Source organism: Streptomyces sp. NPDC059224 (assembly GCF_042754285.1).
Classification (GTDB): Bacteria; Actinomycetota; Actinomycetes; order Streptomycetales; family Streptomycetaceae; genus Streptomyces.
Genome location: NZ_JBHZAN010000006.1, coordinates 1 through 226,597, shown reverse-complemented (window position 1 = coordinate 226,597; position 226,597 = coordinate 1). Strand labels below are relative to the sequence as shown.

206 protein-coding genes, 2 tRNA genes and 3 pseudogenes (1 of these 211 cut by a window edge) are annotated in these 226,597 nt (G+C 71.9%); 89 read left to right on the top strand and 122 right to left on the bottom strand.

The annotated features are described in order from the left end of the window. On the bottom strand, positions 1-168 hold the 5' end (the start) of the coding sequence (locus tag ACFXI4_RS08750) for a TetR/AcrR family transcriptional regulator (RefSeq protein WP_384989003.1). 474 nt of this gene lie to the left of the window's left edge; only the first 168 of its 642 coding nucleotides appear in the window; it begins with the start codon at positions 166-168; its stop codon lies beyond the left edge, outside the window. Between the two features lie 123 nt (positions 169-291). On the opposite strand from ACFXI4_RS08750, the gene ACFXI4_RS08745 reads away from it, so the two are divergent. Further along, positions 292-1,062 (top strand): SDR family NAD(P)-dependent oxidoreductase, encoded by a 771-nt coding sequence (locus tag ACFXI4_RS08745; RefSeq protein WP_384989002.1) that lies wholly within the window; start codon positions 292-294, stop codon positions 1,060-1,062. Between the two features lie 34 nt (positions 1,063-1,096). Here the strand turns inward: ACFXI4_RS08745 and ACFXI4_RS08740 are convergent, their stop codons facing one another. The 3 genes from ACFXI4_RS08740 to ACFXI4_RS08730 form a co-directional block, all read right to left on the bottom strand. Further along, entirely contained in the window at positions 1,097-2,233 is a 1,137-nt protein-coding gene (locus ACFXI4_RS08740; protein ID WP_384989001.1) for a sugar ABC transporter substrate-binding protein, read from the bottom strand. A gap of 142 nt (positions 2,234-2,375) precedes the next feature. Continuing rightward, positions 2,376-2,951, bottom strand: coding sequence for a hypothetical protein (locus ACFXI4_RS08735; RefSeq protein ID WP_384989000.1), 576 nt, complete (start codon positions 2,949-2,951; stop codon positions 2,376-2,378). A gap of 95 nt (positions 2,952-3,046) precedes the next feature. Further along, positions 3,047-3,889: an alpha/beta fold hydrolase gene (locus ACFXI4_RS08730; protein ID WP_384988999.1), complete on the bottom strand. Its 843-nt coding sequence runs from the start codon at positions 3,887-3,889 to the stop codon at positions 3,047-3,049. 240 nt (positions 3,890-4,129) lie between these two features. On the opposite strand from ACFXI4_RS08730, the gene ACFXI4_RS08725 reads away from it, so the two are divergent. The 4 genes from ACFXI4_RS08725 (at position 4,130) to ACFXI4_RS08710 (ending at position 7,103) form a co-directional block, all read left to right on the top strand. Continuing rightward, positions 4,130-4,837 carry a type 1 glutamine amidotransferase domain-containing protein gene (locus ACFXI4_RS08725; protein WP_384988998.1) on the top strand — a complete coding sequence of 236 codons (708 nt, stop codon included), beginning with the start codon at positions 4,130-4,132 and terminating at the stop codon, positions 4,835-4,837. A gap of 7 nt (positions 4,838-4,844) precedes the next feature. Further along, positions 4,845-6,227 (top strand): NADP-dependent succinic semialdehyde dehydrogenase, encoded by a 1,383-nt coding sequence (locus ACFXI4_RS08720; RefSeq protein WP_384988997.1) that lies wholly within the window; start codon positions 4,845-4,847, stop codon positions 6,225-6,227. A gap of 96 nt (positions 6,228-6,323) precedes the next feature. After that, positions 6,324-6,710, top strand: coding sequence for a hypothetical protein (locus tag ACFXI4_RS08715; RefSeq protein ID WP_384988996.1), 387 nt, complete (start codon positions 6,324-6,326; stop codon positions 6,708-6,710). Between the two features lie 36 nt (positions 6,711-6,746). Continuing rightward, a complete protein-coding gene (locus tag ACFXI4_RS08710; RefSeq protein ID WP_384988995.1) occupies positions 6,747-7,103 on the top strand; it encodes a hypothetical protein in 357 nt (118 codons plus the stop codon). On the opposite strand, the gene ACFXI4_RS08705 is transcribed toward ACFXI4_RS08710, so the two are convergent. Then, the gene (locus tag ACFXI4_RS08705) at positions 7,046-7,555 is read right to left on the bottom strand and encodes a DinB family protein (RefSeq protein WP_384988994.1); all 510 of its coding nucleotides are present in this window, start codon (positions 7,553-7,555) and stop codon (positions 7,046-7,048) included. The two genes, ACFXI4_RS08710 and ACFXI4_RS08705, sit on opposite strands and share 58 nt — an antisense overlap. Before the next feature lie 265 nt (positions 7,556-7,820). On the opposite strand from ACFXI4_RS08705, the gene ACFXI4_RS08700 reads away from it, so the two are divergent. From ACFXI4_RS08700 to ACFXI4_RS08685, 4 genes are all read left to right on the top strand, one after another. Next, on the top strand, positions 7,821-9,473 hold the full coding sequence (locus ACFXI4_RS08700) for a DUF4157 domain-containing protein (RefSeq protein ID WP_384988993.1): 1,653 nt from the start codon (positions 7,821-7,823) through the stop codon (positions 9,471-9,473). Positions 9,474-9,604: 131 nt separating this feature from the next. Continuing rightward, the gene (locus ACFXI4_RS08695; RefSeq protein ID WP_384988992.1) at positions 9,605-10,585 is read left to right on the top strand and encodes an alkyl sulfatase C-terminal domain-containing protein; all 981 of its coding nucleotides are present in this window, start codon (positions 9,605-9,607) and stop codon (positions 10,583-10,585) included. Positions 10,586-10,994: 409 nt separating this feature from the next. Then, positions 10,995-12,332, top strand: a complete 1,338-nt coding sequence (locus ACFXI4_RS08690) for a phosphatase PAP2 family protein (RefSeq protein ID WP_384988991.1) — start codon at positions 10,995-10,997, stop codon at positions 12,330-12,332. Positions 12,333-12,390: 58 nt separating this feature from the next. Next, positions 12,391-13,413 carry an aromatic acid exporter family protein gene (locus tag ACFXI4_RS08685; protein WP_384988990.1) on the top strand — a complete coding sequence of 341 codons (1,023 nt, stop codon included), beginning with the start codon at positions 12,391-12,393 and terminating at the stop codon, positions 13,411-13,413. Positions 13,414-13,420: 7 nt separating this feature from the next. Here ACFXI4_RS08685 and ACFXI4_RS08680 read toward each other — a convergent pair whose 3' ends face one another. Beyond that, positions 13,421-15,583: a PQQ-binding-like beta-propeller repeat protein gene (locus ACFXI4_RS08680; protein ID WP_384988989.1), complete on the bottom strand. Its 2,163-nt coding sequence runs from the start codon at positions 15,581-15,583 to the stop codon at positions 13,421-13,423. A 259-nt stretch (positions 15,584-15,842) separates the two neighbouring features. Here ACFXI4_RS08680 and ACFXI4_RS08675 point away from each other — a divergent pair, with 259 nt between their 5' ends. Next, positions 15,843-16,394 (top strand): DUF4232 domain-containing protein, encoded by a 552-nt coding sequence (locus ACFXI4_RS08675; protein WP_384988988.1) that lies wholly within the window; start codon positions 15,843-15,845, stop codon positions 16,392-16,394. Between the two features lie 373 nt (positions 16,395-16,767). Here the strand turns inward: ACFXI4_RS08675 and ACFXI4_RS08670 are convergent, their stop codons facing one another. From ACFXI4_RS08670 to ACFXI4_RS08655, 4 genes are all read right to left on the bottom strand, one after another. Beyond that, positions 16,768-18,330: a carboxylesterase/lipase family protein gene (locus ACFXI4_RS08670; RefSeq protein ID WP_384988987.1), complete on the bottom strand. Its 1,563-nt coding sequence runs from the start codon at positions 18,328-18,330 to the stop codon at positions 16,768-16,770. A gap of 52 nt (positions 18,331-18,382) precedes the next feature. Beyond that, a complete protein-coding gene (locus ACFXI4_RS08665; RefSeq protein ID WP_384988986.1) occupies positions 18,383-19,027 on the bottom strand; it encodes a GPP34 family phosphoprotein in 645 nt (214 codons plus the stop codon). A 106-nt stretch (positions 19,028-19,133) separates the two neighbouring features. After that, positions 19,134-19,793 (bottom strand): response regulator, encoded by a 660-nt coding sequence (locus ACFXI4_RS08660; protein ID WP_384988985.1) that lies wholly within the window; start codon positions 19,791-19,793, stop codon positions 19,134-19,136. Next, on the bottom strand, positions 19,790-20,941 hold the full coding sequence (locus ACFXI4_RS08655) for a sensor histidine kinase (RefSeq protein WP_384988984.1): 1,152 nt from the start codon (positions 20,939-20,941) through the stop codon (positions 19,790-19,792). Before ACFXI4_RS08655 ends, ACFXI4_RS08660 begins: the two co-directional genes overlap by 4 nt. A gap of 153 nt (positions 20,942-21,094) precedes the next feature. On the opposite strand from ACFXI4_RS08655, the gene ACFXI4_RS08650 reads away from it, so the two are divergent. Next, entirely contained in the window at positions 21,095-22,300 is a 1,206-nt protein-coding gene (locus ACFXI4_RS08650; RefSeq protein ID WP_384988983.1) for an acyltransferase family protein, read from the top strand. Positions 22,301-22,330: 30 nt separating this feature from the next. Here the strand turns inward: ACFXI4_RS08650 and ACFXI4_RS08645 are convergent, their stop codons facing one another. Further along, the gene (locus tag ACFXI4_RS08645) at positions 22,331-23,170 is read right to left on the bottom strand and encodes a DUF1206 domain-containing protein (RefSeq protein ID WP_384988982.1); all 840 of its coding nucleotides are present in this window, start codon (positions 23,168-23,170) and stop codon (positions 22,331-22,333) included. Positions 23,171-23,276: 106 nt separating this feature from the next. Between ACFXI4_RS08645 and ACFXI4_RS08640 the strand changes: the two genes are divergently transcribed. Further along, the gene (locus tag ACFXI4_RS08640) at positions 23,277-24,860 is read left to right on the top strand and encodes an FMN-binding glutamate synthase family protein (RefSeq protein WP_384988981.1); all 1,584 of its coding nucleotides are present in this window, start codon (positions 23,277-23,279) and stop codon (positions 24,858-24,860) included. Positions 24,861-24,981: 121 nt separating this feature from the next. Next, entirely contained in the window at positions 24,982-25,818 is an 837-nt protein-coding gene (locus ACFXI4_RS08635) for an RNA polymerase sigma factor SigF (RefSeq protein WP_362728080.1), read from the top strand. Positions 25,819-25,865: 47 nt separating this feature from the next. Here the strand turns inward: ACFXI4_RS08635 and ACFXI4_RS08630 are convergent, their stop codons facing one another. Next, positions 25,866-26,318 (bottom strand): ATP-binding protein, encoded by a 453-nt coding sequence (locus ACFXI4_RS08630; protein ID WP_362728082.1) that lies wholly within the window; start codon positions 26,316-26,318, stop codon positions 25,866-25,868. A 255-nt stretch (positions 26,319-26,573) separates the two neighbouring features. Between ACFXI4_RS08630 and ACFXI4_RS08625 the strand changes: the two genes are divergently transcribed. Further along, on the top strand, positions 26,574-26,744 hold the full coding sequence (locus ACFXI4_RS08625) for a hydrophobic protein (protein WP_362728084.1): 171 nt from the start codon (positions 26,574-26,576) through the stop codon (positions 26,742-26,744). A 270-nt stretch (positions 26,745-27,014) separates the two neighbouring features. Here the strand turns inward: ACFXI4_RS08625 and ACFXI4_RS08620 are convergent, their stop codons facing one another. After that, on the bottom strand, positions 27,015-27,212 hold the full coding sequence (locus ACFXI4_RS08620; protein ID WP_384988980.1) for a hypothetical protein: 198 nt from the start codon (positions 27,210-27,212) through the stop codon (positions 27,015-27,017). A 54-nt stretch (positions 27,213-27,266) separates the two neighbouring features. On the opposite strand from ACFXI4_RS08620, the gene ACFXI4_RS08615 reads away from it, so the two are divergent. Beyond that, a complete protein-coding gene (locus tag ACFXI4_RS08615) occupies positions 27,267-27,656 on the top strand; it encodes an AI-2E family transporter (protein ID WP_384988979.1) in 390 nt (129 codons plus the stop codon). A gap of 359 nt (positions 27,657-28,015) precedes the next feature. Further along, positions 28,016-28,780: a snapalysin gene (gene snpA / locus ACFXI4_RS08610; RefSeq protein WP_384988978.1), complete on the top strand. Its 765-nt coding sequence runs from the start codon at positions 28,016-28,018 to the stop codon at positions 28,778-28,780. Positions 28,781-28,899: 119 nt separating this feature from the next. On the opposite strand, the gene ACFXI4_RS08605 is transcribed toward snpA, so the two are convergent. The 3 genes from ACFXI4_RS08605 to ACFXI4_RS08595 all read right to left on the bottom strand — a co-directional run bounded on the left by ACFXI4_RS08605 (position 28,900) and on the right by ACFXI4_RS08595 (position 31,908). Then, the gene (locus tag ACFXI4_RS08605; protein WP_384988977.1) at positions 28,900-29,244 is read right to left on the bottom strand and encodes a hypothetical protein; all 345 of its coding nucleotides are present in this window, start codon (positions 29,242-29,244) and stop codon (positions 28,900-28,902) included. A 248-nt stretch (positions 29,245-29,492) separates the two neighbouring features. Then, entirely contained in the window at positions 29,493-29,972 is a 480-nt protein-coding gene (locus tag ACFXI4_RS08600) for a DUF5990 family protein (protein WP_384989028.1), read from the bottom strand. 244 nt (positions 29,973-30,216) lie between these two features. After that, positions 30,217-31,908, bottom strand: a complete 1,692-nt coding sequence (locus ACFXI4_RS08595; protein WP_384988976.1) for an acetolactate synthase large subunit — start codon at positions 31,906-31,908, stop codon at positions 30,217-30,219. 210 nt (positions 31,909-32,118) lie between these two features. Between ACFXI4_RS08595 and ACFXI4_RS08590 the strand changes: the two genes are divergently transcribed. Both ACFXI4_RS08590 and ACFXI4_RS08585 read left to right on the top strand, forming a co-directional pair. Then, the gene (locus tag ACFXI4_RS08590; protein WP_384988975.1) at positions 32,119-32,856 is read left to right on the top strand and encodes a flavodoxin family protein; all 738 of its coding nucleotides are present in this window, start codon (positions 32,119-32,121) and stop codon (positions 32,854-32,856) included. Positions 32,857-32,892: 36 nt separating this feature from the next. Next, positions 32,893-33,114, top strand: a pseudogene (locus ACFXI4_RS08585) (DUF5994 family protein); the annotation flags it as partial. Between the two features lie 139 nt (positions 33,115-33,253). On the opposite strand, the gene ACFXI4_RS08580 reads toward ACFXI4_RS08585, so the two are convergent. The 4 genes from ACFXI4_RS08580 to ACFXI4_RS08565 form a co-directional block, all read right to left on the bottom strand. Continuing rightward, a complete protein-coding gene (locus ACFXI4_RS08580; protein ID WP_384988974.1) occupies positions 33,254-34,960 on the bottom strand; it encodes a SpoIIE family protein phosphatase in 1,707 nt (568 codons plus the stop codon). A 647-nt stretch (positions 34,961-35,607) separates the two neighbouring features. Continuing rightward, positions 35,608-37,221 (bottom strand): hypothetical protein, encoded by a 1,614-nt coding sequence (locus tag ACFXI4_RS08575; protein ID WP_384988973.1) that lies wholly within the window; start codon positions 37,219-37,221, stop codon positions 35,608-35,610. A 974-nt stretch (positions 37,222-38,195) separates the two neighbouring features. Beyond that, a complete protein-coding gene (locus ACFXI4_RS08570) occupies positions 38,196-39,761 on the bottom strand; it encodes a hypothetical protein (RefSeq protein WP_384988972.1) in 1,566 nt (521 codons plus the stop codon). A gap of 475 nt (positions 39,762-40,236) precedes the next feature. Continuing rightward, positions 40,237-40,310, bottom strand: a tRNA-Gly gene (locus tag ACFXI4_RS08565). Between the two features lie 272 nt (positions 40,311-40,582). Here ACFXI4_RS08565 and ACFXI4_RS08560 point away from each other — a divergent pair. The 3 genes from ACFXI4_RS08560 to ACFXI4_RS08550 all read left to right on the top strand — a co-directional run bounded on the left by ACFXI4_RS08560 (position 40,583) and on the right by ACFXI4_RS08550 (position 41,925). Beyond that, positions 40,583-40,747, top strand: a complete 165-nt coding sequence (locus ACFXI4_RS08560) for a hypothetical protein (protein WP_362728503.1) — start codon at positions 40,583-40,585, stop codon at positions 40,745-40,747. A 73-nt stretch (positions 40,748-40,820) separates the two neighbouring features. Further along, on the top strand, positions 40,821-41,396 hold the full coding sequence (gene dcd / locus ACFXI4_RS08555; protein ID WP_384988971.1) for a dCTP deaminase: 576 nt from the start codon (positions 40,821-40,823) through the stop codon (positions 41,394-41,396). 10 nt (positions 41,397-41,406) lie between these two features. Continuing rightward, a complete protein-coding gene (locus tag ACFXI4_RS08550) occupies positions 41,407-41,925 on the top strand; it encodes a phosphoribosyltransferase (RefSeq protein WP_384988970.1) in 519 nt (172 codons plus the stop codon). Positions 41,926-42,034: 109 nt separating this feature from the next. Here ACFXI4_RS08550 and ACFXI4_RS08545 read toward each other — a convergent pair whose 3' ends face one another. Then, a complete protein-coding gene (locus ACFXI4_RS08545) occupies positions 42,035-43,057 on the bottom strand; it encodes a DUF4331 family protein (protein ID WP_384988969.1) in 1,023 nt (340 codons plus the stop codon). Positions 43,058-43,461: 404 nt separating this feature from the next. Between ACFXI4_RS08545 and ACFXI4_RS08540 the strand changes: the two genes are divergently transcribed. After that, on the top strand, positions 43,462-44,373 hold the full coding sequence (locus ACFXI4_RS08540; RefSeq protein ID WP_384988968.1) for a LysR family transcriptional regulator: 912 nt from the start codon (positions 43,462-43,464) through the stop codon (positions 44,371-44,373). A gap of 134 nt (positions 44,374-44,507) precedes the next feature. Here the strand turns inward: ACFXI4_RS08540 and ACFXI4_RS08535 are convergent, their stop codons facing one another. The 5 genes from ACFXI4_RS08535 to ACFXI4_RS08515 form a co-directional block, all read right to left on the bottom strand. Next, on the bottom strand, positions 44,508-45,536 hold the full coding sequence (locus ACFXI4_RS08535; RefSeq protein ID WP_384988967.1) for a YIP1 family protein: 1,029 nt from the start codon (positions 45,534-45,536) through the stop codon (positions 44,508-44,510). A gap of 68 nt (positions 45,537-45,604) precedes the next feature. Then, positions 45,605-47,029, bottom strand: coding sequence for an FG-GAP-like repeat-containing protein (locus ACFXI4_RS08530; protein ID WP_384988966.1), 1,425 nt, complete (start codon positions 47,027-47,029; stop codon positions 45,605-45,607). Positions 47,030-47,031: 2 nt separating this feature from the next. Next, positions 47,032-48,474 carry an FG-GAP-like repeat-containing protein gene (locus ACFXI4_RS08525; RefSeq protein WP_384988965.1) on the bottom strand — a complete coding sequence of 481 codons (1,443 nt, stop codon included), beginning with the start codon at positions 48,472-48,474 and terminating at the stop codon, positions 47,032-47,034. A 173-nt stretch (positions 48,475-48,647) separates the two neighbouring features. Continuing rightward, the gene (locus ACFXI4_RS08520) at positions 48,648-50,126 is read right to left on the bottom strand and encodes an FG-GAP and VCBS repeat-containing protein (protein ID WP_384988964.1); all 1,479 of its coding nucleotides are present in this window, start codon (positions 50,124-50,126) and stop codon (positions 48,648-48,650) included. A 190-nt stretch (positions 50,127-50,316) separates the two neighbouring features. After that, on the bottom strand, positions 50,317-50,688 hold the full coding sequence (locus ACFXI4_RS08515) for a VOC family protein (protein WP_384988963.1): 372 nt from the start codon (positions 50,686-50,688) through the stop codon (positions 50,317-50,319). A 184-nt stretch (positions 50,689-50,872) separates the two neighbouring features. On the opposite strand from ACFXI4_RS08515, the pseudogene ACFXI4_RS08510 reads away from it, so the two are divergent. The 3 genes and pseudogenes from ACFXI4_RS08510 to ACFXI4_RS08500 all read left to right on the top strand — a co-directional run. Next, a pseudogene (locus ACFXI4_RS08510) lies at positions 50,873-51,004 on the top strand (antibiotic biosynthesis monooxygenase family protein); the annotation flags it as partial. 205 nt (positions 51,005-51,209) lie between these two features. Next, positions 51,210-52,001, top strand: a complete 792-nt coding sequence (locus ACFXI4_RS08505; RefSeq protein ID WP_384988962.1) for a hypothetical protein — start codon at positions 51,210-51,212, stop codon at positions 51,999-52,001. 335 nt (positions 52,002-52,336) lie between these two features. Continuing rightward, positions 52,337-52,660: an antibiotic biosynthesis monooxygenase family protein gene (locus ACFXI4_RS08500; RefSeq protein WP_384988961.1), complete on the top strand. Its 324-nt coding sequence runs from the start codon at positions 52,337-52,339 to the stop codon at positions 52,658-52,660. A gap of 77 nt (positions 52,661-52,737) precedes the next feature. Here ACFXI4_RS08500 and ACFXI4_RS08495 read toward each other — a convergent pair whose 3' ends face one another. Both ACFXI4_RS08495 and sigJ read right to left on the bottom strand, forming a co-directional pair. Next, positions 52,738-53,946: an NAD(P)/FAD-dependent oxidoreductase gene (locus ACFXI4_RS08495; protein ID WP_384988960.1), complete on the bottom strand. Its 1,209-nt coding sequence runs from the start codon at positions 53,944-53,946 to the stop codon at positions 52,738-52,740. 104 nt (positions 53,947-54,050) lie between these two features. After that, positions 54,051-54,995 carry an RNA polymerase sigma factor SigJ gene (gene sigJ, locus ACFXI4_RS08490; protein ID WP_384988959.1) on the bottom strand — a complete coding sequence of 315 codons (945 nt, stop codon included), beginning with the start codon at positions 54,993-54,995 and terminating at the stop codon, positions 54,051-54,053. On the opposite strand from sigJ, the gene ACFXI4_RS08485 reads away from it, so the two are divergent. Beyond that, entirely contained in the window at positions 54,994-55,704 is a 711-nt protein-coding gene (locus ACFXI4_RS08485; RefSeq protein ID WP_384988958.1) for a PP2C family protein-serine/threonine phosphatase, read from the top strand. The genes sigJ and ACFXI4_RS08485 overlap by 2 nt on opposite strands. A gap of 115 nt (positions 55,705-55,819) precedes the next feature. After that, on the top strand, positions 55,820-58,234 hold the full coding sequence (locus ACFXI4_RS08480) for a SpoIIE family protein phosphatase (protein WP_384988957.1): 2,415 nt from the start codon (positions 55,820-55,822) through the stop codon (positions 58,232-58,234). Positions 58,235-58,418: 184 nt separating this feature from the next. Here the strand turns inward: ACFXI4_RS08480 and ACFXI4_RS08475 are convergent, their stop codons facing one another. Both ACFXI4_RS08475 and ACFXI4_RS08470 read right to left on the bottom strand, forming a co-directional pair. After that, entirely contained in the window at positions 58,419-58,817 is a 399-nt protein-coding gene (locus tag ACFXI4_RS08475; RefSeq protein WP_384988956.1) for a hypothetical protein, read from the bottom strand. Between the two features lie 226 nt (positions 58,818-59,043). Further along, positions 59,044-59,658, bottom strand: a complete 615-nt coding sequence (locus ACFXI4_RS08470) for a peroxiredoxin-like family protein (RefSeq protein ID WP_384988955.1) — start codon at positions 59,656-59,658, stop codon at positions 59,044-59,046. A gap of 71 nt (positions 59,659-59,729) precedes the next feature. Between ACFXI4_RS08470 and ACFXI4_RS08465 the strand changes: the two genes are divergently transcribed. Then, complete coding sequence (locus tag ACFXI4_RS08465; protein ID WP_384988954.1) at positions 59,730-60,362, top strand: TetR/AcrR family transcriptional regulator; 633 nt, start codon at positions 59,730-59,732, stop codon at positions 60,360-60,362. Positions 60,363-60,418: 56 nt separating this feature from the next. On the opposite strand, the gene ACFXI4_RS08460 is transcribed toward ACFXI4_RS08465, so the two are convergent. Beyond that, complete coding sequence (locus ACFXI4_RS08460; protein WP_384988953.1) at positions 60,419-60,745, bottom strand: nuclear transport factor 2 family protein; 327 nt, start codon at positions 60,743-60,745, stop codon at positions 60,419-60,421. A 170-nt stretch (positions 60,746-60,915) separates the two neighbouring features. Here ACFXI4_RS08460 and ACFXI4_RS08455 point away from each other — a divergent pair, with 170 nt between their 5' ends. The 6 genes from ACFXI4_RS08455 to ACFXI4_RS08430 all read left to right on the top strand — a co-directional run bounded on the left by ACFXI4_RS08455 (position 60,916) and on the right by ACFXI4_RS08430 (position 65,530). Further along, positions 60,916-61,965 carry a 2-dehydropantoate 2-reductase gene (locus ACFXI4_RS08455; RefSeq protein ID WP_384988952.1) on the top strand — a complete coding sequence of 350 codons (1,050 nt, stop codon included), beginning with the start codon at positions 60,916-60,918 and terminating at the stop codon, positions 61,963-61,965. A gap of 226 nt (positions 61,966-62,191) precedes the next feature. Next, positions 62,192-62,362 (top strand): hypothetical protein, encoded by a 171-nt coding sequence (locus tag ACFXI4_RS08450; RefSeq protein ID WP_384988951.1) that lies wholly within the window; start codon positions 62,192-62,194, stop codon positions 62,360-62,362. 193 nt (positions 62,363-62,555) lie between these two features. Then, complete coding sequence (locus ACFXI4_RS08445) at positions 62,556-62,894, top strand: MerR family transcriptional regulator (protein WP_384988950.1); 339 nt, start codon at positions 62,556-62,558, stop codon at positions 62,892-62,894. A gap of 232 nt (positions 62,895-63,126) precedes the next feature. Then, the gene (locus ACFXI4_RS08440) at positions 63,127-63,330 is read left to right on the top strand and encodes a cold-shock protein (RefSeq protein ID WP_031482971.1); all 204 of its coding nucleotides are present in this window, start codon (positions 63,127-63,129) and stop codon (positions 63,328-63,330) included. Between the two features lie 178 nt (positions 63,331-63,508). Then, positions 63,509-65,029: a DEAD/DEAH box helicase gene (locus ACFXI4_RS08435; protein WP_384988949.1), complete on the top strand. Its 1,521-nt coding sequence runs from the start codon at positions 63,509-63,511 to the stop codon at positions 65,027-65,029. A gap of 213 nt (positions 65,030-65,242) precedes the next feature. Beyond that, a complete protein-coding gene (locus tag ACFXI4_RS08430) occupies positions 65,243-65,530 on the top strand; it encodes an SCO5918 family protein (protein WP_384988948.1) in 288 nt (95 codons plus the stop codon). 251 nt (positions 65,531-65,781) lie between these two features. Here the strand turns inward: ACFXI4_RS08430 and ACFXI4_RS08425 are convergent, their stop codons facing one another. Beyond that, positions 65,782-66,663 (bottom strand): LLM class flavin-dependent oxidoreductase, encoded by an 882-nt coding sequence (locus ACFXI4_RS08425; RefSeq protein ID WP_384988947.1) that lies wholly within the window; start codon positions 66,661-66,663, stop codon positions 65,782-65,784. Positions 66,664-66,685: 22 nt separating this feature from the next. Beyond that, positions 66,686-67,705 carry an aldo/keto reductase gene (locus ACFXI4_RS08420; protein WP_384988946.1) on the bottom strand — a complete coding sequence of 340 codons (1,020 nt, stop codon included), beginning with the start codon at positions 67,703-67,705 and terminating at the stop codon, positions 66,686-66,688. Positions 67,706-67,852: 147 nt separating this feature from the next. Between ACFXI4_RS08420 and ACFXI4_RS08415 the strand changes: the two genes are divergently transcribed. The 5 genes from ACFXI4_RS08415 (at position 67,853) to ACFXI4_RS08395 (ending at position 70,588) form a co-directional block, all read left to right on the top strand. Continuing rightward, positions 67,853-68,428, top strand: coding sequence for a TetR/AcrR family transcriptional regulator (locus ACFXI4_RS08415; protein WP_362724714.1), 576 nt, complete (start codon positions 67,853-67,855; stop codon positions 68,426-68,428). A 418-nt stretch (positions 68,429-68,846) separates the two neighbouring features. Further along, the gene (locus ACFXI4_RS08410; RefSeq protein WP_384988945.1) at positions 68,847-69,062 is read left to right on the top strand and encodes a sigma factor; all 216 of its coding nucleotides are present in this window, start codon (positions 68,847-68,849) and stop codon (positions 69,060-69,062) included. After that, positions 69,059-69,181 carry a hypothetical protein gene (locus tag ACFXI4_RS08405; RefSeq protein ID WP_384988944.1) on the top strand — a complete coding sequence of 41 codons (123 nt, stop codon included), beginning with the start codon at positions 69,059-69,061 and terminating at the stop codon, positions 69,179-69,181. The genes ACFXI4_RS08410 and ACFXI4_RS08405 overlap by 4 nt, the downstream gene beginning before the upstream one ends. Positions 69,182-69,406: 225 nt before the next feature. Continuing rightward, positions 69,407-70,081: a TOPRIM nucleotidyl transferase/hydrolase domain-containing protein gene (locus tag ACFXI4_RS08400; protein ID WP_384988943.1), complete on the top strand. Its 675-nt coding sequence runs from the start codon at positions 69,407-69,409 to the stop codon at positions 70,079-70,081. A gap of 51 nt (positions 70,082-70,132) precedes the next feature. Further along, positions 70,133-70,588: a VOC family protein gene (locus ACFXI4_RS08395; RefSeq protein WP_384988942.1), complete on the top strand. Its 456-nt coding sequence runs from the start codon at positions 70,133-70,135 to the stop codon at positions 70,586-70,588. A 15-nt stretch (positions 70,589-70,603) separates the two neighbouring features. On the opposite strand, the gene ACFXI4_RS08390 is transcribed toward ACFXI4_RS08395, so the two are convergent. Next, complete coding sequence (locus tag ACFXI4_RS08390; RefSeq protein ID WP_384988941.1) at positions 70,604-71,464, bottom strand: LLM class F420-dependent oxidoreductase; 861 nt, start codon at positions 71,462-71,464, stop codon at positions 70,604-70,606. Between the two features lie 259 nt (positions 71,465-71,723). On the opposite strand from ACFXI4_RS08390, the gene ACFXI4_RS08385 reads away from it, so the two are divergent. Continuing rightward, positions 71,724-72,140: a hypothetical protein gene (locus ACFXI4_RS08385; RefSeq protein WP_384988940.1), complete on the top strand. Its 417-nt coding sequence runs from the start codon at positions 71,724-71,726 to the stop codon at positions 72,138-72,140. A 111-nt stretch (positions 72,141-72,251) separates the two neighbouring features. On the opposite strand, the gene ACFXI4_RS08380 is transcribed toward ACFXI4_RS08385, so the two are convergent. Beyond that, complete coding sequence (locus tag ACFXI4_RS08380; RefSeq protein WP_384988939.1) at positions 72,252-73,304, bottom strand: chitinase; 1,053 nt, start codon at positions 73,302-73,304, stop codon at positions 72,252-72,254. 221 nt (positions 73,305-73,525) lie between these two features. On the opposite strand from ACFXI4_RS08380, the gene ACFXI4_RS08375 reads away from it, so the two are divergent. After that, positions 73,526-74,566, top strand: a complete 1,041-nt coding sequence (locus ACFXI4_RS08375) for an NlpC/P60 family protein (protein WP_384988938.1) — start codon at positions 73,526-73,528, stop codon at positions 74,564-74,566. A 19-nt stretch (positions 74,567-74,585) separates the two neighbouring features. Here ACFXI4_RS08375 and gndA read toward each other — a convergent pair whose 3' ends face one another. Together gndA and ACFXI4_RS08365 are read right to left on the bottom strand one after the other, a co-directional pair. After that, positions 74,586-76,025 carry an NADP-dependent phosphogluconate dehydrogenase gene (gndA, locus tag ACFXI4_RS08370; protein ID WP_384988937.1) on the bottom strand — a complete coding sequence of 480 codons (1,440 nt, stop codon included), beginning with the start codon at positions 76,023-76,025 and terminating at the stop codon, positions 74,586-74,588. Positions 76,026-76,088: 63 nt separating this feature from the next. After that, on the bottom strand, positions 76,089-77,054 hold the full coding sequence (locus ACFXI4_RS08365) for a zinc-binding alcohol dehydrogenase family protein (RefSeq protein WP_362719343.1): 966 nt from the start codon (positions 77,052-77,054) through the stop codon (positions 76,089-76,091). A gap of 141 nt (positions 77,055-77,195) precedes the next feature. Between ACFXI4_RS08365 and ACFXI4_RS08360 the strand changes: the two genes are divergently transcribed. After that, complete coding sequence (locus ACFXI4_RS08360) at positions 77,196-77,636, top strand: MarR family winged helix-turn-helix transcriptional regulator (RefSeq protein ID WP_384988936.1); 441 nt, start codon at positions 77,196-77,198, stop codon at positions 77,634-77,636. A 99-nt stretch (positions 77,637-77,735) separates the two neighbouring features. After that, the gene (locus ACFXI4_RS08355; protein ID WP_384988935.1) at positions 77,736-78,686 is read left to right on the top strand and encodes a glycoside hydrolase family 26 protein; all 951 of its coding nucleotides are present in this window, start codon (positions 77,736-77,738) and stop codon (positions 78,684-78,686) included. A 6-nt stretch (positions 78,687-78,692) separates the two neighbouring features. Here the strand turns inward: ACFXI4_RS08355 and ACFXI4_RS08350 are convergent, their stop codons facing one another. From ACFXI4_RS08350 to ACFXI4_RS08310, 9 genes are read right to left on the bottom strand one after another with little or no spacing between them, the layout of a single operon-like run. Further along, positions 78,693-78,983: a hypothetical protein gene (locus tag ACFXI4_RS08350; RefSeq protein ID WP_384988934.1), complete on the bottom strand. Its 291-nt coding sequence runs from the start codon at positions 78,981-78,983 to the stop codon at positions 78,693-78,695. A 15-nt stretch (positions 78,984-78,998) separates the two neighbouring features. Next, a complete protein-coding gene (locus tag ACFXI4_RS08345; protein ID WP_384988933.1) occupies positions 78,999-80,282 on the bottom strand; it encodes an NADase-type glycan-binding domain-containing protein in 1,284 nt (427 codons plus the stop codon). After that, complete coding sequence (locus tag ACFXI4_RS08340) at positions 80,279-80,848, bottom strand: phage tail protein (protein ID WP_362723993.1); 570 nt, start codon at positions 80,846-80,848, stop codon at positions 80,279-80,281. Before ACFXI4_RS08340 ends, ACFXI4_RS08345 begins: the two co-directional genes overlap by 4 nt. Then, positions 80,845-82,806, bottom strand: a complete 1,962-nt coding sequence (locus tag ACFXI4_RS08335) for a putative baseplate assembly protein (RefSeq protein ID WP_384988932.1) — start codon at positions 82,804-82,806, stop codon at positions 80,845-80,847. Before ACFXI4_RS08335 ends, ACFXI4_RS08340 begins: the two co-directional genes overlap by 4 nt. 5 nt (positions 82,807-82,811) lie before the next feature. Then, the gene (locus ACFXI4_RS08330; protein ID WP_351696176.1) at positions 82,812-83,255 is read right to left on the bottom strand and encodes a GPW/gp25 family protein; all 444 of its coding nucleotides are present in this window, start codon (positions 83,253-83,255) and stop codon (positions 82,812-82,814) included. Positions 83,256-83,295: 40 nt separating this feature from the next. Further along, entirely contained in the window at positions 83,296-85,206 is a 1,911-nt protein-coding gene (locus tag ACFXI4_RS08325; RefSeq protein WP_384988931.1) for a VgrG-related protein, read from the bottom strand. Continuing rightward, positions 85,206-85,928 carry a LysM peptidoglycan-binding domain-containing protein gene (locus ACFXI4_RS08320; protein ID WP_362724003.1) on the bottom strand — a complete coding sequence of 241 codons (723 nt, stop codon included), beginning with the start codon at positions 85,926-85,928 and terminating at the stop codon, positions 85,206-85,208. Before ACFXI4_RS08320 ends, ACFXI4_RS08325 begins: the two co-directional genes overlap by 1 nt. A gap of 41 nt (positions 85,929-85,969) precedes the next feature. After that, entirely contained in the window at positions 85,970-86,392 is a 423-nt protein-coding gene (locus tag ACFXI4_RS08315; protein WP_093500599.1) for a phage tail protein, read from the bottom strand. A gap of 39 nt (positions 86,393-86,431) precedes the next feature. Then, the gene (locus ACFXI4_RS08310; protein ID WP_384988930.1) at positions 86,432-86,908 is read right to left on the bottom strand and encodes a hypothetical protein; all 477 of its coding nucleotides are present in this window, start codon (positions 86,906-86,908) and stop codon (positions 86,432-86,434) included. A 1,336-nt stretch (positions 86,909-88,244) separates the two neighbouring features. On the opposite strand from ACFXI4_RS08310, the gene ACFXI4_RS08305 reads away from it, so the two are divergent. Next, the gene (locus ACFXI4_RS08305) at positions 88,245-89,735 is read left to right on the top strand and encodes a hypothetical protein (protein WP_384988929.1); all 1,491 of its coding nucleotides are present in this window, start codon (positions 88,245-88,247) and stop codon (positions 89,733-89,735) included. Here the strand turns inward: ACFXI4_RS08305 and ACFXI4_RS08300 are convergent. The 4 genes from ACFXI4_RS08300 to ACFXI4_RS08285 all read right to left on the bottom strand — a co-directional run bounded on the left by ACFXI4_RS08300 (position 89,675) and on the right by ACFXI4_RS08285 (position 92,413). Beyond that, on the bottom strand, positions 89,675-89,842 hold the full coding sequence (locus ACFXI4_RS08300) for a DUF6760 family protein (RefSeq protein ID WP_351316879.1): 168 nt from the start codon (positions 89,840-89,842) through the stop codon (positions 89,675-89,677). The two genes, ACFXI4_RS08305 and ACFXI4_RS08300, sit on opposite strands and share 61 nt — an antisense overlap. Then, on the bottom strand, positions 89,839-90,324 hold the full coding sequence (locus tag ACFXI4_RS08295; protein ID WP_362729649.1) for a hypothetical protein: 486 nt from the start codon (positions 90,322-90,324) through the stop codon (positions 89,839-89,841). The genes ACFXI4_RS08300 and ACFXI4_RS08295 overlap by 4 nt, the downstream gene beginning before the upstream one ends. Continuing rightward, positions 90,324-90,767 (bottom strand): phage tail protein, encoded by a 444-nt coding sequence (locus tag ACFXI4_RS08290; RefSeq protein ID WP_189262970.1) that lies wholly within the window; start codon positions 90,765-90,767, stop codon positions 90,324-90,326. The genes ACFXI4_RS08295 and ACFXI4_RS08290 overlap by 1 nt, the downstream gene beginning before the upstream one ends. 62 nt (positions 90,768-90,829) lie before the next feature. Further along, positions 90,830-92,413, bottom strand: a complete 1,584-nt coding sequence (locus tag ACFXI4_RS08285; protein WP_384988928.1) for a phage tail sheath subtilisin-like domain-containing protein — start codon at positions 92,411-92,413, stop codon at positions 90,830-90,832. Positions 92,414-92,668: 255 nt separating this feature from the next. On the opposite strand from ACFXI4_RS08285, the gene ACFXI4_RS08280 reads away from it, so the two are divergent. From ACFXI4_RS08280 to ACFXI4_RS08270, 3 genes are all read left to right on the top strand, one after another. Further along, on the top strand, positions 92,669-94,795 hold the full coding sequence (locus tag ACFXI4_RS08280; RefSeq protein ID WP_384988927.1) for a DUF4157 domain-containing protein: 2,127 nt from the start codon (positions 92,669-92,671) through the stop codon (positions 94,793-94,795). A gap of 117 nt (positions 94,796-94,912) precedes the next feature. Further along, positions 94,913-96,349 (top strand): hydrolase, encoded by a 1,437-nt coding sequence (locus tag ACFXI4_RS08275; protein ID WP_384988926.1) that lies wholly within the window; start codon positions 94,913-94,915, stop codon positions 96,347-96,349. Further along, the gene (locus ACFXI4_RS08270; protein ID WP_384988925.1) at positions 96,346-97,785 is read left to right on the top strand and encodes an RICIN domain-containing protein; all 1,440 of its coding nucleotides are present in this window, start codon (positions 96,346-96,348) and stop codon (positions 97,783-97,785) included. The genes ACFXI4_RS08275 and ACFXI4_RS08270 overlap by 4 nt, the downstream gene beginning before the upstream one ends. Before the next feature lie 10 nt (positions 97,786-97,795). Here ACFXI4_RS08270 and ACFXI4_RS08265 read toward each other — a convergent pair whose 3' ends face one another. The 3 genes from ACFXI4_RS08265 to ACFXI4_RS08255 form a co-directional block, all read right to left on the bottom strand. Next, positions 97,796-99,760: an ATP-binding protein gene (locus ACFXI4_RS08265; RefSeq protein ID WP_384988924.1), complete on the bottom strand. Its 1,965-nt coding sequence runs from the start codon at positions 99,758-99,760 to the stop codon at positions 97,796-97,798. Further along, positions 99,757-100,416: a DUF4255 domain-containing protein gene (locus ACFXI4_RS08260; RefSeq protein WP_384988923.1), complete on the bottom strand. Its 660-nt coding sequence runs from the start codon at positions 100,414-100,416 to the stop codon at positions 99,757-99,759. The genes ACFXI4_RS08265 and ACFXI4_RS08260 overlap by 4 nt, the downstream gene beginning before the upstream one ends. Before the next feature lie 125 nt (positions 100,417-100,541). After that, positions 100,542-101,144, bottom strand: a complete 603-nt coding sequence (locus tag ACFXI4_RS08255) for a LuxR C-terminal-related transcriptional regulator (protein ID WP_384988922.1) — start codon at positions 101,142-101,144, stop codon at positions 100,542-100,544. Positions 101,145-101,569: 425 nt separating this feature from the next. Between ACFXI4_RS08255 and ACFXI4_RS08250 the strand changes: the two genes are divergently transcribed. Then, positions 101,570-104,302, top strand: a complete 2,733-nt coding sequence (locus tag ACFXI4_RS08250) for a LuxR C-terminal-related transcriptional regulator (RefSeq protein ID WP_384988921.1) — start codon at positions 101,570-101,572, stop codon at positions 104,300-104,302. On the opposite strand, the gene ACFXI4_RS08245 is transcribed toward ACFXI4_RS08250, so the two are convergent. Further along, positions 104,281-105,048, bottom strand: coding sequence for a hypothetical protein (locus ACFXI4_RS08245; RefSeq protein WP_384988920.1), 768 nt, complete (start codon positions 105,046-105,048; stop codon positions 104,281-104,283). The two genes, ACFXI4_RS08250 and ACFXI4_RS08245, sit on opposite strands and share 22 nt — an antisense overlap. A gap of 14 nt (positions 105,049-105,062) precedes the next feature. Beyond that, positions 105,063-105,368: a hypothetical protein gene (locus ACFXI4_RS08240; protein WP_362731842.1), complete on the bottom strand. Its 306-nt coding sequence runs from the start codon at positions 105,366-105,368 to the stop codon at positions 105,063-105,065. A gap of 195 nt (positions 105,369-105,563) precedes the next feature. On the opposite strand from ACFXI4_RS08240, the gene ACFXI4_RS08235 reads away from it, so the two are divergent. Then, positions 105,564-107,129 (top strand): XRE family transcriptional regulator, encoded by a 1,566-nt coding sequence (locus tag ACFXI4_RS08235; RefSeq protein WP_384988919.1) that lies wholly within the window; start codon positions 105,564-105,566, stop codon positions 107,127-107,129. 25 nt (positions 107,130-107,154) lie between these two features. Here the strand turns inward: ACFXI4_RS08235 and ACFXI4_RS08230 are convergent, their stop codons facing one another. The 4 genes from ACFXI4_RS08230 to ACFXI4_RS08215 all read right to left on the bottom strand — a co-directional run bounded on the left by ACFXI4_RS08230 (position 107,155) and on the right by ACFXI4_RS08215 (position 111,030). After that, on the bottom strand, positions 107,155-108,390 hold the full coding sequence (locus tag ACFXI4_RS08230; protein WP_384988918.1) for an amidohydrolase: 1,236 nt from the start codon (positions 108,388-108,390) through the stop codon (positions 107,155-107,157). Between the two features lie 146 nt (positions 108,391-108,536). Then, positions 108,537-109,475: an MIP/aquaporin family protein gene (locus ACFXI4_RS08225; RefSeq protein ID WP_384988917.1), complete on the bottom strand. Its 939-nt coding sequence runs from the start codon at positions 109,473-109,475 to the stop codon at positions 108,537-108,539. Positions 109,476-109,611: 136 nt separating this feature from the next. Continuing rightward, positions 109,612-110,277 carry an SDR family NAD(P)-dependent oxidoreductase gene (locus ACFXI4_RS08220; protein ID WP_362729385.1) on the bottom strand — a complete coding sequence of 222 codons (666 nt, stop codon included), beginning with the start codon at positions 110,275-110,277 and terminating at the stop codon, positions 109,612-109,614. Positions 110,278-110,352: 75 nt separating this feature from the next. After that, positions 110,353-111,030: a DUF4328 domain-containing protein gene (locus ACFXI4_RS08215; protein ID WP_384988916.1), complete on the bottom strand. Its 678-nt coding sequence runs from the start codon at positions 111,028-111,030 to the stop codon at positions 110,353-110,355. Between the two features lie 262 nt (positions 111,031-111,292). On the opposite strand from ACFXI4_RS08215, the gene ACFXI4_RS08210 reads away from it, so the two are divergent. Continuing rightward, a complete protein-coding gene (locus ACFXI4_RS08210) occupies positions 111,293-112,588 on the top strand; it encodes a hypothetical protein (RefSeq protein ID WP_384989027.1) in 1,296 nt (431 codons plus the stop codon). 13 nt (positions 112,589-112,601) lie between these two features. Here the strand turns inward: ACFXI4_RS08210 and ACFXI4_RS08205 are convergent, their stop codons facing one another. The 4 genes from ACFXI4_RS08205 to ACFXI4_RS08190 all read right to left on the bottom strand — a co-directional run bounded on the left by ACFXI4_RS08205 (position 112,602) and on the right by ACFXI4_RS08190 (position 115,871). After that, a complete protein-coding gene (locus ACFXI4_RS08205) occupies positions 112,602-113,276 on the bottom strand; it encodes a hypothetical protein (RefSeq protein ID WP_384988915.1) in 675 nt (224 codons plus the stop codon). Between the two features lie 478 nt (positions 113,277-113,754). Further along, positions 113,755-114,180: a hypothetical protein gene (locus tag ACFXI4_RS08200; RefSeq protein ID WP_362729675.1), complete on the bottom strand. Its 426-nt coding sequence runs from the start codon at positions 114,178-114,180 to the stop codon at positions 113,755-113,757. A gap of 82 nt (positions 114,181-114,262) precedes the next feature. Beyond that, positions 114,263-115,015: a DUF4232 domain-containing protein gene (locus tag ACFXI4_RS08195; RefSeq protein ID WP_384988914.1), complete on the bottom strand. Its 753-nt coding sequence runs from the start codon at positions 115,013-115,015 to the stop codon at positions 114,263-114,265. Positions 115,016-115,145: 130 nt separating this feature from the next. Then, complete coding sequence (locus tag ACFXI4_RS08190; protein WP_384988913.1) at positions 115,146-115,871, bottom strand: DUF6445 family protein; 726 nt, start codon at positions 115,869-115,871, stop codon at positions 115,146-115,148. A gap of 214 nt (positions 115,872-116,085) precedes the next feature. On the opposite strand from ACFXI4_RS08190, the gene ACFXI4_RS08185 reads away from it, so the two are divergent. Beyond that, positions 116,086-116,904, top strand: a complete 819-nt coding sequence (locus ACFXI4_RS08185) for a DUF4142 domain-containing protein (RefSeq protein WP_384988912.1) — start codon at positions 116,086-116,088, stop codon at positions 116,902-116,904. Here ACFXI4_RS08185 and ACFXI4_RS08180 read toward each other — a convergent pair. Beyond that, the gene (locus ACFXI4_RS08180) at positions 116,901-118,550 is read right to left on the bottom strand and encodes a glycoside hydrolase family 13 protein (protein WP_384988911.1); all 1,650 of its coding nucleotides are present in this window, start codon (positions 118,548-118,550) and stop codon (positions 116,901-116,903) included. The two genes, ACFXI4_RS08185 and ACFXI4_RS08180, sit on opposite strands and share 4 nt — an antisense overlap. 285 nt (positions 118,551-118,835) lie before the next feature. On the opposite strand from ACFXI4_RS08180, the gene ACFXI4_RS08175 reads away from it, so the two are divergent. Further along, positions 118,836-119,780 carry an LAETG motif-containing sortase-dependent surface protein gene (locus tag ACFXI4_RS08175; RefSeq protein ID WP_384988910.1) on the top strand — a complete coding sequence of 315 codons (945 nt, stop codon included), beginning with the start codon at positions 118,836-118,838 and terminating at the stop codon, positions 119,778-119,780. 67 nt (positions 119,781-119,847) lie between these two features. Here ACFXI4_RS08175 and ACFXI4_RS08170 read toward each other — a convergent pair whose 3' ends face one another. The 3 genes from ACFXI4_RS08170 to ACFXI4_RS08160 all read right to left on the bottom strand — a co-directional run bounded on the left by ACFXI4_RS08170 (position 119,848) and on the right by ACFXI4_RS08160 (position 122,537). Next, positions 119,848-120,327, bottom strand: a complete 480-nt coding sequence (locus ACFXI4_RS08170; RefSeq protein ID WP_384988909.1) for a hypothetical protein — start codon at positions 120,325-120,327, stop codon at positions 119,848-119,850. Between the two features lie 121 nt (positions 120,328-120,448). Then, the gene (locus ACFXI4_RS08165) at positions 120,449-121,450 is read right to left on the bottom strand and encodes a transcriptional regulator (RefSeq protein WP_384988908.1); all 1,002 of its coding nucleotides are present in this window, start codon (positions 121,448-121,450) and stop codon (positions 120,449-120,451) included. Positions 121,451-121,556: 106 nt separating this feature from the next. Then, positions 121,557-122,537 carry a nucleoside hydrolase gene (locus ACFXI4_RS08160; RefSeq protein ID WP_384988907.1) on the bottom strand — a complete coding sequence of 327 codons (981 nt, stop codon included), beginning with the start codon at positions 122,535-122,537 and terminating at the stop codon, positions 121,557-121,559. A 150-nt stretch (positions 122,538-122,687) separates the two neighbouring features. Between ACFXI4_RS08160 and ACFXI4_RS08155 the strand changes: the two genes are divergently transcribed. Then, complete coding sequence (locus ACFXI4_RS08155; RefSeq protein WP_384988906.1) at positions 122,688-123,467, top strand: hypothetical protein; 780 nt, start codon at positions 122,688-122,690, stop codon at positions 123,465-123,467. Positions 123,468-123,488: 21 nt separating this feature from the next. On the opposite strand, the gene ACFXI4_RS08150 is transcribed toward ACFXI4_RS08155, so the two are convergent. Next, complete coding sequence (locus tag ACFXI4_RS08150) at positions 123,489-124,283, bottom strand: SDR family NAD(P)-dependent oxidoreductase (protein WP_384988905.1); 795 nt, start codon at positions 124,281-124,283, stop codon at positions 123,489-123,491. Positions 124,284-124,792: 509 nt separating this feature from the next. Then, on the bottom strand, positions 124,793-126,136 hold the full coding sequence (locus ACFXI4_RS08145; protein WP_384988904.1) for a helix-turn-helix domain-containing protein: 1,344 nt from the start codon (positions 126,134-126,136) through the stop codon (positions 124,793-124,795). A 196-nt stretch (positions 126,137-126,332) separates the two neighbouring features. Between ACFXI4_RS08145 and ACFXI4_RS08140 the strand changes: the two genes are divergently transcribed. Then, complete coding sequence (locus ACFXI4_RS08140; RefSeq protein ID WP_384988903.1) at positions 126,333-126,455, top strand: hypothetical protein; 123 nt, start codon at positions 126,333-126,335, stop codon at positions 126,453-126,455. Positions 126,456-126,641: 186 nt separating this feature from the next. Continuing rightward, positions 126,642-128,615 (top strand): Ig-like domain repeat protein, encoded by a 1,974-nt coding sequence (locus ACFXI4_RS08135; RefSeq protein ID WP_384988902.1) that lies wholly within the window; start codon positions 126,642-126,644, stop codon positions 128,613-128,615. A gap of 4 nt (positions 128,616-128,619) precedes the next feature. On the opposite strand, the gene ACFXI4_RS08130 is transcribed toward ACFXI4_RS08135, so the two are convergent. Together ACFXI4_RS08130 and ACFXI4_RS08125 are read right to left on the bottom strand one after the other, a co-directional pair. Beyond that, complete coding sequence (locus ACFXI4_RS08130; RefSeq protein WP_384988901.1) at positions 128,620-129,684, bottom strand: hypothetical protein; 1,065 nt, start codon at positions 129,682-129,684, stop codon at positions 128,620-128,622. 125 nt (positions 129,685-129,809) lie between these two features. Then, the gene (locus tag ACFXI4_RS08125) at positions 129,810-130,985 is read right to left on the bottom strand and encodes a PP2C family protein-serine/threonine phosphatase (RefSeq protein ID WP_384988900.1); all 1,176 of its coding nucleotides are present in this window, start codon (positions 130,983-130,985) and stop codon (positions 129,810-129,812) included. A gap of 95 nt (positions 130,986-131,080) precedes the next feature. Here ACFXI4_RS08125 and ACFXI4_RS08120 point away from each other — a divergent pair, with 95 nt between their 5' ends. Together ACFXI4_RS08120 and ACFXI4_RS08115 are read left to right on the top strand one after the other, a co-directional pair. Continuing rightward, entirely contained in the window at positions 131,081-131,521 is a 441-nt protein-coding gene (locus ACFXI4_RS08120) for a hypothetical protein (protein ID WP_384988899.1), read from the top strand. 366 nt (positions 131,522-131,887) lie between these two features. Beyond that, positions 131,888-132,865 (top strand): hypothetical protein, encoded by a 978-nt coding sequence (locus ACFXI4_RS08115; protein WP_384989026.1) that lies wholly within the window; start codon positions 131,888-131,890, stop codon positions 132,863-132,865. A gap of 12 nt (positions 132,866-132,877) precedes the next feature. Here the strand turns inward: ACFXI4_RS08115 and ACFXI4_RS08110 are convergent, their stop codons facing one another. Continuing rightward, positions 132,878-134,230 carry a PLP-dependent aminotransferase family protein gene (locus ACFXI4_RS08110; protein WP_384988898.1) on the bottom strand — a complete coding sequence of 451 codons (1,353 nt, stop codon included), beginning with the start codon at positions 134,228-134,230 and terminating at the stop codon, positions 132,878-132,880. A 92-nt stretch (positions 134,231-134,322) separates the two neighbouring features. Here ACFXI4_RS08110 and ACFXI4_RS08105 point away from each other — a divergent pair, with 92 nt between their 5' ends. From ACFXI4_RS08105 to ACFXI4_RS08080, 6 genes are all read left to right on the top strand, one after another. After that, positions 134,323-135,111, top strand: a complete 789-nt coding sequence (locus ACFXI4_RS08105) for an alpha/beta fold hydrolase (protein ID WP_384988897.1) — start codon at positions 134,323-134,325, stop codon at positions 135,109-135,111. A gap of 109 nt (positions 135,112-135,220) precedes the next feature. Beyond that, on the top strand, positions 135,221-137,167 hold the full coding sequence (locus tag ACFXI4_RS08100; protein ID WP_384988896.1) for an FUSC family protein: 1,947 nt from the start codon (positions 135,221-135,223) through the stop codon (positions 137,165-137,167). A gap of 160 nt (positions 137,168-137,327) precedes the next feature. Further along, positions 137,328-139,013 carry a VWA domain-containing protein gene (locus ACFXI4_RS08095; protein WP_384988895.1) on the top strand — a complete coding sequence of 562 codons (1,686 nt, stop codon included), beginning with the start codon at positions 137,328-137,330 and terminating at the stop codon, positions 139,011-139,013. A gap of 131 nt (positions 139,014-139,144) precedes the next feature. Continuing rightward, positions 139,145-140,875 carry a methionine--tRNA ligase gene (gene metG, locus ACFXI4_RS08090; protein WP_384988894.1) on the top strand — a complete coding sequence of 577 codons (1,731 nt, stop codon included), beginning with the start codon at positions 139,145-139,147 and terminating at the stop codon, positions 140,873-140,875. Between the two features lie 176 nt (positions 140,876-141,051). Continuing rightward, positions 141,052-142,542 carry a polysaccharide pyruvyl transferase family protein gene (locus ACFXI4_RS08085; RefSeq protein WP_384988893.1) on the top strand — a complete coding sequence of 497 codons (1,491 nt, stop codon included), beginning with the start codon at positions 141,052-141,054 and terminating at the stop codon, positions 142,540-142,542. Between the two features lie 152 nt (positions 142,543-142,694). Continuing rightward, entirely contained in the window at positions 142,695-143,168 is a 474-nt protein-coding gene (locus tag ACFXI4_RS08080; protein WP_362716478.1) for a hypothetical protein, read from the top strand. 54 nt (positions 143,169-143,222) lie between these two features. On the opposite strand, the pseudogene ACFXI4_RS08075 reads toward ACFXI4_RS08080, so the two are convergent. Next, positions 143,223-143,899, bottom strand: a pseudogene (locus ACFXI4_RS08075) (dioxygenase). Between the two features lie 184 nt (positions 143,900-144,083). Then, complete coding sequence (gene aspS, locus ACFXI4_RS08070; protein ID WP_384988892.1) at positions 144,084-145,847, bottom strand: aspartate--tRNA ligase; 1,764 nt, start codon at positions 145,845-145,847, stop codon at positions 144,084-144,086. A 157-nt stretch (positions 145,848-146,004) separates the two neighbouring features. Between aspS and ACFXI4_RS08065 the strand changes: the two genes are divergently transcribed. Then, on the top strand, positions 146,005-148,125 hold the full coding sequence (locus ACFXI4_RS08065) for a SpoIIE family protein phosphatase (RefSeq protein WP_384988891.1): 2,121 nt from the start codon (positions 146,005-146,007) through the stop codon (positions 148,123-148,125). Here ACFXI4_RS08065 and ACFXI4_RS08060 read toward each other — a convergent pair. The 4 genes from ACFXI4_RS08060 to ACFXI4_RS08045 all read right to left on the bottom strand — a co-directional run bounded on the left by ACFXI4_RS08060 (position 148,122) and on the right by ACFXI4_RS08045 (position 153,074). Beyond that, positions 148,122-149,153: an AI-2E family transporter gene (locus tag ACFXI4_RS08060; RefSeq protein ID WP_384988890.1), complete on the bottom strand. Its 1,032-nt coding sequence runs from the start codon at positions 149,151-149,153 to the stop codon at positions 148,122-148,124. The genes ACFXI4_RS08065 and ACFXI4_RS08060 overlap by 4 nt on opposite strands. Positions 149,154-149,334: 181 nt before the next feature. Further along, positions 149,335-150,312 (bottom strand): pirin family protein, encoded by a 978-nt coding sequence (locus ACFXI4_RS08055; protein ID WP_384988889.1) that lies wholly within the window; start codon positions 150,310-150,312, stop codon positions 149,335-149,337. 136 nt (positions 150,313-150,448) lie between these two features. Beyond that, a complete protein-coding gene (locus tag ACFXI4_RS08050) occupies positions 150,449-152,404 on the bottom strand; it encodes a YncE family protein (protein ID WP_384988888.1) in 1,956 nt (651 codons plus the stop codon). A gap of 187 nt (positions 152,405-152,591) precedes the next feature. Continuing rightward, positions 152,592-153,074 carry an SseB family protein gene (locus ACFXI4_RS08045; protein WP_362714162.1) on the bottom strand — a complete coding sequence of 161 codons (483 nt, stop codon included), beginning with the start codon at positions 153,072-153,074 and terminating at the stop codon, positions 152,592-152,594. A 176-nt stretch (positions 153,075-153,250) separates the two neighbouring features. Here ACFXI4_RS08045 and ACFXI4_RS08040 point away from each other — a divergent pair, with 176 nt between their 5' ends. The 3 genes from ACFXI4_RS08040 to ACFXI4_RS08030 all read left to right on the top strand — a co-directional run bounded on the left by ACFXI4_RS08040 (position 153,251) and on the right by ACFXI4_RS08030 (position 156,769). Further along, on the top strand, positions 153,251-155,077 hold the full coding sequence (locus ACFXI4_RS08040) for an acyl-CoA dehydrogenase (protein ID WP_384988887.1): 1,827 nt from the start codon (positions 153,251-153,253) through the stop codon (positions 155,075-155,077). A gap of 79 nt (positions 155,078-155,156) precedes the next feature. Next, on the top strand, positions 155,157-156,455 hold the full coding sequence (locus tag ACFXI4_RS08035) for a M18 family aminopeptidase (protein ID WP_384988886.1): 1,299 nt from the start codon (positions 155,157-155,159) through the stop codon (positions 156,453-156,455). 74 nt (positions 156,456-156,529) lie between these two features. Beyond that, positions 156,530-156,769, top strand: a complete 240-nt coding sequence (locus ACFXI4_RS08030; RefSeq protein ID WP_384988885.1) for a DUF6458 family protein — start codon at positions 156,530-156,532, stop codon at positions 156,767-156,769. Positions 156,770-156,775: 6 nt separating this feature from the next. Here the strand turns inward: ACFXI4_RS08030 and ACFXI4_RS08025 are convergent, their stop codons facing one another. Both ACFXI4_RS08025 and ACFXI4_RS08020 read right to left on the bottom strand, forming a co-directional pair. Next, complete coding sequence (locus tag ACFXI4_RS08025) at positions 156,776-158,611, bottom strand: thioredoxin-like domain-containing protein (protein WP_384988884.1); 1,836 nt, start codon at positions 158,609-158,611, stop codon at positions 156,776-156,778. Positions 158,612-158,677: 66 nt separating this feature from the next. Further along, positions 158,678-159,106 (bottom strand): cupin domain-containing protein, encoded by a 429-nt coding sequence (locus ACFXI4_RS08020; RefSeq protein WP_384988883.1) that lies wholly within the window; start codon positions 159,104-159,106, stop codon positions 158,678-158,680. A 53-nt stretch (positions 159,107-159,159) separates the two neighbouring features. Between ACFXI4_RS08020 and ACFXI4_RS08015 the strand changes: the two genes are divergently transcribed. Together ACFXI4_RS08015 and ACFXI4_RS08010 are read left to right on the top strand one after the other, a co-directional pair. After that, positions 159,160-160,158 (top strand): GlxA family transcriptional regulator, encoded by a 999-nt coding sequence (locus tag ACFXI4_RS08015; RefSeq protein ID WP_384988882.1) that lies wholly within the window; start codon positions 159,160-159,162, stop codon positions 160,156-160,158. Next, positions 160,155-160,649, top strand: a complete 495-nt coding sequence (locus ACFXI4_RS08010) for an LURP-one-related/scramblase family protein (protein WP_384988881.1) — start codon at positions 160,155-160,157, stop codon at positions 160,647-160,649. The genes ACFXI4_RS08015 and ACFXI4_RS08010 overlap by 4 nt, the downstream gene beginning before the upstream one ends. Positions 160,650-160,670: 21 nt before the next feature. On the opposite strand, the gene ACFXI4_RS08005 is transcribed toward ACFXI4_RS08010, so the two are convergent. Next, a complete protein-coding gene (locus ACFXI4_RS08005) occupies positions 160,671-161,492 on the bottom strand; it encodes a carbon-nitrogen family hydrolase (protein WP_384988880.1) in 822 nt (273 codons plus the stop codon). A gap of 220 nt (positions 161,493-161,712) precedes the next feature. Here ACFXI4_RS08005 and ACFXI4_RS08000 point away from each other — a divergent pair, with 220 nt between their 5' ends. After that, entirely contained in the window at positions 161,713-162,537 is an 825-nt protein-coding gene (locus ACFXI4_RS08000; RefSeq protein WP_384988879.1) for a maleylpyruvate isomerase family mycothiol-dependent enzyme, read from the top strand. A gap of 132 nt (positions 162,538-162,669) precedes the next feature. Beyond that, positions 162,670-163,434 (top strand): SAM-dependent methyltransferase, encoded by a 765-nt coding sequence (locus ACFXI4_RS07995; RefSeq protein ID WP_384988878.1) that lies wholly within the window; start codon positions 162,670-162,672, stop codon positions 163,432-163,434. A gap of 52 nt (positions 163,435-163,486) precedes the next feature. Here the strand turns inward: ACFXI4_RS07995 and ACFXI4_RS07990 are convergent, their stop codons facing one another. Both ACFXI4_RS07990 and ACFXI4_RS07985 read right to left on the bottom strand, forming a co-directional pair. Beyond that, positions 163,487-164,788, bottom strand: coding sequence for a nitrate/nitrite transporter (locus ACFXI4_RS07990; protein ID WP_384988877.1), 1,302 nt, complete (start codon positions 164,786-164,788; stop codon positions 163,487-163,489). After that, positions 164,785-165,435: a GntR family transcriptional regulator gene (locus tag ACFXI4_RS07985; RefSeq protein WP_384988876.1), complete on the bottom strand. Its 651-nt coding sequence runs from the start codon at positions 165,433-165,435 to the stop codon at positions 164,785-164,787. The genes ACFXI4_RS07990 and ACFXI4_RS07985 overlap by 4 nt, the downstream gene beginning before the upstream one ends. A 197-nt stretch (positions 165,436-165,632) precedes the next feature. On the opposite strand from ACFXI4_RS07985, the gene ACFXI4_RS07980 reads away from it, so the two are divergent. Then, positions 165,633-166,532, top strand: a complete 900-nt coding sequence (locus ACFXI4_RS07980; protein ID WP_362714183.1) for a D-alanyl-D-alanine carboxypeptidase — start codon at positions 165,633-165,635, stop codon at positions 166,530-166,532. 177 nt (positions 166,533-166,709) lie between these two features. Beyond that, positions 166,710-167,645 carry a BRO family protein gene (locus ACFXI4_RS07975; protein ID WP_384988875.1) on the top strand — a complete coding sequence of 312 codons (936 nt, stop codon included), beginning with the start codon at positions 166,710-166,712 and terminating at the stop codon, positions 167,643-167,645. 62 nt (positions 167,646-167,707) lie between these two features. Here ACFXI4_RS07975 and ACFXI4_RS07970 read toward each other — a convergent pair whose 3' ends face one another. Genes ACFXI4_RS07970 through pdhA (ACFXI4_RS07960) form a run of 3 tightly spaced genes read right to left on the bottom strand, consistent with a single transcriptional unit; the run spans position 167,708 to position 171,334 of the window. Then, complete coding sequence (locus ACFXI4_RS07970) at positions 167,708-169,141, bottom strand: dihydrolipoamide acetyltransferase family protein (protein ID WP_384988874.1); 1,434 nt, start codon at positions 169,139-169,141, stop codon at positions 167,708-167,710. A 10-nt stretch (positions 169,142-169,151) separates the two neighbouring features. Further along, complete coding sequence (locus ACFXI4_RS07965) at positions 169,152-170,132, bottom strand: alpha-ketoacid dehydrogenase subunit beta (protein ID WP_362714189.1); 981 nt, start codon at positions 170,130-170,132, stop codon at positions 169,152-169,154. Between the two features lie 2 nt (positions 170,133-170,134). Beyond that, a complete protein-coding gene (pdhA, locus tag ACFXI4_RS07960) occupies positions 170,135-171,334 on the bottom strand; it encodes a pyruvate dehydrogenase (acetyl-transferring) E1 component subunit alpha (protein WP_384988873.1) in 1,200 nt (399 codons plus the stop codon). A gap of 548 nt (positions 171,335-171,882) precedes the next feature. Between pdhA (ACFXI4_RS07960) and ACFXI4_RS07955 the strand changes: the two genes are divergently transcribed. Then, complete coding sequence (locus ACFXI4_RS07955; protein ID WP_384988872.1) at positions 171,883-172,899, top strand: phosphotransferase; 1,017 nt, start codon at positions 171,883-171,885, stop codon at positions 172,897-172,899. Between the two features lie 37 nt (positions 172,900-172,936). Here ACFXI4_RS07955 and ACFXI4_RS07950 read toward each other — a convergent pair whose 3' ends face one another. Beyond that, positions 172,937-174,520: a protein kinase gene (locus ACFXI4_RS07950; protein ID WP_362726205.1), complete on the bottom strand. Its 1,584-nt coding sequence runs from the start codon at positions 174,518-174,520 to the stop codon at positions 172,937-172,939. A gap of 330 nt (positions 174,521-174,850) precedes the next feature. Between ACFXI4_RS07950 and ACFXI4_RS07945 the strand changes: the two genes are divergently transcribed. Then, positions 174,851-176,485, top strand: a complete 1,635-nt coding sequence (locus ACFXI4_RS07945) for a protein kinase (protein ID WP_384988871.1) — start codon at positions 174,851-174,853, stop codon at positions 176,483-176,485. A 25-nt stretch (positions 176,486-176,510) separates the two neighbouring features. Here the strand turns inward: ACFXI4_RS07945 and ACFXI4_RS07940 are convergent, their stop codons facing one another. The 8 genes from ACFXI4_RS07940 to ACFXI4_RS07905 form a co-directional block, all read right to left on the bottom strand. Further along, a complete protein-coding gene (locus ACFXI4_RS07940; protein ID WP_384988870.1) occupies positions 176,511-176,789 on the bottom strand; it encodes a hypothetical protein in 279 nt (92 codons plus the stop codon). 185 nt (positions 176,790-176,974) lie between these two features. Further along, entirely contained in the window at positions 176,975-177,460 is a 486-nt protein-coding gene (locus ACFXI4_RS07935; protein WP_384988869.1) for a hypothetical protein, read from the bottom strand. A 324-nt stretch (positions 177,461-177,784) separates the two neighbouring features. Beyond that, a complete protein-coding gene (locus tag ACFXI4_RS07930; RefSeq protein ID WP_384988868.1) occupies positions 177,785-178,495 on the bottom strand; it encodes a hypothetical protein in 711 nt (236 codons plus the stop codon). 408 nt (positions 178,496-178,903) lie between these two features. Next, positions 178,904-180,259 (bottom strand): hypothetical protein, encoded by a 1,356-nt coding sequence (locus ACFXI4_RS07925; protein WP_384988867.1) that lies wholly within the window; start codon positions 180,257-180,259, stop codon positions 178,904-178,906. A gap of 104 nt (positions 180,260-180,363) precedes the next feature. Beyond that, the gene (locus tag ACFXI4_RS07920) at positions 180,364-180,690 is read right to left on the bottom strand and encodes a helix-turn-helix domain-containing protein (protein WP_384988866.1); all 327 of its coding nucleotides are present in this window, start codon (positions 180,688-180,690) and stop codon (positions 180,364-180,366) included. Next, a complete protein-coding gene (locus tag ACFXI4_RS07915; protein WP_384988865.1) occupies positions 180,690-181,820 on the bottom strand; it encodes a tyrosine-type recombinase/integrase in 1,131 nt (376 codons plus the stop codon). The genes ACFXI4_RS07920 and ACFXI4_RS07915 overlap by 1 nt, the downstream gene beginning before the upstream one ends. Positions 181,821-182,033: 213 nt before the next feature. Next, positions 182,034-182,204, bottom strand: a complete 171-nt coding sequence (locus tag ACFXI4_RS07910) for a hypothetical protein (RefSeq protein ID WP_384988864.1) — start codon at positions 182,202-182,204, stop codon at positions 182,034-182,036. Between the two features lie 144 nt (positions 182,205-182,348). Next, entirely contained in the window at positions 182,349-182,891 is a 543-nt protein-coding gene (locus ACFXI4_RS07905; RefSeq protein WP_362726213.1) for a bacterial proteasome activator family protein, read from the bottom strand. Positions 182,892-183,075: 184 nt separating this feature from the next. Here ACFXI4_RS07905 and ACFXI4_RS07900 point away from each other — a divergent pair, with 184 nt between their 5' ends. Continuing rightward, positions 183,076-183,603 carry a hypothetical protein gene (locus ACFXI4_RS07900; protein WP_384988863.1) on the top strand — a complete coding sequence of 176 codons (528 nt, stop codon included), beginning with the start codon at positions 183,076-183,078 and terminating at the stop codon, positions 183,601-183,603. A 24-nt stretch (positions 183,604-183,627) separates the two neighbouring features. Here the strand turns inward: ACFXI4_RS07900 and ACFXI4_RS07895 are convergent, their stop codons facing one another. The 7 genes from ACFXI4_RS07895 to pdhA (ACFXI4_RS07865) form a co-directional block, all read right to left on the bottom strand. Further along, positions 183,628-184,608: an NAD(P)H-quinone oxidoreductase gene (locus tag ACFXI4_RS07895; RefSeq protein WP_384988862.1), complete on the bottom strand. Its 981-nt coding sequence runs from the start codon at positions 184,606-184,608 to the stop codon at positions 183,628-183,630. A 41-nt stretch (positions 184,609-184,649) separates the two neighbouring features. Further along, positions 184,650-185,747 carry a potassium channel family protein gene (locus tag ACFXI4_RS07890; protein ID WP_384988861.1) on the bottom strand — a complete coding sequence of 366 codons (1,098 nt, stop codon included), beginning with the start codon at positions 185,745-185,747 and terminating at the stop codon, positions 184,650-184,652. Continuing rightward, positions 185,744-187,132 carry a molybdopterin molybdotransferase MoeA gene (locus tag ACFXI4_RS07885; protein WP_384988860.1) on the bottom strand — a complete coding sequence of 463 codons (1,389 nt, stop codon included), beginning with the start codon at positions 187,130-187,132 and terminating at the stop codon, positions 185,744-185,746. Before ACFXI4_RS07885 ends, ACFXI4_RS07890 begins: the two co-directional genes overlap by 4 nt. Continuing rightward, positions 187,129-188,073, bottom strand: a complete 945-nt coding sequence (locus tag ACFXI4_RS07880; protein WP_384988859.1) for an NTP transferase domain-containing protein — start codon at positions 188,071-188,073, stop codon at positions 187,129-187,131. Before ACFXI4_RS07880 ends, ACFXI4_RS07885 begins: the two co-directional genes overlap by 4 nt. An 84-nt stretch (positions 188,074-188,157) precedes the next feature. Beyond that, on the bottom strand, positions 188,158-189,522 hold the full coding sequence (locus ACFXI4_RS07875) for a dihydrolipoamide acetyltransferase family protein (protein ID WP_384988858.1): 1,365 nt from the start codon (positions 189,520-189,522) through the stop codon (positions 188,158-188,160). Continuing rightward, positions 189,522-190,526: an alpha-ketoacid dehydrogenase subunit beta gene (locus ACFXI4_RS07870; protein WP_384988857.1), complete on the bottom strand. Its 1,005-nt coding sequence runs from the start codon at positions 190,524-190,526 to the stop codon at positions 189,522-189,524. Before ACFXI4_RS07870 ends, ACFXI4_RS07875 begins: the two co-directional genes overlap by 1 nt. Then, positions 190,523-191,668: a pyruvate dehydrogenase (acetyl-transferring) E1 component subunit alpha gene (gene pdhA, locus ACFXI4_RS07865; protein WP_362721128.1), complete on the bottom strand. Its 1,146-nt coding sequence runs from the start codon at positions 191,666-191,668 to the stop codon at positions 190,523-190,525. Before pdhA (ACFXI4_RS07865) ends, ACFXI4_RS07870 begins: the two co-directional genes overlap by 4 nt. Positions 191,669-191,858: 190 nt before the next feature. Here pdhA (ACFXI4_RS07865) and ACFXI4_RS07860 point away from each other — a divergent pair, with 190 nt between their 5' ends. Continuing rightward, the gene (locus ACFXI4_RS07860; RefSeq protein WP_384989025.1) at positions 191,859-192,344 is read left to right on the top strand and encodes an Lrp/AsnC family transcriptional regulator; all 486 of its coding nucleotides are present in this window, start codon (positions 191,859-191,861) and stop codon (positions 192,342-192,344) included. Between the two features lie 15 nt (positions 192,345-192,359). Here ACFXI4_RS07860 and ACFXI4_RS07855 read toward each other — a convergent pair whose 3' ends face one another. Further along, positions 192,360-192,947 carry a TetR/AcrR family transcriptional regulator gene (locus ACFXI4_RS07855; RefSeq protein WP_362721125.1) on the bottom strand — a complete coding sequence of 196 codons (588 nt, stop codon included), beginning with the start codon at positions 192,945-192,947 and terminating at the stop codon, positions 192,360-192,362. Then, on the bottom strand, positions 192,944-194,458 hold the full coding sequence (locus ACFXI4_RS07850) for a 3-hydroxyacyl-CoA dehydrogenase (RefSeq protein ID WP_384988856.1): 1,515 nt from the start codon (positions 194,456-194,458) through the stop codon (positions 192,944-192,946). The genes ACFXI4_RS07855 and ACFXI4_RS07850 overlap by 4 nt, the downstream gene beginning before the upstream one ends. Before the next feature lie 148 nt (positions 194,459-194,606). Here ACFXI4_RS07850 and paaN point away from each other — a divergent pair, with 148 nt between their 5' ends. Next, positions 194,607-196,298 carry a phenylacetic acid degradation protein PaaN gene (paaN, locus tag ACFXI4_RS07845; RefSeq protein ID WP_384988855.1) on the top strand — a complete coding sequence of 564 codons (1,692 nt, stop codon included), beginning with the start codon at positions 194,607-194,609 and terminating at the stop codon, positions 196,296-196,298. Positions 196,299-196,396: 98 nt separating this feature from the next. Here paaN and ACFXI4_RS07840 read toward each other — a convergent pair whose 3' ends face one another. The 4 genes from ACFXI4_RS07840 to pepN form a co-directional block, all read right to left on the bottom strand. Next, positions 196,397-197,131: a TrmH family RNA methyltransferase gene (locus ACFXI4_RS07840; protein ID WP_384988854.1), complete on the bottom strand. Its 735-nt coding sequence runs from the start codon at positions 197,129-197,131 to the stop codon at positions 196,397-196,399. Beyond that, entirely contained in the window at positions 197,128-198,327 is a 1,200-nt protein-coding gene (locus ACFXI4_RS07835; protein WP_384988853.1) for an HTTM domain-containing protein, read from the bottom strand. The genes ACFXI4_RS07840 and ACFXI4_RS07835 overlap by 4 nt, the downstream gene beginning before the upstream one ends. Further along, entirely contained in the window at positions 198,324-199,100 is a 777-nt protein-coding gene (locus ACFXI4_RS07830) for a DUF5819 family protein (RefSeq protein WP_384988852.1), read from the bottom strand. Before ACFXI4_RS07830 ends, ACFXI4_RS07835 begins: the two co-directional genes overlap by 4 nt. Positions 199,101-199,403: 303 nt before the next feature. Beyond that, positions 199,404-201,836, bottom strand: a complete 2,433-nt coding sequence (pepN, locus tag ACFXI4_RS07825; protein WP_384988851.1) for an aminopeptidase N — start codon at positions 201,834-201,836, stop codon at positions 199,404-199,406. Between the two features lie 158 nt (positions 201,837-201,994). Here pepN and ACFXI4_RS07820 point away from each other — a divergent pair, with 158 nt between their 5' ends. Beyond that, positions 201,995-203,128 carry an acyl-CoA dehydrogenase family protein gene (locus ACFXI4_RS07820; protein ID WP_384988850.1) on the top strand — a complete coding sequence of 378 codons (1,134 nt, stop codon included), beginning with the start codon at positions 201,995-201,997 and terminating at the stop codon, positions 203,126-203,128. 145 nt (positions 203,129-203,273) lie between these two features. Here the strand turns inward: ACFXI4_RS07820 and ACFXI4_RS07815 are convergent, their stop codons facing one another. From ACFXI4_RS07815 to ACFXI4_RS07800, 4 genes are all read right to left on the bottom strand, one after another. Next, positions 203,274-203,603 (bottom strand): rhodanese-like domain-containing protein, encoded by a 330-nt coding sequence (locus tag ACFXI4_RS07815; protein ID WP_362714673.1) that lies wholly within the window; start codon positions 203,601-203,603, stop codon positions 203,274-203,276. A 57-nt stretch (positions 203,604-203,660) separates the two neighbouring features. Continuing rightward, positions 203,661-204,473, bottom strand: a complete 813-nt coding sequence (locus ACFXI4_RS07810; RefSeq protein WP_384988849.1) for a hypothetical protein — start codon at positions 204,471-204,473, stop codon at positions 203,661-203,663. A gap of 145 nt (positions 204,474-204,618) precedes the next feature. Continuing rightward, on the bottom strand, positions 204,619-206,037 hold the full coding sequence (locus ACFXI4_RS07805) for a DUF2252 domain-containing protein (protein WP_384988848.1): 1,419 nt from the start codon (positions 206,035-206,037) through the stop codon (positions 204,619-204,621). A 398-nt stretch (positions 206,038-206,435) separates the two neighbouring features. After that, positions 206,436-206,519: transfer RNA gene (locus ACFXI4_RS07800), tRNA-Leu, on the bottom strand. A 408-nt stretch (positions 206,520-206,927) separates the two neighbouring features. On the opposite strand from ACFXI4_RS07800, the gene ACFXI4_RS07795 reads away from it, so the two are divergent. The 6 genes from ACFXI4_RS07795 to pknB all read left to right on the top strand — a co-directional run bounded on the left by ACFXI4_RS07795 (position 206,928) and on the right by pknB (position 215,102). After that, entirely contained in the window at positions 206,928-207,809 is an 882-nt protein-coding gene (locus tag ACFXI4_RS07795; RefSeq protein WP_384988847.1) for an FhaA domain-containing protein, read from the top strand. A gap of 10 nt (positions 207,810-207,819) precedes the next feature. Continuing rightward, positions 207,820-208,344 (top strand): FHA domain-containing protein, encoded by a 525-nt coding sequence (locus tag ACFXI4_RS07790; protein WP_351316637.1) that lies wholly within the window; start codon positions 207,820-207,822, stop codon positions 208,342-208,344. Positions 208,345-208,442: 98 nt separating this feature from the next. Continuing rightward, a complete protein-coding gene (locus ACFXI4_RS07785) occupies positions 208,443-210,008 on the top strand; it encodes a Stp1/IreP family PP2C-type Ser/Thr phosphatase (RefSeq protein ID WP_384989024.1) in 1,566 nt (521 codons plus the stop codon). A gap of 27 nt (positions 210,009-210,035) precedes the next feature. Continuing rightward, positions 210,036-211,478 carry an FtsW/RodA/SpoVE family cell cycle protein gene (locus tag ACFXI4_RS07780; RefSeq protein ID WP_362716787.1) on the top strand — a complete coding sequence of 481 codons (1,443 nt, stop codon included), beginning with the start codon at positions 210,036-210,038 and terminating at the stop codon, positions 211,476-211,478. Next, the gene (locus ACFXI4_RS07775) at positions 211,475-212,959 is read left to right on the top strand and encodes a penicillin-binding transpeptidase domain-containing protein (RefSeq protein WP_384988846.1); all 1,485 of its coding nucleotides are present in this window, start codon (positions 211,475-211,477) and stop codon (positions 212,957-212,959) included. The genes ACFXI4_RS07780 and ACFXI4_RS07775 overlap by 4 nt, the downstream gene beginning before the upstream one ends. Before the next feature lie 169 nt (positions 212,960-213,128). Beyond that, positions 213,129-215,102 carry a Stk1 family PASTA domain-containing Ser/Thr kinase gene (gene pknB, locus ACFXI4_RS07770; RefSeq protein ID WP_384988845.1) on the top strand — a complete coding sequence of 658 codons (1,974 nt, stop codon included), beginning with the start codon at positions 213,129-213,131 and terminating at the stop codon, positions 215,100-215,102. 332 nt (positions 215,103-215,434) lie between these two features. Here pknB and ACFXI4_RS07765 read toward each other — a convergent pair whose 3' ends face one another. The 7 genes from ACFXI4_RS07765 to ACFXI4_RS07735 all read right to left on the bottom strand — a co-directional run bounded on the left by ACFXI4_RS07765 (position 215,435) and on the right by ACFXI4_RS07735 (position 219,936). Beyond that, the gene (locus tag ACFXI4_RS07765) at positions 215,435-215,641 is read right to left on the bottom strand and encodes a hypothetical protein (RefSeq protein ID WP_384988844.1); all 207 of its coding nucleotides are present in this window, start codon (positions 215,639-215,641) and stop codon (positions 215,435-215,437) included. Between the two features lie 170 nt (positions 215,642-215,811). Beyond that, positions 215,812-216,561: a class E sortase gene (locus ACFXI4_RS07760; RefSeq protein WP_384988843.1), complete on the bottom strand. Its 750-nt coding sequence runs from the start codon at positions 216,559-216,561 to the stop codon at positions 215,812-215,814. 19 nt (positions 216,562-216,580) lie between these two features. After that, complete coding sequence (locus ACFXI4_RS07755) at positions 216,581-217,591, bottom strand: class E sortase (RefSeq protein ID WP_384988842.1); 1,011 nt, start codon at positions 217,589-217,591, stop codon at positions 216,581-216,583. Then, complete coding sequence (locus ACFXI4_RS07750; protein WP_384988841.1) at positions 217,588-218,226, bottom strand: aminodeoxychorismate/anthranilate synthase component II; 639 nt, start codon at positions 218,224-218,226, stop codon at positions 217,588-217,590. Before ACFXI4_RS07750 ends, ACFXI4_RS07755 begins: the two co-directional genes overlap by 4 nt. Next, positions 218,223-218,384, bottom strand: a complete 162-nt coding sequence (locus ACFXI4_RS07745) for a hypothetical protein (protein WP_384988840.1) — start codon at positions 218,382-218,384, stop codon at positions 218,223-218,225. Before ACFXI4_RS07745 ends, ACFXI4_RS07750 begins: the two co-directional genes overlap by 4 nt. A gap of 52 nt (positions 218,385-218,436) precedes the next feature. Beyond that, positions 218,437-219,120: a class E sortase gene (locus tag ACFXI4_RS07740; RefSeq protein ID WP_384988839.1), complete on the bottom strand. Its 684-nt coding sequence runs from the start codon at positions 219,118-219,120 to the stop codon at positions 218,437-218,439. 27 nt (positions 219,121-219,147) lie between these two features. Then, positions 219,148-219,936, bottom strand: a complete 789-nt coding sequence (locus ACFXI4_RS07735; RefSeq protein ID WP_384988838.1) for a DUF881 domain-containing protein — start codon at positions 219,934-219,936, stop codon at positions 219,148-219,150. Positions 219,937-220,088: 152 nt separating this feature from the next. On the opposite strand from ACFXI4_RS07735, the gene crgA reads away from it, so the two are divergent. Further along, positions 220,089-220,343, top strand: a complete 255-nt coding sequence (crgA, locus tag ACFXI4_RS07730; protein WP_046727637.1) for a cell division protein CrgA — start codon at positions 220,089-220,091, stop codon at positions 220,341-220,343. A gap of 274 nt (positions 220,344-220,617) precedes the next feature. On the opposite strand, the gene ACFXI4_RS07725 is transcribed toward crgA, so the two are convergent. Together ACFXI4_RS07725 and ACFXI4_RS07720 are read right to left on the bottom strand one after the other, a co-directional pair. Beyond that, positions 220,618-221,499 carry a rhomboid family intramembrane serine protease gene (locus ACFXI4_RS07725; RefSeq protein WP_384988837.1) on the bottom strand — a complete coding sequence of 294 codons (882 nt, stop codon included), beginning with the start codon at positions 221,497-221,499 and terminating at the stop codon, positions 220,618-220,620. Positions 221,500-221,621: 122 nt separating this feature from the next. After that, positions 221,622-222,155 carry a peptidylprolyl isomerase gene (locus tag ACFXI4_RS07720; RefSeq protein ID WP_384988836.1) on the bottom strand — a complete coding sequence of 178 codons (534 nt, stop codon included), beginning with the start codon at positions 222,153-222,155 and terminating at the stop codon, positions 221,622-221,624. Positions 222,156-222,479: 324 nt separating this feature from the next. Here ACFXI4_RS07720 and ACFXI4_RS07715 point away from each other — a divergent pair, with 324 nt between their 5' ends. Further along, the gene (locus tag ACFXI4_RS07715; protein ID WP_384988835.1) at positions 222,480-223,175 is read left to right on the top strand and encodes a DUF5324 family protein; all 696 of its coding nucleotides are present in this window, start codon (positions 222,480-222,482) and stop codon (positions 223,173-223,175) included. A gap of 72 nt (positions 223,176-223,247) precedes the next feature. Here the strand turns inward: ACFXI4_RS07715 and ACFXI4_RS07710 are convergent, their stop codons facing one another. Continuing rightward, the gene (locus tag ACFXI4_RS07710; protein WP_384988834.1) at positions 223,248-224,390 is read right to left on the bottom strand and encodes an endonuclease/exonuclease/phosphatase family protein; all 1,143 of its coding nucleotides are present in this window, start codon (positions 224,388-224,390) and stop codon (positions 223,248-223,250) included. A gap of 137 nt (positions 224,391-224,527) precedes the next feature. Between ACFXI4_RS07710 and ACFXI4_RS07705 the strand changes: the two genes are divergently transcribed. Continuing rightward, complete coding sequence (locus ACFXI4_RS07705; RefSeq protein WP_384988833.1) at positions 224,528-225,226, top strand: response regulator transcription factor; 699 nt, start codon at positions 224,528-224,530, stop codon at positions 225,224-225,226. Then, positions 225,219-226,301 carry a sensor histidine kinase gene (locus ACFXI4_RS07700; protein ID WP_384988832.1) on the top strand — a complete coding sequence of 361 codons (1,083 nt, stop codon included), beginning with the start codon at positions 225,219-225,221 and terminating at the stop codon, positions 226,299-226,301. The genes ACFXI4_RS07705 and ACFXI4_RS07700 overlap by 8 nt, the downstream gene beginning before the upstream one ends. Positions 226,302-226,597 lie beyond the last annotated feature (296 nt).

Below are 226,597 nucleotides of genomic sequence, written 5' to 3'. Positions count from 1 at the left end.
CTTGCCGTCGGGGAAGTAGTGGAAGAGCTGGCTCTTGCTGGTGCCGGTGCGGCTGCGGATGTCGTCGAGCGTGGTGGCGGCGACACCCTGCGCCCGCAGCACCTCGGCGGCCCCCTCGACGATCCGGGCCCGGGTGGCCCGTCCCTTCGCGGTCAGCGCTTGCGTCATCCGAGGCCTCCTCCGGCTCAGCCGGTGCCCGGCCGATTTTCTGGACTTGCCGGTCCATTTTATGCGACGCACAGTGGACCGCGCACCGCTCGGCACAGGAGACGGACTTAGGGAGACGGCATCATGAGTGAACGGCTGCGGAACAAGACGGCCCTGGTCACCGGATCGACCAGCAACATCGGGCAGGCGATCGCCGAGGCGTTCGCCGCCGAGGGGGCCCATGTCATCGTGTCCGGACGCAACGCGGAACGGGGCGCTCAGGTCGTGGCGGGGATCCGCGCGTCCGGTGGCCGGGCCGACTTCGTGGCGGCCGATCTGGACGGCGGCCCGGCGGCCTCCCAGGACCTGGCCGCCCGGGCCCGGGAAACCCTGGGCGGGCGGATCGACATCCTGGTCAACAACGCCGGCATCTATCCGGCCCCGGGTACCGCCGACACCGACGAGAAGACGTTCGACCAGGTCTACGGGGTGAACGTGAAGGCGCCTTTCTTCCTGACCGCCGCCGTCGCCCCGGCGATGGTGGCGGCCGGCGGCGGGGTGATCATCAACCTCGGCTCGTGGATCGCCCGGCTCGCCGTCCCCGTCGGCGCGCTCTACAGCTCCACCAAGGGCGCGATGGAGACCCTCACCCGGGCCTGGGCGGCGGAGTTCGGCCCCCAGGGCGTGCGGGTCAACGCCGTCTCACCGGGCGTGGTCCTGCCCCCCACCCCGCCCGGCGCGGAACCCCACCCGGGCGAGGTCATGATGAAGGGCACCCCGGCCGGGCAGGTCGGCACCCCGGACGCCATCGCCCACGCCGTGGTCTGGCTGGCGAGCGACGAGGCGGCCTTCGTGCACGGCACCGTGGTGGACGTCGACGGGGGCAGGACCGGGGTCGCCGTCGTCGCCGCCTAGTGCGGCGGCCCGTCGACGGGCCGTCGGCGGGCCGTCACTCCAGACCGATCGCCGCGCAGTCCGCCGCGTACTTCGGGGTGCAGATCCGGCGGACCGAGTAGACGCCGTCCGCGACCACCGTGTCCTTGATGTTGTCCCGGGTGAGGGAGACCACCGGCACCAGGGTCGCGGGGATCTTCCGCCCGCCGGAGCCGTCCACCTCGTCGCGGGTCAGCGCGTCGTACTGGATGTCCTTGCCCTGCACCTTGTACACGGCCATCTGGGCGGCCTGGGTGGCCTCGTCCAGGAAGGACTTGTAGACGGTCATGTACTGCTCGCCGGAGACGACCCGCTGGACCGCGTCCAGGTTGGCGTCCTGCCCGGTGACCGGCGGGATCCGGGTGGCCCCCGCCTCCTTCAGCGCGTCGATGACGGCGCCCGCCATGCCGTCGTTGGCCGAGTAGACGGCGGCGATGTTCTTGAGGCCGACGGCCCGGATCGCCTTCCTCATGTTCGACTCGGCGGCCGCCGGCGACCACTTGGCGGTGTCGTACGCCTTGGCGATCCGGACCCGGTTGCGGAACTCCTCCATGGCGCCCTCCTTGAACCACGCCGTGTTCGGGTCCGCGGGGTCGCCGTTCATCATGACGATGTCACTGGTCTCCGCCTTGCTGCCGAGCGCCGTCATGATGGCGCGGCCCTGGACCTCGCCGACGAGTTCGTTGTCGTGCGAGACGTACGCGTCGATCGGGCCCCGGGCGAGCCGGTCGTAGGCGATGACCGGTATGCCGGCGTCCTTCGCCCTGCGGACCTCCGGTTCGACCGCCCTGGCGTCGACCGCGTCCACCAGGACGATGTCGACCTTCCGGTCCACCATCCGCCGGAACTGCCGGCTCTGCGTGGCCGGGTTCGCGTCGGCGTTGGCGTAGACGACCTTGCCCTTGCCGTGGGTCAGGGATGCGACCTCCTTCTCGAAGATGGGGTGGTCGAAGGTCTCGAACCGGGCCGTGTCCCTGTCGGGCAGGAGCAGACCCACCGTGATGTCGTCGCCCTTCGCCGCGGTCGCGGAGTCACCGCTCCCGCCGATGCCGTCGACGGCGCCGCACGCGGTGAGCGCGAGCGCGGACGTGGCGGCGGCCAGGGCCAGGGCGATACGGGGCACGGGGGTGCCGCAGAGGACAGGAGCGCTCACATCAGGCGCCTTCCGAGTGGGGGGAGCATCATGCGCAACCGATGATGTGAAGGAAGCAAACGCGGCGCGGCCGGGCGCGTCAAGCCGTGGAAGCAGCAGCTCTGTTGGGCGGCACGGACGACAGGACGATGATTGTCGCAGGTCAGAGCGGTGTCGATGGCGGGGCGGCCGGCAGGTCCACGAATGTGCGGATTCCGGTGGGCCCGAGTCGGGGATCGGTGAAGGCCGTGTGACGCCCCGTCGCTTCGCGGCCGCTATCACCGAAGCCGGGCGGCGCCAGGGCCTCGAGCGCGGACAGCGCACCGTGGGAGGCCGGGGACGGTGGCCCCGACTCGGGCGGGACGGCACGGAGGGCGCCGCACTGGACCGCCACGGCCCGCAGCGACAGGTTGCTCAGCCACAGCGGCGGTCCGGCCCGTGCCGGCCGCAGCTCCGGGACCGGTCGCGCCGTACCCCAGGGGGGTGTGGATGTGGTGGTGCCCTCGTGGGCGTACGGGTCGCTCACCGCGACCGGCACGGTGTCCCGGAAGCCGGCCTGGGCCATGGGCACTTCGGCGTCGGGGGCCGCCCGGGGGTGCAGGCGCCGGGCGGGCTCGGCCGTCGTCCGCGCGGAGGTGGTCGTGGACAACGACCGGCTGAGCTTCGAGGTGGTCTCCGGCGGCTGGCCGACGGCACCGCCGGCCCCGGCTTCTGGTCGGCCGACTGCCTTACGGATCACGCCGGTTCGGGAATCCGGAAGGTGCGCCCACGACCGGTCGAACCGCGGGACGGCGTGTACGGCATCCAGGCGTCGCACCCTCCGGCGGCCGGCCCCTACTGGTGTCCGGCGTCCCGGGCCGCGGTCACGATGAGGGCCGTGACCTCCTGCGGGTGGGAGATCATGGACACGTGCGAGGAGTCGATGACGACGGTCTTGCGCGCGTGCGCGCGCTTGGCCTCGTACTTCTCCAGGCTCGGGTTGATCGACCGGTCCTGGCTGCCGACGAGGACGTAGACCGGCTTGTCCCGCCAGGCCGCCGCGGTGAGCTTGTCACCGAAAGCGGACTGCGCGATCGGCCGCTGCGTCGCCGCCATGACGGCCGTCTGCTGCTGCGAGAGGTCCTGGGCGAAGACGGCGCGGAGTTTGCCGGGCTGCACGTACAGGTCCGTGCCCGTGGTGCCGTCGCCGTTGCGGAACGGCACCTGCTGGAGCGCCTTGGTGAGCGGGACGGCCGGGAACTTGGCGGAGAGGCTGGAGAACGACTCGCCCTTGTCCGGCATGATCGCGTTGATGTAGACGAGCGCCTTGACGTTGTCGAGCCCGTCGGCCGCCTGCGAGATCACCTCGCCGCCGTAGGAGTGTCCGACCAGGACGACCGGCCCTTTGACCGTCTTCAACAGGCTGTTCAGATACGTGGAGTCCTGGGGTATTCCGCGCAGCGTGTTGGGCGGGGCGATGACGTGGTAGCCGTCCCGCTGCAGGCGCTGCACCACCGCGTTCCAGCTGGACCCGTCGGCGAACGCCCCGTGCACGAGCACCACGGTCGGTTTCTGGCCTCCCGGGGCCGCGCTCGCGCCGTCCGCCGCGTGCGCCGGCACCACGGTCAGCGCGGCGAGCACCGTCACCCCCAGGGCCAGCCTGCCCTTGCCCGATTTAAAGATCCCAGAGGCGGTCATGTGCTTCCACTTCCTCGGCGTGCAAAGGAGAAAAAGGAGGACCGAAAGGTCATTTCGGGAGCCAGATCAGCGTAGTCCCGTATGGACGGCGGTCAAACCGGAACCATTACTCATAGGCACACCGCAATTACATGGAACGCCGCGCGGATTACGCCTTCGGCCACGAGTTGCTGCCGCCCGGAGGCCCGCTCAGACTTGTTTCATATGGTCAATTCATCCGCGGCGTCCCCGGAGTTTCCCATGGCCAAGATCCTGTGCGTGCTGACCGGCGCGAGTTACTGGACCCTGAAGGACGGACACCGGCATCCCACCGGTTACTGGGCCGAGGAGTTCGTGGCCCCCTACAGCGTGTTCACCGCTGCCGGACACGACGTCACCGTGGCAACACCGCACGGTGTCGTCCCCGTTGTGGACACGATGAGCCTGGAACCCCGGATGGCGGGCGGCGAGGAGAACTCCCTCGAGGAGGAGGCCCTCATCGAGTCGGCGGACGAGCTGCGGCACCCGATATCCCTGCGGGACGTGCGGCTCGAGGACTACGACGCGGTCTACTACCCGGGCGGACACGGCCCGATGGAAGACCTCGCGGTCGATCCCGAATCCGGGGAACTGCTGCGCAGGGCACTCGCCTCCGGCATTCCGCTCGGCATCGTCTGCCACGCCCCCGCCGCTCTCCTCGCGACCCGGGACGCGAACGGCGACACGCCCTTCGCGAACTTCCGTCTGACGGGATTCTGCAACGAGGAGGAAGCCGGCGTCGGCTTGGCCGACAAGGCCAAGTGGCTGCTGGAGGACGAACTGAAGAAGCTGCCCACCGACTATTCACGAGGCCCGGCCTGGGAGCCGTACACGGTCGCCGACCGCAACCTCTACACCGGGCAGAACCCCGCCTCCTCGGGCCCCCTCGCCCAGGAACTCGTCGAGGTTCTGGCCACGACGGACGGGTGAATGACCCATGGCCATCGCAACGACGAGTCCGGTGACAGGTGAGGTCCTCAGGACGTTCGGCGAACTGAGCCCCGAGGAGCTGGAGGACAAGCTCGCCCGGGCGGCGGCCGCGGCCGCCTCGTACCGGCTGACGAGCGCCGAGGAGCGGGCGGGATGGCTTCAGCACGCGGCCGAACGCCTGGAGAAGGAGGTCGAGAGCGTCAGCCGGATGATCACCGAGGAGATGGGCAAGACCTTCCGCGCGGCGGAGCAGGAAGTGGCCAAGTGCGTGCACGGGCTGCACTTCTACGCCGCCGAGGGCCCCGGGTTCCTGCGGGACCTGGACGGTGACGCCGAGCGCGTGCAGGCGAAGCGGACGTTCGTGACGTACCAGCCGATCGGTGTGGTGCTCGCGGTGATGCCGTGGAACCTGCCGCTGTGGCAGGCGATGCGGTTCGCCGCGCCCGCGCTGATGGCGGGGAACGTGGGGCTGCTCAAACACGCCTCGAACGTGCCGCAGTGCGCCCTCTACCTGGAGGAGCTCTTCCGTGACGCGGGCTTCCCCGACGACGTGTTCCAGACCCTGCTGATCTCCTCGGGGCGGGTGGAGCAGGTGCTGCGCGACCCTCGGGTGGCCGCCGCGACGCTGACCGGCAGTGAGCCGGCCGGACGGTCGGTGGCCGCCATCGCCGGCGACGAGATCAAGAAGGTGGTCCTCGAACTCGGCGGCTCCGACCCGTTCATCGTCATGCCCTCCACCGACCTGGACCGGGCCACCGACGTCGCGGTGAAGGCACGCTGCCTCAACAACGGGCAGTCCTGCATCAACGGCAAGCGGTTCTTCGTCCACCAGGACATCGGTGAGCGGTTCATCGAGATGTTCGTGGCGAAGATGGGCGCGCTGACGGTGGGCGACCCGATGGACGAGGACACCGACGTCGGCCCGCTGGCCACCGAGTCCGGCCGGCAGGACGTGGCGGCCTACGTCGACGACGCCGTGAGCAAGGGGGCGACGGTACTGCTGGGCGGCCGGATCCCGGACGGTCCCGGCTGGTTCTACCCGCCGACCGTGCTGACCGACGTCACGCCCGGGATGCGGATGTACCACGAGGAGGTCTTCGGACCGGTGGCCCAGGTGTGGACGGTGTCCTCCCTGGAGGAGGCGCTGCGGGAGGCCAACGGACATCCCTACGGCCTCGGTTCGAACCTGTGGAGCGAGGACGAGGCCGAACGCGACCTGTTCGTCCGCGACGTGCAGTCGGGCATGGCCTTCATCAACGGCAACACGACCAGCTACCCGGAGATCCCCTTCGGCGGAGCCAAGCGCAGCGGCTACGGCCGTGAGCTGTCCGACCTCGGCATGCGGGAGTTCATGAACGCCAAGACCGTCTGGATCGGCCAGGACACCTGACCCGGAGGAAGCGGCCACGACCCGTGCCGGCGTCGCCGCCGCGCGTGCGGGTACGGCGGACCTGGCGGAGATCGTCGCGCGGACGGACGACGAGCGGTGGGAGCTGCCCTCGGCGTGCGCCGGCTGGCGGGTCATCGACGTGCCGGCCACCTCGCGGCCCTCGTCTCCGACGCGGTGGCTCCGCCGCCGCCCGGCCCCTCGCTGCCGCGCGACCGCGAGCGGTACCACGACCTGCGCGTCGACGATCGCCGCGCCCACAGCCACACGGAGGTCCTCGACGAGTGGCGGCGCGGCACCCCCCGTCGGCTGGACCTGCTGGCGGCGGCCCGGGAACCGCCCGGCGCCGGCGAGCCGGTCGAGGTGACCGGACTCGGGACGTGTCCGCGCCACCTGCCGGCGAACACCATGGCGTTCAACGTCTTCTGCCGTCTGCGCAACGACCTGCTCGCCCCGGACGGCCCGCTCCCCTTCGCGCTGCCGTAGCCGGCCGGCGAACCGGTCGCCCCGGCGGTCGACTCCATGCTCGCCGGGCTCCCCCGGATGCACGGCCCCGGCCTCACGGCGACCGTCGGCAGGCCCCTCGTCCTCGACCTGACCGGTCCCGGCGCCACCACGGTCACCGTCTGCCCCGCGACCGGGCCGGACGACCGGCTGACCGTGGTGCCCGGCGCCGACGCGACGACCCGGATCCACAGCACCGCGGTCGGCTTCGCCGCCTGGGCCACCACCCGCAGACCCTGGCGCGACCGCTGCCGCACGGGGGACGCGGCCGCGGCGACGCCGTTCCTGGACTTCCTCGACATCATCCAGCCGGGCGGTCAGGCTCCCACGGTCCCGTCGACGCCCTCCCGCAGGAAGTCGGCGTGCCCGTTGTGACGGCCGTACTCCAGCAGGACGTGGATCATCACCATCCGCAGCGACACCTCCTCCTCCCACCTCGGCTGATATCCGGCCTGGTCCAGGGAGCCGGCCGCGCGCTCGATGCGGCGCGAGGCCGCCACCTCCGCCTCCCAGGCCGTGAACGCCTCGTGGCGGGTCGAGCCGCTCGCGTCGTACGCCGCCTGGAAGTCGATCTCGTCGGACCAGACCATGGGCGCGTCGTGATCCTCGAACACCCGCCGGAACCAGGCCCGTTCCACCTCCGCCAGGTGCCGCACCAGGCCGAGCAGCGAGAGCGTGGACGGCGGCACCGACTGCCGCCGCAGCTCCTCGTCGGTGAGCCCTTCGCACTTCATGGCGAGGGTGGCCCGGTGGTAGTCGAGAAAGGCCCGCAGCATGTCGCGTTCGCTTGCGAAGGCGGGCGGTCCTGTGCGCTTGTCGCTTGTCACCGACGACTCCTCATCCGTTCCCTGGTCCGGATGACCATGATCCTCACCGGGTCCGGTACTGGGCGAGGGCGCCCTCCCGGTACGGGGCGGGACTGACGCTCAGGTCGCCTGCGAAGGGACGGTCCAGGACGAAGACCAGGAGCAGGCTGACACACCGGGTGAGACCCCGGCGGCTGCCCCCGGGACTGCCCTCGGGGACCTGTCGGCGGGGGCGGGGTTCCGGTGAGGATGGGACGGCAAGTCGTACGGGGGCGAAGGGAACTTCATGCACGCGCGGGCAGAACGGGACCGGTCGTCGGACGAACGGGACACCGCCCAGCGCGTGACCCGGCCCGGTGCGCTGGTCCAGCGGATGCTGGACCTCCAGCAGACGGCGGGCAACACCGCGGTGGCCCGCATGGTCGAGCAGGAGCGGCAGCAGGAGCAGCACCGGCACGGCCCCGGATGCGCGCACCCGGACACGGCCGTCCAGCGCAGCGGGGACGACCAGGAGAGCGCCGGGCATCGCAGCCTCATCGCCGCCGCGATGGCGACGCCGGGCAGCCCGCTCCCGGGCCCCTTCCTCGCCAGGGCGAAGTCGTTCTACGGCAACGACGCCCTCTCCGCGGGCCGCGTCCACGACAACGCGACCGCCCAGCGCGCGACCGCGGCGCTGGGCGCGCAGGCGATGACGATCGGGAGCCACATCTTCCTCGGCTCGTCGGCCGTCGGCGACACCGAGATCCTCGCCCACGAGACCAGTCACCTCGACAAGAACCTCCGGGGCATCCGCGAGACGGGCAACGACAACGGCGCCGGTGTCACGGTGACCGACCCGGGGCAGGGCTCGGAGCGCGCGGCCGCCGCCGACGGCGCCGCCTTCGCGGCGGGCGCGGCCACCGCGCCGTCGGCCGTCACGCAGCGCGCGGTCGCCCCGGCGGCGGACGCCGTCCCCCAGGACGGCCCGGCGGTCCAGCGGGCGGTGTGGGAGTTCGACCAGGCCGCCAGCTTCAGCGACCCCCGCTCCGGCCAGGAGACCCGCTGGCGCAACAGGGCCGACCGGGACGACGTCCGCACCGCCGCCCAGCTGGGCATCGCCAACCCCGGGACACCGCGGCACGGGGACGTCTACGACGACGCGACGCAGCAGGTGCACAGCAGCGCTAACGCGAGGTTCTCCAGGAAGGGCACCATCCCGGACCGGGAGTACCCGCAGCGTGAGACCCGGACCCGCCGGGCCCTGGTCGAGGCCAAGCAGGCCATCGCGACGGCTCTCGGCCTGCTGACGTCGGCGGGGGACACGCCGGGCGGCCGGCTGCTGACGGCGCTCCAGTCGGGCTTCCCCGCGTTCCGGGCCGCGACGCCGGAGCAGGTCGCCGCCTTCCTGCCGCGGATCGTCGAGGTCCTACGGCGCATCCAGGCCGGGCTGAACGCGCAGGGCGCGGAGATCGCCCTGGTGGGCGAGGGCAGCGTGCCCCGCGGAGTCGCGGGGTGGGTCGGCTCCTCCTGGCACGACGTGTACAGCCGCGTGACCAACCCGGACCAGCACAGGAGCGAGGAGCTCCCGACACTGGACACCGGCCGCAGCGGCCCGATCAACCTGACGAACGAGGGCCAGAACGCCTGGTACGTCGTCCACGAGGCGACGCACCGGTTCGCCGGCACGCTGGACTACCAGTACAGCCCGCGCGACTCGGAGTTGCAGGAGGAGAGCTTCAACGCCGACATGGCCGCCGTCGCGCCCGAGGCGGCGGCGGCGAGCGACGCGACCACGCTCGCCAAGCGCGCCCTGCGGGACCCCTCCACGTACAGCGGCGGGAACAACGACTCCAACCGGCAGCCCAACTGGTACGCCATGGGCCGGCGCGCCCTGATGAACGCCGACTCCTACGCCCAGTTCGTCCTGACCGCGGCGGGGGCCAGGGCCCCGCGGTTCTGACCCGCGACCGCCTCTCACCCGTACGGTGCCGGTCCGCTCGTGCGGGTGGGCGGGGCGGGGCGGGTGAGGGTGGCCGCGTCCGCGCAGGGGCGCCGGCCCGTATCCCGCCGCCCCCGGAGGAGACGCCGCCGATGCCCGAGGTCGCCGAGGCCAAGCCCGCCGAACCGGCCGTCCAGCGGGCCAACGCCGCCGTCGTGGACCGCTTCCCGTTCGACGACACCCGGGACCTGCGGGACGCGCGGCGCGGTTTCCCGGGGACCGCCGCGGAGAACGTCGTCAAGGACGCCGAGGGCCGTACGGTCTGGGACCTCGACGCCTACGGGTTCCTGGACGGGGAGTGCCCGGCCACGGCCAACCCGAGCCCGTGGCGGCAGAGCCGGCTCTGCTCGGACCACGGGCTGTTCGAGGTCACCGAGGGCATCTACCAGGTCCGGCGCTTCGACCTGTCCAACATGACGATCGTCGAGGGCGAGCGGGGGATCCTCGTCATCGACACACTGCTGTGCGCCGAGACCGCGGCCGCCGCCCTCGCCCTGTACCGCGCCCACCGCGGCGACCGCCCGGTGACCGTCGGGCACGTCGTGTTCGCCGACCCGGACCACGCGGAGGCCCGCGGGCTCCAGGCCGACGCCCTCGAACAGCTCGGCCACGGCAGCGAGAACGGGACCTGGCGCAACTTCTACCTGATGGGCGCCCACGAACTGCGCAACGGCTCCGTCGGCACGCCCACCGTCAGCGCCTCGCCCGACGTGCTGGCGGCACTCTCCCTGGAGCAGCTCTTCGACGCGCTCGCCATCCGGGTGGACGGCCCGGGCAGCCGGGACGTGGATGTCGCCGTGCGCTGGAACATCGCCGAGGGCGAGACCGTGACCATGCGGCTGCGCAACGGCGTCCTCACCCACGTCACCGGCACCGGACCGGCCGCGGCCGGTCCGGACGTCGAGATCACCCTCACCGAGGCCGACCTGCGCGCCCTCCTGCTCGGCACGGTCGCCCCGGCCGGCCTGGCGGCCCGCGACACCGTCGGGATCACCGGGGACACGGGCCGGATCGCCGAACTCGTCGGCCGCCTGGGCACACCCGACCCGGACTTCGTCATCGTCACGCCCTGAGCCGGCGGCCCGGCGGCGGACCGGCGCGCTGAGGGTACCCCGCCCGCCCGGTCCGCCCCCGCCCGGTCCGCCCCCCGTCCGGGACGCCGCGCGACGCCCAGGCCCGCCGGCCACACCCCGCCGGCGGGTCGATCCGCGTGTCCGGACACCGCTGCGGCGCGGTCAGAGATCTCGCGAAGGGGCACGGGGCCTCTGGCCCCGGACAGACCCGAGGGTGAACAATCCGGAGGTCTTTCCTGAACGAGACCGGAACCCGGCGGGTGCTCCCTCCGTCTTCCCCGATCGGGCAGGTGTCGTCGTCTAGCGAATCGGCCGGAAATTGAGATCCATACCACCGCGGGTTCCTTCGCGAACGAGCAACGGAACGCCGCTCTCCCTCTGGCGTCGTCCCGGGGCGAGACCCTGGGCCGTGGCGGGTGTCGCGGTCCTCGGGTTCCTCCTGGCCATGGAGATCGCGGCACGACGTTACGGCCTGCCGGGGCCGCTGACCAACCAGGCGCGGGAGGTGGTCTTCGCCCCCAAGTCGGGCTTCCTGCTGTACGCCGGCATGGCGCTGATGATGACGGTGCTCACCTGGCGGCAACGCGCCGTCGCCGTCGCGGCCGCGGTCGGCATCGACGTCGTCATCGCGGCCGGCCGCTGGGCGCTCGGCATCCAGGTGAGCGACGGGCATCCCTTCGGCAACGGCGCGCTGTGGGTGATCCTGGGCACCGCCGTCGTCGCGGTCACCCGCCGCACCGGCGGCGAACGGGTCCTGCTGCTCAAGGGCGTCGGGCTGGGCCTGCTCCTGGTGACCGGCCGCAAGACCGGCGACACCTGGCTGCTCCTCACCTCGAAGACCCGCCCGACGGTACTCGACCAGTACGTGGCCACGGCCGATCACGCGCTGGGCGACCCGTCGTGGCTGGTGGGCCGTATCGTCACGGCCGCCGGTCCGGTGGGCTTCAACCTGCTCGACATCGTCTACGGCCAGCTCGCCGTGGCCGCGGTCGTCGTCGCCCTGTACCAACTGCGCCATGTGGCGGCCGAACGCCGCTTCCCCCGCCACCACCTGGTGCGCACCTTCCTGGTGATCGGTCTCCTCGGGCCGGCGATCTACATGATCTTCCCGGTGGTCGGGCCGGTCTTCGCCTACGGCACCGGTGTCGAGCACTGGGCCTCGGTCAGCCTGTGGCCGGAGGCACCGGTCGGCGGCCACGGCCACGACGTCGGCCACTGGGAGGTGGCGGACCTGTGGCCCCGCACCATGCCGCCGGTCGATCCCCCGCACCCCATGCCGTTCGACGCCTTCACCCCGCGCAACTGCATGCCCAGCCTGCACACGGCGTGGGCCGTCGCGATCTTCATCCACTCCCGGAGCGGCCCGCGCGTGCTGCGCTTCGCCGGCGCGTTCTGGCTGGTCGCCACCCTCACCGCGACGCTCGGATTCGGCTACCACTACGGCGTCGACCTCATCGCCGGCGTGGTGTTCACGCTGACCGTCGAGGCGACGCTGCGCTCGTTCGACCGTGGCTGGGACCGGCGGGGACTCCGGTTCGCGGCCTACGGCGCGACGGTCTTCACCGCGCTCCTGGTGTCGTACCGCTGGCTGCCGTCGGAGATGGCCAGGTACCCGTGGGTGTCCGCACCGCTGCTCCTGCTGGCGTTGGCCTCGGCCGTCTACGGCTACGTACGGACACAGCAGCAGACCGTGCAGGACCCTCCCCTGAGATCCCGTCAGCCCCTTCAGCCCGAAGCGAGACGGTAGCCCGGGGGGCGTCGGCACCGCAGGGCGCCGGGGCCCGGTGTGTGCCTATGGTGAGCGGGTGACTGGCGTTTCGCCGTGGACGCGGGTGCGCTCCAGGCTCTCGGCGCAGGGGCCGACGGCGGCCCGGATCCTGGTGATCGCGGTGATCTGCTGGCAGGCCGCGCTGTGGGCCGGTGCCGATCAGCCGCCGGTGTTCGCCGCCATCGTGCCGCTGCTGTGCCTGCGCGGCGATTCCGCCTCCTCCCTGACGGCACTGCTGCTGAGGATCCTCGGCGTGCTGGCCGGCGTGGCCCTGGGCGTCACCGTGGTCCACTTCTTCCGGCCGACCACGGCCGTCCTCGCCGTCGTGATCGGCCTCGCCCTGCTGTGCGGGACGGTCATCAGTTCCGGCACGACACTGAACGTGCAGGTAGCGGTGACCTCGCTGCTGGTCTTCGCCAACCCCTCGCCGGAGTCCTACGGCTTCGCCCGGTTGTGGGAGAACGCGCTGGGCGGCGCGATCACCGCGGTCCTGGGCCCGCTGCTCTGGCCGCGCGACCCCCGCCGGGAGGCGGCGGCGCTGGCGCGCCGGTGCGCGGCCGATCTGACGGCGGGCCTGGTCCGCGGCACCCGTGCGATCGGCTCACCGGAGGCCGCCTACGCGAACCGGACGTACACCCTGGCGGAGGCGGCCAGGCTGCGGAGCTACGGGCAGCAGGCCCGCGACGCGGAGAAGGCCATGCGGTTCAATCCGCTGCGCCGGCGGCACCGGAGCGAGGTGGCCGAACTCGGCGACCGGATCGACCGCGCCGCCCTGGCCGCCCCCCATCTCCTCGCCCTGGCCACCGAGGTCGACTTCTTCACCGCGCGCGACGGTCCCACCGCGGCTCTCACCCGGGCCCGCACCGGTCTCCTCCCGGTCGCCGAGGCCACCGCGCGAGCCCTGAAAGCCCTCCTCGAGGGACGGGACCCGTCCGCGGACACCTCCGTCGCCCGCGCCGCCGTCGCCCGTTACGCCGAGGAGGACACGGCACCGGTGGCCGTACTGCTCCGCAGACCGTTCACCAAGATCCTCGACCTCTGCGAACCTCCCCGCAGCTGAGGACGGGTCAGCTGGGGCTGTCCGGGCTCCGGGAGAAGGCCGTGTCCCCGGCCGTCGCCACGATCGCGTCCTTTACGAGCAGCACGGACGGCGGGTGGTCCTGCGCCTTGTCCCCGGGGTCCGCCAGCGCGGAGGTGCGCCACAGCGCCGCCCCGGTGCGGCTGTCCAGCGCCAGCAGACGGCCGAAGCGGTTGGCGAAGTAGACCCGTCCGTACGTCCGCGACACCGCGGGCGCGGAGAGGCTCTCCACGTCCGTGACCTTCTGCCACAGCTGTCGGCCGCTGTCCGCCGACACCGCGGTGACCAGCCCGTCGGACCGGACGAAGTAGACGACGCCGTCCACCAGGGTGGCCGCGCCGGCCAGCGGACGCGCCAGCGGTGTCCGACTGACCCGCCCGGTGTCCGGGGCCACCCGCAGCAACGCGTTGTACGGCCGTTCGTACCCGGCCTCGTAGACGTCCTTCGCGGTCTGGGGGGCGAGGAACAGCGGCTGTCCGTCGACGGCGCCGAGCGCTTCGGACTTCTCGGGCAGGGTGGCCCTCTCGGTCAGGCTGCCGGGGCCGAGCTTCATCAGCCCGACCGGGGCCTGGCCGGCCTCGGTGCCCTCCGAGCACAGGGCGTAGGGGGCGCCGCCCAGCACCGACGGCGTGCAGTACTCGTCCAGCGAGCGCGCCCGCCACAGCTCCTTGCCGGACGGCCCGTAGGCGACGAACGACGAGTAGTCGGGAGCCAGGGTGAGCAACCCGCCGTCGTAGAGGACCGCCTGCTCGGACTTGCTGATGTCGCGCTGCCACCGCCGGTGCCCGGTGGCGGCGTCGAGGGCCACCACGCGCCTGGTCCGGTCGTCCGGATCCTCGTACACGTAGACCAGCCCGTCGCGGACGCCGATCGGCCGCGCCCCCTGAGGGCGGGTGCCGGTCCGCCACCCGGTACGGCCGGTGGCCGCGTCGATCCTGACGGCCGTGAACCCCGTACCGCCGCAGAACAGGGCGCTCCCCTCCGCCACGCAGCCGGGGTCGTCGTAGTCGAGAGGGACGCCCCGCACGTCGTACCGCAGCTTCGTGCGCCACGGCCGCCAGCCGTCGGGCAGGGACGCGGCACGGGCGCCGGCGGTCCCGGAGCCGGCGGGAGCGTCCGGAGCGGAGACGAGGACACCCACCCCGACACAGAGTCCCGTGAGGGCAAGCACCGCGGCGAGAGCGGTGAGCAGCATCCGGCCCCGTCGGCTCCGCCCGGGGCCGGTACCGGCCCCGGGCGGAGGCGACGCGCTCGCCGAGGGGGTCGCCGGGGCCCCGGAAGCGGTGCGGTGTCCGGGGTGCACGGACCGCCCGGTGCCGGTCGCCGCCGCCCCGGCGGTGCCGGACTCCGGCAGCGCCCGGAGCATGCGGTGGATGTCCGTCAGGTCCGGCCGGGCGGCCGGGTCCTTGTCCAGGCAGCCCCGGACGACGTCCAGGAACGCTTCGGGCACCCCGCCCAGGTCCGGGGTGCCGTGCACCACCTGATAGCCGGTTATGTACGGGCTGTCGGCGTCGAACGGTCCCGTACCGACGGCCGCGAACACCAGCAGCGACCCGAGCGAGAACACGTCCGAGGCCGGCGTGACGTCCCGGGGAGCGGCCAGTTGTTCCGGCGACATGAAGGGCGGAGTGCCGATCATCCGCCCGGTCGTGGTGAGACTCTGGTTGTCTGCGGCCCGCGATATTCCGAAGTCGATGACGCGCGGCCCGTCCTCGGTCATCAGGACGTTGCGCGGTTTGAGGTCCCGGTGCACCAGGCCCGCCCGATGGATGTCGCGCAGCGCCTCGGTGAGCCCCAGCCCCAGCGCGCGCAGTTCCCCCGGGCCCAGCGGCCCTTCCTTCTCGACGACTTCGGCGAGGTTGGCCCCCGGCACGTAGAGCGTCGCCATCCACGGCCGTTCGGCGTCCGGGTCTGCGTCCACGACCGGAGCCGTGAAGGCGCCGCTCACTCTGCGCGCCGCCGCGATCTCCTGCCGGAATCGGGTCCGGAACTCCTCCTCCTCGGCATACGACCCGCGCACCAGCTTGACCGCGACCTGCCGTCCCGAGGCGGAGACCCCCAGATAGACGACTCCCATGCCGCCCGCCCCGAGCCGGCCGAGAAGGGTGTACCCGCCTATGGACTCCGGGTCCCCGGTACTCAGGGGCGTCATCGCCGATCGTCCTTCCCAGCTCCCGTCTGCCTCACGGGGATCAGAGTAGGGCCTGCCGCTCGGGAGACAGAGCCGTTCGCCACCGTGCCGCGTCCCGTCCGGCGTTCCAGGAAGCTCGCGTTTGCGCAGTTCAGGGGCGGTGTGAGCGTTCCAGCTTCCCTGACCTGCGGTGAGTCGTGGCGGATGGGACGACATCCGGCACAGGCTGTGGCCGTCCGAGCACGTCAACTCCCGGATATCCACGGAAAGAAGCCCACTCATGCGTATCGCCACCCGTATCGCCTCCCGCGCCGCCGCCTCCTCCCTGGTCGTGGCCGCCGCCCTCGCGCTCGTCGGCTTCCAGGCCACCGAGCAGACCGCCTCGGCCGCCACCGCCGAGAAGGCCGCCCCGGTCGTCACCTGCACCACGGCGAACACCAAGCTGACCGTCACCGAGGTGTCCCGCCCGATAAACCACCTGCTGCTCAAGGCCACCAACACCGGCACCAAGCCCTGCTACGCCTACATCGCCCCCTTCCTGCGGGCCGGCGCCGACGCCCAGGCACCGCTCGCCTGGGCCGAGGAGACCACTCCGCAGGCCGTGGTGACGCTCGAGCCCGGCAAGTCCGCGTACGCGGGCATCACGACGTCCTCCCCCGAGGGCGAGGGCGGCGCCAAGGAGAAGACCCTGGGCGTGTTCTTCACGGACCGCAACGGCGGGGCGGCCGGCAAGGAGAAGACCCTGACGCTGCCGGGCGGCGGTGTCTTCTTCAACAGCGCGGCCACCGTGACCTACTGGCAGGACAACGCCGAGGACGCCCTTGCCTGGTGAACCATCGGGTGAGCCGTAGGGGGGCGCCGGTGCGCGCCGGCGCACTCCGGGTGGACGCGTGTGCAGCGTCCTGCCGCACGCGCCGCCGCGCCGGGTCTCAAGTCCGCGCCGCGGGCGGCCGATGGATCCCGCACACCGCGCCCACCTCCACCCGCCCACCTCCACGCGGCCGCGCGGATCGGCGTCCCGCCCGGCGACTGCCTGGACGTCGAGGACTCCCCGCACGGCATCGGCCCGTGGCGGCCGCCGCGGGCCTGCGGGGCTCACCGTCCCCCGCGCCGGGCCGGTCCGCGGACGGCGGCCTGAACGGCGTAGTCCAGCATCGTCGCCACAGCCCGGAGGCCGGTGACGGTGTCCTGTCCGGTGCCGGCGGTCACGGCAGCGCCCAGAACGCGCAGTGGTGGCGGGTCGCGGTGGGTGCCGGACCGGTGTGGGCGGGGGCCAGGGACTGTACCGCGCCGGGCTGCCAGGACGGCGGGGCCGCGGCCGGCGGGGAGACGTCGTTCGGGTCGCCCGTGCGCGCGAAGCCGGACCAGTAGTCGATCATCAGGTCGGCCAGGCGGTGCTGGGCCGGGGTCATGGTCCGGGGACGGCCGCCCAGGTCGAACAGGTAAGGGAGTTCGCTCGCGTGCGGTGCGCCGAGCGGGAACGGCGGTGTGCCCGGGGTGAGCGGGGGAGCGTGCTCGTCCGCGAACTCGTACCGCCACGCCGGGACGTGGCCGGCGAGCAGGGTGGCGGTGCGCAGGGTGGGGCAGGCGAAGTTGCTGTCGCCGATGACCGCTCCGAACACCGGGCCGCCGTCGGATCCGGTGACCGGGTAGGTGCGGACGATCGCCGCCGTCCGCGCCGGATCGGGGAAGAAGGCGGCCACGGTGTCGGGCCAGGTCTCCGGGGTGACGGGGTTGCCGGCCTGGATGATTCCGGCGGCCCAGCCGTTGCCCTCGTCGTGGTTGCTGCCGATCAGCACCGGCACCCGGTTCAACCGTCCTCGCGCCAGGGCCGGACCGGGGTCGTCGGGCAGCAGCGGTGTTCCGTAGGCGGGTTGCTGGTCGGTGTCCTGCGCGGCGAGCAGCCGGGAGACGCTCACGTGCCGCAGGCAGGCCAGCGCGGAGCTGGCGGCCGCGCAGCCCACCTCGGCCGCCAGCCGTGCCCCGGCCGCCCGCACCGTGGACAGGGGGGCCGCGGAGGGTGCGAAGGGGCGCTCCGGCCGGCCGGTGCAGGGCCCGCTCTGGATGATCGCGCGGTCGAACAGGCCCGCGGCCGAGGGCGAGGCGAGCTGGGCGCAGACGCTGAAGCCGCCGGCCGACTCACCTGCCAGGGTGACGTTGCGGTCGTCACCGCCGAACGCGCGGATGTTCCCTCGCACCCAGCGCAACGCGGCCTGCTGGTCGGCGAGTCCGAAGGTGCCGGAGCCGGGCAGTCCGCTGTGGCCGAGGAAACCCAGGGCGCCCAGGCGGTAGTTGACGGTGACCACCACGGCGTCGCCGCGCACCGCCAGCCGGTGGGCGTCGTAGGAACTGCCCGCCCCGGTGGTGAACCCTCCGCCGTGCAGCCACACGATCACGGGTTTCGGCGTCCGGGGCGAGGTGCCCGCGGGCGCGGTCACGTTCAGGTGGAGGCAGTCCTCGTCCGTGCTGCCGCCGGGTACCTCGCCGGCCTGCTGCGGGCAGGCACTGCCGGGCCGGGTCGCGTCCCGTACACCCGTCCACGGGGACGCCGGCCGGGGCGGGGCCCAGCGCAGGTCGCCGACGGGGGCGGCCGCGTAGGGGATGCCCTGGAAGGTGCGGTAGCCGTCCTCGGCGCTGCCGCGCAGGGCGCCGTCGCGGGTCTGTACGACGGGCGCGGGTGGCGCCGCCGGCAGCGCGGCCCGTGCGGGCGCCGCGGTCCAGACCGCGGCCAGGCACGCCAGGGCCGCGGTCAGTGCTCGTACCGTCATTGGTTTTCCCATCGTTTCCCCCGTCACGGTGCGGTCCTTCCCTGGTCGTGGCTCAGCCGCCGCCCATGCCTCCCTGCGCGGCGATCACGGTGGTGCGGAGTCCGCGTACGGCCTTCTCCAGACCCGGCGCGAGCGAGCCGAGCCGGCCGGTGAGGGCGTCGACCCGGGCCCGGTGGACGCGGGCCTCCCGGCGCGGGGCGACGGACGGGACCCCGCCCGCCGCGCACAGCGCCACGAGGGCGGCGTCGGCGAGACCGGCCTCGGCGACCGGGCCGCCGCCGCGCAGGACGGCCGAGACCCGGCCGGTGAGCGCCTGGACGGCTGCCGGGTCCGCCACGGTCACCCGGCGGGTGGAGAACGGCCCCCTGCGCTCGTCGAGCGTGACCCGGCCGTCCGCGGCGAGCCGGTCCTCCACGGCCCGCAGCGTCGATCCGCGATGCCGCCGGACCAGGGCCCCCCAGCCGTGCGGGGCGTCGGCGGCCTCCCGCAGGACCGCGTCCAGCACCGGGTCCCCGGCCGGTCCGGCCGCGGCCACCCGGACGGCGCCGTCGTCGCCCTGTACGACGTGCCCGCGCAGGGCGAGCTCGACGAGTACGGCGGCCCGGATCAGGAACCCCGTCCGGCGGCGGTCGAAAGGGCCCCGGGCCGAGCCGTCGTGGGCGAGCAGATACATCCGGTAGGGCAGCGCGTCGGTCATACCACCGACGCTAGGCCCGTCCCGGCCGTCGCTGATCGGCCCCGGGGAGGGACTCGCACTGGGCGGCAGGGTGGAGTGATCGCCGGGCTCCTCCTCAGGGATGACGTCAGGGGCGGCGCGGCCGGACCAGTCCGCAGTCGTAGGCCGCGACGACGGCCTGGACCCGGTCCCGCAGCCCCAGCTTGCGCAGGACCGCGGAGACATGGTTCTTGACGGTGGCCTCCGACAGGTCCAGCTCCCGGGCGATCTCGGCGTTGGACAGCGCCTGCCCGACCAGCGTGAGCACCTCGGTCTCCCGCCGCGACAGGCTCTCCAGCCCCTCGGGCGGGCGTACGCGGGGCGCGGTGCGCAGCAGCCGGTCGAGCATGCGGCGGGTGACGCTCGGCGCGAGCGGCAGGTCGCCGCGTGCCGTGCCCCTGACGGCGTCGACCAGTTCGGCGGGCCGGATGTCCTTGAGCAGGAATCCGCAGGCTCCGGCCCGCAGCGCGGCCAGGACGTGTTCGTCGAGATCCCACGTGGTCAGTACGAGAACCCGGGCGGTACCGCCGTCGGCCACGATCTGCCGGGTCGCCTCGATGCCGTCCAGGACCGGCATCCGGACGTCCATCAGCACCACGTCCGGCCGCGTCCGGCGCACCAGCCGGACCGCCTCGTCGCCGTCGGCCGCCTCGCCGACGACCTCCAGGTCGTCCCGGGCGTCGATGATCATACGGAAGCCCGTGCGGACCAGGGCCTGGTCGTCGGCCACCACGACACGGATCGTCACGACGAGCCCCCCACGGCCGGTCCCGCGCCACCGGTGGGCAGTGTCGCGCGCACGCTCCATCCGCCGCCGTCGAGCGGACCGGCCCGGAGGCTGCCGCCGAGCAGCGCCGCGCGTTCCCGCATGCCCGTCAGGCCGTTCCCCGAACCCGCCGGCACGGCCGCCCGCGTCCGCGCCGTCGGCCGGCCGTTGTCGGCCACCTCGATGTCCAGCGCCGCCGCGCCGAGGTGTACCGACACCCGCACCTCGTCGGCGTCGGCGGCATGGCGCAGGACGTTGGTGAGCGCCTCCTGGACGATCCGGTACGCCGTGAGATCCACGGCCGCCGGCGGCCCGCTCCCCGCGGGAACCTCCCCGGGACCGTCGCGCCGTACGACCACCGACAGACCGGCCGCGCGCACCGCGTCCGCCAGTTCGTCGAGGCGGCCCAGCCCCACCGGCCCCCGACCGGGCCCGTCCTCCTGCGCGTCGTCCCGGAACGCCCTGAGCAGCCACCGCAGTTCGGTCAGCGCCGAGCGGCCCACGGCCTCGATGTCCCGCAGCGCCTGCCGGGCCTGTTCGGGACGGGCCGCGAACCCGTCCTCGGCGGCGCTCGCCTGGATCACCATCACGGACACCGTGTGCGCGACCACATCGTGCACGTCGCGGGCGATGCGGGCCCGTTCCTCCGCCACCGCCCGCCGCGTCTCGGCCGCCGCCCTGGCCCGCCGCGTCCGGTACAGCTCACCGGCCGTCCAGGCCAGGGCCACGGCCAGCAGATAGAGCGGCACACCGAGCCGGTCGCCGGCCAGGAGCGCCAGCGGCGCCGGCGCGCACATCGCCGTCCCGCCCCACCGGGAGATCCGCCCGGGCCGGGTCGCCACCAGCACGCACAGCGCGATCTGCGCGGCGAGCAACGCGCCCGTCAGGCTCACCGCGGGAGACAGCGCCCATACCGCGAGCCCCGTCACCATCGTCACGGCGAGCACGGTGGCCGGGCTGCGCAGGACCCGCGACAAGGCACAGACCTGGACCACGACCAGGGCCGCCGCCACCCACGGCCGCCCGGCCGAACCGGTCCCCACCTCCAGCGCCACCGCCGAGCCGAGCACACTCGTCACCAGCACCCCCGACCCGTACCACAGCAGACGCCGTCCCGGTTCCAGACTCACGTGCCCCACCGTAGCGACAGCGGCCGCAGAGCGGCGCTGACCTGCGGGGAACAGGCGAAATGGTGTGATCCCGGATCGCCGGGGCAGACGCGGCTCATCATGAGCACCCTCCATCGGAGCACCGCGGACGAGGCCACCCGGTACAGATCTGACGTGCGAGCGGCGCCGCCGCTCGTACCCTCCGCGGCCGGACGGGGCGCAGCGGAGGGAACCGGCGGACGGGGCTTCTCGTCGGCGCTGCACGGTGGCGGGCGGGTCGCGGGGATCGACGGACTGCGGACCGTCGCGGTGGTGCTGGTGATCGTGTATCACGTGCGGCCGGACCTGGTGCCCGGCGGCTCGGTGGGCGTGGACGTGTTCTTCACCATCAGCGGCTTCGTCATCACCCGGCTGCTGGTCGCCGAGTACGCCCGCACCGGCCGGATCGGGCTGTGGGCGTTCTACCGGCGGCGGTGGCTGCGGCTGATGCCGGCCCTGCTGGTGATGTGCGCGCTCACCGCCCTGCTGTCCCTGGCCCTCCCGCTGCCGCTGTTCCGCGGCACGTGGGTGGCGGCGGTGCTGGCCGCGGGTTCGGCGGTCAATCTCGTACGGGCCGGGGCGTCGGCGACCTCGCCGGACCTCACCGCGCCGCTCGGCCACACCTGGTCCCTGGGGGTGGAGGAGCAGTTCTATCTGGCCTGGCCGCTGCTGGTGCTGGCGCTGCTCCGGCGCTCGGCGCCGCGTGCGGTGCTCGGCTGGGTCACGGCGCTGTGCGTGCTGCCGGTGCTGTGGCGGACGGTCCTGTGGGATCCCGCGGCGGTGCACCGCATCTACAACGGCCCCGACACCCGCGCCGACCAGCTCCTCGTCGGTGCCCTGCTGGCCCTCGTGCTGGCCCGGCTCCGCGCCGACGACCCCCGCCTGGCGCTGCTGCGCCGATGGGCCGGACGGCTCTGCCGGCCCGCGGCCGTGCTGCTGGTGCTGATCGCCTGGCGGATCCCGATCACCGAGACGAACGGGTGGAGCCCGGTCTGGTACACGGCCGGATTCCTGGTCGCGGCCGTGCTGTCGGCCACTGTGGTGGCCGCACTGCAGCTGTGCCCGCGGTCGCGGCTCTCCCGCCTGCTGTCGCTGTCCGCGCCCGCGTGGGTCGGGCGCAACCTCAGCTACGGGATGTACTTGTGGCACTACCCCGTCATCCGGCTGCTCCACGACCTCGGTGTGCGCGGCGCTCCGCTGGTCCCCGTCGGCCTCCTGGCCACCCTCGTCGCGGCCCTCGCCTCGTACGCCCTGCTGGAACGCCCTCTGCTGCGCCGCGGCCGGAGCCGGGTGCGCCGGCCGGAGCCGGCCGGCGTGGCGGCAGCCACCTCCGCCCCGTGACCGGCACACCGCCGGACGTCCCCTCGCCCGTCAGACCTTGCGCCAGCGCGCGTTGGCCCAGGAGAAGACCCCGAAGGCCATGAGGCCGACCGCTATCAGCGCCAGCAGCCAGGGGCCCGCGGGGGTGCCGGCGAACGTCCGCAGGGTGTCGTCCGTCCCCTTGGCCCTGCCGGGCTCGTGCTGGACGGCCGCGGCGATGGCGAAGCCGCCCGCGGTGGCGAACACGACGCCCCGGGCCGTACCGCCGAAGACACCGAAGAAGGAGACGACCTTACGTACCTTCTCCGACATCTCCGACATCTTGAGATGCTTCTCGAACTTGCGCATGACGGCCCGGACGGCGATCCAGACGCCCGCGGCGGTCACCGCCGCACCCGCGACGCCGACGATCCACTGCCCGCCCGGCCAGTCCAGCGCCTTCGCCGTGACGTCCTGGGAGTTGCGGTCGGAACTCCCACTGCCGCTGCTCTCGTCCCCGGCCGCGTACGAGAGCACGGAGTAGGTGACGAATCCGTAGAAGACGCAACGGCCCGCGGCCATCGCCCTCTTGCCCGGCTTGTCGCCGTCGGGGCCCGCCTGCCCGAAGGCGGCCTCGGACAGCCGCCACAGGGCCATCCCGGCCAGGGCGATGCCGAGCAGCCACAGCAGCACGGTGCCGAAGGGCTTCTGGGCGATCTCGGCGATCGCGCCGCCCCGGTCTGCCTGCTCGCCCCCGCCGGAGAAGGCGATCCTCAAGGAGAGCACGCCGATCAGCGCGTAGATGACCCCGCGGGCCGCGAAGCCCGCCCGGGCCGCCACCGCGACCGCTCTGCTGTTCGCCGCTCGTCGGGCCCGAGCGCGTCCGTCTGCCGTTGCCGATCCAGTAGCCATGCCCTACCGGTTGCCCCCGAAGGACAGGGCCATCCCGGGGCACGGGACGCCGGTTCGGGTTCCGGCCCTCGCGCATGGCTCCCGCCAACCGGGCAATCCGCCAGGTGTGACACGCGTCGGAATCATCGTCCTGATCCTGGTGGCGGCCGTCGCGGCGGTGGCCGCGGCGGCCGGCCTCTCGCCCTACTGGTGGTTCGCGGCCGTCCCGCTCGCCTGCGTGGGCGCTGTCGGCGTCCGGGACCTGGTGCAGCGCCGCCACACGGTGCTGCGCAACTATCCGGTCCTCGGCCACGCCCGGTTCCTCCTGGAGCGCGTCCGCCCGGAGCTGCAGCAGTACTTCATCGAGCGGAACTACGACGGGCGCCCCTTCGACCGGGACGTGCGCAGCATCGTCTACGAGCGGGCCAAGGGCACCGACGCCGAGGAGCCCTACGGCACCGAACGGGACGTGTACCGGCCCGGTCACGAGTTCCTGGTCCCCTCGATGGCGCCGTGCCCGGTACCGGAAGCCCCGCCGCGGGTGCGGATCGGCGGACCGGACTGCGGCCGTCCCTACGACATGGCGCTGCTGAACGTCTCGGCGATGAGCTTCGGCTCGCTCTCCGCCAACGCGGTCCTCGCGCTGAACGGGGGTGCCGCGGCCGGGGGTTTCGCCCAGGACACCGGCGAGGGCGGACTCTCCGAGTACCACCTCCGTCCGGGCGGCGACCTCGTCTGGGAGATCGGCACCGGGTACTTCGGCTGCCGTACCGACAAGGGCGGGTTCGACGCGGCCGAGTTCACCGGGAAGGCCGCCCACGATCACGTCAAGTGCGTGTCCCTGAAGCTGTCGCAGGGTGCCAAGCCCGGCATCGGCGGCGTCCTGCCGGGTGCCAAGGTGAACGCCGAGATCGCCCGGGTCCGGGACGTGCCCGAGGGCCGGACCGTGGTCTCCCCGCCGTACCACCAGGTGTTCTCCACCCCGCGCGAACTCGTGCTCTTCATCGCCCGCATGCGCGAGCTGGCCGGGGGCAAGCCCGCCGGGCTGAAACTGTGCGTGGGCTCGCGCCGGCAGTTCCTGGCCGTGTGCAAGGCCATGCTGGAGGAGGGCACGGCACCGGATTTCATCGTGGTGGACGGCGCCGAGGGCGGGACCGGGGCGGCGCCGCTGGAGTTCGCCGACCATGTGGGCACCCCGCTCACCGAGGGCCTGCACACCGTGCACAACGCCCTGGTGGGCACGGGGCTGCGCGACCGGATCAGGATCGGCGCGAGCGGCAAGATCGCCACCGGCAGCGACCTGGTCAAACGCATGGTCCAGGGCGCCGACTACGGCAACTCCGCGCGGGCGATGATGTTCGCCGTCGGCTGCATCCAGGCACAGAGGTGCCATACGAACACCTGCCCCACCGGCGTCACGACCCAGGACCCCCGCCGGGCCCGCGCCCTCGACGTCCCCGACAAGACGGCACGCGTCCAGCGCTTCCAGGAGGCCACCGTGGCCGCCGCCTTGCAGATCATGGCGTCCATGGGGGTCACCGATCCCGGGCAGTTGGCCCCGCACATGCTCCGCCGGCGGGTGGACCCCGGCACCGAGCGCTCCTTCGCGGAGCTGTACGAGTGGCTCGCGCCGGGGCAGCTGCTCGACGGCCCGCCGGCCTCCTGGGCCGCCGACTGGGCGGCCGCCGATCCCGACCGTTTCACCGTCTGAGGACCGGGCCGTTCCAACCGGGTTCGCCACCGAGGCATGCCGGTCGGAACCCGGGGTAGGCGCGGGCTTGCCGGGCGACGGACCCGGCGAGGACGATGGTGATCGACCGGGAGGGCCCATCATGCCGACGACGACCGTTGAGACCGCCCAGCAGACGGCGGACGTTCCCGCGATAGCGGACCCGTCCAAGGTCGCGCCGAAGGACGCACGGGCGCTGTCGAAGCTGTTCTTCGACCGGCTGGCGGTGCTGGAGGAGGGCACGCCCGAATACAGCTGCGCCCGCAGCACGCTGATCGAGATGAACATGTCCCTGGTGCGCTTCGCGGCCGGCCGCTTCCGCAGCCGCGGGGCGGAGGAGATGGAGGACATCGTCCAGGTCGGCATGATCGGCCTGATCAAGGCGATCGACCGCTTCGAGATCTCCCGCGAGGTCGAGTTCACCTCCTTCGCCGTGCCGTACATCGTCGGCGAGATCAAGCGCTTCTTCCGCGACACCACCTGGGCGGTGCACGTCCCGCGCCGGCTCCAGGAGGCCCGTGTCCAGCTCGCCCGCGCCACCGAGGAACTCCGCAGCCGCCTGGACCGCACTCCCACGGTCAGGGAACTCTCGGAGCTGATGAGCCTGCCCGAGGACGAGGTGCGCGAGGCCCGGCTGGCCGCCAACGGCTACAACTCCTCCTCCCTGGATGCCGCGATCAGCGGCGGCGAGGACGGCGAAAGCGCGCTGCAGGACTTCATCGGCGCCGAGGACACCGGGCTGGAACTGGTGGAGGACTTCCACACCCTGGCCCCGCTGATCGCCGAACTCGACGAGCGTGAGCGGCAGATCATCCACATGCGGTTCATGGAGGAGCTCACCCAGGCCCAGATCGGCGAGCGTCTGGGCATCTCCCAGATGCACGTCTCCCGGCTCCTGTCCCGTACCCTCGCCCGCCTGCGCGAAGGCATGCTCAGCTGAGGACTCGCGGGTGGGAACTCCCCGGCCGGGAGTTCCCGCCCGCGAGCTCACGAGGTCGCCGGCCGGCGCAGTCGGAGGTGCGCGACGACCTGTTTGCCGGCGCCCTGTACGACGGTGTGCAGTCCGCCGCACAACCGGACGACCAGGTGCAGGCCGTGCCCGCCGACCCGGCACGCGTCGTGGGCGTGCAGTTCGGGTGGGTGCGGGGAACCGTCGCGCACCGCGATGCGCAGCACGCCGGCGTCGGGTGACACCTCCAGCGCCAGACCGCCCGGGCCGGGCGCGTGGCGCAGCGCGTTGGTGACCAGTTCACTGACGATGAGCTGGGCGTCCTGACTCGGCCGGTGGGCAGGGTGGTGGCCGGCGCGGGCCAGCAGCGCGCGCACGGCCGCCCGGGCGTCGGCGACCGACGCGTCCGTCGTCTCCCAGGCGGTGCTGTACCGCAGGGGTGCCGCGGGTTCCTGTTCGTCCGATGCCCGGTTCTTCAGCGGGGTGACCATAGAACTCTTCCCGTGGGTCGTCCTTGTCTTTCCGGTTCTTCGGCCTTTCGGCTCTTCGGCTCTTCGGTTCTTCGGTTCTTCGTTTACCCGTACTCGCCCCTTTCATGAGCGACCCGGCAAATCGACTTTCCCCGGCCATTCCGCCCGCCGATTCAGTGGCCGCCCCTTCCCGCGCTTTCTCTTCACAAACAAGGAAGTGATGGTGAGTAGCGGTGAAATAGCGGGGCACTCGGAGCGGCAAGGAGGTCGTTAATCATGGTTCCCTTGCTTCTTGTTCTGCTTCTCGCAGTGATCCTTTTCGGCGCCGGGTTCGCCGTCAAGATTCTGTGGTGGGTGGCCATAGCCGTGCTGGTGCTGTGGCTGCTCGGATTCGTGATGCGTTCCACGAACGCCGGAGGTGGCCGCGGACGCTGGTACCGATGGTGACCTGAATCCACACCCACCCCTGCGGTCGTGTGCGCCGAGGACGGCAGCCGGCCGGCCGAGTCCCTCAGGGCCGTCCAACCGCGGTGCGTGGTGGGCCGGTTCGCCGCGCGCTCGTGGGTGACCGTGGGTTCGCGCCGGGCCTGGCGGCGAGCCTGGCACGGCTGCCCGTCCAGACGGTCCTGCGGGTGAGTTCGATGCCGGCCTTGCTGCCGGCCGTGTTCATCGCGATCAGCCTGGAACCGCTCCTCGTGTGGTTCACGCGCCGAGGCCTCAGGCGCGGCCGGCCGTCGCGATCGTGCCGACGGGGTTCGTCGTGGTGCCCGGCGGTTTCCTGGCACTGGTCGTCCCGCCGGTGGCCAAGGAGGTCTCCGCGCCGGTCGACGCCGTACCGGGCCGGCTGCAGCAGGTCCACGACCCTCGGTCGACGGTCGGGCGTCTGGAGACCATGAACCGGACAGGCAGGTTCATGCCCGGCAGCCTCGCCGCCTCGGGATCGCCGGGCCGGCCACCTTCGACTGGTGCGTGGCCACCGGCGTCCCGTACGCCGCCGCGCCGGGGATCTTCACGGCCCTGACGGACATGATCCCGATCGTGGGCTCCACCCTGGCCGGCACCGTCGTCAGCCTCGTCGCCCTGTCCGCGCCCCTGCCCGTCGCGATCGCGGCGGGCGTGTTCCACGTCACCTTCCGGGGCGCGGAGGACTACCTCATCGTGCCGCGGGCGTTGCGGTTCACCGTCGACGTCCTGGTCCTGGACGAGTACGTGTTCCCCGGGAAGGAACAGGCAGGACGCCCCGAAGGTGACGACCGGTTCGACCTCTCCGAGAGAGGACACCGGGCCCCGACGAAGAAACAAATACTCCTGATCTATGACGTCGGTCACAGGCCTTCACGAATCTACCGGCACGCTTAGTAGATATGACGTGGCGGACATCTAGGCATTTGTCCGTCTTGGCCCGGATGTAATCCCGCGCACACGTCCCGGCTTCCCCGCTCGGCGGTCCGCACGCCCACTGCCGCACGCCGTAAGGCTTCTGACGTCGCGACAGGTCCTCCTCCCGCCGCCATGTGCGGACCGGAGACCCGAACACCGCCCCGGCGAGGTCCCGGGACCTACGAGGCTGCGTAGTGGTGGGGACCCTTTGCGCTCCCTGTAAAGCGGTCCTAAGAATGTCGACCCACAGGACGTCGCCGCAGTTCGGTACCGGTAGGCGCGCAGAGTCGACGGCGCACCGGGCGCTCGGCGTCACCGAGTGAGTAGGAGCCCCCCACATGAAGTCGTCCCGAACGTCCGCGAGACTCCTCGCTCTCGCTCTCGGCCTGGCCTCCAGTGCGCTGGGCGCAGCGGTGCCGGCGAGCGCCCAGACGGCCGCCACCCCGTCCGCCCCCGCCGGCACCTCCAAGGCGCGGTACGACGGGTCGACCAACGAGGAAGCGAACAACAAGGCGTTCTTCGAGGCCGTGCTCAAGTCCGTCGCCGAGAAGAGTGCCGCCCAGCCCGCCGGGCAGGCGGTGACCGTCTACTACGACGCCTCCCACGCACCGAGCTTCGCCTCGCAGATATCGAGCGCTGCCTCGATATGGAACAGCTCCGAGTCCAACGTCAAACTCCAGGCGGCGTCGAGCGGTGCCGACTTCTCCTACTACGAGGGCAACGACTCGCGCGGCTCCTACGCCTCCACCAACGGCCACGGAAGCGGCTACATCTTCCTCGACTACTCCCAGACCCGGCAGAACGACTCGGTCCGCGTCGTCACCCACGAGACCGGACACGTGCTGGGCCTGCCGGACGACTACAGCGGGCCGTGCAGCGAGCTGATGTCGGGCGGCGGCCCCGGCCCGTCCTGCACCAACCGGACCCCGGACGCCACCGAGCGCGCCCGCGTCGACCAGCTGTGGGCCAACGGAGCCGCACAGGCCCCGGGCTCGTCGAACCAGCCCGCTCAGCAACCGACCACCACCCCGCCGGTGTGGACCGTGCCGCCGGGCCGGGGCCAGCTCCCGGGACGTGTGCCGCAGACCACACCCTGGGGCTGATCGCCGAGCCGGGGCACCGCCTTCACGTCCGGACCGGAGGCCCTCCTCCTCCGTGATGCGGTGACCCGGCGGCCCCGCACGGCGAGGAGGGCGGCGAACGGGCCGGCGGAACCTGCCGCCTACGTGCGCAGCAGCCGTTGGGTGAGCTCCCGGTACTGCCGCAGCGCGATCCGGTGTTCGGCGGAGTCCGCTTCGGGATCCTGGTCCTGCCAGCCGGCGCGGAGGACCTGCCGCGCCTCCGCCAGGGCCTTCGCCAGCTGGGCGGCGGCTTCGTCGAAGGCGCTTTCAGCCTCCTCCAGAGCCTCGCGCGGGGTGTCCGCGAAGGTGTTGACGGCATGCCCGAGGCGGCGCACGATCTCGTCCCGCTCCTCCGGCGGGAGCAGCGGCTCCGGTCCCGAGGCGCGATGTCCGCCCGAGCCCGGAGGCCGGTCAGCGGGCTGCTGGGCGCGTGTCTGGTCGTACATCGTGATGTGTACCGCTTCCGTTTGCGAGGGGATCACCGCCCGGAGGCGCCCCGCGCCTTCCCGACGGCCTGTCACAGACTCCCGAGCCCCGGCCCACGCCGCCCTTCAGAGCCCGTGGCCGCCCCGCCAGTCAACGTCCGGCGGCGACGGGTGTCAACGCGACGGCTTCCCGGGCGCGTCGGACCGGCGCCGCCGACGCCCGCAATCCGGACACCGCACCGACCGGGGCCCCGCATGCCCCCTCGCGCTCACGAGGAAGGGCCCGCGGTCCAGGTGATGTGCGGAGGCTCGACGCGTGCGCACAGGGGGCCGCCGGCGGCGTCGGTCAGGCCGAGACGCCCGACCAGCAGGCCGTGGTGCGCGGCGGCGGCGAGCACGTCGGCGGGGACGGCGTCGAGCATGAGCTTGGCACGGCGGAACATGGTGAAGACGCCCGAGTCGTCGAGCGTGCACCAGGACAGGTAGATGAACCGGCGGCCGAGGCGGTGCTGCACGTACGGACCCGTCACATCGACGCCGTCGGGTGTGACGGCCGCGGCGCACTCCAGGGTCCACGTCACGGACGCGGCGTCGCCCGGATGCGGTTCGAGGAGCTCGCCCGGACGGTCACGGCGTTGCACGGCGACATGGACGTCGGCGAACACCGGGCCCTCGCCGCCCGCGGGAGCCGGGCGGACGCGGCCGGGCAGGTCGACGGCCTCGATACGGATACGCATGACCACCATCATCCGCGAAGCCCGGCCCCGGGAGTCCGCCCGCGGCTTCGGTGTCCGGGCTCCGGTGAAGAGGTCCTCGTCACGCAGCGTCCACGACGGGCCGCCGCACCGGCCGTTGACCGCCCCCGCTCTCGGCGCCGCGAACTCGTCGCCCTTCGCCAGGGCGACTTCCATGACCCGAGACACGCAGGGCAGCCGAACCACCGCATTGCGCCGGACAGCCTCGAACCTGCCCGGGAGACTCTGGGCCGCCGGATCAGAACGGGCCGTGGAGAGTGCCCAGTCTGTCGGTCAGCCGCAGGTTCTCGGAGTAGTCGACGGGGCACGCGATCACGGAGACCGAGTCGTCGTCGAGGGCGCGGCGCAGAACGGGCAGCAGCTGGCCGGCGGTCTCGATCGCATAGCCGCGTGCGCCGAAGCTCTCGGCGTAGGCGACCAGGTCCGGGTTGGTGAACCGAGTGTGGCTGTGGCGGCCGAGTTCGAGTTCCATCTTCCAGGTGATCAGGCCGTATTCCTCGTCCACCAGGACCAGGACGACCAGCGGGACGCGTTCACGGACGGCCGTCTCGAGTTCCTGGGAGTTCATCAGGAACGAGCCGTCGCCCATCATCGCCAGGACCCGCCGGTCCGGCCGGGCCAGCTTGGCGGCGATGGCCCCCGGCAGGGCGAACCCCATGGTGGACAGGCCGTTGGAGACCAGGCAGGTGTCCGGTTCGTAGGTGGGGTAGAGACGGGACATCCACATCTTTCCGGCACCGGTGTCGGCGAGCACGATGTCGTGGCGGTCCAGCGCGGTGCGCACATCGGTCACGACGCGCTGCGGTACCAGGGGGAACGCATCGTTGTCACGTCCGTACCGCAGTTCCTCGTCGAGCAGGGTACGGATCTTCTCGCTGCTTCCCGACTCGTAGGTGAGTCCCTCGGGCAGTGCTGCCCCGAGCGCGTCCAGCGCCTGTGAGAGGTCACTCTCGACACCCACGGCGACCGGGTAGTGGGTGTCCACCTCGGCGGGGAAGCGGTGGATGTGAATGATCCGCTTGTCGCCGTTCGGGTTGATCTTGACCGGGTCGAACTCCTGGATCTCGTAGCCCACGCAGAGCAGCACATCGGCCGCGTCGAAGCCGAAGTTGCCGTAGTCGTGGCGCATGAAGCCGACCGCGCCGAGGGCATTGGGATGGTCGTCGGGAAAGACGCCCTTGCCGTGGAAGGTGGTCGCGACCGGGATGTCCAGCCGTTCGGCGAACCGCACCAGGGCGGCCGAGGCCCCGGCCCGGGCGGCGCCATGGCCTGCCAGTACGACCGGGTGCCGGGCCGCCGAAAGCACGTCGGCCGCCCGTGCGATCTGCGAGGGTGACGGTGCGTCGGCCCGCACCGTGTCGATCTGCAGGGGCTCCAGTGGCGCGGCCGGACGCTCCGCTTCGACGTCCTCCGGGACCGCGAGGAACACGGCGCCGGGCCGTTCGCTCTGCGCCGTCTTGAACGCCTTGCGCGTCATCTCCGGCACCGCGTCCGGGCACTCGATACAGGCCGACCACTGGGTGACGGGGGTGAACATCGACACCAGGTCGATGACCTGGTGCGACTCCTTGTGGATGCGGCGCAGGGAGCCCTGCGCGGCCAGGGCCAGCATCGGCGCACTGTTCGTCATGGCGTCCGCGGTGCCGAGCAGCAGATTGATGGCGCCGGGCCCCAGCGTGGCCGAACACACACCGGCCCGGCCGGTCAGCCGCCCGTAGATCTCCGCCATGAACGAGGCGGCCTGTTCGTGACGCACCAGGACGTACCGGATCCCGGAGCCCTTCAGCGCGTCGACGAAACGGATGTTCTCCTCACCCGGGATGCCGAAGACGTACTCCACGCCCTCGGCCCGCAGACAACGCACCAACAGGTGCGCGACGTCATCGACTGCTTCGGTGTCCCGTGACCCGGTCGCGCCTTCGGTGCCCATGAGGCGAACGTAGGCACGCCCGCCCGCCCCGGCCACTCACCGGCCGCCATCCGGAGACCGGTGGCGGGTACCGGCCCGCGCCGGAGTCCGAGCACCGCCAGGGCCGTTCGGAGGCACTGTGGTGGCGCCTGCCGCGGGCGGCCCGCACGCTGGACCCGGATGTGGACGCGCCGCCGAACGCCTGGCGGCGGCAGGCTCTGGGAGGACTGTGTGACCGCTTCGTCGCCCGCCACCGACGCACCGCCGGCCCGGTACGACGACCTGCGTGCCCTGGTGATCAACTGCACCCTCAAACGGTCGCCCGGCATCAGCAACACCCAGGGGCTGATCGACCGCAGCACCGCCGTCATGGACGCGCAGGGGGTGCGAGTCGACGTCGTCCGGGCAGTGGACCACGACATCGCCACCGGGGTCTGGCCCGACATGACGGAGCACGGCTGGGAGACGGACGCCTGGCCGGACCTGTACCGGCAGGTCCTGGCGGCCGACGTCCTCGTGCTCGCCGGCCCCATCTGGCTGGGCGACAACAGCTCCGTGATGAAGCGGGTGATCGAACGCCTCTACGCCTGCTCCAGCCTGCTCAACGACGCCGGCCAGTACGCCTATTACGGCAGGGTCGGCGGCTGCCTGATCACCGGCAACGAGGACGGCGTCAAGCACTGCGCCATGAACGTCCTCTACAGCCTGCAACACCTGGGGTACACCATCCCTCCCCAGGCGGACGCCGGATGGATCGGCGAGGCCGGCCCCGGACCGTCGTACCTCGATCCCGGCTCGGGCGGCCCGGAGAACGAGTTCACCAACCGCAACACCACCTTCATGACCTGGAACCTGCTTCACCTGGCCCGCGCACTGAAGGACCTCGGCGGCATCCCCGCCTACGGCAACCAGCGCACCGCCTGGGACGCCGGCTGCCGCCGCGACCACGAGAACCCCGAACACCGCTAGCGGCTCAAGTCCCTACTGACTGCGGGGACGGCAGCGGTGCCGCCCCGGGTCGCCCGGCGCTCCCCTTCCGTGGCGGCCGCTTCCCCGCACCACGAGGCCCGGTCCGTCGACGGGGCACGGCGGCCGCGCTCCCGCGACCTCCTCGTGGAACTCCCGCGACCGCTGGCCTTGGTGCCGCGCGAGTGGGGCCGTGTCACCGGCGCCACGGTCGAAGGAAGGGAGTGGTCGGCGGCGCCCGGCCGGACACTCGTCTCCCGTCAGGTCGTACGACCGCACAGAGCCCTGGCGGCGGAACGCGGGAGACGACGACCGCCCGCCCGTGGTGCCGGCCGTGCCGCCCGAGCCGTTCCGCGTCCTGGTACCGACGAGGGGGACGTGAGCGGAGGCATCCTCGGGATCACCTCGCGGGCACCGGCAGGCGCAGGGCGAGCAGGGCGACGTCGTCGGTGCTGCCGGGCGGCATCCGGGCCGTCAGCCGGTCGCAGAGCGTGTCCAGCGGTTCGTGGGCGAGGCCGAGGGCGTGGCGGCGCAGCCGGCCTAGCCCGGTGTCCAGGTCGCTGCCGGGGGACTCGATCAGGCCGTCGGTGTAGAACAGGAGCGTGGACCCCGGTGGCAGGGCGTGCTCGGCGCTCGGCCGACGGCTGCCGCCGCCGAGATCGGTCCCGAGGATGAGTCCCTGCCCTGCTTCGAGGTACTGCGCGTTGCCTTCCGGGGTGAGCAGCAGAGGCGGCGGGTGCCCGGCGCTCGTCCAGCTCAGCGTCCAGGGACCGGAGTCCGGACCCTGGACACGGGCGAGGACGAGGGTGGCCATCGACACGGTCGTGATGGCGTGCATGGCGTCGTCGAGACAGTCGACTACCGCACCGGTCGGCCCGGTGTGGTCCCAGGCAAGGGAACGCAGGACGCCCTGCAACTGCGCCATGCCGGCCGCGGCGGTCAGATCGTGGCCCACCACATCGCCGATGACCAGAGCCAGCGAGCCGTCCCTCAACGGAAACGCGTCGTACCAGTCCCCGCCGACCTGCGAACCGGCCGGCGCCGGCTGGTACCGGGCCGCCAGCCGGATCCGGCCGTGCTCGGGCAGCGGGGGCAGGAGGTTGCGCTGCATGGCCTCGGCGATCGCGCGCTGCCGGCCGAAGCGGCGGGCGTTGTCGATGACCAGGCCGACCCGGCGGCCTACGTCGCTCACCACGTCCAGGTCGCCGGTGCCGAAAGGCCGTGCCGCGTCGGTGCGCACCAGTGTCAGGGCGCCGGTGACCCGCCGTCCGCTTCCCAGCGGCACCGTGATGACGGAAGCCGCGCCCGTCGTTCTGAGGAAGTCGTCCTGGACGGCGGCCAGCGGCGAGTCGGACGCCGCCTCCGGCACCGCCCGGTCCTGGAGGACGGGACCTCCTCCGTTCAGCACCTGGACCAGGGGCGACTGCGCCGACTCCCCGGCAGGGGGCAGCTGACCGCGCCAGTCCTCCTGCCCCGCGTCACGGCCGTCGGGGCCGGTCACCGTCACCCGGTGCACCTGACCCGAGCCGACCCGCAGGTCCACCGCGGCCCAGTCGGCGAGACGGGGAACCAGGAGCCGGCTCAACCGGGCGAGAGCCTCGTCGACCTCCAGGGTCTGACCGAGCACATCGGTGATCTCCGCGACGAGCGTCAGCCGCTCGGTGAGACTCTCCAGGGCGCTCGTACGAGCGGCCCGTTCGGCCCGCTCCGCGCGTTCCCCGGGGGCACCGCGGTCCGCCGCCGTCTCGACGATGAGTACGGCCATGCCCGCGAAGGCACCGGAGACGCCGTCGTCCGTCAGGGGCGTGGCCGACCAGGAGACCGGGATCAGCCGGCCGTCGCCGCGCAGGTACCTGTCGTCGTGCCCGCGAGCCGGACGGCCCTCGGACAACACCCGCAGCAGCGGGCAGCCTTCTCGCGGGACGGGGGCGCCTCCCGGGTCACGGTGGCACAGGTCGTGCAGGTCCCGGCCAACCATCGTCGCCGCCGGCCGGCCCATCAGCCGTTCGGTGGCCGGGTTGACCGCGGCGATTCGTCCGGCCGGGCCGATCACGACCACGGCCGTGCCCATCTGCTCGACCACCTGCTGCCACAGACCTGGCTCCACCGCCGACAGCCGCCTCTCGTGCTCTCCACCGGACCTCAGGCCCTCGACCCCGGGCGATGGTGCCGTCGGTGTCCCGATGGTCCCCCACCGAGTACCCGCCCGGACGGCCGACACGACTGTGCCTCCGCGGATTCCCCGGTACCGCCACTCCGGCTGGCCCCGCCGCTCCCACGCCGTGGGCCTCCGCCGCCCGGCTCGATCCCCGTCCGCCCGAGGCGGCCACGATCCTCCAGGAGTTCCGGCCGCTCCCCGGCGAACTACGGCTCTGACGCGAAAGCCTTGGCGGCCAAGTGCCCGCTCGGCAAAGACGTCGCCCTCCCTCTTGCCGGGATGCGCCCCGGCCGGCAGATGCCCGGCGCGGTTCGGGACAGGCAGGCCGAGTGCTCCCACCTGTGCGAACCACTGACCGGTTGGCGTGCAGCCACAGGTCAACGAGGTGTGGCACGGTGAACGGCCCGCGACCGCAGGGCACGCGCCTCCCACGCGCCCGGTCTCCGAGCACGACAGGCGCCGGAGAACGGCGATCCGGGCGTACGCGCAGTCCTCGGCCGAGCCGGATGCCGCGGACCGCTCCCGCCTTGGAGCGGTCCGGGATGTGGTGGTGTCATGACCCGATTTGTCCCTCGGGCTTGGGCCCGAGGAACAGGTCAGCGCACGTGGACGTACTTCTCCGGGCCGTTGGAGTCGACGTGGTGGCTGTCGGAGGTGAACCACACGACGGTCCAGGTGCCACCGTGAGTCGCCTTGCCGCTCAGGTGGTAGGCGCCCTTGGTGTCGGTCTTCACGCGCGTGACGTAGTGCCACGTCTTGCTTCCCGTCGCCCGGAACTCCAGGTACGCGTAGGTATGGGAGATGCCGGACCAGGTGCCGGACGGACCGCGCTGCTGCAGGTGGCCGCCGAATGTCACGTACGTGTTCTTGCGCACCGTGGTGTGGCTGGGTTTGCCCCCGGTGACGCGGGTGGGAGTGCGGTAGATCTTGACCGCCGCGCTGTAGGAGGGCGAGTAGTCCGGGGTGCCCGGGAAGTACGCCCGCCAGTAGCCGTTCGCCTGGCCGTCGTAGGTCGCGTAGGTCATGAACTCATCACCGGCGAGACCCGACCGGCCGATCCGGGTGCTGCCGACGGTGTGCCAGGTCTTGCCGTTGGACGAGTACTGGATCGTCATGGAGTGCGTGTTGCTCGCGAACTCCGTCCCGTGGAGGTCCAGACGGCCGTCGATCACCGCCTCGCCGTACTCGTCCTCGCTGACGTGGAACGGGGTGACGCGGCTGGGCGCCGGGACGTGCACGTATACCGGTGTCGCGTCACTGTCGGTGCTCAGGAGGAAGGGATCGTAGTCCCAGTAGTTGTTGAAGTAGTACGCACCGGCGGTACCGGTGCTGACGGCGAAGGTGCCGGTGGCGGTGGTCCTGACCGTGGCGGAGAAGGAGGCCGGCCCCATGGTGTAGATCTTCTGGTCCGGCGTGCCCATCCAGGTGGACCCGACCTTCCGTTCGAGCACACCGGTGATCGTGGTGCGGCCGCCTCTGGGAACGTCGACGTCGGTCTTGCTCAGGACGCGAATCCGGGTGGTCTCCGCCGTCGCCGGCACGGTGAGCGACGTCTGATCGCCGGTGTCGAGGAAGTATGGGTATCCCGCGGTGGCGGTGCCGTCGGCGCCGGCCGTCCGGTAGGTGACGCGATCTTTCACCGTGACCGGCGCGGCCACCCGCCCGTCCGCCCGCGCGGTGGCGACCGCGACCGTTTCCGACGGGACGCCGGCCTCCGGATCGGCAAGGGCGACCGACACACCGGCCGGGTCGAGCACCGCGCCGGTGCTGGGGTCGGTGACGGTGACTGGGGCGGAGACGGTGTACGAGCGGTGCTCGTAGTCCACGGAACTCCGGTCGGACGCCAGCTTCCCGACGGACACCTGCGCCGCGTAGGTGAACTCGCCGACGTCGGGGAAGTCTTCGACGTCTCCCGAGCTGTCCGTCACGTCCACGGAGACGTCGTAGACGCCCATGGCGGGAAGGACGGGCCGGTCGGCCGAGACCTGGCCGCCGTAGTAGGGGTTCGGCACGAAGTCCGACGTCGTGGCGACGCAGGGCGCGTCCGCGGGCGCTCCGTGCGGCCGGTAGCGGGCGGTGATGCCCGTGACCGTCGCGGTGGCGCTGTAGACGGACAGCGAGAGTTTCCAGTGGTCCGACGAGGAGTTGCCGACGCCGTACACCTCGAACTGGTGCGGATCCGGGCTGCCGGCGGTCGGCGCGGACGTCACGGTCTCGGACGGGACCGGGCCGGCGGTGCCGGTCGGTGTGGCGACCGCGGAGCCCGTTGGTGTGTCCGGTGGGCCCGGGCTCGCGGCGACGGACGGGCTCGCAGCGGCACCCGACACCGGCTCATGCGGCGCGGCTGTCGCGGAGTCGGCGGCGGCTGCCGGAAGGGCCAGTACGGCTGTCAGCAGCGCACCGGCTGTCAGGGCAGGCAGAACAGCACGAAGTCTCACTCGACGAATCCCCCAGAATATGCGAATACCCGTACCACCCACGCCATTTCAGCGGCGATCGCGGTGCGCCACGGGTCGGCCAATCGTAGAGCCGACCTCCCACGCGACCGCGCTCAGGGCCCGACGCGTCGCGGATTCGGGTGCGGGCGGGCGCGACTGTCGGTCGCCGGGTCTCACCACATACCCGGACGCGTTGAACCGACTATCAGGGAGCACTCGACGGCGTGGGCCGAGACGGGCCTGTCCGGTCTGCGGGCGCGGCTGGCGCACGAAACGGACGGTGCCGTCGATCCAGACGATCAACGCTCCGCCACGAATCGGGCACGCGACGACCGATCACGATGGACAGCAAAAAGGCCCAGGTCGCTGACCTGGGCCTTCTCCAGGGAGCGGGTGACGAGAATCGAACTTCGCGCTCTCAGCTCGGAAAGCGACGGCGCTCCGGAAACCCGGGGTTCTTCTAGGCGCCCGCGCTCCGATGTGCCGCCCTCAGCGGGCAGGTTCGCGCTGCTGCCCACCGTGGTCGACCGGCCTGGAGGGCACGCTCCGGGCACGCCCTCCGAGACGAGCCGCCGCAAGCCTTCCTCTGTGGCGGATGCACGACCGGGTCCGGAAGGAAGCGCTGGCCGACGAGACGGCCTTGCACGGGCACATCAGGCAGCGGCGGAGCGGCGGACCCTGTCAGTCGGGCACGGCCCGGATGCCGGATTCCTCCGGGCCGGCGGACCATCAGGGGAGCAACGCCTTCAGCCTATGGCGTACGCCCGGTACACCGTCTCCACCGAGCTGTCCCCGGCGGAGTCCGTCACCTCGGAGCGCAGGGCGACGGCTCCGGACGCCGGGTTGCGGACGGACGCCTGCCAGGCCGATCCGGCCCGCTTGACAGTCGCCGCCTTCCAGGTCTTGCCGCCGTCGGCGGACGACCAGACCCGGACGGACTTGGCGGTCACCTTGGTGAGCTTGGTGTCGGGGCCCTGGGAGGCGCGTCCGGCACTCACGTCGACCGTCGTGGTGCTGTTCGGCGCGGCCTGGTTGTGGCTGTTCAGCCCGGTGGGCAGAAAGCGGGTCAGGAAGACGGGAGCGACGATCGCCTTGGCCGGGTCGGACACCTTGAAGTGCCAGTCGAGGGTCGCCCGCGGGGACAGCATGCCGGCCGGGAAGGTGATGCCCGGACGGTAACGGTGGGCGTCGACGGTCAGGCGATACCAGCCGGCCGAGCGGACAGGGGCGTCGAACTCGGCGGGCCCGGTGCGCCAGTCGGTCAGAGTCTGCTTCTTGACGGTGGTGCCGCCCTTGGACAGGACCACCGTCTCCTTCGTTACGTCCCCCCAGTCGCCGCCGATGTCGAGGTCGCCGATCAGTGCGTCCGCAGAGAAGGTGACGGACTTCTGCCCGAGCAGCGGCAGATTGCGCATGGGGCCCCAAGCAGCCCGGCCGAAGGACTGGGTGAGGCTCTGCCCCGCCTTCAGAGTCCTGAGCTTCGGAAACCCGCCGCTGACGTCGTCGCCGTTGCTGCCGAAGATGTCGTCGCGCGGCTGCCAGGTTCCGGGAGTCAGATGGACGGTGGCGCTGTACGGGGCGTCGTCGTCGCGCACCTGGGCCATCAGGTCGGTCGTGCAGTCATCGGTCTTCGGCACCGCCTGGAGCGCGGTGTCGACCTGAGTACCCATCTGCGTTCCGGCGCGCACCGAGAAGCGCATGGTCGCAAGCCCCGACCGCTTGAACGAGCCGCCGGGCGCCGCCGGGATGCCCGTGGTCTTCTTCACGGCGACATAGCTGTCGTTGCCGGACCACTGCGCGAGGTACCCGAACTGCAGCAGCTTGGAGGAGTTCGGGATGGCGTAGAGGGCTCCCTCGTCGTTCCAGCCACCCGCGCTGAAGGCGGAGGGCATGTCCATAGTGGCGGCACACACCTGCGCGCTGACTCGTGGCGGCCCGGTCACGTCGGCAGGCGTGTCGAGTGACACCTTGACAGGCTTGCCCTTGCGCGCGTCGAGCGTCACCGACTTGCTGCCCGACACCGTCACGACCTGCGCGCCGATGGTGTCGGTGCCCAGACCCTCGGTAGCGCTCTCGTATATGTCGGTCATCGCGAGGTAGCGCCCCGACGGCAGGCTGATCCGCTTGCCCGACTTGACTGTGTACGTCTGACCGGACGGCACGGCGACGACGGTGACGGTCGTCGAGACCTTGGCCCCGTGCCGCCCCAGCGTGGTGACCGTCAGCGAGCCCGATGCCGCCTGCGCGGCGGCGGAAGCGAGCAGCGGTACCAGCGCGGCCACCCCGACGAAAGCGAGCGATCTTCGTGACACCCTCAACAACTCCCCCTCAGGCCAACAATTTTGGCCATCATAGGATCGCCACACAGACGGCAGTTCACGTCCGGAGACGCATCTGATCAAGGAGTGACAAAAAAATCACGGGGCTCCTGCCCCGAGGTGAGGCCCTCATGACGTGAGCGGCATCAAGACCGGCTCGCCGCCCAGGCACGGCTGCGTGCGGCGGAACCGGGGGAAGGAACCGCGGCCGCAGCCGATGACAAGGACTGGCTCTGACAACGACAGGCTCACCGACGAGGCTCTGCGCGGCTGCCGTGACGCCAAGCCCCGGACCTCGCCCGAAGCATCCAGGTCGGGTACTGGCGAGATGGCACCGAGCGCGTCCGTACGGCATGGACCGCTGCCGCGCAGAGAGCACCTGAAAAGCCTTGCGGCATGAATCCGGCACGCGACGACCGATCACGATGGACAGCAAAAAGGCCCGGGTCCCTGACCTGGGCCTTCTCCATGGAGCGGGTGACGAGAATCGAACTCGCGCTCTCAGCTTGGGAAGCTGATGTTCTACCATTAAACTACACCCGCGTAAGACGCCGACCACGTCGGGGTCCGAACGCTCGCTCACTGTACCTCATGACGGACCCCCGATGCTCGGACCGCGGGGTCCGGGTGCGTTTCACGGGGTGGGATACGGGTGCGGGCGGCCGGAGTTGGGGCGTACGGTAAGGGCGCGAGAGAGGGGCCGGGCGTGCCGGAGCGCCGCCTGGAGAGCCGTCCCTTAGATCCCGTAATGTGGCTTTCCGTCGTCACGGCAGTAAGCCCGACGCGGCTCCTGGGGAAGGGATTTTAGGGACTTGATGGAACGCACCGTCGTCCGCTGTGCCGAAGGGCACGTGTTCAGCACCACTTCGTTCCCGATGCAGCAGGCCGAGCGGCTCGGCCCCGGCCGGCTCGTCCGGTGTCCCAAGTGCGCCCGGCTGCGCAGTGTCGTGCCGGTCGCCCTTGAGAAGCAGCAGCAGTAGCCGGGGACGCCGGCAGGGGCGCGCGGACTGTCGCGATTGTCGCGGGTCCGCGCGCCTTGCGTATCCTCGGGGCGTGCTTCTCTCTGACAAGGACATCCGGGCCGAGATCGACGCCGGGCGGGTACGGATCGATCCCTACGACGAATCCATGGTGCAGCCGTCGAGCATCGACGTGCGGCTGGACCGCCTCTTCCGGGTGTTCGAGAACCACCGGTACCCGCACATCGACCCCTCCGTCGAGCAGCCGGACCTGACCCGGCTGGTGGAGCCGGAGGGCGACGAGCCCTTCATCCTCCACCCCGGCGAGTTCGTCCTCGCGTCGACGTACGAGGTCATCTCGCTCCCCGACGACCTGGCCTCCCGGCTGGAGGGGAAGTCCTCGCTCGGCCGGCTCGGGCTGGTCACGCACTCCACCGCCGGGTTCATCGACCCGGGGTTCAGCGGGCACGTCACCCTTGAGCTGTCCAATCTCGCGACCCTCCCCATCAAGCTGTGGCCGGGCATGAAGATCGGGCAGCTGTGCATGTTCCGGCTCTCCTCCCCCGCCGAACACTCCTACGGCAGCGAGCGCTACGGCTCCCGATACCAGGGGCAGCGCGGGCCCACCGCCTCGCGTTCCTACCTCAGCTTCCATCGGACGCAGGTGTGAGGGGCCGGCCATGAGCGGCGACAGTCCCCTGCGGGAGAACCTGAGCTACGAGCAGTTCGGCGTCGCCGTGCGCGAGCTCGCGCAGACCATCGCCGACGACGGGTTCGAGCCCGACATAGTGCTCAGCATCGCGCGCGGCGGCGTCTTCGTCGCCGGTGGACTCGCCTACGCGCTCGACTGCAAGAACCTGCATCTGGTGAACGTCGAGTTCTACACCGGGGTCGGGACCACCCTGGAGATGCCCGTCATGCTCGCTCCCGTTCCCAACGTCATCGACTTCAGCGACAAGAAGGTCCTGATCACCGACGACGTCGCCGACACCGGCAGGACGCTGAAGCTGGTCCGCGACTTCTGCCTCGAAACGGTCGCCGAGGTGCGGTCCGCGGTGATCTACGAGAAGTCCCACTCCCTCGTGAAGTGCGAGTACGTGTGGAAGCGGACCGACGAGTGGATCAACTTCCCGTGGAGTGTTCTGCCCGTGGTACGTAGGTCGGGTGAGCCCACCACTCCGTCTGGGGAAGCACTCTGACGTGGCTCCTTCCGGCAGCTGACGCCGCCGGTGGCGTCCGCACGGCGTTGTCGCCACTGAGCCCCTTCCCTGATCGGGAAGGGGCTCAGTGGTGTCCGGTCCCCGATGGTCAGGCGGGCACGACGTAGGGGAAGCGGTCCGTGCGCGCATGCTGGGCGACCGACGGCTTGAGCCCGGAGGGTACGGCCGTGTTGGTCACGACGGAGAGCATCGCCTCGGGCGCGTTGTCGGCCAGGGTCCGGCCGTTGCGGGTGGCGAAGCCGTACGTGGCGGGGGTGCCGACGACGTAGGGCAGTACGTCCGGGAACAGCTGCCGGGCCACGGTCTGGCCGTAGCCGTCCGGATCGGCGCAGGTCCCGGTGGCTGCGACGACGGCGGAGATCTGGCCGGCGATGAGCTCGCCGGCGGCGGCGAGATCCTCGGACGGATGCCGCTTGTTTGCGGGGTTGGTGAAGTCGGTGTCGCCGGGCCAGAAGATCGGCCACATCATCGGGTGCCCGCCGCGGTTGATCTGACGCCATCCACCGGCGTCGGTGGCCAGCTTGGTCGCGCACCACACGCCGGTGCGGGCCCCGGGTCGCAGCTGCGGGTGGTCGTGGGGCACCTCCAGCACGATCGATTCCACCGTGGTGCCGGAGAAGCTGTTCTGCGCCTTGTGCGGGTGCCACTCCGACAGGTCCACCGCCGTTCCCTTCGCCACCGCCCCGTTGACGACGGCCAGCAGGGACAGGTCGATGTAGAACGAGTCGGAGATGCGCCCGGCCCAGATGCGGGTGCCGTCGGCGACGGCCGTCTCACTGGTGCGGCCCTCCAGCACGAGGTTTCCCTCGGCGGAGTCCTCCCGCGCCTCGTCCCCGGTCAGGACGTGCAGCCGCAGGGTCTGCCCGTCGTCCGGGTCGGGTTCACCGAAGGAGACCCGGTAGGTCAGGGTCTCGAAGTCGGCGCCGTCGAAGTGAACTTTGAACTCGTAGCGCGCCTCCGGGTGGAACCCGGGCTGCGCGTAGACGCCGGTGATGTCGGAGTTGACGTCCATGACGAACACCGTGCTGTTCTCGCCGGGGAAGACGTACAGGTCGTCGATGAACAGCTGCCCGTTCTGGGCCGCGAGCGGAGTGTCGAGGTGGTGGGACATGAGGGTTCCTTACTGCTCTGGATCTCGTTTCGGGGAGGGTGCCGGACGGATCCGTCCGCCCTTCACCCTGTGGACGTGGGATTGCGAACCGGCTGCGCGCCGTCGTCCTCATCGGCTCGGGACGCTCTCACGTGAGCCGCCGTACACCTGGACCGTCGTACAGACCCGACCATCGGAGCCGACCGCCGTGGCACGACCGCCCTCGATGGCGCAATCCGGTCCTGACCGGCAGGTGCGTGCTGTTCCCGCGGGAAGCGACGGAGTCCATGTCAATCACTGTGCCGATCACACCTGGAGATCGCGACATTTCGAACTTGTCTGCTGTTTTCCGGACGACTTCATCCTTGCCGTGTGAGCGGCGACCCGGTAGTGCCCAACCGGGAATCTGCTCATAGCCTGTGCTTATGAGCCAGTCCCCGCCCGACCTCGGCAGTCTCCGGTTGCTGACACTGGTGGCCGAACTCGGCAGCCTGGGTCGGGCCGCCGAGCTGCTGGGGATCAGCCAGCCCGCCGCCAGCAAGCGCCTGACCTTGCTGGAGCGGCGCCTGGGGCTGACGCTGGTGAATCGCGACACCCGCGGCTCCGTGCTGACCGTGGAGGGCAAGTCGGTGTGTCAGTGGTCGGGGCGGGTGCTGGCCGAAGTGGATTCGCTGATGACGGGTGTCGCGGCACTGCGCGGCGACCGCGCCGTCGACCTGCGCCTGGCCTCGAGCATGACGCTGGCCGAACACTTCGTACCGCGCTGGATCGGCACGCTGCAGCGGCGCACGCCCGATGTCTACGTCAGTCTCAAAGTGACCAACTCCGAACAGGTCGCCGCGCTCGTGGCGAGCGGTCGGATCAGCCTGGGGTTCATCGAAGCGCCCGTGGTGCCGGCCGGGCTCAGCTCGTGCCAGGTGGGCGCCGACCGTCTGGTCGTCGTGGTCGCCCCGCACCATCCCTGGGCACGACGGCGGGAGCCTGTGGAGCTGGCCGAGCTGGCCCGGACTCCGCTCATCGTCCGCGAGGCGGGGTCGGGCACGCGCGAGACCCTCGAACGTGTACTCGCCGGCGCGGGCGTCGAGCAGGTCAGGCCCCTGATGGTCCTGGACGCCAACGCCGCCATGCGCAGCGCCGTGGTCGAAGGCGCCGGTCCGGCGGTGCTCAGCGCGGTCACGGTCCAGGACGACCTCGCCGAGGGGCGCATGGTGGAGATCCCGGTGACGGGGACGGACCTGCACCGGCGTCTTCGCGCGGTGTGGCCGAAGGACACCGCTTTGACGGGCGCGGTCGAGGAACTGCTTCGGATCGCGATGCGTGTCCGCCCCGACGAGTGATCACGCCGTCCGTGTCGTGGAGCCTGCGTCGTGCCCGCCGTGCTGCCCGCGGACGGACTTCCTGGCCACAGGCAGGCACCAGCGGCGAAGGGCCCCGGCACGGCTGCCGGGGCCCTTCACATGTCCGTCCGGTGCTAGAACGTGCCCAGCTTCACGATCGACAGCAGGGCGATCAGCTGGATCGCCGACGCGCCCAGGGCCTTCGGCCACGGCAGGTCGTGGGACTTGCCGACCATCAGGGTGAGCAGGACGCCCGCCGCGACCCAGGTGGCCCAGCCGAGGAGCTGGACGAAGCCGGCGTCGCCGCCGAAGAACATCGCGAACAGGAGACGCGGCGCGTCCGTGACCGACATGATCAGCATGGAGAGGCCGACCGTAGGCTGCCAGGCTCCGTCGCCGCCGAGCTGCCGGGCCAGGGTGTGGGTCACCACGCCCAGCACGAAGGCGGAGAGCACCATCGCGATCGCCGTCACCAGGACGATCGGGACCGCGTTGGTCAGGGTCGCGCTGATCGCGTCCGCGCGGGCGCCGTCGAAGCCGAAGACCGCGAGCAGGCCGTAGAGGAAGGACACGATGAGGGCGGGGCCCCACATCGTGTAGTCCCGCATCTGCAGGAACGTCTGGTTCGGCGCGAGGACGATGCCCTTCAGCAGGTCCTTCCAGTGCAGCCGCGGGCCGATCGGGCCCGGCGGCGCCGCCGAACCGGCGTGATAGGTGGCGCCCTGCGTGTAGGCGCCGGCCTCGTCGACCGAGAAGGCCTGGGTGTGGCCCGGCTGGTTCGCGGCGTACGGGTCGGGGCTGCCGCCGCCGTAGCCGCCGTCGTAGCCGTGATCGTCGCCGAAGTACTCCGGGCCGTCGCCGCCCTGTCCCGGGTGACCGCCGCGCGCCTGCGGGTGCGGCCAGCCGGACCCGCCGCCGTGCTGCGGGTACGGCTGCGGAGCCGACGGGTACCCGTAGGACGGTCCCGCCGGCTGCCCGCCGAAGCTCTGCGGCGGGGCCTGCTGCCCGTACGCGGGTTGTTGCGGTCGCGCTTGCGGGGCACGGTCGTCCCGGCCGCCGCGTCCGTTCCTGAATCCAGCCACGTCTTCGAACGTACCTGGTCCCGGAGATCCGTGTGGCGGGCTCGGGCTTCCGAGCCCGCCATTGCCGCAGAGCTGTGACATCCCCTAAGGGGAACCCCGGGGGCGGTCAGGGCCGATCAGGGCCACCCCCGACGCCCCCTCGGCGCCGCTCACTGGGCGAACAGGAAGCCCAGCTGCGACCATGTGCCCGACAGTGCCTCCTGCGCCGCCCCGAAGCTCACCGCGCCCGTGGCCGTCAGGCCGGAGGACGAACCGCGCAGGGCCCATACGGCGCCCCGCCCGCCGTTCTCGTACCGGGCACCCACCGCGAGGTCGGCCTTGCGGTCGCCGTTGAGGTCGGCCAGGTGGACGGCGCTGCCCCAGAAGTCGTTCTTCTCGTTCGAGTCCGGCACCCCCGGCGTGTTCTGGGTCCAGCGGGTGGAGCCCGCGCCCGTCAGACCGGCCGCGGAGCCGCGCAGCAGCGTGACGGTGCCGGTCTGCCAGGCCGCGCCGACCCCCTCGAACTCGGCGCCGACCGCGACGTCGGCGTAGCCGTCGCCGTTGACGTCACCGACCGAGAGCGAGCTGCCGAACGAGCTGGTGCCGGAGGCATGCGTGGTGCCGGGGACGCCCGGGCTGTCCTGGGTGAGGGCCGCCTGCGGGGTGGGGCCCACACCGTGCGCGCCGCCCAGGTAGGCCTTGACGACGCCGGGCCCGACCGTGGAGCCGTTGACCGGGGAGCAGGAGGTGACGATGTCGTCGTAGCCGTCCCCGTTGAGGTCGCCAAGGACCGCCCGCTCGTAGCCGCCGCTCTCCAGCGTCCGCAGCGGCTTGGGGCGGGAACCGGCGCCCAGGTACACCAGGTTGCCGTCGATCCACTCGCCCGTCCCCGAGTGGATCGTGCCGCTGACCACCAGGTCGTCGACGCCGTCGCCGTTGACGTCGCCGGCGGCCAGCGACTGGGAGCCGTAGCTGTCGCCGGTCCTCAGTGAGGGAACCACCCAGGTGCGGGACGCGGCCCCGGCGGTCCTGGTGAAGCCGCCCCGGAAGATCTGGACGTCGGCGCCGGTGCTGCCGACGGCCAGGTCCGCCCGGCCGTCCGCGGTGAAGTCGCCGATCGCCAGGGACATACCGAAGCGGTGGTGGGAGGAACGGGCCGGGTCGGCGACGGCCCGCCCGCCGGACAGACCCTTCTTGCTCCCCCACAGGATCGTCACCGACCCGGCTTCGCCGTCCTCGCCCTCGGCACCGACGGCCAGGTCGGCGTAACCGTCCCGGTTCAGGTCACCGAAGGCCAGCGAGGAACCGAAGTCGTCGTACTTCTCGGCGGTGCCCGGAACGCCCGCCGAGTTCTGGGTGACGACCGTACGGTTCGACGCCTTGATCCCGGACCTGGAGCCGTAGCTGACGACGACCGCGCCGGCGTCCGCCCTGCCGCCGACCGTGGCGCCCGGGGCGGCGGTGGCGAGGTCGTGGTAGCCGTCGCCGTTGAAGTCGTCCGCGTACTTGGCGGGCGCGGCGGAGGCCGGCCCGGCCAGCGGGACCAGGCCCGCGGTGAGGAGGGCGGCGAGGGTCGCCGCCGTACGGACACGCATGATCAGCCCTCCAGGACGTCGCCGAAGTAGGCGGTGCCCGACGGGCCGCCCAGGGTGGTGCCGGTGCAGGACTTCGAGCCGCCCGCCGTGATGCCGGCGGTGGTGGACTTGAAGAACCAGACGGCGCCCGCGCCCTTGTCCTCGTTCGAGGCGGAGGCGACCAGTTCGGCGCGGCCGTCGCCGTTCGCGTCGACGAGGCGGACGGCCCCGCCGAAGTAGTCGAGGGTCTCCGCGGTGCCGGGGACGCCCGCCGTGTTCTGGGAGAAGACCTTGGCGCCGCCGCCGGTCAGGCCGGAGGCCGAGCCGCGCAGCACGGTGACCGTGCCCGCCTTCCGCGCCGAGCCGAGGGTCTCGTCCTCGGCGCCGACCGCGATGTCGGCATATCCGTCGCCGTTCACGTCCCCGGCGGACAGGCTCCAGCCGAAGCCGTCGCCCTTCTCGCCCTTCTCCGGGACGCCCGCCGTGTCCTGGGTGATCCGGACCGGGCTACGGCTGCTGAGGCCTCCGGCCGCGCCGTACGTCACCGTGACAGCGCCGCCGAGGCCGCCGTTCGGCTCGGTGGCCGACTTCTCCATGAAGTTGCCGGTGACGATGTCGCCGTAGCCGTCCTTGTTCACGTCGGCGATGACCGCGTCGTAGCCGCCCGCGAGCTTCTTGCCGACCTTGAGGGTGCCGGTGGCGGAACCGGTGTAGAGGACGCTGCGGGTGCGGTAGTCGCCGGAGTCGGTCTCCTCCTGGCCCATGACCAGCAGGTCGCTCCTGCCGTCGGCGTTGACGTCGCCGGCGATCAGCTTGTCGGCGTAGATCGTGGTCTGGGCGATCGTGTCGATGCCGACCAGGGCGGCCGCCTTGCCCTTGCGGGTGAAGGGGCCGCGGAAGACGTTCAGGGAGGGCGTGGCGTTGTTGCCGACGGCCAGGTCGGTGTGCCCGTCGCCGTCGAAGTCGCCCGCCGCCAGTGCCCAGCCGAGTTCGTTGCGGTACCTCGGCATCGGTGAGGAGAGGTTGCTGGCGCCCTTGAGGCCGCTCGCGCCGCCCCACAGGACGGTCACGTTGCCGTAGGAGTCGGTGCTGCCGATCCGCTCGCTGTGCACGCCGACGACCAGGTCGGTGTATCCGTCGCCGTCCAGGTCGCCGGTGGTGAGCCGGTCTCCGAAGTAGTCGCCGGAGGCCGGGTTGCCGGGGACGCCGGTGGTGGCCTGGCTGATGATCTGGCGTTTGGCGGTGTCGAGGCCGCTCTTCGTGCCGTAGACGACCGCCACGTATCCGGCGCCGGACTTGCCGGAGACCTTGGCGACGGGCGCGGCGATCGCGAGGTCGCGGTAGCCGTCGCCGTTGAAGTCGCCGGACAGGCCCGAGGGGGCGGCGGTGGCGGTGGCGGCGGGCAGCGCGGTGAGCAGGCCCGTGGTGAGGGCCGTGGCGAGCAGCAGGGTGGTGCGCTTGGGCATGGACTTCCCCGTGAGTGGTGAGGAGACGTGAGTGGTGAGGAGCGGAGACGCGGAGGCGGTGCGGCGGGCGGTGCCTGGTGCCGGAGCGGGCGCGCGGGACCGGGCAGGCCCGTGGTCGTGCGACCGGCGGGCCTGCCCGTACGCCGTCCGGAGAAACTCCGGTGACCCGCGGGTCAGTCGGCGAAGATGGCGCTGAGCTGCGGGGTGCCGGTCGTCGAGACGCCCAGCTTGCTCGTGGACAGGGCCCGTGAACCGGTCGTGGTGATCTTCGAGCCGTTGGACGGCAGGTAGGTGACCGCGCCGTCGCCGGCGTTCTCGTACGAGCCGACGATCAGGTCGGCCCGGCCGTCGCCGGTGACGTCGTCGAGCTTGACGTCGGCGCCGAAGAGGTCGTTCTTCTCGTCGTCGCCGGGGACGCCGGCCGTGCTCTGCGCGAAGGACTGGGCGCCGGAGGCCAGGTTGATCCCGGTCTTCGAGCCGTAGACGACGGTGACCTGGCCGGTGTTGGTGTTGCTGCCGATGTCCTCGTTCGGGGTGGTGACGACGAGATCGGCGTAACCGTCGCCGTTGACGTCGCCGAGGTCGATCTCCCAGCCGAACCCGTCACCCTTCTCGGAGGTGCCGGGGACGTTGGCGGAGTTCTGGTTGAACATGGTGGCCTTGGCCGGGCCGGAGGCGCTGCCGTAGGTGATCGCCACCCGGCCGCCGGTGGCGGAGTCCGGGAAGACGGTCCCGCCGCTGCTGGCGTCCCAGGAGGCGCCGCTGACGATGTCGCCGTAGCCGTCGCCGTTGATGTCGCCGACGCCGGTGACGATGCCGCTCTTCAGTGACTTGGCGCCGGTCACGGTCACGCCCCTGGAGCTGCCCGGCAGCCAGTAGTTGGTGTTCCAGTGGCTGCTGGTCTTCGTCTCGTACCCGTCGACGATCAGGTCGGTACGGCCGTCGCCGTTGACGTCGCCGGCGGTGAGCTTCATCGGGCCGTACGGGTAGGAGCTGGTGCCCGGCTCGATCGGCGGCTTGACGGTGTACCGGCCGCCGGACGTGCCGCTGGCGGAGAAGCCGCCCTTGAGCACCCACAGGGTGGCGGCGGAGCTGCCGACGGCGAGGTCGGCCTTGCCGTCGCCGTCGAAGTCGCCGGCGGCCAGCTGCAGTCCCCAGTAGTCGTGGCTGCTCGGCGACGGGTCCTTGATGTCGACGCCCTTGCCGGTGAGGCCGCTCTTGGAGCCCCACAGGAGGGTGACGGTGCCGCCGTCGGTGTCGGAACCGACCTTCTCCTCAGGGGAGCCGACGGCCAGGTCGTCGTAGCCGTCGGCGTTGAAGTCGGCGTACGCCAGGGTCTCGCCGAAGCTGTCGCCCGCCTCGGCGGTGCCGGGGACTCCGGCGCTGTTCTGGCTGAGGGTGGTGCGCTTGGTGGTGGTGATGCCCGAGGCGGAGCCGTAGAGGGCGACGACCTGGCCGGCGCCCTTGTGACCGCTGACGTAGGCGGTGGTGGCCGAGGTGGCGATGTCGCCGATGCCGTCGCCGTTGAAGTCGGCGCGCGCGACCTTGAACGAGTCCGCGGCCGTGGCCGAGGCGGCGGAGAACGTGAGCAGACCGCCCGTCAGCGCGGCCGCGGTGGCCGTCGCGAGGGCGAGTCGCGGGAACGTGTGCATGCGGGTTGTCTCCTGCGGCATGCGGGGGCCGCCCGCCTCCCGGCGGGCGGCCGGAGTCAATGGTGTCCAGCGGTCAGAAGACCCGCACCGAGGAGCAAGGGTTGTACATGACTGCGGTGAAGATGTGAGGACTCTGTGACTCCCGCCGGACCGGAGAAGCGGTGCGGCCGCGACGGGAGCTGACGCACCGCTAGCCGACGAGGGTCTGCTTCGGGCGGACCACGCAGAACTCGTTGCCCTCAGGATCGGCCAGCACGGTCCACGACTCGTCGCCGCTCTGCCCGACGTCCGCCCTGCGGGCGCCGAGTGCGAGGATGCGTTCGATCTCGGCCTCCCGGTCCTCCGCGGCGGACGTCAGGTCGAGGTGCAGGCGGTTCTTGACGGTCTTGCCGTCGGTCACCGGCATGAAGCAGATGCCCACCGGTGCGGTCTCGTCCGGCCCGATCACCACCTCCCGCTCCCGCTCGGACAGGATCCGCCAGCCGAGTACCTCGGCCCAGAACCGGGCCAGGGCGGGCAGATCGTGGGCGTCGATGACGATGTGGTGCAGCGACAGGGGCACGTCGGGCAGTATGCCCGCGGCCGGCGGGACAGGTCCTGGAGACGGACACCGGCGCCCGGGCCGGTGGGGTGACCGTGCGCCGGTGACACCGGCTCGGCTCCCGGACCGTCATCGTGCCGCACCGGAACATGCGGCCTCCCGGCCGCTCAGACCCTCCTGATCATCCCTGCGGCAGGATGGGCGCATGAGCGTAGCCGAGATCAACGTGCTCGCCGTGCCCGTCGAGCAGCGGGAGACGCTGGAGAAGCGGTTCGCGTCCCGGGCGCACGGCGTGGAGAACTCGGGCGGGTTCGAGTGGTTCGAGCTGCTGCGGCCGCAGCGGGTGCGCTGAAGTACTACCGAGGCCTGCCCCGTGGGTCGGTGATCGTGGTTTCCGTTCATCGTTCCCCAAACCGGTGTGGCGTGGCGCGGCCTGCCCACGCGCCTGGGCGGCTGGAAGACGGTCTGGGAACGCTGGTTGGGGCGACTGTCGCAGCCGGCCCCTACGCTGTGAGCGATCTACGGCCGGCTGACCGGAAGGCATGATGACCCCCACCCCCAGACCGACGGCTGAAGCGATACTCGCCCTTCTTCCCGAACTCGCTCCCCACGCGCGCGACGCGGTCCTGTTCCATCCCGAGCGGGCAGAGCCGGACTGCCGGACCAGTTCCATCGGCGGACCACTGCTGTGGCCGGGTGACGAACCGTGGCCCGAGTGCTCCTTGCCCGACGTGAACAGCCCTGATGGCGAGCCCGCCACCGCCATGGTGCCGGTCGCACAGATCTTTCAGCGCGACGCGCCGGGTCCCTGGTGGCCCGCAGGCATCGACCTCCTGCAGATCCTCTGGTGTCCCAACGAACACTGGGATCCTCCGGCCCGGCAGGCCGACATCAGCCCTGTGGTCGAGGTGCGGTGGCGTCGGGCCGCTGACGTGATCAGCCATGGGACGACTCCGCCGCCGCCCTCACGCTACGAAGAGGACGGCTACCTTCCGCAGGCGTGCGCCATCAGCGCCGAGCGCGTGACCGACTTCCCTTTCCCTGAGGAACTGCCGGCAGAGCTCCGTCCGCGGCTTGAGAACCTGATCCGCGAGACCGGCGACGGCGGTGACGTCATCACCCGCGTCGCCGGCTGGAAACTCGGCGGTTGGCCGACTTGGCACCTGACGTACCCCACGGTCCTTGCCTGCGATGACTGCGGCACGGCCATGACGCTCCTGTTCACCGTGGCCAGCGACGACGAGACAGGGGTTGTCGTCGGCCGGTGGGGAGACCTGCGCATCTTCACCTGCCCCGCCGACCACCGTCACGCGTTCCAGGTGGACCTGCACTGACCTGCGGCTCACTTCCCGCAGCACGATCCATCCGGCTTGGCCCCGGGGCTCGTTCCAGGTGGTCCCGCTCGCCGCGGCCCGGCCGCGGCGCTTCGCCCGCCGCACTGCGTGCCCGGCGGTACCACGCGCGGAACGGCATCGTCCTCGTACCGTTCCGTGACGCACGACCGATCGAGTACGGCCGACTCCGGCCACGCAACGGTGTCACTGCGCGGATCCGTTCCTTCGTCGAAACCGTCTGCGCGGTCGCCTCCCGTGCCGCCTTCAGAACGCGCGCGGACAAAGCCTCCCGGCCGCTCACGCCTTCCTGATCATCCCTGCGGCAGGATGGGCGCATGAGCGTAGTCAAGATCAACGTGCTGGCCGTGCCCGTCGAGCAGCGGGAGACGCTGGAGAAGCGGTTCGCGTCCCGGGCGCACGCCGTGGAGAACTCGGACGGGTTCGAGTGGTTCGAGCTGCTGCGTCCGGTCGAGGGGACCGATCAGTATCTCGTGTACACGCGGTGGCGGGACGAGGAGGCCTTCCAGGCGTGGATGGAGGGGCCGATGAAGACGGCGCATCAGGGGGGTGCCGAGGGCGAGCGGGCGAAGCCGGCGGCTTCCGGGTCGACGCTGTGGTCCTTCGACGTGGTGCAGTCGGCGGGGCCGAAGGGCGCGTAGCGACCGGTGTCCGTGCGGGTGTGCACGGCCCGCCGTGGTGGCGGGCCGTGCGGAGCCGGCGGACGGAGACCGGTGGCTCAGGCCGAGGTGGCTGTCCTCTCCGGCGTGCGGGCCGGGGCGGGCAGGGTGCGGCGGGTGCGGGTCGGAAGGGCGAGGGTCGGGTGGGCCACCGCCCAGGCCGCGCCCTTGCAGACCAGTTCCTTGTAGAGGGCGGCGGTGCGTCCCGTCAGGGCCTGCCGTACGGCGCGGTCGTCCGCGGTGACGTACTGGATCAGGCCCTGCCCGCGGCCCAGCGAGATGCACTGGTTGAAGTAGCGCAGCGGCACCTTCGGGAGCTTTCCGCCGGTCAGGCGGGCCGCGAGGGCGTCCGCGGCCTGCCACGCCATCGGGGCGCCCGTGGCGCACGACATGCGCAGCGGCTTGCCGCCGGGGCCCGCCGCCAGCGCCGCGTCGCCGACCGCGTACACGTCCGGGTGCGAGACCGACCGCATGGTCCCGTCGACCACGATCCGGCCGGAGCCGGTGACCTCCAGCGTGCCGGCCGCCGCGACGGGGTGGACGGCGAAGCCGGTGGTCCACACCGTGACCGCGGCGGGGATCGTCGCGCCGTCGGCGGTGGTGACATGGCCGGCCGCCACTGCGGTGACGGCGCTGTGCTCGTGCACGGCGACACCGAGCCCGTCGAGGACCTTCCGCAGGTGCCGGCGGCCCTTGGGGGAGAGCCAGTCACCGAGGGCACCGCGGGCGGCGAGGGCGACGGCCAGGTCCGGGCGGGCCTCGGCGATCTCGGTGACGGCCTCCAGACCGGTGAGTCCGCCGCCGACCACGAGCACGGGCTGTCCGGCCGGCAGGGCGGCGAGGCGCTCGCGGAGCCGGAGCGCGCCGGCGCGGCTCGCGATCTGGTGGGCGTGCTCGGCGGTGCCGGGGACGCCCTGGTCGTTCCAGGCGCTGCCGAGGGCGTAGACGAGGCTGTCGTACTCCAGCACCTCCGTCTTCCCGTCCCTGTCGCCTGAGTCGACGGTGGTGACCGTCCGCCGGTCGGCGTCCACGGCGGTGACCCTCGCGAACCTCAGCCGCACGCCGGTGCCCGCGAACATCTCGGCGAGGGGCCGGGACCTGAGCTCCTGGCCGGTCGCCAGCTGGTGCATCCGGACACGCTCGACGAAGTCGGGTTCGGCGTTGACGAGGGTGATGGCGACGTCTTCGCGGTGCAGCCGCCTGGCGAGACGGCCGGCGGCGATGGCTCCGGAGTATCCGGCGCCGAGGACGACGATGCGGTGCTGCATGTCCGTGCTCCTGTCGGGAAACGGCGGGTCGAGCGGGTCGCCCCTTGAACCGGGCAGCCCGCCGTTTCCTGACAGGAACGCGGAGTGAAGCGGCTCACACCCGGTCAGAAGAGCCGGAGCAGGGGTTCGCCGTGGCCGGTGGCCGTCCACTGCCTGGTCGCGCGTTCGAGCTTGTCGGGGTTGACCTGGTTGCGGAGCGCGGCGATGCCCTCGGCGGTGATCTCCAGGCACATGACCCCGAAGACCCGCCCGTCGACGACCGCCACCAGGGCGGGGCCGCCGTTGGCGGTCGCGGCGTGGAGTTCGACCGGGCCGCCGGCCAGGGCCCGCTGTGCCGGTCCCGGCTTGAACAGGCCCCGCATGAACGTCGCGACCGCGAGGGCGCCCTCGAACGCCTTGGCCCGGGCCGGCACCTTCCCGCCGCCGTCGCCGACCGCGACGGCGTCCTGGGTGAGCAGCCGGACCAGCGGCTCGGTCCGGCCGCTGGTGGCGGCCGTGAGGAACTCCTCGATGATCCGCCGGGCGGCGGCCTCGTCGACCTCGGCACGCGCCTTGCCGGCCGCGACATGCCCTCTGGCCCGGTGGAAGGTCTGCTGGCTGGCGGCCTCGGTGATGTCGAGGATCCGGGCGATCTCCCGGTGCGGATAGTCGAAGGCCTCCCGCAGCACGTACACCGCCCGCTCGCCGGGCGTGAGCCGCTCCAGCAGGGTCAGGACGGCGTACGACACGGACTCGCGCCGCTCGGCGGTGTCGGCAGGGCCGAGCATCGGGTCTCCGGCGAGCAGCGGCTCGGGGAGCCACTGGCCCACGTAGGTCTCGCGCCGGGCGCGGGCCGAGGTGAGCTGGTTGAGGCACAGGTTGGTGAGCACCTTCGTCAGCCAGGCCGCGGGGACCTCGATACGGCCGGTGTCGGCGGCCTGCCAGCGCAGGTACGTCTCCTGCACGGCGTCCTCGGCCTCGCTCGCGGAGCCGAGGAGGCGATAGGCGAGGGCCGCCAGCCGGGGCCTGGCCGCCTCGAACCGGTCCACCTCGCTCATGGTCTGGGCCATGGCCAGGATCCTAGGCCGTGTCCGCACGGCACACACCGGCCCGACGCGCATCGACGTCGGCGGCGACTTCTACGACCTGCTGCGCCTCGACGCCCACCACGCGGCGGCCGTCATCGGTGACGTGGAGGGCCACAGCATGGCCGCGGCCGCCCTGATGGGGCAGGTCCGCACCGCCATCCACGCCCACGCCACCACCGGAGCCGCCCCGGACCAGGTCATCGCCCGCACCAACCGGCTGCTCGCCGACCTCTCCTCCGACCTCCTGGTGACCTGCCTCTACGTCCACCTGGACCTGCTCGGCCAGGAACTGACCATGGCCAGTGCCGGCCACGCACCGCCCCTGCTGCGCCCCGCGCCCGGCCGGGCCCACTGCCTGCACGTCGACCCCGGCCCGCCCCCGGGCGTCGACACGGAGGCCCGTTATCCCGTCACCCGCGCCGCGCTGCCGGCCGGTGCCGTCCTCGCCCTGTACACCGACGGCCTGATCGAACGCGCCGGCACCGACGTCCAGCACGCCACCGCCGACCTCGCCGCCCACCTCGCCCGGGCCGACGCGCACGACCTGGAACGCCTGATGGAGGACCTCGTCCAGTACACCTGGCCGGCCGGTGGCCACACCGACGACGTGGCGGTGCTCCTGCTGCGGACGGCCGTGGCGGCGGGGCCGGGCCGGGGTGCGGGACCCCGTGGTGACGGCCGCGGGCCGTAGGGGTGGCACCGGCCGCCGTACTCCGGAGTCGGTTGTAGGGCGCACCGCGCGGCGGGATGCTGGGAGCGGGTGCGGGCATCCCGGACGCGCGGGCCGCCGGGCACCCGGAGGCACCATGGAGGGACGGGAACCGGAAGGCCCGGCAGTCGTACCCGACGACCTCGCGGTCGTCGTCGACGCCGACGGGTCGGTCCTGGTGTGGAGCGCCGGTGCCCGGCGGCTGCTCGGATACGAACCCGGCGAGATCGTCGGCCTCCCCGCCCGCAACCTGCTCGCCACCGGCCTGCCCGCCTCCGCGCGCCGCCACATCGCCGCGGCGCACCGCTGGTCCACGGAGGTGGCTCTGCGGCACCGCAACGGCGACCGGATCGTCGTACGCCTCCAGGGCATCCCTCTCGCGGACGCGGGCGACCGGCCGCTCTGGCTGGTGAGCGGTGCCGTGCGGACGGCCGTGTCCGGGCACGACCAGCCCGGGGCGGCCACCCTGTGGGACTTCACGCTCGCCCAGCTGCCCGTGCCGGTGGCGATCTACGACCGGGAGGCCCGGCTGGTCGCCGCCAACGAGGTCATGACCGAGGTCATGGGCCTGCCCGTGGCGGAGATGCGGGGCCTGACCCTGCGGGAGATCGAGTCCGGCCCGCCCTTCGACGAGTACGACCGCCTCCAGCGGCAGGTCCTGCGCACCGGGCGGACCGTCTTCCACGAGCAGCACGCCCAGGCGCCCGGGGAGACCCGGGAGCACGCCTGGTCGATGTACCTCTCCCCGCTGAAGGACGCGTCCGGCACCGTGCAGGGCCTGTCCGCGATCGTCTTCGACACCACCGAGCAGTACTGGGCCCGCCGCCACCTGGCCGTCCTCAACGACGCGAGCCTGCGTATCGGCAGCACACTGGACGTGACCCGGACCGCCGAGGAGCTGGCCGAGGTCGCCGTGGGCGGGTTCGCGGACTACGTCACCGTCGATCTGCTGGAGTCCGTCGCCCAGGGCGACGAGCCGGTACCGCTGCCGACCGACGAGCCCGTCACCGTACGCCGTATCGCGCACCGCTCGGTGCTGGCCGGCTGCCCGGAGAAGGTGGCCGACCCCGGCGACCCGGTCCGCTACCCGGTGGACACGCCTCCGATGTGGACCCTGCTCGCCGGTCACGGCACCCGCCAACGGCCGGGCGACCCCGGCATGACGGAGTGGATCGGCGCCTTCCAGGCCCGCGCCGGCACCGTCGCCCGACCCATGATCCACTCGGTGCTGATGGTCCCGCTGCGCGCCCGTGGTGTCACCCTCGGCCTGGTGCACTTCCTGCGGCACCGCACGCCCGAGTCGTTCACCGAGGACGACCAGCGGCTCGCGGAGGAGATCGTCGCCCGCGCCGCGGTGTGCGTGGACAACGCCCGCCGCTACACCCGGGAGCGCCGCACCGCGCTCGCCCTCCAGTGCAGCCTGCTGCCCGGCCGGCCGCCGCCCGACCTGGAGGCGACCGAGGTGGCCTACCGTTATCTGCCCACGGGGTCCGGAGCGGAGGTCGGCGGCGACTGGTTCGACGTGATCCCGATGTCCGGCGCCCGGGTCGCCCTGGTCGTCGGGGACGTCGTCGGCCACGGCATCCGCGCCTCGGCGACGATGGGCCGCCTGCGCACGGCGGTACGGACGCTGGCGGACGTCGACCTCGCCCCCGACGAACTCCTCACCCAGCTGGACGACCTCGTCATCGGGCTCGCCAGGGAGGAGGACCCGCGGACCACGTCGGGGGAGGTCGGCGCGACCTGCCTCTACGCCGTGTACGACCCGGTGACCCGGCGCTGCACCATGGCCCGGGCCGGCCATCCGCCGCCCGCCCTGGTCACCCCCGCCGGCGAGGTCCGTCTGCTGGACCTGCCGGCCGGCCCGCCGCTCGGCCTGGGCGGCCTGCCCTTCGAGTCCACCGAGGTGGAACTGGCGGACGGCAGCCTGCTCGCCCTCTACACCGACGGCCTGGTGGGGACCACCGGCCAGGACATCGACGTGGGCCTGGGCCTCCTCCGCCGGGCCCTGGCCGCCCCGGCAGCACCCCTGGAGGAGACCTGCGACCGCGTCCTGCACACGCTGCTGACCGACCGCCCGGCCGACGACATCGTGCTCCTGCTGGCCCGCACCCGTGCCCTGGGCGCCGGGAAGGTCCGCACCTGGCAGCTCCCGCGGCATCCGGCGGCGGTCGCCGGGGCCCGCAAGATGGCGACCCGGCAGCTGGAGGCCTGGGGCCTGACGGACGCGGCCTTCGTCACGGAGCTGATCGTCAGCGAACTGGTCACCAACGCGGTCCGCTACGGCGACGGCCCGATCGCCCTCCGCCTGATCCGCGACGCGTCCCTGATCTGTGAGGTCTCCGACGGAAGCAGCACGGCCCCGCATCTGCGCCGGGCACGGGTCTACGACGAGGGCGGCCGGGGTCTGCTCCTGGTCGCCCAGCTCTCGGAACGCTGGGGCAGCCGCCAGACGCCGACCGGCAAGACGATCTGGGCGGAACAGCCACTGCCGGCCTCGGCGCTCGTCTAGCGGGCGCGTGCACGGCCCCGCGAGCCGGACGGCAGTCGCCGGGCGGCCCTGGGGCGGAGAGACCCTGATGCGGAGAGACCCTGAGGCCGCTCGGCGGATCACGCCGTGGACGCAGGGGCCGCCGGGCCCGCCTGCGGCGCCGATGAGGCGCGGACTTCCCGCGGCCTGATCCGCCGGGCAGGCCCTAGTGGGGGACGGGAACGTCCCGGCGCAGCACGTCGATCACGGCGCAGACGACCGCCGAGGCGACGAAGGTGCCCACCATGACCAGGGCCACTCCCACCATGAACAGGCCGCTGGCGTCGTCCGACCAGTCGACGCAGGCGGCGAGCGTCAGCCCCGCGGTCGTACCGCCCACGGCGGCCGCGCTGTGTCCCCGGACGGCCGTCCAGCCGACGGCCACCAGCAGGGTGAGCACGAGCCCGCCGACCTGCCAGACCTCGTAGGGCCCGCTCGTCGATCCGTCTGCCTGCACGTCGTACCGCTGGTCCCAGCCCAGCCACCCGGCCCAGGCCGCCGCCGACGCCCCGGCCGACGCGAGCGCCGGCAGCACGGCCTGAGGAACTGGCTTGTGAATTCTCATGCGTTCAGCGTCGCGGCCGGTCCGGGTGCCGGACAGAGCACGGATACTCAGACCGACCCGAGTACCTGCTGCGCCGGGCGAAGCGCTCGGGCCGTGCCCTGATACCGCGTCCGCACGTCCTGTTCCGGCTGTTCCCCGGCCCGGGCGTCGTGCTCGACGGCTTCGACGCCGTCGAGTTGGTCCACGGCCGTTGGTCCACGGCCGTTCCCTGGACGGTGGTGGCCGGTCACGGCCGTTCGGCGGGCGCGGGATGCGCGGGAGGGGGCGTGCGGGCCGCGCGCGCCGCCAGTTCCAGGAGTTCGTCGACCGACCACTGGTCGTAGGCGTGCTCGCCGTGCTTGGCGGCCAGGATCTGGCCGTCGGGGGCGACGAGGAAGTCGGCGGGAAGGCCGAGCCGGCCGCCGTGCGGGCTGCTGGCGGGCAGGTGTTCGCGTCCGCGGACGACGTGCCAGGCGCCGCTCACCACCGCTCGGACGATCGGCCACCAGGCGCGCGGCGCGAGCAGGGCGCGGGGCGACTGTTCCACGCCGAACTCCCGGTACAGCCGTTTGTCCGGGTCGGCGACGACGGCGAACGGAAGGTCTCCGGTGTGGCGGCGCAGTTCCTCGGCGGGCGAGTGGAAGACGACCACCTCGCGGATCCCGGCGGCCTCGATCTCGTGGTGCCGCCGCACCACCGAGCGCAGGTGCATATTGCAGACCGGGCATCCGGCGAAGCGCCGGAACTGGAGGTGGACCGGGCGGGTGGGGTCGGGGACGGTGACGGGGTCGCCGGAGACCGTACTGAGACCGCGCCGGGGCACGGTGGAGCCGGGACCCATGGGGCTACGGGGTGTGCGCATGACTGTTCCCCTCCGTAAGCGTACGGCATACGCCTACCAGCGTAGGCGTATGCCGTACGCTGTCAACCGCCATGCCACGACCGCGTTCCGTCACCCCCGACCAGCTCGCCTCGGCCGCTCTCGCCGTCATCGACCGCGAGGGGCTCGCCGGACTGTCGATGCGCGCCGTCGCCAGGGAACTCGGCATGAGCACCATGGGGCTCTACCGGTACGTGCGCGACCGCGAGGAGCTGGAGAGGCTCGTCGTGGAGCTCGTCCTGGGCGCCGTGGACACCGAGCCGCCCGACCCCGGCGCCCCGTGGCGCGAACGGATCACGGTCCTGGTGCGACGGATGCGCGAGGCCGTGGGCGCCCATCCCGCGGTCGTCCCGCTGATCATCGCCCACCGCCACCACTCCCTCGGGGTGCTGCGCTGGTCGGAGACCGTGCTCGTGGTCCTCGGCGGGACGGGCGTGACGGGAGAGCGGCGGGTCGTCGCCCTGCGCGCGCTGCTCAGCTACCTCAACGGGGCGATCCAGCTGGAGCATCTCGGCTCCCTGGCCGGTCCCGGGACGGCGGCCATCGCCGAACTGTCGTCCGACGACTTCCCGCTGATGGCCGAGACCGCCCACGACGCCCGGAACGTCGAAGCCGACCGCGAGTTCCTCGGCGGGCTCGGCATGCTGCTGGACGGTCTCGAAGGGCTCGGCGGCGTCAGCCGCTGATCACCCGGTCCACGACCAGGGTGTCGCTCACCTGCCGGAGCGCGGCCAGCCTGCCGTCACGGACGGTCCACAGGTGCATGAACCTGGCGTCGGCCGTCGCCCCCCCGCCTGCTCACGGTGTGGTAGTGCCCGAGGGCGAAGACATGGTCCTCCCCGTCCGCGAAGTACTCCTCGCCCACGGGGTAGAAGGTGTCGAAGTTCTCCATCAGCGGGCCGGAGAAGTCCCGGCCCACGCTCTGCGGGCCGTGATGGACCCCGCCGCCGGGGAAACCGGGCGTGATGCCCCAGACGAGTTCCGGGTCCATGACCTCCTGGAAGACCTCCGGCGCCACCCTGGACGCGTAGAAGCGGCGGACGAGGGCGATGTTCTCCGGTGCGGACATGACGGCGGCTCCTCCGACGGAAACGGACGGCCGATCAGGGCCGGGGCAGTACCAGACCGGGGCGGCACGGGCCGCGGGGAGAAACGCCGTCCGGCCGGAACGTGTGACGCCATCGCCAGGAGAGCACGAACGTGAGTACGGTTGATCACGAGCCTTCCGCAGGAGCCCCCATGCCCTCCGTACCTCCCGTGCCTCCCCAGCCTCCCGCGCCTCCGCTGTCCAAGCCCCGCTTCGCCGTTCTCGGTGCCGGCACCATCGGGTGTCACCTCGGCGGCCATCTGCGCGCCGCCGGGTACGACGTGACGCTCATCGGCAGGCCCGCCGCCATGGACGTGCTGCGCGAGCGGGGACTGACCCTCAGCACCTCCGTCCGGCCGCCCGTCCATCTCGCGCCGGAGCGGCTCACGCTGGCCACCGGCGCGCAGGCCGCGGCCGACGCCGACTACGTGCTGGTCACCGTGAAGAGCGCCGGCACCGCGACCGCCGCCAGGGAACTCGCCGCGCAGCTCGCCCCCGGCGCGGTCGTGGTGAGCTTCCAGAACGGGCTGCGCAACCCCGCCACCCTGCGCGCCGCTCTCCCCGGTCACACCGTGCTGGCCGGGATGGTGCCGTACAACGTGGTGCGGTCCGGGCCGGGCACCGTGCACCAGGGCATGCCGGGCAGACTCATGACCGAGCCGGACGCCACGCTCGTCACCGCCTTCCGCGCGGCGCACCTGGCCGTCGAGGCCCGTACCGACATGTCCGAGGTGCAGCACGCCAAACTGCTGCTGAACCTCAACAACGCGGTCAACGCCCTGTCCGGGCTGCCGCTCCGCGACCAGCTCGGCGAGCGGGCCTACCGCCGCTGCCTCGCCCTGTGCCAGCGGGAGGCCCTCGCCGCCTACCGCGCCGCCGGGCTCACCCCGGCCCGCCTCGGCCCCACCGCGCCCGCTGTCACCCCCTACGTCCTGGCGCTGCCCGACGGCCTGTTCCGGCGGCTGGCGGGGGCGACCCTGCGGATCGACGCGCAGGCCCGCTCCTCGATGTGGGAGGACCTGCAACGCGGCCGGGCCACCGAGATCGACTCCCTCCAGGGCGAGATCGTCGCCCTCGCCGCCGCCCACGGACGGACCGCCCCCGCGAACGCCCGGCTGGTCACCCTGGTGCGGGCGGCGGAGGCCGCGCCGCGCACCTGGCAGGGCCGGGAGCTCTACGCCGAACTGCGCGCGGCACGCTGAACGGGCGCGTACGACGGCCTCGCCGACGCCGTGCGGACCGCCCCGGACACCGCGCCGGGCGAACCGGACCCGCCGCGGCCGACGGTCGCCGCCGAGAGCCGCGGACGGATCCCCGCAGGCCCGACCGGAGGCGCAGACCGACAGGCCGGGAAGATCACCGGGCGGGGCACGCTGTGCGGCCGGCATGGGGACACGCCGGGGCCGCACCCGGGGTGATCGTGTGGCGATGAGCCCGGCCGTCGACGTGTTCGTGGCGGATCCCGAGCCGATCCCGAGTGCCGTGCCCCGATTCGAGGAGGCGGTGGGTCCCGCGACCTCGCGGGCGGCGGAGCCCGACATCGCCGACGCGCTCGGCGGACGCGCCGCCGCGGCGTCGGCGATACGCCGAACGGACTGATCACGTGCCGGGCGCGGGCGGCCGGCCACGCCGCGCACCGGCCAGGCCGCTGACGGAAATCTGTCACGGCGGAGTCACATCTCCAGGACCGACGGCGTTAGGGTTGCCGTGCGACGCGGATGGCGGCGGATCCTTCCCCGACCGGTGCCAGGCCCGCCCGGGTCCCCCGCCGCGTCCCCGAAACGAAGGTGTCATGCCCGCTGAGAACGCCCCGGTCGCCGACAACCTCGACGATGACGACTACCCGGCCTACACCATGGGAAGGGCCGCCGCCGTTCTCGGCACCACCCCCGCCTTCCTCCGCTCGGTGGGCGAGGCCGGGCTGATCGCTCCGTTGCGTTCGCAAGGAGGTCACCGCAGGTACTCCCGCCGTCAGCTGCGCATCGCCGCGCGCGCCCGGGAACTGGTCGACCAGGGCACCCCCGTGGACGCCGCGTGCCGGATCATCTCCCTGGAGAACCAGCTGGCGGACGCCCTCCGGCTGAACCGGGAAATCAGCCGCAGGCTCGACGGGTACGGCACGAATACCTAGTCCCGCCAGTACAGAAATAACCCCGGCGGCGACACTAGAATTCGCGTGCTGCACCGGAAACACATGGCCGCTTACCGCCTGCCTGTGTTAGCGTGATAGCAGTTGCAGTTTTGGTTGCCAGAGAAATTTTTTCTTTGTAAAGCTTTCCGGATCATTCCGGAGGGGTGATCATCGCGGCGACTCGGCTTCGTAAAGTGCGGAGTCCGGCACTGCCCCTCAAGGGAGATTCAATATGGCATCTGGCACCGTGAAGTGGTTCAACGCGGAAAAGGGCTTCGGCTTCATCGAGCAGGAGGGTGGCGGCCCCGACGTCTTCGCCCACTACTCGAACATCGCCACCCAGGGCTTCCGCGAGCTTCAGGAAGGCCAGAAGGTGACCTTCGACGTCACGCAGGGCCAGAAGGGCCCGCAGGCCGAGAACATCGTTCCCGCCTGAAGCTGACGCGAACCGCTGCGAGTCACGTTCTCGCGCGTTTTGAGGCTGGGGCCCGCGCTCTTGGGGTGCGGGCCCCAGCTTTTCTCTTTTTTCTCCGGCTGTTTCTTGTGATTCCTCGCGCGGCCATCTGCCCGCCGGCCGGAATTCCTCGATACGCCGCATCGAGGAAGGTTCCTTCATGAACCGCACCCGCCGCAACGGCGGTACTTCCGGGCGCCCCCGTACGGACCGGAGCACCACACGCTCGGCAGGCGCCCCGTCCGGCAACCGCTTCCGTTCCCAGGGGTCCGGCCACCAGGGTCCCCGTCAGAGCACCGGCACCGGCCGCAAGAACGGCCAGCGCTCCACCCCCGGTCGCCAGGAGTTCGCGCTGCCGGTCACCCTCACCGAACCGCTGCCCGCCGTCGAGACGTTCGCCGAACTGGACATGCCGGAACGGCTGCTGGCCGCCCTGCGCGCCGAGGGCGTGACCGTCCCCTTCCCGATCCAGGCCGCCACGCTGCCGAACGCACTGGCCGGCCGGGACGTCCTGGGCCGGGGCCGCACCGGTTCGGGCAAGACGCTCGCCTTCGGCCTGCCGCTGCTGGCCCGGCTGGACGGACAGCGCGCCCAGCCCAAGCAGCCGCTGGCCCTGGTCCTCGTCCCCACCCGGGAACTGGCCCAGCAGGTCACCGACGCGCTCACCCCCTACGCGCAGGCCCTGCGGCTGCGGCTCGCCACCGTGGTGGGCGGCATGTCGATCGGCCGCCAGATCAGCAGCCTGCGGGCCGGTGCCGAGGTCGTCGTCGCGACGCCCGGCCGCCTCCGGGACCTCATCGAGCGCGACGCCTGCCGGGTGGACCAGGTAGGCATCACCGTCCTCGACGAGGCCGACCAGATGGCCGACATGGGCTTCATGCCGCAGGTGACCGCACTGCTCGACCAAGTACCCGCCGGCGGCCAGCGACTGCTGTTCTCGGCCACCCTGGACCGGAACATCGACCTCCTGGTCCGCCGCTACCTCCACGACCCCGTCGTGCACTCGGTCGACCCGTCCGCGGGCGCGGTCACCACCATGGAGCACCACCTGCTGCACGTGCGCGACGCCGACAAGGAGACCGCCGCCACCGAGATCGCCGCCCGGGACGGACGCGTGCTGATGTTCCTGGACACCAAGCACGCGGCGGACCGGCTCGCCAAGCGGCTGCTCGCCGTCGGCGTGCGGGCCTCGGCACTGCACGGCGGCAAGTCCCAGTCGCAGCGGACCCGGACACTCGCCCAGTTCAAGGACGGCCATGTCTCGGTCCTGGTCGCGACCAACGTGGCCGCCCGCGGCATCCACGTCGACGGTCTCGACCTGGTCGTCAACTTCGATCCGCCCGCCGACCACAAGGACTACCTGCACCGCGGCGGCCGTACCGCCCGCGCCGGAGAGACCGGCACCGTCGTCACCCTCGTCCTGCCGCACCAACGGCGGGCCGTGGACCGCCTGATGACGGATGCCGGGATCACCGCGCGTGCCGTCCAGGTCCGCCCCGGCGAGGACGAACTGCACCGCATCACCGGCGCCCGCACCCCCTCGGGCGTGCCGGTCACGCTCACCGCACCGACCGCCGACACACCACGCGAGGGCACACGATCCGGCGGCCGGGGCCGGGGCCGCGGAGGCCGGTCGTCCGCCGCCCGGACACGCCGTTCCACCTCACGGACCGACTCGTAGCCGCAGAAGGACCGGTTCACGGCCGGGGCAGGGGGATGCGCTCCTGGCGGACGGGCCGAGCCGACGCCCGTCGCGACGCTGGAGCGCGCCCCGGACGTGTCCCCCGTCATCGACGACCACGGATATCCCCGGGCGTTCTCGCCCCCACCCTCTGACAGCCGTCCGAAACCCCCGTCCCCGCCGCGCCCCGCGGTCGCCCCTGAGGAGGCATCCATGCGTGTTGTCATCGCCCGTTTCCCCTTCGACCTGACCAAGAGCGAGGTCGAACACTCGATGAGCAGTCACACGCCCGAACCCGTCACCGGCGTCGGCGTGACCATCGACGGCCGGATCTACCCGGTGATGCAGGTCGGAGAGGTGATCACCCGGCAGAACCGCCGGGACTTCACCACCCTCGAAATGCGCCGCGCGCTGACCCGGCTCGGTTTCAGCTGCCATGACCCCCGCCCGGTGACGCCGCCCCAGGAGGCGCGGACCGACGAGGGCGTCCTCGGCTGGTGACGTCCGCCGGGCGACCGCGCGAACCGCGCGGTTCGTGGGTTGGAAAGCCGGAGACGTGGCACCCGACTCCTGAGCGGGCCGGACTCCGGTAGGAGCGGCTGACGGTTCAGCCACGAGCCGTGCACCGCGCGAACCCGGCACGCCCCGCTCAGCCGGTTGTCGCCGCGGGGCTGCCCGGCGACAACCGGTACGCAACGCATGCGCGTCCCACCGGTCCGGTGCACCTGGGAAGTCCGGAAAGTCCCGGGAGGTCAGGCCTCCTTGCCGACGAGTTCGTCCGCCACCCAGTGCGCGACTCCTTCCGGGTAGGGGGCGGGCAGGCCCAGGACGATGTGCCCGAAGCCGGCGGTCAGCGCCTCGGCGATCGCGGCGCGGGTCGTCTCCGGGTGGTCGTAGGACACCGGGAGGTGGATGGAGCGGGTGATCCCGGCCGGGTCGCGGCCGATCTCCGCGCAGTAGCGGTCCAGCAGGGCACTGCGCCGGACGCAGTCCTCGATGTCGCCGCCCGGGATGTTCCACAGGTCGGCGTGTTCGGCGGCCACCCGGAGGGTCGCCGCAGCCCGGCCGCCGATCAGGATCGGGGGATGCGGGCGCTGCACCGGTTTGGGGTTGGCGAAGGCGCCGGTGAGCCGGTGGTGGGTGCCGTGGAAGTCAAAGGGTCCGGCTGACGTCCACAGACGCCGGATCAGGGCGCAGGCCTCGCCGAGGCTCTCCACGGCCTGGGCGGGAGGGGCGAAGGGCAGGCCGTACGCCGGGTACTCGCGGCGGGCCTCGGGCGGGTGCGGCCGTGAGCCGACGCCGATACCGAAGTCGAGCCGCCCGCCGGAGACTGTGTCGACGGTCGTGGCGATCTTCGCCAGTACCGCGGGCGGACGGAAACGGTTGCTGGTCACCAGGAGCCCGAGCCGCAGCCGACGGGTCTGTGCCGCCAGCGCGGACAGCAGGGTCCAGCCCTCGTGGATCGGCCCCTCGGGATCGCCGCCGATCGGCATGAGGTGGTCGAACAGCCAGGCGTGCTCGATCTGCGGGATCGCGTCCGCCTCCTGCCAGACCCGCAGGATGTCGTCGTACGACACCTGCATGGGAGCGGTCATGATCCCGAAGCTGGGTGGGGTCGTGGTCATGGATGCCATGGGTCGGCCTCTCTGCCGTCGGTCAGCGGCGGCGCAGTGCCGGGTCGAGGAGGGCAGGCGGGGTGTCGTACTTCTCGTGGGCGGCCAGGTCGGTGCCCGGGGCGACGATCGCGTCGATCGCGTCGAGGACGTCGGCGGAGAGCACGGTGTCGGCGGCCGCGAGCTGGGAGTCCAGGTGGTCCCTGGTGCGGGGCCCGATGAGGGCGCTGGTCACGGCGGGGTGCGCGGTGACGAAACCGAGTGCGAGCTGGATCAGGGTCAGTCCGGCCTCCTCGGCCACGAGGGCGAGCCGCTCCACGGCGTCGAGCCGGGCCTGGTTGGCGGGCAGGGCGAGGTCGAAGCGGTCGGGACTGATCACGGACCGGCTGGTGGCGATGGGCCGGCCCTTGCGCACGGCCCCCGAGAGCCAGCCCGAGGCCAGCGGGCTCCACGCCAGGACACCCATCCCGTACTCCTCGGTCACCGGCAGCACATGGGCCTCGACGCCGCGCTGGAGGAGGGAGTAGCTGGGCTGTTCGGTGACGTAACGGCCCAGGTGGTGCCGGTGTGCGGCCCATTGGCCCTGGACGATCCGGTAGGCCGGGTAGGTCGAGGAGCCGAAGTAGCGGATCTTTCCCGCGCGTTGCAGATCGGTCAGCGCCGACAGGGTCTCCTCGTCGCTGGTGGCCGGGTCCCAGCGGTGTATCTGGTACAGATCCACATGGTCGACGCCGAGCCGGACCAGACTGTTCTCCAGCTCGGTGACCAGCCAACGCCGCGAACCGCCGCGGTGATTGCGCTCGTCACCCATCGGCAGTCCCGCCTTCGTGGCCAGCACGACGTCGTCACGACGGCCGGCGATCGCCTTGCCGACCATCTCCTCCGACTCGCCCTGGCCGTACATGTCGGCCGTGTCGATCAGGTTGATGCCGGCGTCCAGGGCGGCGTCGACGATCGCCGTCGCCTCCTCCTGCGTGGTGCGGCCGATCGCGCCGAAGTTCATCGCGCCGAGCGCGAGCGCGCTGACCTGTACACCAGTACGGCCCAAGGTGCGGTACTGCATGACCGAGTCTCCTTCAAGCAGGCAAACGGACGGGAAGACAAGTGGGACGATGTCCCGTTTCACGTCTGCGACGATACGGAACGCCGTCCCGTTTAGCAACGCCCCGATAGGGTGACGGCGGAGGGAGCACCCGATGGAGGACGGTCGATGAAGAACGAGGAGCAGGCGGTACGGCACCGCCGGGCGGACGCCCGGCGCAACGAGACGACCCTGCTGGAGGCCGCCGCGGCGGCCTTCGTCGCGGCGGGCGTGGAGGCCCCGCTGCGTGACATCGCGGCCCGGGCGGGCGTCGGCACGGCGACCGTCTACCGGCACTTCCCGACCCGCGCGGACCTGATCATCGCCGTCTACCGGCACCAGGTGGAGGCCTGCGCCGAAGCCGGCCCGGCCCTGCTGGCGGAGGCGCCCAGCCCGTACGACGCGCTGCGCCGGTGGATCGACCTCTTCGTGGACTTCCTGGTCACCAAGCACGGACTCGCTGCCGCCCTGCGTTCGGACCAGGCGGGCTTCGACGCCCTCCACGCCTACTTCCTGGACCGCCTGGTCCCGGTCTGCACCCGGCTCCTCGACGCGGCGACCGAGGCGGGCCAGGTCCACACCGACCTGGCCGCGGTCGAGCTGATGCGCGGCGTCGGCAACCTCTGCATCGGCGCGGAGAACGACCCCGGCTACGACGCCCGCCGCCTGGTCTCGCTTCTCGTCACGGGGCTGGGCCGGACGTAAGGTGCCGGGCGTGAACGGCAGTTGCCCGGTCCGCGGCAACCCGGTCGCGAGCGGCGGCCGCCCCGGCCGTACCGCGTCGTACTGCTCACGGGCATGCCGCCAGCGGGCCTACCGGCAGCGTCGACGGGCGGACCGGCACGCCCCCCGGCCAGGGAGCTGCTCTCGCACCTCGGGGACCGGCTGGGGCGGGTACGACTGGCGCCGGGCACCGCCTTCCACGCGGACGTGGAGGGCCTCATCACCCGCTTCGCCCCGCTACGACGACTCGCCCGAAAGGCGGGACAGGGGGCGGAAGGGGGTCGCGGACCGGAGCCGGAACTCGGACCGGGACCCGCATCGCCACGAAGGCAGGCGCAAGGGCAGGGCAAGGAGGAGGGCAGGAACGGCCGCCGACGCCGAACGCGTCGCTCCCGACGCCGTGACGGATTCGGACGGCACCGGCTTCACCACCCTCGTCGAGGGCCACCGCCGCGAGCCGCGCGTGCACTGCTACCGGCTGCTCGGGTCCTGCGACGAGGCCGGCGACCTCACCCAGGAGACGTTCCTGCGGGCCTGGCGAGCGCGGCCGGCGCCCCGGCGACGGACGCGGCGGCGTTGGCCGGTGTCCGTGCCCACCTGGACTCGCTGCGGATGACGAAGCGCTCCCCGCGGATCGCGGACATCGCGGCGCGGGCCGCCTTCCTCGCCCCGGACGCCGGGGTCGCTCTCACCGGCACCTGGGTCAACGCGACCGCCGGGATGTTCCCGAGCTGACGTCACGAAGGCGCCGCGGCAGGCGGGTACGGCTGTCGGACAACGGCCGGGCGAGGATCCGGCGGTTGTCCGGCCGCCGATCCGGCCGCGGTTCGCACGCCGGACCGTGCTGCCGCCCACCGCCTGCCACCTGGCCTGCCGCCCACCACCGATACCGATGCCCATGCCGTTCGCGCGGCGGATATTCCCTGGCATCGGCGCCCGGCCCGCAGGGAGACTCGTGCCATGGCCGACATGAGGGCGTTCCGGGACGCGGTCGCCGACTGGGCGGGGAGTGCGCGCGAGGGTGCGGACGGCCCAGGCCGGGAGCGGGCCGGGCGGCTGGGTGACCGGCTGGGGGTGCGGGTCGCCGTGCTGCTCGAAGGGCCGAGTGATGTCGCCGCCGTCGGCGCGCTGGCCGCGCGGCGCGGACGGGATCCGGCGGCCGAGGGGGTGTGCGTGCTGTCGATGGGCGGGGCGATGAACGTGGGACGTTACGCCCGTCTGCTCGGACCGCCCGGCCTGGGGCTGCGGCTGACCGGGCTGTGCGACGAGCGGGAGTGGCCCTACTACGTCCGTGGCCTGGCGCGGGCCGGTGCCACCCGGCGCGGCTTCTTCGTCTGCGCCGCTGACCTGGAGGACGAACTGATCCGCGCCCTCGGTCCGCCCCGGGTCACGGAGCTCATCAGGGCCGAGGGAGACGCGCGCCCCCTGCAGACCTTCCTGAACCAGCCCGCGCAGCAGGGCCGCACCCCGCAGCAGCAGCTCCGCCGCTTCCTCGGTACGAAGAAGGGCCGGAAGATCCACTACGGCCGGGTCCTCGTCGAGGCCCTGGAGCCCGACCAGGTGCCCGCACCGCTGGACGGGCTGCTCGACACCTTGCTCGTCGGCGTTCCGGCGGAGGCGGGCGGCGCTCCCTGACGCGGGTCGGCGCGGTGCGTGGGTGTCAGACCCCTCTGCCAGGCTCCGGTCATGGAGACGACACTGCAACTGACGATCGACTGCGCCGACCCGCGCAGGCTGGTGGAGTTCTGGAGCGAGGCGCTGGGGTACATACCCGAACCGGCGCCGGGCGGGCACGCCACGTGGCGGGAGTACTGGGCGGCCATGGGGGTGCCCGAGGAGGAGTTGCCCCCCGGTGCGGGCGAATCGCCGGAGTCGATCGTCGATCCTGCCGGGCAGGGACCGCGGGTGTGGTTCCAGCAGGTTCCCGAGCCCAAGACCGCCAAGAACCGGGTCCACCTCGACCTGAAGGTCGGCGGCGGCCGCGACGTCCCCTTGGCGGTCCGCACGCAGCGGGTCAGCGCCACCGTGGAGAGACTGGTCGCAGCCGGTGCCGGCGTGCTCCGGATCATGGACGAGCCGGACATGGAGTACTACGCGGCCGTACTCCACGACCCGGAGGGCAACGAGTTCTGCGTCGTCTAGGAGCCGGTACCCGACCTAGCTCCCCAGCCCCAGCGCCTCCGCCAGCGCCCGGTACCCCGGCAGCGGGTCGACGTCCGCGGGGTGCAGCAGCTGGAGCGCCACATGGTCGGCGCCCGCCTGCTGGTGGGCGCGGACGCCCTCCGCCACCCGGGCCGCCTCGCCGTGCAGGATCAGCGCGTCGAAGAGGCGGTCGCTGCCGCCGTCCGCGAAGTCGGCGTCGTCGAAGCCGAGACGGCGCAGGTTGCCCACGTAGTTGGTCAGGTTCAGGTAGAAGCCGAGGGTGGCGTCGCCGATCGCGCGGGCCCGGGCGCGGTCGGTCTCCAGGACCACCTTCTGCTCGGGGGCCAGGACCGGCCCGGTGCCGAGGATCTCGCGTGCCTGGCGGGTGTGGTCCGGGGTGACGAGGTACGGGTGCGCGGCCGCCGTGCGGTCCCCGGCCAGGCGCAGTACCCGGGGGCCGAGGGCCGCCAGAGCGCGACGCGCCACCGGGACACCGCCCGCGTCGAGGACGTCCAGGTAGTCGTTCAGGGCCTGGTACGGCCGTACGAACTCCTTGGTCGCCTCCGGGTGGCCCGCGCCGATGCCCAGCAGGAAGCGGTCCGGGTGGCGGTCGGCGACACGGCGGTACGCTCGGGCGACCCGGTCGGCCGGGTTGGACCAGATGTTCACGATGCCGGTGGCGAGGACCAGGGTCTCGGTGGCGTCCAGGAGCCGCTCGACCACGGCCAGGTCGGGATCGGTCACGTTCCCGAGCCACAGCGTGCCGTAGCCCAGGCGTTCCAGCTCGGCGGCGAGCTCGGGTTCGGTGTCCGCGTGGCGCCACACGCCGACGGCGCCCAGGTCGATCTTGTCCGTCTCATCCACTGTCTCGTCCATGAAAGGGACAACCGGGGCTCCGCGACACCTATTCCGATCGTCATCGAAATAGGCTCCACGATCCGACCGATGGACACTCACCTGAACAGCCATTACGTACATGGTTCCTGACGGGTCCGCGACACCCTCCTGACTTCACGGCCGGCTCCGTCGGGAAAGCACTTTCTGCTTCTGCTCCTCCCGCACGTCCGGCCGTACCGCCGCCGTCGGCCTGCTCGCCGGCACCCTCGTCGCCCTGTCCGGCACCTCCGCGCAGGCCGTGTCCACCGTGCTGTACGTGTCGCCGAGCGGTACCGACGGAGCGGCCGGCGCCAACGGCAGCTCCGCCGCCCGCACCACCCTCTCCGGGCACCCGGGCGAGACCCTGGTGCTCAACTTCTCGGCCCGGAGCCGGAGTTCGTCGAACCGGGGCATCCAGCCGTACGCCGACCACTGGCAGTTGTCCGGGCTCACCGTGCAGCACGCCGGTGACAACGGCATCCACGCGGGCGCAGCAGCAACGTCATCGCGTGCCGTGACGGCTCCGACGACAAGACCGCCGGCGACGCCGACAGCTCCCACCAGTTCTGGACGGGGACGAACGGCTCCCCTCCCACTCGGGCGCCCCCTGGGCTGGTCCTTCGCCTCGTCCGGCAAGCCGGACGTCACCCTCGGCGGGACGGTCGTCACCCCGTAGCCGCACACACCTCGGCCCGGGCGCCCACACCCTGTGGACCCCCGGGCCGAGGGGCCGGCCGCCGACGCGGGCCGTACGGGATCGGGTGAACTCCCTCGGGTGGTGCGGTGCCTACCGCCGCGGGCCGGCGAAGCGGGCGAAGGTGTGGCTGAACTGCCAGGTGTCCTGGGCGGTCCCGGAGCAGGAGTTGGCGCCGCCGGTGCCGACGCAGCCGCCGTTGTCGCGCTGGAGCGCCCAGAAGGAGAGGGTGTCGATGCCCCGGGCGGCGGCCCAGCGCTCGACCCGCACGGCGTCGCCGGTGGTGAAGGTCTCCTCCGGGCCGTAGTCGTCGATGCCGGGCATCTCGGTGACGCCGACCATGCCCCACAGCTCCTTGGAGCTCTTGTGCGGGTAGAGGGACGCGAGTTGGGCGTGCAGTCCGTCGGCCGCGGTCCTGGTGTCGGCGGCCATGTCGTGGGTGGCGCCGTCGTAGTAGTCGAAGGTCATGATGTTGACGACGTCCACGCGCGCGTGGTGGGCGACGGCGTTCTGCAGGACGGCGAGGCCGCTGGGTGCCAGGCCCTTGGTGGTGGTCGGCAGGGTGTAGGAGAACTGGAGCGGGTGGCCGTTGCGGTCGGCCCAGCGCTCGGCCCTGGCGATCGCCTGGTTGCGGCGGTCCACGCCCGCGGTGTCGGCGAGGGAGTCGGCCTCGATGTCGAGGTCGATGCGGGAGATGCCGTACGTCGTGACGAGTTTCTCGTACACCCCGGCGATCGCGTCCACGTCGGTGCAGCTGTCGGCGAGTTCGGTGCCGGTGGTGTCGGCGCCGTAGCCGCCGAACGAGGGGATGGCGTTGCCGCCGCGGGCCTGGAGGGCGGCGATGTCGGCGCCGAAGGCCGACCGGGAGACCGGCTGGGTGGCGTCACCGTTCCAGTCGGCGGTGCAGGAGCCGGCGGCGGGCGTCTGGAGGAAGGCCAGGGTGAGGTACTTGTTGCCGGACTCGGCGGCGAGCGCGGCGGGGCTCTCGCCGGTCCAGGCCTCGAAGTAGGGTGCCGCGACCCGGGCGGGCATGGGCTGCGCGGCGTGCTGCGCGGAGGCGTGCGCGGAGCCTGTTCCGAGACCGACGAGCGCGGTGGACAGGGCAGTTGCGGTCAGTGCGGCCTGCAGTGCACGAGTGCGTCTCATGGACGCCCATAGTTGGACTAGACCAATTGACTGTCAAGGTTCTTTACAATCACCAGACCCTTCCGTCGGCCTCCCGTCGCCCGATCCGTTCGACGTGACGTCAAGAGGCGGACTCCTCCGGGCAGTTCCGGCCAAGAATTTTCATGCGAAGATTTGAACCGACCATAAGAGAGTCATTAGGGTCTGTCACCCGAACCTCTGCTCGGAAGGAGATCGCCTCCGTGGCGTTCCACCGTCGTCCCAAGCAGCCGAGCCGTGCTCGGGTCACCATGCTCACCACGGCCGCCGCTGCCGCCGTGGCCCTGTCCTCGCAGGCCGCGAACGCCGCGCCCGGTGAGAAGCCCAGCAAGGACGAGGTGAAGTCCCGGGTCGACAAGCTCTACGAGCAGGCCGAGCAGGCCACCGAGAAGTTCAACGGGGCCCAGGAGAAGCAGGACAAGCTCCAGAAGCAGATATCCGCGCTGCAGGACTCGGTCGCCCGCGGTCAGGACGAGCTGAACGAACTGCGCGACGGCATCGGCTCCATGGCCACCGCCCAGTACCGCAGCGGCGGCCTCGACCCCTCGCTCCAGCTGTTCCTCTCCGCCGACCCGGACGACTACCTGGACAAGGCCTCCACCCTCGACCAGCTCAGCGGCCAGCAGGTCGAGACGCTGAAGAAGATCCAGGCCAAGCAGCGCGAACTGGCGCAGGAGCGGGCCGAGGCCACCGGCAAGCTCAAGGACCTGGCCGCCACCCGCACCGAACTCGGCAAGAAGAAGAAGGAAGTCCAGGCCAAGCTGGCCGAGGCGCAGAAGCTGCTGAACAGCCTCACCGCCGCCGAGAAGGCCGCGCTCGCCGCCGAACAGGACCGGGCCAGCCGCTCCTCCAGCGAGCGCGTCGACCTCGGCGGCGACACCTCCGCCACCGGGCGGGCCGCCGCCGCCTTCGCCGCCGCCAAGACCAGGCTCGGCACGCCGTACGTCTACGGAGCCACCGGTCCGTCCTCCTTCGACTGCTCGGGCCTGACCTCCTGGGCCTACGCGCAGGCCGGGGTCTCCATCCCGCGCACCTCCGAGTCGCAGACGACGATCGGCACCAGGATCTACTCGACGTCCGGCCTCCAGGTCGGCGACCTGGTCTTCTTCTTCAACGACCTGCACCACGTGGGCCTGTACGCGGGCAACGGGCAGATCCTGCACGCCCCGCGCACCGGCACGGTCGTCCGCTACGAGTCGATGAGCACCATCGGCGGCCCGTTCATGTTCGGCGTCCGCGTCTGAGCCCCTTGCGGGGCGTTGCTCAGCCCTGCGTTTCGGGGCGGCCCTCCGTCGCCCAGTGGGTGTGGAAGGCACCGGCGCGGTCGACGCGACCGTAGGTGTGCGCGCCGAAGTAGTCCCGCTGGCCCTGGAGAAGCGCCGCGGGAAGACGGGCGGAACGCAGCGTGTCGTAGTGGGCCAGGGCCGCCGAGAACGCCGGGACGGGGATGCCCCGGCGGGCCGCCGAGGCCACGGTCTCCCGCCACGGCACCTGCGCGTCGGCGATCTCCCGCGCGAACTCCCGCTCGGCCAGCAGGCTGACCAGGTCCGGGTCGGCCCGGTAGGCCGAGCGGATCCGGTCCAGGAAGGACGCGCGGATGATGCAGCCGCCCCGCCAGATCCGGGCCACCGCGCCCAGGTCGATCTTCCAGCCGTACTCGGCGGCCGCGTCCTGGATCATCGTCCAGCCCTGGTCGTAGGCGATGACTTTCGACGCGTACAGGGCGTGTTCGACGCGCGAGGCGAAGCGGTCGGCCTCGGTGGCGCTGAGCGGGGGCGTGGTGCCGCCCGGCAACCCGGCGTACGCGGTCCGCAGTTCGCGGCGGCCGGAGGCGGCCCGGGCGAAGGTCGCCTGGGCGATGGCGGTGACCGGCGAGGCCAGGTCCAGCGCGGTCTGGACGGTCCAGCGCCCGGTGCCCTTCTGCCCTGCGGCGTCGGCGACGACGTCGACGAACGGGGCGCCGGTGGCGGAGTCCACGTGGGCGAGCACGTCGGCGGTGATCTCGATGAGGTAGGACCCGAGCCGGCCGCCGTTCCACTGCCGGAAGATGTCCGCGATCCCGGCCGGGGAGTACCCGCCGACCTGGCGGAGCAGGTCGTAGGCCTCGGCGATGAGCTGCATGTCGGCGTACTCGATGCCGTTGTGGACCATCTTCACGAAGTGCCCGGCGCCGTCCGCCCCGACGTGGGTGGCGCACGGCTCGCCGCCGACCTTCGCGCTGATGTCCTCGAACATCGGCCCGAGGACGGCGTACGACTCCGCGGACCCGCCCGGCATGATCGACGGCCCGTTGAGCGCGCCCTCCTCGCCGCCGGAGACCCCGACCCCCACGAAGTGCAGGCCCTTCTCCCGCAGGGCGGCCTCGCGGCGGCGGGTGTCGGCGAAGTGGGCGTTGCCGCCGTCGATGACGATGTCACCGGGTTCGAGCAGCGGTACGAACTCGTCGATGACGGCGTCGGTGGCGGCACCCGCCTGCACCATGATCATGAGCCGCCGGGGGCGTTCGAGGGCGGCGACCAGGTCGGCGGCGGTCTCGGCGCCGACGAACGTGCCCTCGTCCGCGTACTCGGCGACCAGGGCTCGGGTGCGGGCGGGTGTGCGGTTGTGGACGGCGACCGGGTAGCCGTGCCGGGCGAAGTTCCGGGCCAGGTTGCGGCCCATCACTCCGAGGCCGGTCACGCCGATGGCTGCGGATGCGTGCACGGGGGACTCCGATCTGCGGACGAACGCTGTCCCCGCAAGTACGGCCGGACACGGGCCCGGTGTTCAGCCGGCGGCCATCGTGAGGACGATCCGCCGGCCGGGCTCGACGGGAGCGGTCCAGGCCTCCTCGACCTGGGACAGCGGCACCGGCAGGGCGTCGGCGGTGACCGTGCCCCGGCTGATCTCGGCCATGAGGGAGGGCAGTTCGGCGACGATCCCGCGGGCGGTGACGGAGCCCTGGCCGCTGCCGGTGAACCGCAGGTTGGCGGCGCGCAGCCAGGCGGACGGCAGGGTGATCTCCGGTCCGGCCAGGGAGCCGATCTGGATCCAGTCCAGCGGGGCACTGCGGTCGGCGCGCCGGGTCAGCACGGCCGGGACGGCCCGCTCGGTGGGTGCGCCCCAGGTGTAGTCGATGACGACGTCGACGTCCGCGGCGGCCTCGCCGAGCCGGGCGAAGTCCTTGTCCGGGTCCCCGGCCAGCGAGACCACGTCCGTGGCACCGAGCCCGGGGAGCAGTTCCAGCCGGCGCGGGTCGCGGCCGGCGGCGACGATCCGGCCGGCGCCGAGGTGCCGGGCGACCTGGACGGCCGCCCGGCCGGCGTTGCCGGTGGCGCCGAGGACCAGGACGCTCTGCCCGGCCTCGAAGGTGATCCGGCGGCGCAGCGCCACCCAGGAGGACATCGCGGGGTTCACGGCGGCGGCGATGGTCACCGGGTCGGCGCCGTCGGGGAGCGGGACGGACCGGCGCGGGTCGACGAGGGCCTGCTCGGCCATGGTGCCCGGGCCCTCGTCGTCGGCGACGAAGTAGACGAGGTGCCCGTCGGGCAGTCGGCCCACCCCGTCGACGCCCGGGACCAGGGGGAGCCGGCCGTCGCTGGTGTAGTGCGTGCCGGCGGCACCGGAGCGGACCCTGGGGTGCAGGCCGGCGGCGACCATCTCCACCAGCAGCCCGCCCTCGACGGGCTCCGGGGTCGGGAACTCCTCGAAGCGAGGGGCGTGGTCGAACGAGCGGACGACAGCAGCGTGCATGATGACTCCTCCGTCGCAGGTCAGGTCAGGTCAGATCGGGTCGCCCCGCACATTTAGTACGTGACACCAACCAAATTAGTTGGCGCCACGTACCAAGTCAAGTGGTTGGCGTCACGTACTAATCCACGTAGGATGGCGCCCATGTCGGACGAACCGGAGAACGTGACGGACCTGGGGATCGTGGACAGCCTCGCCCAGCTGTCGTTCCTGGTGCAGGCCGCGCTCGGGAAGGTGGCGGCGGAACACGGCCTGTCGGTCGTCCAGCTGCGGCTGCTCGGCGTGTTGCGCGACCGCACGCCCGGCATGCAGGAACTCGCCCACCACCTCGGGCTGGACAAGTCCAGCATGACCGGCCTGGTCGACCGCGCCGAACGCCGGGACCTGGTCCGCCGGACCCCCTCGCCGCACGACAGGCGGAGCGTCCTGGTGTCGGTCACCCCCGAGGGACTGAAGCTCATCCGGCACTGCGAGACCGAGGTCGAGCGGCAGATCCACGATCTCACCGCACACCTCACCGCCGACCAGCGCGACCGGCTCTCGCTGCTCGCGAGCGCCCTGGTCAACCACCACACCCCGTTCTGACCGCCGGACCGCGCCGACGGTCCGGCGGCGGCCTCGCACAGCAGTGCGAGTTGCCCACAACGGGCAACTCGCCCTCCCTGAGCGGCCAGACTGCACCCCATGGCACGTCTGAGGTTCCTCCTGGTCGCCACGCTGGCCGCCCTGTTCCTCCTCCCCGTCTCCCGCCCGGAGACCGCCCGGCCCGCCGCTCCCGGCCCCTTCGGGGCGTACGTGGGGTACGGCGCCGAAGGCGTGCGCCGGGTGAGCGCGATGGGCAGCTGGCTGGGGCGCGAGGAGCCCCGGGTCGGGCACACCTACCTCCCCGGTGACGTGTGGCGGAACATCGAGGGCGCCCCCGACTTCGTCCGGCTGTGGGCGAACTGGCGGCGGGCCGAGCCGGACCGGCTCCTGGTGCTCAACGTGCCGATGCTGGAGCAGACGGAGTCCCATCTGCCCGACGCCGAGGTGCGCCGGCAGCTCGGGTCCGGGGCGCGGGGGCGGTACGACGGACACTTCCGGGCGCTGGCGCGGCGGCTGGTGGCGGTCGGGGCGCCGGACACCGCCCTGGTGCTCGGCTGGGAGATGAACGGAGTGACGTACACCCACCGCTGCGGACCGGACCCGGCCGCCTGGAAGGCGTACTGGGCGCGGATCGTCACGGCGATGCGGTCGGTACCCGGCCAGCGGTTCCGGTTCGACTTCGCGCCCGGCCGGGGGCGCGACGCGATCCCCTGGACCCGCTGCTACCCGGGGGACCGGTTCGTGGACGTCATCGGCATGGACGCCTACGACTCCCCGCGCGGCCTGTCCTTCGCGGAACAGGTCGCCGAGCCGTACGGGTTGCGGGCCCAGGTCAGGTTCGCCCGCGCGCACGGCAAGCCGGTCTCCTATCCCGAGTGGGGGCTGTACGAGAACGGGGACGACCCCGCCTACATAAAGGGCATGGTGAAGTGGTTCGCGGACAGCCGCCCGCTGTACCAGACCATCACCGACTACTGCCCGCACGGGGTGTGGAGCTGCCGGGGCAACCCCAGGTCCACGGCCGCCTACCGGTCCCTGATGAGGCAGTAGGGCTCCTCAGCTCTCCGGGACCGGCCGCCGCCTTCTCCTCCACCTCGACCGCACGAGAGCGGCGACCAGGACGAACAGGCAGGCGAACACCAGACTGGTCGCCAGTTCGTCCACGTCGTGCAGCAGATCCCGAGCGGCGAACCCATGTCCCAGGACGAGACCGACGGTGAGGGAGCACACGGCGCCGACGAACCTGGTCAGCGGGAGACTCACGAGCAGGCAGGCCACGTGGGCGAGCGAGGTGGCGCGCCGGACCCTGCGCGCGACACCCCGCACGACTGGATCCCCTTCGGCCATGGCCGGATTATGACATCAGGAGGAGTTGGCGCTCGACGGGCCGAAGAACTCGATCTCGGCGATGGCCACCTGGGTCTTGGGCGAGGCCTGGTACGAGGACTCGATGGTGAACCGGACCGAGAGGACGTTCTGCGCGCGGAAGTTCCGGGTCTGGCCGCCGGCCGTCTGGTCGAGGACGATCTCCCGCTTCTCCGTCTTGCCGTCCGACGTCTTGACGACCGCCTCCAACCGGTGCGGCAGGGCCGACTTCTTCAGCTGGTCGAAGTGGTTCGACTCGCCGGAGGTGACGACGACGTTCAGCAGGCGCGTCGGTTCGTCGAAGCGGGCCTCGATCCACTCGCCCTCGCCGGCCCCCGTCACACCGGGTCCCCACCAGGTGTTGCTCAGCTTGTCGAAGAGGAGGTCCGGCTTGTGACCGGCGTACGAGCGGGACGCGCTGACCTTGTCCGGGGAGACCTGGGCGCGCTTGGCGAAGTGGTCACGGGTGGCGCTCACGGCGTTCGGGATGTTGATCGCCAGGACCGTGACGAGCGCCAGGACGAGGGCCACGCCGGTCCAGGTCAGCACGCGGTCGAAGGTACGGCGCAGCCGGGGGCGGTCGCCGGCCCAGGGGGTCTCCCGGTTGCGGAAGTCGAAGATGCGGCGCCACCAGGGGCGGGGGGCCGAGGGGGCGGCGTGGCCGCTGCCGGCCATGGGCATCGCGCAGCGGGTGCAGAAGTGACGGTCGGGGCGGTTCGGGGTGGCGCACCAGGGGCACGGGATGCCGCCGTGGGCGCCGAGGTCCTCCCCGGGGGCGCGCACGGACTGGGGGCGCTGGGGGGTGGGGCGGCCGGGCAGGACGGGGGACACGGACGCCGCCGGCGCGGGCGGGGGCGTGGGGTCCGTCACGGGGACGAGGAGGCGCCGGGCCCGGTCGTGGTCGTCCCCGGCGGGGCCCTCCGGGGGCGGGGCGGGCTGGGGGACCGTGTCGGCGGCGGCATGCGGGGCGGGGATGGGGGTGGTTTCGGCTGTGGGGGACGTTGCGGCGGGTGGGGGCTGGTCGCTCAGTTCCCCGCGCCCCTCGAGGGGCGCCGTCGTGGCCGTCACCCGTGCCTCCCGGAGGGGAGGGCCGGTGCTGCCGTCCCTCCCGGCGAAGCCGTCCCAGCCCGAGGTGGCCGGGGCCGGCTCAGGGGCGGCCGGCTGCTGTGGGGCACCTCCCCCGGCGACGGCCCAGCTCAGTACCGAGCCGCAGGCGTCGCAGAAGGACCGGCCCGGGTCGGCGACCGTGCCGCACTCCGTGCAGTTCCGGTTGGTCGTCATCGCTGCGGGGTCCTTTCGGCGGACGGAGAAGAAGCGGTCACCTGGACCGTGTAGGGCATGTGAGCGGGACGGGCGGCCGCCACGAGGTGTTCCAGGCGGACCTCGTCGGCCGGGGTGGGGGAGGGCAGCGCGAGGTGGACGTGCAGGCCGGGGCGGGGCCGCCCGGGGAAGGGGCCCAGCGGGCGAGCGTTCCACTCGGCGCCGCCGCTCTCCGTGATGTCGGGGGTCACGCCGAAGGCCAGGCGGACCGTCTCGGACAGGCCGAGGCGGGTGCCCCGGATGCGGTGCAGGTAGGCGGCGGCCGCGACGGCCGCGCGGAGCAGGGGTTCCGATTCGGTGCCGTCCGTCTCCGCGCCGACCCAGGTGCCGAGCCACTCCGCGAAGTCCAGCGGGGCCAGCGCCGGATCGAAGTAGCTCGGCAGGCAGTCCAGGACGTTCGGGATCGGGGCGATCACGTCGTCCAGGCCGGCGACGAACCGCAGCGCCAGGTCGTCGTCGGCGAAGACCGCCGGGAGCATCGCGCCGATCGGGACGGAGGAGCCGAGGCCGTCGATGGAGCCTCTCATTCGCCGATCACCCGGACCCGGTGGTCGTAGGAGAAGACCAGGGACGGGGCTTCCAGGTCGATGCGGTCGGTCGGGTCGCCGCGCTTGCCGGTGAGCGGGTCGGCGGGGTGCAGCACGACCTCGTCGACGAGCTCGACGCCGGGTACGCGTTGCAGCACCGCGAAGACCTCGCCCGACTGCACCGGACGCCCGAACCGCCAGCCCTTGCCGTCCGCGCCGCCCGTCAGCGGGTCCAGGTGGCGGTAGAGGGCGTCGTGGACCTGGTGACGGACCCGGTCGACGTCCACGCCACGGAAGACGTGCACCGTGGCGACGACCGTGACGCCCTGGTAGAAGGGTGGGCCGACCGCCAACCGGGTCCCGATCAGCCGGCGTTCGTCCAGGTAGCGGGTGATGCGGTCCAGCAGGGCGTCCCCCGGGACCAGTTGCTCGAAGCGGAGCCGGCCGCCCGGGTCCGGGACCGCCTGCGGCACCACCAACACCCGTACCGCGTAGGACCCGTGCTCGCCCTCCTCGCCCTCCAGGCAGGTGATCCGGGCCGTCTCGGGGGCGGCGCGGCGGGCCAGCTCCTCGTAGTCGCGCAGGGTCACCGCCCGTTCCTGGGCGCGCAGCGTGATCGGGGCACGGACCTTCGCCTCGGCGACCGTCTCGCCGTCCACTCCGCCGCGGGCGGCCTCCCGGTTGACGACCTCCGCCACGTACGGGATGGAGGAGCGCAGGATCTGCACGGCCCCGCGGGCCACGTTGCCGTCCCGGCCCCCGCCCGTACGGTAGCGGCGGGCCCGGATGACCGCGCCCTTCGGGGCCACCGTGCCGTGCTGGCGCAGGGAGCCGTCCGGTTCCCGTACCGCGGGGCCGAAGGCGATCTCGCCGGTCGTCGCGTCGAGGGTGAGGTGCCGGTCGTCCGGTCCCGAGGCCGCGAAGTGCGGAACGACCTCCCAGTCCACCCAGCCGCCCTCCCCGTCGTGCTCGGCGGTCTGCAGGAGCAGCGGCGGGGTGTCCCCGACCACGGGGGCGTGGGCGAGCCGCAGGCGCTGGCCGGGCAGGCCCGTCGACTCGCCGAGCGCCTCGTCCTCGACGGTCTCCGCGTGCACGGCGGCGGTCGTACCGCCCACCGTGCAGGCCTCGACGAACCGGACCGTCGGAGAGGTGGTGTAGAAGGGCTGGTCGGCGCGCGGCTCGGTGACCCGGCAGCGCAGCCAGCTCGCCTCCAGGCCGCCGTTGCGGGACAGCACGTGGCCGCCGGGCACGTGCAGCACGACCTCGCCGGGGCGGTTGAGGCCACCGGTGCCGTCCCGGTCGACCTCGCACTCCTTCCAGCCGTCCTCCGTCCACGCCTCCCACACCAGCGGGGGCTGCCGCGGGTCCACACCGACACCGTCGACCCGGCTGTCCAGGTCCAGGGCGACCGCGCAGTGCGGGACGGCGGCGGACAGGCCGAGCAGCATGCAGTCACCCGGGTTCGGGGACTCGGTGAAGCACAGCAGGTCCTTGCCCTCGGCGAGTTCGTGGGTGAGGTCGACGACGGCCGAGCCCTCCTGCTGTCGCAGCAGGTGCCGCAACTCGCTGGGCACGATGGTCAGTTCACGCTCGGTCGCGAAGACCACCGCCTCCTGCGTCTCGGTACGGCGGGTCGCCACCTCGGTGCCGACCGGCACCGGGACCGGTTCCTCCTGGGCCGCCGACAGCCAGAACGTCACGTCCGTGCGGGCGGCGGACGGCGGGAACAGCGTGATGCCGACCAGGTCCAGGAAGGCCAGGTGGTTCTTCTCCGGAACCCGGTTGAGGCGGTACACGATCTGGTCGGCCATGTGCGCGACCGTCTCCACCAGCGTGATGCCGGGGTCGGAGACGTTGTGGTCGGTCCACTCCGGGGCGCGCTGCTGGATGTAACGCTTGGCGTCGTCGACGAACTGCTGGAAGCGGCGGTCGTCGAGGTTCGGGGAGGGCAGGGCCATCGGGATCAGCGGTCGCTTTCGGAGGAGTCCGAGGAGGCGGGGGGCAGGTCCGGCTCGTCGTGGGAGGGGATGACGTAGAAAGGGAACACCAGGCTGCGCGGGTTGTTGGTGCCCCGGATCGAGTAGCGGACGTCGATCATCAGCACGCTCGGGTCGGCCCCGGTGGTCACCTCGACGTCCTCCACCTCGATCCGCGGCTCCCAGCGGTCGAGGCTGGCGTACACCTCGTGCTGGATCCGGCCGGCGGTCTGCTCGTTGACCGGGGCGAAGACCAGGTCGTGGATGGCGCAGCCGAACTCCGGCCGCATCGGGCGTTCGCCCGGGGCCGTGGAGAGGATGAGGCGGATCGCCTCCTCCACCTCCTTCTCGCCGCTGACCAGCGCGATACCGCCGGTGGGCCCGATGCGCAACGGGAACGACCAGCCGGAGCCGACGAACTGCTCTGCCATCAGCTCCGCACCCGCCCCTCCGGGAAGACCTGCGGTCCGCTCATGCCGGGATCACCATCACCGTCAGTCCGCCCATCATCAGGTTGCCCAAAACCGGTACCTCCGGGGCCTGGATCGCCACGGTGGCGAGGGAGCTGATCGCGACGGCGGCGTTGCCGCGCAGCGACAGCGCGGCGTTCGCCATCACGTTCACGGCGGAGGCGTTCACCGAGACCGCGCCGGCGGGCGCCTTGATGTCGACGAGTTCCGCGCTCTGGATGGACAGCGGTCCCCCGCTGCGCAGGCTGAGCGCGCCGCCCGCCTTCAGGGACAGGTTGGCGCCGGCCTCGACCGACACCGATCTGCTGCCCTTGATGGAGACGCTGCCCTTGCTGTCCACGGTGATCTCGGTCTGCTGCCGGTCCAGGAAGACGGTGAGCTTGTCGTCGCCGCTGGCCAGCCTGACGCCCTGTTTGCGGCCCCGCTGGTCGAGCAGGTCCATCCGGTTGCCGACCCGGTCGGAGATCGTGTGCCGGGTGGCCCGGCCGCGCATGCCGTCGTGCAGCGGCACGTCCTTGACCCTGGTCGGCTTGTCCTTGCCGTTGTAGAGGCCGCCGATGACGTACGCGTGGTCGAGGGCGCCCCGGTCGAAGGCGACGAGCACCTCGTCACCGACGTCCATCGGAAAGACCCCGCCGCCGCGCACCCCGCCCCACTGCATGGTCCGGGTCCAGTCGCTGACGTAGGTGTCGTCCAGCCACGGGAACTTGAGCTTCACCCGCCCCTGCTGGAGCGGATCCTGTACGTCGGTGACCAGGGCCTGCGCCACGCTGAGCTGCCGGTCCGTCCCGGCGTCCGAGGCACCGCCCGAGGCCACGCCGTACAGGGACCGCCACTGCCGGCCGCTGACCGTCACCCAGGTCTCGTAGTGCTTGGCGTCCCCGAAGACGTGCCGTACCGAGGTGACCGTGTACTTCCCCTCGAAGGGGTCCCCGACGTCCGCGAGCGCCACCGGGACCCCCGGCCGCAGCTTCGGATTGCCCCGGACGACCACCTCCACCTCGGCGAACGTCGAGGTGACGTCGTCGGAGAGGGCGTCGGCCGCGAACTTCACCTCGGACTGCTTGTCGTACGGCGTGCGCGTCTCGACCAGCTTCGTGGTCTTGAACTCGCCGGCCGCCGCGCCCGGGGTGGTGCCGATGCTGTAGCTGGTGTTGCTCGCGGGGGTCACGGTCGCCGTGAGCGTCTTCTTCGTCCGTACGTCCCAGCCGCGCGACTCGACCTTGTTCACCTGGTCCGAGGCGGTGACGGCGGTGCGCAGCCGCAGGATGTCGTGCCCGGCCTCCAGCACGAACGGGCTCTTGTCGCCGTCGGTCTGCGGCGACGGCGCCCCGGAGGCGCTCTTCTGCTTCACGAACTGGAACTTGCCGTCCGCGTCCACCGACATGACCATCTCGTTCTCGTCGGCGAGCCGGGCCAGGAAGTCCCAGTCGGTGACGTTCGACTGGCTGATGAACTCGTAGACGGTCTTGGTGGCCTGGATCCGCCCGATCGGCACGCCGTCCTGCGCGGCCAGCTTGCGGGCGATGTCGGAGGCGGTCTGGTTGCGGTACGCGACCACGCGGCGCTGCCGCATCAGCCGGAACCCGTAGTCGTAGCCCCGGACCACCGCGTAACTGCCGGTGCCGTCGTACTCGGCCTCCATCCCGGTGACCTCGCCGGTGAGCAGCGGGTCGCCGGTGCCCTGCCCGTCCGAGACCGGCGTGATCACCACCGGGGTGCCGAACGTGACGCCCAGCTTGCCCAGCAGCTTGCGCGACGGGTCGCGGAAGGTCAGCTGGAAGGCCGCCGGTACCCCGACGCCCTGGTCCACGTGGGCGTCGACGAGATACCGGCCGTACTCCGAGGCGGCGGTCAGTTCCCTGCCGCCGATGACGACCTTGACGACGTTCGAGAAAGCGTGCTTCACCATCAGGACCGCACCTCCTCGGCGGCGGGCAACACCAGTTCCGTCCCCGCGGGCAGCCACCCCGGGTCGTCGATCCCGTTGGCGTCCGCGATCGCCCGCCAGGCGCCCGCGTTGCCGTACTCCCGCCAGGCCAGCGACTGCAGCGAGTCGCCGGCGACGACCCGGTGCACGCGCTGCGCGGTGAGCGCGCCGGACGTCGGGTTCTGGCCCGCGGTCTTGCTCGGGATCTCGTGCAGCTGGAGCCGGCAGCTGGCCCGGATCGGCATCCCGCTCGTCCCGAACAGGGAGTAGGAGACGTCGACGGAGGCGACGTACGCCGTGAAGTGGGCGGTCGAGAACGAACCCCACTGGAACACCACCCAGGGCGGCGACGGCTGCTTGGCGGCGATGCTCTTGCTGGTGACCTCGCAGCAGGCCAGCAACGACTCCACCTTCTTCATCACGTCGTTGCTGTCCGGGTCGTCGGACCGGTCCAGGAAGATCTCCACGCTCATCTCGCGCGGGTGGGTGCCGAGGAACTCCGGGAGGGCGCCGTCCCGTTCGATCGGCGCCGCCGACGACTTCCAGTCCGCCCGGCGGGCGATCGACAGTTCCGCCGGGTTGAACTCGAAGCCGAACGTCTTGATGATGCCGCCCGGGCTGGTGCCGGTGCCCACGGGCGGCTCGTGAATCGCGAGGGTGGCCCGCACGAGGCTCTTGCCGGCGCCCCGGCTGCTCCTGGCCATGATCTGATCTGCCTCTCAGTCCGCTCGGTCGGCGTCGTCGCTCAGTCGGTGAAGCCGTGGTGGGCGATCTCCAGGACCTCGGTGGCCACGGACGGATTGCCCGCGTCCAGGGAGGGCCCCTGCCAGCTCACCGGCAGCACGTCCAGGAGCCCCCACCGGGCCACCTCCGAACCGTCCGCGCGCAACGCCGTGATCTGCCCGGTGGGCCGCTCGATCCCCGTCTGCACGGACGAGATCCACTTGGCGACCTTCGAGGTGTCCGGGGTGAGCGGGCGGGTCAGCCGGATGTGGGAGAACGTGACACGGGTCGGCAGCTGCCACACGAACCCGTTGTTGCCGCCCTCCTGCCGCTGCTCGATCTCCACCTGCGACGACAGCCCCTCGCACCCGTTGAAGTAACCGAGGTCCTCGCCGTCGATGGAGAGGCTGAACCAGACTGTGGTTCCCGGGTCCTGGCGATCCATCGGGGGCCTTTCTGTGGGGTGGGTGCGCGGTCGTCGTGGTCAGGGGCGGAAGTCGCGGAGCTTTCCGACGCGTTCGCGGTCGCGGCGGAGTTCGGTGCGGACGTGCCGGGTGATCCGGTCGATGATCCGGTGCACCAGGGCGTCCACCTGGAACTCGGTGAGGGCACGGGGGTCGAAACCGCCCTCCGCGACCGCCGAGTAACCGGGCGGCGGATCGTCGGAGGACGAGCCGGAACCGGAACCGGGGTACGAGGGTGGCGGGTCGCTGGGCGGCGGCTGCCGCTCGGCCCGGATCACCGGGGCCTTGGGACCGCTGGTGGTGGCCGGCACCTCCTTCACGGTGGTCGTGGGGAGGGCGTCGCGCTGGACGGCACGGGTGGTGAGGGGCGCGACGGGGAGGGCAGCGGTCGCGGAGATCGGCGTGGTGGCTCGCAGGGGTACGGGGTGAGCGGGCGCGGCGGTGCCGGTACTCGGTCCGACGGGCAGGGAGACGGCGGGAGTCGCCGCTCGCTGCACGACGGGCGGCCGGGGTGCCGAGGCCGGTCCGGCGGCGCCCGTGGGCGGGGGTGGTGACTGCGGCCGGCGCTGGACGGATGCCGGGCGGCCTCCGAGGCCGGGAACGGTCGCGGCCGGGGCGGCGGCACGCTGGACGAAAGAGGGATACGGCGAGGAACCCGTCGTCACGGGAGCGGGCGGGGCCGGTGGTGACGGCGGCGTGGCCGGGACGGCGGCCGTGGGCCGGTCGTGCTCGGAGTGCGGCGGTCGCGTCGGTGTCGGCGCCGGCATGGGCGCCGGTGTCGGCAGGCCGGACGCGACGGCCGACGGTCCCCGCGGGGGAGCTTCGGGTACCGGGGGTACCGGGCGGGAGACCGCGGCCGGCCGGTCCACCGGAGCGCCCGTCGTCCGCCGCCGCTGCACGGACGGTACCGCCGCCCCGCGACCGGTGCGCCTCGCGGGAGCCGCGCTCGCGGCCGGGCCGGTGACGGGGGCACCGAGGCCGAGGCGGGGAACGCCGGGAGCGGCCGTCGCGGCACGCCGGACGGGGACGGGAGCCGACGGTGACGGTGCTGACGGCGCCGGCGCGGGCCTGCTCGCCGTGGCCGGGCCGACGGCCTCGGTGTCGCCGGTGGAGGGGACAGCGGGCCGCTCCGGCGTCCGTCGCTGCACTGCCACCTCGCCGGCCCTGCCTCCGCCCGTCGAAGCGGCTCCGGCCGGACCCGTGAGGGGGACGCCGAGGCCCGGGCGCGGCGGGCGGGGAGCCGACACCGCGGGCCGGATCGGTGCCGAGGTCGCGGTCGGGGAGGCCCGGTCGGGTTCACGCACCGGCGGGGACGTCGGCCCGGCTGCCGTCTCGGCGGCGGCCGCGTTCTCCGGCTCCCGGCGCTGCACGGACGCCTCGCGGCCACCGCCTTCGGCCGGACCGGCCGAAGGACGCTCACTCCGCGGCACGGCGGGAGGTGCGGTCGCGGCGGCGGCTCCTGGGGTGGGGCCGGTCGCGGGCCGCGGTGCCGAACCCCGCGCCGCGGGACCGCTGTCCGGAGCCGGGGTGTTCGGGGCGGCCGAGCCCGTGGCCGTACGGCGCTGCACCGGGGTCCGCGTCCCGGCGCCGGCCATGCCGGAAGGCCCACCGCGGTCCGCGGAGACGGCGGACGGCGTGGGCGTGGGCGGCGGGGACGCGGCAGGGGTGCGCCGGGGTGTCGTCGTAGGAGAGGGCGGTGCCGTCCTGGGGGAGTCGGGGGCCGGTGCCGTACCACCGCGGAGGGACCGCTGTACGACGGCCGGCGCCGGCGCCGGCGCCGGCGCTGGTGTCCGTGCCGGTCGGGAGGCGGCGCCCCCAGGGGTGGGCGATGCGGTGTCCGGGGAGGTACGGCCCCCGTCGCGCGGTACCGGCTCCCCGGCGTCGGCGGCTCGCCGTACGCCTCCGCCCGTCGTCGTCCCGCCGCCGGCTCGGTCACCCTCACCCGGCGCCGGCACCGCGCTCCCGCTCGCCGGTGTCCTGGGCGCCGACGGCAGTGTCCGGCGTTGCACGGCCGTCACCGCCGTGCCCACCGGCGCCTGCGTCAGCGCGCTGCGGCGAGGCGGGACGGGAGGTGCGGCCGACAGTCGCGGGCCGGTGGCCGGAGCGGGAGCGACGGGAGCCGACTGCGGCGCCCAGGCCACCGGCACGGCGGGCGGAGCGACGGCCACCCGGGGAACCGCACGCTGGACGGCAGGAACCGCCCGCGGCCCGTCCACGGAGCTCCTCCTGGCCGAGGGGGCGGGGGAGGCCGCGGAAACCGGGCCGCCCGCGGAAGCCGCCGCGACCGACGAGGCCGGCGGGGTCGGCTCGACCGACGAGGCCGGCGGGATCGGCGGGGTCGATGAGACCGAGAAGGCCGGGGAAGGCGAGGAGCTCGGGGAAGCCGGGGAAGCCTGGGAAGCCTGGGAAGCCGACGAGATCGGGGAGACCGACGGTTGGGAGGACATCGGCGGCGCGGCCGGGGCCTGGGCCGGGGAGACCGACGGGGTCACCGGCATCGGCGCGCTCCCCGCGCTCCGTGCCGCTCCCGAACCCGCCGTCCGCGCGGCCCCACCACCACCGCGACGCCCGGTCGACGGCACCCGCTGCACGGCCGTGGCCCGCTGCGCCGCCGAACCCGCCACACCCGCCGGTCCGGTGGGCCCGGCGGCCCTGGCGGACCCGCTCGGGCCGACGGAACCCACCCCGCTCGCGGCTCCGGCCGGACGCGTGGCCGCACCCGCCCGCGCCACCGCCCCCATCGTCGGAGCGGGGGCGGGGGCGGAAGCCGAAGGCGACCCACCGCCCGCGGCCGGCACCGCCGACGGCGCGCGCACCGCCCGCAGCGGTACCACCGGAACCGACGGTCCACGGCCACCGGCCGCAGCCGTCGGCCCCGCCGCTCCCGCCGGGCCCGCGGAGTCGGCCGGCCCCGACAACGGCAGCCTCTGCACCGGGCGTTCCAGGCCTGACACGGCACCCGTGCCCGTCAGCCCCGTGCGGCCGCCGCCGGACAGGGCGGCGCTCGACGCGCCGTCCAGGACGGCGTGCGAGCCCATGCCCATGAACGAGGGGTTCTGCCAGGTCGGCAGCCGGCCGCCGAACCCCGAGTCCGCGACCGGCCCGGCCGCCCTCCCCAGCGCACGCTGGATCGGCGGCAGCCCGGACCAGGCCGCCGCCACCACGGGCCGCGGTGTCTCGACAGGACGCGGCGCCCGGACGGCGGCCTCGGCCCCGGTCTCCGCGGCCCCACGTCCCCGTATCCGTTCCCACAAGCCCACTGCTCAGCCCTCCGCCCCTGCGGAGGCCGCCCTGGTCACCAGGGACGCGATCTCCGCCGTGTAGCGGCGGCGGTCGGCGTGCTCCAGGTCCAGGATGTCCTCCAGGCTCCAGTGGAAGTGGTAGGCGACGTACGCGATCTCCTCGTGCAGCCGGTCGGTCGCGTACGTCACGATTCCCCCAGGCGGCTCCCGCCGAGTTCCACCTCGAAGGGCTCCGAGCAGTGCGGGCAGTTGACCGCGGCCCGGGTGTGGCCCTCCGCGTTGATCTGCCGGTAGAAGTCCTGCAGGAACGCCAGGTCGGAGGCGAACATGTTCTCCACCACCCCGTCGTGGACGAAGGCGAGCGTGCCGAGCCGGGTGATGACCCGGCCGAGCAGCACCACCGACAGGAACGCGGGGTTCTCCTGGACGCGCACGTCCCGCAGCGGGATCAGTTCGTCCCGTGCCGTCGACAGGCGCATCACGCCGTCGCGGTGGACGGTGCCCTGCTCGTCGACGTACCCGCGGGGCAGCTGGAACGGGAACTCCGTGCGCAGCACCTCGACGGGTGTCTCCGGTTGCTGGGACACCTGCTGCTGAGGGGCCTGGGGCGCCGCCTCCTCCGGTGCGAGCGGCGCCCCCACGCCCCCGGCCCTGACAGCCGAACGCCTCATTACTCGATGACCAGTTCTTCGAACGTGATGGTCACCGTCTCGGTCAGCGCGGCCGCCTCGCCCGCCTTGACCGTGCTGGTGTCGATCTTGCTGCACCAGGCGTTGCGCAGGTTGTAGCGCTTCACCGGGTTGTTCTCGAAGTCCATCATGATGATGGAGGCGTTCTTGCGGGCCGTGGCCATCTGACCGTTGATCGACTCGTTGATCCACTGGGTGAACGACGAGGACTGCGTCATACCGCGCACGACCGTGCAGGTGCCGTTCTTCTTCACACCCGGCAGGTTGCGGACGTGGTTCTTCCCGTCAGGCGTGTTCTGCTGGTAGGTGATGACGTCCTGCTCCATCGTCATGCCGCTGACCTCGGCGAGGTACTCGACCATCACGCCGTCGATCTGCAGGCCGAAATTGTGCGATGTGAGGGCGTCACCCGGCTGGAGACTCATGTGTTACTGCCCGTTCTTCTCAAAATGCCTGGGAAACAAGGGGGTTGGGACCCGGGGGCCCGCTACTCCTGGAGCTCGCCGCTGCCGCTGGAGAACTGCGCGAGGCGGAAGATCACGAACTCGGCGGGCTTGACCGGCGCGATGCCGATCTCGCAGATCACGCGGCCCACGTCGACCGACTCCGGCGGGTTGGTCTCCTCGTCGCACTTGACGTAGTACGCCTCCTCGGGCCGCTGCCCGAACAGTGCGCCGCTGCGCCACTCGTTGACCAGGAACGCGGAGATGTTGCGCCGGATCCGGGCCCAGAGGTTGTGGTCGTTGGGCTCGAAGACCACCCACTGGGTGCCGATCAGGATCGACTCCTCCAGGTAGTTGAAGTACCGGCGGATGTTCAGGTAGCGCCAGGCCGGGTCGGAGGAGAGCGTGCGCGCGCCCCAGATGCGGATGCCACGGCCCGGGAAGGCACGGATGCAGTTGACGCCGATCGGGTTCAGCAGGTCCTGCTCGCCGCGGGTGATCTGGAGCTCCAGGTCGACCGCGCCGCGGATCACCTCGTTCGCCGGGGCCTTGTGGACACCGCGCTCGGCGTCGTTGCGGGCCCAGACGCCGGCCACGTGGCCGGACGGCGGGATCAGCCGGGACTGGCCGGAAGCCGGGTCGAAGGTCTTGATCCAGGGGTAGTACAGGGCCGCGTACTTGGAGTCGTAGCCGGCCGTCTCCTGGCGCCAGACCCGGATCTGGCGGGCGTTGAGGCTGGGCGGCGGGTCGATGATTGCGACCCGGTCGCCCATCAGCTCGCAGTGCGCGATCAGGCCGAGCTGGACGGCCTTGACGGCCTCCAGGTCGATCGCGCCGCGCTGGTAGGCGGCCATCAGGTCGGGCACGGCCACCATGGACACCTCGTCGACGGCCTCCAGGCCGCCGAAGCCGGTGCGGTCGGCGGAGTCGCCGAGGTAGGTGGCGGGGCCGGGGTGGGAGCCGGCGTCCGCGACGGGGGACGCGGACGCCGGGGACGGGGTCGGGGCCACGAGGGCCACCGTCTGGTTCTCCGGACGGGCCAGCTGCGCGGCGGGCGCGGCCTCGGTCACGGTGATGAGCTTGGAGCGCTCCTTGACCTGCGTGACGACGTAGTTGCGGCCGCCCTTCTTCGCGGTCACGTCGAAGGACTCGACGGCCTTGCCGCCGTCCTTGACGACGAGCTTGAAGCGCTCGGCGGGACCTTCGCCCTCCGGGTCGGAGACCTCGACGCTCAGGTCGCCCGAGGCCACCGCGCTCACCGTGAAGGTGCCGAGCTGCTTGGCCTCGCCCGGCGGCAGCGCGGCCGGCCCGGCCGAACCGGCCACGGCGGCGGGCGCGTCGACGGCGCCTTCGGCGCCTTCCTTGGTGCCGCCGACACGGACGACGTACGCCGCCGTGCCGCCGTTGTTGAAGAAGCCGTAGACGGAGTGCGCGAGGTAGTACCCGTCGGTGAACTCACCGAAGGACGCGACGTACTGCGTCCAGTTGGTCACCAGCGTCGGCTCGTTCAGCGGACCGGTCGGGGCCAGGCCCACGAAGGCCGCCACCGACGTGCCCACTCCCTCGATGGGACGCGAGCCGCTGGCCACCTCCTCGACGTAGACGCCGGGCGACAGGTAGGACGGCATGCTCTGCTCTCCTCGGGGTACGAGACAGGAACATTCCCACCCTCACGCGCGAAGCGCGGCTCACGAAACGTCCTCCGGTGCCTCACCGGGGGCAGTTCCCTTGCCCGCAAGGGCAGTCCGGGCCGCCCCGCGGCCCTTCGGCCGGCAGGTCTGCCCGCGGTCCTGCCCTCCCGGACCTCCCGGTGTCCGGCGCCGCTCGGGTACGGAGGGAGAGGCCCTCGGTCTGGGGCCCTGTCGACCGGACGGGAACCGGCTATGCGCACTCAAGCAGAGAACCGCTCCACCGCGGACCGTGACGGCGACCTCGCCGCGCCCCGGAAGGCCACCGCCCCGCCCCCCTTGGGCGCCCTCCAGCGGTCCGCGGGGAACGCCGCGGTGACCCGGGCGGTCCAGCGGGCCAGGCAGGAGGACGGGACGGAGGGCGGCCAGGACCAGGAGTCCGGGCCGGCGCAGCCACGGACGTCGGTCGCCGACGCGGTCGGCTCGCCCGGCGCGCCGCTGGAGCCCCGCATCCTGCGGCGGGCGGAGAGCGCCTACGGAATGGACTTCGGCCATGTGCGCGTGCACAGCGGCCCGGTGGCCCAGCGGTCGGCCGAGGAACTCGGGGCCCGGGCCTACACCAGCGGGCCGCACATCGTGCTCGGGGGGAACGGCGTCACCGACGAGGTGATGTACGAGGAGGTCGACCACGTCCGCCAGCAGGCCCTGGGCCCGGTGCCCGGAACCGTCAACGGCAGGGGCGAGAAGGTCTCCCACCCGGACGACCCGTTCGAGCGGAGTGCCGGCTCCAACGGCCGCAAGCTGGCCCGGGGCGCCGCGCCCGACCTCGCGCTGCCCGGGTCCTCCGCGCCGCCCGCCGACGCGGTGCAGCGCAGCCCGGAGGAGGACGAATCGGTCCAGCGCAGCCCGGACGAGGGCGTCCTCGTCCAGCGGGTGCCCGGCGACGGACCCACGACGGAAGCCACGGCCGCGTCCGAGACCGCACCCGCGGCCGAGCCCTCTCCCCCGGCCTCGCCGGCGATCACCCCCGCCACTCCCGTCGCCGCGCTCCCGGCCACCGCGCGCCTGGCGCGGCTGATCGTCGGCGGCACCGCCGAGATCCGGAACAAGCAGGTGCGGTCCGTCCTCGACAGGCGGGAGCGCAACGGCCCGAAGTTCACGGCCGAGGAACTCCAGATGATCAGGACCGCGGAGGCCGAGGATCCCGGCTGGCTGCGGACGGTCGGCCTGTGCACACACCTGGAGGCCGAGGACTACATCAAGAAGGACGACTTCCACAGCTGGCTGGCGCAGCCCAAGGGCAAGCGTCTGCTCATCGCCACCCTGCGCTGGCAGCAGCACGCCGAGGGCAAGGGGAAGGGCCCGGCCGGCGCCGGCCCCCGGCCGGACTACCAGCTCGGCCGCCACCACGCCATGCGCGACAAGTCCAGCCCCGAGGCGGAGCGGGAACAGCTCACCGGGGAGCGCAACGAGCAGATCTTCCGGACCTTCGTCGCCACGCTGCTTCCTCCCGGCATCTCCGACGAGGTGCCTGACGCCGCCGAGCACCGCAAGCGCGTGGAGCGCGGCACCGAGATCCTGACCAAGATCTTCCTGATCCTGAAGGAGGGGCTGCAGGTCTTCAACCCGAAGACCGGTCTCCACGAGGACTTCAAGGACGACGTCGCGCACGCCCTGGCCTACGGCGGCCGCGTCAACATCCGCATCCCGCAGCTGGCCGACGGCCAGCACGGCTACGAGCTTCCCCGGTGGCTCCACATCACCAGGGAGAACCCCAGGTTCTACGAGCCCAACGCGAAGCCCGAGGCCCCGGTGTACAAGCGCACGTACGCCACCCACCACATGGACATCGGCGACAACAAGCCCGGACAGCCCGGCCGCTTCGTGGAGAAGGGCGGGCTGGGGGCCACCGCCCAGAACCTCATCGACCCCCACAGCCACCTCTACGGCATGGGGGTGGGCATCGGGGGCACCGGGAACACGGGCTACCACGGCGGGACCATCCTCCCGGACGAGTCGCACGGGCACCTGTTCATGGGGTACAAGCCGCCGACCGGCAAGCGTGACGGCGCACTCCAGGTCGGCATCGAGACCGCCGGGCCGGGCGGCCGGACCCCCGAGGGCTACGAACACAACTGGAAGAGCAGCGAGAAGACCGCCAACCCCTTCAGCAACTTCGGCGGCCACAAGGACGACAAGATCGGCGGCGACGCGCCTCTCAGTGCCAGCCAGCGCTATGTCGACCTGCGGCAGTTCGGCGACTGGCTGAAGAAGCTGAAGGATCTGGAAGCCGACTGGAAAAGCGAACTCGCCAAGGCGACGACCGACGAGGAGCGGGCCGCTCTGTACCGGGACCTGATCGGCAAGCGTTCCGGTTCCTAGGCCGCCCGCGCCGCACGCTCCACCGTCCGCAGGGGCAACGGGTGCGGCCCCTGCGGCACCGCGGGTCTGCCCCGCGGTCCGCTGCGCCGGGCTTCGCGCTGCGCATAGCGTCGACGCGTGAGCCTGTGGACTTCCCTGGAACCCGCTTCCGCGACCGTGGACCCCGGGTCCTCCACCCGCGTCCGTCTGCGACTGCGCAACACCGGTGACGTCGTCGACGAGTACCGCTTCGAACCGGTCGGACCCGTCTCGCCCTGGACCACGGTCGAGCCACAGACGCTCCGCCTCTACCCGGGCACCACCGGCACGGCCGAGCTGACCTTCGCCCCGCCCCGCACCTCCGACGCGACGGCCGGACCCAATCCCTACGCGGTCCGCATCACCCCCACCGAACACCCCGAGGCCGTCACCGTCCCCGAGGGCAACCTCACCATCACCCCCTTCACCGAACTGCGGGCCGAACTGGTCCCGCCGACGGTCAAGGGCCGCTTCCGGGGCCGGCCCAAGCTGGCCATCGACAACCTCGGCAACACCAGGCTCACCGCCTCCGTGGGCGGGAACGACAACGGCGACCAGCTCGTCTACGACCTCCACCCCAGCAACGTCCAGATCGAACCCGGCCGCGCCGCCTTCATCAAGGCCACGCTCAAGCCCCGGCGGATCATCTGGTTCGGGCCGAAAGAACAGCGGCCGTACCGGCTCACCGTCCAGCGTTCGGGGCTCAACCCGGAGCCCGTGGACGGAACGTACATCCAGCGCGGCTTCCTGCCCCGCTGGCTGGCCACGCTCTTCGGCACCCTGCTCGCCCTCGCGATCACCTTCGCCCTGATCTGGTTCAACTACAAGCCGCAGGTCAAGAGCCTCGCCGAGGAGCAGATCCAGGAGGCCGGGGTGAGTTCGATCGCGCCCAGCCCCTCGGCCACGCCGACCCCGCCGCCGGCGCCCAGTGTCACGGCCGCCACCCCGCCGGCCGCCCCGGACGCCGGTGACGGCGGCAACGGCGGCGGGGGCGGTGGGGGCGGCGGCGGTGCGACGGCCACCGTGACCGCCAAACCCAAGCAGGACACCGCGGCGACCGCCGTGAACCGCCTCGCCTCCGACGACCCGTCCGGGCGGCACATCTGCTATCGCGCCTTCGTCCAGGGCAACGGCTGGCAGAAGCCCGTCTGCGACGGCACCATGGCCGGCACGGCCGGCAAGAACGTGCCGATCAAGGCCATCAACATCGCGGTGTACGGCGTCCAGGGCTCCGCCGCCAACGCCTTCGTCTACGACCCGCAGTCCACCAGCGGCCAGGGCAAGTGGAAGCCGAACTGGACGGCGATCATCCCCGACGGCAAGGACAACTACATCGGCAGCACGAAGGCTTCCGACCCCTACATCGAGGGCTTCGCCTTCAACGTCGGCAACGGCCAGGGCTGCAACTACGCGAAGGTCCGCGACCACGACTGGGGCGACCAGTGGTGCAAGGGCGCCCGCCCCGACCTCGACTTCGTCGGCACCCTCGACAACACGCTGTGGCTCGAGGCCTTCAAGCTGACGGTGATCCCGTGACGCTGTGGACCTCGCTGGAACCCGCTTCCGCGACCGTGGACCCCGGGTCCTCCACCCGCGTCCGTCTGCGACTGCGCAACACCGGTGACGTCGTCGACGAGTACCGCTTCGAACCGGTCGGACCCGTCTCGCCCTGGACCACGGTCGAGCCACAGACGCTCCGCCTCTACCCGGGCACCACCGGCACGGTCGAGCTGACCTTCGCCCCGCCCCGCACCTCCGACGCGACGGCCGGACCCAATCCCTACGCGGTCCGCATCACCCCCACCGAACACCCCGAGGCCGTCACCGTCCCCGAGGGCAACCTCACCATCACCCCCTTCACCGAACTGCGGGCCGAACTGGTCCCGCCGACGGTCAAGGGCCGCTTCCGGGGCCGGCCCAAGCTGGCCATCGACAACCTCGGCAACACCAGGCTCACCGCCTCCGTGGGCGGGAACGACAACGGCGACCAGCTCGTCTACGACCTCCACCCCAGCAACGTCCAGATCGAACCCGGCCGCGCCGCCTTCATCAAGGCCACGCTCAAGCCCCGGCGGATCATCTGGTTCGGGCCCAAGGAACAGCGGCCGTACGCACTCACCGTGCAGCGGGCGGGCGCCAATCCACAACCTGTGGACGGAACGTACATCCAACGCGGCTTCCTGCCCCGCTGGATCGCCACGCTCTTCGGCACCCTGCTCGCCCTCGCAATCACCTTCGCCCTGATCTGGATCGCCTACAAACCGCAGGTCAAGAGCCTCGCCCGGGAAGGGGTCCAGGAGGCAGGGGTGAGTTCGATCGCGCCCAGCCCGACGGCCGGCGCGCCCCTGGCCGCGCCGCCGGCGCCCTCGCCGACCCCGGCCGAGCAGCAGCCCGCCGGCAGCGGATCCTCCGACACCCCGGCGGGCGGGGGCGGCGGCCAGGCCCAGCCGTCCCCGAAGGCGACGAAGAAGAAGGTCCCGAAGCCCGTCGTACCGGCGTACAACATCCTGCTGCGCAACACGACGACCAAGAAGTGCGTGGACGTCCCCGGCTACGACAAGGGGACCAGCGACGGCCCGGTGCGGGAGTACACCTGCAACGAGACGACCGCGGACAATCAGCTGTGGAACCTGGAGGTGCGGTACTCGAAGGACGGCCCCGGCTCGGCCGCGCTCTTCCAGATGCGCAACGTGAAGGACCAGCTCTGCATGGACCTGCCCGCCTACGGTTCGGCACGGCTGTCCGCACCGATCACCGAGTACAGGTGCGACGGCACCAAGGCCGACAACCAGCTCTGGTGGATCGACAAGCAGCCCGGCGGCGCCTACTGGATCCGCAACTTCGCCAGCGACAACCTCTGCCTGGACGTGGCCGGCTACAGCACCGGCGGCAACGACACCAACCTGACCCTGTACCACTGCTCGAACACCGACGACCAGGAATGGCAGATCGTGCACCCGTCGGGAGAGTGACGGAACCCGGTCACCAGGTGCCCGGGACCAGGCGGCCTGCCTTTCGGTATTCGCGGCGGGCGCCCTCCAGGAGGTTCGCCGCGGACACCGGCTCGCCGGATCCGGCGGCCAGGTAGGCGGCGGTGACCACCGCGCTGCGGATGGCGCCGCCGGCCAGCTCGAAGTCACGGGCCAGCGGGGTGAGGTCGATGTCCGGGTCGCTCGGTACGTGCACCAGCCCGTGGCGCCACAGCGCCAGCCGCTGCTCCTCCTCCGGGAACGGGAAGTCGATCACCAGGTCCAGGCGGCGGGTGAAGGCCTCGTCGATGTTGGCGCGCAGGTTCGTGGTGAGCAGCGCGATGCCGTCGAAGGCCTCCAGGCGCTGGAGGAGGTAGGCCGACTCCAGGTTGGCGTACCGGTCGTGGGCGTCCTTGACCTCGGAGCGCTTGCCGAAGACGGCGTCCGCCTCGTCGAAGAGCAGTACGGCGTCGGTGCGGTCGGCCTCGGTGAAGATGCGCTCCAGGTTCTTCTCGGTCTCGCCGACGTACTTGTCGACGACCGAGGAGAGCTGCACGACGTAGAGGTCCAGGCCGAGTTCGGCGGCCACCACCTCCGCCGACAGGGTCTTGCCGGTGCCCGAGTCGCCGGCGAACAGCCCGAGGACGCCACGGCCCCGGCCGCCGCCCGCGCTCAGCCGCCAGTCGCCGAGCACCCGGTCGCGATGGCGGGCGCGCAGGGCCAGTTCGCGCAGCTCGGTGAGCGGGCGTTCGGGCAGCACCAGGTCCCGCCAGTCGACGGCGGGCCGGATCCGGCGGGCGTGCTGTTCGAGCCCGGACGCCGACTGCTGACGGGCGGCCAGCCGCAGGTGGCCGGCGGCAAGCGGCGTGCCGTCGAAGGCGGCCAGCGCCTTTGCCGCCCGGGCCGCGCGGGCGAGCCGGTCGCCGCCCAGGTGGTACGGGGCGACGGTGGCCGCCAGGTCGAAGCCGGAGGGGTCGGGGAGTACGGCGGCCCAGGCGTCCGCGGCCACGGCGCGCCGGGAGGGCACCTCCAGGACCAGGGGGTCGCGGTCGTCGCACCACTGCGGGTCGTAGGGGTGCGGGGTGGTGATCAGCACGGTGACGTCGGTGACACCGCGCAGCTCCGTGACGAGCGCCCGGGGCTGGGCCGCGTCCACGAGGACCGCCAGGCCGCCGAGGCGGGCCTCCCGGAGCAGCTCCGGGACATGCCCCTCGGGGCCGGTGTAGTGCAGGGCGGCCAGGCCGGCCAGCCGCAGCGCGGCCGCCGCGCAGCCGAGGCCCTCGCCCTCGCGGCGCTCCCGCAGGTACCCGAAGAACGGCCCGGCGGCGATCCGCCCGGCCAGCCGCCGTACGAACTCCTCGTCCTCCTCGGCGCCGGACCGGCTGTCGTACGACGGTGCGCGCAGGTGCCCCGCCAGCGCCGGGTCCGGGGTGTCGTCGCCGAGGAAGTGCGACAGGACCCGGTCGGGGACGCGCAACGAACGGCTGAGGAAGGGGCGTTCGGGCTCCTCGACGGTGAGCAGGCCGAGCGCGGGGAGCGGGGCGGCGGGGTGGAAGCGGGCGCGCGCCTCGGCGAGGTGGGCGGGGACACCGAACAGGTCGAGGGCGAGGGCGACGGTGGCGCGACGGCGGCCGACGTCGTCGTTGAGGTAGCCGTACAGCGGCTCGAAGGACCGGTCCAGGTCCGGGGCGAGCGCGATGAGCAGGATCGCGGTGTCGAGGGGGGTGAGCCGGAGACGGGTGGCGAGTTCGGCCAGCCGGTCGCCGAAGTCCGCCGCCAGGGCGGGCATTTCGGGGGTCGTCGCCGGGCGCAGGAAGTGCCGTACCGCCTCCTCGGAGAGATAGAGGCCGCGCAGCGGGTCGGCGGCCGTCGGGTCGCCGGCCGACCGGTGGTCGACGAGGGCGACGGCCCGCTCCCGCAGCTCCGCCAGCCGGGCGAGCAGGGGGAGGGCCGGCGTCAGGGAGACGTCCAGGGTCACGCCCGGGTCCTCCGCGCGGCCTTGGCCTCGGCGACCTGGCCGGGCCGGTGGGCCCGCTCCTCCAGGACCGGTGCGTCCTCCTCCAGTCCGCCGCGTACGCGGACGGCGGCGCCCTCGGTGACCGGCGGGCCGGCGTCGTACTCGGGGTAGGCCGGGAAGGGTGCCGTGATGACGACGTCCAGGGACGGTTTGAGCTCACCGCCGAGCGCGGACCAGATCTCGGCCAGGGAGCGGGCCTCGGTCTGGATACCGGCCACCGACAGCTGCACGGTCAGCCCCAGCGCCGCCAGCGACCGCGGCAGTTCGTCCGGATGGATCAGCTCTCTCGGGATCAGGGTCGCCAGCACGGCGCTGATCAGCCGGTGTTCGTCCTCGGGCCGCTTGGTCCACGCCGTCACCAGGTACGACAGCCGGAACCAGCGGGGCGGCTGCCGGCGCTTGACGACGACGTCCCGGTCGTCCCGGACGTCGATGTGGCCGCGCTGACGCCGTTTCACGTCCTCGCGGATGTCGTACAGATAGCTGTTGATCACCGGGCCGTTGCGGCGGGCCGCCCAGTCGCGGGTCGGGGCGTCGAAGGAGACGTCGATGCCGGAACCCTCCAGCGCGCCGCCGGTCAGCAGGGTCCGCAGCACCTGGTCCACCTCGTGGATCACGCCTTACTCACCACCCCATGGACCTGTCCGCACTCGTCTCCATCCTGCCCTCCGCCCGCGTCGCACCCGCAGGAACGGCCGGGCAGACCGCGCTGCCCGGGAACCGGTGCGTGCTGCCCGTTCGGTCAGATGTAGCCTTCCCGGAGGGCATGGGCCACGGCGTGTGCCCGGTTGCGCAGGTGCAGCCGGGTCGTCAGCCCGTGCATGACGTTCTTGACGGTGCGCTCGGAGTAGGACAGCTTGCTGGCGATCTCACCGGTGTCGAGCCCCTCGGCGACCAGCCGCAGTACGTCCACCTCGCGGGCGGACAGCCCGGAGGCCGGGGTGCCCGGACGGCCCGCGGCGTTACGGTGCAGGGTGCCGACCTGGTTGATCAGCCGGCCGAGCAGGTCGGCCGGAAGGTCGCCGTCGCCCCGGGCGGACGCGAGCACGGCCTGCACGAGCCGCAGTTCGGTGGCCTCGTGGCGCCAGACGATGGCGCCGACCCCGCACTCGATCACATCGAGCAGTTCGGTCTCGCGCAGGGCCCCGACCACGAGCACGGCCCGCGCCCCCTCGCTGCGCACGACGCGGCGCAGCCGGGTCAGTTCCGGTTCGTCGAGGCTGTCGCTGATGAGCAGGGCGACCGTGCCGGGGCCGGTCTCGGACTCCTCACGCAACTCGATCTCCGGGTGCCGGCGCAGCTGGCTGAGCGCGCCCTCACGGGAGATCGGGTCCGGTGCGTACACCGCGACGGGTGTGCGGGTGACCGACGCTAATGAGCTTTTGCTGACCAACCGCTTCCCCAATGTCCACGTGCTCGTCACCCCTGAGGGAACGGTGACGGGCGGGAGTACCCAGCCTGATGGGACCAAAGGGGCAACGACAATCGTGGACGACCACGAGATGGACCACGAGATGTGGCGGACGCCGGGCCGTGGTGCACCGCGGGCCGACGGGGGTTGTTCGCGCGGTTCCCCGCGCCCCCAAGAAGGGGAACTGCGCGACCAGCCACGACGCACCCGCAGCGAACCACGGACCCGGGCACCCCGAATTGTGCCGACACCGCAACAAAACCGCCGGTCGTCGCAGTTCCCCACAACCTCTCCCGCCGCGGCCCCCTCTAATCCCCCGGACGGGCCCGAAACCACCAGCGCACCGCGAGGAGCCAGGAATGATGCATTCGTCCCCTGAACTCGTCGACGCCATGAACCTGTTGACCGAGGAAGCGGTGCGCACGCTGACCGGCGCCGGCCGCCTCGTACTCCTGCGGGGCGCCACCGGGACCGGACGTACCACCGTCCTGGAGGCCGTGGCCGAACAGGCACCCGCCCTCGGGCTCAGAACGCTTCGCGCCCGCTGCTCGCCCGCCGACACCGGCATCTCCTTCGCGACCGTCCTGCAACTCCTCGGCCCGGTGCCGGAGTTCGCCGACCTCGCGGTGGACGGCGACGAGCGGGCGACCGCCGCCGGACTGTGGCGGGTGCTGCGCGCCTACGCCGACAACTCGCCGCTGCTCGTGGTGGTGGACGACGTGCACCTCGCGGACGCGGCCTCGCACCGCTGGCTCGTGGAGTCCGCCCGCCACATCGACCGCTTACCGATCCTCCTCGTCGTCGGCGAGCGCAGCCAGTACGACCTCGACCCGCCCACCCCCGGCTTCGCCCACACCCTCCCCCCGGCGCTCGTCCGTACCCGCACCCTCGCTCCCCTCACCCCGGAGGCCGCGGCCGGCCGGGTGCGCGACGCCTTCCCCGGCGCGGACCGGGCCTGGGTGGAGGACTGCGTACGGGCCGCCGCCGGCAGTCCGCTGCTCCTGCGCGCCCTGCTGGACGACCTCCGCGGGGCCCGGCACCCGGCGGTGCCCACCGCCACCGCGGCGCTGTACCCGGGCGCGTTCCCGGCCGCCGTCCGCTGGTGGCTGGACAGTGCGGGACCGGCCACCACCGAGGTGGCCCGCGCCCTCGCCGTACTGGAGGAGAACACCGGCGCCGCCCTGCCGGACGTCGACCTCACCCCGCTGCTCGCCGAGCTGACCGGCGCCGACCCCACGCGGGTGGCCGGCTGGCTCACCGCCATGACCAACCTCGGGCTGCTCACCCCCGGCCCGGACAGCCGTCCGCGCTATCCGCACCCGTTGCTGCGCGACGCGGTCCTCGCCGGTGTCCCCGCGGCCCGCCGCCGGGCCGTGCACCGGGCGATCGCCGAGGCGATGCTCCGCCAGGACGCCCCCGCCGAGGCCGTGGCCCGGCAGCTGCTCACGACCGGCCCGGTGACCGCCCCCTGGGCGGTGTCCCTGCTCCAGGACGCGGCCGCGCTCGCCCTCCTCGACGGCCGGACCGAGGACGCGGTCGGCTATCTGCGCCGGGCCCTGGAGGAACCCCTCTCCGACGACCGCCGGCAGCGCCTGCTGACCGAGCTCGGCTCGCTGGAGTACGCGGCGCCCCGCTCCTCCGCGGCGATCCCCCGGCTCGCCGAGGCGGTCCGGCTGCCCGCCGCCCCGCGGGACCGGGTGCGCGCGGCCGTCGCCCTCGGCACCGCGCTGACCGGCCGGGGCCGCACCCGCAAGGCCGTCGAGGTACTGCGGTGCGTGGACGGCGAACTGAACGACCACCCCGACCTGGTGCGCACCCTGCACACGGCCACCGTCCTCCTGTCCGACCAGGACCAGGAGGTACGGCAGGAGGTCTACCGCCGGCTGTCGGAGACCGCCGAGCACTCCCCGGAGCTGGTCGGGCCGGCCGGGCAGGCACTGCTGGTGCGGCACGCGGCCTCCGCGGGCCTCACCTCGGCCCGGGACGCGATGCGGCGGCTGCGCGCCCTGCTCGCCGAACCCACCGACCCGCTCACCGAACCGTTCCTGGTCGGCACGGCGGCCACGGTCGCCCAGTGGGCCGACGAACTCGACGAGGCCGACCGGCTGGTAGACCGCGGCCTCGCGGGACAGCGCCCCGATCTGCTGCACCCCATGCATCAGGCCCTGCTGCACAGCCGTTCGGACATCGCGGCGGCCCGCGCCGACTACACGCACCCGCCGGCGGTGCCCGAGTCGGTCACGCCCGGCAACGCCCACGCACACACCCTGGTCGCGCTGGTGGAGACCGGCCGTACCGCGCGGGCCGAGAGCCTGGTCGCGGGACTCGACCTGCGGGAGGCTGCGGACTCCTGGGAGCTGAACCGGTTCCTCTACGCGCGGGGAGTGGTGCGGGCCGCCGCCGGTGATCCGGCGGCGGCACTGCACGACTTCCTGGAATGCGGCCGCCGCCAGTCCGCCCGTGAGGTGACCAGCCCGGTGGTCACCCCCTGGCGGACGGCCGCCGCCGAGTGCCGGCTGGCGCTCGGCCGCCCCCTCGAAGCCATCGCCCTGGCCGAGGAGGAGCTGCGGCTGGCCCGGGTCTGGGGCACCCCGCGCACGGTGGGCCGGGCCCTGCGCGTGCTCGGTGGCGCGACCGGCGGCCGCCGGGGTCTGGAACTCACCGAGGAGGCCGTCGGGTTGCTGAGCGGCGCCGGCTCCGCCGGTACGGAACCGGCGCGCGCCCTGCTCGCCCTAGGCCGCCAGGTGACCGCCGCCGGCGAGGCCGTCCGGGCCCGCGACTGCCTGCGGGAGGCCGTCGCGCACGCCGAACGGCTCGGTGCCGTACGGCTGGTGGAACTGGCCGAGGACATGCTGCGGAAGGGCGGCGCCCGCTCCCCCAGACGACGTACGGGCGCCGCCTCCCTGACCGGCAGCGAGCGCCGGATCGCCGAGCTCGCCGCCGAGGGCCGCACCAACGTGGAGATCGCGGCCCTGCTCCATCTGGCCCGCCGCACCGTTGAGACCCATCTCACCCACACCTACAAGAAACTGGGCATCCGCCGGCGGGCCGAGCTGCGCCCGGCCCTGGATCAGGGCGCACCCCGCCAGTAGGGGTCCAGGGCGTCCAGGGCGCGGTCCTGGTCGCCGGTGAGCCAGTCCCGCACGTGCGGGGCGCGGGCGGTGTCCAGCATCCACCGCACGACCGTGCCGTACACCGGATGACCGGGGGTCCGGCCGTCCCCCAGCCACTCCAGGCAACTGGACACCAGGTTGCGGTAGTTGGTGCGGGCCGCGTTGTCGTGCTCCAGGTCGGTGCCGTAACCGGGGCCCTGCTGCCGGGCCAGTTCCACCCACGGTTCGAGCACCCGCAGCGCGATCTCCGGACCCCCGCTGCGCAGCGCGCCCAGCACCATCGCGAACCGGTAGGACCCCTCGGTGAGATGCGGCTGCTCCCGCATCGCCCCGCGCAACTGCCGGTCGGTGTGCGCGAGGACGCCCTGCGCGGCGCGCGTATCGCCGTCCATCAGATGGTCCTCGAAGCTCCAGGCCAGCAGGTGGAGGCGGACCAGCAGGCCGAGACACTCGTCGCGGTCCCGCTCCGCCTCCGCGAGCAGCGCGTCCAGTTCGGCGCGCCGCGCCCCGTGCTCCCAGGGCCACGCGAGCCTCGGGTACGTCTCCTCACCGCACGTCTCGCACCAGCGCGGGATGTCGGTGCGCGGCACCGGGAAGTACCCGCCCTCCCCGCAGTCCGGGTCCAGGCACTGCCAGCCCTCGGCCAGTGCGCCAGGCGGTGGCTGGTAACCGTCCTTGGTCGGTGGCAGCTGCCCTCCGGCGAAGAGTCTGCGCAGCAGTCCCATGGCAGGTGCCCTCCTCACATCGCGCGGGCGGCGGCCCGGTCGCGGGCGACGCGTTCGGCCGGGCTCAGCCGGGTGATCCGCCCGGAGCGGCTGTTCTCCCTGATCCCCCAGGGCGACGACGGCCGGCCTCCGACCAGCCACACCACCAGGGTCACCTCCCACAGCAACGCCTTGCCGATGCTGACGACCAGCCACTCCGGGCTGATCAGCATCAGCATCGGCGGCATGCCGTGCCAGAACGAGCCGCCGGCCCGCCCGTTGAACGTCCACAGCGCGACGGCCACGCCGATCACATGCACCAGTCCCACCACAGTCCCCATGTGTCCCCCTCGGTCGGCCTCGTCCTTCCGGCTCCCCTCTTGGTACCGCCGTACCGGCCACCACCCGGGGCGCGTTGCACGCCCGCCCGGCGCGTGCAACGGCCCCTCGCCGTCGCGGGCGCTTCGGGTAAGCGGCCGGGAAAAGGTTTGCCGCACTCGCCACGAAGCCGGACGACCACTGCCAAACTGTCCCTCATGAGCACGCACTTAACGGCGGGCGGCGCTCCCGGCCGCCGCTCCCGTGTGGCCTGGCTGCTGCGCGTCAACCGCCTGCTCGGCGCGGACCCCGCCTTCCGTTCCCTCCCGGCCTTCGCCGCGGCCTTCCGGGGCGGCTGCTACGACCGCGAGGTCAGCGTCAGCACACCCTCCCGCTGGGAGACCGGCCGGACGGCCGTGCCCTGGACGGCGGTCCGGCGCTACGAGGAGCTGCTCGGCCTGCCCCGCAACCTGCTCACCGCCACCGCCCGCACGGTCTGGCGCTACCTGGCCCCGGCCCCGGTCCTGGACACCGCCCCGGTCACGGCCGCCGACGGCGCGGCCCTGGAGGACCTCCTCGAACAGGCCCTGTCCGGTGCGGTGATGACCGGCGACGACTGGGACCGGCTCGCCGACGGGCTGTGTGCCCGCCCCGACGTGGTGCTGATGCCGTCCGGCACCTGGTACGGGCTCGCCGAACGCCTCGTCGGGGAGATGGTGATCGCCGACGACCTGCCCTGGATGCTCCGCTTCGAGACCCTCAACCGGCTGCTCAACCACCCGCGCGGCGGCCGCACCGTGGTCCTCGCCTGCGCCGAACTGGCCGCCGGGCAGGCACGGTCGACGGCCACGGAGATCGTCTGCGCCCTCGACAACTGCGGTCACCCCGACGCCGCCGACCGGGTGCTGGCCGAACTCGCCGCACCCAGCGGCCCGCTGGCCCACCGGGGCGCGGTGATGGCCTGCTTCCGCAAGGTCGGATACCGGCACTTCGACCGCACCCAGCTGCGCACCCTGGTCCGCGCCCTGCGCGAGTCCCCCGGGACCGGCCCGGTCGCCGACCAGACCGACCCGCTGCGCCGTTACCTGGCCCGCGTCCACCCCGAGCACGCCCGCGAACTCCTCGGCGGACGCGGCCCGGTGGCACCACCGGCGGAACCGGCGTCCGGGCCGCTCACGGCGGCCGTCCGCCGGATCACCGTCCCGGTGTGGACCATCGAACCGGACCTGGTCCCCGACACCACGGTGCCGGCCGCCCTGGTCTCCGAGGCCCTCACCTCGCCCGTCTTCGACGTCCGCCTGTACTCCGCGTTCCTGCTCGCCGCCACCCCCTACCGCGAGCCGCTCGCCGACGCGGTCGCCGCCGAGCTGGCCCGCCCGTCCACCGCGCGCCACGCGGAGCTGGCGGTGCCGCTGCTGGACGCGCTGCGCATCCTGGGCAGCCGCCGGCACCGCGCGGTGGTCAAGGCGCTCGCCGTGCGGCCGGGCGTGCCGCGCCGCACGGCGTACGTGGCGGTGCGCGCGCTCGGTCATGTCGCCGCCGACGACACGGACTCGGTGTTCCTGCGCGCGGCGGTCGCCCACCACCACACGGCCTGGCGGCTCACCCGGGACCCGATGAGCGCGGCCACCCTGGAGAGCCTGGTCTACGCCCTGGGCATGGCGGCCCGGGACGACATCCTGGCGGAGATCCGCGCCGACCCCGGCTTCCTGCCGGCCGCCCGCACGGCGGCCGGGGGGTGGCTGGCGATCCCGGCCCACCGGCGGACGAGCGCCCTGCGCTGACCTAGCGGCGTGCCCTGGGTCCGGGTCAGGGCGCCAGCCAGTGGCCCGCCGCCGCGAGCAGCGTCCGTACGCCCGTCTCGATGGTGGGCTCCGGGACCGGGGCGAAGTGCGGGGAGTGATTGGAGGGGATCTGCGGCGGTATGCCGTCGCGGACCAGGGCCTCCAGGTCGACGTCGACGAAGAGCCGGTGGTCCGCACCGCCGACGAACCAGAAGACCGAGGGCACCCCGAGGGCCGTTCCGAAGGCCCCGAAGTCCTCGCTGTTGGGGACCGGTGAGGTCAGCTCGAAGGTCAGGCCGGGGAATTCGGTAGCCAGGGCGGCCTGTACGGCCTCGGTGGCGGCGGGGTCGTTGTGGGTGACCGGGAAGGAGTCGATGGGGACGATGTCCGGCTCCCTCGGCGCTGCGGAGGCGGCCGCCTCGGCCCGGACGATCCGCTCGACCGCCGCCAGCACCCGCTCCCGTACGGCCGCCGTGGCGGACCGGATGTTGATCTTCAGCTCGACACTGTCCGGGATGATGTTCTCCTTGGTGCCGCCGTGGATCGACCCGACCGTGACCACGGCCTGCTGGCCCGCGCCCACCTCGCGCGAGACGACCGTCTGCAGCCGCATCACCACGGCGGCGGCCAGCACCACCGGGTCGACGGTCGCCTCCGGCGTGGACCCGTGCCCGCCCCGCCCGAACAGCGTGACCCGCATGCTGTCCGCGCCCGCCATCAGCGCCCCCGCCCGGGTCCCGACCAGCCCGGCCGGCGCGGCCGCCACATGCTGGGCCAGGCACACGTCCGGCCGCGGGAACCGCTCGGCGAACCCGTCGGCGAGCATCCTCGGCGCCCCGCCGACCTCCTCGGCCGGCTGGAACACCGCCACCACCGTGCCCCGCCAGCCGTCCCGCACGGCGGCCAACTGGCCGGTGGCGCCCAGCAGCCAGGCGACATGCATGTCGTGCCCGCACGCGTGCATGACCCCGTCGTTCTGCGAGGCGTACGGCAGCCCGGTCTCCTCCCGCACCGGCAGCGCGTCCATGTCGGCCCGCAACAGGACGACCGGCCCGTCCCCGTTGGCCAGCACCCCGACCACTCCGGTGCCGCCGACCCGTTCGGTGACCTCCCAGCCCTGCTCCCGCAGCCGCTCCGCGACCACCGCCGCGGTCCGCTCCTCCTCGAAGGACAGCTCCGGATGCGTGTGCAGATCCTCGTACAGCGCCCGCAGTTCGGGGAGCTTCCCGGTCAGACCGGTCAGGAGGGGGCTGATGCTCATGGCGTCGTCTCCGGAGGTGGGTGGCGGTGCTTACCCGCCGAGTCTCCACCGTCACCCGCCGCGGGGAACGCCCGAGCGCTCCTTTCACACCCTGCCGGAACCCGGCCCCCGGCGGCCGCCCACCGCTCTTCCGTGTTCCGCCGCGGCTACGACTCGTCCGTCGTCGGGCGGGTCCGGCCCGGCTCGGGCAGCTCACCCAGCTTGCGCCGGGCGTGCAGGATGTCGCCGATGAACAGGTCGTAGATCAGCACGCCGATCACGCCGCCGACCAGCGGGCCGACGATCGGGATCCACCAGTAGTTGCTGAACCCGGCCCCGTTCCCCGGGAACGCGAGGCTCTTCCACCCGGCGAGCCAGGTGAGCACCCGGGGGCCGAAGTCACGGGCCGGGTTGATGGCGTAGCCGGCGTTCGCGCCGTAGGAGATGCCGATGGCGGCGACGGCGAGACCGATGACGAACGGGCCGAGGTTGGATCCCACGGCCGTGTTGCGCAGGTCGATGACCGCGACGACGAACATGACCAGGAACGCGGTACCCACGATCTGGTCGATCAGCGGTCCCCAGATCCCGCCGTGGAAGTACGGCGCCGGGAAGGTGGCGAAGATGGAGAAGGTGGCCTCGGTGTGGCCGCCCGCCTTCGGCGGCTTCGACAGGGCGTCGAACGCGTTGATGGCGTCGTGGTACACGAGGAAGACCAGCGCGGCCCCGGCGAAGGCGCCCAGCACCTGCGACACCCAGTAGGGCACCACCTTCGCCCAGGGGAACCCGCGCCGAACGGCGAACGCGAGCGTGACCGCCGGGTTCAGATGGGCGCCGCTGACACCGCCGGCCACGTAGATGGCGAAGGTCACGGCCAGGCCCCAGCCCCAGGCGATCAGAAGCCAGTCACCGGCGGCCAGGAAGATCGTCGTGGGCGTCTCAGCGCGCCCCGATCCGGGCAGCGCGGCCACCGCCATCGCGACGGAACCGGCTCCGAACGCGAGGATGACGAAGGTCCCGAGAAACTCCGCCAGGCACTCACCGAGCAGGCCTCCGCGGCTTCTGAGCCGGGAGGGCTTGAGGAGAGGAGATATTTCCACCGCCATCGCTGGCCCCCTTTAGCCATCGCTGGCTCCCTGAGAGGAGCAATCGGGCCGAACATCACATCGACCCACAAATGATGTTCGCGCAGATCCGCTCATCGCGCCCGGCGGGGACCACCGTTCGCCTCTCGGGCCACGGCTATCCGTCGAGGTCGTCGGCGTAGTGCCGGAATCCGTGCCGGTCGCGGTGCATCGCCCAGAGCGTGTCGGCGAGCACGGCGGGGTCCTTGCGCGGGTGCCCCGCCACGATGGCCCCGGGAATGACGAGTTGCGCCACGTGGATGCCCTCCCCGGCGAGCCGGTCGTGCAGCAGATGCCCGTAGGCACTCTCGGCGGCGAAGGCGATGGAGGTCCCGGCGCGCTCCGGATGCGGGATGACGGCCGTACCGCCGTTGACGAGGAGGATGGTCCCCCGGCCCAGCTCCCGCATGCCCGGCAGCACCTGCTGCACCGCGGCGACGGGCCCGTACACCGAGAACTCGACCGGACCGAGCAGATCCGCGTGGGTGGTCTCCAGCACGGGCCGCATGAAGTCCCGCTGCGGCACGGGGCTGTACTGCAGGATCTCGACGGTCCCGAGTTCCTCGGCGGCCCGCTCCAGGGCGACGGCGAGGGCGAGCGGATCGCGTACGTCGGCGGAGAACCCGCGGGCGTCGACGCCGAGGCCGGAGAGCTCCCCGGCGATCGCGGCGAGCCGCTCCCCGTCCCGGGCGAGCAGCGCGACACCGTAGCCCTCCCGCCCGAACCGCCGGGCGACGGCGGCCCCCAGCCCCGGCCCGGCACCCACGATGGCGATACTGCTCACGACGTGACTCCTGACGGCTGAAACGGCGAAGTGGTACCTAGCTCCGTACCGCGCAGCCCCTGGCTTCACACGTGGTCACATGTGCTTCCCGGCCCGCACCTCGGTGAACTCCTCGCCCTCCCGCTCGGCCTGCACCCGGGTCACGGCCCGCACGACGAACGCGCCCGCGACGGCGGCTCCGACGACGACGAGGTCGGAGAGCAGCAGCGGCCAGACGTCGCCGTAGGAACGGGCGATGAGTTCGTCGGTGCTGTGCCGGTTGATCACCCCGACGTCGCTCACCAACCCGACCAGCCAGAGCACCCACCACACATTGACAACCCAGGGCAACCGCCGTCCGGGTGAACTGTCCCGGAACACGTCGGCGACGATCCCCCGCGGGATCCAGAGATTGCCGAGGGGGATGACCCAGCCCAGCAGCACCCAGATCCCGCTGTACCGGGGCGCCCGCCCGGACAGCAGCCGCGCGTTGTCGCGCACCCGCCCCAGCCACATCAGAAAGAGCACGGCGCTCGCCAACGACAGCACGGCCCCGGCGGAACCGACCAGCTGATAGCCGTTCTCCAACGAGGTCAACGGCCGGTGCCGCCCGCCCCCCTGATCCGGCAGCCCGCCCGCGGGCACCCCGGCCCCGGCCAGCCGCAGCTCCCACACCGCCCGCACCACCCAGACCCCGCCGGCGCCCAGCAGCCCGCAGGAGGCGGCGACCCCGATGGTCCGAACGGGGCTCAGGGCGACCATGTCTTCACTCACCGGCTCATCCTCGTCCACTCCGGGCGCCCGGAGCCATGGCCGTTACCGCCCTGGAACCGAGGACGCGCGGTGATCACGCGGGTCGCCGCCGGTCCCGCGCGTCACCCGTACGGCCCTGACCCGCTCGTGGGCGTGGGGGCGCCGGGCGAAGGTGGCAGTGGCCGCGTCCACCGTGCCGGCGCCGGCGTCCGGCCTGCCCGTGCGCGGCCCTGCCTTCCGCGCCGGGTCCGCGGTCCGGATCGTCGGCGAGGAGGAGGCACGGATGGAGGACGGTGCGGCTGAGCGCGGCGAGTTGGCGGAACTGCGGGGGCGGCTGACGGCGCTGGAGAACGAGCGGGCCCGGCACTCGCCCCGGCATCACGGCCGGTCCCTGCTCGGCGCCGTGCTCATCGTCCTCGGCTGTCTGCTCGCCCCGCTCTCCGTCGTCGCCGCGTGGGCCGCCGACGTGGTGGGCGACACCGACCGCTACGTCGCCACCGTCGCCCCGCTCGCCTCGGACCCCGCCGTGCAGGACGCGGTCGCCAACCGGGCCACCGACGCGCTCATGACCCGCCTGGACCTGCCCGCCCTGCTGGCCGACGTGACGCCCGCGGACCGGCCCCGGCTGCAACAGGCGCTCGGCGGGAAACTGGGCGGCGCGCTCGAAGGGGCCGTCCGCAGCTTCGTCCACGACCAGGCCCGCAGGGCCGCCGCGTCGGACGCCTTCAGGACCGTCTGGACCGATGCCAACCGCCGGATCCACAGCTCCCTCGACAAGGCCCTCACCGGCAGCGGCGGCGGCGCGGTCCAGCTGAACGACGACACCGTCACCCTCGACATCGGCCCGCTCGTGGACCAGGTCAAGCAGCGCCTCGTCGACGCCGGCCTGACCCCGGCCGAGCACATCCCCGCCGTGCACACCGACTTCACCCTGGCGAGGTCCGACCAGATCGGCCGGTACAGGACCTACGTACGGCTGCTCCAACTCGCCGGCAACTGGCTGCCGGTGCTGGCCGTCCTGCTGATCGCCGCCGGCGTGCTGCTCTCGGTCCGGCGCCGCCGCGCCCTGGTCGCGGGCTGCGTCGGCGTCGCCGTCGCCACCGGAATCCTCGGCATCGGGCTGAGCGTCTTCCGCGTGATCTATCTGGACCGGCTCCCCGCCGGCGTCTCCCCGGACGCGGCCGCCGCCGTCTACGACACGCTGGTCCGCTTCCTCCGGACCGCCGTACGGACGGTCGTGGCCCTGGCCGTGGTGGTCGCCCTCGGCTGCTGGCTCACCGGCCCCGGCCGGTACGCCGGACTGGTGCGCCGGCTGTGGTCCTCGGGAATCGGCGCGGTACGCACCACCGCCGACCACGCCGGCCTGCGCACCGGCCCGGTCGCCCCCTTCGTCCGCCGCCACCGCACCTGGATCGACTGGCTCCTGGTCGCCGTGTCCCTCCTGGTCTACCTGCTGTGGTCCTACCCCACCGGCTGGGTGGTCGTCGGCATCGCCCTGTGCCTGCTGTCCGCCCTCGCGGTGGTGGAGTTCCTGGCGGAACCGGAGCCCGGCCCCGCGCGTCCGGCCGGGGCGGCATAGGCGGCCGCGGGAGTCACTCCTCCGGTGGCCGGCCCTCCATCAGGCGTTCCGCGATGTCGTCCGCCCAGGTCTGGGCCCAGTGGCGCAGGGCCGTGACCGCGCGGTCGTCCAGTCCGTGCGCGCTGAAGGCCCTGTCGTCGATCCAGTCGGTGCCGGTCAGGCGGGCCTGGAGGTCGGTGAGGTCGAAGGTGTCGCGGGCGTGGCGGCGGCCGAGGTCTTCGAGGTCGGGCAGGCTCCAGCGGTCCGCCGCCGCGTGCACGACGAGGAGGTCGCGGGGCAGGCCGCGGTCGGTCAGCGCCCAGACCCGCATGCCGACGGTGTCCTCGAGCGACAGGGTCGGGCCGAGTTCCGTGCGGACCGGCGGATGCCAGAGGGCCTCCTTGAGGAGGTCGACCTCGGTGGCCTCCCCCGACACCTCGTCGGTGACGACGAGCTGCGCGGAGAGCGGGTCCGTTTCGCCCCTGGTCACCTGCCAGCCGTGGTCGCGCAGGACCGCGCCGACGGTCTCGGCGATCGTCCGCATCGGCGCCGGGTGCTGGGTCGCGACCTCCACCGTGCGGCCGGGACGGACGGACAGACCGTGGGCCAGGGCCGCGTAGTCACCGGTCAGGGCCAGCGGGTACGCGGCACCGGCCGACAGCAGGTCGGGCAGCAGCCGGCGGTGCGGCTCGGGAAGTTCGACGTTCACGTGGCGGCCGGCGCCCGGTGGGGGAGTGCGGCGGCAGTGGGGGATGCCATGAAGGGGATTATCGCTGGCCGGGGACGTCTTTCCCCCGGCCGTCCGCCTGCCGCGTGCCGCCGGCCCCGGCCGAGCGCTCGACAGGTGGTGAGTTCCTCATGCGTGCTGAGGACGCCGACGGGTTTTTGGCGGACGGGGAGGGGCCGGTGCGGGCCGTGTGCGTGGCGCCGTGCCCCGCCGCTGCCTGCGCGGTGAGCGACGACGAGTACGCCCGCGTTCGTCGCCGGCACCGGAGATGTCACCGACGCCGAACGGCGGGGCTGGTCCCACGTGTTCACCGGGTTCCTGTACGCCCCGCTGCGGCCGGGGGCGCCCCGGCCGCAGGCGACGCCGTGGCGGTGTGCGTTGCGGGAACGCCGGCACCCCGACAGCTCCACCGGCCACACCGGCTCGCGCCGCGTCCGCGACGCGGGGTGACTTCGCGGGATCAGACGTGCTCCGGCTTGTACAGCGCCAGTGCCCAGATCACGAAGAAGTCGATGCCGATCATGATGAGCGCCCAGAGCGGGGCGTAGGGCAGGAACAGGAACTGGGCGACCATGCTCAGCGCGGCCAGGAAGATGCCGACCCCGCGGGCCCAGCCGGGGGCGCCCTTGAGGAGGGCGGCGCCGGCGATGACGCCGAGTGCGCCCAGGATCACCAGGATCCAGCCCCAGCCGGTGAGGTTGATCTTGTAGACGTAGTTGTGGATGCGGGTGTACACGTCGTCCGTGGCGATGGCGGAGATGCCCTGCAGGATGGCGAAGATGCCGTTCATCAGCAGGAGGACCCCCGCGAAGACCACCCCGCCGGTGGTCCAGCCGCTGTTCGGGGTGGGCGCCGGTGCCGGCGCCGGATGCGTCTGCTGTGTCATGGGTAAGACGATCCGTCCGGCCGCGCCCCCTCACCACGGGAGTTACTCCGAACGGGTGAATTGGGCGCCCGGAGCCCTGTGGTCACTTGCCGACCGGGCCGATGTACGTGCCCGGGTGGGTCGCGCCGTCCTGGAGCACCACGGCACCGCCGCGCCACGGCAGGTCGTACGAGGTGCGCTGGTCCGGTGCGGTGATGACGACCGTGGTGGGCGTGAACGCGGTGGAGTCGCTCTGGTCGGACGCCAGGTAGGTGATGGTGAAGTGGGCGGAGGCACCGCTCGCCAGGGTGACCCGCTGCGGGGTGGCGTCGGTGCGCCGCAACGACCACTGCTGACCGCTGTTGACCAGGTCGACGCCCGGGAAGCCGTGCAGCGTGCAGGTGTGACCGCTCTTGTTGGTGAGCGCCACGACAGCGTGCTTCTGGCCGGTGCCGCTTCCGGTGTCCGCCCAGGAGTAGCCGAGCCCGGAGGCCTGGCAGGCCGCGGCCACCGAGCCGCCCGCGGTGGACGAACCGCCCGCGGTGGAGGAGCCCGTGCTCCCGCCCGTGCCGCTCCCCGACCCGGTGTTCCCGTCCGGCGTGGCCCCCGAACCGGTGGAGCCGGTGGAGCCGGTGGAGCCGGTGGAGCCGGTGGAGCCGGTGGAGCCGGTGGAGCCGGTGGAGCCGGTGGAGCCGTCCGAACTCGCCGTGTCGCCCGCCGCCGGTGCCGCCGTACCGCCGTCGGAGGTGACGGAGCCGGTCGCGGTGCCGTTGCACGCGGTCAGTGCGGCCATCAGCGCGGCGGCGCCGGTCAGGGCGGCGGCGGTCCTGCGGAGGTTGCGGCGACGGTTCGACATGGGGTCCCCCAGCGGTGGTGTTCTCCCCGGCTCTCTGCCGGACACCTCTTTCGATGCGGGCCCGGGAGGGGAAGTTCGGAGTCCGCCGTCACGGGCCCGTCGTGGTCGTGTCACGCCCGCCGTTACAGAGTCAGGCCATCCAGAAGAACACCGCCGTCATCCGCTTCTCCTCCAGCGACCTGCCGGTGTAGCCGGTCGCGCTGTGCACGAGGTTGGCGTTGTAGAGCAGCAGCCGGTTGTACTTGTGCGGGACGCGGACGTCCTCCTCGAAGTGGTCGCCCGGGACGAACCGTGTCCCGAGGGCGTCGACGAGGTTGTTGTGGGGGGCCTGGACGATGTTGCCGCCGAGCCGGCCGCCGGGCAGTGACTGACGGTAGAAGGCGGTGCCGCAGTCCTTGGCGACACCGGGGTTGAGGTACAGCACCGCCGCGTACCGGCACAGCGCCCGTGAGTCGGTGTGCGGGCGCGGCTCGCTCTCGCCCTCGCCGACGACCTGGACGCAGTTGTGGTTGAGGGTGCCGCCGCCGGGCGCCTGCTGCACCCACAGGTCCCCGGCCCCGGTCGCCTGCCGCACCACGCCCTCCACGACGGCGAGTTCGGCCGGTTCCAGGCCGGGCATGGTGCGCAGTCCGGGCCAGGTCTCCGAGGTGTACGGGTATCCCTGGACCCAGTCGTCCTTGGCGAGGCAGCGCTCGCGGACGGCGTCCACGTCCGGCAGGACGTCGTCGAACACCCAGTAGTCGCGGCCCTTGGTGGGCTTGCGGTAAGGAAGCACCGGCAGCGCGGCGGGACCCCGGCCGGGAGGTGCGCCGTGGGGGCCGCGGGGAACACGCGGGAAGGCTGGCTGTGGGGGCATACGGCGAAGCTAATCCGCAGCTTTGTCATGGCCACATTCACCAGGGGAAGTCATCACCTTCCCCTGGGCAAGACATGGGAAGACGGCATCCCGGGCAGAGCAAGGCCTCACAAGTTCTTTGCCAAACCAAAAGGTTTCCGGTGCTTGAGCCATCCGTATTCACCGGTGACCGACCCCGCCCCTGCGCGGGAACCCTGACCGGCAGGAGGCACCGGTGCGCTTTTCGCGGAACGCGACGGGCACGCTCTTCGTAGGCGGAGCCCTGAGCCTGACCCTCGTGGCACTCGCCTACCCGAGCATGCTGGGCGTGAACACTGTGTCCAGCGACACGAACCGGGTCATCGCCAACACCCAGTGGGGGCCCCTGACCGAGGGGGACCGCGACTTCGTGGTGAAGGTCCGCGCGGCCGGGCTGTGGGAGTACCCGGTGGGCCAGCTCGGCCTGAAGAAGGGCCAGAGCCAGGCCGTCATCACCGCGAGCAAGCACCTGATCGACGGGCACGCGGCGCTGGACACCAGCTGCCGCAAGATCGCGCCCATGCTCAACATCACCATCCCCAACCTGCCCTCTCCGCAGCAGCAGGGATTCGTCAACATGCTGTCCGCGGACAGCGGCAAGAAGTTCGACACGGACTTCGCCAACATCCTGCGGGTCACGCACGGTTCGATCTTCAACACGATCGCCAAGATCCGCTCCACGACCCGGAACACCCTGGTGCGGATCCTGGCCGACCAGGCCAACGCCACGGTCCTCGACCACATCACGGTGATGGAGCAGACCGGCCTGGTCGACTTCCCGTCGGTCCTCTTCCAGGAGACGACCCCGCCGAAGCTGCCCGCCACCGACCTGACGCCGCCGCCCCCGGACGGGGGTCAGCCCCAGGTCGTCCTCACCCCGCCGGTCAACAGCACGACCAAACCGCCGGCGCTGCCGGGCGAGAACGGCTTCACGGGCAGCGGCGCCGGCGTCGGCACCGGCAACGCCGACGGCAACGCCGGCGCCTCCCCGACCCCCAACCCCACAGCCGGCTAGGCGCCCAGCCACACCGTGGTGTCGGGCGGCAGCGTGCCGTCCAGCGGCAGCGGCACGCTGGCCAGCAGCACTTCGCCCGGCGGCAGCGGCACCGGCGCGTGCGACACGTTCGTGACGCACCGCCAGCCCTCCGACCGGGCGAAGTGCAGCACCCCGAAGGGGGCGTCGGCGGCCCAGGTCAGCGACTCGCCCTCCAGCAGTTTGCGGCGCAGCCGCAGGGCGGTGCGGTACAGCTCCAGCGTGGAGCCCGCCGTACCGGCCTGCGTCTCGACGGCGTACGACCCGAACCACTCCGGCTGCGGCAGCCAGGCGCCGCCGGACCCGAAGCCGTACGACGGTCCGTCCGCCGTCCACGGCAACGGCACCCGGCAGCCGTCGCGGCCCTTGCGGGCACGGCCGGTCTGTTCCCAGACCGGGTCCTGGAGGACACCCACGGGCAGGTCGGCCGCCTCGGGCAGCCCGAGTTCCTCACCCTGGTAGACGTAGGACGAGCCGGGCAGCGCCAGCATCAGCAAGGTGGCGGCACGGGCCCGGCGGAGGCTGTGCGAAGCATCGATCTCCGGCGCCCGGCCGCCGGACAGCAGCCAGGCGTTCTCGTCCGTACCCGGCGGCAGCATCAGCCGGGAGGCGTGCCGTACGACGTCGTGGTTGGAGAGCACCCAGGTGGCGGAGGCACCGGCCGCGCGGGCGGTGGCGAGGGCGCCGGTGATGGCCCCCCGCAGGGCGTCCGCGTCCCATGCGGTCTGGAGGTACTCGAAGTTGAATGCCTGGCCGAGTTCGTCCGGGCGCGCGTACAGGGCGCGGCGGGCACCCGGCACCCAGGCCTCGGCGACGGCCGTGCGCGGCGGGCTGTAGGCGTCGAAGATCTTGCGCCAGTCCCGGAAGATCTCGTGCACCTCGTCACGGTCCCAGTAGGGGTGCGTGCCGGGCGGTACCCGTTCCAGCGCCTGCTCGCCGGTGGCGCCGAACTGCGCCACGTCCCGCAGCGGCTCGGCGAGGTCCTTCACCAGCGCGTGCGCCACGTCGACGCGGAAGCCGTCGACACCGCGGTCGGACCAGAAGCGCAGGGTGGTGCGGAAGTCGGCGCGGACCTCGTCGTGGGCCCAGTTCAGGTCGGGCTGTTCGGGAGCGAAGAGATGCAGGTACCACTCGCCGTCCGGGACGCGGTGCCAGGCACTGCCGCCGAACACCGACCGCCAGTCGGAGGGCGGGAGTTCGCCGTGCTCGCCGCGGCCGGGCCGGAAGACGTAGCGATCGCGGGCCGCCGAGCCGGGGCCCGCGAGCAGGGCCTCCTGGAACCAGGGGTGCAGCCGAGAGGTGTGGTTCGGGACGATGTCCACGATCACCTTCAGGCCCAGCCGGTGCGCCTCGGCGGCCATCGCGTCGAAGTCGTCCAGGGTGCCCAGGCGCGGGTCGACGTCCCGGTGGTCGGCGACGTCGTAGCCGCCGTCGGCGAGTTCGGACGGGTAGAAGGGACTGAGCCACAGGGCGTCCACACCCAGCGCGGCCAGGTGGGGCAGCCGCCCGGTGATGCCCCGGAGGTCACCGAGCCCGTCGCCGTCCGCGTCGGCGAAGCTGCGCGGATACACCTGGTAGATCACGGCCTGGCGCCACCAGTCGGGGTTCCGGGAGGAGAGGTCGGCCACGCGCGTTCCTTTCGGGCGGGACGGAATTCGAGCGGGGAAACCGAGAACAAGTCTGTCCAAAGTGCCGAGAAAGCGAACCTTCACACCGTCCGGAGCCGATCGTTCCCCGTGTGTGGAAGTTGTGATGAGCACCGAACACCGCTTGAGTCAGGGCAGGTTGACAGGCTTCGGCACGTCACACGACCATGGGCGCACACCGTGGCGCATGTGACCAGTGAGCCTGGTGTCTCTTCGCCTTCCCGCAGCCTCCGCTGCTCTCCTCGCGAGATCCACGATGGGATATCCATGTCCATAGCCAGACATGTCACCGCGCGCCGCCTGCTGGGGACGGGCCTCGCGTCGTTCGCCCTGTGTGCCGCCTCCGTCGCCGGGGCTTCCGGCGCCTTCGCGCACGACGCCCCGGGCGGTGACGGCTGGAAGTCCGGCGGCCACTACAGCCCCGGCACCGGGGCCGGCACGGAGACCGGCACCGACAAGTGCCAGTTCTCGGTCGACGGCGCCAACTTCTTCGACTCGGTGAAGGTCGACGACCAGAACCTGAAGGTCACCGACGACGGCAAGGTCCACATCAAGGTCCGCGCCGCCGCCGACGCCGCGAGCTGCACCGCGTCGCTCGCCTCCTACCAGGCCCACGGCGCCACCTTCGCCACCTCCGGCGAGCAGGTCTTCGTCGACTTCGACTCGGTGACGGTCAAGCAGGGCCAGACCGACTCCCTCGACATCGTGGTCCCGGACGCCGGCTGCTTCGCGCAGATCGACCTGTACCGGGGCGCGGTCAAGTTCGACGGCAGGAAGGACGCGAACGACGGCTTCGTCCACGGCGACCTGCCGGCCGGCCCGGACCACGCGGTCATCAAGGACAAGCTGATCGCCTCCTGGAACGGCGGTACGAAGGACTGCGCGACCGGCGAGTCGTCCTCCCCGTCCCCCTCCCCGTCGGCCTCCGCCTCCGAGTCGGCCCCGGCCGAGGAGAGCACGCCGCCGGCCGCCGAGACCCCCACGCCCTCGGCGAGCGAGTCGGCCGGCACGGCCACCCCGTCGGCCTCCGCCTCCGAGTCGGCCACCGCCCCCGCGCCGGCCCCGGGCACCGACTCCGGCGGTGGCGGCGACCTGGCCCACACCGGCGCCGACTCCAGCACCCCGCTCATCGCCGGCGGCGCGGCCGTGCTCCTGGCCGGCGGCGCGGCGATCGTCGTCGCCACGCGCCGCCGCAAGGCCACCCGCGCCTGACCCGCACAGCCCGTACGCAGGTACGCCCCGGCCGTTTTGAGCGGCTGGGGCGTACCCGTCCCTCGGGTCAGCAGTTGCGGATGGACCAGACCGGGCCCCAGTCCTGGTCGTGGTTGGTGAAGTCCGGGGTGAAGGACCTCAGCACGTTGCCGCTCTGACCGTAGAAGTACGAGGTGACCCCGCCGGTCTGGGCGTCGTAGAAGTTGCCCGTGCCGTTCCAGTCGGACAGGTAGTACCGCGCGCAGTTGTAGAAGAAGAACTGCTTGTAGTCGCCGGTCGTCGGGTCCCAGACGACCGCGCAGAGTGTGCCGGAGGCGCAGGTGTAGGGATCGCCCGGGTTCCCGTGCGCGGTGCGCACCGCAGGCGAGGATGTCGGCGAGACCGCGGCCGCGGACCTGGCCGTCGCCCCCGCGGGCGCGGCGGGCAGGACGTGGACGTGCCCGGCCGTCTCCCGCGGAGCCGCCTGGGCCGGCCCGGCGACGAACAGGGCCGCCGACGCCACCACCAGCGCGCCGAGGAGCCCCATGACCGATCGTGTGTCGCGCATTCTGATGAACCCCCTGTGAGGAACGGCGACTTGGACGCCACCCAGGCTGTCCGCGGCCCCCGTCGCCGCACCACACGTTTAAGCCGTGGCTTCAGGGTCCCGGCGTGCGGTGCCGGGTCCTTCAGACCGGCCCCCGGGGCCCCGCCTCCAGCAGGACGAGCCCGGCCGGGGTGATGGTGTGGACGACGTACTTGCTGTGCCGGACGCTGAGCAGCAGGCCGGCCCGGCGCAGTACGGCGGTGTGCTGGCTGGCGGCGGCGCCGGAGATGCCGAGGCGCGCGGCGAGTTCGCCGGTGGTGCGGCCGGTGACCACGTCCTCCAGGATGGCCGCGCGGGTACGGCCGAGCAGCGCGCCGAGCTCCGCGGCCCGCGGGGACCCGCCGCTCACCCAGCCGGGGGTGTGGTCGATCGGGTAGACCAGCACCGGGGTCCAGTCCGGCGAGGGGAAGGCCAGGGTGACGGGTCTGCGGGTGCAGAAGCACGACGGTTGCAGCACCAGCCCCCGCCCGTCCAGGCGGACTTCGCGGCGGACCGGGTAGTCCGCCTCCAGCACCGGGGGACGCCAGCGCAGCACGGGGCCGAAGCTCGCCAGCAGCCCGTCGGTGCCGCCCGCCAGGACCGCGCGGGCGCGGGAGGCCCGGTCGGCGTCGATCTGGGCGCGGATCTGCGGCCAGTAGGGGGCGAGCGCCCGCCGGTGGTAGCCGTACAGGGCGGCACCCAGCCGGCGCAGGGCCTCCGGGTCGCCGTCGGCGAGCGCCCTGGTCAGGTCGGGCAACGGGCGGCGCCGGTGCGGGGAGGCGGCGAGCAGGGCGAGGTCGTCGCGCAGCGCGGCGCGGGGTGCGCCGAGGACGGTGTCCAGGGCGGCCGCCAGTTCGCCCTGGCCGCCGGCGGCCGGCGTGAGGAAGTCGGGAAAGTAGCCGCGGCCCGGCAGCAGGCCGGCGAGCAGCCGGTCGGCCGGACCGCCCAGCCGGGGCCGCACCAGTCGCCGCCACGGCCCGAAGGACACGGTGTCGGCGCCGTGGAACAGGCCCTGGAAACTGTTGGCGATCTCCCAGAGATGGTCCGGCCCGGCGGCGACACGCACCCGCGCGAGGTCGTCTGGCGTGAAGTGCAGCCGCAACATGGGGGGTTCTCCGATGGTGGTCGGTCATCGGGGTTGCCCCTTGAGCGTCACCCGTCCCGTTCGATGTGGACAAGGGTGTTTCCAGTTGCTTCCGCGCCGCTCGGGCCTACCCGGCGGCGACCGTCTCCAGGTAGAGCTTCACGTACCGGGCCACGTCCACGTCCAGTGCCACGTCCACCATGGCCCGTTCCCGGCCGCCGCCGTGGATCTCCGCCTCGCCCGGACGGGGGCGGCGGTCGACGACGGTCTGGCCCCGCGTCGGCCCCGGAGTCAGGGAGACCTCGACCGGGAGGTGCCGGGTGGTCAGACCGGCCGGGTCGGCGACGGCGCAGACCGCGCCCGCGTCACCGAGGCCGCCGGACGGGTCGTCGCCGTCCGGGCCGTCGCCGTCCGGGCCGGGGGCGGCGGGCCGGTGTGCCAGCAGGTCGCCCGCGAGCCGCGCGCCGGGTTCCGCGCTCGCGCGCAGCCGCCGCACGTCCGCGCCCGGCACCACGACCCGCTGGAAGACGTCCAGGCCGTACATGGTGATCGGGGCGCCCGCGGTGAGCAGGACGGCAGCGGCCTCGGGGTCGTGCCAGACGTTGAACTCGGCGACCGGCGTGGCGTTCCCGGTGGCGACCGCGCCGCCCATGAAGACGATCCGCTCGATGTTGCGGGTGACCTCGGGGTGGGTGCGCAGCAGCAGCGCGATGTTGGTGAGGGGCGCGGTCGGGACCAGGGTGACCGGGCGGGGCGAGGCGAGGATCTCCCGGCGGAGCAGGGTGACGGCGTCGACGTCGGCGGGGCGGCGGGTGGGCGCGGGCAGCCCCAGGTCGCCCATGCCGTCCGTGCCGTGCACGTGCCTGGCCGACCGGGCCGCCTCGATGAGCGGCCGTTCGGCGCCCCGCGCGACGGGTACGTCCCCGGCCCCGGCCCGCTCCAGCACGGTCAGCGTGTTCCGGACCACCCCGTCGACGTCCGTGTTCCCGGCCACACAGGTGACCGCCCGCAGATCGATCCCGGGGTGCCGCACGGCGAACAGCAGGGCGAGGGCGTCATCGACACCGGTGTCGCAGTCGATGATCACGGGAATGGGCTGAGCGGTCACGGGGCTCCTTCCGTCCCCCCGACCCTATGCGCCGACCAGAACACCCGGTCGAACGGTCACCCGGACGGACCGGAGCGGTGGTACGGATGCGCCAGTGGTGATGGCGTGATCTCACGCGTCCACCGCTCCTGTTCCCGGAGAGGCCCCGCCATGAGAGTCATCGCCTGCGGTCTTGCCGTGGCCGGCCTGTTCGCCGCCTCCGCCTGCGCGGCCGGCCGGCCACCGGAGGCGTCCGCCGCGGGCGCCTCCCCGGCGGCGAACGCGACCGCCGCCGAACGCCCCGCCCCCACCGGCCCGGCCGCCCCGCCCGGCGTTCCGGCGCTCACCCCCGACCAGGCCCAGTCCGCGCTGATCGGGGAGGCCGACCTCGGGGTGCCGTGGACGGCCGGCGACTCCACCGCCACCTGGCACGACGGGCTGCTCAAGGCCGTCGCCGGGCAACCCGACTGCCAGCGTCTGCTCGACGCCCTGTACGCCGACGAACTGCTCGAACCGGCCGGCCCGCACGCCGTCGCCGTCCTCGACGACGGCGACGACGACGCCCAGCTGCGCTACCAGATCTACTCCGGCCACGCCGCCGACGTGGACCGGACCCTGGCCTGGCTGCGGACGGTGCCCGGCTCCTGCGGCCAGTTCACCGCGCAGACGACCTCGGCCGGGACGGAGACCGTCCAGGTCGCCGACTCCGGACTGCCGGCCGTCGGCGAGGCCCGGCAGGGGCTGCGGGTCACCCTCACCGCGCAGCCGTCGCAGGACGAGGACCCCACCACCCTCACCGTCGACATCGCCGTCGTCCGCGTCGGCGACGACGCGATCGTCCTCACCGCCGGCGCTCTCGGCACCCTCCCGGCGCACACCACCGAGGAAGTCCTCGGCCTCGGCGTCCAACGCCTCGCGCAGGCCCGGGAACAGGGCCGGGCCCAGGCCTAGGCCCGGGCCCGGCCCCGGTGGTCAGGGGAGGATGGCGTCGACGTAACCGCCGTCGACCCGCAGGGCGCCCCCGGTCGTGGCCGACGCCTGCTCGGAGCTGAGGTAGACGACCATGTGGGCGATCTCCTCCGGCTCGATCAGCCGTTGCAGCAGCGACTGCGGGCGGTACTCGCGCATGAACCTCCGCTGGGCCTCCTCCCACGGCAGGTCCCGGTCCACGAGTTCGTAGACGAAGTCCTCGACGCCGCCGGTGTGCGTGGGGCCCGCGACGACCGAGTTCACCGTCACGCCGGTGCCGGCCGCCTTCTTGGCGAACCCGCGGCTCACCGCCAGCAGCGCGGTCTTCGACATCCCGTAGTGGATCATCTCGGCCGGGATGGCCACCGCCGAGTCGCTGGCGATGTACTGCACGCGCCCCCAGCCGCGGTCGGTCATGCCCGGCAGGTACAGCCGCGTCAGGCGTACCGCGGCGAGCACGTTGACCTCGAAGTACCGCCGCCATTCGTCGTCGCTGAGCTCCAGCGGGTCGGCGGCCCCGAAGACACCCAGGTTGTTGACGAGGATGTCCACCCGGGGCAGCAGCTCCACCGCCCGGGCCGCGCCCTCGTCGGTGGAGACGTCGGCGGCCACGGGCACCAGGTCGGCGCCGGGGGCCTGCTCGGCCAGCGCCCGCACGCTGTCCGCCACCCGGCGTTCGTCACGGCCGTTGACCCCCACCCGGGCGCCGGCCCGGGCGAGCCCCACGGCGATGGCCGCGCCGATGCCCTGAGTGGAGCCGGTGACCAGTGCGGTGCGTCCTGTCAGATCGATATGCATGGGCGGGAGGGTTCCCTTCGTCCACCTGTGAATGCCAGGGTCCGTCGACCGGTGCCTACGGATGCAACCGTCCGTCATACGAGGCCGTCCGACCCGGCCACCTGGTCCGAACGGGCTACGGCTCCTCGTACGGGTCCGGCAGCTGCCGCACCGTGCGGACCGAGCCCGGCCTGCCCCTGGGCGCCAGGTACCGGTGACGGTGACCCAGGTGCCGGGACCGGCACGTCCTGGCACCGGATCGACACCTTGGCGGTGGTGCGACGGCGGCGAGGGTCTGGTTGCGGGGCGGGAGGCGGGTGAACACGCGGTCCGGCGCGAAGGCTCCGATCGCCGCGGAGACGACGGTGCCGAGGAGCAGGAAGGGCAGGAGGGCGGTGCCGCCGAGGACGGCGTGGACGAGGAGGCACAGGGTGTCCGGTCGCCGTCCGCCGGCCGTGCACCGTGCGGACGGTGGTGGGCGCGGCGGGTGTGCCGTACGGGCGTGGCGCCGCCCGGCGCCGGCGGCGCCCCTAGAGCGGGGGCTGTGCCGGGGCCGGGCCGAGGGTCGTGGTCCCCGGGGCCGTGCGGTGGCCGAGGCCGGTGCGGTACGCGTCCAGGGCCGCCTCCACCCGGCCGGTGCGGCGCAGCAGGTCGCCCAGCAGCCGGCACAGGTCCGCCAGGTCACCGGCCGCGCCCGCCCGCTCCAGCAGACTCAGCGCGCGGACGTAGTGCTCCTCCGCGGACTCCGTCTCCCGGGCGTCCTCGGCGATGATGCCGAGCAGGCGGTGCGCGGCGGCCGCGTGCACCGCGCCGCGCTCGGAGGAGAAGTCGCCGAGCACGTCGTGCAGCAGCACGGCGGCCTCCTCGGACTTGCCCCGGCGGTGCAGTACGTCGGCCAGTTCGACGGCCGCCTGGCTGCGGTACAGGGCCGCCCGGGTCTCCGACAGCATCGCGAGGGCCTCCCGCAGCTCCCCTTCCGCGCGCTCCAGTTCGCCGTTCTGTGCGCAGACGTACCCGCGCATCCAGTGGCAGTTGGCGAGTTCGGTGCGCAACTGGAGCTGGCGGTAGAGCTCGGCGGCCTTGGCCAGCGAGGCGTCGGCCTCGGCGACCCGGCCCTCGGCGAGCAGGGTGCGGGCGACGGAGCGGTGCATCCGGGCGATCAGCGCGGGGTCGCCGGCCTGCGGCGCGAGGGCGAGCGCGAGTTCGGCGGCCTGGGCGGCGCGGGCGTGGGCGCCCATGTCCATGTACGGGCCGATGGCCGAGGCGTAGAGGAGCAGCAGCGCGTCGGGGTCGTGCAGGCCGCTGCGGTTCAGTTCGTCGAGGGTGGTCTCCAGAAGGTAGACGGCGTACCGGAGTTCACCCGCGAGGTAGTGGCTGACCGCCCGGCCGCGGATCGCCGGTACCCGCACCGGCAGCGGCTCGTCGGCGGTCCACAGCTCGGCCCGCTCGAAGAACTCCCTGGCCTGCCCCAGCTCACCGGTGTCCAGGGCGCACTCACCCATCCCGAGCAGTGCGGTGGCCTGCTCGGCCGCCAGCCCGTGCGCCTCCGCCTCCTCGAAGAGGGCGGTGTACAGGGCGGCGGCCTCCTCGGCCGCGCCGGTGGCCAGGGTGCGCTGCGCCTCGGTGAGCCGCAGCCTGAGGTCGGTGGCGAGATGGGCGGGGCGCCCGCTGGCCAGCTCCTCGAAGCCGACGCCCAGCCGCCCGGCGATGTGCTTCAGCGCCTCGTCCGAGGCCCGCACCCGCCCCGCCTCCAGCGTGGAGATATAGGCCGGCGTGTAGGCCGGCTCGGCCAACTGGCGCTGGGTCAGACCCCGTTCGGTGCGCAGTTGCTGCACCCGGCGCCCGATGATCTCCGGATCGTCCCGTTCCTGCATTCTGTCACTCCCCTCAACTCCCCCTGGGCCTCTTGCCGTTGAGCTCTGTCAGCCCCTAGGTTAAACGGCGAGTTAAACACGCTTAACCCGCCCCTGTCGTTGCGAGGTCGCCGTGCTCGGACGCACATCCGCACGCCCCACCGCACTCCCCCACTCCCGGCTGCGCTCGATCGGGGGGACCCCCACCGCCCGTAGTGTGGCAGCTGCCGTGATCGCCGTCGCCGCGCTCATCACCGCGGCCAACGCGGGGCCCGCCAGAGCGTCGGACGACACCCCCCGTTCCACCGCGCCCGCCACCGCCGAACACGCGCCGCACTGACCCGGCCCGGCCGCCCCGGCGGGACGGCGCCGGCGGGCGACGGGAAATCCCCGGTGCTGGTTGTCAGTGGCATGACCTAGTCTTCACCGCATCCGTCACACGCGGCCCACAGCGCACGCACCCACGTGGGCCGCACTCCCGTGACGCCCACTTCATTCGATCCGGGGGGTTCGAATCAGCGTGCGTATGCGCACCCGCACCGTCACGGCCGCCACCACCCTGGCGGTCCTCTTCAGCTCCGCGGCCCTGGCCGCCACCACTCCGGCCTTCGCCGACACCAGCGCACCGCTGCCGATCAGGTCGACCGGTGACATCGTCGTCGACGGCGTCCACCAGCAGGTCTTCATCAGCGACCCGAGCAACGGCAAGATCGTCGTCACCGACTACTCGGGCACCGTGCTCAAGCAGCTCACGGCCAACCTGTCCGGGGTCACCGGCCTCGAACTGTCCGCCGACTCGGGCACCCTCTATGCGGCCGTCCGGGACCTGGACGCCGTCGCCGTCGTCGACACCGCGACGGACACCGAGACCACCCGGTACACGGTCGGCGACAAGCCGCGGAGCGTCGCCCTCGCGGACGGCAAACTGTGGTTCGGCTACGGCGGCGACGCCGAGGGCAACATCGGCTCGGTCGATCTGGCCGGCGACCACCAGGTCACCCTCGGCCAGGACGGCAGCTGGTACTCGGCACCGATCCTGGACGCGGCACCGGGCACCGACATCCTGGTCGCCGGCGACCGCGACCTGAGCCCCGCCTCGCTGACCTCCTACGACGTCTCGTCGGGCAGCGCGGCCCAGCTGGCCCACATCCGCACCGACGGCAGCAACCTCGGCGACCTCCAGGTCACCCCCGACGGCAAGGACGTCGTGGTGGCGAGCGGAGCGCCGTACTACCACCAGGTCTACCGGACGTCCGACCTCAACGAGGACGGCAAGTACACCACCACCGCCTACCCGAACTCCGTCGCCATCGCACCCGACGGCACGGTCGCGGCCGGCAGCTTCGCCTGGTACGACCCGGACGTCTACATCTTCCATCCGGGCAGCAGCGAGGCGGTCCGCTCGTACGACTTCCCCAACACCGGTCACTCCAGTGGTGCCGACACCCTCACGGACGGCGGACTGGCCTGGGCGCCGGACGGCTCCCGGCTGTTCGCGGTGACGTACAACGACGCGGACGTCTACTCGCTGCGCGAGTACGACACCCCGGGCAAGGCGGCCACCACCGTCACGGTGAACGCCCCGGCGACCGCCACCCGAGCCAAGCAGCTCACCGTCACCGGCACCGTCTCCTCGACGGCCGCGCTGCCCGCCGGCACCCAGGTCACGGTCACCCGCACCGACCTGGACTCGCCGAGCGGCAAGGCGCTGCCCGCCGTCACCGTCAAGGCCGACGGCGGCTACTCGTTCACCGACACCCCGTCGGCCGGCGGCAAGGTGACGTACCAGGTGTCCTACGCGGGCGACGCCGAGCACACGGCCGCCGCCGCCAAGGACACCGTGGACGTCTCCCGCGCCAGGCCGACGCTGACGCTGAACAACAACGGCAAGGTGTACGCGTACGGGCAGGACGTGAAGTTCACCGCCCACCTCGGGACGACGTACAAGAACCGCGCGGTGGAGATCTGGGCCGACCCGTTCGGCTCGGACAAGCCCGACAAGCTGGTCAGGTCCGGAAAGGTCGACTCGCACGGCAACCTGTCGGTCACCCTGGACCTCAGGCGCGACACCAAGGTCACCGCGAAGTTCACCGGTGACGCGCGCTGGCAGCCGCGGTCGGTGTCCAGCTCGGTGGGCGCGAAGGTCAGCATCTCCATGACCACGAGCGGCCAGTACAGGACGAAGAAGACCTGGGGCCACACCTACGCCCTCTTCCACAAGACCAAAAACCCGCAGTTCACCACCAAAATGCCGTACTACAGCGGCCGTGCGCAGCGGTTCGACTTCCAGGTCTACTACCAGGGCAGGTGGTACGCCGACGACTCGAAGTACTTCGCGCTGGCCACCAGCGGAATCTCCCGGGTCGAGTTCGCCGGCAGCCACAAGGGGGACGTGGGCCGGCGTTTCCGGGTCCGCTCCGACTACATCAACGGCACGTCCGGCGACACGGTCAACTCCACGACCTACGGCGCGTGGAAGTACTTCACCTTCACGAACTAGCGCGTCAGCTGGTCTGGAGCTGCTGAAGCTGCCGCAGGTGCTGCTGGACGTTCTCCAGCGCACCCTCCCGGCGGCCCGGCACCCTGAGTCTCAACTCCGCGAGCGCGGGTCCCAGTTCACGGGCCCGCGCCGCGTCCTTGATGGCCCCCCACTGATGGTGGGCCCGGTCCGCGGCCGTCTCGACGGACGGTGCGTCGGCCGGCTGCCCGGCGGCGAGCCGGACGTGCGCGACGGTCAGCCAGGTACGGCAGCTGCGCGCCGCGTCCCCGGCGAACATCGCCAGGTCGGCCCGCACCTCCGACCAGTGCAGGGCGTCCTCGGAGGCCGGTCCGTGCGCCCGCGCGGCGGCCTCCTCCCAGCGGGCGGCGAGCCCGTCGGCCTCCGCGTACCTCCCGCCCCGCGCGGCCGCGCTGATCGCGTCGTGCGGATCCCCGCTGTCCGGGGTGTGGGCGCTGAACAGGATGCCGCTCGCCGCCTCGGCGCCGAGCCGCGCCAGCACCTGCTGGTGCAGCAGCACCAGCGGCGGCCGGTGCCCGCTGCGCAGCAAGGTCGCCACGGCCTTCATGTACGACGGCGCCGCGACCTCCCGGCGGGCCGGCGGCGGTGCGATCCGCCCGTACACCGCGTTGTTGCGCCCGGAGTCCAGCGCAACCGTTCGCAGCAGTTCCCAGGTCTCGGGGTCGGCGTGCAGGTCCAGGACGAGCGTGGTCGCCCCGGCCGGCCGCAACCGCAGCTCCTCGCGGATCCAGTGCCAGGGCAGGCCGGTGTAGCGGACGGTGGCGGGCGTGGTCCGGGCCAGCGCCAGATGCGGCAGCCGCTGCCTGCGGTCCAGCTGGAGCTGGCCCGTGACGAACACGGTGAGCGGGCCGGGGGCGGCCGCGGCGGCCCGCAGCCGGGTCAGGACCGCCTGCGGTTCCAGGGGGTCGGCGAGTTCCACGACGTTGGCGGTGTCGGTGCCGGAGAGTATCGCCGGGGGCACGGCCGCGAGCACGGGGAGCACGGAGGCCGCGTCCACCAGGCGCCCCCTGCCCGTCGGCGAGGCCGCGAGCAGCAGCACGGTTCCGGGCATCGGCCCTCCCCCTTTGTTCCCCAGGTCCATTTACGTCAGCACGTTAACCGCTGCGCCTGCAAAGCGGGCGGGTACGGGGGAGGTTCGGGGTGCGACGGGGGGTCGTGAGCCTCGCCCGTGACCGGTCAGGGCGCCGTCGTCCGGCGGATCGCGAAGATCGTGGTGTCGTCGGAGAGACGCCCCCGGGTGTGCCGGAGCACTCCGTCGCGGACGTGGGCGACCAGGAGGGCCGGGTCGGCGGTGGCGGCCCGGGAGGCCTCCTCGGTCAGTGGGTAGAACTCGCCGTCCGCGTTCCTCGCCTCGGTGACGCCGTCCGTGGTCACGAGGAGGGTCTCGTCGGCGGCGAGGGCGATCGTGCGGGTCGGCGGGGGACCGGGTTCCGTCACCAACTCACCCATGCCCAGCGGCAGTCCGTCGCCCGGCGGCAGCGCTCGTACCCCCGTGGGACGCACCGCGAGCGGCGGCTCGTGGCCGAAGTTGACCATCTCCACCGCGTCCGGCTCGCCCGGCCGGAAGCCCAGCAGCACCGCGGTGGCGAAACGGTCGCCGTCGTCGCGGCCCAGGGCGACCGTGAGGCCACGGTGCCGGAGCATCCGGGTCTCGAGCCGGCCGGCCACCGTCGCCAGGTCCTTCTCGTGATAGCCCGCCTCACGGAACGTGCCCAGCAGTGCGGCCGCCGCCTCCACCGCCCCCAGCCCCTTGCCCTGCACGTCCCCGACCAGCACCCGGGTCCCGTGCGGGCCCGGCTGGATGTCGTAGAAGTCGCCGCCGACCCGGGCCACCGTGTCGGCGGCGAGATACACCTCCGCGTGGTCCAGCCCGGCCCAGCCCGGCGGCAGCGGACGCAGCACGGTACGGCGGGTCGTCTCGGCGATGTCCCGCATGTGCAGCATCCGCCGCTCGCCGCCGGCCCGGACCACGCAGGCGAGGACGGCCAGCAGCCCGGCGAAGGTCACCAGGATGAAGTTGGGCAGTCCGGCCTGGTACTCGTGCGGCCAGAGGCTGTCCACGACGGCGTAGTCCAGGGCGGCCAGCACCGCGTAGACGGCCGTCACCCAGACCCCGCAGATCGCCGCCGCGATCCCGGGGACCAGCACGATCCAGGAGATGATCCGGAACCGTTCGGTGGTGGTGAGGTCGACAGCCGTGATCCCGGCCAGCAGCAGCAACGGCGCCGCCCAGGAGTAACTCCGGCCCCGGGCCCACTCCAGAGGCTGTCGGCGCCGCGGATCCTGCCGCCGCCGCGGGGCCGCGTGGTCGGTCACGACAGCCAGGGAACCACGCGCCGGTACCCGGCGCATGTCGTGCCGCCGCGCAGACCCCGGATGGCCGACTTGCCAGGGGGTACCCGCAGGTGTGCCCTGGAAGCTGGGGGCGAGGAGAGAGGAGCACTCTCATGGCTCAAGCGGCACCCACGACCGGCGGTACGTCCCGGCGCGGTCCCACGCCCGACATCTTCAGCCCGCACACGCACCTGATGGGCAGGATGGCGTTCCCGATCGTGACCGGGCTGATCTACGGCTACTGGGCGGCCTCGAACCGGCGCAGCGGCGGTTCCATCACCGGCTGGAACCTGCTGTTCGGCTTCGTGACCGCGATCGTCTTCGCGCTGGTGCTGTTCGCCGTGCTGACCATCGCCCCGCGGCTGCGGCGGGAGGCGCACGCGCTGGTGTGGACGGCGTTCATGGGAATCGCCTTCGGCTTCCTGTACAGCCAGAGCGGAGAGTCGGTCCTGCGCTCCACCGGCATGTCCCTGGCGGTCGCGGCGGTGACGTTCATCGTGATGTTCTACCGGTTCTACACGCACGAGGACGCGGTCGGCCATCGCATCCGGTGACCGTCCCGACCGCGCGTGGGCCCCGGCCACCGCGGCCGGGGCCCACGCGTTCCCTATTTCCCTTGCGGGTGCTTCCCTCACGGGTTTCCCCTCACCAGCCGCCGGGCCGCCGAAGGCACCCGGCGACATCCCTGCGAAGCCGCGCCGGCCGTTCCACCGGCCAGGACGGCTCCTCAGCACCAGGAAACACCCGTTCGGGCCAACCCTCCACCGGAGCGCGGCACCCCAGGGGTTTGCGGCGCCCGGAGGGCCGCTTCGGACGCCGTGTCGTCCGTTCGGCTCCACCTGACGCCCTGCCGTGCCCCGGATGCAGTCCTACCGGTCGCCACACCTGACCTCAGGGGTTTGCCTGGAAGCGTGCCCCCAGTGCCCCCCGCGCCCACAGGGCCCGCGCGGCCGGTACGGCGCATCCGGGCCGCACGTCTCCGCAACGCCCTGTCGGCCCTGCTGATCGTGCTGTCCTGCCTGCTGCTGCCGTTCGGCGCGCTGGCGGCCTGGGCGGCGTACGGGCTCGCGGACACCGGACAGTACGTCAGCTCGATGGCGCCGCTGGCCGACGACCCGGACGTCCGGGACGCGGTGGCGGACACCGTCGGCGAGGGCATCATGCGCGAGGTGGACGTCGGCCGGCCGATGCAGGCCACGGTGGCGCCCTTCGTCCGCGAGGCGGTGCGCTCGTTCACCCAGACCCGGGCGTTCCGGCTGGCCTGGGACGCGGGCAACCGGGCCGCCCACGACGCGATCCTGTGCGCGCTCCAGGACGAGCGCGAGGAGGCCGTGACCGTCGACCTCGCGCCGGTGACCGCCCAGGTCAAGGACCAGCTCACCCAGGACCATGTGCCGCTCGCGGCCCGTATCCCGGTCCAGCACACGGCCGTCGCCGTCCTTCCGGCGGCGGAACTGGACCGGCTCCGGAAGGGGTTCCACGTGCTCGAAGTAGCCGGATTCTGGCTGCCTGTCGCGGCCGCCGTCTTCGCGGTCGGCGGTATCGCCGTCGCCGTCCACCGCCGCCGTGCGGTGCTCGCGACCGCGGCGGGCACGGCGCTGGGCGGCGGCCTGCTGGGGCTCGCCCTCAGCGTCGGCCGCCTGCTCACCCTGGCCGGCCTGCCGCCCGACGTCTCGCACCCGGCGGCGGCCGCGGTCTACGACGCCCTGACGTCCACCCTGCGCACGGTCTCCTGGCTGCTGCTGGGCCTGGGCCTGACGGTCGCCGCGCTGGCCTGGCTCGGCGGGCGCCTCCGCCGGCGTCCGGACCCCGGGCAGGAACCGGCCCCCGGCACCCCCGACGCCGCGTCCGTCCAACCGGATTCACAGCCCGCCGGCCAGAACATGCCCATCACCTGACCCGCTCCCCGGCTACGAGGGACTGCCGGCCCGAAGCTCCCGGGGATGCCGCGCCGCGAGTTCCGCGAGTGTGCGCAGCGCCCCCACCAGCTCGGGTTCGGCCGCCGAGGCGAGCGCGAGCCGTACCGCGTCCGGCGTCCGCTTCGGGTCGGCCCGGAAGGCGGTGCCGGGCGTGATCCCGATGCCGAGCGCCGCCGCGGCCGCCGTGAAGCCGTCCGCCCGCCAGGGCGCGGGCAGTTCCCACCAGGCGACGTACCCGCCCGGGTCGGCCCGCACGGCGAACCCGCCCAGCAGCTCGCGAACGAGCCCCTGCCGCCGCCTGGCCTGCTCGCGTTTGGCCGCGACGAGCCGCGCCACCGTCCCGTCCCCGATCCACCGCACGGCCGCCTCCAGCGCGAACGCCCCCGGCCCCCACCCTCCGGACCGCACAGCCGCCGCCACCGCGTCCACCCGGCCCTCGGGCACGACGACGAATCCGACGGTGAGTCCGGGCGCGACCCGTTTGGAGAGCGAGTCGACGACATGGACGAGGCCCGGTGCGAGCGCCGCGAGCGGCGGCTCGGGGCCGGTGTGCAGAAACGACCAGACCCGGTCCTCCACCACCGGCAGGCCCAGGTCGTCCACACACCTGGCGAGTTGGAGCCGCCGCTCGGCCGGCACGGTCAGGGACGTCGGGTTGTGCAGGGTCGGCTGGAGGTAGAGGGCGGAGAGCGGGGCGGACCGGTGCGCGGCGCGCACCGACTCGGCGACGGGCCCCTCGGCATCCGTCCGCACTGGGATGAGCTTGACGGAGAGCCGCTCCGCGACCTCCTTGACCAGCGGATACGTCAACGGCTCGACCCCGACCCGACCGCCCGGCCGTACCAGCGAGGCCAGGGTGGCGGCGACGGCCTGCCGGGCGTTGCCGGTGAAGAGGACACGGCCGGGGGCGGGCCGCCAGTCGCCGGTGGCCAGCAGCGCGGCGACGGCCTCCCGGGCCCGCGGGGTACCGTCCGCGGCGCCGGTGCGCAGCGCGTCACCGAGGGCGTCCGGCCGCAGCAGCGGGGCGAGCGCGGGGGCCAGCAGCTCCGGCTGCCCGGGCACCGAGGGGTAGTTGAGCTCCAGGTTGACGCGGGCGGTGCCGTCCTCGACCAGCGCCCGCCCCTGCGGGGTGACCTCGGTGGCCCGGACGAAGGTGCCGCGGCCGACCTCGCCCACCACCAGCCCGCGCCGCACCAGTTCGGCGTAGACCCGCCCGGCGGTCGAGGCGGCGATCCCGTGCCGCCGCGCGAACGCCCGCTGCGGAGGCAGCCGTTGGCCGGTCCGCAGCCGTCCGCGCGCGATGTCCAGCGCGATCCGGTCGGCGATCCCCCGGAAATCGTCCACGTCCCGTCCCTCCCGTCCCTCCCCTGCCGGCATTGCACCGAGGGCAAAGATCTTATTGCACCGAGAAGTTGGCCACGCCTAGGGTCGTCCGCATGCCCCCCTTCCTCGCATATGACGACGATGACCCACAAACCGCGCTTACCCCCCTGCTGCTGATCCACGGCCACCCCTTCGACCGCACGATGTGGCATCCCCAGCGCACCGCCTTCGCTGCCTCCCGCCGGGTCATCACCCCCGACCTGCGCGGCTACGGCGCCTCCCCGGTCACCCCCGGCCGCACCCCGCTCGCCCGCTTCGCCGCGGACCTCGAGGACCTGCTCGACGCGCTGGACGTGCGGACCTGTGTCGTCGCGGGCCTGTCGATGGGCGGCCAGATCGCCATGGAGTGCTACGACCGCTTCGGCGCGGACCGGGTACGGGGCCTGGTCCTGGCGGACACCTTCCCCGCCCCGGAGACACCGCAGGGCCGGCGGGCCCGCAACGCCGTGGCCGACCGCCTGCTCCGCGAGGGCATGCGGGGCTACGCCGACGAGGTCCTGGAGAAGATGGTCGCGCCGCGAACCCGTCCGGAGGTGAAGGCCCACGTGCACCGCATGATGACGGCCACCGACCCCGAGGGCGCGGCGGCGGCCCTGCGCGGCCGGGCCGAACGCCCCGACTACCGCCCCCTGCTGACGAAGGTCACGGCCCCGGCGCTGGTGGTGGTCGGCGCCGACGACGCGTACACCCCCGTCCGCGACGCCGAGGCCATGCACGCCCTCCTGCCCGACGCCACCCTCCGGATCATCGACGCGGCGGCCCACCTGCCGAACCTGGAACGGCCGCAGGAGTTCAACCGGGCGTTGGGCGAGTTCCTGGCACGGGTCGACGAAGGACCGTGATCGCGGCCGGACGACTCGGCACCCGGCCGCGGAACCGGCCGGCGCGCCGCGCCCCCGTCGTGGGGGGGCACACTCCACCGGCACCGGCGCCGGCCCCGATAATGAGCACATGCCCCGCGAGTTCCCCATCGGCCTCACCCCTCCCGACTGGCTGGTAAGGAACCTCCGGCCCGAGCAGGCCGCCCCCCTGAACTGGCCCGCCCTGGCCCGCGCCGCTCTTGCCATGGCACTCCCGCTCGCCGCCGGGCTCGCCGTCGGACAGCCCGCGTACGGCGCGCTCGCCTCCATGGGCGCCCTGTCCGGGGTCATCGGCGACACCGCCGACGCCTACCGGATGCGGATCCTCAACATCGCGGTCCCCCAGCTCTTCGGCGCCGCCGGTGTCACCGCCGGCGCACTGGTCTACGACCAGGGCTGGCTGACGGTGGCCGTCATCACCGGCATCGCGCTGATCTCCGGGATGATCTCGACGATCGGCGCGGTCTCCTCCGTCTCCGGCCTGCTCCTGCTGCTCAACTCCGTGATCGGCGCCGGCCTGCCCATGCCCGGCGCCTGGTGGCTGACCCCGGTCCTGATGACCGGCGGCGGTCTGCTGGTCCTCTTCCTGGCCCTGCTGGCCTGGCCGCTGCGCTCGGGCGTACCGGAACGCTCGGCGGTCGCCGCCACCTACCGCACGGTCGCGGACCAGCTCACCGCCATCGGCAGCACCGACGCCGAGGAATACGACCGCGCCCGGCACATCGTCACCGAGTCGCTGAACGAGTCGTACGACCTGATCCTGGCCCGGCGAGCCCGGTACCGCGGCCGCAGCCGCGACCTCACCCGCATGGTGGCCCAGCTGAACGCCATCACCCCGGTGGTGGAGGCCGCCCCCGCCGTCCGGATCGCCGGAGAGCGGCTGCCGCCCGAGATCCCGGCGGCCGTGCACCGCATCGCCGACGCCATCGACACCGGGTACACCGGCCCGCTGGAACTCGGCCTCCCCGAGCCGCGCAGCGAGACCGGCCGGGCCGTCGACCACTCGCTGCGGCACCTCACCGAGGTCGTCACCAGCCCCGACGTCGACCCGCGCGGCATCGACGACCGCCTCGGCCGCCCCGCCGCCCTCGGCATCCGCACCTCCCGCGCCGCCCGCAACGTGGTGCTGTCCGCCGACTCCTGGCGCTACGGCATCCGCCTCGCGCTGTGCATCGGCATCGCGCAGGCGCTGGTGTCCCTGGTCCCGGTCCCGCGCTCCTACTGGGTCGCGCTCACCGTCACCTTCGTCCTCAAGCCCGACTTCGGCTCGGTCTTCTCCCGGGCCCTGCTGCGCGCGCTGGGCACGGTGGTGGGCCTGGTGGTGGCGGCGACCGTGCTCATGCTGGTACCGCGCGGCTGGTGGGACATCCCGGTGATGATGGTCCTGGCCCCGCTGATCCCGGCCCTCACCCGGCGGGGCTACGGCTTTCAGACGGCCGCCGTCACCCCGGTGATCCTGCTGCTCTCCGACGTACTGAACCACCAGGGCACCGGCCTGCTCCTGCCGCGCCTGCTGGACTCCCTGATGGGCTGCGGGATCGCCCTGACCGCGGGATACCTGCTCTGGCCGGAGAGCTGGCGCACCCGGGTCGGCGACCGGCTCGCCAACGCGGTGGCGGACACCGCGGCCTATGTCGACCTGGCCTTCGAGCAGGGCGCGGACCCGGCGGCCCGCGCCCGGATGCGCCGCCGCCTCTACCGCGACCTGTCCACGGTCCGTACGGAGTTCCAGCGCGCCCTGACCGAACCGCCGCCTGCGGGACGGCGGGCGGCCGCCTGGTGGCCGCTGGTCGTCGCCGTGGAACGCATCGTCGACGCGACGACGGCGGCCCGGGTCCGGGTACGGCACGGAGCACCGCCCCCGACCCGCGCCGAGGTGGACCAGATCGCGCTGCAACTGCGTGAGTTGGCGGACGGCGTCCGCGAGGCGGACACCCTGTTCGCGGTCCGCACCGACCTCACGGGCCCACCGGACAGCGTCCTGGAACCACTGCGCCAGGAAGTGGCGGCGGCCCGGGCGATCACGTCCCCGCACTAGGTCCCGCGGAGGGGACTTGGGAAGGGGCCCGGAGCTGGACCGCCCTACGCCCGACAGGAGTCATCGACCCTCCCCAAGATCGCAACCTGGGGCCGCTAACCTTACGTGTCCGTCCTGGCCAGCGATTGACGGGTATCAACTCACGCGAAGGGTTGCGCACATGGGCATTCTCACTCTCCTGCGGAACGCATTCGGCCGGTCGCGAAAGCCGCGCCCCGCCGAGGCAGAGGGTGCAGACCAGCTCCCCTCGCAGCCGACGCCGGCACCGGCGTCGAAGCAGGAAGCACCTGAACCGGCCACCTCGGCGGTGGTCCCTGAACCCCGCCCGGCAGACACCGACGAGCACGACCTGGTGACTGCGGCTTTCGACAACGTGACCGTGCCGAAGCAGGCATCACGAACGATCGAACCGGAAATCGAGGTAACGCCGGAAACCACGGCAGAACCGACCCCCGAGCCACCGGCAGGGGCGGAGAGGGCAGCCGAGGCCGAAGCGGTGGCCGAAGCCGAAGCAGTGACCGAAGCCGAAGCAGTGGCCAAGGCCGAGGCTGAAGCGGTGGCCGAGGCCGAGGCCGTCGCCAAGGCCGAGGTGACGGCTGAGCCGAAGGCGGAGGCCGAAGCGGAGCCGGAGGCCGAGCCGGAGGCCATGCCTGCCGCCGAGACGGAGCCGGAGGCCGAGGCCGCGGTCGCGCCCGCCGCTGAGGCGACCCCGGAGCCGCAGGCCGAAACCGAGGCCGAGGCCGCGGTCGAGCCCGCCGCTGAGGCGACCCCGGAGCCGCAGGCCGAGGTGACGGCTGAGCCGAAGGCGGAGGCCGAAGCGGAGCCGGAGGCCATGCCTGCCGCCGAGACGGAGCCCGCCGCTGAGGCAGCGCCCGAGCCGGTGGCTGCCGCCGAGACCGAGGCCGTGGCTGAGGCAGCGCCCGAGCCGGTGGCTGCCGCCGAGACCGAGGCCGTGGCTGAGGCAGCGCCCGAGCCGGTCGCCGAAGTGGTGGCCGAGCCCGACGTGGAGGCGGAGCCGGTTCCGCAGGCTGTTGTCGAGCCGGAGGTCTCCCAGGAGGCCGAGGGCGAGCCCGGCACCGAAACCCTTCCGGAGCCCGCCCCCGAAGTCACTCCCGCCGCGGCCGCCGACGGCGGGTCCGCCCCGCAGGGGCCACCCGCACCCGCCGACGAGACCGTCACGGGTGGTGCGGGTGGGAACAACCCCGCCGAAGGCGGAGACGACGACGCCGCGGCCACCGCCCTCGCCAAGGCCGGCCTGACCGGCACCCACGCCGTCACCTACCTCGTCCTCGACCGCTCCGCGAGCATGCGCGCGTACTACAAGGACGGCTCCGCCGCGGCCCTCGCCGACCAGACCCTCGCCCTCGCCACCCGCCTCACCCCGGACGGCGGGACCCCCTCCGTGCACGTCGTCTTCTTCTCCACCGAGGTCGACGGCACCACGGATCTCACCCCCGCCTCCTCCGAGAACGCGATCGACGAGGCCCACGCCGGCCTCGGCCGCATGGGCCGCACCAGCTACCACGCCGCCGTGGAAGCCGTACTCGCGCACTACGACAAGAACGTCGCCCCGCAGGCCCCCGACACCCCGGCCCTCGTCGTCTTCCAGACCGACGGCGCCCCCGACGCGAAGACCCCGGCCACCCAGTCCCTCACCGACGCCGCGAAGTCGCACCCCTCGGTGTTCTTCTCCTTCGTCGCGTTCGGCGAGCACGAGAACAAGGCCTTCGACTACCTCCGCAAGCTGAAGACCGCCAACGCGGCCTTCTTCCACGCGGGCCCGGCCCCCCTGGAGCTCACGGACGCCGAGCTCTACGACGGCGTACTGATCGACTGGCGCCCGTAGCCCCTTCCCGAGCCCCTCCCGTGCCGCCCGCCTCTCACCCCGTAAAACGGGAGGCGGGCGGCATACACATGTCGGCTACGATTTCAAGGTTCGCAAAACCAGCAGCAGGACCGACCTGGGAGCAGCCCCCGATGGCTCGACACCTCATCACCAGCGCCCTTCCGTACATCAACGGGATCAAGCACCTGGGCAACATGGTGGGGTCCATGCTCCCGGCGGACGTGTACTCCCGGTACCTCCGCCAGCGCGGCCACGAGGTCCTCTACATCTGCGCGACGGACGAGCACGGCACCCCCGCCGAACTCGCGGCCAAGGAGCAGGGCCTCCCGGTCGAGGAGTTCTGCGCGCAGGCCCACGACGCCCAGAAGGCGGTCTACGACGGCTTCGCGCTCGCGTTCGACTACTTCGGCCGCAGCTCCAGCGCCGAGAACCGCGAGATCACCCAGCACTTCGCCCGCCGCCTGAACGAGAACGGCTTCATCGAGGAGCGGTCGATCCGCCAGGTGTACTCGCCGGTCGACGGCCGCTTCCTGCCGGACCGCTACGTCGAGGGCACCTGCCCGCACTGCGGCTACGACAAGGCCCGCGGCGACCAGTGCGAGAACTGCACCCGCGTGCTCGACCCGACCGACCTGATCAACCCGCGCTCGGCGATCTCCGGCTCCACGGACCTGGAGATCCGCGAGACCAAGCACCTCTTCCTCCTCCAGTCCAAGCTGGAGAACGAGGTCCGCGAGTGGGTCTCGAAGCACGACAAGGACTGGCCGCAGCTGGCCTCCTCCATCGCCCACAAGTGGCTGACCGAGGGCCTGCACGACCGCGCCATCACCCGCGACCTGGACTGGGGCGTCCCGGTCCCGGCCGACACCTGGCCGGAGCTGGCGGCCGAGGGCAAGGTCTTCTACGTCTGGTTCGACGCCCCGATCGAGTACATCGGCGCGACGAAGGAGTGGGCAGACGCCGCGCAGGAGACAGACCAGGACAACCGCGACTGGAAGTCCTGGTGGTACGACGTCGACACCGACGTCCGCTACACGGAGTTCATGGCGAAGGACAACGTCCCGTTCCACACGGTGATGTTCCCGGCCACCGAACTCGGCGTGCGCGAGCCGTGGAAGAAGGTCGACTACGTCAAGGCTTTCAACTGGCTGACGTACTACGGCGGCAAGTTCTCCACCAGCCAGAAGCGCGGCGTCTTCACCGACCAGGCCCTCGCCATCCTCCCCGCCGACTACTGGCGCTACTTCCTGATCGCCAACGCGCCCGAGTCGGACGACTCCTCCTTCACGTGGGAGCACTTCACGGCCACGGTGAACAAGGACCTGGCCGACACCCTCGGCAACTTCGTCAACCGCGTCCTGTCCTTCTCCAAGAAGCGCTTCGGCGAGGAGGTCCCGGCCGGCGGCGAGCCGGGCGAGGCCGAGGCGAAGCTGGGCGAGCAGATCGCGGAACTCCTCGCGGAGTACGAGTCGCACATGGAGTCCCTCCAGTTCCGCAAGGCCGCGGCCGCCCTGCGCGCCCTGTGGTCGGCCGGCAACTCCTACCTGGAGGAGAAGGCCCCCTGGCTGGAGATCAAGACGGACAAGGACGGCGCGGCCCTGACCCTGCGCACGGCGATGAACCTGATCCACCTCTACGCGGTGGTCTCGGAACCCTTCATCCCGGCCACCGCGAAGATCATGCGCGAGGCGTTCGCCCTGACCGGGGACACGGCCACCTGGGCCACCCCCGCCGAGGCGAAGGCGCTGGCCTCCGTCCCCACCGGCACCCCCTTCACGGTGCCCCCGGTCCTCTTCGCCAAGCTCACGGACGAGGACCTGGAGACCTACAAGGAGCGCTTCGGCGGCGCGCCGGCCGAGTAGTCCCCACACCGCACGCACCACGCGTACCGCACGCACCGCACGCACGCACCGTCGAAGGCCCGGCAGGAGGCCCCCCTCCGCCGGGCCTTCGGCATGAGGTAAGTCCGGGGAAAGAGACCTGTCAGACTCTTACTCCTGCTTCACCCCGCGTTTACCACCGGGATAGTGTGCCGTTCGTGAAACGAATTCTGATCCGTTCCGGGAAGAGCCCGTTCCGTGTCGCCACTCCGGCGGAGTTCATCCACCAGGATCTGATCGGAACGAACACCGGGAACCTGCTCTTCAGCGACTCGGCCCACAAGATGCTGACCACCCCGGACACCGAGGTGACGTCGAACGGCATCCGCACCGACCCCTCGGCACGACGGGCCGCGGAGATCAACGAGCAGTACGACGCCTTCGTCGTCCCGCTCGCCAACGCCTTCCGCCCGACGTTCCACGCGTCCCTGGACCGGCTCACCACACTGATCGAGCAACTCACCATCCCGGTCGTGGTGTTCGGCGTCGGCGCCCAGGCTCCCGCGGACTACGACACCGGCTGGCTGGAGCCGATGGCGGACTCGGTCCGCCGTTTCGCCCGCGCCGTCCTGGACCGCTCCGCCTCCATCGGCGTACGCGGCGAGCTGACCTCGGACTACCTCAAGGGCCTCGGCTTCAAGGACGTCGACATCATCGGCTGCCCGTCGATGTTCCTGTACGGCGACACCTTCCCGGAGATCCGGGCCACGGAGCTGACCGCCGACTCCCGTATCGCCCTCAACCTGTCGCCGGACGCGATACCCGTCGGCGACATATCGGGCCTCGCCCGGCACGCGTGGGAGCGCTACCCCCACCTCGCCTACTACGCGCAGAACACCGTCGACGCGGAACTGCTGATGTGGGGCGACACCTCGCCGGAGTCCGGGCACACCGACGCCTTCCCGCTCCAGCTCAGCCACGCCCTGCTCCAGGAGAACAAGGTCCGCATGCCGCTGGACCCGGCTACCTGGATCGACGAACTGCGCGGCTACGACTTCGCCTACGGCACCCGTATCCACGGCAATGTCGCCGCCCTGCTGGCCGGCACCCCGAGCGTGGTCCTCACCCACGACTCACGCACCCTCGAACTGTGCCGTTACTTCGACATCCCGCACCGCCCGCTCACCGAACTCGGCGCGGACACCGACCCGCGGGAGCTGTACGAGGACGCCGACTTCTCCGCGATGCTCAAGGGACACGGAGAGCGCTTCGAGCGCATCGTCGCCTTCCTCGACCGCAACGGCCTGGAGAACACCTACACCCACGGTGACGGCGGCGCCGCCTTCGACGCCCGGCTGGCCGGCCTGGACCTGCCCGCCTCGATGCCGGTCTGGGACGGCGGGGACGACGGCCAGATGCGGTACCGGGTCAGCCGGCTGCGCGAGCGGATCACCGCGGCCGACGCGAAGGCCGACCGGCATGCCAAGGAGAACCGGGAGCTGCGCTCCCGGCTGACCACCGCCGAGAAGCGCGCGACCGAGACCACCCGCCAGCTCGCCGCCCTCCGCAAGGAACTGGCCGCCGCCACCAAGCAGCTGTCCGCGGTGGAGCGCCGGGTCACCGGCATCGACAAACGCCTTCTGGTCCGCCTGGGGCCGGCCCTGCGCCGCCGTGTCCGCCGCACCAAGCCCAAGACCTCCCAGGACTGAGCCCGGCGCCGGCGCTCCGGCCGGCCGACGGGCCGGAGCACGGTCCACCGGACTGGTGAACGCAGTGGCATTTTCGGCAGAATCAGGTGAACATCCCGGCGGGGTGGCACCCACGTTCCCGCATGTCCACAACACATCCGTATGGTTTCGCCATGGCACCTGAGCTCATCCCGATCGCCTACGAGCCCCACGGCCGTACCGAGGCCATCGGTCACTACACCGACGGACAGTTCCTGGCGTCGGTCACCTACGCGTTCCCCGAGGGGTTCCGGCTCGACGAGGGCTGGGAGGAGCAGAAACGGCTCTACTCGGTGCTGCATCTCTTCGACGCCGACGGGCACTACCGCGACTCGCAGATCTGGTGCGCGGGAAGCTGGGCCGAGCAGCAGCGCGATCCGGACGGCGCCGGCTCGGTACTGGCGCGGGCCCGCGCGCACATGGCGAACATGCTGCGCAGCCTGCCGAGGCGAACGTACACGGACATCGCGATACGCCCGTTCCAGCTCACGGTGGACGGCGTGTTCTTCGGCCTGGTCGCCAAGGAGGACGACGACGGAGGCTGGGCCGAGCTCTACCCGGACCACCTGGGCTTCGGCGAACCCTGGGACGGCCGGTACGACACCTGACCCACCACCGCCGGAACGCCCGGGACGTCCGTCGCCGGGTCCCGGGCGCCCGTCTCAGCCGTTGTTCGTCCGGTCCGGCTCCACGCCCACCGTCAGACGGGCGCGGACGCCGCGGGTGATGTGGTGGCGGTCGTACTCGAGGTGGAGCAGGCCGCCCTCGTGCCCGTTGTCCGGGTAGATCGTGTCCTCGTCGAGCGTGGTACGGGTGGTGGTGTTGCTCGCGTACGGCTCCGCCCGCGCCGACAGCCCACGTGCACCTTGACGTGGATGTGGACGCACCGGCCCTGGTACCAGCCGGGGAAGACGGTCTTGAAGGTGACCTGCCCGTGCCGGTACGTGTGCCAGGTGCCGCGCAGGTAGCGGGTGTCGTCGGTCGGGGCGTAGGTGGGAGGGGTACCGTCTCCGCCGCCGCCCACCCCCTCGTACCCCGAGGAGACGCCCGACGCGTTGCAGTGCCAGATGTCCACGGCCGCGTTCCTGAGCGACGTGCAGGTCTCCGCGTCGATCACCTTGAGGGTGAGGTGCAGGGGGATGCCCTCCTGGTCCTCGGTGACGTCCCGGCGGGGCTTGTCGGCGTCGATGTAGTAGGGGCCCTCGACCAGTTCGGAGGTGAGCGTGTAGCAGCCGTCGCGCGGCTCCGGCACCGCCGGGTTCCTCTCCCCGGCCACCGCGTTCGCCGCGAAGGTGCCGCCCAGGCCCATCGCCGCGACCACGCCCGTTCCCGCCGCCATGGCCTTGCGGCGCGTCAGTTGTGTTGTTCCGTGACCCTGTTGGGGCCGCGCGAGCTGCTCGTCGTCTGTCATGGCGCTGGAAGGTAGGTGCGCATCCCGTCAACGACCTTATAAAACAGCCCCCTTGCGCACTCTCGTGCACAAGGGGGCTGGAAATCGACGACGGCCCGCTCGGGCCCGCTCGCTACTTCGGCTGCGGCTTCCTGATGGTCAGGTGCAGTTCGCGCAGGCGGGCCTCGTCCAGCTCGGTCGGGGCGCCCATCATCAGGTCCTGGGCGTTGCCGTTGAGCGGGAAGGCGATGGTCTCGCGGATGTTGGGCTCGTCGGCGAGGAGCATCACGATGCGGTCCACGCCCGGGGCGATGCCACCGTGCGGCGGGGCGCCGAAGCGCAGCGCGCGGAGCATGCCGGCGAACTCGCGCTCGACGGTCTCCTCGTCGTAGCCCGCGATACCGAACGCCTTGAGCATGATGTCCGGCTCGTGGTTCCGGATCGCGCCCGAGGACAGCTCGACACCGTTGCAGACGATGTCGTACTGCCAGGCCAGGACGTCCAGCGGGTCCTGGGTCTCCAGGGCCTCCATGCCACCCTGGGGCATCGAGAACGGGTTGTGCGAGAAGTCGATCCGGCCGGTCTCCTCGTCCTTCTCGAACATCGGGAAGTCGACGATCCAGCAGAACCGGAAGACGTTCTCCTCGAAGTGCCCGGCGCGCTTGGCGGCCTCGACCCGCACCGCACCCATGATCTTGGAGACCTCGTCGAACTCGCCCGCGCCGAAGAAGACGGCGTGACCGGCGGCCAGCTGGAGCCGCTTGGTCAGCTCGGCGACGTTCTCCTCGGTGAGGAACTTCGCGATCGGGCCGGACAGCGTGCCGTCCTCGGCGACGCGGACCCAGGCCAGGCCCTTGGCGCCCTGCGAGACGGCGAAGTCACCGAGCTGGTCGAAGAACTTGCGGGGCTGGTCCTGGACCGCCGGCACCGGCAGCGCACGGACGTGCCTGCCGGCGAAGGCCTTGAACTCCGAACCCTCGAAGATGTCGGTGATGTCGACCAGCTCCAGCTGGGCGCGCAGGTCCGGCTTGTCGGAGCCGTACTTCAACATCGACTCGCGGAACGGGATCCGCGGGAACGGCGAGGTGACCTCGCGGCCGCCGCCGAACTCCGTGAACAGCTCGGTCATCAGCTGCTCGATCGGGCGGAAGACGTCCTCCTGCTCGACGAAGCTCATCTCGACGTCGAGCTGGTAGAACTCGCCCGGCGAACGGTCGGCGCGGGCGTCCTCGTCGCGGAAGCAGGGCGCGATCTGGAAGTACCGGTCGAAGCCGGAGATCATCAGCAGCTGCTTGAACTGCTGAGGGGCCTGCGGCAGCGCGTAGAACTTGCCCGGGTTCAGGCGGGACGGCACCACGAAGTCACGGGCGCCCTCGGGGGAGGTCGCGGTGAGGATCGGGGTGGCCATCTCGTTGAAGCCGAGGGCGACCATCTTGTGGCGGATGGCCGAGATCACGGCCGTACGAAGCATGATGTTGCGGTGCATGCGCTCACGGCGCAGGTCCAGGAAGCGGTACTCCAGGCGCCGCTCCTCGTTGACCCCGTCCTCGGCGTTGATCGTGAACGGCAGCGGGGCGGCCGCGCCGAGCAGCTCGACCTCGCCGACCTCGACCTCGACCTCGCCGGTGGGCAGGTCGGCGTTGATGTTCTCGGCGCCGCGGGAGACGACCTTGCCGTCGACCCGTACCGTCGACTCCTTGCTGAGCTTGTCCAGGGCCTCGTAGGCAGGCGTGCCCGGACGTGCCACCAGCTGGGTGATGCCGTAGTGATCGCGCAGATCGATGAAGAGGATGCCGCCCAGGTCGCGCCGATTGTGCAGCCAGCCACTCAGCCGGACGTCGGTGCCGACGTCAGAGGAGCGGAGCTCGCCGCAGGTGTGGGACCTGTACCGATGCATCGTGGTTCATCCAGCCTTCGCGGATCGGGGTGTGGTGTCAGCCTGGTGTTTCACGTGAAACACCACCCAGCGTACCGGGCCCCCCAGGGCCGACTCTCCCCATTAGCAGGTGGATGATCAGTAGCTTTTTTCGATCTCATCTTCCTAAAGTGGGGCAATGCGAACTGGCGAGCCCCTGCCCGCCGTGGAGGACGTACTCGCCGCCCTCGCGACCGGGCTGTGGCACTGGGACACGGCCACCGGGCTGGTCACCGCGGATGCGGAGGCGGCGCGGCTCATCGGGCTGCCGGCCGAACCCTCCCTCCTCTCGGAGGCTCTGGTCCGGTCCCGATTCCACCCCGTGGACTGGAACGAGAACACCAGCATCACCCGGCTGGCTGCCACCGAGGGCACGCTCGGCGAGGTACGGCTGCGGGTCATGGACGAGCGGGGCCGGCTGATCCGTACCGTACGCAGCCGTTTCCGGCCGGTGTACGACTCCAAGGAACGCGTCTACCGGGTGACGGGGACCATCCAGGAGGTCTCCGAGCCGTCCCCCGGCACCGCCGCTCAGCATCCGGTCACCGGCGACTGGCGGCGCTCCCGGGAGGCGTTCCTGCTGGACGCGGGGAGGGCGCTGGCCGAGGCGCGGTCCACCGAGGAGGTGCTGCGGGTCGCCGGGGGCCTGTCGATGCCCGGGTTCTCCCCGGAGGGGCTGGCCGTCTTCGGCCTCAAGGGCGACCGGCTGACGATGATCGGGCACCACGGTCAGCAGATCGACGAGGACAGCCCCTTCAGCAACATGCCCCTGGACACCGACTACCCGGCGGCGGAGGTGGTACGGACCGGGCGGGCCGTGTACCTCTCCTCCCCCGAGCAGTACAGGTCCCGCTACCCGGTGACCTGGCCGCTGGCCGAACGCTTCCACCGCCGGTCCTGGGCCTTCCTGCCGCTGACGGTGGCGGGCCGGACCATGGGCGCCTGGATGGCCGGGTTCGCCTATCCGGTGTCGTTCACCCCCGACGAGCGGTCCGTGCTCACCACGGTGGCCCGGATGCTGGCGCAGGCCCTGTCCCGGGCCGGGGTCGCCGACTCGGAGCGGGAGCTGACGGACGGGCTCCAGCGGTCCATGCTGCCCATGCTCGGCCCGGAGATACCGGGCATGGACGTGGCCGCCCGCTACATACCGACCGGCGGCGGGCTCCAGGTGGGCGGCGACTGGTACGACATGATCCCGCTGCCGTCCGGCCGGTTCGCGCTGGTCATCGGCGACGTCCAGGGTCATGACGTACGGGCCGCCGGACTGATGGGGCAGCTCCGGATCGCGCTGCGCGCCTACGCCTCCGAGGGGCACCGCCCGGACGCGGTCCTCTCCCGGGCCTCCCGTTTCCTGCACGGGATCACCTACGACGAGACGATCACGGACACGCGCTTCGCGACCTGCCTGTACGTCGAGACGGATCCGGCGAGCGGGCTCCTGGAGATCGCCCGTGCGGGGCATCTCGACCCGTCGATCCGGATGGCTGACGGCACGGTGCTGCGACGGCCGACGGCGGGCGGGCTGCCGCTCGGCATCGACCCGGACGCGGACTATCCGACCACCCGGTTCACCCTCGAACCCGGCGAGATCATGATGCTCTGCACCGACGGTCTGATCGAGACCGGCGGCCATGACATGGAGAGCGGCTGGCAGCGGGTCCGGGCGATCATGGAGGACCACGACGGCGACCTGGAGAAGATGGCCGACGCCCTGGTCCAGGCGGTGCACGGCCCCTCCTCGCACCACACCACCGGGCCGCTGGCCGACCGCCGCGAGGACGACATCGCGGTCCTGCTGCTGTCCCGGCCGGGCGCCGGGCGGAGCGACGAGCCGCTCGCGGTACGGCCCCGGATCCGCCGCACCCTGCTGTCGGTGGCCCAGGACGAGCCCGAGCGGATCGCCGAGGCCCGTCAGCAGCTGCGCGAGCTGCTGCACGACTGGGACTCGCCCGACCAGGTCGACTCGGCGGTGCTGCTGATCTCCGAGATGCTCACGAACGTGCTGGTGCACACCGACGCGGACGCGCTGCTGCTCGCCGAGGTCTGTGGACAGGCCCCGGAGCGCCGGCTGCGGGTCGAGGTCACCGACGCCGGCGACGACCTCCCGCACAAGCGCCGCCCCGGCGAGCTGGCCTCCTCCGGCCGCGGCCTGGTCCTGATCGAGCTCCTGGCGCAGGCCTGGGGCGTCGACCCGCGCGGCAAGGGCAAGAGCATCTGGTTCGAGCTGCACGAGAGCGGCGGCGAGCCCGACCGCTGCTAGGCGTTCGCGTACCGTGCGCGCAGTTCGTGGACGATGCCGAAGGCGGCCGCGGTGAGCGGTACGGCGAGCAGCATCCCCAGGATCCCGGCCACGGAGGCCCCCGCGGTGATCGCCAGCATCACCACCGCCGGATGCATCTGCACGGTCCGGCTCTGGATCACGGGCTGCAGCACGTGCCCCTCGAGCACCTGCACGGCGAGTACGACGCCGAGCGCCCACAGCGCGATGACGAAGCCCCGGTCGGCTAGGGCGACCACTACGGCGACGGCCCCGGAGATGAAGGCGCCGAGGTAGGGGATGTAGGCGAAGACGAAGACGAGCGCGCCGAGCCCGACCGCGCCGGGGACCCGGAGGATCAGCAGACCGGCGGTGATGCAGACCGCGTCGATCAGCGCGATGACGGTCGTGCCGCGCATGAACCCCTCGACGCCCTCGAAGGCGCGGCGGGCCATGGCCTCCAGCATGTCGGCGCTCTCGCCGGGTGCCACGGCCCGGAGGGAGTCGACGAAGAGATGCGAGTCCCGCAGGAAGAAGAAGACGAGCAGCAGGGCGAGCACGGCCACGGCGATGCCCTCGCCGACCACGCTCACGCCGGTGATCACGTTGGAGACGGCCGTCCCGCCGAACTTGCCCAGCAGTTCCCTGGCGTTGTCGGCGACGTCGTCGAGCGAGGTGCCGGCCGTGCCGAAGTGCCGGGTGAGCGACTTCGCCGCGTTCTTGAGGGACGAGGTGATCTGCGCGCCGGTGTCGATGAGCGCGGCGACGACGATGTACACCGCCCCGCCGACCACGGCGACGACGGCGACGCAGGTGAGACCGGCGGCCAGGGAGCGCTGGACGCCGACCGTGACGAGCCGCCGGTACAGGGGCCCGAGCAGGGCGGTGCCGAGAAGGGCGAGCAGTACCGGGGTGACCGCGGTGCGGAACTCCGAGCAGAGCCGGATGCCGACCCAGCCGACCCCGGAGGCCAGCAGCAGTACGGCGCACCAGGCGGCGAACCGGCGCACGGGCTCGGGCAACAGGGACACGCGTCCAGCGGATCATGCACGGCCGCCGTATGCCCTGCCGTACACCCCCTGCCGGGTGAACACGGCGGCCAGGCAGGCGAGAGGCAGAACGAGAGGGAGAAAGGGGAGAAAGGGGAGAAAGCGGGGAAGGAGAGAGGCCCGGCGCGGTGGTCGCGCCGGGCCTCTCGGAGCCACGGGTCCGTTACGCCTCCGGGCCGGTCTCCGTCATGCCGTGCACCGCCGGGATCGTGCCCAGGCGGCCCTTCTGGAAGTCCTCGAAGGCCTGCATCAGCTCGTCCTTGGTGTTCATGACGAACGGGCCGTAGTGGGCCATGGGCTCGCGGATCGGCTGCCCGCCGAGGAGGACGACCTCCAGGTCCGGGGTGTGCGAGTCCTGCTTCTCGTCCGCGCGGACGGTCAGCGAGGAACCAGCGCCGAAGACGGCCGTCTGGCCGAGGTGGACCGGGCGGCGCTCCACACCCACCGCGCCCTTGCCGGCCAGCACGTAGGCCAGCCCGTTGAAGTCCTCGCGCCAGGGGAGCGTGATCTCGGCGCCGGGGGCCAGCGTCGCGTGGATCATGGTGATCGGGGTGTGCGTGACACCGGGACCGGTGTGCCCGTCCAGCTCACCGGCGATGACCCGCAGCAGCGCGCCGCCGTCTGGGGTGGTCAGCAGCTGGACGTTGCCACCGCGGATGTCCTGGTAGCGCGGGGCCATCATCTTGTCCTTGGCCGGGAGGTTCACCCACAGCTGGAGGCCGTGGAAGAGACCGCCGGACATGACCAGGGACTCCGGCGGCGCCTCGATGTGGAGCAGGCCGGCGCCGGCCGTCATCCACTGGGTGTCGCCGTTGGTGATGGTGCCACCCCCGCCGTTGCTGTCCTGGTGGTCGAAGATGCCGTCGATGATGTAGGTGACGGTCTCGAAGCCGCGGTGCGGGTGCCAGGGGGTGCCCTTCGGCTCGCCCGGCGCGTACTCCACCTCACCCATCTGGTCCATCATGATGAACGGGTCGAGGTGGCGGTAGTTGATCCCCGCGAACGCCCGGCGTACCGGGAAGCCCTCGCCCTCGAAACCGCTCGGCGCGGTCGTGACGGTGAGCACGGGACGGGCCACGGCGTCGGCCGGTGCGGCCACCCGGGGAAGGGTCAGCGGGTTCTCGACGGTCACTGCAGGCATGTTGGCTCCTCCTTGTACGCCCACTTTAGTTGAGCGTTGAACTTTCTGCCACCCCTAACGGCGAAGGCCCGGAGGACATTCCCTCCGGGCCCGGTCACCGCCGACCAGTGGATCGCTGGATCAGTGGATCAGTGGATCAGTTGCTGAAGTAGAGGTACTTCCAGCCGCCGTACGTCGTGGAGTTCACGGTGTCGCCGGACGAGCCGTTGACGTACACCGAACGCATCCGCGCCCGGATGCCGGACTGGCCGGGGGCGCCGAGCCGCACGGACGTCTTGCCGCTCGTACCCAGCTTGAAGTACTCGGAGTCCGACGAGTACCACCGCCCCTGGTAGTAGACCTGCAGGTCCAGGCGGTGCTCGCGGCCCGGGTAGTAGGTCATGGTCGTGTTGAACACCGGATCGGTGTTCTTGTGGAACCAGTAGTACGACGTCGAACCGATCTTCGCCGTCTTGTAGTGCCTGGACAGCGAGGTGGAGATCCTGACCCGCGCGTACGCCGTGGCCTTCACGGTCTTCGGGGCGTAGCGGGCGTCGCCGTCGAAGACCGCGGAGACGGCCGTGTCCCGGGTCATGTCCACCCACGCGGCGATGTTGCCGTGGGAGTCCACCTTGCCGGTCTTGATCAGCTTCTTGCCCTTGTCACCGCCGAAGGGGTCCGCGTAGATCTTGACCGAACGGTTCTTGTACGTCGTCCCGAGGTGAGCGGTGAACTTCACGTCGGCGCCGTAGTTGTAGAGCTTGCCGTTGTTGTTCAGGCTCAGGCCGGTCGCCGCGCGCGAGACCGCGACCTTGTCGGAGGCGGAGACCGCGGTGTGCGCGGCGTCGCCCGCGTAGCTCACCTTGTACGTGACCGTGCCGCCGGCCGGCGGGGTGTCCGAGAAGGAGTACGTGCCGTCCGCCTTGACCGTGACGGAGGCGAGCGCCTTGCCGCTCGGCGACTCCAGGTCGGTGCGGGTGACGGAGAGCCTGGTGCCGGCCGCCAGCGGGACCGTGGCCGAGATCTTGCCGGTGACGGTGAGCTTCTTGGCCCGGGTCGCCGAACTCGGGGCGTTGACCGTGAGCGCCGGCACGTTGAGCGTCGGCTGCGTCAGGACCTTGAGCGTGAAGGTGCTGCCGCTGGGGACCATCGCGAAGATCCGCGAGGAGTCCGGCGCCCAGCGCACGGTGCTGCCCGGCCAGTCGGAGGTCGAGCCGACCGCGTAGGTGCGCAGCGGCTTGGTGGCGTTCGGCCGGTAGACCGAGACCTTGCCCGCAGTGGTCTGCGCGACCAGACCGTCCGCCGCCACGTCGGCGCCCCAGCCGCCCGGGTAGGCACCGGCCTTGCTGAACTTCCCGTCCGCCCACGCGTCCCGGTCGGTGCCGTTGACCAGCACCTGGTCGGCGCCGGGGACGAGATCGATGTCCCCGATGCCGCTGTTCAGGCTGTAGTCGGCGTCGTACCAGGCGGTCACCTTGGCGGTGCCGTCCGAGACGTCGAGGACCGCCATGGAGTCGGTGGAGATGCCGGTCTCCCCGACGGCCAGCAGGCCCGGCCGGGTCGGGTCGGTGTCCAGCAGCGCCTGGCCCCAGATGCCCACCGACGTGCCCTCGGTGGGGAACTGCGCCATCGCCACCGGGTCGGTCCCGCCCGCCGGGTCCACCGCCGGGTCGATGGAGCCGATGTCGCCGTCCCACTGATCGCCGTACGAGAACCACGCCTTGCCACCGGCGAAGGCCAGGTGGCGGGGACCGGTGTCGGTCGGGATGGTGTACGTCGCCTTCAGGTCCAGCGTGGCCGCGTCGAGAGCGACGACCTGGTGGGTGTTGGGCAGGGCCGCGTAGACAGTGGTGCCGTCGTCCGACAGGGCCAGGTCGCTGACACTGCCGAAGCCGGTGTGCGAGTCGACGAGGGTGCCGCTGTAGTCGGCCGCGAGAACCCGGCCGTTCGCGGCGTCGCCGACGAACACCCTCTGGAGGGCGCCGTCCACGACGAGACCGCCGTTGTTGGTGACGGTGGTGCCGGCCGCCGAGGCGGTCCCCGCCGCAACGACGCTCAGTGCCGCCGAACTGAAGAGGACCGCGAGCGAGGTCGCGACCGAAATGCTGCGCATGCGCACAGTGATGAAACCCCCAGTGCATACCCGGGTTCGCCGGGTGGATGAGAGCGCCGCGCGACGCCCGTGCACGACCGCGGATCAGCGGTTGAGCGCGGGGCGCGGCTGCCGAGGGGCAGCCTATGGCATGGCTGTGACAATGGGGGAGCGGGTTTTCCCGGTGCGAGGACGCCGGCCGTGACGGCTAGCCGTACATCCGCCGCATCGCGAACTCCACCATCTGTTCGACCGCCTTCGCGTCGAAGACCATCCGGTGCTCGCCCTCCATGTCGAGGACGAAGCCGTAGCCGGTCGGCAGCAGGTCGATGACCTCGGCGCCCGTGATCACGAAGTACTTGGACTCCTTGCCCGCGTACCGGCGCAGCTCCTTCAGGGAGGTGAACATCGGGATCACCGGCTGCTGGGTGTTGTGCAGCGCGAGGAACCCGGGGTTGTCGCCGCGCGGGCAGTACACCTTGGAGGTGGCGAAGACCTGCTGGAAGTCCTCGGCGGTCAGCTGGCCCGTGGTGAAGGCGCGCACCGCGTCCGCGAGCGAGGGCGGAGACGGCTCGGGGTAGAGCGGGGGCTGCTGGCCGTACCCGCCGGCGCCGCCGGGCATGTGCTGCTGCGGCGAGGCGTACTGCTGCTGAGCGGCCCCACCGTCCATGGGCTGGCCGTATCCATACATGCGCGCAAGCCTACCGAGACACGCGGCCGCCGCGAGAAGGTAGACCCTTCTCACACTTCCGCCGGTAGGGGTTGCGTCTTATTACCGACGGGTAGCATCATCTCAGCTACTCGTTGGTATGTGAAAGCTTGCGCGAGGATTCAGTGCCTCGCCGATCCGGATACGGAGCCGTCAGCATGGGGCACTACAAGTCCAACCTCCGCGACATCGAATTCAACCTCTTCGAAGTACTCGGCCGCGACAAGCTGTACGGCACCGGCCCGTTCGCCGAGATGGACACCGACACCGCCAAGAGCGTCCTGGAGGAGCTGACCCGGCTCGCCGAGAACGAGCTGGCCGAGTCCTTCGCCGACGCCGACCGCAACCCGCCGGTCTTCGACCCGGAGACCAACACCGCGCCGGTCCCGGCCTCCTTCAAGAAGAGCTACAAGGCCTTCATGGACTCCGAGTACTGGCGGCTCGGCCTGCCCGAGGAGATCGGCGGCACCACCGCTCCCCCGTCCCTGATCTGGTCCTACGCGGAGCTGGTCCTCGGCGCCAACCCGGCCGTGTGGATGTACTCCTCCGGCCCGGCGTTCGCGCGCATCCTCTTCGAGGAGGGCACCGAGGAGCAGAAGAAGTGGGCGCAGATCGCCGTGGACCGGACCTGGGGTTCGACCATGGTGCTCACCGAGCCCGACGCGGGGTCCGACGTCGGCGCCGGCCGCACCAAGGCGGTCCAGCAGGAGGACGGCTCCTGGCACATCGAGGGCGTGAAGCGCTTCATCACCTCCGGTGAGCACGACATGGAGGAGAACATCCTCCACTACGTCCTCGCCCGCCCCGAGGGTGCCGGCCCCGGCACCAAGGGCCTCTCCCTCTTCCTCGTGCCCAAGTACCTCTTCGACTTCGAGACCGGCGAGCTGGGCGAGCGCAACGGCGTCTACGCCACCAACGTCGAGCACAAGATGGGCCTCAAGGCATCCAACACCTGCGAGATGACCTTCGGCGACCGGCACCCGGCCAAGGGCTGGCTGATCGGCGACAAGCACGAGGGCATCCGCCAGATGTTCCGGATCATCGAGTTCGCCCGCATGATGGTCGGCACGAAGGCGATCTCCACGCTCTCCACCGGCTACCTCAACGCCCTGGAGTACGCCAAGGAGCGCGTCCAGGGTCCGGACCTCGCCAACTTCATGGACAAGTCCGCGCCCAAGGTGACCGTCACCCACCACCCGGACGTCCGCCGCTCGCTGATCACGCAGAAGGCGTACGCCGAGGGCATGCGCGCCCTCGTCCTCTACACCGCCTCGGTCCAGGACGCGATCATGGTCAAGGAGGCGAACGGCGAGGACCCGACGGCCGAGCACGCCCTCAACGACCTGCTCCTGCCGATCGTCAAGGGTTACGGCTCCGAGAAGGGCTACGAGCAGCTCGCCCAGTCCCTGCAGACCTTCGGCGGCTCCGGCTTCCTGCAGGAGTACCCGATCGAGCAGTACATCCGCGACGCCAAGATCGACACCCTCTACGAGGGCACCACCGCCATCCAGGGCCAGGACTTCTTCTTCCGGAAGATCGTCCGCAACCAGGGCACGGCGCTGAACTCCCTCGCCGAGGACATCAAGAAGTTCCTGTCCCTCGGCACCGGCGGCGAGCAGCTGGCGGGCGCCCGCGAGCACCTCGCCAAGGCCGCCGTGGAGCTGGAGGCCATCGTCGGCCTGATGCTGACCGACCTCGCGGCCACCGAGCAGGACGTCAGGAACATCTACAAGGTGGGCCTGAACACCACCCGCCTGCTGCTCGCCTCCGGCGACGTGATCGTCGGCTACCTGCTGCTCAAGGGCGCCGCCGTCGCCACCGAGAAGCTGGAGACGGCGTCCGCCAAGGACGTCGCCTTCTACACCGGCAAGATCGCGGCGGCCAGGTTCTTCGCGGCCAACGTGCTGCCGGGCGTCACCCTCGCCCGCAAGATCGCGGCCGACGTCGACCTCGACCTGATGGAGCTGGACGAGGCCGCCTTCTGATCCGGCCCGCCTGATCCGCCCACGGTGGCCCGCTCCCTCACCGGGGAGCGGGCCACCGTACGTCGTTAAGGTGAGAACCATGAGCGCACCCGCCCGCTTCGATCGCGGCCACACCGACGACCTGATGTCCTTCCTCGCGGCCGGCCCCACGCCGTACCACGCCGTCGCGAACTCCGGCGCCCGGCTGGAGAAGGCCGGTTTCCGGCAGGTCGCCGAGACGGACGCCTGGGACGGGACCGCCGGCGGCAAGTACGTGCTGCGCGGCGGCGCCATCATCGCCTGGTACGTCCCGGAAGGCGCCGCACCCCACACCCCGTTCCGGATCGTCGGCGCCCACACCGACTCCCCGAACCTGCGGGTCAAGCCCCGCCCGGACACCGGAGCGCACGGCTTCCGCCAGGTCGCCGTGGAGATCTACGGCGGACCGCTCATGAACTCCTGGCTCGACCGGGACCTGGGCCTGGCCGGCCGGCTCAGCCTGCGCGACGGCACCACCCGCCTGGTCGACGTGCGCCGTCCGCTGCTACGCGTCCCCCAGCTCGCCATCCACCTGGACCGCGCGGTGAGCAGCGACGGACTCAAGCTGGACAAGCAGCGCCACCTGCAGCCGATCTGGGGCCTCGGCGACGACGTCCGCGACGGCGACCTGATCGCCTTCCTGGAACAGGAGTCGGGCCTGCCCGCCCACTCGGTGACCGGCTGGGACCTGATGACCTACGCCGTGGAAGAGCCGGCCTACCTGGGCCGCGACCAGGAGATGACGGCCGGCCCCCGGATGGACAACCTGCTGTCCGTGCACGCCGGCACGGCGGCCCTCGCCGCCGTGGCGGCGGGCGGCCCGCAGCTGCCCTGCATCCCGGTGCTCGCCGCCTTCGACCACGAGGAGACCGGCTCCCAGTCCGACACCGGCGCGGACGGCCCGCTGCTCGGCAGCGTGCTGGAGCGCTCGGTACTGGCCCGCGGCGGGTCCGCCGAGGACCGGGCGCGCGCCCTCGCCGCCACCGTCTGTCTCTCCTCCGACACCGGCCACGCCGTGCACCCCAACTACGCCGAGCGGCACGACCCCACGCACCACCCCCGCCTCAACGGCGGCCCGATCCTCAAGGTCAACGTCAACAACCGCTACGCGACGGACGGTTCGGGCCGGGCGATCTTCGCCGCCGCCTGCGAGCGGGCCGGGGTCCCCTTCCAGACCTTCGTCTCCAACAACTCCATGCCCTGCGGCACCACGATCGGACCGATCACCGCGGCCCGCCACGGCATCCAGACCATCGACATCGGCGCGGCGATCCTCTCCATGCACAGCGCCCGCGAACTGTGCGGCTCCGACGACCCGTTCCTCCTCGCGAACGCCCTGGCGGCATTCCTGGAGGGGTAGTTGCACATGCCCCGCCCGCCCCTGGGTACCCGGTGTGAACCGGAACCACCGAACCTGAAGGGTAGGCAACGCTCATGGGCCTTGGCGGGTGCATCATCCTCATCGCCGTGGGGGCCATCCTCACGTTCGCGACCGACTGGCACATGCAGGGCGTCGACCTCGACGTCGTCGGCCTCATCCTGATGGCCGTCGGCATCATCGGCGTCGCCACGTTCACCAACATCGCCCGTCGTCGGCGGGTCATGGTGCCGCCGACGACGGTGGTCGAGGAACGCCGTCGCCAGGACGACTACGGCAGCGGATACGGCGCCTGACGGTCCCTAGGCCTCCTGGTCCATGCCGGCCAGAACCAGCGGCAGCCGGTCCGCCCCGCCCTTGGCGAGGCGGACCGGAACTCCCCAGTCCTGCTGGTGGACATGGCAGGCCGGGTACTCGTTGGCGGGGTCGTCGTCGCAGGACGCGGCCATCGCCGAGACATGCAGGACGCCCTCGGTCACGGCCGGGTTCAGCTCCAGCTCCCGCGACAGGTCCGTGTCCGGGCCCTCGCCCTTGAGCAGCAGCTCCGGCGGGGTCGAGGACACCAGGAGCCGTGTCGACGGGCCGTAGCGCAGGTCCAGCTTCTGGCCCGCCGGGGCCTGGAAGATCACGTCCAGCCGGAGGCGCCCCGGCGCCACCTCGGTCGCCGCCCGCTGGGTGCGGTGGGCGACCGACTCCACCCGGACCGCCTCCTCGGGCAGCCGCAGCCGGGTCAGGCGGTGCCGGGCCGACTCGACCACCACGATGTCGTCACCGGCCAGCACCGCGTCGCTCGGCTCCCGCAGGTCCGTCGCCAGCGTGGTGACCTCGCCGGTCGCGGGGTCGTAGCGGCGCAGCGCGTGGTTGTAGGTGTCGGACACCGCGACCGAGCCGTCCGGAAGTGCCGTCACCCCCAACGGGTGCTGGAGCAGCGCCTGTCCGGCCGCGCCGTCCCGGTGACCGAAGTCGAAGAGGCCGGTGCCCACGGCGGTGTGGACGTGTCCGTCCGGATCGACCCAGCGCAGGGCGCTCGTCTCCGAGTCGGCGAGCCACAGCCGGTCGGCGGTGGCGGCGAGCCCGGACGGCTGCGCGAACCAGGCCTCGGCCGCCGGCCCGTCCACCAGCCCCTCATTGGTGGTACCGGCGGCGACCGCGACCGTCGCGCTCTGCGGGTCGTACACCCACAGCTGGTGCACGCCCGCCATGGCGATCCACACCTTGCCGCCGAAGACCGCCACGTCCCACGGGGAGGACAGGGCGATCTCGCGGGCCGGGCCCGAGGTCGCGGAGCCCTGCCACCACTGGCGGCCGGTACCGGCCAGCGTGGTCACCTCGCCGGTGGCCGGGTCGAGGCGGCGCAGGGCGTGGTTGACGGTGTCGGCGACGACCACCGAGCCGTCGTCCAGAAGCGCCAGGCCCTGCGGTTCGCTGAAGGCGGCGTCGGTGGCCGGGCCGTCGGCGAAGCCGCGCGCACCGGAGCCGATCCGCCGCACGACCGTCTCCGCGTCCCCGGCCAGCTCCACCAGCTGGTGCCGGGTGGTGTCGCTGACCAGGAAGTTCCCCGAGGGCAGCAACAGCGCCTTGCCGGGAAAGCGCAGGGCGGTCGGCTCGGGCTCCGGCGGCACGTACGGGCCGTCGCCGCGCCGCAGGGTGCCCTTCGCCTCGTGCTCCGCCTCCAGCTCCTCCACCAGCCGGGCGATCGCGTGCGCGTGCCCCTCACCGGCGTGCTGGGCGACGACGTACCCCTCGGGATCGATCACGACCAGCGTCGGCCAGGCCCGCACCGCGTACTGCTTCCAGGTGGCGAGCTCCGGGTCGTCGAGCACCGGGTGCTCCACGCCGTACCGCTCCACGGCGTCGACGACCGCCTGATGCTCCGCCTCGTGCACGAACTTCGGCGAGTGCACCCCGATGATCACCACCGTGTCCCGATGCCGCTCCTCCAGCTCCCGCAACTCGTCGAGGACGTGCAGGCAGTTGATGCAGCAGAACGTCCAGAAGTCCAGGATGACGATGCGTCCGCGCAGGTCCGCGAGGGTGTACGGCTTGTCGCCGGTGTTCAGCCAGCCGCCCTTGCCGATCAGCTCGGGGGCACGGACGCGGGCGCGGCGCGGGGTGGAGGCCGGGGATGTGTCGCTCATGGATCAAGGGTGCCACTTGTCGGCGCAAGCGCGTCCGGACCTGTGGACAACCAGCGTTTTCGCCGGTCAGGGCAGGGTGTGGCCCGTCGTCGCGTCCACGTGGTCGGGGATCTCGTCGTGGCGGTCGCCGACCGTGGACGTGCCGGTCGGTTCGAAGAGGAGGATCGAGGCTCCGGACGGGGCGGACGGCTTGTGCTCGGTGCCCCGGGGGACGGTGAAGACCGAGCCCCGGGGCAGGACGACCGTGCGCTCGCCGGCCGGCTCCCGCAGGGCGATGTGCAGCTCGCCCTCCAGGACCAGGAAGAACTCGTCGGTGTGGTCGTGGACGTGCCAGAGGTGCTCGCCCCCGACCTTGGCGACGCGGACGTCGTGGTCGTTGACGGCGGTGACGATCCGGGGGCTCCACAGCTCCTCGAAGGAGCCGAGGGCGCGGGCGAGGGAGACGGGTTCGCTGCTCTTGGCGTTCATGCCGTTCATGGCGGTCATGGCGGTCATGGCGTTCATCCTGGGCGCTCGCCCGGCGGTCGCGTGAGTGCTAGAAATCGCATATGGCGCAAGGATCCTCGCAACCCACCCATCGGGTGGCCGTGATCGTCGACGCGGGCACCAACCCGTTCGAGGTCGGTGTCGCCACCGAACTGTTCGGGCTGCCCCGGCCCGAGCTGGGGCTGTCCGTGCCGCCGTACGAGGTGACCCTGTGCGCGCCGACCCGTGAGGTGCGCATGAACCACGGCTTCTTCACCCTGAGCGGAGTGGCCGGGCTGACGGCGGTGGACGCGGCGGACACCCTCGTCGTCCCGGGGCGCCCGGACAACGTCGTACCGCGCGGTGCGGACGTCCTGGAGGCGATCCGGCGGGCGCACGCGCGTGGGGCGCGGGTGGTGAGTTTCTGCACCGGGACCTTCGCGCTGGCCGAGGCGGGGCTGCTGGACGGGCGGCCGGCCACCACGCACTGGCGCTGGGCGGACGCCTTCCGGCGGCTGCATCCCCGGGTGCTGCTCCGCCCCGACGTGCTCTTCGTCGACGACGGCGACCTGCTCACCGCCTCCGGCAGCGCGGCCGCGCTCGACCTGGGGCTGCACGTCTGGCGGCAGGACCACGGGGCCGAGATCGCCAACGCGGTCTCCCGGCGGCTGGTGTTCGCCTCGCACCGGGACGGCGGGCAGCGGCAGTTCGTGGAGCGGCCGGTGCCCGAGGTGCCGGACGAGTCGCTGGGCCCGCTGTTGGCCTGGGCGCAGGAGCGGCTGGGCGAGCCGCTGACCGTGGCGGACCTGGCGGGGCGGGCGGCCCTCTCCCCGGCCACCCTGCACCGCCGGTTCCGCGCCCAGCTCGGCACCACTCCGCTGGCCTGGCTGACCGGGGAGCGTGTGGCCCTCGCCTGCCGGCTGATCGAACGCGGCGAGGAGCGGCTGGACGTGGTGGCCTCGCGCAGCGGCCTGGGCACCGCGGCCAACCTGCGCGCACGGCTGCGGCGTGAGACCGGGCTCAGCCCGTCGGACTACCGGCGGCGTTTCGGGCCGGTCGGCCGGGAAGGGGTGGATACATGAGATTTCTGGTACGCGACCGGCTCCTCGGCTTCGGCGAGGACTACTGGATCGAGGACGACCACGGCGACAAGGTCTTCCTGGTCGACGGCAAGGCCATGCGGGTGCGCGACACGTTCGAACTGAAGGACCGGAACGGGCGCGTGCTCGTCGACATCCACCAGAAGATGTTCGCCCTGCGCGACACCATGGTGATCGAACGCGACGGCGGCCCCCTGGCCACCATCAGGCGCAAGCGGCTCTCGCTGCTGCGCAACCACTACCGCGTCCGCCTGGTCGACGGTACCGAACTGGACGTCAGCGGCAGGATCCTCGACCGCGAGTTCGCCGTGGAGTACGACGGTGAGCTGCTGGCCGTGGTCTCCCGGCGCTGGCTGCATGTCCGGGAGACCTACGGTGTCGACGTCGTACGGGACGACGCGGACCCGGCGCTGCTGATCGCGGTGGCGGTCTGCGTGATCCACCTCGCCGACACGGAGCGGGAGGAGGACTGAGCGGGCCTTCTGCAACACCCTTCAGCGGCGGCGGGGCGGTTCGAGGCCCAGCAGGCGGTCCTTGAGCGCCGGGAACTGTTCGCGGGTGACGGCGACCCTGGCCGGGTCGATGTCGACGGTGAGGATCTCCTCGCCGGCTCCCGCCTCGGCCAGCACCTCGCCCCAGGGGTCCACCACGATCGAGTGACCCGCCTGCGGAACTCCGGCATGCGTCCCGGCCGTTCCACACGCGATCACGAACGCCTGGTTCTCGACCGCCCGCGCCTGGGCCAGCAGCGTCCAGTGCGCGCGTCGCCGCTCGGGCCAGCCCGCGGAGACCACCATCGTCTCGGCGCCGGCGTCGACGAGCGCGCGGAAGAGTTCGGGGAAGCGGAGGTCGTAGCAGGTGGCCACGCCCAGCGTGGTCTCCGGGAGCGGGACGGTCACCAGTTCGTGCCCGGCGCCCATCAGCACCGCCTCGCCCTTGTCGAAGCCGAAGCGGTGGATCTTGCGGTAGGCCGCGGCCAGCTCACCGGAGGGGGAGAAGAGGAGAGCCGTGTTGTAGAGGGCGCCGTCACCCGCGGCGGATCCGCTGTCGGCCGGAGCCCGCTCGGGGATGGAACCGGCGTGCAGCCAGACGCCCGCCTCGCTCGCCGCCTTCGCCATCGCCTCGTACGTCGGGCCTTCGAGCGGCTCCGCCTGGCCGGCGAACTCCTCGTAGGCGAACGCGCCGGTCGTCCACAGCTCGGGCAGTACGACGAGATCGGCGTCGGCCTGTTCGCGTACCAGTGCGGTCATGCGCCGCCGACGCGATTCGACCGATTCGCCCTCGTTTACATCGATCTGGATGAGCGAGGCGCGCACACTACCACCGTCCTGGCATTCGAGCCGTCCACACGGGCCTACGATCGTCACACGAAAGCACTGCCGGGGTGCCTCACAGCAGCGTAACTTGGGGGTCCCCCCGGTTCGAGCCCAGTTCGAGAACTGGGGGAGTCCCAAGACACCCGCCGACAGCAGCCACCTCCCGCTGGCAGCGCCGCCACAACCTGCCCGAGTACCGACCGCCGAGGGGTCCCGTTCCGTGAGTCTGCATCCCACCCTCCAGCCCTACGCCGACGCCTGGACCCACTCCATCGAAGCGATATCCGAGCTGGTGACCCCGCTTGTCGAGGGCGAGTGGAACCGGCGGACCCCGTGCCCGGGCTGGTCGGTGCGGGACGTGGTCTCCCATGTCATCGGGCTGGACTGCGAGATGCTCGGCGACCCGCGCCCCATCCACACCCTGCCGCGCGACCTGTACCACGTCACCAACGAGTACCAGCGCTACATGGAGATGCAGGTCGACGTGCGACGCCATCACACGGCGCCGGAGATGACCTCGGAGCTGGAGTACACGGTCATCCGCCGCAACCGCCAGCTGCGCAACGAGTCGCGGGAACCGGGGCATCTGGTGCGCGGGCCGCTGAGCAAGGAGATCACGCTCGAGGAGGCCATGCGCACCCACGCGTTCAACGTGTGGGTGCACGAGCAGGACCTGCGCGCGGCGCTGGGCCGGCCCGGCAACCTCGACTCGCCGGGCGCGCAGGTCGCCCGCGACGTGCTGCTCGGCGAGCTGCCCCGGGTGGTCGCCACCGAGGCCGACGCCCCGCGCAGTTCGGCCGTCATCTTCGATGTGCACGGACCGGTGGAGTTCCTGCGCACCATCCGCATCGACATCCAGGGCCGCGGCACGCTGGAGACCAGCCCCGCCCTCGGCCCCGCGGCCATCTTCACCCTGGACTGGGAGACCTTCGTCCGTCTGGCCTGCGGCCGCACCACCCCGGACGCGGTGGCGGACCGGGTGAAGGCGGAGGGCGACCAGGAACTGACGGCGTCGATCCTGCGGAACTTCACGGTCACGCAGTAGCGGGACCTCTCGTCACGCGGTCACGGGACTTCGCGGTCACGCGGCGGCGGTCTCGGTCCCCGCGGGGGAAACCGGGGCAGGCGCCGGTAATTCGGTGGGCTGCGGCGCCCGTGGACATCTACCTTGCCCGGCATGACCACTGCCACCACAGCGCACGACGACCTCCCGCCCCGGCTGACCCGGCTCACCTTCCACGGCCCGCTCTCCGAGGCCCGCGCGGCCGCGATCGTGCGGCGGCTGGCCGCCACGCGGCCCACCACCGTGCTGGACATCGGATGCGGCTGGGGCGGACTGATGCTCCGCCTGCTGGAGGCCGCCCCCCACGCGCACGGCGTGGGACTGGACGTGCACACCGGGGACCTGGCGCGGGGACGGCGAACCGCCGAGGCGCGCGGGCTGGCCGGCCGGGTGCGGTTCGCCGAGGAGTCGGCGGTGGGTACCGGTCGCGGGCCGGCCGACGTGGTGCTGTGCCTCGGGGCGAGCCAGGCGCTGGACGACGACCTGGTGACGGCCCTGCGGGAGCTGCGGCGGCTGGTGACCGACGGCGGGCGGGTCCTGCTCGGGGAGGGCTTCTGGCAGCGCACCCCGACCGAGACGGAGCTCTCCGGGATGTGGCCGGGCGCCTCGGCCGCCGACCACCACGACCTGGCGGCCCTGGTCGACCTGGCGGTGACGGCGGGCTTCCGCCCGGAGTGGACGGAGACGGCGAGCTTGGCGGAATGGGAGGAGTTCGAGTCGGCGTACCAGGCGGACCAGGAGGTATGGCTGGCGGCCAACCCCGCCCATCCCCTGGCCGCGGAGACCCGGGCCCGCCTGGACACCCACCGGTCGTCCTGGCTGACGTACCGGGGCGTACTGGGCCTGGCCTACCTCACCCTCGTACCGGCGACGGCGTAAGAACCCGCGTCGTCGGCCGGAAAGAGCCGGGAGGAAAAGCCGGGAGGAAAGGTCATGCCGGCACGTGCACCGTCTCCACCCGGCTCGCCACCGTCCGCTCCCGTTCGCGCCGGGCCGCCCGCCCCCGCAGCCGCAGGATCTGGCTCACCCCCAGCGCCTGGAGCACGAACACGCACGAGAACGCCACCGAGTAGTCGTCGCCGGTCGCGTCCAGCAGGACACCCACCGCGAACAACGTCGTCATCGACGCCACGAATCCACCCATGTTTGTGATCCCGGACGCGGTCCCCTGCCGCTCGGGCGGGTTCGCCGGGCGGGCGAAGTCGAACCCGAGCATGGACGCCGGACCGCACGCCCCCAGTACCGCGCACAACACCACCAGCAGCCACATCGGCGCGTGCTCGGCCGGGTACACCAGCGTCGCGGCCCACACGGCGGCCGTCGCCGCGACCGTGCCCAGCGCCAACGGCAGCCGCGCCGCGTGGTGCCGGGCGACGACCTGGCCGTAGACCAGCCCGATCACCATGTTGGAGAGGACGACCAGCGTCAGCAGCTCACCGGCCGTGGCACGGGACAGCCCCTGCGCCTGGACCAGGAACGGCAGCCCCCACAGCAGCAGGAACACCATCGCCGGGAACTGGGTGGTGAAGTGCACCCACAGACCGAGCCGGGTCCCCGGCTCCCGCCAGGACGCGGCGATCTGCTTCCGTACGTACGCCGCGCCCTGGTGCGGGAAGGGCGCCGGCTCGTACCCCTCGGGGTGGTCCTTCAGGAAGAACAGCACGAGGACCAGGACGACCACCCCGGCCAGCGCGCTGCCCGCGAACGCCGGGGTCCACCCGATGCCGTGCAGCAGCCGGGCCAGGACCAGCGTGGAGACGAGATTGCCCGCCATGCCGACCAGGCCGGCGAGCTGCGCGACGAGCGGACCGCGCCGCACCGGGAACCAGCGGGTGCCAAGCCGCAGCACGCTGATGAAGGTCATCGCGTCGCCGCAGCCGAGCAGCGCACGCGAGGCGAGCGCGGTGCCGTACGACGGGGAGAACGCGAAACCCAGCTGGCCGGCCGTGAACAGCACCGCGCCGATGGCGAGCACCTTCTTGGTGCCGAGGCTGTCCACCAGCAGGCCGACGGGTATCTGCATGCCGGCGTAGACCAGCAGCTGGAGTATCGAGAAGGTGGACAGCGCCGAGGCGTTGACATGGAAGCGGTCGGCCGCGTCGAGACCGGCGACACCGAGGGAGGTACGGAAGATGACGGCGACGAAGTAGACCGAGACGCCTATGGACCACACCGCGACGGCCCGCCGGCCGCCGGGCGGATCACCGGGCAACGAGACGCCGCCGCGGCTCATCGGACCTCACCCCGCGCCAGGTGCGCGAACCAGTCGACGTGCCGGTGCACCAGCTCGACCGCTCCGTCGGCGTCCCCGGCGCGCAGCGCGTCCAGGATCTCCTCGTGCTCGATGAGCGACTTGGCGATCCGGTCGGGGTGCGCGTTCATGATCGCGACGCCCATCCGCAGCTGCCGGTCGCGGAGCTGGTCGTAGAGGCGGGAGAGGATCTCGTTGCCGCCGTCGCGGACGATCTCGGCGTGGAAGCAGCGGTCCGTGACGGCCGCGGCGGCCAGGTCACCGGCGGCGGCCTCGGCCTTCTGCCGGTCCAGCAGCTCCTCCAGACGGGCCACGAGCGGCGCGGACGGCGGTACGGCCTTGCGCACCGCGTGTTCCTCGACCAGCATCCGGGTCTCCACCACGTCCGCGATCTCCTGGGCGGAGACGGGCAGCACCATGGCGCCCTTCTTCGGGTAGAGCCTGATCAGGCCCTCGACCTCGAGACGCAGCAGCGCCTCGCGGACCGGGGTGCGCGACACCCCTACGGCCTCGGCCAGCTCGCCCTCGGTGAGGAGCGTGCCGCCCTCGTAGTGACGGTCCAGGACGGCTTGCTTGACATGGGAGTACACACGGTCGGCGGCGGGGGGCTGCTTGACGGCCAGGCTCATGCCTACAGCATAGATACAACACGTACACAAGGGGTGGCGACGTCCACCATCCGGACGTGACGAAAATCGCCCTCAGCAACTACACAACCATCTGTGCTAATTACGTGTCACACACGTGCGGCCCCATTCGCTTTGGCATCCCCAACTCGGCCGCATGCCAGGGGCATTACGACTCGACTCGACTCGGGGTATTTCAGTTGATTACCGGTATTAAGGGCACTCGCCTCCGCAGGGCCGCCGCCGTCGCCGTCACGTCCGGCGCGCTGCTGGCGACCGGCGCCCTCACCGCGGCACCCGCGCAGGCCGTCACCAAGCCCTCGATCGTGGCCAAGGGCGGCTACGTCATGAACAACGCGAACGCGAAGACGCTGTACACGAAGGCTGGGGACACCAAGCTGTCCACCGGTTCGACCACGAAGATCATGACCGCCAAGGTCGTGCTCGCGCAGTCGAACCTGAACCTCGACAAGAAGGTCACGATCCAGAAGGCGTACAGCGACTACGTCGTCGCCAAGAACGCCTCCCAGGCGCACCTGATCGTCGGCGACAAGGTCACCGTCCGCCAGCTGCTCTACGGGCTGATGCTGCCCTCCGGCTGCGACGCCGCCTACGCGCTCGCGGACACGTACGGCTCGGGCACCACGCGCGCCAAGCGCGTCGCCAACTTCATCTCCAAGATGAACACCGCCGCGAAGAACCTGGGTCTGACCCACACCCACTTCGACTCCTTCGACGGCATCGGCAACGGCAACAACTACTCGACGCCGCGCGACCTGACGAAGATCGCCAGCAGCGCGATGAAGAACGCCAACTTCCGCGCGGTCGTCAAGACGAAGAAGTACACGGCGAAGACGATCACCAAGACCGGTTCCACCCGCACCATGGGTGCCTGGACCAACACCAACACGCTGCTCAGCAGCTACAGCGGCGCCATCGGCATCAAGACCGGATCCGGCCCCGAGGCCAAGTACTGCCTCGTCTTCGCCGCGACCCGGAACGGCAAGACGGTCATCGGCACCGTCCTCGCCTCCTCCTCCATCACCCAGCGCGCGACGGACGCGACGAAGCTCCTGAACTACGGCTTCGCGACGATCTGACCCACCTGGAACCGAGCCGACGAAGGCCCGCCGCGATCCCCGCGGCGGGCCTTTCGCACACCCGAACGCCCCGGCGCAGCGGAACAGGCGACCTTCCCTCGCAATCGTGAACATCACAGCATTTGACTGGCATATTCCATTTTCTTCGCCCTAGGTTCCGCGGCGGAGGTGGTTCCGATGAACGAACCCAACAAGCAGGCGAAGCCCACCAGGTCCCACGAGGCGATCGACGTCAGCGACTTCGTGTACGCGGCGACCGGAGCCCGGGTACGACGACTGACCATGCCGGACGGAACGCACTGGTTCCCGGCGGTGGATGTGTGCAAGGAACTGGGCTATGCCAACGCCCGGAAGGCTCTCGCCGACCATGTTCCGGAGGAGCATCGAGAGACTATCGAGAGCGTAACTGGAGGTTACGCTCTCAGCATTCCCGCAGGTAGGCAGTGGCGTCGAGACATGAACCTCATCGATCTGCCAGGCCTTATCGCTCTCGTCAACGGCTGCACGAAGCCCGCCTGCGCCCCCTTCAAGGAGTGGGTCGCCGAAGTCATCGCGACTGTCCAGCGAGAAGGTTCCTACACTCTCGAAGAGGCCGAGGTGCAGCCCGCCGACCCGGGTGCTCCCGTCGCCTACGCCATGCCGGAGCAGGTCGCCGAGGCCATCGTCCGGCTGGAGGCGCACAACCTGCAGCTGGACGAACAGCTGGCGGACGGGCAGCGCAAACTGATCGAGTTGCAGAAGAGCACGCTCGCCGTGCAGCTGGCCATGGTCCGGGCCATGGAACGGATCGCCGACCGGCTCGACGAGCTCGTCCTCGAACGTCGCAGGCCCTACGGTCCGCACATGGCGCTGCCGACCACCGAGTCCGTACTCGCCGACTGGCGGCAGCGGTTGTCGGTGACCGAGGACGTGTGGACGGTGGCGGTCGTCATCGCCCCGGTCCTCGTCGAGAAGGGCGAGCTGCGTGAGCCGCTCGAATCGATCGCCGCGCGCACCGGTCTGACGGTGCACCGCGTCAACGAGTGTCTGCGGCTGCTGCGCAAGCACGCCTGCATTCACTCGCGCGGCGGGACGGAGGAGGGGGCGCCGGTCTACGTGCTGAACCGGCTCTGAAAGCGCGATTGGGCGGTCGCAAGACGAATTCGCGACCGCCCACTCGTTCGACCTGTCCGGGCTCAGCCCCAGGTGATCAACCGCTTCGGCTGTTCCAGGATCGCCGCGATGTCCGCGAGGACCTTGGAGCCGAGCTCGCCGTCGACCAGGCGGTGGTCGAAGGACAGGGCCAGCGTGGTGACCTGGCGGGGCTTGACCTTGCCCTTGTGGACCCACGGCTGGAGCTTGATCGCCCCGACCGCCAGGATCGCCGCCTCACCCGGGTTGAGGATGGGCGTCCCCGTGTCGATGCCGAAGACGCCGACGTTGGTGATCGTCACCGTGCCGCCCTGCATGGCGCCGGGCGAGGTCTTGCCGTCCCGGGCCGTGGACACCAGCTCACCGAGGGACTCGGCCAGCTGCGGCAGCGTCTTCGCGTGGGCGTCCTTGATGTTCGGAACGATCAGGCCCCGCGGGGTGGCCGCGGCGATGCCCAGGTTGACGTAGTGCTTGAGCACGATCTCCTGGTTCGCCTCGTCCCAGGACGCGTTGACGTCCGGGTTGCGCTTGATGGCGACCAGCAGCGCCTTGGCGATGAGGAGCAGCGGGTTCACCCGCAGGCCCTGCAGGTCCTTGTCCTGCTTGAGCTCCTCCACCAGCTTCATCGTGCGGGTCACGTCCACCGTCACGAACTCCGTGACATGCGGCGCCGTGAACGCGGAACCCACCATCGCCGCGGCCGTCGCCTTGCGGACGCCCTTGATGGGGACCCGGGTCTCCCGCACACCGTCGTACGACACCACGGGAGCCGCCGCGACGGCGGGAGCCGCCGGCGGGGCCGGGGCCGGCTCCGGGGCCGCCGTCGGTACCGCCGCCACCGCCGCGTGGACGTCCTCGCGCGTGATGACGCCCTCCGGGCCCGACGGGATCACCGTGGCCAGGTCGACGCCCAGGTCCTTGGCCAGCTTGCGCACCGGCGGCTTCGCCAGCGGGCGCGAACGCTCCACGGCGGGGGCCTCGGGGGCCGCTTCGGCGACCCCGGCGGGGCCGTGGCCGTTCAGCTCCTTCTGGACCGCCGCCTGGACGGCGGCCTCTGCGGCCGTCCCTTCCGCGCCCTTGCGCGGGCGGCGCTTCGTGGAGGAGGCCGCCACGCCGTAACCGACCAGGACCGGCTGACGGCCCTGCGGCTTCTCCTCCGGCTCGGCCGGCACGGACTCGGGAGCCGGCACGGGCTCCGCCGCGGGAGCGGCCGCCCCGCCGGACACGTCGACCGCGATGATCGCCGTGCCCACGTCCACCGTGGTGCCCTCGGCGAAACGCAGCTCGCGCACCACCCCGTCGTAGGGGATCGGCAGTTCGACGGCCGCCTTCGCCGTCTCGACCTCGCACACCACCTGGCCGTCGGTGACCGTGTCGCCCGGCTGGACGTACCACTTGAGGATCTCGGCCTCGGTGAGTCCCTCGCCCACGTCCGGCATCTTGAACTCGCGTACGGAAGCTTCCGTCATCGTCGTCACGACCCTCTCCTCAGTACGCCAGGGCACGGTCGACGGCGTCGAGCACCCGGTCCAGGCCCGGAAGGTACTCCTCCTCCAGGCGGGCCGGCGGGTAGGGGGCGTGGTAGCCGCCCACCCGCAGCACCGGGGCCTCCAGGTGGTAGAAGCAGCGCTCGGTGATCCGGGCGGCGATCTCGGCGCCCGAGCCGAAGAACACCGGTGCCTCGTGGACCACGACCAGGCGGCGGGTCTTCTCCACCGAGGCCTGGATGGAGTCGAAGTCCAGCGGGGAGACGGACCGCAGGTCGAGGATCTCCAGGGACTTGCCCTCCTCGGCGGCCGCGTCGGCGGCCTCCTGGCAGAGCTTCACCATCGGGCCGTAGGCGGCCAGGGTGACGTCGGTGCCCTCGCGGACCACCCGCGCCTTGTGCAACGGGCCGGGGATGGCCTCCGTGTTCACCTCGCCCTTGTCCCAGTAGCGGCGCTTGGGCTCGAAGAAGATCACCGGGTCGTCGCTCTGGATGGCCTGCTGCATCATCCAGTAGGCGTCCGAGGAGTTGGACGGGGAGACGATCTTCAGGCCCGCCACGTGCGCGAAGAGCGCCTCGGGGGACTCCGAGTGGTGCTCGACCGCGCCGATGCCGCCGCCGTAGGGGATGCGCACGACGACCGGCAGCTTGACCGTGCCCAGCGAACGCGCGTGCATCTTCGCCAGCTGGGTGACGATCTGGTCGTACGCCGGGAAGACGAATCCGTCGAACTGGATTTCCACCACCGGGCGGTAGCCGCGCAGGGCGAGGCCGATCGCGGTGCCGACGATGCCGGACTCCGCGAGGGGGGTGTCGATGACGCGGCTCTCGCCGAAGTCCTTCTGCAGGCCGTCGGTGACCCGGAAGACGCCGCCGAGCTTGCCGACGTCCTCGCCCATGACGAGGACCTTGGGGTCGGTCTCCAGGGCGCGGCGCAGCGACTCGTTGATCGCCTTGGCCAGAGCCATCTTCTCCGCTGCCATGATCAGGCCCCCTCTACGTCAGCGAACGACGCCTGGTAGGCGGCGAACTGGGCTCGTTCCTCGTCGACGAGCGCGTGCCCGTCCGCGTACACGTGCTCGAACATGGCGAAGTTGTCCGGGTCAGGCATGGCACGGACCGATTCGCGCACTCGCTTGCCCAACGCCTCGGACTCGGCTTCGAGTTCCGCGAAGAATCCCTCGTCCGCGTGGTTTGCGGCCTCCAGGTACCGGCGCAGCCGCAGGATCGGGTCCTTGGCCTCCCACGCCTCACGCTCCTCGTCGGCCCGGTACTTGGTCGGGTCGTCGGAGGTGGTGTGGGCGCCCATCCGGTAGGTGTACGCCTCGACCAGCGTCGGGCCCTCGCCGCTGCGGGCGCGCTCCAGCGCCCACTTGGTGACCGCGAGGCAGGCCAGCACGTCGTTGCCGTCGACGCGGACGCCGGGGAAGCCGAACCCCTGGGCGCGCTGGTAGAGCGGGACGCGGGTCTGCTTCTCGGTCGGCTCGGAGATCGCCCACTGGTTGTTCTGGCAGAAGAACACCACCGGGGCGTTGTAGACCGCGGCGAAGGTGAACGATTCGGCGACGTCGCCCTGGCTGGAGGCGCCGTCGCCGAAGTAGGCGATGACCGCCGAGTCCGCGCCGTCCTTGGCGACGCCCATGGCGTAGCCGGTGGCGTGCAGGGTCTGGGAGCCGATGACGATCGTGTAGAGGTGGAAGTTGTTGCTGTTGGGGTCCCAGCCTCCGTGGTTGACGCCGCGGAACATGCCCAGCAGGTTGGTCGGGTCGACCCCGCGGCACCAGGCCACGCCGTGCTCGCGGTAGGTCGGGAAGACGTAGTCGTCCTCGCGGGTGGCGCGCCCGGAGCCGATCTGGGCGGCCTCCTGGCCGAGCAGGGACGCCCACAGGCCCAGCTCGCCCTGGCGCTGCAGGGCGGTGGCCTCGGCGTCGAAGCGGCGGGAGAGCACCATGTCGCGGTACAGGCCGCGCAGTTCCTCGGGGGTGATCCCGGCGACGTACGCGTCGTACTCGGCGTTCTTGACCCGCTTGCCCTCCGGGGTCAGCAACTGCACGAGTTCGGGATCGGTGCTCTTCTTCGCGGTGGTGCGAGTGGTGCGCTTGGTGCCGGTCTTGCTGCCGGTGGTACCGGCCTTGCCTGCGGCGCTGCGTCGCGGTTGGCTCGCGGCACTGCTGTCCACGGTCACGTGTGCTCCTCCGTCGGTCCGGCCCCCGGGGTTGCCGGGTGAACCAGTGCGGCTCACCTGTTTCCGGCACCCGTGACACGGGGTGGGTGCCACTCGGCCGGCAACAGGCGTGACAGGTGCCCCGGCGAGCGCCCTGCAAGATGCACGTTACCCAGTGCTCCACATTTCTGTGAAACCCCTCCTGACCTGCGTTTTTGCTTGGAAATCCAAGTACTTTTTGCTTGGGTTTCCTAGTAAGTCGACAGGTGCCGGAAGGTTGCTGGTCAGAGCCCTGCGGGAGGCCGGAGCTACCGCACGTTATCCCGCCGCACCGGGCCACGGGAAGAGTTCACGGGCGAGACCCACGGGGGGCTCACCGGGGCCCGTCCGGTCCGACACGGACGGTGAACCGTTCGTTCCCGTACGCCCGGCCGGCGCACCCGGGTCCGCCACCGTCCACCACGTGACCGAAAGTGACCAACAGCGACTGCCTGCGACAATCCCCAGCTCACAGGCCCAGGCGTTGCCCTACCATCTGCCGCGTGCCGCGCTCTTGTTTACCACCCCTCATGCCCCCCGCGCCCCCTTTGGGCGCCCTGCTCCGGCTGTACGCCGCCGGTTCAGCGCTCGCCTGCGAACCCGTCGAACAGGGCCTGCTCAACCGCGGCTACAGCGTCCGCACCACCCTCGGGCGGTACTTCCTGAAGCACCACTTCGACCCGGACACCGCCGACCCGGCCGCCATCGAGCGACGCCATCTGGCCACCCAGCGGCTGGCCGCCCTCGGCGTCCCGGTCGCCCCGCCGCTGGCCCACCGTGACGGCCGCACGGTCGCCGTCGTCGGCGGCCACGCCTACGCGCTGCATCCCTGGATCGACGGCCGGCACCGGCACGGCGGACAGCTCACACACGGGGAGTGCGCTCGGCTCGGTGCGCTCCTGGGCGCTGTACACGCCTGTCTGGAGCGGGTGATGCCGCCCAAGGGGCGCACCCGGCCGGCCACGAGCCCCCATCCCGTCGAGAGCGCCGACCCCGTCGACACCTTCGTGCTCATCGACGACCTGCTGACCCGTGTCAGCCGGCACCGCCCCGCCGACGCCTTCGACGAACTCGCCCGCCACCGGCTGCTCGAACGCCGCGCGCTCCTGGAACAGCACGCCGGCCGGCGCCCGCCGCGCGGCGCCTCGGTGGGCTGGGTGCACGGCGACTTCCACCCGTTCAACCTGCTCTACAAGGACGGCGCGCCCGCCGCGATCGTCGACTGGGACCGGCTGGGTGTGCAGCCCCGCGCGGAGGAGGCCGTCCGCGCCGCCGCCATCTTCTTCGTCCGCCCGGCGGGAGCGCTCGACCTGCCGAAGGTGCGGGCGTACGCGCGCGCGTACCGGCGGGCGGCCGGCGCCACCCCCTCGGAGCTGGCGGCGGCCGTGCACCGCGTGTGGTGGGAACGGCTCAACGACTTCTGGATGCTGCGCTGGCACTACGAGCGCGGCGACACCCGCGCGGACCCTCAGTTCCCGGCCGCCTCGGCGCTGGCCGTCTGGTGGACCAGCGAGTACGACGCGGTGTGCGACGCGTTCGTCCGGTGAGGACGGTCGCTCAGCGCCGCAGGGGTGTCAGTGTCCGTCAAGGGTTGCCCAGGCCGGTGCCGGCGACGGCACCCTCGTCCGTGTTGCCGCTGCCACCGTCCGCGCCCGCCGACTCGGTGGGGTCCGTCTGCGGGGAGCTCTCGGTGTCGGTGGGCTGCGAGGCGCTCGCCGTGTCCGAGGGCTCGTCGGACGGTTCGCTGCTCTCCGTCTGGGACTGGGTGTACGACGGGGTCTGAGACGGCGTGTAGTGGGAGCCGCCGCCGTCGCCCGAGCCGCTGGTGCCGGTCTCCGTGTCCGTGGCCGTGTCGCTGGCCTCGTCGGAGGGGGTCGCACTGGGCGTGTCGTCCTTGGTGGACCGCGTGACGCTCGGCGACGTCGACGTCCCCGGGTCACCGCCGTTGCCGCTGCCCTTGTTCAGGGCCAGCGCGACGCCCGCCGCGATCGCGATCACCGCGAAGACGGCCAGGATCCACAGCTTGCCGCGGCCACTGCCCTTGTTGCCGTGGCCCTCGAAGCCGCCGTCGTCCCCGCCGCCGTACCCGGACGGCAGGATCGGCTGCGGGATCTGCGAGGTGCCGGAGGAGTTCATCGGGTGCTGCATCGCCGTCGTACCGGCGAAGCCGCCCGCCGCGTGCCGGCCGTCGTGCACCGTGACCGGGCCGGTGTTCCAGGTGCCGGTGTGGGCGCCCTGGTCGTACAGCATCTGCAGGCCGTACTGGACCAGGCCGCGCATCTCCTCGGCGGTCTGGAACCGGTCGTCGGGGTCCTTGGCCAGCGAGCGCATGACGAGGCCGTCCAGCTCCGGCGGGGCGACGCCCTCCGAGGTCTGGGACGGGGGCACCGGGATGTCCTGGACGTGCTGGTAGACCACCGACAGCGGGGTCTCGCCGATGAACGGCGGCCGCAGCGAGAGGAGTTCGTACAGCAGACAGCCGGTGGCGTACAGGTCGGAGCGGTGGTCGACGGCCTTGCCGAGCGCCTGCTCCGGGGAGAGGTACTGGGGCGTGCCCATGACCATGCCGGTCTGCGTCATCGTCGTCGACGCGCCGTGCAGGGCGCGGGCGATGCCGAAGTCCATCACCTTGACCGCGCCGTTGTGGGTGATGATCACGTTGGCGGGCTTGATGTCGCGGTGCACGATGCCGTGCTGGTGCGAGTAGGCCAGCGCCTCCAGCACCCCGGAGGTGATGATCAGGGCCTGCTCGGGGCCCGGCGCCTGGGCGTTGATCAGCAGGTCGCGGATGGTGCGGCCCTCGACCAGCTCCATCACGATGTACGGCACGGACTGGCCGCCGACGACGTCCTCGCCGGAGTCGTACACCGCCACGATCGCGTGGTGGTTGAGCCCGGCGACCGACTGTGCCTCGCGGGTGAAACGGGCCTTGGAGACCGGGTCCTCGGCGAGATCGGCGCGCAGCAGCTTGACGGCCACGGTCCGGCCGAGCCGTACGTCCTCGGCGGCGAACACCTCGGCCATGCCGCCCCGGCCGAGCCGGTGAGTGAGCCGGTAACGGCCGTCGCCGACCAGGCCGCCGTTGCCCCACATCTCCGGCGTGTCTGACATGCCGCCGCCAGTCGCCTCGGGGTCGGACGGGCCCTGGGCGCTGTGCGTCTGTGCCATCGGTCCTCGCCGTCGTTTCTGCCCGCGGTGCGCGCGGTGTTGTCACGGTCTCCGTCGGCCACGCTACAGCCTCCGCGCAACCCCCAGGTCCGGGTTCCGTCCCGTGGACGGACCGGCCATCAAACCCGTACCCCGCGCTGTCGTGCAAATTCTGTGTATCGGGCGTACGGCAGCCGTAACGCTTCCGCGCCTCTTCTTTCGCGTACGGTCACGGATCGGGCACCGCGCTTGACGTGTCAGTGCCCTCGGGCAGACTTGGCCCGGAACTTGACCAGGAATGGGACATTCGATCAACAAGGGTGCCTGAGCGCCCGACGGGGGACGGGGAAAATGAGCCAGGACGGCGCACACGGCCGTTACGTGGGGCGGGCGCTGGCCGGTGGCCGCTACCAACTGCGCGACCTGCTCGGCGCGGGCGGAATGGCCTCCGTGCACCTGGCGTACGACGCGGTCCTGGACCGGCAGGTCGCGATCAAGACCCTGCACACCGAACTCGGCCGGGAACAGGCCTTCCGCGAGCGCTTCCGCCGCGAGGCCCAGGCAGTGGCCAAGCTCACGCACACCAACATCGTCTCCGTCTTCGACACCGGGGAGGAGGACCTCGACGGCTCGACCATGCCGTACATCGTCATGGAGTACGTCGAGGGCCGCCCGCTCGGCTCGGTGCTCGACGACGACGTGACGCGGCACGGGGCGATGCCCGCCGACAAGGCACTGAAGATCACCGCCGACGTACTGGCCGCGCTGGAGATCAGCCACGAGATGGGGCTGGTCCACCGTGACATCAAGCCCGGCAACGTGATGATGACCAAGCGCGGGGTCGTCAAGGTGATGGACTTCGGCATCGCCCGTGCCATGCAGTCCGGGGTCACCTCGATGACCCAGACCGGCATGGTCGTCGGCACCCCGCAGTACCTCTCCCCCGAGCAGGCGCTGGGCCGGGGCGTGGACGCCCGCTCCGACCTCTACTCGGTCGGCATCATGCTGTTCCAGCTGGTCACCGGTCGGCTGCCGTTCGACGCGGACTCACCGCTGGCGATCGCCTACGCGCATGTCCAGGAGGAGCCGGTCGCGCCGTCCTCGGTCAACCGCGCCCTTCCCCCGGCCGTGGACGCGCTGGTCGCCCGCGCCCTGAAGAAGAACCCGAACGAGCGCTTCCCGACCGCCGAGTCCATGCGCGACGAGTGCCTGCGGGTCGCCGCCTCGCTCCAGCCGGCCGCGCCCAGCATCGTGCCGGGCATCCCGCCCACGCAGAGCGGTTCCGGGGTCGGTTCCGCGGTGTTCCCGCCGGTCGACCGGGCGAGCGCGGCACCGGCCGGCCCGGTGCGGACGCCGTACCAGCCGACGCCGCACCCGAATCCGTACGGCACCCCCAGCCCCGCTCCGGCGTACGGCTATCCGCAGCAGGCGGGCTACCAGACGCCGGCCGGGTACGCCCAGCCGGCACCGACGACCCCACCGCCGTACGACATCACCCCGCAGTCGCCTTCCTCCGGCGCTGGCGGGGGCAGGGGCAACCGGCAGGTGGTCATCGGGTCGATCGCGGTCTCGCTGATCGCGGTGATCGGTCTGGTCGTCGCGCTGGTACTGAACAGCGGCGGCGGCAACAAGGACGACAACGGGGGCAGCGGCGGCTCCACCGCGGACGCGTCGGCCTCGCACGCGTCGGGCTACCGCGGCCCGGACACCTCGAAGACCGTCGAGAAGACCGAGTGCACCGAGCCGCAGGAGTCGTACGACGACGCGGACAAGATCCAGCTGCCCGACTTCAGGTACAAGTACATCGGCTCCGTGAAGGAGTGCCTCAAAGCCGCCGGCTGGCAGTACAAGATCAAGAAGGAAGACGACAACACGTGGGGCGACGGGACCGTCGTGGACCAGTTCCCCTCCCCGGGCACCGATGTCGATCCGAAAGGCACGCAGACGATCGAGCTGAGTGTCTCGACGGGCAACCCGCCGCAGTGACCGGGAAGGGAAAGACGGACGACCGTCAGTAGGGGTTGTCCTGCTTGCTGGACGTGCAGATGCTCAGCAGGTCATGGCCCTCGAAGACGCCGACGTCGATGCGTACCGCGGCGATGCCCTTCGCGTCCGTCGCGTAGGTGTCCCAGACCAGGTCGGCACCGTTGCCGTCGTAGTTGTCGTGCCAGGACCACGCCTTGAGGGTGCCGTCGTTCTCGACCGTGGACAGGCGAACGGAAGCATGGTGGCCATCGGCGGCGGTGTCGACCGCTCTCAGCCGCAACGGATTGATGCTGGTCTTGCTCAACTGGCGACCTCGCGTAATTGGGAGTCGCGTATTCACTTGCCAGTGAGGGCTCGTGGTCACCGTGAGTGGTCGCCTGGTCCACCTTCCGACGTGCTGCGCGGCCCCGATACCGCCGAGGACGACGCCGAGATCTGACCCGTCACCCAAGCGGGCGAGCCGCGATCACCCGGTCGGTTTCTGGTCGATCAGTTCCCCCGGTGGTCAGCATCCGGCCGCACCTCAGCGCGCGCCGCCTCAAGGAATCGATGCCGGACGCCACCGAGGTGCTTCCAAGGCTTACTGCCGTCCGGTGTTCCGTGCCAGTACGTATCGCCAAGAGCGTTAGCGAGGTCAGACGCCGCGTCGTGAAGCTCTTCCGAGGCGACCAGCATCAGATTGTTGCGCAGCGACCACATGCGATGGATCAGCTCACTCGGCCGATCACCACCGTCGCTGATGACACGCTCGATCCTCTGATAGACCTCGACGAAGTCCTGAATCGCAGCCTTCCTCTCAGCTCGAACCTGCTCAGCGCGCGCTCGGCGTGCGCTTCGTTCAACGGTACGGTTGGTCACGTACTGAGTGATGATCGTTCCTGCCGAGCCAATCAACGTGCCGAGTAGAGTCCCCGCAACGGGCAGCCAGTCCACCTCGACAGCATCCACCCGTCGGTACGACAGCAGCGGTGACATTGATCAGATCGTTGCCTGTGTCCCCAGGTTCAGCGTGTCACCACGTCGAACGTCACGCTCACCGTGCGACTTCGCCACGCCGCCCCGGATGCCGGGCTGTCTCTCGGCATCGACCCGGACCGCGCGGACGCAGTGGTCGGCCTCGGGACTGGTGAGCTCGCATGTTCAGGTATCGCCTATGCGCGGCCGAGTCCAAATGGTGCTCGCGTTGAGTGATCAGCGCGGGCTCGGCGGACGTCGATCGCCATGGGCTACCGCTGCCTGGCGCGGACGACGTGCGAAGGCGCCCGACCATGCCAGAAGGCACCAAGGCAGCCCTTGCTGTCAGGGGAAGTCCGGACATTCCTCGGCAAAGCCCTGCGAGACGGGCTGCCATACGCCGTGGTCCTCACGCACGCTCAGTCGATCCGCTTCCTCCGCGGTCTCGATCAGCTGAGCGGTAGTCAAGGGGACGGCCGCCGCGAAGACCCGCCCGAGGTGGTGGCAGTGCAGCACCGGGCGGAGTTCCTCCGAGTACGGCTCATCGACAACCGCGAAGAGATCGGGCAGGGTCCAGCCCAGCGGACCTGCTACGGCAGATAGCTGCTGCCGGCGGTGCGGACTCGGGTCCCAGCGCCACACCATCCCGTGCAGCGTGCTGAGGGACAGTCCCATGAACGGCAGTTCGCGGATGCCGAAGCCGCGATTGCGGATCAGCGCGCCGAGCACGGCGGCAAGCCTGGTCTCGGCGGGACGGCGGCCCGGCCACGCCGGCTGCACGAAGCGTTCTGGAGCGGCGACGCGGGGCAGTGAGCGGACGAATGCCTCCAACGCGGCCAGCTGCGAGTGGTCGCAGTAACTGACGCGGTATGCGAACTGCCTCATGACCCCGGCGTCGCGCTCCGGGGGAAGGAGTTCCGCCGGCACCGGCTGGCCTGCGACAACGAGAAGGTCGGCGGCCGGTATGTCGAGTTCGGCGGCAAGTTCGGTGAGTCGCTGCGGGGCGGTGTCAGTTCCGCTCGCGGCGAGGCTGCTCAGGATGGTGGCCCGTTCCATGTGAGGAAGGTAGCGGGTGGGCTGCCAGGACAGCCGGGGCCGCATGAGTCGGTTGGGACTCACCTTCGGTGATCGCCCGGGGCGTATCGGCTCCAGGTTCCACAGGCTTCGACGACCAGGTGAGTGGTGGTCTTGTCGTGGTGGCCCAGGGCCCGAGCAACGACAGGAGCAGGGGCTTGGAGGACCAGTTGGTGGATCGCTGAGGTCCGGTCGCGCTGGGCGGGAACTCCGGCGGCTCGGAGCTGGTCGAGCAGGCTGGTCGGGTCCATCGGATGCCCGCGCTGTCGGCCGGGGAACAGTCAGGCCGTGCTGCTGCTGGCGCGGGCGAGGCGGGGCTGTTCGGGGTCTGAAACTGGCGACCCCGCGTAATCGAGAGTCGTATATTCCGTGGTCAATTAGGGCTCGTGCTCACCGTGAGTGGTCGCCAGGGGCATAGTGCCGCCAGGTTCCTCCGGCCTCGGCGGCGAGTTGGGCGGTGGTGTCGTCGTGGTAGCCGAGCATGCGGGCGACCACGGGGGCGGGGGCCTGGAGTACGAGGTGGCGGATCGCCGACGTGCGTCCTCGTTGGGTAGGGAAGCCCAGGTCGCGGAGGCGGATTTCGAGGGTGTCCGAGGTCATGGGTTGTCCGGCCCGTCGGCCTGGGAAGAGCCATCGGGCGCCCGGATTGGTTGCAGTCATGGTGTTCGGCCGCTGGCCCAGGTAGTCCAGCAGCATGCCGGCGAAGGGCTCAGGGACGGGCGACGGCGGGTCGCCGAGCCGGATCAGGACCTCGCCATCCTTATGGAGGACATCGTCGGTGGTGAGCCGTGCGATCCGGGTGAGCGGCTGCGCGTAGAGGAGAACGAGCGCGGCGGCCACGCGGTCCTGGAGAGGGATGTCGTCGCGGTTGACGGCCTGCCGTAGCAGGGTGAGCCGTTGGTGCTGAGCGAGCGGGGTTGGGTTGCTGGTGGAGCGGTGCGGAACGGTGACCGCGGGCATGTGGTTGGACCGCATTGCCCATCGCAGGAAGGCATGGGTGAGGCGCCGGGCGGTGTAGCCGCCTGCGTACCAGGCGTCGACATCGGCCTGCGTGCAGTCGGCGAGGGTACGTCCGCGCTCTGCGAGGTGAGCGAGGAAGGCGATCGCTAGGTGGATCTCGCTGCGGGCCTGGTGGATCTGCTTGCTGGTGAGCGGGCCGCGGTCGGCCAGGGTGTGCAGTCGGCGCTGGACGTGCCAGGTGGCGAAGAGCTCCAGCAGGCGCCGAGGCCCGGGGCCGTCGATGGCGGGCAGTTTCTCGGCGAGCCACCGCTGGAACAGCAGCAGCTGCCGGTCGGCCGGGGGCAGGACACCACTCTGCATGAGCAGGTCGCGCATGTAGGCGACCGACCGCCAGGGCGTGAGTTGGCCCAGTCCGTCGTGGGTGAGCGGGACTTCGCCGCGGGCCAGGGCCCGCAAGTTGCGCTGAACGTGGGAATGGCTCGTCCAGGTCAGCCCGCCCCAGGGACGGCGCATCTGTCGCAGGGCATCGAACAGCGGGAGCAGTTCGGTGCGGACGGAGCCGGAGCCGTCGTCGAGCAGGTCATGGAGACGTTCGGTCAGGACGCATCGGCCGCAGATCCCGCGCCGGTAGCGCCTGGCTTCCTGGCCGCAGCGTTCGCAGATGAAGTCACCAAGCCCGCCTGCGCAGTCAGTGCAGAGCTTGCCGCCGTCCGGCGCGAGGCCAGGGGTGAGCCGATCGACGCCACAGCCGACGCACGTTCCGTAGGTCTCCAGGGCTCTGGTCATGCAGCTTTGGCAGATGTAGCCCTCAGGCCAGTGGTTCGTCTCGGGCCGCACCGCCCGGCCGCAGCGGGCGCAGAACCGTGCGCTCGCCGGCACTCGGGTGCGGCTCACCCTTCGGGCCGGATCCGGGCGCGCTTGGGACGGACCGCCGACAGGTCGACGACCGCGTCGCCGGTGGCGACCTTGCGGATGGCGGCGTTCTCGGCCTTGGTGGCGATCAGGTCGGCCGGGGTGCACTCGAAGATGTCGCAGAGTGCGGCCAGCACCGGCAGCGACAGACGCTCGGGGGTGCCGGTGACCAGCCGGTGGACCTGGGAGAGCGACAGGTTGATGCCCCGCTCGGCCAGCGGCTGGGCCAGCTCGCTGGTTGTGAACATACCGGCGGCGGCCATCCGCTCCCGCAGTCGCCACTGGTAGCTGACGTGGCGTTTCATCACGCCCTCCTGCCCGGGTTGAGCGCGGTCTCGACCGTGGCGTCCAGCGCCCGCCGCAGCGTGCGGGTGCGGAAGTCGGAGGAGACGCAGGTGTAGATCGAGGTCGTGCTGGCATGGTCGTGGCCGGCTTGCTGCTGGACAAATAGGGCGTCCCAGCCGTCTTCGATCAGGTGGGTGACGTAGGACCTTCGTAGCGAGTGAAAGTCCAGGACCGGGTCCAGGCCGAGGTCGTCGCGGTAGGCGGCGAAGCGGGAGTCCAGCCGTTGCAGGCCGACGCGACGGCCGCGTTCGGACGGCCACAGGGCGGGCCCGTCCGCGTGGTGCATGGCGGGTCTCACCTCGCTGACCCACTGGTCAAGGATCTCGGCCGACCAGTCCCACACGGTCAGTACGCTGCGGCGCTTGGGGGACGAGCCCTTCTTGGCCTTGCCATGGCGGACGTAGCAGACGCCGTACTCGCCGAACTCCGCCCCTTCGGGGTTGCGGCCGAAGTCGGCGACATCCAGCATCCTCGTCTCGTTGCGCCGCAGCCCGTAGGCGTACGCGGTCTTGAACAACATCGCGTCGCGGAAGGCGGGCAGCCATCCCTTGCGGCCACGTCCGCGGACCCGGCTCACCTCATCGTCGGCGTGGTCGAAGAACGCCTGCAACTCGTCCCGGGTGAAGGCCCGTTTCGGGGACTCGGCCTCGCACTCCTGCATGTGCACGGCGGTGTTCCACTCATGACACACCTGGATCGGATGAGTACCGAAACGGCGCTCGCACTCGGCGGCCCAGCCGTAGGCCGGGTCGGTGGCGTAGTCGCAGAACAGCCGCACCGCCTCCTGGTAGCCGCGCAGCGTCGAGCGAACGCAGCCACGGACCGCCCGCAGATCGCCGAACCACTCGTCCGCCAGCGGCGAGGACCAGTTCCAGGGGAAGGCGACCGCGTGCGCGGCGAACGCCCGCACCTTCCGTTCACGGCCGTTGATGGTCGACAGCGCGAGGTTCCGCGCCAGCTGCTGGTTGCGCCAGCCGTCCAGCATCGCCTCGAAGACCTGCTCCTCCGGCCGCAACAGCGGTACCCCGTCAGCCAGATGCAGCCGCGCGGTCCCTGGCGTCGTCCCGTTCCCGCCTGCCAAATTCGTCACGCTCCGTAGATCGCATCTAGCGCGAGAATCTCGCATCGGATGCGAAGCCTGGAGAGGAACGGCAGGTCAGCCATCCGATTGAGTGAAGTGGAACGACACAGGCCCGGCCGTCGGCTACCGTCGCGACAGGCATGCAGTGAGCGTTCTCTCCGCTGATCAGCGGCTTCCCGGTGTCCGCTCGGTCAATGCAGCGCAAGAGGGCGCCAGTTCGCATCAGATGCGATTCGCGCCGGTTACGAAGTAACCCGTGTAGGCACCGTAGGCACCGGTGACACCGCAGCTGCCCGTCACCATCGAGTCGGCCGCGGCCGGGGAGGCCACGGCCGGGATCGCCAAGCAGGCCAGAGCGCCGGCCGTGACGAGTGCGGAGCGTCGTATCTTCATATGGCTTCTCCTTCTTGGGAGTTGAGCCCAAGAAGGCTAGGAGTGATCAAATTATTTTACGATCCCCTGGTGATCACGTGTGACTGAGGTAACAGAACACGGAAAGAACCGGCAGTCGTCCGCCGGTCCCCCCGTGCGCACGGCTCACAGATACGGTCCCCCGGAGCGGCCGGCCGCCGGTCCGTGTTCCTCGCCCTCGTGGCCGACGCCCGGCGGCAGTGCCCGGCGCATCTGCTCCAGCTGGGCGCGGGCGGCCATCTGCTGGGCGAACAGGGTCGTCTGGATCCCGTGGAAGAGGCCCTCCAGCCAGCCCACCAGCTGGGCCTGCGCGATACGCAGTTCCGCGTCGGTCGGGGTCACGTCGTCGGTGAAGGGCAGCGAGAGCCGCTCCAGCTCCTCCACCAGCTCCGGTGCCAGACCGTCCTCCAGTTCCTTGACGGAGCTGGCGTGGATCTCCTTCAGCCGGACCCGGCTGGCCTCGTCGAGAGGAGCCACCCGCACCTCCTCCAGGAGCTGCTTGATCATGCTGCCGATCCGCATGACCTTGGCGGGCTGTTCCACCATCTCCGTCACCGGGATCTCGCGGGAGTCCTCGTCCCCGTTGCCGCCACCGAGCGCCATCCCGTCCTGGCCCACGACCAGGATCTGGGGGTTCTCGGGCGACCGTTCGTTCCTCGGCATCTCCATGCCGCCATTCTCTCGCACCGGTACACCTCACCACCGTGGTGCCCCCCGTCGGAGCTGATCCACCCTGACCGGCCGCCCCGGCCGGGCATAGACCCATCGGCCGAATCAGACATGCCGGGCCTGCCGGCGGATGTGAGGCTGGTGATCGTCGGCTCTGACGACTGTGTTCCGGGAGGTCACCGACGTGACTCCAAGGCCGCGATCCACCTCCGGCGGCGTACGGCTCGCGCTGCTCCGCCTGCTGCTCGCCCTCGCGACGGTGCTGCTGCCCTGCGGCACAGCCGTCGCGTACGACCCCGGGCCCGTGGTCGCCCGGGATCCGGAGACGGCTCCCTCGCCCCCCGCGAGCCCCTCGGTCTCCGCCGAGCCGTCCCGGGCCGGCACCCTGGCCGGCGAGGGCAGGCTGCGGCCCGGACGGCCCCAGGGCCCGGCGGCGGCTGTCCAGGGGCAGGAACAGGACGAGTACGAAGACGAGCCCGGCGACGAGACGGCTGCCCCGAGCCCGGCCCGCACCGTGGCGGCGCAGCCGTCCCGGGGCACCGGCCCGGTGCCCAGCGCGCCCCAGCAGTACCCCGCCCACCAGGCCGTGGCCCCCGGCGAGGAGGACTCCTCCGAGCCCGTCCTGCACATCCTTCCGCTGGGCAGCGGCCTCGTCCTGATCGGGCTCGGCCTCGGCCTCGCCTTCGTCGCCCTGCGGGTGCGGCGGAGCTAGCCGCCGGGCCCCGGGGGCGACGGCTCAGGGAGCGACGAGGAGGACCTTGCCGATGTGCCCGCTGGCCTCCACCAGCCGCTGCGCCTCGGCCGCCTCGGCCATCGGCACCTCCCGGTCGACGACCGGCCGGACATGACCGCCCTCGATCAACGGCCACACGTGCTCCCGCACGGCCGCGACGATGGCCGCCTTCTCGGCCAGCGGGCGCGCGCGCAGCGAGGTCGCGCTGATCGCGGCCCGCTTGCCGAGCAGGGCGCCGATGTTCAGCTCGCCCTTCACCCCGCCCTGCATACCGATGATCGCGAGCCGTCCGTTGACGGCGAGGGCCCGCACGTTCCGGTCCAGGTAGCTTGCGCCCATGTTGTCGAGGATGACGTCGGCCCCGGCACCGTCGGTGGCCTGCCGCACCTCGGCGACGAAGTCCTGGTCGCGGTAGTTCACGAGGATGTCCGCGCCGAGCTCCGCGCAGAAGTCCAGCTTCTCCTTGCTGCCCGCGGTGACCGCGACCTTGGCCCCGACCGACTTGCCCAGCTGGACGGCCATGGTGCCGATGCCGCTGGAGCCGCCGTGCACGAGCAGCGTCTCACCGGGACGCAGGTGGGCGATCATGAAGACGTTGGACCAGACCGTGCAGGCCACCTCGGGCAGCGCGGCCGCCTGCTTCAGGTCCACGCCCGCGGGCACCGGCAGCAGCTGTCCGGCCGGGACGGCGACCTTCTGCGCGTAGCCGCCGCCGGCGAGCAGTGCGCACACCTCGTCGCCGACCGACCAGCCGGAGACCGCGGGGCCGACCTCGACGATCCGGCCGGAGCACTCCAGGCCGGGATAGGCGGAGGCACCCGGCGGCGGGTTGTAGTTGCCCTGCCGCTGCAGGATGTCGGCGCGGTTGACGGCGCTGGCCACCACCTCGACCAGCACCTCGCCCTCCCCGGCCACCGGATCGGGGACCTCGTCCCACACCAGCGCCTCGGGCCCACCAGGTTCGGGAATCGTGATCGCATACATGCGGCCGACGCTACCCCCAGCCCGGCCGCCCACGCCTCCGGTCAGGCCCGCGGCAGCGGCCGTATGTCCGGGGCGGTCCTGTTGCCCGGGGAGGCCCGCACGATCGTGATCAGCCGGTCCGTCGGCTGGATGGTGCCGACGGCCGGGTCGTCGTAGCCGAGGACCCGGTGTCCGCGCAGGACGCTCACCACCAGGTCGGACGTCTCGCGCGGGGTCTTGCCGACCTCGGCCTTGACCGCCGGGCGCTCCACCAGGTCAAGGCCGGTGCCCTGCTGGATCAGGTCCTCCATGACCATGCCGGCGGCCGGACTGAGCACGGACAGCCCCAGCAGCCGTCCGGCGGCACTGGCGCTGGTGATGACGGCGTCGGCGCCGGACTGCTTCAGCAGCGGCGCGTTCTCCTCCTCGCGGACGGCGGCCACGATCTTCGCGCCCTTGTTGAGCTGCCGGGCGGTCAGGGTCACCAGCACGGCCGTGTCGTCCCGCTGGGTGGCGATGATGATCTGCCGGGCCCGCTGCACCTCGGCCCGTTTCAGCACCTCGCTGCGGGTGGCGTCCCCGACCACCCCGGCGTACCCCTCCGCGGTGGCCGCTTCGATCGCCTTGGCGCTGGGGTCGACCACGACCACCTGCTCCGCCTTCAGCCCGGACACACAGACGGTCTGGACCGCCGAGCGCCCCTTCGTCCCGAAGCCGACGACGATGGTGTGATCCCGCAAGGCGGACCTCCAGCGGTTCTGGCGCCATTCCTCCCGGGTGCGTTCGGTGAGGACTTCGAGCGTGGTGCCGACCAGGATGATCAGGAACAGCACGCGCAGCGGCGTGATGACGAAGATGTTGGTCAGCCGGGCGGCGTCACTGACCGGGGTGATGTCGCCGTATCCGGTGGTGGAGAGGGTGACGGTCGCGTAGTAGAAGGCGTCGAGGAGGTCGATGCTGCCGTCCGAGGTGTCGTTGTAGCCGTCGCGGTCGGCATAGACGATGAAGGCGGTGGCGACCAGCACCAGCAGGGCCAGAGACAGCCGTCTGCTGACCTGGCGGATCGGGCGCTCCACCACTTTCGACGGGAGTTTCACCCGCTGGGTCACCAGATGTTCGTCCGCTTGGCGGGCGATGGCGTCATGGCCCGGAAGTTTCACGTGAAACACACCTCGATCCCGGCGGCCGCCCACGGCAGGTCGAGGAGTTCCGTCTCCTCACCCCGCTGTGCCCCGCCCGGCCGCACGACCGCGAGCGCGTCGGCGGCGGCGATGCCACGGAGCATCGCCGGGCCGTTGTAGTGCAGCGGGACGGCCGCGTCACCGCGCAGGACGACGGGGATCAGCCGGGTGTCGTACGGGTGTCCGTGCGTCGCCTCCGCCAGGGGCACCGCGTACGGCTCGGGGGCCGGGTGGGCCGCGAGGGTGCGCAGCAGGGGTTCGGCGAGGGTGAGCAGGCCGGAGACCGCGGCGAGGGGGTTTCCGGGAAGACCCACGAGGTGCTGGTTCTGCTGGGTGCGGGCCAGCAGCATGGGGTGGCCCGGGCGGACCTTGACGCCGTCGACGAGGAGCTCGGCCCCGATGCGTTCCAGGGTGGGGTGCACATGGTCGACCGGGCCGGACGCGGTGCCACCGGTGGTGACCACGAGATCGGCGCTCGACGAGGTGATTGCCTTGTACAGGGCCTTGGCGTCGTCGCCGAGCCGGCGTACGGCAATCACCTCGGCGCCGATCGCACGCAGCCAGGACGGCAGCATCGGGCCGAGCGCGTCCCGGATGCGTCCCTCGCTCGGGAGCCCTTCGGTGATCAGCTCGTCCCCGAGGATCAGGACTTCGGCCCGGGGGCGGGGGACGACCGTGACGCTGTCGTATCCGGCGGCCGCGGCGAGGCCGAGGACGGCCGGGGTGACCAGGGTCCCGACCGACAGCAACTGGTCGCCGCTGCGGCACTCCTGGCCGCGCGGCCGGATGTCCTGACCGTGCACGACCTCACGGGTGGGGTGCAGCCGGCCCTGGGTGTCGGTACGGCCGTGTTCGCTGCGCAGCACGGCGGTGGTGTCCGCCGGGATCCGGGCGCCGGTGGCGATCCGTACCGCCTCGCCGTCGATGAGCGGCTCGGGCTGTGCGTGTCCGGCCAGCACGCCCTCGTCGCGCACGTCCCAGGGGCCGGGGCCGGCCACCGCCCAGCCGTCCATCGCGGAGGTGTCGAAGGAGGGCAGGTCGGTCAGCGCGTTGAGCGGTGCGGCCAGGGCCAGACCGAGGGCGTCGGCCAGCGGTACGGAGACGGGGGCGCGGCGGGCACCGGAGCGGGCGGCGCGGGCGGCGGTCTCACGGGCCTGGGGCCAGGGGATGGCGCGGTGCTGGTGCGCCGACGGGCCGCCGTGGGCGTGCGCGTCCCGGGCGGCGGGCGGCGTCGGGCCGGCGGCGCCCTCTCCGACTTCCCTGGGCTCCCTGGGTTCTCTCACGAGGGCGAGTGCCTCCTCGACGTCGAGATCGTCGTCGGTGCCCCCGGCGGACCCTCCGACCCGGATACCGGGGCCGGTCACCGGCCGGGACCGGAGCCGGGGGCGGGCTTCCCGGAAGCGGACTGCCCGGCGGCGTTCGCCTCCTCCTCCCAGCGCACGGCCAGGGCGGCGGCCTTGCGGGCCGCCTCGGCCACCGCCTCCGGGCCCCCATTGCCCTGCGCCGCCGCGTAGCCGACGAGGAACGTGGTCAGCGGGGCGGCCGGGCGGGCCACGCCGTGCGCGGCGTCCCTGGCCAGGTCGAGCAGGACGCGGGTGTCGACGTCCAGGTCGATGCCCAGTTCGTCCTTGACTGCGGAGATCCATTCATCCAACACGTGACCATGCTCCCTGATGCGTGCCCTGGCGTCGGCGATGTCGTCCCAGGTGTCGCAGTCGAAGGACGCGAGGGGGTCCGGGACACGGGTGAGGTCGAGTGCGGCGGTCAGGCGCCGCAGGGGGAGGCCGGTGAGACCGGGGGCGCCGCGGCCGGGGGCCTCGCCGTCGTCTCCACCGTCGTCTCCGTCGCCCCGGGCAAGGGCCGACAGGGCGTGGCGGAGCGGTGCCGTGCGGTAGGCCGCGACGAGGGGCTGGTCGCGGCCGTCGGTGTCGGTGAGCAGGGCGCCGTCGGCGCCGGTGGCGTGCAGGGCGGCCAACAGCCGCTCCACGGTCGCCCGTTCGAGGAAGGGGAGGTCGGCGGAGAGTACGACCGCGCGGTCGGCGGTGGTGTGACGCAGGCCGGCGTCGAGGGCGGCGACCGGGCCGCCGCCCGGGGGGTCCTCGCGGGTCCAGCGGACCGGGCGCGGGGTGGGGCGCGGAGCCGCCACGACGACGGTGTCCCGGGCGCCGGCGCAGGCCGTCAGCACGCGGTCGAGCAGCGGGCGGCCGCCCACCCGGACGGAGGGTTTGTCGGCCCCGCCGAGGCGTCTCGCGGCGCCGCCGGCCAACACGATCGCGTCGTAGGCCGGCGGCTCGGTGTCGGTCACCTTTCGAGTATGGGGGGAGGGTGGATCACTGGGAACCGATAGCGGGCGGGCGATCTGCGCGGCGCGGTGGCAGGGGTGCTCCGGCTAGAGCGTCCTGAGCAGCACCGCCGGGTTCTCCACGCAGTCGGCCACATAGCGCAGGAAGCCGCCCGCCGTGCCGCCGTCGCAGACCCGGTGGTCGAAGGTGAGGGACAGCTGGACGACCTGCCGGACCGCCAGTTCGCCCTCGTGCACCCACGGCTTCGGGACGATGCGGCCCACGCCCAGCATCGCCGCCTCGGGGTGGTTGATGATCGGCGTGGAGCCGTCGACGCCGAAGACGCCGTAGTTGTTCAACGTGAAGGTGGAGCCGGTGAGTTCGCCGGGGGTGAGCTTCCCGGCGTGGGCCGCCTCGGTCAGCCGGGCGAACTCCGCGGTCAGGGCCTCGGCGTCGCGGGTGTGGGCGTCCCGGACGACGGGGACCACCAGGCCCCGGTCGGTCTGGGCGGCGAAGCCCAGGTGGATCTGGTCGAGTCGGACGATCTCGCGGGCCTCCACGTCGACGTAGGAGTTCAGCTCGGGGTACCGGGCCAGGGCGGCCGTGCTGATCCTGGCGAGGAGCGCGAGGAGGGAGATCTTCGGGGCCGCCGCCGCGTTCATCGCGGTCCGGGCGCGCATCAGCTCGGTCGCGTCGGCGTCCACCCAGCAGGTCGCGTCGGGGATCTCGCGGCGGCTGCGGGAGAGCTTGTCGGCGACCGCGCCCCGGATGCCCTTGAGGGGCGTACGGGTGCCGGACCTGGCGTGCGACGGGGCGGCCGCGGCGCCGGCTGCGCCCGCCTTCACCGTGCCCGCCGCGGAGTTCGGCAGGCCGGCCGGGGTCCTGGTGGCGGCGCGGGCCGCACCGACCCGCAGGGCGTCCTCGACGTCGGCGCGCAGGATCAGGCCGTCGGGGCCCGAGCCGGACAACCGGCGCAGGTCCAGGTCGTTGTCCCGGGCGAGCCGGCGGACCAGGGGCGAGATCACCGGCACGGGGCCCTCGGTGGCCGGGGGCGGTGCGGGCACGCTCGCGTGGACCGCGGTCTCGACGGCGGCCGGCTTCCCGGCCGTGCCGTTGGCCCGGTCCGGTGCGGTGGGGCGGGCCCGGCGGCGGCGTGCCGGGGGCGCCCCGGTGCCGTAGCCCACCAGAACGTTGCCGGAGCCCTCGGGCTCGGGGGCGGGGGTGTCCGCACCGACGGCGACCGTCAGCAGCGGTGCGCCGACGGGCAGTTCGGCGCCCTCCTCCCCGAAGCGGGCCGTGACCACACCGCCGTAGGGACACGGGACCTCGACCATCGCCTTGGCCGTCTCGACCTCGACGACCGGCTGGTCGATCGCGACGACCTCGCCGACCTGGACCAGCCAGCTGACGATCACCGCCTCGGTCAGCCCCTCCCCGAGATCGGGCAGTTTGAACTCCAGCACCTGTGCCATCAGCCCTCGGCCTCCCACTGCAGACGCGCCACCGCGTCCAGGATGCGGTCCACACCGGGCAGATGGTGGCGCTCCAGCATCGGCGGCGGGTAGGGAATGTCGAACCCGGCCACGCGCAGCACCGGCGCCTCCAGGTGGTGGAAGCAGCGCTCCGTGACCCGGGCCGCGATCTCCCCGCCCGGTCCGCCGAACCCGCCCGACTCGTGTACGACGACCGCGCGCCCGGTGCGCCGTACCGAGGCGCAGACCGTCTCGTCGTCGAACGGCACCAGGGAGCGCAGGTCGACGACTTCGAGGTCCCAGCCCTCCGCCTGGGCGGCCTCGGCGGCTTCGAGGCAGACCGGCACGGAGGGGCCGTACGTGATGAGCGTGGCACTGCGCCCCGTGCGGCGCACCACCGCGCGGCCGATGGGTTCAACGTCCGTCGGCTGCTCGGGGTTCCAGGTGTCCTTGGACCAGTACAGGCGCTTGGGTTCGAGGAAGACGACCGGGTCGTCGGAGGCGATGGCGGCGCGCAGCAGGCCGTAGGCGTCGGCGACCGTGGCGGGGGTGACGACGTGCAGTCCGGGGGTGGCCATGTAGTAGGCCTCGGAGGAGTCGCTGTGGTGCTCGACGCCGCCGATGCCGCCGCCGTAGGGGATGCGGACGGTGATCGGCAGGGACATCCGGCCGCGGGTGCGGTTGCGCATCCGGGCGACATGGCTGATCAGCTGCTCGAACCCGGGATAGGCGAAGGCGTCGAACTGCATCTCCACGACCGGGCGCAGCCCGTACATGGCCATGCCGACGGCGGTGCCGAGGATGCCGGCCTCGGCGAGCGGGGTGTCGGTGCAGCGGTCCTCACCGAACTCCTTGGCGAGGCCGTCGGTGACCCGGAAGACCCCGCCGAGGGCGCCGACGTCCTCGCCCATGACGTGCACGGCGGGGTCGGCGGCCATCGCGTCGCGCAGGGCGCGGTTGAGGGCCTGTGCCATGGTGGCGGGCTTGACGGCGACGGTCGTCATCGGTCGCCGCCTTCCCGGCCGTCCTGCTCGGCTTCCAGCTCGGCCCGCAGCAGGGCGCGCTGCTCGCGCAGCTGGCTGGTGGTCTCGGCGTACACCTGGTCGAAGAGGGCCATGGGGTCGAGCTCCGGGTCGCGGTTCATGCGCTCGCGCAGGTCGGCGGCCATGGTCTCGGCGTCCTCGCGGGTGTTCCGCACGAGGTCGTCGTCGAGCAGGCCGCGGTCGGTCAACTCGCGCTCCAGCAGCAGGATGGGGTCGTGGTCGCGCCAGGCGTCCACCTCGGCGTCGCCCCGGTAGCGGGTGGCGTCGTCGGCGTTGGTGTGGGCGTCGATGCGGTAGGTCACCGCCTCGACCAGGGTGGGACCGCCGCCCTCGCGCGCGTGCCGCACGGCGTCGGAGAGGACCTGGTGCACGGCGGCCGCGTCGTTGCCGTCGACCAGGCGGCCCGGCATCCCGTATCCGACGGCTTTGTGGGCCAGGGAGGGGGCGGCGGTCTGCTTGTCGAGCGGGACGGAGATGGCGAAGCCGTTGTTCTGGACCAGGAAGACGACCGGGGCCCGCCAGACCGCGGCGAAGTTCAGCGCCTCGTGGAAGTCGCCCTCGCTGGTGCCGCCGTCGCCGACCATGGCGAGCGCGACCACGTCGTCGCCCTTGAGCCGGGCCGCGTGGGCGAGGCCGACCGCGTGCGGGAGCTGGGTGGCGAGCGGGGTGGAGAGCGGGGCCACGCGGTGGGCGTGGGGGTCGTAGCCGGTGTGCCAGTCGCCGCGCAGCAGGGTGAGCGCCTCCACGGGGTCCACGCCCCGGGCGACGACCGCGAGGGTGTCGCGGTAGCTGGGGAAGAGCCAGTCGCGCTCCTCCAGGGCGAGCGCGGCGGCGACCTCGCAGGCCTCCTGGCCGGTGCTGGACGGGTAGACGGCGAGACGGCCCTGCTTGGTGAGGGCGGTGGCCTGTGTGTTGTACCGGCGGCCGTGCACCAGCCGGGTGTAGAGCCGGCGCAGCAGCTCCGGGTCGGCCTTGGCGGCCGCCTCGGTCCCGAGGACGCGGTACGGCCGCTCGTCGGGCAGCAGGGGCGCGGGGTCCGTCCGGGGTTGCCAGGCGGGCGGCGGCGACGGGCGGTATGCGCCGCGCTGCTCCAGGACCGTCATGACGGCACCTCCTCGTGGGGGTGGCTACAGGAGACGGACCGGCTGTGACCCGTCTCACCTACCGATTGTTCGGTCGTCAGCACATTTTGGCTACAGGCGGCTCCAGGCTGTGGACAAACGGTTCTCCACAACCTGGAATGAATGCAGTACGTCCATAACAGGAAGGCGGGGGGACATGCCACCTGAACAAATGGCCGAGGGGCCGCGGGACAGTGCGGGGCTGCCGCCCGCCCGCCCGCTGGACGCCATTGATCAGGACATCCTGCAGATCCTCCAGGCGGACGGCCGGGCCTCGATACGGTCGGTCGCCGAACGGGTCCATGTCTCGCGCGCCAACGCCTACGCGCGTATCAACCGGCTCATCGAGGACGGGGTGATCCGCGGTTTCGGCGCCCGCGTGGACCATGAGCGGGCCGGCCACGGCACCTCCGCCTACATCACGCTGAAGATCGTCCAGAACACCTGGCGCACGGTGCGCGAGGAGTTGCGGCAGCTGCCGGGCGCCGACCACATCGCCCTGGTGGGCGGGGACTTCGACGTCCTGCTGCTGGTGCACACGCCCGACAACAGGGCACTGCGCGAGCTGGTGCTGACCCGGCTCCAGGCGATCCCGGAGGTGCTCAGCACCCGCACGCTGCTGGTGTTCGAGGAGGAGGACCTCGGGCCGGGCGGCTGAGGCCGGGCGCCCGGGTCAGGCCGCGCGGAGCCCTGAGAACACCAGGCGCGCCACCGCGTCGGAGACCTCGCGCTCGGTCGAGCCGCGCCCGTCCGGGCGGTACCACTCCACGATCGAGTTGACCATGCCGAAGACCAGCCGGGTGGCGAGGCGCACCTCGACGTCGGCACGCACGTCCCCGTCGGCGGCGGCCGCCCTCAGCAGGTCGGCCACCCGGTGGTCGAAGTCCCGGCGCCGCTCCAGCGCCCACCGTTCGGTGTCGGTGTTGCCCCGCACCCGCAGCAGCAGCGTCACGTACGGCAGTTCGGTGATCAGCACCTCCACCATGCGCCGTACGACGTGCTCCAGGCGGTCCACCGCGCGCCCCACGCGCGCGTGCTCCTCGTCGAGGATCCCGAACAGGCCGTCCAGGGCACGGCTGACGGCCCGGCGCAGCAGTTCCTCCTTGCCGGAGACATGGTGGTAGATGGACGACTTGGAGATCCCGGCCGCCTTGGAGAGGTGCTCCATGGAGGTGCCGTCGTAACCGCGCTCGATGAAGACCTGCACGGCCACCGAGAGCAGGGTCTCCGGGGTGTACGTGTCGCGCTTGGCGGTGGTCATGAGGCGCCCTCCCGCTTCTCGGTGGCGTACGCGTGGCGATAGAGCGCGAGGGAGGGCGCGTAGCGGCCGCTCGGGTCGCGCAGGTGCAGGTCGTCGAGGAGGTCGTAGGCGAAGTCGCGGCCCAGGCGGCGGCTCCACTCGAACGGGCCGAGCGGGTAGTTCACGCCCAGGCGCATCGCGGTGTCGACGTCCTCCTCGGTGGCGACGCCCTTGGCGACGGCGTCGTGCGCGAGGTCGATGATCCGGGCGACCGTGCGGGCGACGATCATGCCGGGCACGTCACCGATGACGCTGACCTGCTTGCCGAGCGCCTGGAAGAGACCGACGGCCTCGCTGAGCGTCCGGGGCAGGGTGTCGTGTCCCGCGGACAGCGCGACGCGGGTGGCGCGGCGGTAGTCGAGCGCCAGGTCGAAGTAGACGACGTCCCGGAACTCCACCGAGGTCTGGCCGTCGGCGAGGACCAGCTGGCCGCCGCTGGGCAGGACCAGCCGGGTGCCGTGGTCCTCGTCCTCCTCGCGGACCTGGATGCCCGCCTCGCGGATCATCGCGAGCAGTTCGGCGGCCGGGCCCAAGGTGCCCTCGGCGACGACGTAGGAGGGCGCGTCGGCCGGCTCGGCGGTGTGCGGCTCGGGGCGCTCGACGTCGTCCGCGTAGTCGTACCAGCCGTGCCCGGTCTTGCGGCCCAGGTGACCCGACTCGACGAGCCGGCGCTGGGCCAGGGAGGGCGTGAAGCGGACGTCCTGGAAGAAGGCCTGCCACACGGAGTGCGTGACGGACTCGTTGACGTCCTGGCCGATCAGGTCGGTCAGTTCGAACGCGCCCATCCGGAAGCCACCGCTCTCACGCAGCACCGCGTCGATGGTGGCCGGGTCCGCGGCCTGCGCCTCGTAGACCGCGAACGCCTCGGCGTAGAAGGGCCGCGCGATGCGGTTGACGATGAAGCCGGGGGTGTCCGCGCAGGCGACCGGCGTCTTGCCCCAGGCGCGGGCCGTCTCGTACGCGCGCGTGGCCGACGTGACGTCGGTGGCGAACCCGGAGACCACCTCGACCAGCGGCAGCAGCGGAGCCGGATTGAAGAAGTGCAGGCCCACCAGCCGGGCGGCGCCGCGCAGGCCGCCGCCGATGGCGGTCACCGACAGGGAGGAGGTGTTGGTCGCCAGCAGACAGTCGCCGTCGACGATGTCCTCCAGCGCCCGGAACAGCTCCTGCTTGACCTCCAGCCGCTCCTGGACGGCCTCCACCACCAGCGTGCAGTCCGCGAACTCGGTGAGCTCCCCGGCGGGCAGCAGCCGGGCGCGGGCCGCGTCGCGGTCGGCGGCCGTCATGCGGCCCCGCTCGACCAGCCGGTCGAGACGGGCGCCGATCGCCGCGGCGGCGTCCCGGGCCCGTCCGGGCACGGCGTCGTACAGCCTGACGGGATGGCCCGCGACGAGTGCGACCTGGGCGATGCCCTGGCCCATGGTGCCGGCGCCGGCGACCCCCACGGGGCTGCTGAGGTCGAGTGCTGTCATGTCCGCGATCCTCCCGCACGGGGATTTCCACAGATGCGGCAGGCCCCCTTGTCCCGACCGATCGTTCGGTTACTCTAACCCTGTCCGGCCGTTTCCGCCCAGGTCATGAGCTCGAAGGGGAGCTCATCAGACGAGGAGTTGGTCCCGCATGACCGCCGAACTCACCGTGCACGAGCTGATCGCCAAGCACCGGCCCACGCTTGACCAGGCCCTGGAGGCGATCCGCACCCGCGCCTACTGGTCCCCCCATCCCGAGCACCCCAAGGCCTACGGCGAGCACGGCAGCCTGGACGCGGCGGCCGGCAAGGCCGCCTTCGACGCCCTCCTCGGCACGCGCGTGGACCTCGGCCAGCCCGGCACCGACGACTGGCTGGGCGGCGAGGTCTCCCCGTACGGCATCGAACTGGGCGTGACCTACCCGCACGCCGACGTCGACACACTGCTGCCCGCCATGAAGTCCGGCCAGCGCGCGTGGCGCGACGCGGGCGCGGAGGCGCGCGCGGTGGTGTGCCTGGAGATCCTCAAGCGGATCAGCGACCGGACGCACGAGTTCGCGCACGCGGTCATGCACACCAGCGGCCAGGCGTTCATGATGGCGTTCCAGGCGGGCGGTCCGCACGCCCAGGACCGCGGCCTGGAAGCGGTGGCCTACGCGTACGTCGAGCAGGTCCGCACCCCCGACACGGCCGAGTGGTCCAAGCCGCAGGGCAAGCGCGACCCGCTCGCGCTGACGAAGACCTTCAAGCCGGTCCCGCGCGGGATCGCCCTGGTCGTCGGCTGCAACACGTTCCCGACGTGGAACGGCTACCCGGGCCTGTTCGCCTCCCTCGCCACGGGCAACGCGGTCCTGGTGAAGCCGCACCCGCGCGCGGTGCTGCCGCTCGCCCTCACCGTGCAGGTCGCCCGCCAGGTGCTCGCCGAGGCCGGCTTCGACCCGAACCTGGTGGCACTGACGACGGAACGCCCGGGCGAGGGCATCGCGAAGACGCTCGCCACCCGCCCGGAGATCAAGATCATCGACTACACGGGCTCCACCGCCTTCGGCGACTGGCTGGAGGCCAACGCCCGGCAGGCCCAGGTGTACACCGAGAAGGCCGGTGTCAACACGGTCCTGGTCGAGTCGACCGACGACTACAAGGGGATGCTCTCCAACCTGGCGTTCTCGCTCTCCCTGTACAGCGGCCAGATGTGCACCACCCCGCAGAACCTGCTGATCCCCCGCGACGGCATCCGCACCGACGAAGGACCCCGGACCTACGACGAGGTGGTGGCCGGCATCGCCCGCGCGGTCGACGGCCTGCTCGGCGACGACGCCCGCGCCAACGCGCTGCTCGGCGCGATCGTCAACCCCGACGTCAAGGCCCGCCTGGAGGCCGCCGCCGGACTGGGCGAGGTCGCCCTCCCCTCCCGGGAGATCACCAACCCGGAGTTCCCGGCCGCGGTCGTCCGCACCCCGGTGATCGTGAAGCTGGACGGCGCCAAGCCGGACGACGAGGCCGCGTACATGAGCGAGTGCTTCGGACCGGTCTCCTTCGCGGTCGCCGTCGACTCGGCCTCCGACGCGGTGGAGCTGCTGCGGCGCACGGTCCGGGAGAAGGGCGCGATGACGGTCGGCGCGTACACCGTCGACCCGGACGTGGAGAGCGCCGTGGAGGAGGTCTGCCTGGAGGAGGCCGCCCAGCTGTCGCTGAACCTGGTCGGCGGGGTCTACGTCAACCAGACGGCCGCGTTCTCCGACTTCCACGGCTCGGGCGGAAACCCGGCGGCCAACGCGGCCCTGTGCGACGGGGCGTTCGTGGCGAACCGGTTCCGGGTGATCGAGGTGCGCCGGGAGGCGTAGCCGTTCGGGGAGGCCGATCGCCGTCGGGAACCGCGGATCCGTCGCAACTGGCCGCGCGGTTCCCCGCGCCCCTGCCCGGGCGTGGCGGCCGGGGCCCGCTAACGGGCACTCCAGTGGTACAAGGTCATCGCCACGCTGGTCGCCAGGTTGTAGCTGCTCACCTGCGGGCGCATCGGCAGTCGCAGCAGGTGGTCGGCACGCGCGCGCAGGTCCGCCGACAGACCCGTTCGTTCCGACCCGAAGGCGAGGATCGCGTTGTCCGGGAGCTTGGTGCCCCGGATGTCCTCGCCTTCCGGGTCCAGCGCGAACACCGGGCCCGGCGGCAGCTCCGGCACGGTCAGGCGCTCGACCGCCGTCGCGAAGTGCAGGCCCGCGCCGCCTCGTACGACCGTCGGGTGCCAGGGGTCGAGCGTGCCGGTCGTGATCACTCCCGTCACACCGAAGCCCGCCGCCAGGCGGATCACCGCGCCGGCGTTGCCGAGGTTGCGGGGTTCGTCGAGGACCACGACGGGGGCCGAGCGCGGATCGCGGGCCAGCTCGCGCAGACTGTCCTCGCGGGACGGCCGTACCGCCAGCGCCGCCACCGCCGTGGGATGCGGGCGGGACACCAGCGACGCGTACACCTGCGGCGGCACCTCGGTCAGCAGGGCGGCCAGTGCCTCCCGCACGTCCGGCGCCAGCTCGTCCGCCAGGGCCAGCGCCGCCGCCCGGTCCGTGGTGACCGCCACCGGCACCTGTGCCCCGAAGCGCAGGGCGTGCTTGAGGGCGTGGAAGCCGTCGAGGAGGACGGCTGAACCCGCCGGCAGCGCCCAGCGGTCCAGGGGGTCGGTCATGCCCCGAAGCCTACGCGGGGCTGTTCGTCGGCCTCCGCGGAGCGAGCGGGCGGCAGCGACGGACCGCCGCGCCGCCGGACGCGGTCCCGTGCGCGTGCCGCCCGGCCGCCCAGCCAGAGCAGGAAGGCCGTCGGCAGGAAGACCGAGTCCGCCGCGATCATGGCCAGCGAGAAGAACGGCAGGCCGAGCACGACCGCGATCACCGCGTGCTCGGTCATCATCGCGGCCAGCAGCACGTTCTTGACCCGGCGGTTGAACAGCGTGAACGGGAAGGCGACCTGGACGACGACCGTCCCGTAGGTCACCAGCATCACCAGGGTGCCGTTGGCGGACAGCAGGTCGGCGAGGGCCGGCCAGGGCGAGAAGTAGTCCAGGTGGAGCGGGTAGTAGACGGCGGTGCCATCCTGCCAGCGGGAACCCTGGATCTTGTACCAGCCCGCGGTGGCGTAGATCAGGCAGGCCTCGGCCATGATCACGAACAGGGCGCCGTTGTGCAGGACGTCGGCGACGACGTCCAGCAGGATCCGGGGCTCGGGCGTACGCGCCCGGCGGCCCGTCGCCCACCACAGGGCGGCGCCCGCCCAGGCCGCCCACAGCAGGGCCGGCACCAGCCAGCCGCCGCCGGTGCGCCCGGTGAGGGCCGCCGCGACCAGCAGGACACCCGACACCGCCCACAGCGCCGGCCCGGCCCGGTCGGTGACCGGCGGTCCCTCGGCACGCGCGCGTGCCGCCCGGCGCGCGTCCAGGGACCACACCTGGCCGCAACGGGTGAACACCAGGTAGAGGGACATCAGGTGCAGCACGTTGTCGCCGCCGTCGCCCACGAAGACGCTGCGGTTCTGCAGGGACAGCACGCCGACCATGAACAGCAGGGACATCGCGCGGGTGTGCCAGCCCACCAGCAGCAGGGCGCTGGAGACGACGGCCAGCAGGTAGAAGACCTCGAAGAAGGTCTGGCCGTCGGAGGCCAGCAGCGCCGTGAAGGCGTGGTTGTCCGCGGTCAGCTGCTGGGCCAGGCCGAAGCTCCAGGGGCCGTCGGGGCCGTACAGCTCCTGGCGGTGCGGGTACTCGCGCAGCAGGAACAGCAGCCAGGTGGCGGCGAAGCCGATGCGTACGACGGCCGTCTGGTAGGGGCCGAGCGCCGACCCGGTGACCCGGGCGATGGCGCGGGACAGGCACAGGGCGAGACGGCTCATCGCACACCTCCGCCGGCCTCGTCGGCCGTGACCGTCCACCAGGGCAGCACCCGGTAGACGGGCGTGTCGGAGACCTTCTCGCCACTCCAGTCCGGCGGGGGCACATCGGTGGTGCTGGAGCGCACCTGGACACGGGCGATGGTGCCCTTCTCGCTGGTCGCGTCCCCCTCGTACATGCGCAGCACGACGATCCGGCGCAGGTACTGCTCCGACAGGGAGCCGCGCAGACCGATCGGTCGGTTGTCGTTGCCGTGGGTGGTGACGAAGAAGTCCCAGGCCCGGCGCAGTTCGTTCTGCACGGTGTGACTCGGCAGCAGGCTGCCGTCGATGGCCTGGCCGTCCTGCGCGGACAGGTCGTTCCAGCCCGTGGTGGCCGTGGTGCCGTCCTGCATCCGGACGTCCGCGCGCACCTGTACGGCGATGTTCTGCTGGAGCGGGTTCGGCGCGAACAGCTTCCAGTTCTGCTCGAACTCCGGGTACACCCACTCCTCTATCGCCTTGCCGTGCTGCTTCGTCACCGTGTTCGCCGGCGCGACGCTCAGGAACACCATCCCGAGGTGGACACAGGTGGCGACGGCGACGAGGGCCAGCGCGAGGGCCGCGCCGACCTGGTAGCGCGGGGAGAGAGCGGCGACGCCGGCGCGGGGCGGGGCGAGCGGCGGCTGCTCCTGCCGAACCCCTTCGACGGGTCCGGCAGGCCCCGGATCAGGACGCGGCGCGACCGGACCCTCCGGCCCCTGCCGGGCGTCCGAGTCGCCGTCGTACGCGTCCATGCCGCCCCGTTCCCCGGTACCGCCGTGCCGTCCGGACGACCCGTCCGGGGCCGACCGGTGTGCCGCTGCCCGGCACTCGCACGGAACGGTACTCAGCACCGGCCGCCGGGCGCAGCCCCGGGGAGGGGCCCAGCAGCGTGGCCATCGCCACTCCGACCGTCCCCGGCGGCGGCCCTACGGCGGTTCACCGGGGTCTCCGGCCCAGCTCACAGCGGATCCGACGGGGACGAGAAGGGCCCGTGGAACTCCGCCCGACGAGCTGTCCACAGGCCGCGCCGGAGGTTTTCCACAGCGATGGGTGGATCAGGCGTTCACCGCCCGGGCCCGGAGCATGCGACGAACGGTGTCGGAGCGTTCCAGGAGGGTGTTGCGGACCACGGGGGCCGCTTCCTGGACCGCCTGCTGGGCCCTCTCGACGTACGCGGAGTCGATGGCGTACGGCGGGAAGAGCTGGGAGGTGTAGACCATCGCCGGGATCATTCCGCCCTGGTCCAGCCGCGGGATCTCGGCCAGGTACCGCTCGGCGTAGGGGGCGAGCAGGGCGTCCTGGCCCGGTCGCCAGAAGGCGGCCGCCACCGCGCCGACCGACTGGACCGGCACGGTGCGGTCCACGGCCAGCCGCTGCCAGGTCTCCGCCTTGGCGGCCGGGTCGGGGACGGCGGCGCGGACGGTGAGGGCGCGGACCCACGCGTCGGGGTCGGGGTCGCGCTCCAGCAGGGCCGCGGACTCGGCGGTCACGTCGCCGCCGAGTTCGGCCTCGCGGACAAGGGCGCGCCAGCGCAGGTCCACGTCGTCGTCGGCCTGGTCGCGGAGCCGGGCCAGGCCCTCGGCGGTCGCGGTGCGGGCCAGGCCGCGCAGGGCCACCTGGCGGCGGCCCGGGTCGTCGGCGAGTTGCAGGCAGACCCCGGCCACGGCCTCCGTCAGTGCGGGACGGTCGGCGTCCGGGGCCCAGAGCTCGGCGATGTTGGTGACGAGGGTCAGGAAGGGCTCGATCACGGCGTCGGACGTCTCGGCGGCGAGGACCGCGGTGAGGCATCGTCCGGCCTCGGCCGCCGTGGCCTCCCCGGCCGTGAGCATGTCCCAGACGGTGGCGACGGCCACGCCCCGCGAGATGGCCGTGGGCAGCCGGGCCGCCACGCGGAACAGGGTGTCCCGGCCGGCGGGGTCCGGACGGGTGGTGGCGAAGGTGAGGTCGTCGTCGTTGATCAGGAGCAGGTCGGACGTGGCGGGAAGGCCGGTGACCGGGGTGCGGGGCTCGCTCACCTCGACGCGGACCAGGGCGGCGCGTTCGAGGGCGTCGCCCGTGCGGTCGTACGCACCGACCGCGAGGACCTGCGGGCGCGGGGTGCCGTCGGCGACCAGGATCACGGTGGAGCCGTCGTGCTCCAGGGTGAAGCGGTCGGTGCCGGCCGTCTCCAGCCAGGCCTTGCGCCAGGTGGCGAGGTCCCTGTCACCGGCCTCGGCGAGGGCGTCGATCAGGTCCTGGAGGGTGGTGGTGCCCCAGGCGTGGCGGGCGAAGTAGGCCGCCATGCCGGTGCGGAACCGGTCCTCGCCCACGTAGGTCATCAACTGCTGGAGGACGGAGGCGCCCTTGGGGTACGTGATGCTGTCGAAGATCGACGCGGCCTGGGCGACGTCGTGGATGGGCTGGTGGATCGGGTGGGAGACCGGGCCCTGGTCGGAGAGGTAGGCCCTGAGCTTGCCGCCGGCGAGGTGGCCGGCCCACACGTCGGTGTAACGGGTGGCCCCCTCGGCGGCCCAGTGGCAGGCGAACTCGGCGAAGGCCTCGTTCAGCCAGAGGTCGTCCCACCAGCGCATGGTGACGATGTTGCCGAACCACATGTGCGCCATCTCGTGCAGCAGCACGACGGCGAGCAGCTCGCGTTCCGCGTGGGTGGGCGTGGCCCGGCGCAGGAACATGTCCGACCAGGTCACACAGCCGTAGTTCTCCATCGCGCCGCCGAACTCGGGCATGAAGACCTGGTCGTACTTGCGCTGCGGGAACGGCATCGCGAAGGCTTCGGCGAAGAAGGCGAGGCCCTGGCCGGTCAGGGTGAAGATCTCGTCGGCGTCGCGCTCCAGGACCTCGGCGAGCGAGCGGCGGGCGAAGACGCCGAGGTCGTGGCCGCCGGCCTCGCGGCGGATCTCGTGGAAGGGGCCCGCGTTGACGACGGTGTTGTACACGGACAGCGGCGGGGTGTCCGGGAAGCTCCAGCGGCGGGCGGCGCCCTGCTCCTCGACGCGCGGGTCGCCGGAGTTGCTGAGCACGGTCCAGGCGGCCGGGGCGGTGACGGTGAAGGCGTGCGGAGCCTTGAGGTCGGGCTGGTCGAAGCAGGCCCAGACGAAGCGGGCCTCGTCGGGTTCGAAGCTGGTCCAGAGGTAGACCTCGCCGTCGGCGGGGTCGACGGCCTTGTGGGCGCCCGGGCTGGTCGTGGTGTCGGCCTGGAGGCTCTCCACCCGCAGCACGTTGCGCGCGGCCAGGCCGGGCAGCGGGATCCGGCCGTCGTCGCCCGGGGTGAGGGCGGTGCCGTTGAGGGTGGCGGAGCGTACCTCGGCCGCACAGTCGACGAAGGTCTCGGCGCCCGGCTCCGAGCAGGTGAACGTCACCGTCGAGACGCAGCGGATCTCCGGCCCGTTCGGCAGGGCGGTGAGGTCGATGTCGACGTCGTACCGCTCGACCGTGACCAGCGCGGACCGGCGCTCGGCCTCGATGCGGGTCAGGCTTCGGATCCCCATGTGTCCTCCCTCGTGTGCCCGTCCACATCGGCGGACAGCGGCCGACAGCCTACGACGGAAGGAACTGGTGATCGCAGCGGTTTTCCGTTCCCTTCTTCTAGAACCTGTTCTATCTTGACGGACCGTCAGATCAGCGGACCGGCCGGGAGGACAGGACCGTGGACTTCACCTTCACCGAGGAGCAGCTGGCGGCGGCCGAGGCGGCACGCGGGGTGTTCGCCGCGGTGGCACCGGACGCGGTGCCGAGCCCCGCGCTGACCACCGGGGCCGTGGCCGAGCACTTCGACCGGGAACTCTGGGACACACTGGCCGGCGCGGACCTGCTGAGCCTGCTGTCCGCCGAGGAGTACGGCGGGGCGTCACTGGACGCGATCGCGCTCTGCCTGGTGCTGCGGGAGTCGGCGAAGGTGCTGGCCCGGGTGCCGCTGCTGGAGAACAGCGCGGCCATGGCGGCCGTGCAGGCCTACGGCGACACGGAGTTGAGGGACCGGCTCCTGGCGCCGGCGGGCCGCGGCGAACTGGTGCTGACCGTCGCCGCGAGCGGCCGCACCGGGCACGACCCGGCCGAGCTGGCGGTGACCGCGCGCCGGGACGGTGACGGGTGGGTGCTGGACGGGGTGCAGACCGCGGTGCCGTGGGTGTACGACGCCGGTCTCGTCCTCGTACCGGCGCACACCGACGGCGACCGGAGCGTACTGGCGCTGGTGGCGCCGTCGGGTGACGGGGTCACGCTCGCCGAGCAGGTCTCGACCAGCGGGGAAAGGCTCGGCGAGCTGCGGCTGGAGTCGGCGCGGGTCGCCGGGCCGGACGTGGTGACGGCGCGAGGGGCCTGGGAGTGGCTGCGGGAGCTGCTGGCGACCGGGACGTGTGCGCTGGCGCTCGGGGTGGGTGAGCGGGTGCTGCAGATGACCAGTGGGTACACGGGGAAGCGGGAGCAGTTCGGGCATCCCGTCGCCACGTTCCAGGCGGTCGCCGTGCAGGCCGCCGACCGGTACATCGACCTGCGCGCCATGGAGGCGACGCTGTGGCAGGCGGCGTGGCGGATCGCCTCCGGGGCGGCCGGGGCGTTGCCGGCGGCCGGGGACGTGGCGGTGGCGAAGATCTGGGCGGCGGAGGGCGTGCGGCGGGTGGTTCAGACCGCGCAGCACCTGCACGGCGGGTTCGGGGCCGACACGGATTACGTGCTGCACCGCTACCACGCCTGGGCGAAGCACCTCGAGCTGGCGCTCGGGTCGGCGGCGGCCCACGAGGAGGCGCTGGGGGATCTGCTGGCCGCACATCCACTGGGATAGAGCCTGGGAAAAAGGGGGGCGCTCGGTAGGGCGCGGTCCACGGCCCGCCGGCGGTCGGGGTCGGTCCGCCGGCCGGTGGGGACGGTGTGGGGCTGGTCGCGCGGGTCCGCGCGCCCCTCGCGGGGCGCTGCGCCGCCGGGCCGGCTCAGATCACGAAGCCCGCTTCTCCCGCGTCCGTGACGACCTCGCGGCCCGCCGCCTGCCAGGTCTGCATGCCGCCGTCCACGTTCACCGCGTCGATGCCCTGCTGGACCAGGTACATCGTGACCTGTGCCGAACGGCCGCCGGAGCGGCAGATCACGTGGACACGGCCGTCCTGGGGAGCGGCCTCGGTGAACTCGCCGTAGCGGGCCGCGAACTCGCTGATAGGGATGTGCAGGGCACCCGAGGCGTGGCCCGCCTGCCACTCGTCGTCCTCACGGACGTCCAGCAGGAAGTCACCGTCCTTGAGGTCCGCGACCTCGACCGTGGGCACACGCGCTGCGAAGTTCATGGCTCCGACGCTACCCGACGGCCGCTCCCGGGCGTGCGGCTACTCCTCGGCGAGCAGCGCGGCCAGCTCCGCCTCCCGCTCGGCGACGTCCTTGTAGAGCTTCCCGGCGATCTCCTCAAGGAGGCTGTCGGGGTCCTCGGGGGCCAGCCGGAGCATGCCCGCGATGGGGCCGTTCTCCAGTTCCCTGGCGACCAGGGTGAGCAGTTCCTTGCGCTCGGCCAGCCATTCGAGGCGGGCGTACAGCTCCTCGGCGCGGCTGGGCTTGCGCTCGGGCGGGACCGGGCCGGCCTCCCACTCCTCGGCCAGCTCCCGCAGCAGAGCCTCGTCGCCGCGGGCGTAGGCCGCGTTGACCCGGCTGAGAAACTCCTCACGCCGGTCCTGCTCGTCCCCCTCCTGCACCAGGTCGGGGTGGGCCTTGCGGGCCAGCTCGCGGTAGAGCCGGCGGGCCTCCTCGCTGGGCCGCACCCGCTGCGGGGGCCGTACCTCCTGCTCGGTGAGCATGGCGACGGCCTCCGGGAACAGGCCGCTGCCGTCCATCCAGCCGTGCATCAGTTCCTCGACACCGGGGATGGGCAGGACCCGGGCCCGGGCCTCCTCGGCGGCGCGGACGTCCTCGGGGTCACCGGTACGGGCGGCCTTCGCCTCGGCGATCCGCGCGTCCAGCTCTTCGAGGTGGAGGTAGAGAGGGCCGAGCTTCTGCTCGTGCAGGCGCGAGAAGTTCTCCACCTCGACACGGAAGGTCTCGACCGCGATCTCGAACTCGATCAACGCCTGCTCGGCGGCCCGCACGGCTCGCTCCAGGCGTTCCTCAGGCCGCGATGCCTCAGACTGCTCAGCTTCCGGGGTCGTCACCCGACCAGACTAGGGCCTGTCGTCGCCACGGGTGGCCGCCACCCGCTCCTCGGCCAGATCTCCGCAGGCCACGAGGGGTTCTCCGGGCAGCGACCCACCTCCCCGAGCGCCCCGAGCGCCTGAGGACCTGCCCTGCCTCCGACGGTCACACCCCGGTCTCCGCCGGGATCCGGCCCGTCCGGACCGCGGTCACCAGTGTCTCGTGATCCGCCTCCGTGCGGTCGGCGTAGGCCACCGCGAACGCGGCGATCGCCTCGTCCAGCTCCTCGTTCTTGCCGCAGTAACCGGCGATCAGGCGGGGGTCGGCGCTGTGGGAGTGGGCGCGGGCCAGCAGGGCGCCGGTCATCCGCCCGTAGTCGTCGATCTGGTCGAAAGACAGGGCCGCCGGGTCGACGCTGCCCTTGCGGTTGCGGAACTGACGGACCTGGAAGGGCCGGCCGGCCACCGTGGTCCAGCCGAGCAGGATGTCGCTGACCACCTGCATCCGCTTCTGCCCGAGGACCACCCGGCGCCCTTCGTGGCCGACGGCGGGCGCCTCGAAACCGGCCGTGGCCAGGTGCGGGACGAGCGCGGACGGGCGGGCCTCCTTGACCTGGAGGATCAGTGGCTCGCCACGATGGTCGAGGAGCAGCACCACGTACGACCGGGTGCCGACACTGCCGGTGCCGACTATCCGGAAGGCGACGTCGTGCGGGGCGTGCCGGGAGAGCAGGGGGTGGCGGTCCTCGGAGAGCGTGCCGACGTAGTGCTCCAGGGCCGCCACGACCGCTTCCGCCTCCTCGTCCGTGACCCGGCGCAGCACCGGAGCGGCGTCGACGAAGCGGCGCCCGCCGTTCTCGGTGGGCTCGGTGGAGCGGGCCGCGAACCGGCCGCTGGTGTTGGCGCGCGCCTTCTCCGAGACCCTGCGCAGGGTGCCGAGCATGTCGTGGGCGTCGGAGTGGGAGACCAGTTCCTCGTCCGCGATGGCGTTCCACGCGTCCAGCACCGGGAGCCTGGCCAGCAGACGCATGGTGCGGCGGTAGGCGCCGGCCGCGTCGCCCGCCGCCCTGCGGCACATGTCCTCGTCGGCGCCCGCCTCCCGGCCGGCCAGCACCAGGGAGGCGGCGAGCCGCTTGAGGTCCCACTCCCAGGGGCCGAGCACCGTCTCGTCGAAGTCGTTCAGATCGATGACCAGGTCGCCGCGCGGGTCGCCGTACAGACCGAAGTTGGCCGCGTGGGCGTCGCCGCAGATCTGGGTCGCGATCCTGGTCATGGGAGTGCGGGCCAGGTCATAGGCCATCAGGCCGGCCGAGCCGCGCAGGAACGCGAACGGGCTCGCCGCCATCCTGCCGACCCTGATCGGGACCAGCTCCGGGATCCGGTCGCGGTTGGACTCCTCGACCGCGCGCACCGCGTCGGGCCGGGAGCCGTCCAGGTCCAGGACGGCGTGATCACGGCGCGGAACGGCCGAACGCAGCGCCTTGCCCTCGTCCTTGGGCGAGCCCTGCACGGGCCACTGCGCGAAGCCCTTCGGCGAGGGCAGCTTGCGTGCCTCGGCCGTCGTCAGCCCTTCCGGTCCGGTCACGTCGACCGCCTCCCCCGCACTCCGGACATCCGCACATCCGCCCGCACGAACATCAACTCGTGGAGACGGTACAGGTGGGGGCAGGTGACCCGTCAGACCCTGTGGACAACTTCGGGGGCTGACATGAAGGGGTGGTCGACCGTCGCCGTACGCCCGCGGGTGGCCGGGGCTGGTCACGCGGTTCCCCGCGCCCCTCAGGCGGGACCACCGGTCGCGCGTCCAGAGACACCGGCCCCGGCCGATAGCGCCGTCCGCCCCTCTCCCCCCACTGAGAGACACCTCACACCGACAGGAAAATCACATCGCCGCCCCGGCCACCCGGCCCTGCGCCCGCACCAGCGAACCGCAACGGCACAGCAAAAAGGCCCACCGTGATCACGATGAGCCTTCTGCGTCTGTGCGCGAGGGGGGAGTTGAACCCCCACGCCCTTGCGGGCACTGGAACCTGAATCCAGCGCGTCTGCCTATTCCGCCACCCGCGCATTGGGTGTGTCCTCCGGTCCCGGCCCCTGTGTTTCCTTCGGGGCGGCGCCTTCCGACATGCAGAACACTAGCACGTGGGGAGGGGCGGATTCACATCCGTTCTCCGCGGGCAGCGGCCACCCGGGGCTCACGTACCGAGCAGTCTGCGGTCACGTATCAACCTCGTACCGGTCCAGGCCATCTGTCCACAGAGGGATCGGGTCCACAGTCGGGTGCGGGACACTGGTCATGGGGCGCCTCTACGATCCTTGGCAGCGGAAGTGCCGATCCCTGACGGGAACAAGCACGCCGAGGAGTTCGAAGGGGAGCCGCTGGGGGAACCGGCTGATTGCCGGGCGCGTAGATACGATCAGTGAGCAGTAGCGGTAAGGCAAGCCGTACGGGCAACGCGACAGAGGAGGTGCCCTGTGGGAGTCCTGAAGAAGTTCGAGCAACGTCTCGAAGGTCTGGTCAACGGCACCTTCGCCAAGGTGTTCAAGTCCGAGGTCCAGCCCGTGGAGATCGCCGGTGCGCTGCAGCGCGAGTGCGACAACAACGCGACGATCTGGAACCGCGACCGGACCGTCGTACCCAATGACTTCATCGTCGAGCTGAGCGCTCCCGACTTCGAGCGGCTCAGCCCCTACTCCGGACAGCTCGGCGACGAGCTCGCCGGGATGGTCCGCGACTACGCCAAGCAGCAGCGCTACACGTTCATGGGGCCCATCAAGGTCAACCTGGAGAAGGCCGAGGACCTGGACACCGGCCTGTACCGGGTGCGCAGCCGCACCCTCGCCTCCTCCAGCAACCAGCAGGCCGCCCCGGACCGCGCGCCCGCGGCCGGCGGCGCCCCGCAGCGACCCGGCTACGGCTACCCGCAGGCCGCCGCGGCCCCGCCCATGCCCAGCGCACCGCCCGCCGGCGCCCCGCAGCGACCCGGTGGCTACGGCTACCCACAGCCGACCCAGCCCGCCGCCCAGCGGCCCGCCGGCCCCTCCGGGCCGGTCGGCGCCCCGGCGCCCGGCTCCCGTACCCGCTACTGGATCGAGATCAACGGCACCCGCCATCAGATCTCCCGCGCGACGCTCGTGCTGGGCCGCAGCACCGAGGCCGACGTGCGGATCGACGACCCCGGCGTCTCCCGCCGGCACTGCGAGATCCGGACCGGAACGCCCTCGACGATCCAGGATCTCGGGTCCACCAACGGCATCGTGGTGGACGGGCAGCACACCACCCGCGCTACGCTCCGCGACGGCTCGCGGATCGTCGTGGGCAGCAGCACCATCATTTACCGGCAAGCCGAAGGGTGAAGCGGGGGCAATGTCAGAGCTGACCCTCACGGTCATGCGGCTGGGTTTCCTGGCCGTACTGTGGCTGTTCGTGATCGTGGCCGTGCAGGTCATCCGCAGCGACCTGTTCGGTACGCGCGTCACCCAGCGCGGATCGCGTAGGGAAGAAGGACGCCGGCAGCAACCCGCCGCCCGGCAGCAGGCCGCGCCACCGCAGCAGCGCGGCCAGCAGCAGGCGGCCGGCAGCGGCCGGCGGCGCAACGCCCCCAGCAAGCTCGTCGTCTCCGAGGGCACGCTCACGGGTACGACGGTCGCGCTCCAGGGACAGACCATCACCCTGGGCCGCGCCCACGACTCCACGATCGTGCTGGACGACGACTACGCCTCCAGCCGCCATGCCAGGATCTACCCGGACCGCGACGGCCAGTGGATCGTCGAGGACCTCGGGTCCACGAACGGCACGTATCTGGACCGGTCCCGGCTGACGACTCCCACGCCGATCCCGCTGGGAGCGCCGATCCGCATCGGCAAAACCGTCATCGAGCTGCGGAAGTAGTGCTACATCATGGATAGGCGCGAGCGGAGCGAGCACGCGGCGGCGGACCGGACGCCGGTCCCCGGCGCGCTCCCGACCGGAGGGTGGGCACCGTGCGGATGTACCCGGAGCCGACGGGCGAGGTGCGCATGAGTCTGTCACTGCGCTTCGCCGCCGGATCGCACAAAGGCATGATCCGGGAGGGCAACGAGGACTCCGGCTACGCCGGTCCCCGCCTGCTCGCCATCGCCGACGGCATGGGCGGCCAGGCCGCCGGTGAGGTCGCCTCCTCCGAGGTGATCTCCACCCTGGTCACGCTCGACGACGACGTGCCGGGCTCCGACATCCTCACCTCCCTCGGCCACGCCGTGCAGCGCGCCAACGACCAGCTGCGCGCCATGGTCGAGGAGGACCCGCAGCTGGAGGGCATGGGGACCACCCTCACCGCCCTGTTGTGGACCGGGCAGCGGCTCGGCCTGGTGCATGTCGGCGACTCCCGCGCGTACCTGCTGCGGGACGGCCTGCTCACGCAGATCACCCAGGACCACACCTGGGTGCAGCGGCTGGTCGACGAGGGCCGGATCACCGAGGAAGAGGCCACCACCCACCCGCAGCGCTCCCTGCTGATGCGCGCGCTCGGCAGCGGCGACCACGTCGAGCCGGATCTGTCGATCCGCGAGGTGCGCGCCGGCGACCGCTACCTCATCTGCTCCGACGGGCTCTCCGGGGTCGTCTCCCACCAGACCCTGGAGGAGACCCTCGCCAGCTACCAGGGGCCGCAGGAGACCGTGCAGGAGCTGATCCAGCTCGCACTGCGCGGCGGCGGCCCCGACAACATCACGGTCATCATCGCGGACGTCCTCGACCTGGACACCGGCGACACCCTCGCCGGGCAGCTCTCCGACACCCCGGTCGTGGTCGGCGCCGTCGCCGAGAACCAGCACCACCTGCACGACAACGGCTTCATGCAGACCCCGGCCGGCCGCGCGGCGAACCTCGGCCGCCAGGTGCCCGGCCAGGGCGGGGGCGGCGAGTTCGGCCCGCCCGGCTCCGGCGACACCACCGGATACGTCCCGGCCGGCGGTTTCGACGACTACACCGACGACGACTTCGTCAAGCCCCGCAAGGGCCGCAGGTGGCTGAAGAGATCCTTCTTCGGCATCCTCGCCCTCGCCGTGATCGGCGGGGGCCTGTACGGCGGCTACCGCTGGACGCAGACCCAGTTCTACGTCGGCGCCAACGGCGAGCACATCGCGCTGTACCAGGGCATCAGCCAGGACCTGGCCTGGGTCTCGCTCTCGAAGGTGGAGAAGGACCACCCCGAGATCGAACTCAAGTACCTGCCGCCCTACCAGCAGAAGCAGGTCAAGGCCACCATCGCCGAAGGCGGTCTCACCGACGCCCAGTCGAAGGTCCAGGAGCTGGCCGTGCAGGCCTCCGCCTGCAAGAAGGAGTCGGAGCGCACCACGTCCGGCACCAAGACCGGCTCCAAGACCGGCCAGGGCGAGGCCGGCGGCACCACGGGAACCACCAAGACCTCTCTCACGTCCAAGGCCTCGCCAAGCCCTTCGAACTCGGCGTCCTCCACGGCGTCACCGTCCCCGTCCCACTCAGCGACCCCCAGCCCCGGCCCCACCCTCTCGGAGGATGAGCAGAAGGTCGTCTCGCTGTGCGGTAAGCAGTAGGCAAGCCGTGAGAGGCCCTGTCACACGATGAGCAGTACTACCAACACGTCGACGAACCACACGTCCACCATCGGCTCCATCGGCACCCCGAGCCGGCGCAACACCGAGCTCGCGCTGCTGGTGTTCGCCGTCGCCATCCCGGTGTTCGCCTACGCCAACGTGGGCCTGGCCATCAGCGACAAGGTCCCCGCCGGACTGCTGAGCTACGGACTGGGCCTCGGCCTGCTGGCCGCCGTCGCCCACCTCGCCGTACGCAAGTTCGCCCCGTACGCGGACCCGCTGCTGCTGCCGCTGGCCACCCTGCTCAACGGCCTCGGCCTGGTCGTCATCTGGAGACTCGACCAGTCCAAGCTGCTGCAGTCGCTGCCCAACTACTTCCAGGCCGCGCCCCGCCAGCTGCTGTACACCGCACTGGGCATCGGCCTGTTCGTCGTCGTACTGATCTTCCTCAAGGACCACCGCGTCCTGCAGCGCTACACCTACATCTCGATGTTCGGCGCACTCGTGCTGCTCATCCTGCCGCTGGTGCCCGGCCTCGGCGCCAACATCTACGGCGCCAAGATCTGGATCCGGGTCCCGGGCCTGGGCTCCCTGCAGCCCGGTGAATTCGCGAAGATCGCCCTGGCGATCTTCTTCGCCGGCTACCTGATGGTGAAGCGCGACGCACTGGCCCTGGCCAGCCGTCGCTTCATGGGCCTGTACCTGCCGCGCGGCCGCGACCTCGGGCCGATCCTCGTCGTCTGGGCGATCTCGATCCTCATCCTGGTCTTCGAGACCGACCTCGGCACCTCGCTGCTGTTCTTCGGAATGTTCGTCATCATGCTGTACGTCGCCACCGAGCGGACCAGCTGGATCTTCTTCGGTCTGCTGATGTCCGCGGCCGGCGCCGTCGGTGTGGCGAGCTTCGAACCCCACGTCCAGCAGCGTGTCCAGGCGTGGATGGACCCGATGAAGGAGTACACCCTCAGCCAGCAGGGCGTCGTCGGTCACTCCGAACAGTCCATGCAGGCACTGTGGGCCTTCGGCTCCGGCGGCACCCTCGGCACCGGCCTCGGCCAGGGCCACTCCGACCTCATCCGGTTCGCCGCCAACTCGGACTTCATCCTCGCCACCTTCGGCGAGGAAATGGGCCTCGCCGGCATCATGGCGATCCTGCTGATCTACGGCCTGATCGTGGAACGCGGCGTGCGGACCGCCCTCGCCGCCCGCGACCCCTTCGGCAAGCTGCTCGCGGTCGGCCTCTCCGGCGCCTTCGCCCTGCAGGTCTTCGTCGTCGCCGGCGGTGTCATGGGACTCATCCCGCTGACCGGTATGACCATGCCGTTCATGGCGTACGGAGGCTCGTCCGTACTGGCCAACTGGGCCCTGATCGGCATCCTCATCAGAATCAGCGACACCGCGCGCCGCCCGGCGCCCGCCCCCGCCGGCAACCCCGACGCCGAGATGACCCAGGTGGTCCGCCCGTCATGAACAAGCCCCTGCGCCGAATCGCGATCTTCTGCGGACTGCTGGTCCTCACCCTCCTGCTGCGCGACAACTGGCTCCAGTACGTCAAGGCCGACGGCCTCAAGACCGACCCGAAGAACCGCCGCGTCACCATCGCCCGCTACTCCACCCCGCGCGGCGACATCATCGTCGACGGCGACCCGATCACCGGCTCCACGGCGTCCGGCTCGTCGGGCCTGAACGACCTGAAGTACAAGCGCACGTACAAGAACGGCCCCATGTGGGCGCCGGTCACCGGGTACGCCTCCCAGGCCTTCGGCGCAAACCAGCTGGAGTCCCTGGAGGACGGCATCCTCACCGGCGACGACGACCGGCTTTTCTTCCGCAACACCCTCGACATGGTCACGGGCAAGCAGAAGTCGGGCGGCAACGCCGTCACCACCCTCAACGCGGCCGCCCAGAGCGCCGCCTACAACGGGCTGAAGAAGCAGGGCGGCAAGGGCGCGGTCGTCGCCCTGGAGCCCTCCACCGGCAAGATCCTGGCCCTCGCCTCCTACCCGTCGTACGACCCCTCGGCCTTCGCCGGCACCTCGGACACCGACGCCGAGGCCTGGAAGAAGCTCCAGAAGAAGTACAACCCCGATGACCCGATGCTGAACCGGGCACTGCGCGAGACCTACCCGCCGGGCTCCACCTTCAAGGTGGTCACCGCCGCGGCCGCCCTCCAGAACGGGCTGTACAGCTCCGCCGACCAGGCCACGAAGTCCCCGCTGCCCTACGTCATGCCCGGCACCACCACCGAGCTGAAGAACGAGGGCAGCATCCCCTGCAAGAACGCGACCATGCGGGTCGCGCTGCGGTACTCCTGCAACACCGTCTTCGGCAAGATCGGCGCCGACCTCGGCAACGACAAGATGCTCGCCGAGGCCAAGAAGTTCGGCTTCGACTCCGAGCAGTTCACGCCGGTCCGCTCCAGCGCCTCGGTCTTCTCCGACGACATGAACCAGTCGCAGACCGCGCTGTCCTCGATCGGCCAGTACAACACCGCCGCGACCCCGCTGCAGATGGCCATGGTCGCCTCGGCGGTGGCCAACGACGGCAAGCTCATGAAGCCGTACATGATCGACAAGCTGCAGTCGTCGAACCTCGACACCATCTCCCAGACGGACCCCGAGGAGATGAGCCAGCCGCTGTCCTCCTCCAACGCCCAGATCCTCCAGTCCATGATGGAGACGGTCGTCAAGGAGGGCACCGGCACCAACGCCCAGATCGGCGGCGTCACCGTCGGCGGCAAGACCGGTACCGCCCAGCACGGTGTGGAGAACAGCGAGAACCCCTACGCCTGGTTCATCTCGTACGCCAAGCTTCCCGACGGCAGCAAGCCCGTCGCCGTCGCCGTGGTGATCGAGGACGACCAGGCCAACCGTGACGACATCTCCGGCGGCGGCCTCGCGGCCCCGATCGCGAAGAGCGTGATGGAGGCAGTCATCAGTTCCAAGAAGTGACCCTGCTCACGTCCCCTTCACATCGGTGCACGTTGACATACCGGTCCTGTATCGGGTTACGGGCTTGGCCAGGTCACACAAACACAGCCGGGTACGGTAGGCCCGGACGGCAGCCTCCGACCGCACACCCGTGCCGGTCGGGACCGACGGAGAGGGCTGGTAGGGAACTATGGAAGAGCCGCGTCGCCTAGGCGGCCGGTACGAACTGGGCCACGTGCTCGGCCGCGGTGGCATGGCGGAGGTCTACCTCGCACATGACACCCGGCTCGGCCGCACGGTGGCGGTGAAGACGCTGCGCGCGGACCTCGCACGCGATCCGTCCTTCCAGGCCCGGTTCCGCCGGGAGGCCCAGTCGGCCGCCTCGCTCAACCATCCCGCGATCGTCGCGGTCTACGACACGGGCGAGGACTACATCGACGGGGTCTCGATCCCGTACATCGTCATGGAGTACGTGGACGGCTCGACGCTCCGCGAGCTGCTGCACTCCGGACGCAAGCTGCTGCCCGAGCGCGCGATGGAAATGACCATCGGCATTCTCCAGGGCCTGGAGTACGCGCACCGCAGCGGCATCGTCCACCGTGACATCAAGCCGGCGAACGTCATGCTCACGCGCAACGGCCAGGTCAAGGTGATGGACTTCGGCATCGCCCGCGCCATGGGCGACTCCGGCATGACCATGACCCAGACGGCCGCGGTCATCGGCACCGCCCAGTACCTCTCCCCGGAGCAGGCCAAGGGCGAGCAGGTCGACGCCCGCTCGGACCTCTACTCGACGGGTTGCCTCCTCTACGAGCTGCTGACGGTACGACCCCCGTTCGTGGGCGACAGCCCGGTGGCCGTCGCCTACCAGCACGTCCGCGAGGAACCCCAGCCCCCGTCGGTGTTCGACCCGGAGATCACGCCCGAGATGGACGCGATCGTCCTCCGCGCGCTGGTCAAGGACCCGAACTACCGCTACCAGTCGGCCGACGAGATGCGCGCCGACATCGAGGCATGCCTCGACGGCCAGCCGGTCGCCGCCACCGCGGCGATGGGTTCGGTGGGCTACGGCTACCCGGACGACCAGCAGACGACCGCCCTGCGCTCCGACGCCGGCGCCACGACGATGCTCCCGCCGATGAACCCGGACGACGGGGGGTACGGCTACGACGAGCGCCCGGACCGCCGCCGCCAGCAGAAGAAGACCAACACCTCCACGATCCTGCTCGTGGTCGCCGGCATCCTGGTGCTGGTCGGCTCGATCCTGATCGGCAAGTGGGTGGTCAGCGGCAACGGCGGGGACAAACCCTTCGCCGTCCCGAACTTCATCGGCCAGACCTACTCGGACGCGCAGAAGATGGCCGACAACTCCGGCCTGAAACTCGCGGACCCGACCCGGAAGCCCTGTGAGAAGCAGCCCAAGGGCAAGGTCTGCTCCCAGGACCCGGCCCTTGGCACGGACGTCAACAAGGGCGACACGATCAGCCTGGTGGTGTCCACGGGCGCGCCGAAGGTCGCGGTCGACAACGTGATCGGCAAGAACGTCGACGACGCCACCACCCAGCTGGAGAACAAGGGCTTCAACGTCAAGGTCACCAGGACGGTGTCCTCCCAGGACGAGGGCACGGTCCTGAGCCAGAACCCCGACCCGGGCACGGAGAAGGAGAAGGGCTCGACCATCACTCTGGAGGTCGCCAAGGCCGAGGAGAAGTCGACGGTCCCCGACGTCAGCGGCAAGTCCTGCGACGAGGCCAAGGCGCAGATGCAGGCGAACAACCTCACCGGCAACTGCTCCGAGGTGGACACCGACGACCCCAACCTGGTGGGCAAGGTCGTCTCGACCGACCCGCAGGCCGGGCAGCAGGTCGACAAGAACTCCACGGTGAACATCCAGATCGGCAAGGCCAAGCAGCAGACGCCCGTACCGGGCGTGGTCGGCCAGACCGTCCAGCAGGCCAAGCAGACCCTGCAGGCGGCCGGCTTCACCAACATCCAGTTCAACGGTGACAGCAGCGACAACGCCCGCGTCCTCGCCCAGAACCCGAACGCCAACACCCCCGTCGACAACCCCGGCGGCACACAGATCACCCTCACCACGGTGAGTGCCGGCGGCAACAACGGCGGCAACAACGGCGGCGGCTTCTTCGGCGGCAACAGCGGCTGACGCCACCCCGCGCTCGACAGAGCCCGGTGTCCTTCTGGCGGAAGGGCACCGGGCTCCGCTTTATCCACCGATATCGCACATGCGTCTCACGCCCGCTCACTCGCACTGCCGCCTCGTTCGCATCGTTGAGGTTCACAACTGAGCTCCTTCAAGGAACTCGGCGGGATCCAGTCACGCACCGCGTGCCTCGCACTCTTCTCCCGCCGAGCCGTCCTCAACGTCGCCGTGCTCCTCCGCGACAGCGAAGTCGTACGTCAGGTGCGTGTCCACCTCCTCGACATGGAGCACCTGGCCCGCACACAGCCTGGGGAAAACCCCGCCCCGACCGGCCATCAGGCCCTCGACGTCCGAATCGGCCAGCGCATCGCCCACATCCTCGGCAGGACCGTCGTCCCGATGTTCATGGGATCCGGGACGAGCGCCCCGCGGTCGGCGTAATGGCCGCGATGGACGCCGTAAACGGGCGTGCCTTCGAACGCCACATCGCCAAACCGCCGGCCCGCGACGGTTGCACCGACATCGTCGTACAGGGCGGTCACGCGACAGGGGCGTCGACGTCATCGGACTCACGGCCGACGGGTGACGATTCGCCGTCCGGTGCGAAGGCTTCGCGCCCTGCCTCGACATCACCAGTCCCACTGGGGTGCCGGGGAGCCGCTCGGGGTGCTGGAGCAGCCGGGACGCGGCAGACCTCCCGCAAGGAGGTCTGTCAGCGCAGTTCCTTCGGTGGCGTCCGCCTGCTGTCGACCTTCTGGACCCGCACCAGCTCGCCCCACACCACGTACCGGTACCGGCTCGTGTACACCGGAGTGCACGTCGTCAGGGTGATGTAGTGGCCCGGCTTGGTCTTGCCGGACTCCTTGGGGATCTGGGAGAGGACCTTGACGTTGTACTTCGACGTCTCGGGGAGGACCGAGTACGCCTTGTAGACGTACCAGTCGTTCCGCGTCTCGAAGACGATCGGGTCGCCGACCTTCACCTTGTCGATGTTGTGGAACTTGGCCCCGTGGCCGTCACGGTGGGCGGCGAGGGTGAAGTTGCCGGCCTTGCCGGTGGTGGGGAGCATCGCCTTCGCCGGGTCCGTGTAGTAGCCGGCCACCCCGTCGTTCAGGACATCCGTCGACGTGCCCTTCTCGACCAGCACCTCGCCGTTCCTCATGGACGGCACATGCAGGAACCCGATGCCGTTCTTCGTGTTCAACGCACCCGGCCCGGTGTCCTGCTGGGCCCAGGTGTCACGGACCTTGTCGCCCTCCCGGTCGGCCTTGCGGTCGGCGATCACGTTCGTCCACCACAGCGAGTAGACGACGAACAGACCGAGCACCAGGCCCGCCGTGATGAGGAGTTCACCGAAGAAGCTGACCGCCATCGCGACCCGGCCGATCGGCCGGCGGCCCGGCACGGGCACCGCGTCCTGCGCGTCGGTCTGCTCTTCGGTGTCGTCGGCGGTCGCTGCCACTGTTCCTCTGCCTCTGCCCTTACTCGACGAGCGCGTCTGGCTTGCCCTTGCTGCGCGGACGTTCCTCGACCATCTTGCCCCACACGATCAACCGGTACTTGCTGGTGAACTCCGGTGTGCAGGTGGTCAGGGTGATGTACCGCCCCGGCGTGGTGAAGCCCGATCCCTTCGGGACCGGGTCCAGCACACTCACGTTGCCCGGCGACGTCACCGGCAGCATCGACGTCACCTTGTACACGAAGTACTCGTCCTGCGTCTCGACCACGACCGCGTCACCGGCCGTCAGCCTGTTGATGTACCGGAACGGCTCGCCGTGCGTGTTGCGGTGCGCGGCGAGACCGAAGTTACCCGTCTTGTCCTGCGGCATCGCGGTCTTCAGCACACCCTCGCCGTAATGGCCGACCATGCCCTTGTCGAGGACCTTCTTGTTGCTGACGCCCTCCGCTATCGGCGCCACCACGTCCAGCTTGGGGATGTGCAGGATGGCGAAACCCTGCCCGGGCGCGAAGACACCGGGCGCACGCTTCCCGCTCGCCCAGTCCTTCTGGAGGCTGCTGGTCTCGCTGCCCGCCTGCGCATGGGCCCGGACGTTGGTCCACCACAGCTGGTACGTGACGAACAGCAGCATCAGCACACCGGTGGTGATGAAGACCTCTCCTATCGCCCGGCTCGCCATGACGGCCGGACTCGGCTTGCGCGCCCGCGCCTGCCGACGGGCCTCGACCCGGGAGAGCGGACGCTCCGACGGACTGCTCTGGGACGGCGCCGTCTCCGGTGCGCCGCCATGACGGCCACCGCGCCGCCTGGCCGCCTTTCTGCGGGCCGCCCGGCCACCCCCTGGGACACCGGCGCCGGATGAGGCTGCCGAGCCCGCAGACGCCGATATGGGCGGCGGATCGGGAATCCGCAGCGCCACGGTCTCGTCGTCGACCGGCGGGAGATACGCCGTGCCGCCGAGCGCACTCGGTCCCCCGTACGACTGATCCCCGTACGAGGTATCGGTCTCGCGCTCGGGGCGCAGCGCGGTCACGCCGTGGCCCTGCCCACCACCGGGGCGAGCCCCGCCGACCTCGCCACGGCCCCCTGGTCACCGCACTCCATCAGCCAGTTGGCCAGCATCCGGTGCCCGTGCTCGGTCAGCACCGACTCGGGATGGAACTGGACCCCCTCCACCGGGAGTTCCCGGTGCCTGAGGCCCATGATGATCCCGTCGTGGGTGCGGGCCGTGACCTCCAGCTCGGCCGGCACGGTGGCCGGCTCAGCGGCGAGCGAGTGGTAGCGGGTCGCGGTGAACGGGCTCGGCAGCCCGGCGAAGACCCCCTTGCCCCCGTGCTCCACCAGCGACGTCTTGCCGTGCAGCAGCTCCGGCGCGCGGTCCACCACACCGCCGTACGCCACCTGCATGGACTGCATGCCGAGACAGACGCCGAAGACGGGAACGCCGGTGTCCGCGCAGTGGCGGACCATCTCCACGCAGACCCCCGCCTGCTCCGGCGTGCCGGGCCCCGGCGACAGCAGGACACCGTCGAAGCCGTCCTGGGCGTGTGCCGTCGACACCTCGTCGTTGCGCAGCACCTCGCACTCGGCCCCCAGCTGGTACAGGTACTGGACCAGGTTGAAGACGAAGCTGTCGTAGTTGTCGACGACGAGAATCCGCGTGCTCACTGGTTGTCCACCGTCACATCGTTGAAGGGCAGCAGTGGTTCGGCCCAGGGGAAGACGTACTGGAAGAGGACATAGACCACGGCCAGGACCAGCACGAGTGAGATCAACGCCCTCACCCACGCGCCGCCCGGCAGATGCCGCCAGATCCAGCCGTACATGCCGTCCCTTCCGTTCCACCACGGCACCAGAATCCCGCCGTACTGCACCAGACTAACGGCGCAGCGCCTCGGGTTTGCCTGCCTCCACAGGCTGTGTGGAGTCCAGATGCGCCCAGACGATCAGCCGATGACTGTGCCCCCATTCCGGATCGCACGTGGTCAGCGTGAGATAGCGGCCTGGACGCGTATACCCGGACTTACGTGGCACAGGGTCGATCACTTCAACGTCCGTCGGAACTGTTTTGTAAGGGCCTTTGTCGATCCGATACGTGAACCAGGTCGTACCGTCCGTCAGTACGATCGCGTCACCCCTGCGGAGCCGCGGGAAGTCCAGGAACGGGTCGCCGTACGTGCGGCGATGGCCGGCGACCGCGAAGTTGCCCTCCTGACCCAGCCGGGCGGTACGGGCGTAGTGGGCGAGACCCTTCTTCAGCACATCGGTGCCGGTGCCCTCCAGGACGGGCTTGTTCCACGTGAAACCGAACCGGGGGATGTACATGATCGCGAAAGGCCTGCCGTAGTGATACGCGGCCGGCGCGGCGGGGGCGGCGCTCGCCCCGGCCGTGGGGTGCACGGCGGCACTGTCCGACCACTGCCGCTGCAACTGGTCGATCTGGTCGTGCATGACACTGTCGGCCTTCACACCGGTCCAGAACAGCACATACACGACGAAGAGGACTATGAGTGTGCCGATCGTGATGCAGAGCTCGCTGACGGTCCTGACGATCACCCGCACCGGCGGCTCCAGAGGACGACGGGCTGCTTACCCCACAGGCTTCGCGTAGTGCAGATCCACTGTGCCCGAGTAGCCCGGCAGAGTCACCGTCCCGTCCTCGGTGACTTTCCAGCCGAGGCCGTACACGTTGACGTACACCATGTAGTTCTGGATCGCCTCGGAGTCCGCGAGCGCCTGCTGCATCTTCGCCGGATCCCCCACCGCCTGGATCTTGTACGGCGGCGAGTACACCCGGCCCTGGAGGATCAGCGTGTTGCCCACGCACCGCACGGCACTGGTGGAGATCAGCCGCTGGTCCATGACCTTGATGCCCCGGGCGCCGCCCTGCCACAGGGCGTTCACCACGGCCTGCAGGTCCTGCTGGTGGATGACCAGGTAATCGGGCTGGGGCTCGGGATATCCGGGAAGCTTGGCGGTGGCGTTCGGCGGGGCGTCGTTCAGCGTGACGGTGATCGCGTCGCCGGTCAGCTTCTGGGTGCCCGCGTCCTTCTCCAGACCGGAGAGCTTGTCGTCCTCGGCCTTGCTGGAGCCGTCGTCCCGCTCGGCGAGCTTCTCGTTCCGCTCCCGGGAACCCGCGTTGGACTCGTCCAGGTCCTTGTTCTTGCGGCTGCGCTCCTGGATCAGGTCGGACAGCTTCAGCAGATTGTCGTCCGAGCGGATGTCGGTGCCCTTGGCCGTGTTGAAGCTGGTGAAGAAGAGAAGACCCGCCAGGGCGAAGACGGCCACGGTCAGAATCCGTACCGGCCGGAAGCCACCCTTGCGGGCCGGGTCCTTACCCGTTGATCCGGTGGCGTTGGAGTCGGCAGAATTGCTCAACGTACCCTTATCTCCTTCGGCGCCGCGGAAGCACTACGCTAACGGACGCCCGGGGGAGCGGTCAGTGTGCCCTTACTGTCCCCTTGTACGCTGCTCCGAGCCCGACCCAGTTACCTGCGCGGCCACGCAGCGCATCGACAGGAGAGACCCTCGTGCCGAAGTCACGTATCCGCAAGAAGGCCGACTACACGCCGCCCCCGGCGAAGCAGGCGACCGCCATCAAACTGAACAGCCGTGCCTGGGTCGCGCCGGTGATGCTGGCCATGTTCCTCATCGGACTGGCCTGGATCGTCGTCTTCTACGTGACCGACGGCTCGCTGCCCATCGACAGCCTCGACAACTGGAACATCGTCGTGGGCTTCGGCTTCATCGCCGCCGGCTTCGGTGTCTCCACCCAGTGGAAATAGCTCTGCCCAGGGCTGTTCGCTGAGTTATCCACAGGCCTGACCTGCTGTCCACATCCTCCTGGGGAAAAGACGACGATCTGTGGATAACCCATCGGGCGTTGACGCCGGTACGACTACCACAACGCCCACCGCAAGACTGTTCGCCCCCTGCCTGACCTGCACAAATGCAGGTGAGTGACAGGGGGCGCAGCTGTGCGGGAACGCTATGCACAAGATCCGCCACCGACTGTGGACAACGGTTCGGTATCGGTGCGGTGTGCCGCCGTGATCCGGCTCAAGTGAGCTGTGCGGTCCGGATGACCGTGATCACCAGGGCCGCCACCAGCACCAGCGCACAGGTGCCGCACTGGATGAGGTTCCGCCGCTCGCGCGGAGCGTGCACCATCGCGTAGCCGGTGACGACCCCGGCGACCAGGCCGCCGATATGGGCCTGCCAGGCGATGCCGCCATGGAAGGTGAAGATGAGGTTGATCACCAGCAGGGCGATGATCGGCCGCATGTCGTAGTTGAGCCGGCGGATGAGCACGGCGGTCGCGCCGAAGAGGCCGAAGATGGCGCCGGACGCGCCGAGGGACGCACTGGTCGGGGAGGAGAGCAGATAGGTGAGCGCGCTGCCGGCCAGGCCCGACACGAAATAGAGCGTGAAGTAGCGTGCCCGGCCGAGGGCTGTCTCCAAGGGCCCGCCGATCCACCACAGGCTGAGCATGTTGAACGCGATGTGCGTGTACTGCTGCGGATCGTGCAGGAACATCGCGGTCAGCAGCCGGTAGTACTGTCCCTCCGCGACGCCCTCGACCCCGATCCTGCCGAACAGCTCGAAGTCGCCGGTGAAACTCCAGCCGACGGAGACCTGGACCAGGAAGATCGCGACGTTGACGCCGATCAGGATCTTGGTGAGCAGCCGGGGGTCGGCGGTGACGGTGCCGCCGGCGATGGTGCGCGGGCGGGTGTCGGCCGGGGGCGGGCCGCTCTGGCCCGGGGTGGTGCCGCGGACGCATTCGGGGCACTGGAAGCCCACGGAGGCGCTGACCATGCACTCGGGGCAGATGGGGCGCTCGCACCGGGTGCAGCGCACGCCCGTCTCCCGGTCCGGGTGCCGGTAGCACATGGGCAGGCTGTGGGCGTCGCGTGCGCTGCCTGTCGCCTGGTCCTCCATGGGGTCCCCTCGTTCGTCGTGGGCAATGCGCTGCCCCGCACATCCTTACGGACGGGCGGGGCGTTTGGTTCCCTTCGGGCGCTTCCTTTCGGGCGCTTCCTCCGGGCGTGCCTTGCGGCGGATCAGCTCTCGCGCTTCGCCACGGTGATCGTCTCGACGACGACGTCGTTCTCGGGACGCTTGTTCGGCCCGGTGACGGTGACGGAGGCGATCTTGTCCACGGTCTTCTGGCTGTCCGCGTCGACGACCTCGCCGAAGATGGTGTGCTTGCGGTTGAGGTGGGGCGCGGGATTGACCGTGATGAAGAACTGCGAGCCGTTGGTGCGGGGGCCGGCGTTGGCCATGGCCAGCAGGTAGGGGCGGTCGAAGCGGAGGTCGGGGTGGAACTCGTCCTCGAACTTGTAACCGGGGCCGCCGATGCCGGTGCCGAGCGGGTCGCCGCCCTGGATCATGAACCCGCCGATCACGCGGTGGAAGATCGTGCCGTCGTAGAGCCGGTCGGTGGAGACCGTGCCGGTGGCCGGGTGGGTCCACTCACGCTCGCCCCGGGCCAGTTCGACGAAGTTCTTGACCGTCTTGGGCGCGTGGTTCGGGAAGAGCCGGACCTCGATCTCACCGAGACTGGTCTTCAAGGTGGCGTAGAGCTGCTCGGCCACGGTCCGCCTTCCGTTGTGCTCTCGTGGTGCTCGGGTGTAACCCGGTGGTGGGTTGCGCCGTCACGATCCTCGCACGGTACGGCGGCCCGGTGACCCGGCAGGGCTCTCCGTGCGCGGATCCTCACGAATCGCTTGCGGAAACCCGGCGGATCCCCCCGGGCGGGGGCGCTGGGCGCCGATCCGTGGCATTGTCGTCGGCAAGCCCCTCTTAGCTCTGGTTGCACCCGTATGCCCGTCCTCGCGCGCCGCTCGGCCCGTCGGCAGGCATGATCCGTAAAAGGGTGGAAAGTCGAAATACCGTACGCCACCGAGGAGGAGGAACCCGTGACCCGCAAAGAGAGCGTGCGCACCGCGACCAGCTCGGCGAAGGACAGCGTGCGGCACGCCGCGGAAGTGGTGGCGCCCTACGCCGACACGGCCAAGGAGCGTGCCGCGTACTACGCGCAGGAGGCACGCGTACGGCTCGCGCCCGTGATGTCGCAGGCTGCTGAGCAGGCCCGCGTCCAGTACGACGCCCGTCTCGTCCCGCGTCTGGAGCAGGCGCGGACCCATGTGCCGTCGATGGTGGACCAGGCTGCGCACGACGCGGCCGATCTGACCCGTAAGGCCGCCCGGCAGGCTGCCGACTATTCACGTCCGAGGATCGAGCAGGCCGTGGCGGCGGCCGGGCCGGTCCGTGACGAGGCCACGGCGCGCGGTGCGGCCGCGTTGGCCGCGCTGCGCGGCAATGTCTCGGCCGAGGAGATCGAGAAGCTGGCGCGCAGGAACCAGCGGCGTTCGTCGTTCGGCCGGGCGTTCAAGGCGTTCGCCGTGTTCGGTGTGCTGGCTGGTGCCGCGTTCGCCACGTGGAAGTGGTGGGACAAGCAGGCCAACCCGGACTGGCTGGTGGAGCCGCCCGCTGCCACGGAGGTCCCGGATTCGGGGCGTCTCGGCTCGGTGGACGGCAGTTCTCCCCTGCATCCCGAGGTTCAGGCCAAGGAGGCGGAGGAGCAGACGTCCCGGGACGACAAGGGGCGTTGAGCCGCGGCGTTTCACGTGAAACCGGCGAACCCTTCGGCCCGCGCTTTGGCGGCCCGAGGGGTGGCCGCGGTGTCACCAGCTGATCGTGGCCGCCACCGGCAGATGATCACTGCCGGTGGCCGGCAACGTCCATGACCTGTGCGGTCGCACGCCGCGGACCAGGATCTGGTCGATCCGTGCCATGGGGAATTTCGCCGGCCAGCTGAAGCCGAAGCCGTCGCCTGCCGTGTCCTGGGCCGATCGCAGCTGCTCGGTGAGGCCGGCGAACGCGCGGTCGTCCATGGTGCCGTTCAGGTCGCCGAGCAGGACCACCCGCGCGTTCGGCTCGGCGGCGACGGCGTCGGCGAGGGCCTGCGCGCCGGCGTTGCGCTGGGACGTCCAGAAGCCCGTCCTGGGCAGTACCCGTACGGATCCCAGGTGGGCCACGTAGACCGTGAGAGGTCCGTGGGAGGTGGCCACCGTGGTGCGCAGCGCCCGGTTGTACCGCATCTTCACGGCGGCCGGGATGGTGTCACCCAGTGGCCCCTCGTCCGTCTTGATGTCCACCGGCCGGGTGTCCGACAGCGGCAGCCTGCTCCACAGTCCGACCGTGCCCAGCACCACGTGGTGGGGGTACGTCCGGGCCAGCGCTTTCTCGTAGGTACCCGTGGCGGGTCCGGTCAGTTCCTCGAGCGCCAGCACGTCCGCGCCAGAGGCGGCCAGGGCGCGGGCGGTACCCACCGGGTCGGGGTTGCCTGCGTCGACGTTCTGACTGACGACGGTGAGGTCACCGCCCGGGTGGGACCTGTCGCCGATCAGCCCGCCGAACAGGTTCAGCCACACCACGGCCGGCAGCAGCAGTGCGACCCCCGCGGAGGCGGAGCGGCGCCACAGCGCCCCGGCCAGCAGCACCGGGATGAACAGGCCGAACCATGGCAGGACGCTCTCCGCCAGGCTGCCGAGGTTGCCGATCCGGTTCGGGATGTCGGCGTGCAGCAGCATGAGCAGACCGAGCAGCAGCGCCGAACCCGTGAGCACCGGGCCGCGCTTCCATGGCCCGAGCCGGCCGAAGCCGTCCCGCCCGCTCGCCGCGGTGTCCGCCGCGTCCGTCGTACGGGCCGCGTCCGCCGCGTCCGCGTCCGCCGCGTCTCCTTGACCCGCTTGACCTGTTCGACCCGCTTGACCCGCTTCGTTCGCTGCGGCCGCCGTGTCTCCGGCATCCATCTTCTGCCTCATCGTCTGTCCTCGATCGTTCCGGCGGGAGAGCCGGCCGTTCCTGACGTCGGGCCGCCAGTCAAAGCGGTGTGGTGTTGCCGAGGCGTATGCCGTTCTCGATACGCGGACGATATGTGCCGACTCATAGCATCGGTCGCATGCGTGTGCTGATCGTCGAGGACGAGCCCTATCTGGCGGAGGCCATCCGCGACGGCCTGCGTCTGGCCGCGATCGCGGCCGACATCGCAGGTGACGGTGGGACCGCTCTGGAACTGCTGGACGTCAACAACTACGACGTCGCCGTCCTCGACCGCGACATCCCCGGGCCTTCCGGAGACGAGGTCGCCAAGCACATCGTCGCCTCCGGCAGCGGCATGCCGATCCTCATGCTCACCGCGGCCGACCGTCTCGACGACAAGACGTCCGGTTTTGAACTCGGCGCCGACGACTACCTGACGAAGCCGTTCGAACTCCAGGAGCTCGCGCTCCGGCTCAGGGCCCTGGACCGCAGGCGTGCCCATCACCGGCCTCCCGTGCGGGACATCGCGGGTCTGCGCCTTGATCCGTTCCGCAGGGAGGTCTACCGGGACGGCCGCTATGTCGCGCTGACCAGGAAGCAGTTCGCGGTGCTCGAAGTCCTCGTCGCCGCCGAGGGCGGTGTCGTCAGCGCGGAGGAGCTCCTGGAACGCGCCTGGGACGAGAACGCCGACCCGTTCACCAACGCCGTACGCATCACCGTCTCGGCGCTGCGCAAGCGTCTGGGCGAACCCTGGGTCATCGCGACCGTGCAGGGCGTCGGTTACCGCATCGGCGCCCGGCCAAAGACCGCTCCGGAGGGAGAGGGAGACCGTGGATAGGGCTCCTGGTCCGAGCGTTCGCCTCAAACTCACCCTCAGCTATGCCGGATTCGTCATGCTGGCCGGCGCTCTGCTGCTGGCCGCGGTGTGGGTGTTCCTGAACCGTGTGCCGCATCCCGGGCTGATCATCGTGCCCGACTACCGCCTGGCCGTCGTGCGTACTTTCGCGCCGACCGCCGTTGCCGTTCTGACGTTCCTGCTGGTGTTCGGTCTCGCGGGCGGGTGGATCCTCGCCGGCCGGATGCTCGCCCCTCTGACCCGGATCACGGACGCCACCCGCGTGGCCACCGACGGCTCGCTCTCCCACCGGATCCGGCTGCCGGGCCGCAGGGACGAGTTCCGTGAACTCGCCGACGCCTTCGACGCGATGCTCGCGCGGCTTGAGGCGCACGTCGCCGAGCAACGGAGATTCGCGGCCAACGCCTCGCATGAGCTGCGTACTCCGCTCGCCGTCTCGAAGGCGCTGCTCGAGGTGGCCCGCAGCGATCCGGATGGGCGGTCCGGCGAGATCATCGAACGTCTGGACGTCGTGAACACCAGGGCGATCGACCTCACCGAGGCGCTGCTGCTGCTCAGCCGCGCCGACCGAGGGTCCTTCAGCCGGGAACCCGTCGATCTGTCCCTCATGGCGGAGGAGGCCACCGAAACGCTCCTGCCTCTCGCGGAGCAGCACGGCGTGGTGATCGAGACGTCCGGCGACATCGCGCCCGCGCTCGGGTCGCCGGCGCTTCTGCTGCAGCTGACCACGAACCTCGTGCACAACGCGATCGTCCACAACCTGCCCGCCCAGGGCACCGTGTGGGTCCGCACCGGCGTCCGTCCCGGGACCGTGGTGCTCACCGTCGAGAACACGGGCCGGAGGATCAGCGCGCGACTGGCTTCGACGCTCACCGAACCGTTCCGGCGGGGCACTGACCGCGTGCGTACCGGCCACGCGGGGGTCGGGCTCGGCCTGGCCATCGTCAGGACCATCGCCCAGGCGCACGACGGGACGCTCACCCTCACCCCGCGCGCCGCCGGCGGCATCCGCATCACCGTCGAACTCCCCGCCTCGTCCTCGAACACCGGCCGATAGCCCCCGCCGGCTTCTCACACCAGGTCATCGGACTGGCACGTACGGTGCGCACGGCGCGCGCGGTTCACGCGGTTCCTCGCCGAGGTGTGGGGCCCGAACCTTCGGCCCCGGGTCCGTGTCCTCCACCGCGGCGCCTGCGTGAAACCGGGACAAAAAAGACCCCTCCGACTGCGTTTTCGCAGTTCAGAGGGGTCCTACGGGGTGGAGCCTAGGGGAGTCGAACCCCTGACATCCGCCATGCAAAGTCACGTGCACCGCAGACCCGGTTTCGCCGGGTGTCGCCGGGTGGCCCCGAG

Bases quoted from the DNA above. Each gene is read 5' to 3' on its own strand.
- ACFXI4_RS08745 (WP_384989002.1), top strand. From the start codon at position 292: ATGAGTGAACGGCTGCGGAACAAGACGGCCCTGGTCACCGGATCGACC.
- ACFXI4_RS08730 (WP_384988999.1), bottom strand. From the start codon at position 3,889: ATGACCGCCTCTGGGATCTTTAAATCGGGCAAGGGCAGGCTGGCCCTG.
- ACFXI4_RS08725 (WP_384988998.1), top strand. From the start codon at position 4,130: ATGGCCAAGATCCTGTGCGTGCTGACCGGCGCGAGTTACTGGACCCTG.
- ACFXI4_RS08720 (WP_384988997.1), top strand. From the start codon at position 4,845: ATGGCCATCGCAACGACGAGTCCGGTGACAGGTGAGGTCCTCAGGACG.
- ACFXI4_RS08710 (WP_384988995.1), top strand. From the start codon at position 6,747: ATGCTCGCCGGGCTCCCCCGGATGCACGGCCCCGGCCTCACGGCGACC.
- ACFXI4_RS08700 (WP_384988993.1), top strand. From the start codon at position 7,821: ATGCACGCGCGGGCAGAACGGGACCGGTCGTCGGACGAACGGGACACC.
- ACFXI4_RS08695 (WP_384988992.1), top strand. From the start codon at position 9,605: ATGCCCGAGGTCGCCGAGGCCAAGCCCGCCGAACCGGCCGTCCAGCGG.
- ACFXI4_RS08680 (WP_384988989.1), bottom strand. From the start codon at position 15,583: ATGACGCCCCTGAGTACCGGGGACCCGGAGTCCATAGGCGGGTACACC.
- ACFXI4_RS08675 (WP_384988988.1), top strand. From the start codon at position 15,843: ATGCGTATCGCCACCCGTATCGCCTCCCGCGCCGCCGCCTCCTCCCTG.
- ACFXI4_RS08670 (WP_384988987.1), bottom strand. From the start codon at position 18,330: ATGACGGTACGAGCACTGACCGCGGCCCTGGCGTGCCTGGCCGCGGTC.
- ACFXI4_RS08665 (WP_384988986.1), bottom strand. From the start codon at position 19,027: ATGACCGACGCGCTGCCCTACCGGATGTATCTGCTCGCCCACGACGGC.
- ACFXI4_RS08645 (WP_384988982.1), bottom strand. From the start codon at position 23,170: ATGGCTACTGGATCGGCAACGGCAGACGGACGCGCTCGGGCCCGACGA.
- ACFXI4_RS08635 (WP_362728080.1), top strand. From the start codon at position 24,982: ATGCCGACGACGACCGTTGAGACCGCCCAGCAGACGGCGGACGTTCCC.
- ACFXI4_RS08630 (WP_362728082.1), bottom strand. From the start codon at position 26,318: ATGGTCACCCCGCTGAAGAACCGGGCATCGGACGAACAGGAACCCGCG.
- ACFXI4_RS08625 (WP_362728084.1), top strand. From the start codon at position 26,574: ATGGTTCCCTTGCTTCTTGTTCTGCTTCTCGCAGTGATCCTTTTCGGC.
- ACFXI4_RS08620 (WP_384988980.1), bottom strand. From the start codon at position 27,212: ATGAACCTGCCTGTCCGGTTCATGGTCTCCAGACGCCCGACCGTCGAC.
- snpA (WP_384988978.1), top strand. From the start codon at position 28,016: ATGAAGTCGTCCCGAACGTCCGCGAGACTCCTCGCTCTCGCTCTCGGC.
- ACFXI4_RS08605 (WP_384988977.1), bottom strand. From the start codon at position 29,244: ATGTACGACCAGACACGCGCCCAGCAGCCCGCTGACCGGCCTCCGGGC.
- ACFXI4_RS08600 (WP_384989028.1), bottom strand. From the start codon at position 29,972: ATGATGGTGGTCATGCGTATCCGTATCGAGGCCGTCGACCTGCCCGGC.
- ACFXI4_RS08595 (WP_384988976.1), bottom strand. From the start codon at position 31,908: ATGGGCACCGAAGGCGCGACCGGGTCACGGGACACCGAAGCAGTCGAT.
- ACFXI4_RS08560 (WP_362728503.1), top strand. From the start codon at position 40,583: ATGGAACGCACCGTCGTCCGCTGTGCCGAAGGGCACGTGTTCAGCACC.
- ACFXI4_RS08550 (WP_384988970.1), top strand. From the start codon at position 41,407: ATGAGCGGCGACAGTCCCCTGCGGGAGAACCTGAGCTACGAGCAGTTC.
- ACFXI4_RS08545 (WP_384988969.1), bottom strand. From the start codon at position 43,057: ATGTCCCACCACCTCGACACTCCGCTCGCGGCCCAGAACGGGCAGCTG.
- ACFXI4_RS08540 (WP_384988968.1), top strand. From the start codon at position 43,462: ATGAGCCAGTCCCCGCCCGACCTCGGCAGTCTCCGGTTGCTGACACTG.
- ACFXI4_RS08535 (WP_384988967.1), bottom strand. From the start codon at position 45,536: ATGTCACAGCTCTGCGGCAATGGCGGGCTCGGAAGCCCGAGCCCGCCA.
- ACFXI4_RS08530 (WP_384988966.1), bottom strand. From the start codon at position 47,029: ATGCGTGTCCGTACGGCGGCGACCCTCGCCGCCCTCCTCACCGCGGGC.
- ACFXI4_RS08525 (WP_384988965.1), bottom strand. From the start codon at position 48,474: ATGCCCAAGCGCACCACCCTGCTGCTCGCCACGGCCCTCACCACGGGC.
- ACFXI4_RS08520 (WP_384988964.1), bottom strand. From the start codon at position 50,126: ATGCACACGTTCCCGCGACTCGCCCTCGCGACGGCCACCGCGGCCGCG.
- ACFXI4_RS08505 (WP_384988962.1), top strand. From the start codon at position 51,210: ATGATGACCCCCACCCCCAGACCGACGGCTGAAGCGATACTCGCCCTT.
- ACFXI4_RS08500 (WP_384988961.1), top strand. From the start codon at position 52,337: ATGAGCGTAGTCAAGATCAACGTGCTGGCCGTGCCCGTCGAGCAGCGG.
- ACFXI4_RS08495 (WP_384988960.1), bottom strand. From the start codon at position 53,946: ATGCAGCACCGCATCGTCGTCCTCGGCGCCGGATACTCCGGAGCCATC.
- ACFXI4_RS08485 (WP_384988958.1), top strand. From the start codon at position 54,994: ATGGCCAGGATCCTAGGCCGTGTCCGCACGGCACACACCGGCCCGACG.
- sigJ (WP_384988959.1), bottom strand. From the start codon at position 54,995: ATGGCCCAGACCATGAGCGAGGTGGACCGGTTCGAGGCGGCCAGGCCC.
- ACFXI4_RS08480 (WP_384988957.1), top strand. From the start codon at position 55,820: ATGGAGGGACGGGAACCGGAAGGCCCGGCAGTCGTACCCGACGACCTC.
- ACFXI4_RS08475 (WP_384988956.1), bottom strand. From the start codon at position 58,817: ATGAGAATTCACAAGCCAGTTCCTCAGGCCGTGCTGCCGGCGCTCGCG.
- ACFXI4_RS08470 (WP_384988955.1), bottom strand. From the start codon at position 59,658: ATGCGCACACCCCGTAGCCCCATGGGTCCCGGCTCCACCGTGCCCCGG.
- ACFXI4_RS08465 (WP_384988954.1), top strand. From the start codon at position 59,730: ATGCCACGACCGCGTTCCGTCACCCCCGACCAGCTCGCCTCGGCCGCT.
- ACFXI4_RS08460 (WP_384988953.1), bottom strand. From the start codon at position 60,745: ATGTCCGCACCGGAGAACATCGCCCTCGTCCGCCGCTTCTACGCGTCC.
- ACFXI4_RS08455 (WP_384988952.1), top strand. From the start codon at position 60,916: ATGCCCTCCGTACCTCCCGTGCCTCCCCAGCCTCCCGCGCCTCCGCTG.
- ACFXI4_RS08450 (WP_384988951.1), top strand. From the start codon at position 62,192: ATGAGCCCGGCCGTCGACGTGTTCGTGGCGGATCCCGAGCCGATCCCG.
- ACFXI4_RS08445 (WP_384988950.1), top strand. From the start codon at position 62,556: ATGCCCGCTGAGAACGCCCCGGTCGCCGACAACCTCGACGATGACGAC.
- ACFXI4_RS08440 (WP_031482971.1), top strand. From the start codon at position 63,127: ATGGCATCTGGCACCGTGAAGTGGTTCAACGCGGAAAAGGGCTTCGGC.
- ACFXI4_RS08435 (WP_384988949.1), top strand. From the start codon at position 63,509: ATGAACCGCACCCGCCGCAACGGCGGTACTTCCGGGCGCCCCCGTACG.
- ACFXI4_RS08430 (WP_384988948.1), top strand. From the start codon at position 65,243: ATGCGTGTTGTCATCGCCCGTTTCCCCTTCGACCTGACCAAGAGCGAG.
- ACFXI4_RS08425 (WP_384988947.1), bottom strand. From the start codon at position 66,663: ATGGCATCCATGACCACGACCCCACCCAGCTTCGGGATCATGACCGCT.
- ACFXI4_RS08420 (WP_384988946.1), bottom strand. From the start codon at position 67,705: ATGCAGTACCGCACCTTGGGCCGTACTGGTGTACAGGTCAGCGCGCTC.
- ACFXI4_RS08415 (WP_362724714.1), top strand. From the start codon at position 67,853: ATGAAGAACGAGGAGCAGGCGGTACGGCACCGCCGGGCGGACGCCCGG.
- ACFXI4_RS08405 (WP_384988944.1), top strand. From the start codon at position 69,059: ATGACGAAGCGCTCCCCGCGGATCGCGGACATCGCGGCGCGGGCCGCC.
- ACFXI4_RS08400 (WP_384988943.1), top strand. From the start codon at position 69,407: ATGGCCGACATGAGGGCGTTCCGGGACGCGGTCGCCGACTGGGCGGGG.
- ACFXI4_RS08395 (WP_384988942.1), top strand. From the start codon at position 70,133: ATGGAGACGACACTGCAACTGACGATCGACTGCGCCGACCCGCGCAGG.
- ACFXI4_RS08390 (WP_384988941.1), bottom strand. From the start codon at position 71,464: ATGGACGAGACAGTGGATGAGACGGACAAGATCGACCTGGGCGCCGTC.
- ACFXI4_RS08380 (WP_384988939.1), bottom strand. From the start codon at position 73,304: ATGAGACGCACTCGTGCACTGCAGGCCGCACTGACCGCAACTGCCCTG.
- ACFXI4_RS08365 (WP_362719343.1), bottom strand. From the start codon at position 77,054: ATGCACGCTGCTGTCGTCCGCTCGTTCGACCACGCCCCTCGCTTCGAG.
- ACFXI4_RS08360 (WP_384988936.1), top strand. From the start codon at position 77,196: ATGTCGGACGAACCGGAGAACGTGACGGACCTGGGGATCGTGGACAGC.
- ACFXI4_RS08355 (WP_384988935.1), top strand. From the start codon at position 77,736: ATGGCACGTCTGAGGTTCCTCCTGGTCGCCACGCTGGCCGCCCTGTTC.
- ACFXI4_RS08350 (WP_384988934.1), bottom strand. From the start codon at position 78,983: ATGGCCGAAGGGGATCCAGTCGTGCGGGGTGTCGCGCGCAGGGTCCGG.
- ACFXI4_RS08345 (WP_384988933.1), bottom strand. From the start codon at position 80,282: ATGACGACCAACCGGAACTGCACGGAGTGCGGCACGGTCGCCGACCCG.
- ACFXI4_RS08340 (WP_362723993.1), bottom strand. From the start codon at position 80,848: ATGAGAGGCTCCATCGACGGCCTCGGCTCCTCCGTCCCGATCGGCGCG.
- ACFXI4_RS08335 (WP_384988932.1), bottom strand. From the start codon at position 82,806: ATGGCCCTGCCCTCCCCGAACCTCGACGACCGCCGCTTCCAGCAGTTC.
- ACFXI4_RS08330 (WP_351696176.1), bottom strand. From the start codon at position 83,255: ATGGCAGAGCAGTTCGTCGGCTCCGGCTGGTCGTTCCCGTTGCGCATC.
- ACFXI4_RS08325 (WP_384988931.1), bottom strand. From the start codon at position 85,206: ATGGTGAAGCACGCTTTCTCGAACGTCGTCAAGGTCGTCATCGGCGGC.
- ACFXI4_RS08320 (WP_362724003.1), bottom strand. From the start codon at position 85,928: ATGGCCAGGAGCAGCCGGGGCGCCGGCAAGAGCCTCGTGCGGGCCACC.
- ACFXI4_RS08315 (WP_093500599.1), bottom strand. From the start codon at position 86,392: ATGGATCGCCAGGACCCGGGAACCACAGTCTGGTTCAGCCTCTCCATC.
- ACFXI4_RS08295 (WP_362729649.1), bottom strand. From the start codon at position 90,324: ATGAGGCGTTCGGCTGTCAGGGCCGGGGGCGTGGGGGCGCCGCTCGCA.
- ACFXI4_RS08290 (WP_189262970.1), bottom strand. From the start codon at position 90,767: ATGAGTCTCCAGCCGGGTGACGCCCTCACATCGCACAATTTCGGCCTG.
- ACFXI4_RS08285 (WP_384988928.1), bottom strand. From the start codon at position 92,413: ATGCCGTCCTACCTGTCGCCCGGCGTCTACGTCGAGGAGGTGGCCAGC.
- ACFXI4_RS08280 (WP_384988927.1), top strand. From the start codon at position 92,669: ATGCGCACTCAAGCAGAGAACCGCTCCACCGCGGACCGTGACGGCGAC.
- ACFXI4_RS08250 (WP_384988921.1), top strand. From the start codon at position 101,570: ATGATGCATTCGTCCCCTGAACTCGTCGACGCCATGAACCTGTTGACC.
- ACFXI4_RS08245 (WP_384988920.1), bottom strand. From the start codon at position 105,048: ATGGGACTGCTGCGCAGACTCTTCGCCGGAGGGCAGCTGCCACCGACC.
- ACFXI4_RS08240 (WP_362731842.1), bottom strand. From the start codon at position 105,368: ATGGGGACTGTGGTGGGACTGGTGCATGTGATCGGCGTGGCCGTCGCG.
- ACFXI4_RS08235 (WP_384988919.1), top strand. From the start codon at position 105,564: ATGAGCACGCACTTAACGGCGGGCGGCGCTCCCGGCCGCCGCTCCCGT.
- ACFXI4_RS08230 (WP_384988918.1), bottom strand. From the start codon at position 108,390: ATGAGCATCAGCCCCCTCCTGACCGGTCTGACCGGGAAGCTCCCCGAA.
- ACFXI4_RS08225 (WP_384988917.1), bottom strand. From the start codon at position 109,475: ATGGCGGTGGAAATATCTCCTCTCCTCAAGCCCTCCCGGCTCAGAAGC.
- ACFXI4_RS08210 (WP_384989027.1), top strand. From the start codon at position 111,293: ATGGAGGACGGTGCGGCTGAGCGCGGCGAGTTGGCGGAACTGCGGGGG.
- ACFXI4_RS08200 (WP_362729675.1), bottom strand. From the start codon at position 114,180: ATGACACAGCAGACGCATCCGGCGCCGGCACCGGCGCCCACCCCGAAC.
- ACFXI4_RS08195 (WP_384988914.1), bottom strand. From the start codon at position 115,015: ATGTCGAACCGTCGCCGCAACCTCCGCAGGACCGCCGCCGCCCTGACC.
- ACFXI4_RS08190 (WP_384988913.1), bottom strand. From the start codon at position 115,871: ATGCCCCCACAGCCAGCCTTCCCGCGTGTTCCCCGCGGCCCCCACGGC.
- ACFXI4_RS08175 (WP_384988910.1), top strand. From the start codon at position 118,836: ATGTCCATAGCCAGACATGTCACCGCGCGCCGCCTGCTGGGGACGGGC.
- ACFXI4_RS08170 (WP_384988909.1), bottom strand. From the start codon at position 120,327: ATGCGCGACACACGATCGGTCATGGGGCTCCTCGGCGCGCTGGTGGTG.
- ACFXI4_RS08165 (WP_384988908.1), bottom strand. From the start codon at position 121,450: ATGTTGCGGCTGCACTTCACGCCAGACGACCTCGCGCGGGTGCGTGTC.
- ACFXI4_RS08155 (WP_384988906.1), top strand. From the start codon at position 122,688: ATGAGAGTCATCGCCTGCGGTCTTGCCGTGGCCGGCCTGTTCGCCGCC.
- ACFXI4_RS08150 (WP_384988905.1), bottom strand. From the start codon at position 124,283: ATGCATATCGATCTGACAGGACGCACCGCACTGGTCACCGGCTCCACT.
- ACFXI4_RS08145 (WP_384988904.1), bottom strand. From the start codon at position 126,136: ATGCAGGAACGGGACGATCCGGAGATCATCGGGCGCCGGGTGCAGCAA.
- ACFXI4_RS08135 (WP_384988902.1), top strand. From the start codon at position 126,642: ATGCGCACCCGCACCGTCACGGCCGCCACCACCCTGGCGGTCCTCTTC.
- ACFXI4_RS08130 (WP_384988901.1), bottom strand. From the start codon at position 129,684: ATGCCCGGAACCGTGCTGCTGCTCGCGGCCTCGCCGACGGGCAGGGGG.
- ACFXI4_RS08125 (WP_384988900.1), bottom strand. From the start codon at position 130,985: ATGCGCCGGGTACCGGCGCGTGGTTCCCTGGCTGTCGTGACCGACCAC.
- ACFXI4_RS08120 (WP_384988899.1), top strand. From the start codon at position 131,081: ATGGCTCAAGCGGCACCCACGACCGGCGGTACGTCCCGGCGCGGTCCC.
- ACFXI4_RS08105 (WP_384988897.1), top strand. From the start codon at position 134,323: ATGCCCCCCTTCCTCGCATATGACGACGATGACCCACAAACCGCGCTT.
- ACFXI4_RS08100 (WP_384988896.1), top strand. From the start codon at position 135,221: ATGCCCCGCGAGTTCCCCATCGGCCTCACCCCTCCCGACTGGCTGGTA.
- ACFXI4_RS08095 (WP_384988895.1), top strand. From the start codon at position 137,328: ATGGGCATTCTCACTCTCCTGCGGAACGCATTCGGCCGGTCGCGAAAG.
- metG (WP_384988894.1), top strand. From the start codon at position 139,145: ATGGCTCGACACCTCATCACCAGCGCCCTTCCGTACATCAACGGGATC.
- ACFXI4_RS08080 (WP_362716478.1), top strand. From the start codon at position 142,695: ATGGCACCTGAGCTCATCCCGATCGCCTACGAGCCCCACGGCCGTACC.
- aspS (WP_384988892.1), bottom strand. From the start codon at position 145,847: ATGCATCGGTACAGGTCCCACACCTGCGGCGAGCTCCGCTCCTCTGAC.
- ACFXI4_RS08065 (WP_384988891.1), top strand. From the start codon at position 146,005: ATGCGAACTGGCGAGCCCCTGCCCGCCGTGGAGGACGTACTCGCCGCC.
- ACFXI4_RS08055 (WP_384988889.1), bottom strand. From the start codon at position 150,312: ATGCCTGCAGTGACCGTCGAGAACCCGCTGACCCTTCCCCGGGTGGCC.
- ACFXI4_RS08050 (WP_384988888.1), bottom strand. From the start codon at position 152,404: ATGCGCAGCATTTCGGTCGCGACCTCGCTCGCGGTCCTCTTCAGTTCG.
- ACFXI4_RS08045 (WP_362714162.1), bottom strand. From the start codon at position 153,074: ATGTATGGATACGGCCAGCCCATGGACGGTGGGGCCGCTCAGCAGCAG.
- ACFXI4_RS08040 (WP_384988887.1), top strand. From the start codon at position 153,251: ATGGGGCACTACAAGTCCAACCTCCGCGACATCGAATTCAACCTCTTC.
- ACFXI4_RS08035 (WP_384988886.1), top strand. From the start codon at position 155,157: ATGAGCGCACCCGCCCGCTTCGATCGCGGCCACACCGACGACCTGATG.
- ACFXI4_RS08030 (WP_384988885.1), top strand. From the start codon at position 156,530: ATGGGCCTTGGCGGGTGCATCATCCTCATCGCCGTGGGGGCCATCCTC.
- ACFXI4_RS08025 (WP_384988884.1), bottom strand. From the start codon at position 158,611: ATGAGCGACACATCCCCGGCCTCCACCCCGCGCCGCGCCCGCGTCCGT.
- ACFXI4_RS08020 (WP_384988883.1), bottom strand. From the start codon at position 159,106: ATGACCGCCATGACCGCCATGAACGGCATGAACGCCAAGAGCAGCGAA.
- ACFXI4_RS08015 (WP_384988882.1), top strand. From the start codon at position 159,160: ATGGCGCAAGGATCCTCGCAACCCACCCATCGGGTGGCCGTGATCGTC.
- ACFXI4_RS08010 (WP_384988881.1), top strand. From the start codon at position 160,155: ATGAGATTTCTGGTACGCGACCGGCTCCTCGGCTTCGGCGAGGACTAC.
- ACFXI4_RS07995 (WP_384988878.1), top strand. From the start codon at position 162,670: ATGACCACTGCCACCACAGCGCACGACGACCTCCCGCCCCGGCTGACC.
- ACFXI4_RS07990 (WP_384988877.1), bottom strand. From the start codon at position 164,788: ATGAGCCGCGGCGGCGTCTCGTTGCCCGGTGATCCGCCCGGCGGCCGG.
- ACFXI4_RS07985 (WP_384988876.1), bottom strand. From the start codon at position 165,435: ATGAGCCTGGCCGTCAAGCAGCCCCCCGCCGCCGACCGTGTGTACTCC.
- ACFXI4_RS07975 (WP_384988875.1), top strand. From the start codon at position 166,710: ATGAACGAACCCAACAAGCAGGCGAAGCCCACCAGGTCCCACGAGGCG.
- ACFXI4_RS07965 (WP_362714189.1), bottom strand. From the start codon at position 170,132: ATGGCAGCGGAGAAGATGGCTCTGGCCAAGGCGATCAACGAGTCGCTG.
- ACFXI4_RS07955 (WP_384988872.1), top strand. From the start codon at position 171,883: ATGCCCCCCGCGCCCCCTTTGGGCGCCCTGCTCCGGCTGTACGCCGCC.
- ACFXI4_RS07950 (WP_362726205.1), bottom strand. From the start codon at position 174,520: ATGGCACAGACGCACAGCGCCCAGGGCCCGTCCGACCCCGAGGCGACT.
- ACFXI4_RS07945 (WP_384988871.1), top strand. From the start codon at position 174,851: ATGAGCCAGGACGGCGCACACGGCCGTTACGTGGGGCGGGCGCTGGCC.
- ACFXI4_RS07935 (WP_384988869.1), bottom strand. From the start codon at position 177,460: ATGTCACCGCTGCTGTCGTACCGACGGGTGGATGCTGTCGAGGTGGAC.
- ACFXI4_RS07930 (WP_384988868.1), bottom strand. From the start codon at position 178,495: ATGGAACGGGCCACCATCCTGAGCAGCCTCGCCGCGAGCGGAACTGAC.
- ACFXI4_RS07925 (WP_384988867.1), bottom strand. From the start codon at position 180,259: ATGACCAGAGCCCTGGAGACCTACGGAACGTGCGTCGGCTGTGGCGTC.
- ACFXI4_RS07920 (WP_384988866.1), bottom strand. From the start codon at position 180,690: ATGAAACGCCACGTCAGCTACCAGTGGCGACTGCGGGAGCGGATGGCC.
- ACFXI4_RS07910 (WP_384988864.1), bottom strand. From the start codon at position 182,204: ATGAAGATACGACGCTCCGCACTCGTCACGGCCGGCGCTCTGGCCTGC.
- ACFXI4_RS07905 (WP_362726213.1), bottom strand. From the start codon at position 182,891: ATGGAGATGCCGAGGAACGAACGGTCGCCCGAGAACCCCCAGATCCTG.
- ACFXI4_RS07895 (WP_384988862.1), bottom strand. From the start codon at position 184,608: ATGTATGCGATCACGATTCCCGAACCTGGTGGGCCCGAGGCGCTGGTG.
- ACFXI4_RS07875 (WP_384988858.1), bottom strand. From the start codon at position 189,522: ATGGCACAGGTGCTGGAGTTCAAACTGCCCGATCTCGGGGAGGGGCTG.
- ACFXI4_RS07870 (WP_384988857.1), bottom strand. From the start codon at position 190,526: ATGACGACCGTCGCCGTCAAGCCCGCCACCATGGCACAGGCCCTCAAC.
- pdhA (WP_362721128.1), bottom strand. From the start codon at position 191,668: ATGACGGTCCTGGAGCAGCGCGGCGCATACCGCCCGTCGCCGCCGCCC.
- ACFXI4_RS07860 (WP_384989025.1), top strand. From the start codon at position 191,859: ATGGCCGAGGGGCCGCGGGACAGTGCGGGGCTGCCGCCCGCCCGCCCG.
- ACFXI4_RS07855 (WP_362721125.1), bottom strand. From the start codon at position 192,947: ATGACCACCGCCAAGCGCGACACGTACACCCCGGAGACCCTGCTCTCG.
- ACFXI4_RS07850 (WP_384988856.1), bottom strand. From the start codon at position 194,458: ATGACAGCACTCGACCTCAGCAGCCCCGTGGGGGTCGCCGGCGCCGGC.
- paaN (WP_384988855.1), top strand. From the start codon at position 194,607: ATGACCGCCGAACTCACCGTGCACGAGCTGATCGCCAAGCACCGGCCC.
- ACFXI4_RS07840 (WP_384988854.1), bottom strand. From the start codon at position 197,131: ATGACCGACCCCCTGGACCGCTGGGCGCTGCCGGCGGGTTCAGCCGTC.
- ACFXI4_RS07835 (WP_384988853.1), bottom strand. From the start codon at position 198,327: ATGAGCCGTCTCGCCCTGTGCCTGTCCCGCGCCATCGCCCGGGTCACC.
- ACFXI4_RS07830 (WP_384988852.1), bottom strand. From the start codon at position 199,100: ATGGACGCGTACGACGGCGACTCGGACGCCCGGCAGGGGCCGGAGGGT.
- pepN (WP_384988851.1), bottom strand. From the start codon at position 201,836: ATGGGGATCCGAAGCCTGACCCGCATCGAGGCCGAGCGCCGGTCCGCG.
- ACFXI4_RS07790 (WP_351316637.1), top strand. From the start codon at position 207,820: ATGTCAGAGCTGACCCTCACGGTCATGCGGCTGGGTTTCCTGGCCGTA.
- ACFXI4_RS07785 (WP_384989024.1), top strand. From the start codon at position 208,443: ATGTACCCGGAGCCGACGGGCGAGGTGCGCATGAGTCTGTCACTGCGC.
- ACFXI4_RS07780 (WP_362716787.1), top strand. From the start codon at position 210,036: ATGAGCAGTACTACCAACACGTCGACGAACCACACGTCCACCATCGGC.
- ACFXI4_RS07775 (WP_384988846.1), top strand. From the start codon at position 211,475: ATGAACAAGCCCCTGCGCCGAATCGCGATCTTCTGCGGACTGCTGGTC.
- pknB (WP_384988845.1), top strand. From the start codon at position 213,129: ATGGAAGAGCCGCGTCGCCTAGGCGGCCGGTACGAACTGGGCCACGTG.
- ACFXI4_RS07745 (WP_384988840.1), bottom strand. From the start codon at position 218,384: ATGTACGGCTGGATCTGGCGGCATCTGCCGGGCGGCGCGTGGGTGAGG.
- ACFXI4_RS07725 (WP_384988837.1), bottom strand. From the start codon at position 221,499: ATGGAGGACCAGGCGACAGGCAGCGCACGCGACGCCCACAGCCTGCCC.
- ACFXI4_RS07710 (WP_384988834.1), bottom strand. From the start codon at position 224,390: ATGAGGCAGAAGATGGATGCCGGAGACACGGCGGCCGCAGCGAACGAA.
- ACFXI4_RS07705 (WP_384988833.1), top strand. From the start codon at position 224,528: ATGCGTGTGCTGATCGTCGAGGACGAGCCCTATCTGGCGGAGGCCATC.